Origin of the sequence: Streptomyces platensis (assembly GCF_008704855.1) — a bacterium.
Taxonomy (GTDB): Bacteria; Actinomycetota; Actinomycetes; order Streptomycetales; family Streptomycetaceae; genus Streptomyces; species Streptomyces platensis.
This window is the reverse complement of sequence record NZ_CP023691.1, coordinates 4,346,682-4,576,224: the sequence shown is the minus strand read 5'-3', so window position 1 is coordinate 4,576,224 and position 229,543 is coordinate 4,346,682. Positions and strand designations below refer to the sequence as shown.

Here is a 229,543-nt window from a genome sequence, read left to right as displayed (position 1 = left end):
GCGCATTCGCTACGCGCGTGGAACTGACGCCCGATCTGCCGCCCTCGCTCACCACGGGAGCCGGGTTGAGCACGAGGCTGCCGCTGCCGGGCTTCCCGGACTTCGACGAACTGCCATAGCGGCACGACGGGACACGGCGGGCGCGCGGCCGAGCGCGACCTCGTACGCAATCCTCTAGGCTCGCGCCGAAACGCGTCCGTACCGCCCAGGATCGACCAGGAGACACCGTCGCCATGGCCAAGAAGCGCCGTCCCCAGCCCCAGGCCGCAGCATCGCAGATCAAGGACGGCGAGGTGCCGGTCGTCGGCGCCCGTGAGCCCTGCCCGTGCGGCTCCGGCCGCCGGTACAAGGCCTGTCACGGGCGTCAGGCGGCCCATGCCGCCACCGAGCTGGTGCAGCGCCCCTTCGAGGGCCTGCCCGGTGAGCCCGACTGGGTGGCACTGCGCGAGCTGGTGCCCGCCGCCACCGCCGAGTTGACGCTGAAGGCCGGGCTGCCCGAGGGCGTCCCGTCCGTGACGCTGGCGACCGTGCTGCCGATGGCCTGGCCCGCGCTGCGCCGCGACAACGGCGCGGTGATGCTCGGCCTCCAGAACGACACCGCCTCCGGCGACCTCAGCCGCGACCTCGCCGACACCCTCCAGCGCGCGCTGGTCGCCGAGCCCGGCACCCCGGTCGCCGCCGGCCGCCCGGCCCCCGACGGTCCGCGGCTACAGGATCTGCTCGACCCGGACGCGGCCTTCGAACCGGCCGTCCACACCGGCTTCGAGTTCTGGATGGAGAACGCCGAGAACGCCACCGGCGAGGTCGCCGCCTCCCTGGAGCGGGCCAACGCGGCGGCCATTCCCACCGCCCGGATCCCCGGCCTGGAGGGTGCGTACTGGTGCGAGGCCCCGGAGAAGAACCACCTGCGCTGGGTCACCGGGTACCCCGAGGAGCGGCTGCTGGACGCGCTCGCCCGGCTGCACGCCGCGGGCGCCTCCTCGCTCGGTGAAGGCACCCGGCTGGTGGGTTCCTTCCGCGCCCACGGCCTGGTCGTGCCGGTCTGGGACCTGCCGTCGTCGATGAGCGCCGAGGACGTCGCCAAGCCGGCCGAGGCGTTCGCCGAGCGGCTGGCCGAGGCGCTCGCGACGGACGCCCCGCTGACCCCCGAGGAGCGCCGGGCGCGCGGCGGGCTCACCAACCGCCAGGTCACCCTGAGCTGACCGGACCCGTCGGCCGTGCGGACCGGACGCCTCCGGGGACCTCAGGCGTGACGCCTGTCACAACTCCCCGTACCTGCCGGTAAATAGGCGTCCGGAATTCCACGATCGAATTTGCGAACCGCCGATCTCTTGTTACGGTTCTAGAAGCCCGGTCGCTGGTGCATCCCCCGTCGCCAGCGACCGGGCGCTTCCATGTCCGGAGTCAGGTGCTCCGCTTGGCCGGCCCCGGCCGCCTGCGGCCCGGTGTCCTCAGCGGCCCGAACCCCTGCCTCCCACGGACGAGTTGCTGCCGGAGCGCAGCAGCAGCCGCTCCCCCGCCGCGTCGGAGAACTCCGCCACCGCGCGGTACGGCCCGCCCCGGCGCACGGTCGCCCCGGTCGGCGTCTCGCACAACCCCGGCGCGTCGGCCGCCGAGACCTCGCAGTTCACCTGGACGGTCGTGCCGTCCGGCCGCAGCAGCGTCAGTGCGGCACGCAGCGGACCGCCGGTGCGGTTGCGATAGTACGTGCGCCCCCAGGTCAGACCGCCCTCGGCGAGCACACAGGTCTGGGCCTCGATCCGCTGGGGAGTGGTGAGTTGGGGGCCGCAGCGGGAGGTACGGGCGGAGCGGGGCGGCAGGCCGGGGCCGGCGGGGGAGCCGGTGGCGGTCCGGGCGCGGGCGACGGCAGGGCGCATGTCCGACTTGGCGCCACTATCAAGCGCGATGTCCCTTTTGGCCGTAGAGCGGTTTTCGGACGTGCCAGCCGTCCCCGATGCCGCAAGGTCGGCCGGACCGGCCATTGCGGTGCCCAGCGGCACGGCGATGGCGAGCATCACCACGCCGGCGAGACCGGTCATGCGGAGTTTCTGCGCACGCTGCATGGCCCCCACCTGCGATTGAGATGCCGCTGACGGCGGCTTGACGGTGGGCCGAACCTATCGGGCGGTGAAGGTGCCGCCGGGCACCCGGACGCTGCTTCCCCGTAGTTGTCCGGGCCGGTCACACCCGAACGGGTGATCCGCCCGCGCGTTGTTTCCGCTCATCCGCCGACCGGGCGGGACGGGCACACGGGCGCATCCGCGGAGGTCAGTACGCGAGCCGGCTGCCGCCGTCGGGAGTGCTGGTGCTCGCCATGACCAGGGCGTCCACGATCGTGCTCACCTTCGGCAGCCAGGGCGCGGCCGAGGATGGGGGTCCCCCCTGCTGGAACGAAGTCGAGAGCTTGGGGGAGGCCGGCGGCCGCTCCCAGCGGACCCGGCCCGCGCCGATCTGGGAGGGCGGGAGCACCAGATAGCCGCCCTCGCCGTGGAACCGCAGCGAGCTGGGCACCCAGTCCTGGGAGTGCAGCAGCTCGCCCAACTCCGCGAGGTCGTACGGCGATACGAGCAGGGACCAGCGGGTGGGCGTGGCCACCACGGGGCCGAGGCGTACGCCGAAGCGGTCCAGGGCCGCCAGGGCGCGGGCGCCGGCGACGGCGGGCAGGCTCACCGCGCAGGGCGCGCGGCCGCCGGTGGCCAGCACGATCGGGGCATCGGGGCGGTTCGTCCACCACCAACGCACCATCCGGGCATCGGTCGTGGCGGCCATCAGGCCGGGGTCGAAGGGGTGCGCGCCGGGCACCACACAATCGGGGTCGGGGCAGCTGCACCGGCGGCCGGTCCGCTCGCCGAGGCCGAGCCGGGCGCCGGCCGCCTGCCGGCCGGCGGGCCTGATCCCCACACCGGGAAGTACGGGCCACTGCCACTCGGTGGCGCAGTGGAGCGCCGCACCGAGCAGCGCCGACCTTCCGCCGCGCCGGAACAGGAGCTTGCGTCGCCTTCCGAGGATCTCGCGCATGAGCGCTCGTTCCTTTCCGTTAACGCCGAGGGCTTCGTCCATCGCACTACATGGCACTTCTTGCCGGTTCGCCGTTGTCCGTGCCGTGCCGCTTCAAGCCGTGGTGGGGCGTTTCCTGCGGCCCGGCCGTGCAACCCGGGGTCGATCGCATCTCGATCACGCCACGTGGATCACTGGTTCACCGCGTGTACAAGGCAGCGCATCACGCCGTACGCCGAGCGTGGAACATGGCGGGGGGTGGCGCGCACATGGCGATTGCGCCTTTGTGGTGCAGCCCCCGCCTCTTGGGAGTGCGTCGCGGTCGTCGCCGTATTAGACGCCGGTGTCCGCCGGAGAGTTCCGGTGCGGCCCCAACTGGCCCCGCACCTTTCCGAGTACGTACCCGCCACTGTGGTGAAGACGCGCTGCTGATCGCCGTCAGTCGACCTCAAATTGACGCTTGGGGGGCTTTTTTCAGGCCAATCTACAGACCTCGCGGACACCACAAACCCCATGGGGAGAGTGCTGGACATCACATCGTTGATGCGTGTACATCTGGAGCATTGATAGCGGAGCAGCATGACATGGGGGTTTGCGATGCTATTGAGGAAATTGGGCGGCCAACCGCACCGCACAACGTCACTCAACAAAATGCCGCACTCCCTACCAAAAAGCGGCCTGACCTGGGGCACCAGCTGGCGCACCGAAAGCCGCCAGCCATGACCGCCCCGCACGTACCGAAAGTGGCTGGATTCGAACCATCTCTTCCCGCCCCCACGCACACTGTCGACGCGCGCGTGGGGAAAGCCTCTGCGGACCCCACCGCCGGCCCCCCGTCCGACGGCTCGCCCCCCACCCCTGAGGGCGCCCTGCGGGACCCCGCACTCGACACCACGTCAGACGCCGCCCCCGGCGACGCCCCCGACGTCTCCGTCGTCGACCACCTCGCTGCCGTGCAGGACCGGCTGGCCGGCTGGATCTCCGACCTCAGCACCCTGCACGAGCTGACCGGACAGCTCGCGCGCACCCGCACGGTGGAGGACGCCCTCCACGAGCTGCTGCGCGCCGGCGCCTCCCTGGTCGGGGCGCGGCGCGGGCTGGTCGTCCTCGCCCCGGCGGACGGTTTCGGCCCGGAGACCACGGTCGGCCTCGGCCTCGGCCACGCCGAGATCGGCACCATCGAGACCATCCCGCGCCGCGCCCTGGCGTACGCGCGGATACTGGACGGCCTCCCGGAGCCGGGCGCCACCGGCGACGACACCCGGACCGGACCGCTCGACGACACCCGGCACCCGGCGGGCGACGCGGGCCGTCCCCCCGGGGCCCGCGGCGCGGCGGCCGGACCGTGCACCGAGATCTCCGAACCCGACATCCCAGGTGAGAAGGACCTCGACCCGCGCCTGCGCGAGGTCGCGGCCCGGCTCGGATACGCCGCCAGCTACGCGGTGCCGCTCACCGCCGACCCCATCGGCCGGACCGGCGCCGCGGTCTGGCTCTACGACGAACCGGCCGCGCCCACCGAACGGCAGCGCCATCTCATCGGCCTCTACCGGGCGCACGCCGCCGAACACCTCGCCCGCCTCCTGGAGCTGCACCGCACCCGGCAGGCCGTCCGGATCCTGCGCGAGGAGCTGCTGCCGCACCGGCTGCCGCGGGTCCCCGGCGTCCGCCTCGCGGTGCGGCACAGCAGCGGGCCGCGCGGGGGCGGCGACTGGTACGACGCGCTGCCGCTGCCGGACGGCGCGCTGGGACTGGCCATCGGTTCGGTGACCGGCTCCGGGCCGAGCGCGGTGGCGGCCATGGGGCGGCTGCGGGCGTCCCTGCGTGCCTACGCCGTCATGGAGGGCGAGGATCCGGTCGCGGTCCTCTCCGACCTCGAACTGCTGCTGCGGCTGACCGAGCCGGCCCGCAGCGCCACCGCGCTGTTCGCCTTCACCGAGCCGCCGCCCGGCGCGCCGGGCGGGCCGCCCGCACCCCCGATGCCGGGCGGTATCCCCGACCCCTTCGCCCGCAAGATCGTGCTGGCCGGGGCCGGCCACTGCCCGCCGCTGATCCTCGGCGATCTGCGGACCGAGTACGTGGAGACCTCGCTGTCCGCGCCGCTGGGCATGCTGGCCTGCTGGGAAGCGCCGAGCGTGGAGATCGAACCGGCCGGCGGCGAGACCCTGCTGCTCTACAGCGACGGGCTGCTGCACCGCACCGGTGAGCCCATGGACCGCGCCTTCACCCGGCTGCACGCGGCCGCCGCGGGCGTCCCCAGGGCCGCCCGGCACGATCCCGAGGCGGTCGTCGACCACATCGTGCGCACGATGCTGCCGCAGGGTCTGGACGACCCGCTGTCGGAGGAGGACGTCGTGCTGCTCGCGGCGTACTTCGAGGAGTAGGGCGTGTCTTTTGGATCAGCCCGGATCAGGCCGCGGCGTCTGGTGCGGTGCATCGCAAGGCGGAGCCTCTGCCGCGTACTGGGCGTACTCGGGTGAGGCGACAACGCCGCGAGGTGCCGTGCCAGACGTCGCGGCCCCGGGGTGATCCGAAAGACACGCCCTCGCCCCGGTCCGGCGGCTCGGGGCCGGACCGCGGCCCCCGGCCCTGGTCGCGGGGCCGGCCCTGAGCACGCCCCCCCAGGGCGGCGGACCTACCGCCCGCGCGCCCGTTCACGCCCGCGCCGGGCGCCATGCCTCCTATGGCCGGAGTGCCGGAGAGGTCACACCTTCCTGCCCCTGGACCGTTTTCGATCCGCACATACGATGGAATGCGGTTCAGTCTTTTCAAGGAGGCATGGTGACCGACGAGCTCACTCCGGAGACCCCGGACGAGGACGAGCAGCCGATCAAGCAGCGCAAGAACGGCCTTTACCCGGGCGTCTCGGACGAGCTCGCGGAGAACATGAAGAGCGGCTGGGCCGACACCGAGCTGCACGGTCTGGAGCCGATCGAGCAGGCCCCGAACGCCGCCCGGCGCCGGGCCGCGCTGTCCGCGCGCTTCCCCGGTGAGCGGCTGGTGATCCCGGCGGGCAATCTGAAGACCCGCTCCAACGACACCGAGTACCAGTTCCGCGCCTCGACGGAGTACGTCTACCTCACCGGCGACCAGACCGACGACAGCGTCCTGGTCCTGGAGCCGACGGGCGACGCGCACGAGGCGACGCTCTACCGGCTGCCCCGCTCCAACCGTGAGAACGGCGAGTTCTGGCTCAACGGCATGGGCGAGCTGTGGGTCGGCCGCCGCCACAGCCTCCAGGAGGCCGAGGCGCTGCTCGGCGTCCCCTGCAAGGACGTCCGCGAGCTGGCCGACGCGCTCAAGGAGGCCACCGGCCCGGTCCGTGTGGTGCGCGGCCATGACGCCGGTATCGAGGCCGCGCTGACCGACAAGGTCACCGCCGAGCGGGACGAGGAGCTGCGCGTCTACCTCTCCGAAGCGCGCGCGGTGAAGGACGAGTTCGAGATCGGCGAGCTCCAGAAGGCCGTCGACTCGACGGTGCGCGGCTTCGAGGACGTCGTGAAGGTCCTGGACAAGGCCGAGGCGACCAGCGAGCGCTACATCGAGGGAACGTTCTTCCTCCGCGCCCGCGTCGAGGGCAACGACATCGGCTACGGCTCGATCTGCGCCGCCGGCCCGCACGCCACCACCCTGCACTGGGTCCGCAACGACGGCGCGGTCCGCTCCGGCGAACTGCTCCTGCTGGACGCCGGTGTGGAGACCCACACCCTGTACACCGCGGACGTCACCCGCACCCTGCCGATCAACGGCCGCTACACCGACCTCCAGCGCAAGATCTACGACGCGGTGTACGAGGCCCAGGAGGCGGGCATCGCGGCGGTCAAGCCGGGCGCGGCCTACCGCGACTTCCACGACGCGGCGCAGCGGGTGCTCGCCGAGAAGCTGGTCGAGTGGGGCCTGGTCGAGGGCCCGGTCGAGCGGGTGCTGGAGCTGGGCCTCCAGCGCCGCTGGACCCTGCACGGCACCGGCCACATGCTCGGCCTCGACGTCCACGACTGTGCCGCGGCCCGCACCGAGCACTATGTCAACGGCACGCTGGAGCCCGGCATGGTGCTGACCGTCGAGCCCGGACTGTACTTCCAGGCGGACGATCTGACGGTGCCCGAGGAGTACCGGGGCATCGGTGTCCGCATCGAGGACGACCTCCTCGTGACGGCCGACGGCAACCGGAACCTGTCGGCCGGCCTGCCGCGGCGGTCGGACGAGGTCGAGGCCTGGATGGCCGGGCTGATCGGCGGCGGCAAGTAGCAGCGCGGAGCGCGTACGCCTGCGTCCCCCGGTGGCATCAACTGCCGCCGGGGGACGTGTCGTTGGACGGGACGCCCGCGCCGGGGGCCGTGCCGTCGGCGGCGTCGCCACCGGGGGACGTGTCGCCGGCGACGTCGCAGCCGCCCTTCGTCCCGTAGGCGCCCGCGCGGGCCGCCGCCCAGACAGCGGTGGCGGCGGACTCGGCGAGGCGCCGGTCGACGGGCCGGCGGGCGATCAGGATCCGGTAGTAGAACGGCGCGCCGAGCGCCGACATCACTTCCTCCGGGTCGGTGTCCGCGGGCAGTTCGCCGCGGTCGACGGCCCGCCGCACCATCTGGCCGGCCAGCGTCAGCCGTTCGCCGAAGAAGGACCGCAGCACGGCCGCCGCCTGCGGGTCGCGCGCCGCGGCGGAGACCACAGCCTCGATCAGCGCCCTCATCCGCACCTCACCGAAGAAGGCGGCCACCGACCGGGCCAGCGCCCGCAAGTCCTCGGGCAGGCTGCCGGTGTCCGGCAGCGGCACATCGGAGCTCAGCTCGGTCAGCAGCTCGCACACCAGGCCCTCGATGCAGCGCCAGCGGCGATAGAGCGTCGCCACATGAATCCCGGAGCGCTGCGCGACCTTCTCCATGGTCAGCCCGGCGAAGCCGCCCTCGTCCAACTCCTGGAAAACGGCGGCCAGTACGGCCTGGCGGGTACGGGCCGTCCGCCCCCCGGGCCGGGCCTCGCCCGGGGATTGGCGCGCTGTCGTCACGGCGGCTCCGTATTGCAGTGCGGGTTCACGCCAAGTATTGTCCAAGACGAGTTAACGCGAGCAACTTCGCGTTAATGATGGTGCGCGCTGGTCTCGCAGGGACAGGGGACGCCGCGGGGGAGGTCCTCCCACCGCGAGACCGCGCTGCCCATCGTCCCCGATAGGTGATTTCCGGCCAGTTACCCCACTGCCGACGTTCGCCCAGTTTGACACATCACGTCCCGGTACTCACGCGCCCCGACCGCCAAGCGGGCGAGGGGACTTCGTGGACCCGTCCTGAGGCCTGTCCTGCGCACCATGTCACTGGTCCGCCGCCGCCCCCGAAGTCGTCCGCAGCGGTACCTCGCGGATCAGGCAGGCGGCCGCGAAGGTGACGGCGCACAGCGCGGCGGTGCCGAGCATGACGCCGTGCAGGCCGCCGGTGACCCCGGCCCGGACGGCGTCCCGTACCGGCTCGGGCAGGGCGCGCAGCACCGCGGGCGTCAGGTCGCGGCCGCCGGCGAGGCGTTCGCCGGTCCGGCCGAGCCGGTCCGTGAGGGTGGCGGTCATGCGGCTGGTGTAGACGGAGCCGAGCACCGCGACACCGAGCGAGCCGCCGATGGTGCGCAGGAGCGTGGTGGTGCCGCTGGCCGCGCCCATGTCGCGGGGTTCCGCGCTGTTCATCGTGAGGAGCATCGAGGGCTGCATCAGGCAGCCGAGGCCCACACCGAGGACGAGCGTCAGCGCGGAGGTCACGGCCGTGGGCGTGTCCGCGCCGACCATGAGCAGAGCCAGGGCACCCGCCGTGGCGACCGCGCCGCCCGCGAGCGGGTACCCGCGGTACCCGCCGCCGTTGCCGACCGCCCGCCCGATGAACAGCTGCGCGCCCATCATGCCGAGCATCAGCGGGAGCAGCAGCAGCCCGCTCTCCGTCGACGACACGCCCCGTACGAACTGCATGTACTGCGGCAGATAGCTCGCCGCGGCCAGCATCGCCGCGCCCACCAGGAAGCTCAGCACCTGGGCGAGGGTGAAGTTGCGGTCGCGGAACAGCCGCGGCGGGATGAGGGGTTCGGGCGCCCGCCGCTCCACACGGACGAACCAGCCGAGTGCGGCCACCGAGAGCGCGGCGAGCCCCGCGATCTGCGGTGAGGCCCAGCCGTACGCCGTGCCGCCCAGGGTCCCGATCAGGGTGAGCGCCAGGATGCCGGTGGTCAGGAGTGCGGCGCCCCTGTAGTCGATGCGGGCCCTGGTGCGCACGGCGGGCAGCCGGATGCGGTGCCCGACGATCAGGAGTGCGGCGGCGCCGACGGGCACGTTGACGTAGAAGACCCAGCGCCAGTCCAGCTGGTCGGTGAGGAAGCCGCCGAGCAGCGGGCCACCGATCATGGCCATCGGCAGCAGCACTCCGATCATCGACTGCGAGCGCCCCGCCTGCGCGGGCGGCAGGAGCGTCCCGAGCAGGGCGAGCGCGCCCACGAAGAGGCCGCCGGCGCCGAGCCCTTGAAGCGCGCGGAACGCGATCAACTGCCCCATGTCCTGGGCGAGGCCGCAGAGCACCGAGCTGACGAGGAAGAGCGCGATCGAGGCCAGATAGCTGCCCTTGCGGCCGTAGAGGTCGCCGAGCTTGCCCCAGATCGGGGTGGCGACGGCGGTGGTGAGCAGGTAGGCCGTCACCACCCAGGAGAGGTGGCTGATGCCGCCCAGGTCACCGACGATGACCGGCAGTGCGGTGCCGACGACCGTGCCGTCGAGGGTCGCCAGGATGATGCCGAGCAGCAGCCCCAGGATGGCGAGACGCGAGGGCGGCGCCGGGTCCGGCGGGTGGTGGATACCGGGCTCCGCGGCCCCGGTCACGGCTGCTTCCGTCCGCTGATTCATGACTTCTCCCAGGCTTTCGGCGGGGCGTCAGGCGGCGTACGGACGGACGGTCCTGGCATCCCGAAGCGCCTGGGCCCACCAGGCGAGCTGGTCCAGCATCGCCTTGGCCGCGGCGTCGCACTCCGGGTCCTTCATCGTGTGCTCCTCGTCGAACAGGCCCCAGGCGTGCTGCAGGCTGACCGTGTTGCGGATAGTTGTCGCGTGCAACTCGGCCATGACCAGCCGGAGTTGCTCGACCGCGCGCAGGCCGCCCGAGATGCCGCCGTAGGAGACGAAGCCGACCGGCTTGGCGTGCCACTGCTCGTTGTGCCAGTCGATGGCGTTCTTCAGGGACGCCGGGAAGCTGTGGTTGTACTCCGGCGTGACGAACACGAAGGCGTCGGCCGCCGCCAGGCGCGGTGAGACCGCGGCGAGGGCCTCCCCGGTGCCGGGCGCCGGCGGCTGCCCGAACGCCGGGAAGACGGTGGGCAGCGGGGTCTCACCCAGGTCGACGACGTCGACACCCATGTCATCGCGCTGGTCGAGGTGGCCCTTGATCCATTGGGTGACGACGGGCGCGAAGCGGCCGTCCCGGGTGCTGCCGACGACCACCGCGACGCGGAGCTGCTGCTTGCTCATGGAACCCCCTGATGTGTACGACGTATCCAGACGCGTACAACGTACACGTCGGTGTGTACGCCGTCTACTGGGGATACGCTGTACACGAACAGTCGGCCGGAGAGGAGCTCACGCATGGCAGCCCGGAAGAAGAGCAGCGGTGCGGAGGCGCCCGTACTGTGGGAGCGCCTGGAGCGCCCCACCGCGGCTCCCCGCGCCGCACTGACGCCGCAGAAGATCGCCGCCGTGGCCGTGCGGGTGGCCGACGCCGAGGGCTTCGCCGCCGTCACGATGCGCCGCCTCGCCACCGAGCTGGGCGTCGCCCCGATGGCCGCCTACCGCCATGTCGCGGGCAAGGACGACCTGTGGGCGCTGATGGTCGACCAGGTCATGACCGAACTCACCGTCCCCGACGAGGTGACCGGCTGGCGTGACGTCCTGCGCGGCTACGCGCTGGGCAGCCGCGCCATGATGCTGCGGCACCCCTGGCTGGCCCAACTGCCCGCACCGCACTTCGTCCTGACACCGAACCGGATGGCGGCCGCGGAACGCCAGCTGGCCGCGCTCGACGGCCACGGCATGGACACCGACACGATGATGGCCGCCTTCCGCGCGGTCAACGCCTATGTGCACGGCGCGACGCAGTCCGAGGTGGCGCTGCGCCAGTACATGGAGGACAACGGCTGGGCCAGCGGCGACGAGTCGCGCCGCGCACTCGCCCCGCAGATGACCTACCTGATGGAAACCGGCCGCTACCCGACCTACCGGCGCTACGCCCTCGGGGCCAGGCGCAAGGACGACGCGGCCTGGCAGTTCGAGACGGGGCTCGACTGCGTGCTCGATGGGATCGCGGTCAGGGTCGGAGACCAGGGGCGGTGATCACGTCCGGTCATCAGGGCCGGTGATCACGACGCCATCGGGAGCGCCGCGCCCTCCCGCCACTTGAGGATCTTGTCGAAGCTGACCACCGCGCCGGGGCGGCCCGCGCGGTTGCGGTAGCGGACGTGATCGGTGAGGGCCTCGATCAGAAAGAGCCCCCGGCCGTCCTCGGCAAACTCGGGAGCCTGCGCGGGGGTGGGCACGGGGGCCGCCGGGGGGAGGGGGCGGTCCGTGGCCGTATGGGGCGGCGCGGGGGGTGCGGCGCGGGGGTGGAAGCCGGGGCCCGAGTCGGTGACTTCGATGCGGCAGGTGTCGCCGTCGATGAAGGCGGTGACGCGGTAGTCCTCGGTGGTGTCGCCCCCGTGCTCCACGGCGTTCGCGCAGGCTTCGGAGAGGGCCACCGACAGGTCGTAACAGATGTCCGGGTCCACGCCCGCGGTCTCCATCGTGCCCAGCAGCAGGCGACGGGCCAGCGGCACGCTCGCAGCCTCGCGCCGCAAATGGAGTGACCACCAGATGCTCATCGCTCCAGCCTCCTGGCCGCGGCTCGACATATCGATACCTATTGCCGCGCCGCAAGGTCCGTAAGCATGTCCGGGACGTGATACCGCTCATTCGGCGGATGCGAAGAGTGAGCGCATCGGTGTAGGTGCCGCGCTGCCCGTGCGCCGTCACGCGCCCTGGCTGCCTCCTCGGACGCCCCGCGGGGCGCCCCTTGACTCCGACCTGCCGTCGGAGATCCGCGAGACCAGTGGGATGATGGCGCGGCCATGACTCCACCGCCCGCCTCCACAGCGCGCGCAGCCGCCGATCTCCGGCTGTTGAGGGCCGCGGTTTTCACCGCGGTCTGCGTCGCGCTGTCCGCGGGCGGGCACATCCTCGCCTCGTGCGCCACCGTCCCGCTGTGGACGCTGGGCGTCGCCGCCGTCGCGGTGTTCGCGGTCGCGGCGACGCTGGCCGGGCGGGAACGCACCCTGCCGGGGATCGCTGTCACGCTCGCTCTGGGCCAGCTCGCCCTGCACGCGCTGTTCGCCTGGGGGCAGCAGCCGACGCCCACCGTGGCCCGGAGCGGATCCGGTGTCGGCGGACTCTCGGACCAGGACGCGATCAGCCTGGCCCGGCATCTGACCTGCGGGCTCGGCACGGGCCGGCTGGACGGTGCGCAGGCGCGCCGGGCGCTCGGCTCGGGTGGCTTCGACACGGCCTCCGCCGCCGGAGTGACCACACCGGCGGGGCACGGGACGGCCGGGGCCACGGCCACCGCCGACCCGGTCGTGCACGGTCTGCTGCCGTCGCTGCCCATGCTGCTCGGACATCTGCTGGCGGCGCTCGCCGTCGGCTGGCTGCTGCGGCGGGGCGAGGCCGCGCTGTGGCGGCTGGTGCGGCTGTCGGCCCCGGCGGCGTACGAGATGACCGTACGGACGCTGGCCGGTGCGGTGCACAGGGCGCTCGTGCTGGTCCGCGCCCTGCTCACGGGGCTCGGAGCGGCGCACGACGAGGCGCGGCGCGCCCCCGTTTCGTACGGGGATGACAAACCCGGCCCGAAGGACCTCGCACTCCACCACAGTGTCGTCAGGCGAGGGCCACCCACCCTGGCCCTCGCGGCCTGACTTCGCGCGAAGCACGCTCCCACAGGACGGGGTACGGGCTCGCGCGCCGTCACCGCAGCGCGCCGGCTACACCGTCACCACCACCTTTCTCCTTCCTGTGGAGTGTTTCCCGATGTCGAAGATCTCGAAGATGACGCAGATGCCGCAGCAGCAGTCGGACGTGTCGCGCACCCGGCGGCTCGCCCGGCGGCTGCCGCTCGTGGGCGCCGCCGCGGCCGGCAGTGTGGTGCTGCTCGCAGCCCCGGCTTTCGCCCACGTCAGCGTGCAGCCCGCGGGCGCCGCCCCCAAGGGCGGCTATGCGACCGTCAACTTCAAGGTGCCCAATGAGCGGGACGACGCGTCGACGGTGAAGCTGGAGGTCACGCTGCCGACCGACCACCCGCTGGCGTCGGTCATGCCGCAGCCGGTGCCCGGCTGGAAGGTGGACGTCAAGAAGTCCAAGCTGGCCAAGCCGCTCGAGATGCACGGCGAGAAGATCAACGAGGCTCCCTCGAAGATCACCTGGACCGCGGAGGACAAGGGCGTCGAGCCCGGTCAGTTCCAGCAGTTCCCGGTCTCCGTCGGCATGCTGCCCGAGGACGCCGACCAGGTCGTCTTCAAGGCCCTCCAGACGTACGACGACAAGGAGGTCGTGCGCTGGATCGAGCCGACGAAGGAGGGCGCCCCGGAGCCGGAGAACCCGGCACCGGTCCTCAAGCTCACCGCGGCCGAGGAAGACGGCCACGGCGCCGCCGGCGCGGACGACAAGAGCGGCGGCAAGGACCACCTCAAGAACGCCGCGGCCACCGCCCCCGCCGGCGACACCACCGCCCGCGTCCTGGGTGCCATCGGCATCGTCGTCGGCATCATCGGAGTCGGCTTCGGAGTGTTCGCCGGCCGGCGCCGCAGCGCCTGAGCACCGACGGGCCGGCGCCCGACGCGCGCCGGCCCGACGCCCCTTCCCGGACACCCGGGACACAACTCACGGGATTTATCTGCAATGCGTAGAACGACCCTGCTCGCGTCCGCCCTCACGGCGGCCGCGGCCCTCAGCCTGACCGCCTGCGGCGGGGACGACGGCAAGCCCGCCGCGGAGGTGTCCGGAGGCACCTCCGCCAAGCCGATCGTCACGCTCGACAGCCCGATCGCGAAGCCGGACCTGGTGCTGACCGACACCCACGGCGCCAAGTACGACCTGCTGGAGAAGACCAAGGGCCACCCGACCCTGATCTACTTCGGCTACACCAACTGCCCGGACGTCTGCCCGCTGACGATGGCCAACATCGCGGTCGCGGTGAAGCAGCTGCCCAAGGCCGAACAGAAGGACCTGCGGGTCGTCTTCGTCACCTCCGACCCGGAGCGCGACACCCCGGCCGCCCTCAAGAAGTGGCTCGGCGGCATCAACAAGGACTTCATCGGGCTGACCGGCACGTTCGACACCATCCAGGCCGGTGCCCGCAGCGCGAACATCGGGATCGAGAAGCCGGTCAAGAAGAAGAACGGCGATGTCGTCTCCACCCATGGCGCGCAGGTGCTGCTGACCTCCCCCAAGGACGACAAGATCCACTGGATGGGGATGCAGGACGCCACCTCCGACAACTACACCAAGGCACTTCCGAAGATCACCAAGGGGCAGAACCCGTGAACCGCCGCAGCACCCTCGCCGCCGCCCTCACCCTCACGACCGGCCTCGCGCTGGCGGGCTGCGGCGGGGACAGCGCCCCGAAGCTCGAAGTCGCCGACGCGTACATGCCGCAGCCGGTCAGCCAGCAGATGGCCGGCGCGTACTTCACCGTCAAGAACAACGGCGACACCGCCGACAAGCTCACCTCGGTCACCAGCAACCTGGCCAAGGACATCTCGATCCACAAAACCGTGGGCACCAAGATGGAGCGGGTCGAATCCCTGCCCATCCCGGCCAACGGCACCCTCCAGCTCGGCCACGGCGGCAACCACCTGATGTTCATGGGGCTGAAGAGCAAGCCGACCAAGGACGACGTCGTCACCATCCGGCTGCACTTCGCCCACGCCGATCCGATCCGGGTGGCCGTCCCGGTCAAGGCCGCCGACTACCAGCCGAAGCACTGACCGAACCACCAGCCAACCACTAGCCAGCCACTAGTCGGAGAACACACAGGTCCGGAGAAACCAGCCGCGGCCGGGAGCACCGCACCGGCCGGCCGCGACAACGGGAGTAAGGGGAGCGATCACTATGGTCACCACCGGGCTTCGGCCGCGACGGTCCGCCGTGCTGCGCCTGCTGGTCGTCGCGCTCGCGCTGGCCGGCGCGCTGCTCGGCGGGCTCGGCGGTGCCGCACCGGCCTCGGCGCATGCCGCGCTGACCGGCAGCACCCCCGCGCAGGGCTCGGTGGCGGACCGCGCCCCCGAGCAGGTGACGCTCACCTTCTCCGAGGGCGTCGCGATGGGCGACGACTCGATCCGGGTGCTGGACCCGCAGGGCAAGCGGGTGGACGACGGGAAGCTGCGGAATCTGAGCAGCGACCGCGTCGTCAAATACGGCGCGGGGCTGCCGTCCGGGCTGCGCGACGGTACGTACACCGTCGCCTGGCAGGCGGTCTCCGCCGACAGCCACCCGGTGTCCGGTGCCTTCACCTTCTCCGTCGGCGCGCCCTCCAAGACCAGCGCCCCGGTTCCCCAACAGGAAGCCGGCGGCGGCCTGGTGGGCGCGCTCTACGGCATCGCCCGCTATCTGGCCTACGCCGGGTTCGTGCTGCTGGCCGGCGGCGCCGCCTTCGTGGTGGCCTGCCGTCCCGCCGCGGCCCTCGTACGGTCCGTACAGCGGCTGGTGGTGTACGGCTGGGCGCTGCTGACCGGCACCACCGTCGTGATGCTGCTGCTGCGCACCCCGTACACGGGCTCCGGTGATCTCGCCGATGTCTTCGACCTCGGCGGCCTCCAGCAGGTCCTGCTCACCAAGCCGGGCGCGGCGCTGGTCTCCCGGCTGCTGCTGCTCGCCGCCGCGGCGCTGTTCGTGGCGGTGCTCTTCGGGGCGTTTGCGCGGGCGCATCAGCCGGCGGAGGCGGACGAGCCGGAGGAGACGGGGGAGCCGGGGGAGGTGGCTGAGCGCGGTCAGCGAGGGGAGGCTGACGAGCGCGGTGCGGCGGATGCGGAGGATGCGGCCGAGGAGGCCGGCGCGGCGGATACCGCCGAGGAGGCCAGGCGGCGCAAGGACCTCACCTTCGGTCTCGGCTTCGGCGGCGTGATCGTCGCCACCGGGCTCGCCGCGACCTGGGCGATGGCCGAACACGCCTCGACCGGGCTTCAGCCCGCCGTGGCGATGCCGGTCGATGTGCTGCATCTGCTGGCGGTCGCGGCCTGGCTCGGCGGGCTGGCGGCGCTGGTGGTGTCCCTGTACTGGGGCCCGCCCGTCGAACGGGCCGCCGTCCGCCGCTTCTCCCGGATCGCGTTCGGCTCCGTAGTGGTGCTGGTGGCCACCGGCCTCTACCAGTCCTGGCGACAGGTCGGCACCTGGCGCGCACTGACCGACACCGCCTACGGGCGGCTGCTGCTGATCAAGGTGGCGCTGGTCGTGGTGCTCGTCGGGATCGCCTGGCTGTCACGACAGTGGACGGCGCGGCTGGCGGAGGCACCGGCGGGAGAGGTAGCGGCGGCGGAACTCCGGGCGGCGAAGGACGCCGAACAGGAAGCCAGGCGGGAAACGGAGCAGGACGCCGCGAAGGCTGCCGGGCAGGAAGAGCGGGAAGCGGAGGAGGAGCAGGAAGAGGAGGAAGAGGAGGAAGAGCGGGAAGCGGAGAAGGCGACCGTCGGGGCCTCGGCCACCGCTGCCACCACGGCCACCACAGCCGCCGCTGCCATCGCGCGCCCGGCTCCGAAGAGCGGACCGGCTCCGAAGAGCGGTTCCACCCCCACCTCCGACCACGGCACATCGGCCCCCCACGACACCCCCGCTGCCGACGACGGCCCGTCGGCCGGCGACGACGCCCCCGACCCCGCCCGCGCCGCCCAACTCGCCCGGCAGCAGGCCGCGGTGCGTACGGCCCGGACCAAGCGGCAGCGTGACGCCGACCCCGAGCGGCTGGGGCTGCGCCGGTCCGTGCTGGCCGAGGCGGCGGTCGCGGTCGTCGTGCTCGTGGTCACCACGGTGCTGACGGCCACCGAGCCGGCCCGTACCGAAGCGGCGGTCAAGGCCACCTCGGGCGGGCAGTCCGCCGAGGCCGGGCGGCCGCAGACGCTGACCATCCCGTTCGACACCGGTGGCCCGGACGGCAAGGGCACCGCGCGCGTCCGCCTCGCCCCCGGCAGCAGCGGCCGCGCCAATACGCTTCAGCTGCGGATCACCGACCCCTCAGGCAAGGTCAGGGACGTCCCCGAGGTGAAGGTCTCCTTCACGCAGAAGGCCAAGAAGCTCGGCCCGCTGTCGGTCACCACCCGGCACACCGGCAAGGGCCAGTGGCGCGCCGGCGGGATCCAGCTGCCGGTCCCCGGGAAGTGGCGGCTGTCGCTGGTCGTCCGCACCTCTGACATCGACCAGGTGACCGAGATCAAGAACGTGAAGATCGGCTCATGAGCAAGCAGACCCCCCGTAAGCAGTCCGCCCGCAAGCCGTCCGCCGCGCAGCAGGCCACGTCGCAGCAGGCGGCGGCGAAGCAGACCGACGCGCCGCAGGCCACCGGCCGGAAGACCCCCGGCACGGACTCCGGCGCCGGGTCCGCCAAGGCGCGCGGCGGGCGTGTCCCCGCCCCGGCCACCGCCCCGGCACCGGAGACGGACGGGTCGCCCGCCAAGGAGCTCTCCCGCCGCCGGCTGCTCGGCACCGTCGGCGCGGCGGGCGCGGCCGGGCTGGTCGTCGGCGGGGCCGGGGGCGCCGCCGGGGTCTCGGCGGCACAGGATGACGCCCCCGCGGCCCTGACCACCGTCGGCTCGACCCGGGTGCCGTTCCGGCCGGCGGGCGGCGGGCACCAGGCGGGGATCACCACCCCGTTGCAGGCCAAGGGCCATCTCGTCGCCTTCGACCTGGCACCGGGCACCGACCGCAAGGCCGCCGCCGCACTGCTGCGCCGCTGGTCGCGGACGGCCGAGGAGCTGATGGCCGGCCGGGCCCCGGACGCCGACACGGGGGTCGCCCTCGACGCGGGCCCGTCCTCGCTGACCGTCACCTTCGGCTTCGGCCACAGCTTCTTCGGCCGTACGGGCCTGACGAAGCGGCGCCCCGTCGAGCTCGACCCGCTGCCCGACTTCTCCGCCGACGCCCTGGACCCCGCCCGCAGCAACGGCGATCTGTGGATCCAGATCGGCGCCGATGACGCGCTGGTCGCCTTCCACGCGCTGCGCGCGCTCCAGAAGGACGCGGCCGGCCGGGCGCGGCTGCGCTGGCAGATGAACGGCTTCCACCGCACGCCGGGGGCCACCGCGCACCCGATGACCACCCGCAATCTGATGGGCCAGATCGACGGCACCAACAACCCCAAGCCGTCGGACCGGGACTTCGATGAGCGGATCTTCGTGGGTCGGGACGCCGAGCAGGCGTGGATGCGCGGCGGCTCGTACGCCGTCGTACGCCGGATCCGGATGCTGCTGGACGACTGGGAGAAGCGTTCCCGGCACGATCAGGAGAAGGTCATCGGGCGCCGCAAGGACAACGGGGCGCCGCTGACCGGCGGTTCCGAGTCCACCCCGATGCGGCTGGACGCGAACCGCCCGGACGGGCTGCCGGTCATCCCGGCCAACGCGCATGCGCGGATCGCGGCGCCGGAGTCGAACCAGGGCGCGGCCATGCTGCGCCGCCCGTTCTCCTTCCACGACGGGTTCCGGGAGGACGGCGCCCCGGACGCCGGGCTGCTCTTCATCTGCTGGCAGGCCGATCCGCTGCGCGCCTTCACCCAGGTCCAGCGGAAGCTGGACCGCGGGGACGCGCTGTCGCCGTTCCTGCGGCACGAGGCGAGCGGACTGTTCGCGGTGCCGCCGGCCGCGGAGCCGGGCGGCTACGTCGGGCAGCCGCTGCTGGAGGGGTAGACGCCCTGGGGTCCGGGGTCCGGGGGCCTGGCGCCTGGGACCTCCGGTCAGGAGGGGTGCCCCCTGAGGCCTGGGCGGGCGGCGGGGCAAGCGGGCCCTAGGGAGGGGTCGAACGGATGCCGTAGGGGAGGGGAACGCCCCCTCGGGGCCAGAACGGGGTGGGGGGTGGCGGTATTCCCGTGTACCGGCCGGGCGCCGGAGCGGCTGGGTATCGTGGCAGGACAGGGAGAAGATCGGCGGGGTGCCCCCGCAGTTACGCGAGGGAGTCCTTATCCATGTCGGCCAGCCGCTATACCTATCTGGGTCCCGAGGGCACGTTCACGGAGGCCGCGCTGCGCACCCTGCCCGAGGCGGCGACGCGTGAGCTGACGCCGATGGTCTCGGTGCCGGCCGCCCTGGACGCGGTGCGGGCCGGTGAGGCCGCCGCGGCTCTGGTGCCGATCGAGAACTCCGTCGAGGGCGGGGTGACCACCACCCTCGACGAACTGGCCTCCGGCGAGCAGTTGATGATCTACCGCGAGGTGCTGCTGCCGATCGCCTTCGCCCTGCTGGTGCGCCCCGGTACGGCGCTCGGCGACGTGAAGACGGTGACCGGGCACCCGGTCGCCCAGCCGCAGGTGCGCAAGTGGCTGGCGGCGCAACTCCCGGAAGCCGTATGGGAGTCGGCGGCCTCGAACGCCGACGGCGCGCGGCTGGTGCAGGAGGGCCGCTACGACGGCGCGTTCGCGGGCGAGTTCGCGGCGGCGACGTACGGCCTGACGCCGCTGGTCACCGACATCCATGACGCGCAGAACGCGGCCACCCGCTTCGTGCTGGTGGGCCGCCCGGCCCGGCCCGCCGCGCCCACCGGCGCGGACAAGACCTCGGTGGTGCTGTGGCTGCGCGCCGACCACCCCGGTGCGCTGCTCGAACTGCTTCAGGAGTACGCGGTGCGCGGGGTGAACATGATGCGCATCGAGTCCCGGCCGACCGGCGAGGGCATCGGCCGCTACTGCTTCTCCGTGGACTGCGAGGGGCACATCACCGACCGGCGGGTCAGCGAGGTGCTGATGGGCCTCAAGCGGGTCTGCCGGGAGGTGCGGTTCCTCGGCTCGTATCCCCGGGCGGACGAGGTGCCGGCGAGCGTGCGGCCGGAGATGACCGACACGGCGTTCACCGACGCGTCGGACTGGCTGACGCGCTGCATGGACGGGCGGAGCTGAGCCGCAGACCGGGCTTCACGACCGGGCCGGCGGGCGCTGCCCCGGGCTTCACGGCCAGGTCGGCGGGCGCTGCGGAAGAGCACGACCTGCGGGTTTGGAAGACCTCCGGGTTATCCACAAAGTTATCCACAGGGCCAGTTCTCGACCTGTGGGTAAGTCGACACGGGAGTCGGACACAGTCGACATATCGCCCTACTGACCGCACACCGTTCCACAGCACCCCACCTCGGACACCGTCAGCACAATTCACCTGATCAATCCTTTAGGGCGAGGCAATCCCACACGAAAGAGTGCGTGAACAGCGTTTGGACAGGGAATCCATAGCCGAGCATTTCGGGAGCGGAATGACCACCTCCGACTTCCACAGATCTCACACACAGCCTGTGGATAAGAATCCCGAAAGCCCCGCCCCCTGTGGACAACCGGCGGTTCACGGGGGATAACCCAGGGTCCGCACCCCGCCCGAGCGCCCGCTCAACTCCCGTTGTCCACACAGTGGATCATCGTCGCGGATGCCGCGAAAACCCCGTTACGGACGCCGTGAAGGAGTCGCAACGGACCGGGCGCGGGGGTTGCGCCGACCACCCCCGCGGCACGGAATGCACCGGAATTCCACACCGCCTTTCGTGCCCCACCCCTAAGGGAATAAACAACCCCAAAACGGACAAACTGGTATGCCGGGGAATATGGCGTGGAGTGGCGGGGCGCGGCCCCGGTAGCCTGGGGGGTGATTGACCTTCGCCTGCTCCGTGAGGACCCCGACCGTGTGCGCGCGTCCCAGCGCGCCCGTGGAGAGGACGTCGAGCTCGTCGACGCGCTTCTCTCCGCCGACGAGCGGCGCAGGTCGTCCAGCGTCCGCTTCGACGAGCTGCGTGCCGAGCAGAAGTCGCTCGGCAAGCTCATCCCCAAGGCCGCCGGCGACGAGAAGGCCGAGCTGCTGAAGAGGGCCGGTGAGCTGTCCGCCGCCGTCAAGGCTGCCGACGCCGCCCAGGACGAGGCCAAGGAAGAGACGCAGGCGCTGCTGCGGAAGCTCGGCAACCTCGTCCACCCCGACGTTCCGGTCGGCGGCGAGGAGGACTTCCGGGTCCTGGAGACGCACGGCACGATCCGGGACTTCACCGCCGAGGGCTTCGAGCCCAAGGACCACCTGGAGATCGGCGAGCTGCTCGGCGCCATCGACGTCGAGCGCGGCGCCAAGGTCTCCGGCTCCCGCTTCTACTACCTCACGGGTGTCGGCGCGCTGCTGGAGCTCGCGCTGGTCAACGCCGCCATCGCACAGGCCACCGCGGCCGGTTTCACGCCGATGCTGACCCCCGCCCTGGTGCGCCCGCGCGCCATGGAGGGCACCGGCTTCCTCGGCCAGGCCGCGGAGAACGTCTACCACCTGGAGAAGGACGACTACTACCTGGTCGGCACCTCCGAGGTCCCGCTCGCCGCGTACCACATGGACGAGATCGTGGACGCCGCCAAGCTGCCGCTGCGCTACGCCGGTTTCTCGCCGTGCTTCCGCCGCGAGGCCGGCACCTACGGCAAGGACACCCGCGGCATCTTCCGGGTCCACCAGTTCGACAAGGTCGAGATGTTCTCCTACGTCGCGCCGGAGGACGCCCAGGCCGAGCACCAGCGGCTGCTGGACTGGGAGAAGCAGTGGCTGACCGGCCTGGAGCTGCCCTTCCAGGTCATCGATGTCGCCACCGGTGACCTCGGCGCCTCCGCCTCCCGCAAGTTCGACTGCGAGGCGTGGATCCCCACCCAGGGCAAGTACCGCGAGCTGACCTCGGCGTCGAACTGCGACGAGTTCCAGGCGCGCCGCCTCTCGGTCCGGATGCGGGAGAACGTCGACGGCAAGCAGAAGGTCTCGCCGCTGGCGACGCTGAACGGCACGCTCTGCGCGATCCCGCGCACCATCGTGGCGCTCTTCGAGAACCACCAGCAGGCGGACGGTTCCGTGCGCGTCCCCGAGGTGCTCCGCCCCTACCTGGGCGGCCGGGAGATCCTGGAGCCCGTCGCCAAGTGAGCGCACCCGTCCCGGCCGCGGGCGCCCCGCTGCCGTACAAGCTCATCGCGACGGATCTCGACGGGACGCTGCTGCGCGCCGATGAGACCGTCTCCGAGCGCACCCGCCGGGCGCTCGCCGCGGCCACCGCGGCGGGCGCGGCCCATATCGTCGTCACCGGCCGGGCCGTGCCCTGGACCCGGCACATCCTCGACGCCCTGGACTACCAGGGCCTCGCGGTGTGCGGGCAGGGCGGTCAGGTCTACCACGCCGGGGAACACCGGCTGCTGACGTCGGTGACGCTCGACCGGCAGCTCGCCGGTCTCGCGCTGGCCAAGATCGAGGCCGAGGTCGGCCCGCTGTACCTGGCGGCCAGCCGGGACGGCCTGGCGGGCGAGGTGCTGGTCGGCCCCGGCTACCGCGTCCAGGAAGGCCCGCTGCCGAACGTCCTGATGGACGATCCCGCCGACCTGTGGACGGCCCCGATCAACAAGGTCTACATCCAGCACCCGACCCTGGACGACGATGCGCTGGCCCTGGCCGCGCGTCAGGTCGCCGGGGATCTGGTCGGGGTGACGGTGGCCGGCGAGGGCATCGTCGAACTGCTGCCGCTGGGCCTGTCGAAGGCCACCGGACTGTCCCTGGCCGCCCGCCGGCTGGGCCTCACCGCCAAGGACACCATCGCCTTCGGTGACATGCCCAACGACATCCCGATGTTCGGCTGGGCCGCGCACGGGGTGGCGATGGCCAACGCCCATGACGAACTGAAGGCCGTCGCGGACGAGTTCACCGCCTCCCACGAGGACGACGGCGTCGCGGTGGTGCTGGAGCGGCTCTACCTCTCCTGAGGGCTTTCCGGCCGCTGCTCCGGCGGCGGCCCGGCGGCCCGGTCCGCGGGGCCCGTCCCGTCCTCCGGCGGCGGCTCCTCGGCAGCCGCCGGGGTCAGCGGCCAGGCCGCGAAACCCATGGCCAGCGCGATGGCATGGCCGAAGTCGGTGAAGGTCGCGCCGGTCAGCAGCGGAATGCCGAAGAAGACCAGCACCCCGGCGAGGTAGCCGTAGCGCCAGGGCGGCCGCAGCCGGTACGTCAGCACCCCGGCGGCCGCCGCCAGCCCGTACGAGACCCCGATGTCCACGACATGGGTCATCGACCGCGGCAGCCGGTGCCCCTCGATGGCCAGCAGGACCAGCTCCTGGCTGGCGAGGGTGGCCGCGATATGCGCGCCACCGACGGTCAGCAGCCAGCGGGCGGTCCCCGTCCAGCGCTCCACGTTGGCGTGCAGCAGCTCGAACATCACCGCATAGAGCAGAAACGACTCGGGACGCTCGATCCAGAAGCCGCTGATCAGCAGCGACGGCAGCGGATGCTCATTCAGCTCGTGGATATTGCTGCTGGTGCGGTGGACCAGGAACTGCCCCAGCCCCTCGGAGGCGGCGGCGATGACCAGGCTGGTGATGCCGATGACCAGCAGCCAGATATGAGTGCCGGGGCTGCTGCCTACCCAGTCCTTCGCCCAGGTCAGGGGGTTGGCAGGGGACGGGCGACGGCCGCGGCGCGGCGGCTCGGCCGGCGGCCTCACCGGCGGCGCCCCGGGGCGGCGGAGAACAGCGGTCCCGGCCCCTTGAGGTGCCGGATGCGGGGCGCGCTCTCCATGGCCCGTACGCCGGGCAGCGCCGCCACCCGGGTCGTCAGATAGCGGTAGACGGCGCCCACGTCGCGGCAGAGCACCGAGGCGAAGAGGTTGTGCGGGCCGGTGGTGGCGCAGGCGTAGCCGACTTCCGGGTGAGCCGCCATCGCCTCGCCGGCGGCGGCGAGGCGGGCGGGCTCGACGGACAGCCAGAGGGCCACCATCACGCCGTACCCGAACTGCGCCAGGTCGTAGTCGACGTCGTAATACAGGGCGCCGGTGGCCCGCAGTTCGGTGAGGCGGCGGCGGACCGTGGTGGGCGACCAGCCGGTGGCGGTGGCGAGTTCGGCCAGGGGGGTGCGGCCGTCCCGGGCGAGGGCGTCGAAGAGCCGGCGGTCGGCGTCGGTGAGCGTGACGGGGGCGGCGGCCGGGTCGGGCGGCGGCGGGCTCAGCCGGGCGATCTGCTCGCCGGTCAGCGCCCCGGACTTGTTGATCAGGCCCTGGGGGCCGCCGAAGAACTGGTGCAGCCGGCAGTGTGCGGTCACCCCGATGACGCTCGGGGTGCGCGGCAGCTTCTGGAGCAGCAGCACATCGCTGTGGTCACTGTCCGGTGCCCGGCACATCGCGGTGATCTCGGTGCCGCCGGACATCAGGCTGACCCAGGAGGTGTCCGGGCGGCGGGCCAGCGCCTCGGCGACGGCGACCGCGGCGTCCGGTGCGCACTGGACCCGCACCAGCCACTGCACCTCGCCGACCGCCTGGGCGCCGGGCAGCCCCAGCACCTTGAGCGCGCCGCGGGTGCGGTGCCGGGTGTAGCGCCGGGCGACGGTCTGGTCGGAGACCCCGAGCACGGCGGCGATCCGGCTGAACGGCGCCCGCCCGTCGAGCTGAAGCGCATGGATCAGCCGGTGGTCGAGGTCGTCGAAACCGGTGGGGCCGCCGGGGACCGCCCCGGTGCCGCTCCCCCGGTCCGCCGCCCCGGGCTTCCCGTCGGATTTCACCGTTCGAGGCTAACCCGTGTCGGATTGCGCCGCCGGGCGTGCGGTGGCTGGGAGCGCGGACGGCGCCGCCCGCACCGTGGCGTCGGCAATACGGGACACCGGCCGGCGAACCGGCGGGCCGGGCCGGACCTTCGGGCGGCACCGGGCGCGCCGGTACCGGCCGATACGAACGGAGGAAAGAACATGCGGAGCACGCCCGAGAGGGGGACCGCGGCGAGCGGCCGGGCGCCGGACGCGGGCGGGGAGCCGGGCGGGGGACCGGCCGGGAAGTGGTGGCCGCTGGCCGCCATCACCCTCGGCAACTTCCTGCTGCTGGTCGATGTGACGATCGTGAACACCGCGCTGCCCCGGATAGCCGACGGCCTGGGCGCCACCTTCACCTCGCTCCAGTGGGTGATGGACATCTATGCGCTGGCGCTGGCCGCGCTGCTGATGCTGGCGGGCTCGGCCGCGGACCGCTACGGGCGGCGGCGGCTGTATGTCGCCGGGCTGACGCTGTTCGCGCTCGCCTCGCTGGTCTGCGGGCTGGCCCCGGACGCGGGCGTGCTGGTCGCGGCCCGCGCCGTGCAGGGGGTGGGCGCGGCGGCGATGTTCGCCACCAACACCCCGCTGCTGATGGCCGCTTACCAGGGCCGGGACCGGGGCGTGGCGTTCGGCGTCTGGGGCGGCACCAGCGGCGCCGCGGCCGCGATCGGCCCCGTACTGGGCGGCCTGCTCACCGAGTATGTGGACTGGCGGGCCATCTTCCTGGTCAATCTGCCGCTGACCGCCGTCGCGGTGTGGATCACGGTACGCCGGGTGCCCGAGTCGCACGGCGACCCCGCCGCCCGGATCGACTGGCCGGGCGCCGCGTCCTTCACGGCCTGCGCGGGCGCGCTGACGTACGGGCTGATCCGCGGCGGCGAGGAGGGCTGGACGGAGTCCGGGACGCTCGCCGCACTCGGCGGCGCGGCGCTCGCCCTGCTGGTGTTCCTCGTCATCGAACGGCGGGTGCAGCGGCCGCTGCTGGACCTGGGGCTGCTGCGCCGCCCGTCGTTCGCGGCGCTGATGGCGGCGGCGCTGCTGCTTCAGGCCGCGGCGTTTCCGTATCTCACCTTCGTGGGGCTGTGGGTGCAGAACATCCTCGGCCTGAGCCCCGTGCAGGCGGGACTGGCGGTGACGCCGATGGCGCTGATGTCCCTGCTGGTGGGTGCGCTGGGCGGCCGTCCACTACAGCGGGTGGCACCCCAACTCCCGCTCGGTGTCGGCCTGTTGCTGGTGGGCGCCGGGGCACTGCTGGAGTACGCCCTGCTGGACGACGGGGCCGGCTGGGCGGCGCTCGTCCCCGGCCTCGCGGTGAGCGGGCTGGGCATCGGGGCGGCGATGCCGGTCCTGGTCTCGGCGGCGCTCGGCGCGGCGCCCCCGCAGCGGGCGGGGATGGCGAGCGGTGCCGTGAACACCTTCCGGCAGCTGGGCTACGCCCTGGGCATCGCGGCCCTCGGCACCGTCTTCGCCGACGCGCTGCACGGTCTCCGGCCCGGGGCCTCCCGTACGGCCGTGGCCGCCGCCCATGTCGCCGGACTGACCGACGTCCTGCTGATCTCGGGGGCGGTGGCGTCGGCCGGCGGAGTGCTGGTGCTGGCCGTCGTCCGGGGTCACCGGCCGGAGGCGGACGGGCGGCGGAGCCGGGTCCGGGGTACGGATCGGGGCCGGCTCGGGGGACGGCTCGGAGCCGGGTCAGGGGCGGCTCGGAGCCGGGCGGAGTAGACGCCGGGCATACGGGTCGGCACCCGGAACCGTACGGCCGTACGCGGTTCCGGGTTGCCGCCCTGGGCCCTGCGGCGATCTTCGCCGCGCCCTCACACCCAAGTCAATCCTCTGATCTCCTTTCACATCCCTTAGCAATGGCTTGGGTTGGCGCTACCGTGGGCCGGTGACCCTCGATGACCTGCGCGCTTTCGTGGCCGTGTGCGTCGGGCAATCTCAGCGCCGTCGCCCGCGATCTCGGCTGCACCCAGTCGGCCGTCAGCCAGCGCATCAAGCGCGTCGAACGGGCGGCGGGCATCGGCCTGTTGGAACGCCGGCCACGCGGTGTGGCGCCGACCCAGGCGGGCCGGATCCTGCACCGCGCGGCCGCCGACGGCCTCAGCGGACTGGATCTGGCGCTGCGGCGGCTGGCCGATCTGCGCGCGGGCGACGGCGGCACGGTCCGGGTGACCACCGGCGCCACGACCGTGCGGCACTTCATGGCCGGTGCGGTGGTCGCCTTCCGCGCCCGCCATCCGCACGTCAACCTGGAGTTCCAGACCGAGAGTTCCAGCCGCCGCTGCTTCGAGGCGGTCGCGGACGGCAGCTCCGAACTGGCCTGGATCACCATCGGCCCACCGGTACGCGGTATCGAGCAGCATCCGGTGGTCCGCCTGCCGTGGGTGCTCGCCGTACCCGCCGACGACCCGCTGGCCGACCGGGAGTGCATCGAGCCCGGCGAGCTGGCCGGCATCCGGCACATAAGGCTGCCGGAGAACTCCACCTCCCGGATGCGCCTCGACGGCCACCTCGGCCACCAGGACACCGGCCCCGTGCCGCCGCCGAGCACCACCAGCGTCGCCGACTGGGACACCGCCCTGCTGCTGGCCGAACTCGGCGTCGGCCACGCGGTCGTACCGCAGCTGCCCGGCCTTCAGGCCACCGCCCGGCCTGCCCTGCGGCTGATCCCGATCGCCGGCCTGCCCCCGCTGGCGACCGGCTGGGCGGTCCGCCGGTGGGCGGCGCTGAGCCCGGCGGCGGTGGCCTTCGCGGAGACGGTCACGGCCGGTCTGGGCGGGGCGGCGGCGGCCGGACGCCTCAGGCCCTGACCACCGGCTCCTGGATTTCGGTGACCCACTTCTCCTGGTCCGGCGGGCACTCCAGATACAGCTCGCGGGCGTATCCGGCGGAGCGATAGCCGTTGGCGTCGATCCAGTGCGCAAGATTCTGGGCGGTCGGCAGAATCCGGCTCATCGGGCCGCGGTGCACCACCGTGGCGGCGCTGTCCAGGCCGGGGAGGGTGACGACGTCGAAGCCGAGGCCGGTGGCGGTGGGGGTCCCGGGGCGGCCGGAGGTATCGGCGGCCGGGCGGCCGGAGGCAGCGCCGGCCGTCGCCGCCTTCGCCAGCGCCTCCTCGGTGATCACCATCCCCGCGTGCACGACGATGGCGTCCTTTCCCTCGCTCCCCTCGGCCGGGCGTCCGCTCCCGCCGTTCGGCTCCGGTACGTCCTCGTAGTACGCCAGCCCCGGCCCCGCCGGCGTCACCCCCGCGGTCTCCAGCAGCCGGCACAGCTCGGCGTAGAGCGGCGTGATCACCGGGCCGATGTCCTCCGGCCCGTAACCGGCGGCGGTCCCGCTCAGCTCCGCGAGCAGTACCGTTCCGGTGCGCTTGACCACCACATCGTCGGCAGACATGCGTCCCTCACTCTCGATCGTCCGGAGCCTCGCCTCGACCTGCGCCAGCCGCGCCTCCGCCGCCGTCCGCGCCGCCTCCAGCTCCGCCCGCCGCAGCCGCAGCATGCCGCGCAGCTCCGGCACGCTCACCTCCTCGGCCAGGATCGCCCCCATCTGCTGGAGGCTGAATCCGAGGTCCTTGAGCGCGATGATGCGGTTGAGCCGGGCGAGCTGGGCCGCCTCGTAGAAGCGGTAGCCGCTGACGGGGTCGGTACGGGCCGGGCGCAGCAGCCCGATCGCGTCGTAGTGACGCAGCATGCGGGCCGACACACGGCCGTACTGGGCGAAGTCTCCGATGGTGAACATGACGCCTTCCAGTGGAGTGCTTTCCACAGTGTCAAGGTCAAGCGCGGCGGTCCACGGACGATGGACCGGGTGGCGGACGGGGCCACCGGGCGGGCGGACAGCGGTCCCGGCCCGTGCCGGCCCGGCCCGTGCCGGGCAGCGGAGGCCGGATGCCGGTGGGGGGCGGTGGGGTGGCCGGTGACCGGATGCCCGGAGTCACCGCCGCCGCACAATCGGCCACCGGGCGGCAGCATCGCGTCAAGTAGCGGCCGCAACCCGTCAATGACGCGTCAGCGACCGGCGGAGCGTCCCATTCACCGGGCATAGCGTCAGAGCCGAGCCCCGGCGTACGCGTTTCCCACCGGTCCGGGGCCGAGTTCCGTCCGAGGAGCAACGCCGTGTCCCACCATCTGTACGCGGAAGATCCCGAGCCTGCCGATCGCGTCCCGGCCGGACCGCTGTTCGTCCCCGTCCGGTCGGGCCCCGCGGGCTGCACGGCCCGCCTGTTCCGCACTCCGCTCGGCGGCCGTACCGCCGTCGCCTTCACCTCTCCCCAGCGGCTGGCCGCGGCCCTCGGCGGCGGCCAGCCCTGGGTCAGGCTCTCCGAGCCCGCGCTAAGGGCACTGGCCGAACCCGTAGGTGCTACGGCCCTGACGGTCGATCCCCGATACGTCCCCGAGGTACCCCGTGGCCGTCACCTACGGGCCGCCTGAGGGAGGGGTGACCGCGATGAGTCACAGCACCCTGCCGCCGACCGGCCACGAGGCCGGCCCTCCGCCGCCGGCCACCGCCGTAGCGCCCCCGCCCCGCACCGCCGCCCGGCCCCCGTCCGGCAGCGAGCCGCGCTCCATCTGGCCCGCGTCCACCGCACGGGTCGGCCATGACGACCTCGCCGTCGGCGGTGTCCCGCTCACCGAACTGGCCGACCGCTTCGGCACCCCCGCCTACGTCCTGGACGAGGACGAAGTACGCGACCGCTGCCGCGCCTACCTACGGGCCTTCCCCGACGCCGAGGTCTACTACGCGGCCAAGGCCTTCCTGTGCCGCGCGATGGTGCACTGGGTGCAGGAGGAGGGCCTGGGGCTGGACGTCTGCTCCGCCGGCGAGCTGGAACTGGCCGTCACCACCGGCTTTCCGCCCGAGCGGATCGTGCTGCACGGCAACGCCAAGAGCCCGGCCGACCTGCGGGCCGCCCTGCGGCTGGGCGTCGGCCGGATCGTCATCGACAGCACCTCGGAGATCGCCCGGCTGGCCGCCGCGGTCCCGGCGGGCAGCCGTCAGAAGGTACTGATCCGGGTCGTGCCCGGGATCGCGGCCGGCGGCCACGCCAAGATCCGCACCGGGACCGACGACCAGAAGTTCGGCCTGTCGATCGCCGACGGCTCCGCACAGCACGCCATCGCCCGGGTGCTCAGCCAGCCACGCCTCGAACTGACGGGCCTGCACTGCCACTTGGGCTCGCAGATCACCACCGTCAAGCCCTATCTGTCGGCGGTACGACGGCTGATCGGCCTGCTGGCCCGCATCCGGGAGCACCACGGCAGGACGCTGCCCGAACTGGACCTCGGCGGCGGCCATGGCGTCGCCTACCGCCCCGGCGAGCCCGCACTCGACCCCGGCGCCCTCGGCGCCAGGATCCGCGCCGAACTCGCCCGCGGCTGCGCGGCGGCCGGGCTGCCGGTACCCCGGCTCGCCGTCGAACCGGGCCGCGCCATCGCGGGCCCGGCCGGGGTCGTCCTCTACCGGGTGCTGTCCGTCAAACGGACCGGCGCCCGCACCTTCGTAGCGGTGGACGGCGGGATGAGCGACAACCCGCGGCCCGCGCTGTACGGGGTGCGCTACGCGCCACGGCTGGTCGGCCGCGCCTCGGCGGCCGCGCCGGAACCCGTGACCGTCGTCGGGCGGCACTGCGAGGCCGGCGATGTCCTCGCCCCCGATGCCCCACTCCCCGGCGACATCCGCCCCGGCGACCTGCTGGCCGTCCCCGTCGCCGGCGCGTACCACCTCTCGATGGCCTCCGGCTACAACCTCGTCGGCCGCCCACCGGTCATCGCCGTCACGGGAGGCCATGCCCGCCTTCTCGTACGGCGCGAATCCCTGGCGGACATCCAGGAGCGGGATATCGGGGTGTGAGGGTGGGGTGAGGGTTGGGTTGCGGGTGGGGTGAGAGTGCCGGGGACAGGGGGCAGGGGCGAGCCCGGGCCGCCCCTGCCCGTGGCCGTGGCCGTATCCGTGACCGCATCCGTGTACGATGAATCGATCAGTTGTAGGATGACTGGGCAACTGGCCCGGGGCGGGGGCCGGACCTACCGGTCAGGGTCCTAGAAGCCTTAGGGGTCCCAGGGGGCCTACGGGTCCTAGGGGCCCGACTGGCCCTCCTGGCCCTACGGCACCTACTGGTTCATCGGCGCGGACGGGATGGAAATGGCACTTCAGGCAGCAGGACGGCAGTCCCTGGTGGACACCGTCGTCGACGCCCTGCGGTCCCAGCTGACGGCCGGTGAGTGGAAGGTGGGGGCCCGGATCCCCACCGAGCACGCGCTCGCCGAGCAGCTCCAGGTCGGCCGGAACACCGTGCGCGAGGCGGTACGGGTCCTCGTCCACGCCGGGATGCTGCGCTCACGTCAGGGCGAGGGCACCTTCGTCGTCTCCACCACGGACCCGGGCGACATCATGCGCGGCATCCAGCGGGCCGGGATCCGCGACGTACTGGAGCTGCGGATCGCGCTGGAGGCGGAGGCCGCCCGGCTGGCCGCGCTGCGCCACCGGCCCGAGGACCTGGACCGGATGCGGGCCGCGCTGGACGCCGTGGCCGACCTGGCGGACGCGGAGGGAGTGCCCGACTCGGGCGATCTGGAGCTCTACGCCGATCATGACGTCGCCTTCCACAAGGCCGTCGTCGAAGCCGCGCACAACACCGCGCTGACGGCGACGTACGGCTGGTTCAGCAGCTCGGTACGGGAAGCCCTGGTCAGCGCGCTCGACGACCAGGCGATGCCGAGGATCGTGCACGGCGATCACCGCGCTGTCCTGGACGCCATCGCGGCCGGCGACCCGGAAGCGGCGGAGCGCGCGACCCGCGCCCTGCTGGACAAGCCGAAGCGGGCCGTGGAGGCCCTGCTGGCCGACCACTGAGGCCGTCGCCCTTCCCTCTCTTCAGCCCCGGCCCTTTCCTCCCTCTCCCAACGCCCCTTCTTTCACTTTCCTTCTTTCTCCTTCCTTCTTCCTTCTTCCGATCCACCGTCCGGATCCCGACACATGACGAGGTATGCGCGTATGGCAGGGCCCAGGTCCGAAGCACCCTTGATCGACGCCGAGGAGGATCTGGTCCCGGCACCGCCGGTCGCCACGGCCCGGCGCCGGCTGCGGGCCCATCCGGTGCTGGTCATGGCCGGGATCGTGCTGGCCGCGCTCAATATGCGCACGGCGCTGGCCGGGGTCTCACCGCTGCTCGGCGAGATCGGCGCGCACTACCGGCTGACCGCGACCGCCAGCAGCCTGGTGACGACCATCCCGCTGATCTTCATGGGCCTCGGCTCGATCGTCGCGCCGAAACTGGCACGGCGCTGGGGGACCGAGACGGCGCTCTGCGGGGCGCTGGTGGCGCTGTGCGGCGGCATCGTGCTGCGGATCGCTCCGCCGGTGGTCGCGCTGTTCGCCGGGTGTGCGGTGGTCGGCGGCTCCATAGCCCTGCTGAATGTGCTGATGCCGGGCCTGATCAAGCGGGACTTCCCGGAGCGGGCCGCGGGTATGACCGCGCTGTACTCGACCGCGATGATCCTGGGAGCGACCGTCTCCGCCGCCTCCGCGGTGCCGATGGAGAACGCGCTCGGCAGCTGGCAGGGCGCACTGGTCTCCTGGGCGCTGCTGGCCGCCGTCGCCGCGGTCGTCTGGATCCCGCAGACGCTGATGACCCGGCGCGGCACCCGCCATGGCGCGGCCGCGGCCACCCCCGCGCCCCTCGCCGGGGACGGGCCGCGGCTGAGCCGCTCGCCGCTGGCCTGGCAGGTCACGCTGTTCATGGGCTCGCAGTCGCTGATCGCGTATGTGAGCATCGCCTGGATGCCGACGATCTTCACCGATCACGGCATGGGCAAGGGCGAGGCGGGCCTGGTCTTCGCCTTCAGCACGCTGGTGCAGATGGTCGGTTCGTTCGTGGTGCCGATGCTGGCGGGGCGGATGCGGCAGCAGCGGCTGCTGGGGGTGGCGGTGTCCGCGCTGATGGCCTGCGGCGTCACGGGTCTGCTGGTGGCACCGGTGGCCGGGGCGTGGCTGTGGGCCGCGCTCCTCGGCATCGGGCAGGGCGGCGCGCTGGGCCTGGCCCTGACGATGATGGTCCTGCGCTCGGGCGACGCCCACACCGCCGCCCGCCTCTCCGGCATGGCCCAGACCGGCGGCTACCTCCTGGCCGCCGCCGGCCCCCTGGCCCTCGGCGCCGTCCACCAGGCCACCAACGGCTGGACCATCCCCCTCGCCCTCCTCCTCGCCGTCTGCGGCGGCCTCGCTCTGCTGGGCCTGGGCGCGGGCCGAGATCGCCGGATCGGCTGACGGACGGGGCGAGTGCTGGGCCGGGGGCGCCGGGCGGGGGGGGGCCGCCGGGCGCTGCCTACGGCGGGTGGGCACGGCAACGTCGCAGGTGGCGGCGGCATGGCGAGGTGGTGAAGGATCTTCGCGGCGGGCAACGATCCGGCGGCGGCCGCCCCCGCGTCCGGCGGTGTCGCCTACCGTGCTCCCCATGAGCGATGTTCCGCACACCGTTCGCCGGCCAGGACCGCGGCTCTCCCGCACCGGCCGGCTCCTTCTTGTTGCCCTGCTGTGTGTCCTGGCCGTGCTGGTCGTGCTGGCCGTTCTGCTGCTGCCGCGCTTGCTGCGCGGGCAGCCCGAGCGGACGCTGACCGTCCCGGAAGGGCAGCGGGCCACCCAGATCTACGCCGCCGCCGACAAGGCCCTGCACGTGCCCGCCGGGTCCACCGCGAAGGCGGCCAAGCGCGCGCATCTGCCGCTGCCGGCCGAGGCGAAGGGCAATCCGGAGGGCTACCTCTTCCCGGCGACCTATCCGATCAGCTCGGACACCACCCCGGCGTCCTTGCTCACCTACATGGTGAAAACCGCCAAGGAGCGCCTCGCCGCCGACGGCGTCCGCTCCTACCGGACGGTCCTCATCGCCAGCATCGTGCAGGCCGAGGCGGACCGGCCGGCCGATATGGGCAGGGTCGCCCGGGTCATCGACAACCGGCTCGCGCACCATATGCCGCTGCAGATGGACTCGACGATCAACTACGCGCTGGGCCGCAGCACACTCCACACCAGCCATGCCGACACCAGGACCAAGAGCCCGTACAACACCTACCGCTACCAGGGCCTGCCGCCGACGCCGATCGACAATCCCGGTGCGGACGCGCTGAAGGCGGCCGGCGCGCCGCCCGCCGGCGACTGGCTCTACTTCGTCACCGTCAAACCGAACGACACCCGCTTCACCGCCGACTACCGGAAGCATCTGCGCAACGTGCGGGAGTTCAACGAAGCGGCAGCGCGGCGCCGGTAGCAGCGGAAGCCGCCGGGTGTGGCGGGAGCGGCGGGGGCGGGGACCTGCCCCGTCCCCCGGACGTCCTTACTCCTCGCCCGCCAAGGTGAGCGCCTTCAGACGACGGCTGGCATACCAGGTGGCGACGCCCGTGAGCCCCACCAGCAGGCAGAGGGCGAGCGGCAGTTTGACATCGGAGACGAGCGCACCCTCCGCGGCTGCCTTCTGTCCGACCGCCAGCGCCCACTGCTGGATGCTGAGGGTCTTCGCGCCCGGGATGAGCGTCCCCACGAACGCCTCCCAGATCAGGGCATAGACCAGGCCGAACACGACGGCATGCCGGGTGATCGTGCCGAAGAGCAGGAAGAGGGCGCTGTAAGCGACCGAGGCGACGGCCGCCGCCACCGCGTATCCCACGGCCATCTGCTGGCTGTTGCCGTTGAGGAGGAAGCCGGCGAGCAGGACGGGGAGGGCGGAGAAGGCGACCGTGACGCCTATCGCGACCAGCAGTTTGGTGAAGATGATCGTCGGCCGGGGCACCGGCTTGGCCAGCAGATAGACCACCGAGCCGTCGTCGATCTCCGGGCCGATCGCGCCCGTACCGGCGATGACGCCGATCAGCGGCACCATCGTGCCCAGCGCGAAGCCGCCCAGGATGCCGCCGGCGGTGGCATCGTCGGCACCGGCCAGCACACGGACGGCCACCGCGAGCAGCACCAGCAGGGCGGGCAGCGCGAAGAGGATCAGGGCCCGCCGCCGGCCGAGCAGGGCGCGGTAGGTGAGCCGGGCGACGGTCGGGTGGAACAGGGTGACCTTGGGGGCACCGGGGGGTGCGGTCCGGGCCGCCGGAGTGGTCGTGGACATGCGTCAGGGCTCCTTTCAGGCCTCAGGCCGCTACGAGGTAGGAGAAGACGGATTCCAGCGACTCGTCGGAGGGCGAGACCGTCAGAAGGCGGATGCCGTGGTCGCGGGCGACCCTCGGCAGGAGTTCGGTGAACCGGCCGAAGTCGATCGCCTGGATGCGCAGCGCGCCTTCGGTGAGGTCCACCTCGATGCCGGCCGTCGAAGGGTCGGCGATCAGCGCGCCGGCCAGTGCCCGGTCGTTGTCGGACCGGACGAGATAGCGGTGCGGGCGGTCGGTCATCAGCCGGCGGATCTTGCGGAAGTCTCCGGACGCGGCATGCCGTCCGGCCACCACCACCTCGATGTGCGCGGCGAGTTGCTCGACCTCTTCGAGGATGTGCGAGGAGAACAGGACCGTACGGCCCTCGTCGCCCATCCGCCGCAGCAGCTCCATCAGCTGCATCCGCTGGCGGGGGTCCATCCCGTTGAACGGCTCGTCCAGCAGCAGCACCGACGGGTCGTGGACCAGCGCGGACGCCATCTTCACCCGCTGCCGCATGCCCTTGCTGTACGTCGAGATCTTGCGGTCCTGGGCGTACTCCATCTCGACGGTGGCCAGCGCCCTGGCCGCCTCTTTCCGCCCGAGGCCGTGCAACTCGGCGTTGGCGAGCACGAATTCGCGCCCGGTGAGGAAGTCATACATCGCCTCGCGCTCCGGGACGATGCCGATGTGGCGGTAGATGCCGGCGTTGCGCCAGATCGTCGTCCCGTCCAGGGTGACGGAGCCGTTGGAGGGCGCGAGGAAGCCGCCCATCATGTTGATGAGGGTGGACTTGCCGGCGCCGTTGGGGCCGAGCAGGCCGGTCACGCCGGGGCCGATGGTCATGCTGATGTCGTTGACGGCAACGACATTGCCGAACCAGCGGGAGACACGGTCGATGTGCAGAGTCGTCATGGGCGCGGCCCATTCCTTCGGAGGGTGGTGGCGGGCGACAGACGGAAGGCGCAGGGGCGCAGCCCATCCCTGGGAAGGGCGGTGGTGGGTGACAGACAGAAAGCGCATGGGCGCAGCCCATCCCTGGGAAGGGCGGTGGTGGGTGACGGGTGGGAGGTCACAGGCCGGCCTTTCGGTAGCGGCGCATCAGGAGGGCGTAGCAGCCGACGATGACGGCCAGCGTCACCAGGAGATAGACGAAACCGGCGCCGGTGGTCGGGGCCAGGCCGTTGGGGAAGGAGCTGCTGCCGCCGAGGAACGTCGACTGCACCCCGTCGATCAGCGTGATGGGGGAGAACAGCCCCAGCCAGCCGACGGCGGACTCATGGCCCTGGACGAAGGCGATGCCCTGGACCGCGCTCACCGCGCCGTACGGGATGGTGAGGACGGCGATCACTGCGGCGACACCGAAGCCGCGGCGCGGCGTGACCGCCGAGACGACCAGGCCGATCCCGGCGAACAGCAGCGAGAGCAGCACCACGGCGACCAGCCCTTGCGCCAGGCCCTTGGTCTGGTCGAGGAAGTCCAGCTTCGCCAGCAGCGCCCCGACGTAGAGGATCAGCAGCGGTAGGCCGGTGAGGATGAACAGGGCGGCGGCCATGGCCGCGAACTTCGAGGCCACGTAGTCGACCCGCTCGATGGGCCGGGAGAAATACAGCGGTATGGACTTGAACCGCAGATCGCGGGAGACCGACTGCGGGGCCTGCGCGGCCAGATACAGGCCGATGACGGCCTGGAGGAAGACGGCATAGCGGGAGTAGCCGACCGGGAGGGCCTGGGCCTTGGTGACCACCGTCACCGCCACCATGATCGCGGCGGGCAGGCACATCGCGACCAGGAGCAGCAGCGGCAGCACTTTGCTCTTGGCCGAACGGCCCAGACCGTAGGAGCCGCGCAGGCTCTGCGAGAAGAGCGACCGGCGGGCGTAGGCGCGGCCCAGGCGGGGGCCGTCGTAGTGGCGGTAGCCGATGTTGTGGATATAGGCGTCGCCCGGTGCGCCGGAGGGGGACGCCGGGTGCGCGGACGTCATGGGCTCAGGCGACATCGTGGACGCCTCCGTCCTGGGTGGCATACGGGGCGCCCGGGGCGCCTGCGGTGGCGGTGACGGCCTGCGCCGCATCCGCGTCGCGGAAGACCTCGGCGATCTGGTGGCGGCGCTGTTCCATCCGGATCAGGCCGAGCCCGAGTCCGGCGACGGTGTCCCGCACCAGGTCGTACGTCTCCTCGCCGGCCGCCTCGACATACAGGAGGTGGCCGGAGGCGGCGAGGCCCTCGGAACCGGCCGGGCGGGCGGTCACCGCGGCGCCGGCCGCGACCAGGGCCGCACGCAGCGCCTCGGTGCCGTCGGGATGGGCGTCGGTGTCCGTGACCTCGACCGCCAGCGAGGCGGTGACCTGCGTGAACTCATCGGTCGAGGAGGACCGCAGGAGTTTGCCGCCGTCGATGACGACGACATGGTCACAGGTGCGCTCCAGCTCGCCGAGGAGGTGGGAGGTCACCAGGACGGAGATCCCGAAGTCGCTGTGGACGCGCCGGATCAGGCCGAGCATCTCGTCCCGACCGGCCGGGTCGAGGCCGTTGGTGGGCTCGTCGAGGAACACCAGCTGCGGGTCGTGGACCAGCGCCTGGGCCAGTTTCACCCGCTGCTTCATGCCGGTCGAGTAGCCGCCGATGGGGCGGTAGCGCTCCTCGTAGAGGCCGACATGGCGCAGGGTGTCCGCGGTGCGCTCGCGGGCGGCGGTCGGCGGCAGCCCGGACATCCGGGCCATGTGCACGACGAACTCCGTCGCCGAGACATCCGGCGGCAGGCAGTCGTGCTCGGGCATGTAGCCGACCCGCTCACGGATGGCGCCGCCGTCCGTGGTCACGTCCAGGCCGAGGACATGCGCCGTCCCTTCGGTCGCCGGGGCCAGCCCGAGGAGGATCTTGATCAGGGTGGACTTTCCGGCACCGTTGGCACCCACCAGGCCCGTCACGCCGGGGGCGATGTCAACGGAGAGCCGGTCCAAGGCGGTCACCCGCGGGAACCGCTTGCTCAGGCTTTCGGTCACGATCACAGTCACGTCATCGACGGTAGTGGCAGCCGCCACACCGGTCGTCAACCCAAACGATGGGATGCGCCTCCCCCTGCGGTATTACGTGCCCGTAGGGGTCTCCTGCTGTGAGCTGCCCCGGCCTCAGGGCTGCCGGTGCAAATATGCGACCCTCTTGACGCAGCCGCCGGTCATTGTCACATTCATCAGTGTCAAGTTACGGGCACGTACCGCGATGGACGTCTCACGGACGGACGGTTGGCGATGGCCTCAGTCACCTCAGCGACCCCACCAGGAGCAGCCGGAGAACTCACCGCCGGGCTAAGGGGGTTCAGAGAGGTCCAGCGACTCGCCTATGCCTGTGCGGAAGCCGTGGCCGCCCAGCTCAAGCCCGGAGTGACCGAGCGCGCGGCGGCACGGATGCAGCGCGAGTGGCTGCGCGAGCGCGGCGTACGGGACTGGTTCCATCTGCCCTTCGCCTGGTTCGGCGACCGCACCGCGTTCGTCAACTTCCGGGTGCCGCTCCAGTTCTTCCCCACCCACCGTGAGCTGGAGCCCGGGATGGCCTTCATCCTCGACATGGCCCCCATCCACAACGGCTACACGGCCGATATCGGATACTCGGGCTGTCTGGGCCTCAACCCCGTGCACGACCGGTTGCTCGCCGACCTCGAAGCGCACCGGGAGCTGATCCTGCGCGAGGTGCGCGAACGACGCCCGCTGCGGGAGATCTATGCGGATGTCGACCGGCTGATGGTGCGGCAGGGCTATGCCAACCGCCACCGTGCCTACCCCTTCGGCGTCATCGCGCACAAGGTCGACCGGGTCCGGCAGCGCCGCTGGTCTCCCACGCTCTTCGGGTTCGGCACCCGGTCCCTCAGGGGCCTGGCCTCCGACGCACTGCACGGCCACCGCGACGGCTGGTCCCCGCTGTGGAGCCCGTACCGCTTCTCCGACCATCCGCCGCAGCCCGGACTGTGGGCGGTCGAGCCCCACCTCGGCTTCCGGGGAACGGGGGCGAAGTTCGAGGAGATCCTGGTCGTCACGGACTCCAAGGACCCGCAGGAAAGCGCTTTTTGGCTGGACGACGATCTGCCGCATGTGCGGCGCCGGCAGGAGGAGAAGGCCGCGTGAACACGGGACGTGGATGGGGAGCGGGGAACGGCCGGGGGACAGGGAAGGGCCGGGGTCCGGGGAGCAGGCGGGGCTCGGGGCGGGGGCAGCAGCCGGGGCCCGGAGCGATGTCCGGGGCCGGGGCCGGGACCTCGGCTGAGGCTGAGGCTGAGGCCGGGGCCGGGGCCGCTGCGGGGCTTGCCGGGGCGCGGGAGCGCTGGGTGCGGACCGGTGGCATCGAGCTGTGCGTCGCCGAGCTGGGCGATCCGGCGCAGCCCACAGTGCTGCTGGTGCACGGCTACCCGGACAGCAAAGAGGTGTGGTCCGAGGTCGCCCGCGGTCTGGCCGACCGCTTCCATGTGGTGCTCTACGACGTCCGGGGCTGCGGCCGGTCCACCGCCCCGCAACCGCTGCGGGGCGGCTTCACCCTGGAGAAGCTGACGGACGACTTCCTGGCCGTCGCCGACGCCGTCAGCCCCGACCACCCGGTCCATCTGGTCGGTCATGACTGGGGCTCGGTGCAGGGCTGGGAGTTCGCCACGGTGCGGCGTACGGAGGGCCGGATCGCGACCTTCACCTCCATGTCGGGCCCGTCCCTGGACCACTTCGGCCACTGGATCAAGAAGCGGACGGTGCGCCCCACCCCCCGGCGCGCCGCCCAGCTCCTCAACCAGAGTGCCAAGTCCTGGTACGTCTACATGCTGCACACCCCCGTGCTGCCCGAGCTGGCGTGGAAGGGACCACTCGGCAAGCGCTGGCCGAAGATCCTCCAGCGGGTGGAGAAGGTGCCGGGTGGTGACTACCCGACCGCTTCGCTGCCCACCGACGCGGCCCATGGCGCCTGGCTCTACCGCGACAATGTGCTCCCCCGGCTCCGCCGCCCGCGCGCCGACGCCTATGCGCACTGCCCGGTCCAGCTCATCACCCCCACCGGCGACGCCTTCCTCTCGCCGCGGCTGTACGACGATCTGGAGCAGTGGGCGCCGCACCTGGTACGCCGCACCCTCCCGGCCAAACACTGGGTGCCCCGCACCCGCCCCGACCAGCTCGTCTCCTGGATCGGCGAGTTCATCACCGCCAAGGAGGAAGGCGATCCGGCGCGGCAGGTCGTGGCGAACGGCGCCTACGCCGACCGGTTCGGCGGGCAGCTGGTGCTGGTGACCGGCGCGGCCGGCGGCATCGGCCGGGCGACGGCGTTCGCCTTCGCAGAGGCCGGCGCGCGGGTCATCGCCGTCGACCGGGACGCCGAGGGCGCGGCCCGGACCGCCGAGATGTCCCGGCTGATCGGTGCACCACAGGCCTGGGCGGAGGTCGTCGACGTCTCCGACGAGACGGCGATGGAGAAGCTCGCCGACAAGGTGCATGCGGAGTACGGCACCGTCGATGTGCTGGTGAACAACGCCGGGATCGGCCTGTCCGGCTCCTTTCTCCAGACCGGGACCGAGGACTGGAAGAAGGTCCTGGACGTCAATCTGTGGGGCGTCATCCACGGCTGCCGGATCTTCGGCCGGCGGATGGCGGACCGCGGCCAGGGCGGCCATATCGTCAACACCGCCTCGGCAGCCGCCTTCCAGCCGTCGAAGCTGCTGCCCGCGTACAGCACCTCCAAGGCGGCGGTCCTGATGCTCAGCGAGTGTCTGCGCGCCGAGCTGGCAGGTCAGGGCATCGGCGTCTCGGCCATCTGCCCCGGACTGGTCAACACCGGCATCACCAGCACCGCCCGCTTCACCGGAGTCTCGGCCGACGAGGAGAAGCGCCGCCAGGCCAGGGCCGCGCGGCTGTACGGGCTGCGCAACTACCCGCCGGAGAAGGTCGCCGACGCCATCCTGCGCGCGGTCGTCCGCAACCAAGCGGTGGTACCGGTCACCCCCGAAGCCCGCGGCGCCCACCTGCTCTCCCGCTTCGCCCCACGCGTCCTCCGCGCCCTCGCCCGCTTCGAACCACGGCTGTAGGGAGCGGCGGGGTGCGTGCGGGGGGGGCTCCCGGCACAGGGTCCCGTCCGGCCGTTACGCCGCCCCTTGGCCTCCGGGCCGGAGCCTCGGCCCCGGTCCGGAGGGGGAGCTGGACGCAGCGAATCCGCGGTACCGAGGGCGGCCGTACCATCCCTCGCAGGAAGGGTCGCTGCGCACGGCCGTCGCGCCGGCTTGGCGTCTTCCCCGGCCGCACTGAGCCGGGGCGGGCGCGATGGGCCACGTGGCCGGCCGGCTCGTAGCGCGCGGCCATCTCGTAAGGAGCACCGCAGTGACCGAGCAGCCGCCCACGGGCGAGACCCGCACCGCCGAGTACCGCATCGAGGACTTGGCGCACCTCAGCGGCGCCACGGTGCGCACCATCCGCGCCTATCAGGACCGCGGTCTGCTTCCCCGCCCGGAACGCCGCGGCCGGGCCAATGTCTACGGCGATGCCCATCTGGCCCGGCTGCGCCAGATCGCCGATCTGCTGGACCGCGGCTACACCCTCGCCAGCATCAAGGAACTCCTTGAGGCCTGGGACGCGGGCCGCGACCTCGGCGGGGTCCTGGGCCTGGTCGCCGAGATCGACGGGCCGTGGACCGACGAGGAGGCGTCCCGCGTCAGCCGCACCGAGCTGTACGCCGCCTTCGGGGGCAGCCCCGATGAGACGGCGCTCGCCGAGGCCGTCGAACTGGGCGTCCTGGAACGTATCCCCGGCCGGGACGACGAGTTCCTCGTCCCCAGCCCGCAGGAACTCGCCGTCGCCGCCGAACTGCACTCCGCCGGGGTCCCGTTGACGGCGATCTCCAGACATCTGCGGGAGGTCCGCGGCCAGGTCGAGCACATCGCCGCCCGCTTCCTGGACTTCACCACCGAGCATGTCTTCCAGCAGTTCCTGGACCACCCGCCCACCGAGGCCGAGGCCGCGGAGGCCGCCACCCTCGTACGCCGGCTGCGCCCCCTGGCCCAACAGACCATCGACGCCGAACTCGCCCGCGCCATGCGCACCCTGGCCACCCGCTATCTGCGCCATCACCTCAGCGAGGCACTGCCGACCGAGACACGGAGATCCACCGGAACGGCTGCGGGAGCAGGGGCCGGGGCAGCAGCTGGTGCAGGGGCCGGGCCCGGGGCAGGGGCAGCAGCCGGAGCAGAACCAGGGGCAGGGGCCGGGAGCGTCCCCACGCCTCGGGCCGCTTCCGGCCTGCCGCCCGCCCCGCTGCCCGCCCCCGGGCCGGTCGCGGACCCCCGTACCGCGGCCGCCCCGGCGCCCGCGCCGACAGCCGGCCCGGAGACGGTGCTGCTCCCCGCCGGTGCAGTGCAGGCCGTGCGGGACCTGGTCGGTACGGAGAACACGGCCGCCTTCATCGCCGCCGCCGCACACCGGGAGGTACAGGCCCGCACGATGGACGCCCTGGTGGCGGGCGACACAGGCCCGAGCACCAGCACCAGCAGCCCCACCGGCGCCGGCACCGGTTGCGGCACCGCATCGGCGGGTGACGCGGGCAGCACCTGACGGCCCCCCCCCGAGGCCGGAGACCGGGCCGCAGACCATGGCCTCGACCAGCCCCGAAGGGGAGTGACGCGCCGGGAGCCCCGCCGGAGGACCACCGGACTCCCGGCGGCAAGGCTCCCGGCACCGGGCCCCCACTCCAGGTCCCCACTCCGGGGCCCCAGCCACAGGACTCCCAACCCCACAGCTCCCGGCCGCAGGACCCCCACGGGAATTCAGGTGCCACCCCACCCCCTGCGCGGCACTCTGGAGACATGAACACCCAGCGCTCCGTGCGCCTCTCGAAGTACCTGGCGAAGCATCTGCGCCATGAACCGGAACGGATCGGCATCACCCTCGACGCCCAGGGCTGGGTGTCCGTCGCCGAGCTGATGGCCGCGGCCGCGCGGCACGGATTCCCTTTCACCCGGGAAGAGTTGGCGGCCGTGGTAGCCGGCAGCGACAAGCAGCGTTACGCCCTCGACGGCGACCGGATCCGCGCCAACCAGGGCCATTCGGTACCGGTCGACCTCGATCTGCCGCCGGCCGTGCCTCCCGCCCATCTCTTCCACGGGACAGTGGCCCGCAGTGTGGCCGCCATACGGGAGGAGGGGCTGCGGCCGATGTCGCGGCATGCCGTCCATCTCTCCCCGGACCGCGAGACCGCGACCCGGGTGGGCGCGCGCCGCGGCAAGCCCGTGGTCCTGACCGTCGACGCGGGCGCCATGCACCGCGCCGGCCATGTCTTCCGGGTCAGCGCCAACGGGGTCTGGCTCACCAGCCGCGTACCGGCCCCCTTCCTGCGATTCCCGGGCTGACCACCGCCCGGAAGGCCCCGGTTCAGAGCCCCGGCGCGCCCCACACCGGGAACCACCGCGTCAGATCCTTCTCGATCGTCAGATCGTCCCCGAGCATCGCCCGCACCTGGAGTTCAAGCGGGTTGTCGCGCTTCTCGCCGCCCTCCCGCTGTGGCGCGAAGGGGTAGAACGTGCCGCGCTTGTAGAGGTAGACCAGCGCCAGCGACCGCTGCTGCTCCTCCCGGAAGCCGACCAGCGAACACAGCAGCTGGGGGCCGAAGCCCGCCTCCTCCAGGGATGTGTTGACCGCATGCAGGTCGTTGACCAGGCCCGCCACGTCCTCCGGCGGATGCCGTACGAGCAGCCAGGTATAGCCGTACGCGTCCTGGGTGAACTCCACGGAGCCGTCCAGCAGGGACCGTGCCTCCTCCTGGATACGGGCGAACGCCCCGCCCTCGACGCTCGCGAAGCACACCGACCCCCGTCCGGTGGGGACGAAACCGGAGGCGGCCTGGAGGGTCACCGCGGCGGACGGCAGCGCGAAAAGCTGGTCGAGATCGGGGCGGACCGGCTTGCTGCGGCCGAGGATGGCGTCCAGAAATCCCATGTGCTGCTTACTCCTTGATCGTCACGGCCGGCCGGTCGCCAGCGGGACCCCACGCACACCACGCCTCACGCCCGCCCCAGCTCTGTCGAGATCCGGGCCAGCTGGTCCAGCCGCTGTTCCAGCGTCGGGTGGGAGGACAGCAGCCTGCTGAAGCTCTCCTTGTTGAACGCGGGGGCGAAGTAGAAGGCGTTGAACGGCTGGGCCTTGCGCAGATCTTCGGTCGGGATCCTCGCCATCTGGCCGGTGACCTTGGTCAGCGCGGCGGCCAGTGCGGACGGCCGGCCGGTCAGCAGGGCGGCGGCCCGGTCGGCGGACAGCTCGCGGTAACGGGACAGCAGCCGGGTCAGCAGGAAGCTGATCGCGTAGACGACCACACTGACGGCGGTCACGATGAGCACGGCGATGGCCGCGTTCTGGTCGCGGTTGTTGCGGCCGATACCGCTCCACAGGGCGGCCCGGGTGATGATCCCGGCCAATACGCCGAGGAACGAGGCGATGGTCATCACGGCGACATCGCGGTGCGCGACATGCGAGAGCTCGTGGGCCAGCACCCCCTCCAGCTCGGCCGGCTCCAGCCGCCGGAGCAGCCCCGTGGTGGCGCACACCAGCGAGTTCTTCTGACCACGGCCGGTGGCGAACGCGTTCGGCACATCCGACTCGGCGATCGCGACCCGCGGCTTGGGCATGTCGGCCAGCGCGCACAGCCGGTCGACGGCGCCGTGCAGTTCGGGCGCCTGCTCCGGGGTGACCTCACGCGCGCCCATGCTGAATGCCGCGATCCGGTCGCTGAACCAGAACTGCGCGATGAACAGGGCACCGGCGATCACCAGCACCACCACCCAGGCGCCCTTGAGCAGCACCACCAGCACGCCGACGACCACGACGTAGAGCAGTCCGATGAAGAACATCGTCGTGACCATGCGTGAGGTCAGCCCGCGATCCGGGGCGAATCGGGTCTGTGCCATGGCTCCTCCACAACGCCGCACTTCGCGCAGTGCGCCGACCGCCCGCGCGCCGTCTTTGCGCCGCGCATCGCGTGCGGCCCACTGCGCCGCTGTCCCGATTCTCCCTCTTCAGGGCTATATGCGGGGTAAAGCCCAGGCCAGGGGACGGCCCGGCGCGTCGGGCGCACGGGAGGAGCGGGGCGCACCGGCCCCGTAGGGAGCGCCGAACCGGGAGCCGTCTACCGGGCGGCCAGTTGCGCCAACCCCTCCGTGGCGATCCGCTCGAAGACCGCGACATCGGCCTCGAAGAGCGAATCGGCGATCGGCCAGTGGAGGACCAGTTCGTCGATGCCGAGCTCGGCGTGGTGGCCGGCGAAGTCGACGAAGGCGTCCACGGAGTCCAGCGGGCGGTCCGGGGTGAAGCCGGTCAGCATGATCTTCTGTAGGTCGGCGACCTCGCGGCCCTGGTCGGCACAGGCCTTCCCCAGCCGCTCGAACTGCCCGCGGATCGCCTCGTGCGACTCCGCCGGGGTGCCGCCCCCGTTGGACACCTTGGGATCGCCGGTCGTCACCCAGGCCTGGCCGTACCGGGCGGCCAGATTCAGCCCGCGCGGGCCGGTGGCCGCCACCGCGAACGGCAGCCGCGGCCGCTGCACACACCCGGGAATGTTGCGCACCTCGTGCGCGGAGTAGTGCACGCCCTCGTGGGAGACGACGTCCTCGCTCAGCAGCCGGTCCAGCAGCGCGACGAACTCGCCGAAGTGGTCGGCGCGTTCGCGCGGCGCCCAGGGCTCCTGGCCGAGCGCGGTGGCGTCGAAGCCATTGCCGCCGGCGCCGACGCCGAGGGTGATCCGGCCGTCGCTGATGTCGTCGAGCGAGATCAGTTCCTTGGCGAGGGTGACCGGGTGCCGGAAGTTCGGCGAGGTGACGAGGGTGCCGAGGCGCATCCGGGAGGTGACTCCCGCCGCCGCGGTCAGCGTCGGCACGGCGCCGAACCAGGTCCGGTCGCGGAAGGTCCGCCACGAGAGGTGGTCATAGGTGTACGCGGCGTGGAAGCCCAGCTCCTCGGCGCGCTGCCACACCTCCCGCCCGCCTTCGGACCAGCGGCGGACGGGGAGTATCAGGGTGCTCAGTCGCATACTCCGAGCGTACGGCCGTCCGAAGGACCCGACGATTCTCCCTCGGTGCACCGGACAGCTCCGCCCACCTGCCCGTACGTCTCCGGACCGGCGGCGCGCGGGCTCATGCGCGCAACCCACCGCACCCCTGTGCACAGCGGTACGGGAAGATGGCCCCGTGACTGAAGCCTCCGCCCCACCGTCCCGGGCGCCCGAAACGGCCGTGACGCCCCGGCTGATCGCCACCGATCTCGACGGCACCCTGCTGCACGACGACAAGACGGTCTCCGACCGCACGATCGCCGCGCTCGCCGCCGCGGAGCGGGCCGGCCTGGAGGTCTTCTTCGTCACCGGACGCCCGGCCCGCTGGATGGGCGTGGTCAGCGACCATGTGCACGGCCACGGCCTGGCGATCTGCGCCAACGGCGCGGCCGTCGTCGATCTGCACCGCGGCGGCCGGATCGTCGAGGTCAGCCCGCTGGAGCGGACCACCGCCCGCCAGGTCGTGGACGCGCTGCGCAGCGCCGCGCCCGGCACCTCCTTCGCGGTCGAGCGGACCGGCGGCATCCACTACGAGCCGCAGTACCCGCCGCTGCTCCTCGATCCGGCCGCGGTCGTCGCCCCGGCGGAGAAGCTGCTCGCCGACGACTTCGTCCCGCCGCTGGGCCCGGAGGACACCGAGCCGGACGGTCCGGACGGCGGCAGCGCCCCCGCCTTCCCCGACCAGCCCGTGATCAAGCTGCTCGCGCACCACCCCGAGCTGGACCCCGACGCCTTCCTCGCCCTGGCCCATACGGCGGCGGGCGATCTTGCGACCTTCACCCGGTCCAGCCCCACCGCCCTCCTGGAGATCAGCGGGCCCGGCGTGAGCAAGGCCGGCACCCTGGCCCGCTGCTGTGCGGAGCGCGGTATCGCGCCGGAGGAGGTCGTCGCCTTCGGGGACATGCCGAACGACATAGCGATGCTGTCCTGGGCCGGCACCTCGTACGCCATGGCCAACGCGCACCCGGATGTGCTGGCCGCCACGACGCGCCGTACGGCGTCCAACAACGACGACGGTGTCGCGGCGGTCATCGAGCGGATCCTTCAGGACGGCCACCTCTAGGGGGTGTCGGATTCCGGACCGGCCCTGTGCCGTCTTACAGCGGCGCCTGCCACCGCACCATCGTGCCCGTGCCGCCCTCGCCCAGCCCCGGGCCGTATGTGCTGGAGCCGCCCAGCGCCTCCGCGCGGTTGGCGAGGTTCTTGAGGCCACTGCGGCGGCCGCTGTCCGGGATGCCGATGCCGTCGTCGGCGACGGTAAGACGGACGCCGTCGGTGCCGTCCGGGAGCCGGATCGTGGCATCGACGACGACCTCGATCCGGGAGGCCTGGGCGTGCCGGAAGGCGTTCGACAGCGCCTCCCGCAGTGCGGCGATCAGGTTCTTGCCGGTCAGCTCGCCGACCCGGGTGTCGACCGGGCCCACGAAGTGGGCCGAGGGCTGGAAGCCGAGCGGTACGGCGGCGGTGCCGATCTCGCGCAGCACCCGGGTCCGCAGCCCGGACGGCGCCTCGGCCGGGCCCTGTTGGAGGGCGAAGATCGCGGTGCGGATCTCCTGGATGGTCACATCCAGCTCGTCGACGGCCTTGCCGACGCCCTGGGACACCTCCGGCACGATGGTCCGGCGCTGTGCGCTCTCCAGGATCATGCCCGTCGCGAACAGCCGCTGGATCACGAGATCGTGCAGGTCACGGGCGATCCGGTCGCGGTCCTCGTAGACGGCGAGCCGCTCGCGGTCGCGCTGGGCGTCGGCCAGCACCAGCGCCAGTGCGGCCTGCGCCGCGAACTGGGTGGCCAGCGTCCGTTCCGCGGCGGTGAACGGGCGGGCACCCCGGGACCGCGGGGTCGCGAGGGTGCCCAGCACCCGGCCGCCGCTCTTGAGCGGCAGCATCATGCTGGGGCCGAAGCGCTGCGCGATATCGGTGACCATGCGCGGATCGGTGGCCGAGTCGTCCACGAACACCGGCTCCCCGGCGAGGAGTTGTTCCACCACCGGGCTGTCGGTCGGGATCTGCGTCCCCATGATCCCGGCGGGCTCGTCGGCCGACACCGCGACGATCTCCAGGCCGCCCTCCTCATCGGGCAGCAGCACGATGCCGGCCGCCGAGTCCGCCAGCTTCCGGGCCTGCTCGGCAACCACGGCGAGCGCATCGTCCACATCGCTGCCGGCGAGGAGTTCGGTGGTCACCGCCACGGAGCCGTCGATCCACCGCTCCCGCTGCCGGGTCGCCGCGTACAGCCGGGCGTTGCCGATCGCGATCCCGGCCTCGGTGGCCAGCACCCGCACCATGTGCAGGTCCTCGTCGCTGAACACCCCGCCGTCGCGCTTCTCCGTCAGATAGAGGTTGCCGAAGATGTCGCCCTGGACGCGGATCGGCACCCCGAGGAACGTCCGCATCGGCGGGTGCCCCGGCGGGAAACCGGCCGAGCGGGCGTCCTTCGTGAGGTCGTCGAGGCGCAGCGGCTTGGGGTCGTGGATGAGGGCACCCAGCAGCCCCTTGTGGCCGTCGGGCAGCGCGCCGATCCGTTCGTGCTGCTGCGCGGTCACGCCGTACGTCACGAAGTCCGACAGCCCCTCGCGGGCCTCGTCGATGATCCCGATCGCCGCATAGCGGGCGTCGGCGAGCTCGGCGGCGGTCGCCACGATCCGGTCGAGGGTGCTGTGCAGATCGAGCCCCGCGCCGACCGTGCGCATCGCCTCCAGCAACTGCGGCACCCGGGCGGTCAGCTCGGTCGACAGACCACGCAGACTGCGGGTCGCCTCGGTGGCGGCGTCCATGGGGTCGGGGACCGCACCCGGGCCACCGCTCCCGAGGTCCCTGGGGTCTGAGGGGGGTGGTCCTGCCGTGGCTGCCATGCCATGAGCCTAATAAGGGCAGTTTTCCGGGGAAAGTCCAGTTTGCGTACGCGGCTGTCGGCCGGCCCCTGCACGCCACCGGCCGGCCCCCGCGGGCGACGGGCCGGCCTCCGCTCCCCGCCGCCCGGCCCCGGCGCTACCCCACCGGCTGGGCCTCGCCGTATGCCGCGTCCACCGCCCGCTCGCGCTCCAGCATCCGCCGGAACGGGCCGTCGGCCGCGGCCAGCTCCGCGTACGTCCCGCGCTGCACGGCCCGCCCGCCGTCCAGGACCAGCACCTCGTCGACGGCGTCGAGGCCGGTGAGCCGGTGGGTGATCAGGACCGTCGTACGGCCTTCGGTCGCGGTCAGCAGATCGGCGGTCAGTGCGTCGGCGGTGGCCAGGTCGAGATGCTCGGCGGGCTCGTCCAGGACGAGCACCGGGAAGTCCGCGAGCAGCGCACGGGCCAGCGCCAGCCGCTGCCGCTGGCCACCGGACAGCCGGGCGCCGCGCTCCCCGATCATGGTGTCCAGCCCGGCGGGCAGCCCGCGCACCCAGTCCGCGAGCCGCGCCCGGCCGAGCGCCTCCCACAGGTCCTGGTCGGCGTCCGCGGCACCCCGCCCCTCCGGGCGGGCGAGCCTGAGGTTCTCCCGCAGCGAGCTGTCGAAGAGGTGCGCGTCCTGCGCACACAGCCCCACCAGCCGCCGCACCGCGTCACCGGCCATCTCCCGAGCGGCCGTGCCGCCCAGCGTGTAGGTGCCCGACTCCTCGTCCAGGAAGCGCAGCAGCACCTGCGCCAGTGTGGTCTTCCCGGAGCCGGACGCGCCCACGACGGCGAGCCGGTGCCCGGCCGTCAGGGTGAAGCCGATGCCGTCCAGCGCCGGGCGGTGCTGTCCCGGGTGGCGCGCGGTCAGCTCCCGTACGGCCAGCGGGAACGGCGTCGTGGGAGCGGCGGCCGGGGTGACCGGCTCGGACACCGGCTCCGGCGCGTCCAGCACCTCGAAGACCCGCTCGGCGGCGTGCCGGGTGCGCCGACGGTACTGGACGGCGAGCGGCAGCCCCGCCACGGCCTCGAACGCGGCCAGCGGCGTCAGCACGACGACCGCCAGCGCCACCCCCGTCAGCCGGCCCGCGTGCACGGCCTGGACACCGGCCACCGCCGACGCCGCGACCGTCAGCCCGCACAGCAGCGCCGACAGCCCGGCGCCGGTCCCGGCCACGGTGGCCGAGCGGGAGGCGATCCGGGTCAGCTCCCGGTCCGCGCGCCGCACCGACTCCGTACGGGCCCCCAGGGCGCCGGCCACCGTCAACTCGGCAGTACCGGTGAGCACATCGACGACCCTGGTGGCGAGCCGTCCGCGGGCGGGCGCCAGCCGGCGCTCCACACGGCGGGCCAGCGCACCGGACAGCACCGGCACCGCCACCCCCGTGAGCAGCAGCCCGCCGGCCAGGATCGCCCCGGCCTCCGGCAACAGCCATCCGGTGAAACCGACCGCACCGGCGCCCACCAGCACCGCCGCACCCACGGGCAGCAGCCAGCGCAGAAAGTAGTCCTGCACCGCGTCGACATCGGCCACCAGCCGCGACAGCAGATCGCCCCGGCTGCGCTCCCTGAGCCCGGCGGGCGCCAGTCGCTCCAGCCGCTGGAAGACGGCGACGCGCACGTCGGCGAGCATCCGGAACACCGTGTCATGGGCGACCAGCCGCTCGGCGTACCGGAAGACCGCGCGCCCGATGCCGAACGCCCTGGTCGCGGTCACCGCCACCATCAGATACAGCACCGGCGGCTGCTGCGCCGCGCGCGAGACCAGCCAGCCGGACGTCGCCATCAGGCCCACCGCGCTGCCCAGCGCGAGGCTCCCGAGCAGCAGCGCCAGCGCGAACCGCGCCCGGTGGGCACGGGCCAGCCGCCGCAGCCGGGTGAGCGCCGCACCGCGGGCGGAGCCGGCAGCGGTCCCGGACGCGAGGTCCGCGGAAGCCGCCCCGGTCGCTCCGCCGTGCCCGTAAACCGCGCCCCCGGCCGCCTCCGGGCGCACCGCCACCGACGCGTCCGTCACGGCACGCCGCGCCGCACCCGACTCCTCGGGCGTCGCGGCCCCGGTCGCCGGCCCGGGCAGTCGCACCACCCGGTCCGCCACCGCCAGCAGCGCCGGACGGTGGACGACGAGCAGGACCGTACGGCCGACCGCGAGGCGGCGGACCGCGGCCACGATCGCCTCCTCGGAGGCACCGTCCAGGTTCGCGGTGGGCTCGTCCAGGAGCAGGATCGGGCGGTCGGCGAGGAAGGCGCGGGCGAGCGCGAGGCGCTGGCGCTGACCGGCGGAGAGCCCGGCACCGGACTCGCCGAGCCGGGTGGCCATCCCGTCCGGGAGCGCGTCGACGAAGTCCAGCGCGCCCGCGTCACCCAGGGCGGTGCGCACCGCGGCGTCCTCCGCGTCCGGCCGCGCCAGCCGTACGTTCTCGGCGATGGTGCCGGCGAACAGATGCGGGTGCTGCGGCACCCAGGCGATCCGCTGCCACCAGCTCTCGGGGGAGAGCGACGCGATGTCGTGGCCGTCGGCCAGGGCCCGTCCCTCGGACGGTGCGGTGAGGCCGAGCAGCACGCTCAGCAGGGTGGACTTGCCGGCGCCGGAGGGCCCGACCAGCGCGACGGTCTCCCCTGGCCGGACCTCGAACGAGGTCGCGGGAAGCGAGTCGGCGGTCCGTCCCGGGTGGCGGACCACCAGTTCCTCGACGGCCAGCGCGGTGCCCCGAGGCGCGGGCTCGGTGCCGGGCGTCCGCAGCGGGGTCTCCAGGACGGCGAAGATCTCTTCCGCGGCCGAGAGCCCCTCAGCCGCGGCGTGGTACTGCGCACCGACCTGCCGCAGCGGCAGATACGCCTCGGGCGCCAGCACCAGCACCATCAGGCCGGTGTAGAGGTCGAGTTCACCGTGCACCAGCCGCATGCCGATGCCGACCGCGACCAGTGCGACGGAGATGGTGGCGAGGAGTTCGAGCGCGAAGGAGGAGAGAAAGGCGATCCGCAGGGTGCGCAGCGTCGCCCGGCGGTATGCGCCGGTGATGGACCGGATGGCGGCGGCCTGGGCCTTGGCCCGGCCGAAGACCTTCAGGGTGGGCAGGCCCTCGACGACATCGAGGAAGTGGCCCGACAGCCGGGCCAGCAGCCGCCACTGACGGTCCATCCGCGATTGGGTGGCCCAGCCGATCAAGACCATGAACAGCGGGATCAGCGGCAGGGTGAGCACGATCGTGAGCGCCGAGAGCCAGTCGCCGGTGCCGATCCGGGCCAGCACCGCGAGGGGAACGACGACCGCCAGCCCCAGCTGCGGCAGATAGCGGGCGAAGTAGTCGTCCAGGGCGTCGATGCCGCGGGTGGCGAGGGCGGTGAGTTCGCCGGTGCGCATCGCCGGCGTGCCCGCATCGGAAGCGCCGGCCGCTTCCGCGCCGTACGCCTCCGGGACCTGCGCGCCGCCGTCCGTGCGGCCGATCACCGCGCCCGGACCCAGCCGCGCCGCCCGCTCGATCAGCCGCATCCGCAGCTCGGACTTGGCCGCTGCACCGGCGCGGTGCGCGGCCAGTTCGGTCAGCCAGGAGACCAGGCCGCGTCCGGCGGAGACCGCGGCAAGCAGCACCAGGGGCGTGGTCAGGGCGCCAAGGGCGAGATCGTGCTGGAACGCTCCGACCACGACCTCGGCGATCAGCATCGCCTGGCCCACGACCAGGCCCGCTCCGGCAAGCCCGAGCACCACCACCGCGATCAGGAAGCCGCGGGTGGCGTGAGCGTAGCGGAGCAGACGCGGGTCGACGGGTTTCACGTGAAACATTCCCTCCTGCTGAGGCCGCCCCGAGGGGCAGCAGCTCAACTAGTGGGCCTCGGCTATGTGTTGGGTGCCGATGCGCTTGCGGAACACCCAGTACGTCCACCCCTGGTAGAGCATCACGAGCGGCGCGGCGAAGCCGGCACCCCACGTCATGATCTTCAAGGTGTACGGGCTGGAGGCGGCGTTGCTGACCGTGAGATTCCAGCTCTCGTTCAGCGTGGACGGCATGACGTTCGGAAAGAGCGTCAGGAAGAGCATCGTGACCACGGCCACGACGGTGAGGCCGGAGAAGGCGAACGCCCAGCCCTCGCGCCCGAGCCGGTTGGCCCCGAGCGCCGCGACCAGCGCGACCACCGCCACGATCATGGCGACCAGGCTGGTGCTGTCGCCCTTGTCGGCCTGTGTCCAGCCGAGGAACCCGACCGCCATCACCGCGGCGATCGGCCCGAGAACGGCCGCCATCCTGCGCGCCCGCTCCCGGATGTCCCCCACCGTCTTCAGCGAGGCGAACACCGCGCCGTGGAAGGTGAACAGCGTCAGCGTGACCAGACCGCCCAGGAGCGCGTACGGGTTCAGCAGATCGAGCAGGCTCCCCACGTACTCCTTGTGAGCATCGATCTTGACCCCGAACACGATGTTGCCGAAGATCACGCCCCACAGCACCGCGGGCAGCAGCGAGGTCCAGAAGATCGTGTGCTCCCAGTTCCGCTGCCAGCGCTCCTCGGGCCGCTTGACGCGGTACTCGAAGGCGACACCGCGCAGGATCAGGCAGATGAGGATCAGCAGCATCGGCAGATAGAAGCCGGAGAAGAGGGTGGCGTACCACTCCGGGAAGGCGGCGAAGGTCGCACCGGCCGCACTGATCAGCCAGACCTCGTTGCCGTCCCAGACCGGCCCGATGGTGTTGATCAGTACCCGCTTCTCCTGCCGGTCACGGGCGAGGAGCTTGGTGAGGACGCCGATTCCGAAGTCGAATCCTTCGAGGAAGAAGTACCCGGTCCAGAGAAAGGCGATAAGGACGAACCAGACGTCGTGGAGTTGCACAGTCGCCTCCTAGTACGAGAAGGCCATCGGCCGGTCGGCGTCCGTGCTGTCGCCGCCGATCTTGGTGGGCGGATTGAGGTCGGAGTCGTTGAGCTCCGGGGGGCCGGCCTTGATGTACTTCACCAGCAGCTTGACCTCGACCACGGCGAGGATCGCGTAGAGCGTGGTGAAGACGATCATCGAGGTGAGGACCTCGCCCTGGGAGACGCCCGGGGACACCGCGTCCGAGGTGCGCAGCACGCCGTAGACGGCCCAGGGCTGGCGGCCCATCTCGGTGAAGATCCAGCCCCAGGAGTTCGCGAGGAGCGGGAAGCCGAGGGTGACGAAGGCGAGCGACCAGTACCACTTGCTCAGCCGGGCACCGAGCTCCCTGTTCTTGGTGAGCGCGAGCCGGGGTGGTTCCTCGTCGCCCGTACGCAGCCCCGGTGCCAGCCAGAACTTCTTACGGGTGAGCCACAGCCCGGCGAGTCCGATGGCGAACGACGACATCCCGAAGCCGATCATCCAGCGGAAGCCCCAGTAGGCGACCGGGATGTTGGGCCGGTAGTCACCGGGCCCGAACTTCTGCTGCTCGGACCGGTTGACGTCGTTGATGCCGGGGACCGGCGAGGTGAAGTCGTTGTGCGCGAGGAAGGAGAGCAGACCGGGAACCTCGATGGCGACCTTGTTGTGGCCCTTGTCGACATCCCCGTAGGCGAAGATCGAGAACGGCGCCGGCTTCTCCGTCTCCCAGAGCGCCTCGGCGGCGGCCATCTTCATCGGCTGCTGCTTGAACATGACCTTGCCGAGCGAGTCACCGCTGATCGCGGTGAGGACGCCGGCGATGACCAGCGTGATCAGCCCGAGCCGCAGCGAGGTCCGCATGACCTTGATGTGCTTCTTGCGCATCAGATGGAAGGCGGAGATGCCGACCATGAACGCGGCGCCGGTCAGGAAAGCCGCGGTCAGCGTGTGGAAGACGACGACCAGGGTGGTGTCCTGGGTCAGCACCTTCCAGAAGTCGGTCAGCTCGGCACGGCCGTTCGCGGCGTTGTACTTGTAGCCGACCGGGTGCTGCATCCAGGAGTTCGCCGCCAGGATGAAGTACGAGGAGAGCAGTGTGCCGATCGAGACCATCCACATGCAGAAGCAGTGGATCTTCTTCGGAAGCTTGTCCCAGCCGAAGATCCACAGGCCGATGAAGGTGGACTCGAAGAAGAACGCGATCAGCGCCTCGAAGGCCAGCGGAGCACCGAAGACGTCGCCGACGAACCGTGAGTAGTCGGACCAGTTCATACCGAACTGGAACTCCTGGACGATGCCGGTGACGACACCCATCGCGATGTTGATCAGAAACAGCTTGCCCCAGAACTTGGTGGCCTTGAGGTACTTCTCCTTACCCGTACGCACCCATGCGGTCTCGAGTCCGGCCACCAGAGCGGCGAGGGAGATCGTCAGGGGGACGAACAGGAAGTGGTAGACGGTCGTGATGCCGAATTGCCATCGCGCCAGAGTCTCTGGCGCCAACGCCAGTTCCATGTCGTGCTCCTTACGTCGCCGTGCGACACCACGGCAATGCCCCTTATGCACCCAATAAAAGGCGCATAACGGATGGGCTTGTGAACGCGTTCACATTCACAAGCAATTATCTCCTATGACTTTTCGGCCAATCCCCGGGGGGTACGTGACCGTGGTCACGCCGGCGCAAAAACGCACCGAGGCCGCGGGTCGGTCAGACCCACGGCCTCGGTGCGGCGCCCTTGCGGCGTCCTACAGCGCCTTGCGGAACTCCTCCGCGGCCTGGAGGAACAGATCCATCGCCGAGCTCTCGCCGATCGTCACCCGCACCCCCTCACCGGGGAACGGCCGCACGACGACCCCGCCCCGCTCACAGGCCGCGGCGAAGTCGACCGTACGGTCCCCCAGCCGCAGCCAGACGAAGTTGGCCTGCGACTCCGGGACCGTCCAGCCCTGCCCGAGCAGCCCGTCCACCACCCGCGCCCGCTCGGCCACCAGCGCATCGACCCGCTCCAGCAGCGCGCCCTCGCTGCGCAGCGACGCCACCGCCGCCTCCTGTGCGAGCTGGCTGACTCCGAACGGCACCGCCGTCTTGCGCAGCGCGGCGGCCACCGGCTCATGGGCCGCCGCGAAACCGACCCGCAGCCCCGCCAGGCCGTACGCCTTGGAGAAGGTCCGCAGCACACACACGTTGGGGCGGTCGCGGTAGAGATCGATTCCGTCCGGCACCTCGGCGTCCCGGATGAACTCGCGGTAGGCCTCGTCCAGCACCACCAGCACATCGGCCGGCACCCGGTCCAGGAAGGACTCCAGCTCGGCACGGCGTACGACGGTGCCGGTGGGGTTGTTGGGGTTGCAGACGAAGATCAACCGAGTCCGGTCGGTGATCGCGGCCAGCATCGCGTCCAGGTCGTGCACCTCGCCGGAAGTCAGCGGGACCTGCACGGACGTGGCACCGGAGACCTGGGTGATGATCGGGTACGCCTCGAACGAACGCCAGGCGTAGATCACTTCATCACCGGGCCCGGACGTCGCCTGGACCAGCTGCTGCGCCACCCCGACCGAGCCGGTGCCCGTCGCCAGATGCTCCACCGGCACCGAGAACCGCTCGGACAGCTCCGCCATCAGGCCCGTGCAGGCCATGTCCGGGTAGCGGTTGAAGGACCCGGCAGCGGTCACCGCGCTCTCCAGGACCCCCGGCAGCGGCGGGTAGGGGTTCTCGTTGGAGGACAGCTTGTACGTGACGGGGCCGCCGACCGCCGCCGGCCGGCCCGGCTTGTAGGTGGGGACGCCGTCCAGCGCAGCACGCAGCTTCGGGGTCTTCTCGCTCACCGCAGGTCCTCCTCGACCGTCCACTCATCTCCAATACTGCACACCTTATGAGGATTAACCCGTTCGGCGGCAGCCCCGACCCGCTGACGGCGCCTCTCCACCGCCCGGACGGCCCTCCGGAGAGACCCGCGCAATCCCTCCGGGGAGCGCTCCCCGGACCGACGCACGCCGGTGGCTTACGCCGTGGCGCGCATCCCCCGTCAAGGTGACTTGAGACCACTTCGGGACCGGAACAGATCGACAGGCGAAGGCGGAAATCCTCCCCCGGAATGATCAACGAACACACCAACTCCCTTTACTTTGCAGGGAATTGGTCACTGATCGCCGTGCAGAAACGTGCCTTTCCACAGCCGTTGGTCGACCCCCGTGAATTGCCGTGACGAGCCCTACTATCGGCTCGCCATGACAGCAGCAGGGAAGCACCAGGTGAGCCGGTCGACCGGCCGCCGGCTGGGGCGGGCGGGCATCCGGGACGTGGCCGCCGCAGCCGGTGTGTCGATCACGACTGTCTCCGACGCGCTCAACGGCAAGGGCCGGCTTCCGGATGCCACCCGTAGCCATGTCCGCGAGGTGGCCGACCGGCTGGGCTACCGCCCGTCCGCAGCCGCCCGCACGCTCCGTACCGGCAAGTCAGGCCTCCTCGGCCTGACCGTGACCACGTACGGGGACGAACCCTTCACCTTCACCGAATTCGCCTATTTCGCCGAGATGGCCAGAGCCGCCACCTCCGCGGCCCTGGCCCGCGGCTATGCGCTGGTCATCCTCCCGGCGACCTCCCGCCACGACGTGTGGTCCAACGTCGCCCTCGACGGCACCGTCGTCATCGACCCCGCCGACGGCGACCCGGTCGTCACCGAACTCGTCCGGCACGGCATCCCCGTCGTCTCCGACGGCCGCCCCGGTGGCGCGCTGCCCGTCACCGGCTGGGTCGACAACGATCACGAGGCGGCCGTCCTCGGCCTGCTCGACCATCTCGCCGACGCCGGCGCCCGCCGCATCGGACTCCTCACGGGCAACACCACCGACACCTACACCCGGCTGTCGACCACCGCCTATCTGCACTGGTGCGAGCGGGTCGGCCAGGATCCGGTCTACGAGTCCTACCCGGCACACGACCCGTGCGCGGGGGCCGTCGCCGCCGACCGGCTGCTGGCCCGCCCGGACCGCCCGGACGCCGTCTACGGGCTCTTCGACCCCAACGGCACGGACCTGCTCGCCGCCGCCCGGCGCTACGGCCTGCGGGTTCCGGAGGACCTGCTGCTGGTCTGCTGTAGCGAGTCCACCCTCTACGCCGCCACCGAGCCGCCGATCACCACGCTGTCACTCAAACCGCGCCGCATCGGCACCGCCGTCATCCAGATCCTCATCGACGCCATCGAAGGGCTGGACAACGGGCGGCCCATCGAACAGGTGATACCTACCGATCTCATCGTCCGTGCCTCGTCCCAGCGACGGTCGCCGAGAACGACCGTCAGCCCGCCACGGGGACCGACCGGCGACTGAGGGTACTCCCACATACGGACGACCGGGCGATCTCTTCTCCGCGGAAAAAACAGGATGATCCCGGGGCAAATCAGCCGCGAACGCCGGGCTCTGGCGGATTGACCACCCCCGGGTGCGTCACAACCCGCGACCAGCATTCCTATGATGGGCGCACGACACCGCGGACCGCCGTCGACCAGGCAAAGGTCCGAGAGGTGCACGGCGGCGCGACGGTGGAGGGGTCGATGACTCAGGGGGCCAGTCTGGGACCCATGGTGCAAACCATGGCGGGAGAAACTCCGGCGCCTGCTCCGCCGCCCGGAGTGCCTTCCGGCACGCCCGCCGGGTCCCCCGTGCCGCCCGCCGGCCCGCCGCTGCATCTGCCCGCCGGTGCCCCCGCCGCACCTCCGGCCGCGCCCCCCGCCGAGCTGCCCGAGGAGTACACCCCGACCGCGCGGGACCTCCCGGTCATCACCCCGGGCCGTACGGACACCCTGATCGACCGCCCGGCGGTCGTCCCGGTGCCCGAACCCGCCATGGACCCCGACGCGCCCGAGGGCATGGGCCCGCTGTATGTCGTCGGCGATGTGCACGGCTACTACGACGAGCTGCGCGAGGCGCTGGCCGCCGAGGGGCTGATCGACGCCGACGGCAACTGGGCGGCGGGCAACGCCCGGCTCTGGTTCCTCGGCGACTTCACCGACCGCGGCCCGGACGGGATCGGCGTCATCGACCTCGTCATGCAGCTCTCCGCCGAGGCCGCGGCGGCCGGCGGCTACTGCAAGGCCCTGATGGGCAACCACGAACTCCTGCTGCTGGGCGCCAAGCGGTTCGGCGACACCCCCGTACAGTCCGGCGCCGGTACCGCTTCCTTCCAGGCCGCCTGGCTCCTCAACGGCGGCCAGAAGAACGATATGGACCGCCTGGAGGACCACCACCTCCAGTGGATGGCCCGGCTGGACGCGGTGATGGAGGAGGACGGGCATCTGCTCGTGCACTCCGACACCACCGCCTACCTCGAATACGGCGACTCCATCGAGGCCGTCAACGACACCGTCCATGACGTGCTCACCCGCAGCGAAGCGGATGAAGTCTGGGATCTGTTCCGCAAGTTCACCAAGCGCTTCGCCTTCCGCGACGAGGCCGGTTCGGATGCCGTCCGGGAACTGCTCGACGCTTACGGCGGCGACCGGGTCGTCCACGGCCACAGCCCGATCCCGTATCTGCTGGGCGAGGTCGGTGCGGAGGACGGCGACAGCGACACCGTCGCGGTCGACGGCCCGCATGTCTACGCCGACGGTCTGGCCATCGCCATGGACGGCGGTGTCACGATGGCCGGAAAGCTGCTGGTCGTGCAACTTCCGCTGGCCGGCTGAGGGTTGGCCGCGTAGTCGTACGCCTGATCGGCCGACGGGCGGTCAGCACGAAAACGGGGAGCGGCACCGGCGGAAACCGGTCGTGGCATTACTCAATTTCCGCAAACTCTCTGTCACGCCGTGCCGGAGTCGCTCTACCATCGGTCTATCCGTAGCAGGCTCTCCTCCGTTTCCGCCCACTGCCCGGCCAACGCCGGCCTTACGGCCCTACGGAGCATCGGGGGATGCACATGAACAGCGCTCCGCACCTGCTGAACGAGGATCGCGCGGAATTCGCGCGGCTCCTCGATGAGGCACTGCGTACCGCCCCATACCGCCCGGACGACCTGACCACCGCCACAGAAAACCCTTTCAACACCGAGCAGTTGCGCACGATGGCGCTCAATGCGACCACCGCCATCGCCGCCTGCGCCACGGCCGAATACCAACGCTATGTGCAGCTCCGCGCCGAGTTGCACGCGCCGGCGCCCCTCACGGCCGTCGCCGACGCGCACCACGAGGAGCAGAACGCGGCCGCCGACGGGAGACCGGGACCGGACAGCGCCGCGGCCCTCGACGAGGCCGAAACCACCGGCGCCGGGCTGACCGCCATGATCGCCGTGCTCGCCCCCGTGCTCGCCGGTATCGCCGCCGTGCTCTTCCTCCTCCTCGGGTATGTGCTGCGTGCCGTCAGCCCCGACAAGTCCCTGGCCCAGCCGCTGATCAGCGTCGGCTGGATCTTCGCGGCGCTGACCGCGGCGGGCACCCTGGTCGCCATGGCCGGACTGGTCATCACGGCGCTGCGCAACGGCGCCTCCGCCCAGGTCGCCGGCGCAAAGGAGCCGTCCGAGGCGCTGGAGCAGGCCCACGAGGCCTGGCGCCATGCCCTCCTGGAGCGCGGTCTGCTGCCCTTTCTCCGTGCAGCCCTCACCGACCCCACCGCCACTCCGGACGACGACCCCGCCCGCTATGTCCCCCGCCACACGTCCCCGGAGAGCCGGATCCCGACCCTCGGCTACACCCGCCCCCAGTTCAGCAGCCCCGACAGCGGCTCCTCGGGGTCCCGCCCGCGCTACTCCAGCCCGGACTTCACCAGCCCGGACTACGGCGGGCCGGATCAACGGACGGATTAGTGCGGCTCTTTCCGATCAGAGCCGGTGGGGGCGGCACCAGGAAGGCCCCCGCCCGTCGGGCAGGGGCCTTCCACCGTGTGCGCCCGGACGGACCGGCTAGTCCGCGATCGGCAGATACACGCGGTTGCCCGCCGCCGCGAACTCCTTCGACTTCTCGGCCATTCCGGCCTCGGGGTCGAGGGCCAGATCGCCCCCGTGTTCGCGGCGGATGTCCTGGCTGATCTTCATCGAGCAGAACTTCGGGCCGCACATCGAGCAGAAGTGGGCCGTCTTCGCCGGTTCGGCGGGCAGCGTCGCGTCGTGGAAGGCGCGGGCCGTGTCCGGGTCGAGGGCCAGGTTGAACTGGTCCTCCCAGCGGAACTCGAAGCGGGCGTCGGAGAGCGCGTCATCCCATTCCTGGGCGCCCGGGTGGCCCTTGGCCAGGTCCGCCGCATGGGCCGCGATCTTGTACGTGATGACGCCGGTCTTGACGTCGTCGCGGTCCGGCAGGCCCAGGTGCTCCTTGGGCGTGACGTAGCAGAGCATCGCGGTGCCCCACCAGGCGATCATCGCCGCGCCGATACCGGAGGTGATGTGGTCGTAGGCGGGCGCGATGTCGGTGGTCAGCGGGCCGAGCGTGTAGAACGGCGCCTCCTCGCAGATCTCCTGCTGAAGGTCGATGTTCTCCTTGATCTTGTGCATCGGGACATGGCCCGGGCCCTCGATCATGGTCTGGACACCGTGCCGCTTCGCGATGGTGTTCAGCTCACCGAGCGTCCGCAGCTCCGCGAACTGCGCCTCGTCGTTGGCGTCCGCGATGGAGCCGGGGCGCAGACCGTCACCGAGCGAGTAGGTGACGTCGTAGGAGGCGAGGATCTCGCAGAGCTCCTCGAAGTGCGTGTAGAGGAACGACTCCTTGTGGTGCGCCAGGCACCAGGCCGCCATGATCGAGCCGCCGCGGGAGACGATGCCGGTCTTCCTGCGGGCCGTCAGCGGGACGTAGCGGAGCAGCACACCGGCGTGCACCGTCATGTAGTCGACGCCCTGTTCGGCCTGTTCGATGACGGTGTCCTTGTAGATCTCCCAGGTCAGCTCCTCGGCCTTGCCGTCGACCTTCTCCAGCGCCTGGTAGAGGGGGACGGTGCCGATGGGGACGGGGGAGTTGCGCAGTACCCACTCACGAGTGGTGTGGATGTTGCGGCCGGTGGACAGATCCATCACCGTGTCGGCGCCCCAGCGGGTCGCCCAGGTCATCTTCTCCACCTCCTCCTCGATGGAGGAAGTGACCGCCGAATTGCCGATGTTGGCGTTCACCTTCACCAGGAAGTTCTTACCGATGATCATCGGCTCGATCTCCGGGTGGTTGATGTTCGCCGGCAGCACCGCGCGGCCGGCCGCGATCTCATCGCGGACGAACTCGGGCGTGACCTTCTCGCGGACGGCGACGTACTCCATCTCCGCGGTGATCTCGCCACGCTGGGCGTACCCGAGCTGGGTGACCGGGGCGCCCGCCCGGCCGCGGCGCGGCTGGCGGGGACGGCCCGGGAAGACCGCGTCGAGGTTCTTGAGGCCGCCGCGCGGCGAGGTGTGCTTGAGGCCGTCGTCCTCCGGCCGCATGGGGCGGCCCGCGTACTCCTCGGTGTCGCCGCGGCCGATGATCCAGTTCTCCCGCAGCGGCGCCAGACCGCGGCGGACGTCGGTATCGATATTCGGGTCGGTGTACGGCCCTGACGTGTCGTAGAGCGTCACGTCCTTGCCGTTGGTGAGGTGCACCCGCCGGACCGGCACCCGAAGATCGGGGCGCGATCCGGAGACATAGCCCTTGTGCCAGCCGATCTGCGGCTCTTCGCCACCGTTGGCACCGTTTTCAGGCGTGCGTGCATCCTTCAGAGTCATGAGACCCAACTCCCTACGCCGGCATTACCCGGTAACAGGTTCGGCGGTCGACGCAGCGGCTTCCGTCCGCCGGCGTTTCACGTGAAACGCCGCTGGGACGGAGGTCAGCGCCCTCTCAGCCCGGTGCTCCGAGCTCCCGCGATTGCAAAGGTGCCACCACGGTAGCGGCCGATGTGGCGCGGTGAACAGTGGGCCCCTGGAGTTCTTGCGATGATCGGGCGGTGTCCGCTCACGAGTCCCACCACCACCCCGCCGCGCACTCCCATGGGCACGGCCATGGCCCCGCCGCGCCCGTCTCCCGGCATCTGCGCAAGGTCATCGCGGCCGTACTGATCCCGTTCGCGGCCGCAGTGGCGGTCGGCCTGGTCGTGCTCTGGCCGGGCGGTGCACCTCCGCACAAGCCCTCCGGGGTCGGCTTCGATCAGCCCACGGAGAGCGCACGCGTGGTCAAAGTGGCAGAGGTGAACTGTGCGGATGTCCATGCCGAACAGCAGCCCCAGCCCCCGTCACCGACGGGCCAGCCACCGGCCGGGGGAGCGGACAAGGGCAAGCCCTGCCAGCAGACGACGATCGAAGTCACCACCGGGGAGCACAAGGGGCGCACCTTCCAGACGGTGGTGACCCCGGACGCCCTGCGCCACTACACCACCGGCCAGGAGGTGGTGGTGGCGTACTCCCCCAAGGCGCCGAAGGAGTTGCAGTACTCGGTCAGCGATGTCGACCGGTCGCTCCCGATGTGGCTGCTGGCCGCGATCTTCGCCTTCGCAGTGGTGATCGTCGGCCGGCTGCGTGGCGTACTCGCGCTGGTGGCACTGGCAGCCAGCTTCGTGGTCCTGACGCTGTTCATCCTTCCGGCGATCTTGCAGGGCTCCAATCCACTGGTGGTAGCGGTGATCGGGGGCAGCGCGATCATGCTGATCGCCCTGTACCTGTGCCATGGGCTGACGGCCCGTACGTCCGTGGCCGTGCTCGGCACCCTGGCGTCACTGCTGCTGATCGGGCTGCTCGGCTCGGTCTTCATCGGCTGGGCGCTGCTGACCGGCAATACGGACGACACGACCGGCCTGGTGCACGGCCTTTACCCGGACATCGAGATCCGCGGTCTGCTGCTGGCGGGGATCATCATCGGTTCGCTGGGCGTGCTCGACGATGTGACGGTGACCCAGACCGCCGCGGTCTGGGAGCTCAAGGAGGCGGACCCGTCGGCGGGCTGGCGCAAGCTGTACGGCGCCGCGATGCGGATCGGCCGGGACCACATCGCGTCCGTCGTCAACACCCTGGTGCTGGCCTACGCGGGTGCCGCACTGCCGCTGCTTTTGCTGTTCTCGATCGCACAGAGCAGCGTCGGAACGGTCGCGTCGAGCGAGGTGGTCGCGGAGGAGATCGTCCGCACGCTCGTGGGCAGCATCGGGCTGGTCGCCGCAGTGCCGCTGACCACACTGCTGGCCGCGCTGGTCGTCTCGGCGGACCGGAAGGAGCAGAGCTCGCCGGCGGGTGGCGACACGGGAGCCGGACAGGGTGCCGGGGCCGGTGCCACGGTGGGGGCCGGGGCCGGGGTCAGCGGCGGCGCGCCGACGAGCCCCACGGGTGGCCGGCAAGGACGCCGTGGGGGACGCGGCAAGCGACGTAAGCAGGGGTGACGGCGAGGCGGGCACAGGGGAGGGGAACGACGGGCAGGGTCAGCCGGCCGGGGCTTCCGTGAGGATCCGGTCGAGCACGGCCTCCAGGGTGTCGCAGACCTCTTCCTTACCCAGCGGCACCAGCCGGTCCGTACGGTCCAGGAAGGCGACCAGCGGCGCCGCGCTCACCCGGAACAGCGCACGCTCGGCGCCGACTTGAAGGCTGATGTGGACATCGCTGAGGTGCTCGGGGGAGGCCGGCTCGATACGTACATCACCCTCACCGGACGGCCGGCTCAGCCCGTCCAGCAGCAGCTCCCGGCCGAAAGCCCAGGTCACCGGCGCATCGCCGGGAAGATCGAAGGTGAGACGGACGGCGTACGGATCGGCGCTGGCGAAGTCCAGCTCCACCGGAATCCGGAACGCAAGCTCCTCCGAGACGACGAAGCTCATGATCACTTCTGCCTGAACTGTGTCGGTCATCAACCACTGCCCCGCACTTGATCGGAGATGGCCGGGAAACAACGCCCGTAGCCCTGTTGGCGCCATCGTCTGCCACGTGCCAGCAGATCACAAGGAGTGAGTTTTCAGATACTGATAGAGAAGGCGAGTGTCGTTAGTGTCGTCTCCGCCATTTTCCGTAGTCGGTCTGTAACGGACCGCAATCGACGCAGTTCGTCCACGGGCAGGGATACCGCCAACGTCGCCGCGGCCGCCCCGACCTGGACGGGAATGGCGGCGCATACCGTGCCCAGGGCATATTCCTGGCGCTCATAAGCAACATGGCCGCGACGCACCGTATCCAAACGATGCAGCAATTCGTCCTCAGTTCGCACAGAAAAGGGCGTTATCGACTGGACAGGATGGCGCGCCAGATGCTCTCTCCTCGTTGCCTCGTCAAGCTGCGCGAGCAGACATTGCCCGATCGCATGGGCGTGTGCGGTGGTACGGAAGTCGACCCACTCCACCACCGGCGGCCGCGCCGGGTCATCGGTCACCGCCACCACCTCGACTTCACCCTCCCGGTAGACAGCGAAGTAGACGGCGACGCCCAGTTCCTGGCCCGCCACGGCAAGCGCCTCGGAGAGATGGGCCCGCTGCCGGCGCCTGGCTCCGGCCCGGCCGATGACCTCGGCCGCCGCGCCGAGGACGAAGACCCCGTTCTCCCGCTGGAGATAGCCCTCGTGCGTCAGGGTCCGCAGCAGGTGGTAGGCCGTCGGCAGCGGCAGCCCCGCCTCTCTGGCCAGCTGCTTGGCGGGCGCACCGTCGACATGCGCGCCCACGGCCTCCAGGAGCCGGAGCGCCCGCTGCACCGATCCGATCAAGGTGGGGTGGGAGGCGGATTCGCCGTTCACGATTGCCAACGCCAACCCCCAGGTCCGCTCGCAGCGGGGCACGGGCCCCGGTCACGGGACCAACTCCCGTGACCGCGCGCGCCTCCCAGGCACCCGATGACGCCCGGGCTGGGCTCATCTCGCCCGGTTTCCGGAACGCCACCGTCCGGAAGACGCCTGCGTCGGCACTCTAGCCCGGGAAGTCAGGGCGAAAGGTCGAAAGCCGGAGGAGTTACCCCGCCCGCGCACCGCCGAGCGGAGCTGTACGGGCTGGGTTCGACATCTACCACAACTACGTCGCAATGAGGCGTTTTTGGGGCATTTGCGAGGTGAGCTCTTCGGTAATTCTCGCCGAGCCGAGCGGACCAGGGCCGATGACCGCCGGTGGTCGAGCACCGGCGGTCGGTGGTGCCGGCTGTGGCCTACCAGTCGCTCTTCGACGAGGAAGAGGACGAGCCGCTGACCCTGCGGACGAGGTAGATGACCCCGGCGATCAGGGCCGCCGCGATGAGGACCTTGAACAGCACGCCGATCAGGAAGCCGAGTGCGGTGGCGATCAGTCCGCCGAAGACGACGATCACGACGACGGGCACCACGACCCAGGTGACCCACCACGGAAGCCCTGCGAATATCCCCTTACCGGCCACTGCTCTCCCCTGCTTTCTGTCTTTCGCGCTGTCGTTGTCCGTACCGCGCTATCTGTCCGCCGCGCTGTGTTCGCGCCGATGGCACCGTCCGCGCGCTGCGGGTCCGCCGCCTCACGCCTCAGGTTTCCCTTCACCAACGATGCTAGGACGCGGACCACGGCCGTGGGGGCCTCGCAGCCCCGGTCCTCCCCTGACACTTCCCCTACGGGTCCCGGGGTCCGACCCTTAGCTCTCAGGAGGAGAGAAGACCACCATCACCCGGAGGTCCTCGCTGATGTGGTGGAACTTGTGGGGGACTCCCGCCGGCACGTAGACCACGCTGCCCCGTGCCACCGACTGCGTCTCCTGGCCGACGGTGATCGCCGCCCGGCCGCTGACCACGAAATACACCTCGTCCTGCGCATGCGGCTGCTGTGGATCGACGCTGCCGGCATCCAGCGCATACAGCCCGACCGACATGGTGCGTTCCCGGAGGAACTGAAGATACGCACCGTCGTTCGCGGCCCGCTCCGCTTCCAGCTCTTCCAGTCGGAAAGCCTTCATGCCGTTCGCACCCCTCGATGATTCAGACTCGTCTGCGACGATCTCACCATGAAGCATTTTCTGGTCAAGACGATCGCCAATGCCGCGGCGCTTGCCGTGGCCATCTGGCTGCTCAAGGACATCACACTCACCGGTGAGAACACCGGCCGCCAAATACTGACCCTGATCCTCGTCGCGCTGATCTTCGGGCTGGTCAATTTCCTGGTCAAGCCCCTGGTGAAGTTGCTCTCCTTCCCCCTGTTCATCCTCACACTCGGCCTGATCACGCTGGTCGTGAACGCGCTGATGCTGCTGCTGACCTCCTGGCTCGCCGGCCAGGCCGATCTCGCCTTCCATGTGGACGGCTTCTGGACGGCACTGCTCGGCGGCGTGATCATCTCCATCGTCGCCTGGGCGATGCATGTGATCCTTCCCGACGAGGACTGACCCTTGACCGCTCCCTTCCGCATCTGCTTCGTCTGCACCGGCAACATCTGCCGGTCGCCGATGGCGGAGTCCGTCTTCCGTGCCCGCCTCACGGAGGCCGGGCTCGACGGCCTGGTCGAGGTGGACAGCGCGGGGACCGGCGGCTGGCACGAGGGCGATGGAGCCGACCCGCGCACGGTCGCCGTACTGCGCGCGGGCGGCTATGAACACGCGCACACCGCCCGGCAGTTCCAAGTCTCCTGGTTCGACCGCCTCGACCTGGTCATCGCGCTCGACTCCGGCCATCTGCGCGAGCTGCGCCGGCTCGCCCCCACCGCGCGGGACGCCGCCAAGGTCCAACTGCTGCGTGCGTACGGGACGGACGCGGCAACGGGCGCGGTGGCGGGCGGCGCCTCGGGCCCGGTGCCCGCCCCCGCCTCCGGCCCCGGCCTCTCCGACGATCTCGACGTACCCGATCCGTACTACGGCGGTTTCGAGGGCTTCGAGGAGTGCCTGGACATGGTCGAGACGGCGAGCGACGGCCTGCTGGCCGCGATCAGCGCCACGCTCCCGGCCCGTACCGTCGTCACGGCCCGCGTCCCCGACCACGACCACCGGCGCGCTGCCCAGGAACCACAGCAGCCGCAGGAGAAGGAGAGCACATGACGGGCGACGGCACCCGCGCCGTACGAGCCGGGCTCCCGGGGCCCGAGGCCTATGAGCCGGCCCTCCCCGGGCCGGTCTTCGCGGCCCACTACCACCTCCCCGGCGACGCCGTCGGCCCCTACACCTACGGCCGCGACGCCAACCCGACGTGGACCCTTCTGGAACAGGCCATCAGCGCACTCGAATCACCGGACGAGAGCGCCCACACCATCGCCTTCGCCTCCGGAATGGCGGCGATCAGCGCAGTGCTCTTCTCGCACCTGCGCTCCGGTGACGCGGTGGTACTCCCCAGCGACGGCTATCAGCTGCTCCCTGCCGTGCGCACGCGCCTGGAGAGCTATGGCATCGAGGTGCGTACCGCGCCGACCGCACACGACGCACAGCTCGATGCGCTGGACGGCGCCCGGCTGCTGTGGATCGAGACACCCTCCAACCCCGGCCTCGATGTCTGCGACATCCGGCGGCTGGCCGACGCGGCACACCGCCGGGGCGCGCTGGTCGCCGTCGACAACACCCTTGCCACCCCGCTCGGCCAGCGCCCCCTCGACCTCGGCGCGGACTTCTCGGTGGCCAGCGGCACCAAGGGGCTGACCGGCCATGGCGACGTCCTGCTGGGGTATGCCAGCACCCGCGATGCCGCGCTCGCCGATTCCGTACGGCTGTGGCGCAAGACCGTGGGCGCGATCCCCGGCCCCATGGAGAGCTGGCTCGCGCATCGCTCACTCGCCACCCTCGCCCTGCGCGTCCGCCAGCAGTCGGTCAATGCCCTGGCGCTGGCCACGGCGCTGGCCGACCGCCCGGAGGTCACCGGCCTGCGCCATCCCGGCCTGCCGTCCGATCCGTCCCATGAGCTCGCCACCCGGCAGATGCGCACGGGCCGCTTCGGCTCCGTGGTGTCCTTCGTACTGCCCGACAAGTCCTTCGCAGAGCGGTTCCTGGACGCGCTGACCTTGGTCGACGATGCGACCAGCTTCGGGGGCGTACGGTCCAGCGCGGAGCGGCGGGCCCGTTGGGGCGGAGACGCGGTGCCGGAGGGCTTCATCCGCTTCTCGGTCGGCGTCGAGGAGCCGGAGGATCTGGTCGCGGATGTCCTCCGGGCGCTGGACCTGGCCGCACAGAGCTGACCCGACAAACCCGGATGAACCGCACCATCGATATGAGTCGAACAAGCGGGGCGCACCGCCACATCCGGCACGCCGGAAGACGCAAGGATGGCCGGCAGGGTATCCCCCCTCGTCACCCTGCCGGCCTGCGGTTCCACATGGCCCCGAGTCCACGCGTTTCACGTGAAACCAGATGTTCCACGTGAAACCCAACCGCTCGAACAAGGCTAGTTGACCGAGCGTCAGTGTCCAATCACGCTAGCGACACATCCCTATCGACAAATTTATAGTTGGCCCGCGACCAGGCTTCCGAGGGGCGCAGGAGGTACACGATGGATCTGGCTCTGCTGCGCACCTTCGTCACGGTGCACCGAGCCGGCTCCTTCACCCGCGCCGCGGCCTTACTCGGCCTCTCCCAGCCCGCGGTGACCAGCCAGATCCGGGCGCTGGAACGCCAGTTGGGCCGCCCGCTCTTCCTCCGGTACGCCCGCGGGGTCACCCCCACCACCATCGGCGACGAACTCGCCCACAAGGTGGCGCCGCACCTGGACGCGCTCACGGAGATCACCGAGGCGGGCCTGGACCGGGACTCCGTCACCCGCACTCTCCATCTCGCCGGTCCCCCGGAGTTCCTCTCCGAGCGCGCGCTCCCGGCGCTGGCCCCGCTGATATCCCAGGGCCTGTCCATCCGTACCTCCTTCGGGTCCGCGGAGGAGATGCTGACCGGTCTGGCGGACGGTCACCACGATCTGACCGTCACCACGACCCGGCCGCGCGGCGGGCTGCTCACCGCCACCCCGCTGTGCGACGAGGAGCATGTACTGATCGCCGCGCCGCACTGGGCGGATCAGCTGGGCGGCCCTGCGGTACTGGAGGCCGGTGGCGTCCGCCTGCTGGACCCCGTACCGATCGTCGAGGTGCACGAGAGTCTGCCGCTGATCGCCCGCTACTGGTCCACGGTCTTCGACGCCAAGCCCACGGCTTCGGCGGCCGTGATCGCCGGCGATCTGCGGGCGGTGCTGTCCTGCGTCACGGCCGGCGCCGGGCTGGCCGTCCTGCCCCGCTATCTGTGCGCCGACGCGCTCGCGGGCGGCGACGTCATCACCCTGCTCGACCCGCCGGTGCCCCCGCTGCGGACCTACTTCCTGACCGTACGGACCGGGACGCTCGGCCTGCCGCATATCGCGCGGGCGCAGGAATGGCTGCTGCGCACCGCTGTCGACTGGTGACCGAGGGGCGGGGGTTTCACCAGGCCGTGACTGCGGCATCTGTCCCCTATGAACGAACGGCCAGTCGTCAAACGCACCGCCCGCGCGATCCTGCTCGACGGCGCGGACCTCGTTCTGATCAAGCGCACCAAACCGGGCCGGGCCCCGTACTGGATCACTCCCGGCGGCGGCGTCGAGCCCGAGGACGCCACCGTCATCGACGCCCTCCACCGAGAACTGGACGAAGAGCTGGGCGCGAAGATCAAGGACGTGGTGCCGGTCTTCGTGGACACCGTCGAGCACTTCAGCGACGGCGGGGTGGACGGCGTGAAGGTCCAGCACTTCTTCGTCTGCCGGCTCGACTCGATGGACCTCGCACGCCGGCACGGCCCCGAGGTCGAGGAGCCCTGCGGGGACTACGAAATCGTGCGGGTGCCCTTCACCCGCGTCGGTATCGCCTCCGTCGAGGTCGTACCGCTGTCGCTGCGGCACTACCTGGACGGCAACATCGAGGGCGTACGGGCCATGCACGCCCCTGACCTGGGCTGAGCGGCCGCCGAGTCACCGCGACGGCCGCTGCCTCGGGCGCCGTGTCAGCCGTCGCGCCGGTCGAACCAGCCGCGGAATTCGGCCTCGTCCTCCGCGGGACGGCGGGGCTGGGCGCGGGCGAGCACCCGCTCGACGCGGTCGAGGAACTCCGCGTTCAGCTCCTCCACGAAATCCCGCCGGCCGGAGAGCTCTGTCCCGGGGCCATATCCGGGCTCGGGTCGTGGGCCATGGGGCAGGCCGACGCGTGCGGGACCGGCGCCGTACACCGCAGCCGCGCCCTGGTAGGCCACCTCGCCCGCGTCCTCGTGCAGCCCGCCCCGCAGATGCTCGTTCGTGCGCGCCGCGCGCTGGAACGGCGGCCGCTCGCTCGCCTCGGCCGCCGCGCCGAAGAAGTCGCCGCCCTTGCGCTTGCTGTCGTCGGTGCCCCACGCCCGCGCCCCGCGCTGCTGCGCCGGGACCTTCTGAAGATGCGGAATGTGCTTGGCGCAGTGGATGTACGCCTCTTCGACCTCGACCGTGACCCACAGCTGGGCGCGCCGCCCGGGGATCGGGTCGACCGGCAAATCGGCGTGGTGCGCCCGCATCTCCTCGTCCATGACGACCCGCGCGCGGCCGTTGATGTGCAGGCCGATGCGGTCCCGGGTGAAGTCGATCATCAGGATGCCCAGGCGCGGGTTCTCCGAGATATTGCCGATGGACGCCATGACACCGTTGCCACGGTATTCCGGGTACGCCAGGGTCCGGTCGTCGAGCACCCGGACGAAGCCCGGCGGGCCGGCCCGGAAGGTCGAGTCGCAATCGCCGTGCCGGTCGGCCGTGGCCAGGAAGAACATCTCCTGGCGGGCCACGAACTCCCGCATCCGGCCATTGAGATGGTCCAGGACCTGATCCCCGTAGAAACGGTCGGCGCGCTCGGTCGTACCGAGTCGCTGCTGCACCAAGTGCTCGCCGTCGCTCCCGGGGCGCTCCTGACTCGGCATACCCCATCCCTCCCCTGTTGGACCGTCTTCGCCCTGCACTGCCAAGACTTCAGTCTCCTGCTGAGACCAGCTCTTCGATGGAGTCGTGCCGTATGCGGTCCGTCGGGATGCCGACCCCCACCAGAGCGTCCACACCACTGCGGATCAACCCGGGCGGCCCGGACAGGTAGGCGTCGTATTCCCGGTATGGACCGTATTGCCGTACCGCGTCTGGAAGTTGCCCGGTTTCGCTGCTCGTCCCGCCCCGTACGGCCGGTCCGGTGGCGACGACCGGGCGGACGGAGAGCCAGGGGTGGGCCTGTTCCAGCCGCAGCATGGTGTCGAGGTCGTAGAGGTCCTCGTTGCTGCGGGCGCCGTAGAAGACCTCGACGGGGCGCCGGACACCGTGTTCCGCGACATCCTCGACCAGGGCCTTGATGGGCGCGATACCGGTGCCGCCGCCGACACACAGCAGACCGCTGCGCGCGGTGTGGTCGATGGTCATCGAGCCGCCGGGGGCCCCGAGCCGGATGACATCGCCGGGGCGGGCGCGATGGACCATGGCGTTGGAGACCCAGCCGGCCGGGACCGCCTTGACGTGGAAGGAGAGCAGACCGTCGGAGCGGGGCGCGGAGGCGAAGGAGTAGTGCCGCCAGATCCGCGGCCACCAGGGGGTTTCCACGCTGGTGTACTGCCCGGCGAGGAACGGGTAGGGCTGGTCGGGGCGGACCGTGACCACCGCGATATCGGGCGTACGCAGCTCATGCGAGACGACCTCGGCTTGCCACCAGGCGGGGGCCACGGCCTCGTCCTCGGCGGCCGCGTCGATCATGATCTGCGAGATCGCCGTGTAGGCACGCACCCAGGCGGCCTGGGTCTCCGGCCCCCAACTGGACGTCGCATAGCGCGCGAGCGCGCTGAGCAGGCACTCGCCGACCGCCGGGTAGTGGTCGGGCTGGGTGCCGTATTTGCGGTGCCCGCGGCCGAGGTTCGCGAGGTACGCGGTGAGCACCTCGGCGTCGTCCACGTGCTGGGCCGCGGTGAGCAGCGCCTTGAAGAGACGGTCGCGCTGGGTGTCCATCGAGGCGGGGAACAGCGCCCGCAGATCCGGGTACTGGACGAAGAGCAGCGCGTAGAAGTACGAGGTGACCTTGTCGGCGACGGGCTCGATTTCCGCCATGGTGCGACGGATGAGAACCGCGTCGGGAGAGGCGGGTTCCGCGGAGGACGCCGAGGCGGTCACGGCCTCCAGAGAGGGCTCCGGTGCGGGAGCGGCGGGACGGGCCCTGGGGGTGAAAGCGGAGGGCGCGGGGGCCGCGCTCTGGGCGGGCGGTGCCGGGGCGGCGCTGCCCGTGGGCGCTCCCGTGGCGCGCGCCGATTGGTGTACGGGCTCGGGCTCCCGTTCGCGGGCGGGCACGCGCTCCCAGGTCGACTGACCTCCCCGGGGCGGCTGACGGTCCCAGGAGGGCTCGGCCTCGCGGCGCGGCGGTGCGGGGGCCGGGGCGGCGTACCCGGAGGCGGCCGCGGGCTGTTCGGCGGAGGCGGGTGCGGTGGGCGCTCCGCCCGGGTGCCGTGCGGGCGGGGCCTGCGACGGCTCCGGCTCGCGCACCCGCTCGGCGGCGGTGCCTACCGGCCGGATCGGATTGACCGGCCGACTGGGTATCTGTTCCCGGTCGTTCGGCTCGTCTCGCGCGTGGTGCTCTCTGTGGTCACCGTGGTCGGGGTGTGCACTCCGCTCGTCCGGTTCGGCCCGGCCGTCCTGGCTGTTTTGCCGCTCCTGCTGTTCTCCGGAGGACTTCTTTGCCGGCGGAGTGAACCAACCCCAATCGCCACTGCTCCCGCCGGAAGAGCCGTTATCGGCCGACGTAGTGGTCGGAGCGTCCATGGTCTGCCTCGCCTCGAACGTCTTTCGGTCGTCTTCGCACTTCCGTGGATCGGAACTGCCCGGAATTCCCCCGCCCTGCCCCGGAATTCTTCATCGACTCAAGCGATTCCGGCAACATCCTCCAAAGCGGACAAATCTCACTTCCTTGCGACATTATGGAGCAGATGCCGTGTCAGCAGCATGCCACCCCTGCTCACGACAATGGACAAATAGTCGGAAGTGCGGGTGTCGCGGGCCGCTTCGCCGCTAGGCTGACGAGCTTTGCCCGCTCTTCGCGTACCCGCGGAAGCCCTCACTCCGCCAAGCCGGACTCGACCATACCGGCAGTAGTTGAAACCACAAGTCCTGATCTTGGAACACTGTGCGCGGCCCTTCCGATAACAGTGATCCTCCCCACAGACTGCAATTTCAGCGCACACAGCGGACGAATCCTCCGTGGAAAGTACGGAATTACTGGCCAGTACGCACCAATGCGTATGCCTCGCGCAGATCACGTCCCGCATACGCATATGAGGCCAGGTCACTGACATGGTGATCCGCATTCACGGCCACGGACCGCGGAACTGCCGCGAACAGTTCGGTGTCCGACAGGGAGTCGCCGTACGCCACACAGTCGGCGCGGGTCAGCCCGTACCGCACGCAGAGTTCATCTGCGATACGTACTTTCGCCGCCGAGGTGAGGATGCCGGCCGGCTCCACCGCCTGCCGGATCGGCACCGCCGGCCAGTGGGAACCGTGCGCCGCGTCGGCACCCCAGGCCAGCAGCCGTTCGACAAAGAAGGCCGGGGACAGGGAAATCACCGCGCACCGTTCGCCACGTGCCCGGATATCCGCCCAGACCTCCCGGATACCGGTCAGCCACGGGGCACCGTCGAAGGCCGCGGCCACCTGAAGTTCGGTCAGCTCGGCGGCCCATAGCTCACACGCCCGCTGTGCGAACTGCACGGGCGTCAACTGACCCGCCGCAAATCCGCGCTCCAGCTCGCCGATCTCCCGGTCCAGCCCGAGCTGCCGGGAGATCTCGACCGCCGCCGCGGATCCGTGGAGCAGGGTCCCGTCCATGTCGAACAGATGCAGCTTGCTCATGGCCCCGGAGCCTAGGGCGCCCGGCGGCGGGAGGCGTGGGCGGGAGGGGGTATGGGTGCAACTGGGTTCGTACGACCCCAAAACTGGCGAAGCGAGTGCCCGGCTGCGTCGTGACGGGGTATGTACTCAAGGCCGCGTACCCGCGGATACTCCCGCCGGCAGATGTACCGCGCGGCGCGGGGCGGGACCGTGGCGGTATGCAGCAGCTCAACCGCCCCGCCCGCCGGGCCGTCCTCGTCCTTCACCTCGCCGTCTCCGTCAGCTGGCTCGGTCTCACCCTCGGGCTGCTCACGCTCGGCATCACCGGCTACACCACCGGCTCCCCCGAGATGGCGGCGGTCGCCTACCGGGCGATGAAGATCTTCGGTGACTGGCTGGTCCTCCCGCTCGCCTTCGCCTCGCTGGTCAGCGGGCTGGTGCTGTCCCTGGGCACCGTCTGGGGGCTGGCCCGGCACCGCTGGGTCGTCGTGAAGTTCTGGCTGACGCTCATCACCGTGCTGCTGGCGGTCTTCTCACTCCGGCCCGGCATCAACCACCTCGCCGCCGAGGCCGCCGCGGGCACTCCGGTCGCCGACATCAGCCTCGTCATCGCGCCGTCGGTCGCCACGGCCACCTACCTCTTCCTCACCGCGATCTCCGTGCTCAAGCCCTGGGGGCTGACCGCACGCGGCAGCCGGCTGCGCCGGGCACAGACGGCCGAGGCCCGCGCCGGCCGGGCACGAAGGAACGGCATCAAGGGCGCGGGTGTCCGCTAGGGCAGGACAGGGCCGGGGTCAGGCGAGGTCGGCCTCCGCTATCGCTGCGGTGGCGATCCGGTGGTCCTGTTCGGGGGCGCCGCCGCCGAAGCCGAGTGCGCCGATCAGCCGGCCGTCCCGGTGGAGCGGCACCCCTCCCGCGAGGAAGAGCAGCGGCCGGTCCAGCGCCGTGGGCAGGGTGTGGAAGAGCCCGTCGGGGCGTACGAGGTCGACGAGGTCGGCGGTCGGGGCGTCCAACTGGAGGGCGGTGTACGCCTTGCGGGTGCTGGTCTCGCCGGAGATCAGCACGGCCGTGTCGTCCCGCCGGAAGCCGAGCAGCTGACCTCCCGCATCGAGGACGGTGACGCTGCCCCGCACACCGAGTCCGTCGGCGGCGCGGACGGCGGCCTCGATCAGGGCCTCGGCCTCGCGGGTGGTGAGGGGGCGGACGGTGGGTGCGGTGGTGGGGGTGGCGGTGGAAGTGCTCATGAGAGGGGTCCTTGGGGGGTGGTGACGACGGCCGCGCCGGTGGGGCCCGGAGCGCCGGTGATGCAGGGGGTGTGGGGCTTCGGGTGTGCGGGTTCGGTGAGGTGGGTGCTTCGGGGTGGTGCGGTGCGGACGCGGTGTCAGCCGTGTGCTGTCAGTACGGACTCGTCGACGACCACGGTGGGTCCGCCCGCGACCACCTGGCCACGGCCCGCCTTCCGGCGCTCCAGGGCGGAGGCGAATATCGCCACCCCGAGCGCCGCGACGGTCATCAGCGCACCGACCCAGTTGGGCGCGGTGTAGCCCAGGCCCGCCGATATGACGATCCCGCCGAGCCAAGCGGCCAGTGCGTTGCCGAAGTTGAAGGCCGCGATATTGCCGGCCGAGGCGAGGGTGGGCGCCGAGGCGGCCTGGTCCATCACCCGCTTCTGTAGCGGCGGCACGGTGGCGAAGCCGAAGATGCCGATCAGCGCGATGGTCACGGTGGCGGCGATCTTGTCGTGCGCGGTGAAGGTGAACGCGGCCAGCGAGAGCGCCAGACCGGTCAGCGACACATAGAGCATCGGCATCATGGCGCGGTCGGTGAAGCGGCCGGAGACCAGGTTTCCGCCGACCATGCCGAGACCGAAGACGGCCGTCAGCCAGATCACGGAGGACGGTGCGAAGCCGGTGACCTCGGTCATCATCGAGGCGAGGTAGGTGACGGCCGCGAAGACGCCGCCGAAGCCCAGGATCGTCATCAGCATCGCGAGGCCGACCTGCGGGTTGCGGAACACCGCGAGTTCGCTGCCCATGGGAGAGGCCGCCTTCGCCCGCTGCGCGGGGACCAGCTTGACGATCCCCAGCAGGCCGATCACGCCGAGCGCGGTGATGGCGTAGAAGGTGGTGCGCCAGTCGAAGTGCTGACTGAGCATCGTGCCGGCCGGTACGCCCACGACGTTGGCGACGGTCAGACCGCTGAACATGAGCGAGAGGGCGGCGGCCCGCTTCTGGGGCGCAACGAGATCGGCGGCCACCAGCGCGCCGATGCCGAAGAACGCGCCATGGGTGAACGCGGCCACGATCCGCCCGGCCAGCATGATGCCGAAGTTGGGCGCGAGACCCGTGAGCAGATTGCCCACGATGAACAGGCCCATCAGCAGCATCAGCATCTGCTTGCGGGTGAAGCGCGTGCCGAGAGCGGTCATCAGCGGCGCCCCTATGACCACACCGAGGGCATAGAGGGTGGTCGCGTATCCGGCGAGGGGGATGGAGACCCCGAAGCCGGCCGCCATGTCGGGCAGCAGGCCCATGACCGCGAACTCGGTCGTTCCGATCCCGAAGGCACCGATGGCGAGAGCCAGGAGTGCGAGTGGCATGACGGATCCCTTCAGATCATTGCGCCCGTCCCTTACGAGCGTCCACAATAATTGCAGACGCGGGTTAATTGCAAACGCCGTATATTTCGGAGGTGGCCTATCCTGGGCGTGCGCCCTGAGGAGGTCTTCGATGACGCAGCAGACACGGGAAACGCGGGAGACGCAGGAGCCGGCGGTCCCGCAATCGGCAGCGGACGCGCCCGTCTGCCCCCCGGCGGAGCCCCCCGGGCTGGCGCAGGGCTGGTGCGCCCTGTCCGCACTGCACGGCCGTATCGAGTCGCACATCGAACGCGCGCTTCAGGCGGCGCACGACCTCAGCGTCCGGGAGTTCTCGGTCCTCAATGTGCTCAGCGAGCAGCACGACGGGCCGGGCGGTCATCTGCGGATGCACCAGGTCGCGGACTCCGTCGTCCTCAGCCAGAGCGCCACGACCCGCTTGGTCACCCGGCTCGAGGAGCGCGGCCTGCTCTCGCGCTTCCTGTGCCCCGACGACCGGCGCGGCATCTACACCAACGTGACGCCCGACGGCCTCACGCTCCTGGTGGAGGCCCGGCCGACCCATGACGGCGCACTGCGCGAAGCCCTCAAGGACGCCGCCCAGCGCCCCGAGCTGGCCCCCCTGGTCACCGCCGTCGAGACGCTCGCGCCGCCGGAGTGACGTCGAGGGCCGAAGGAGGGCGGGCGTGCGGAGGGTACGGACGCCAGGGCCGCCTCCCTGCCGCCCCTGTGATCGCACGGCATAAGGTCGCGCCCATGAGCGATATCGAGATACGCCGCGCGATCGAATCCGATCTTCCCGCCATCGTCGCGATGCTCGCCGACGATCCCCTGGGCGCCACCCGCGAGTCACCGGACGACCTGACGCCGTACCGTGCGGCCTTCGAAACGCTGGTCGCCGACCCGCAGCAGCACCTGGTCGTCGCGGTCCGTGCGGGGCAGACGGTCGGCACGCTCCAGCTCACCGTCATTCCCGGCCTGTCCCGGCGCGGCGCCACCCGCTCGATCATCGAGGGCGTCCGGATCCACCGCGACGAGCGCGGTGGTGGTCTCGGCACCCAGCTCATCGAATGGGCGGTCGCGGAGTCCCGCACGCTCGGCTGCCAGATGGTGCAGCTGACCTCGGACGCGACCCGGATCGACGCGCACCGCTTCTACGAGCGCCTCGGGTTCGAGGCCTCGCACCTGGGCTTCAAGCTCCCCCTCTGAGGAACGGGCCGGCCGCCACCCGACCGGGTCCGGTCACGTCCGGCGCGTACGCTCCCGCACCCGGTGTGCCTTCTGCCGGCAGGCACCACCGCAGTAGCGCGCGGGTCGGCCCGTACGCGCCGCCGCGATCACCGCACCGCACACCTCGCACCGCGATTCGTTACGTTTCACCGACTCGGCTTCGAGTTCCGTTACGGAGCGTTCCGTCCGCAGGGCATCACACATCAGCGCCGTCATCCGGCCCGGAGCCGCGCCCCCGGGACCGGTTTCCGGCACGGCCCGCTCCATCGAAAGACAGCCGACCAGCAGCGCCCTGAGCTCCGTTATGCCGACGTCCAGCCGTACGTCGCCCGCCTCTTGTGCCCTTCTGAGCAGGACTTCCAGCGCATCGTCGAAGTTCTGCCCGACCCCCGGCGACGGCTCGAAGCGGCCCGCACCGGCCTCCTCCAGCGCGTCACACAGCGCCTTGTTCCGTACCGCGAGCCGTACCACCGAGGACAGGAAGCGAAAGAAGACCGGGCCTGGATCCTCGACTTCGGCCAAGTCCCTTGCGGTATCGGTGAAGAGCTCGATCCGGTCCACGATCGTCGCCCTGAACAGGGCTTCCTTGGACGGGAAATGGCGATAGACGGTCCCGGCACCGACCCCCGCACGGCGTGCGATCTCCCCGAGCGGAACCGCCAACCCCTGCTCCTCGAAGGCGAATCGGGCCGCCTGGAGCACCAGCGCCCTGTTGCGCCGCGCATCCGCACGGGCGGGCGCCACACCACCGTCCGTCACTGCCGGGCCTCCTGAGGAACGTTTGACACCGGTCAGACGCGCCGGAATTTTAACCGGGTCGCTCGTTCCGATTATACGGGGAGGCTTCAACAGGATCGTTAATGGCTTGGTCGTGGCGGCGGCCGGTTCTACGGGCGGGCACGGCGGTGCGGTGGCCCGCCGGCTGCCGGCAGACGCACGGACCGGGCGGGCACTCACCCGCGATCCGACGAGGCCCGGAGCGCGTGCCCCGGCCGACGCCGACACGGACGTACGAGCCGTCGACATGGCCGACTCCGCTGCGCTGAAGCCCGCGATCGACAGCACACATACGGCGTCTTCAGCGTCCAGCCTGCCGCCGGAGCCCCGGGCACGCCACCGGACTACTCCCCGCGGGACGAGATCTCCGCCGGCCGCAATGTCGCTGGCGCGGCCGCCTCCGCGGGCGTGCGCCATCCCCGACGCTTGGATGCCCGGCAGGCTCCCATCTCACCTGCCACACAGCAGCGCGAGATGCACAACAGCGCCTGTGTACAAGGTGTTTCACGTGAAACGGCGTTGTTTCCCGGCATGCGAGTGGGGTCGCGTTTCACGTGAAACGCGACCCCACGTCGACAACATGCCTGGAGCCAGGCGGCCGCTCGGCTCAGCCGGCGATCACCGCGTCCCACGCCGCGCCCGCTGCCTGGGCCGCGCCCTCGGCGTCCACGGACACGCCCAGAGCGCGCAGCCCACCCGCCAGCGCCACCAGGGAGGCCGTGACCACGGCTCGGTCGGCGGCGCGGCCATAGTGGTTCACCCGGATCATCTCCTTGGCCAGTGCGCCCGCCGCGGCCTGCACCGGCACAGCCGCGTCCACCGCGACCGCAGCGGTCACGATCTCCCGGGCATCCACTCCCTCGGGGGCGCGAAGCGTCGTGGCGGCCGGCGCCGCGTCCTCGTCGCGCACGACATACGGGGCGAGCCCGCCCAGCGCCCGCACACCGGCCCGGGTCGCCGCGGCCGCCGCTCGGTGCCGGGTGAGGACCGCATTCAGGCCCTCGGCCTCCAGACGGTCCGCGGCCTGCTCCAGCGCGAGCATCTCCAGCTGCGCCGGAGCGTGCGGAAGTGCGGTACGTCCGCCGTCGATCCAGCGCTCCTTCCAGTCCAGCAGCGAGAGGTACGAGCGCCGCGGAGCCTGCTCGTTGGCGGCGATCCGCTCCCAGGCACGGGCGCTGACCGATGCCACGGACACCCCGGCAGGCCCGGCCATCGCCTTCTGCCCGCCGATCACGCAGAGGTCCACCCCCCACTCGTCGGTGAGCAGCGGCTCGGCGCCCACCGAGGCGACCGCGTCCAGCATCAGCAGCGCGCCGTGCTCCCGCACCACCGCACCGATCTCAGCCACGGGGTTGGTGTTGCCGGTGGCCGCTTCGGCGTGCACCAGGCTCACAAAGTCGATCTCGGGGCGCTCGCGCAACGCCTCGGCCACCTGCTGCGGGGTGACCGCACCCGTGAACGGCGCGGTGACGGTGTCCACCTCGGCGCCACAGGACCGCAGCCAGCCACCGAAGGTCTCGCCGTACGGACCGGTGATGATGTTGAGCGCAACGCTGCCGGGCCGCACGGCCGAGCGGATGCAGGCCTCCAGCGGCAGCAGTGCCTCGCCCTGCATCGCCACGACATCGCAACGGGTACGCATCAGGGCCGCGACCTTGTCCTCGATCCGCGCGAAGTGGGCCGCGGTCAGCGCAGGCAGGTCGAGCAGGTCCGGGGTGGCGGGGTTCTCGCTCGGGTCAGACACAGCAGTCACAGGGCCTTCCAGCGGTAGCGAGCCGGCTCGGTGCGGCTCCTGACATCGGGATCGACTGTACGTCCGTGCGCCGGGCCGCCGCCGTACGGGCCTCAGACCCGCCAACCGTCCGGATCCACGCCGCCGGGCACCGGCGCCGACGGCTCGTACGGCTCCCGGGTGAACACGAAGGTGCCGAGGTCCAGATGACTCACCGCACCGTCCCGGTCCCGCCCCACCCGCAGCGTCTCGCCCGCGTAATAGCCGTCCAGCCCGGTCCAGGTGCCGTCCTTCTCGGCCCGGAACCGCGAGGCGCGCCCCGCCCCGGACAGCGGGGTGAGCTCCAGCCCGCGTTCGGCCCGCAGCCGCAGGGCATGGGGGTTCGCTCCCCAGTACCAGGGCCCGGTCAGCGCCAGCAGCTCCGGATCCAGCGGGCCGGGCAGCGGACGCCAGGGCTCGGGGATCCGGGGCTCGTGCGCGATGACGATCCCGGTGAGATCGGTGGCGACGGCCCCGGCCGCCGGGCCCGAGGTGCAGTTGGTGAGGACGACCGCGGCCACGTCCTCCTCGACATCGGCCCACAGCGCCGCCAGGAACCCGGGCATCGAGCCGTGGTGCCCGACCAGCAGCCGCCCCTCCCGCCGCAGGAGCTGTACGCCCAGCCCGTACCCCGCATCCCACGCACCGCTCTCCGGCGGCACGGCCGGTGTCCGCAGCTCCGCCACACTCGCCGCGCCGAGCACCCGCCCGTCGCCCCGCAGCAGGAATGCCGCCCAGCGGCAGAGGTCCTGGAGCGTCGACCACAGCTGCCCCGCCGGGCCCATCAAGCCGGTGTCCGCGGCCGGTTCCGGCAGCAGCGCGTCGGCCCACGGGTGCACCGCCCAACCACTCGCGTACGGCCGCTCCGGGCGCAGCGTCGTACGGCTCATGCCCAGCGGTTCCAGCACCTCGCGCCGCAGCACCTCGCCCCACGGCAGACCGCCCCGCAGCCGTTCGACCAGCGCGCCGAGCAGTGCATAGCCGACGTTGGAGTAATGGTGCCGCCGGCCGGCCGGATGCCGCTGCGGGCGCTCGTCGAAGAGGTCGGCCGGCTCGGGCCGCAGCTCGCCCGCGGTCCGCTCCCACCACGGCCCCCGCGGCTCGGCCGCCAACCCCGCGCTGTGGGAGAGCAGTTGCGCGATCGTCGCGTCCGGCACGGGAGTGTCCGCCAGATGCGCGCCGACCGGGTCCGACAGCCGCAGCAGCCCCTCGTCCCGCAGCCTCAGCACCAGCACGGCGACGAAGGTCTTGGTGAGCGAACCGATCCGGTACTGCACATCGCCGTGCGGTACCTCCCCTTCCACCGAGCCCCGGGCCCCGCTCCACACCGCTCGTCCGCCACGGACGACCGCGCCCGCCATCGACGGTGCCCGCCCCTCGGCCTGCCCGACCGCCAGCCGGTGCAGCAAGGCCCGCCGGGTCTGCGGCAGCAGCTCCGTGCACTCGTCGGGTGCACCGGGCGCGCCCGGCTCCTGGCCGACGGCCTCGGAAGGGGAAATCTCCGTGGACTCTGCGATGGTCATGGCGCTCCTCAACAGCGGATCCGGCTCGGCCGGGCCCATCCTCGCCGCATCACCGGAGCGCTGCCGACCCGACCACCGCACCCAGTTCCGTCTGCTCGTCCGCCGGCAGCCGGCGCGCCGCATGCACCATGTGCAGCGCGGACCGCAGCCGCACACGGTCGGCGTCCGTTCCCAGATAACCGAGGTACGCGGGGAGCGCCAGGCCCAGCGCCATGAGATCGCCTCGCGCACACCACCGTGACACCAGCGCCCGCACCCGCCCGTCGACCACCTCGTCGAGGCTCCGCGGCGCCCCCTCCGCACCGGCTTCGTCCGCCGCGGAGCCGTCGCGCGCACCGGCCGTCTCCCGCAGGCCCGCCGCGATGGCGAAGCGGTTCCAGTCGCCGTACTGACCGTCGGGGGCCTGACCCACCCGCTCCGCGGCGCGCTCGAAATACGTGCGCGCAAGGGCAGGCCGGCCGAGCTGTCGCCAGGCGTGCGCCATGTTCAAGTACAGCGACGCATAGAACCCGGCCACCCGCTCGTCCCCCACCCGGTCGGCGCGGTCCAGGCACTCCTGGTTCCAACGGAGCGTCTCTTCGGGCGAGTTCTGGTGCCGGGCGAGATAGTGCGCGGCGATGCATGCTTCATAGTCGTCGGCTGCGCTGTCCCAGGCCTGCTGGAAGAGGGTGCGCGCCGCATCGGCCCGCCCCTCCGCCTCGGCCTGCATCCCCGCCACGCACAGCCGCACCACAGGCAGTTCCGGATCCACCGGTCCGCTCCCCTCATCCATCCTCGGTGACCGGTTCTCGGTCGCTGACCTCAGCCGTCGGTGCGCTCGGCAGCGTCGTCCGCCGCTCCGGTGTCATCGCGCACCGGCATCACCAACGTGGTGAAACTTCCCTGGTCGGCGGACCGGACCAGGACGGGCCGGTCCGGCGCGGCGATCTCCAGCAGCGCGTCCGGCCCGACCCCGGCCTCCAGCACCGGCACGAGTACGGCCGGATCGAAGGCGATCCGCAGCCCCGGCCCGGTGTGCACCACCCGTATCCGGACGGGCTCCCGGCCCCCGCCCGTCACCTCCAGCACCGGCCCGGCCGCGCGATCCGCCGTCGTGACCGGAACCGCCGAGCCGCCCGCGTCCGCCACGTCCCCCTGCCCCGCGCCGACGACCGCCCACGACACCGGTCCCGTGCGGCCGGTCATCGCGTCCCGCAGCCCCACCCGGTCGACGATCACCCGATGCCGCCCCGTCTCCAGGCCCGTCAGCATCAGTCGGTAGTCCGGAAACCTGTCGGCGTCCCCGCTCCCGCTCCGCCCGGCGCCCTCCGACACCTCCCGGCAGTCCGCCCCGCTCCGCAGCCGGACCCCCGCCGCGTCTCCGGCGCACTCGATATCGACCGCCACGTGCCGTACGGCCCACTCCGCCAGGCCTCGCGCCGCGTCCGCGCCGATCAGCACCCGCCGCGGACCGCTCTCGAACCCGTCCGGCCGCAGCACCCGCACCGCCAGCCGATAGCGGTCCGTCGCCACCCAGCGCACCTCGCCGTCGACGAGTTCCAGCAGCACACAGCCCAGGACCGGAAACGCCTCCCGGGCCGCCCCGGTCGCGGCGGCGGGCGTCACCTGCCGTACCGCGCTGGCGAGTTCGGCGCCGCCCACCCGGGCCCACGCCCAGCTCCCGTGGTCCTCCGGGGCGCCGGACGTCTCCCGCAGGAGCCCCTCCACCACGACCCGCGCCTCGTCGGCCGTCCGCCGCGTGCGCTCCAAGTGGGCCCGCAGTACGCCATGTGCCGCGTCCTCGGGTCCGTCCAGCACCACCGCGGCATCCACCAGCGGCAGCCCCGCCGCACGCAGTTGCCGCAGCTTCACCGCCCGCGCCGCCTGCCCCGCCCCGTAGCGCCGGTACCCCGTCACGGCATCCACCCGCGCCGGCCGCAACAGCCCGCAGTCGTCGTAGAACCGCAGGGCACTCGGCGCGAGGCCCACCCGGCGCGCGAAGACGCCGATGGTCAACAGCTGTTCGGGGTCGTCCATGGACGCGATTGTGGGGCTTCCACCAGCCTGAAGGTCAACGCCGGTGGCGGCTGCCCACGGGCTCCGGTGCGGCGCCGCCTCAGGCGGTCAGCGCCGTGGCGCTCCGGAATGTCCGCCGGTAGGCCAGCGGTGCCACGCCCACCGCACTGTGCAGATGCTGGCGCAGAGACGTCCCGGTGCCGAAGCCCGCGTGATGGGCGACGAGGTCGATCGACCAGTCCGTGGTCTCCAGCAGATGCCTGGCGCGCTCGATGCGCTGGCCGGCGAGCCACTGACCAGGGCTCATACCGACCTCGTCGCGGAAACGCCGGGTGAGGGTGCGCACGCTGACCCGGGCGTGCCCGGCGAGATCGGTCAGGGTGAGCGGCTCGCCGAGACGCTCCAGGGCCCAGGCGCGGGTGGCGGCGGTGCCGCCCGTCGAGGGCTCCGGGACGGGCTGCCGGATGAACTGGGCCTGCCCGCCGTCCCGCCACGGCGGCACCACACACAGCCGGGCCACCTCATTGGCGACGGCGCTGCCGTGATCCCGGCGCACGATATGCACACACAGATCCACCCCCGCGGCCGCACCGGCCGAGGTGAGGACATCGCCGTCATCGACGAACAGCACATTGGGGTCGACACGGACGGTCGTGAAGAGGCGTTGCAGCTGGGTGGCCTCGCACCAGTGCGTGGTGGCCGGGCGGTGATCGAGCAGCCCGGCCGCTGCCAGGACGAAGGCGCCGGTGCAGATGGCCACCATCCGGGTGCCGGGCCGGATGTGCTCCAGCGCCGCCCGCACGGAGTCCGCCAGCCGGCCGTCCACCCGGAGGGTGTCCGACGAGTGGGCCGGCGGGATGACGACGGTGTCGACCTGCGCGAGCACGGAGGCGTCCGCGGCGACCGCGATGTCGTAGTCGGCATCGGTGCGCACCGGGCGCCCGTCCGGGCTACAGGTGACGACGGAGTAGAGCGGCTCGCCGGCGGCATCCCGTGCGGCGCCGAAGATCCGCGCGGGAATCCCCAGCTCGAAGGGGACGACACCATCCAGGGCGAGCACTCCGACGCGATGCATGACCCGATTCTTTCAAACGTTGGCCATTAGGACACCACCGGGCTCCCGGCCGCCGCGGAAAGCTGGCGGCATCTCGGGAAACGCGGCTGCCAGGCGGCGCGTGCACCCGATCCCCCGCCATGTGCACAGACGAAGGAGACACCATGTCCGAGACCGGGACCCCGCAGATGCGTGCCATCAGCCAGGAAATCGCCGGAGGCCCGGAGGTCCTCAAGGTGATCACGACCGCCCGGCCGGTGCCCGGCCCCACGGAGATCCTGGTCCGGGTGCACGCCGCGGGCGTCAACCCGGCCGACTGGAAGACGCGGAACGACGGCCGGTTCCTCAACGGCAGTGAGCCGCCGTTCATCCTGGGCTTCGATGTCTCCGGTGTGGTCGAGGCGGTCGGCCCCGGAGTGACCCTCTTCGAGCCGGGCGACAAGGTCTTCGGCATGCCGCACTTCCCGCACCCCGCCGGGGCCTACGCCGAGTACGTGACCGCTCCGGCGCGCCAGTTCGCCCACCTCCCCGAGAACCTGGACCACGTCCGGGGCGCCGCCCTCCCGCTGGCGGCACTGACCGCCTGGCAGGCCCTGGTCGACACCGCGAGCGTGCAGCCCGGCGCGCGGGTGCTGATCCATGCCGCGGCGGGCGGCGTGGGTCATCTCGCGGTGCAGATCGCCAAGTCCCGCGGTGCGTATGTGATCGGCACCGCCCGGCGGGCCAAGCACGACTTCCTGCGCGGTCTGGGTGCCGATGAGCTCATCGACTACACGGAAGCGGACTTCGCGACCGCGGTACGCGACGTCGACGTCGTGCTCGACACCATCGGCGGCGACTACGGCGCCCGCTCACTGCGCACCCTGCGTCCCGGCGGTTCGCTGGTCTCGATCCTGCCGCTGGCCGAGACCTTCCCCGCCGACCAGGCGCGCGAAGCAGGGGTACGCGCGGTGTTCGTCCTCGTCGAGCCCGACCGGTCCGGTCTGCAAGCCGTCGCCGGCCTGGTGGACTCCGGAGAACTGACGGTCAACATCGACACGGTCGTCCCGCTCGAGGAGGCCGCGAAGGCCCACACGCTGGGCGAGACGGGCCGCACCACCGGCAAGATCGTCCTCACGGTCGCGCCCTGACGACGGCCATCGCGACCCGCCTGCCCCTGCGGCAACGGGCTCACGGCGGGGGCCGCCGGCAGGACGACGGCCCCTCTGCGAGCCCGTCCGTCCTAGCTGCGCGGGTCTCGTGCCGTCTGCCGCCGGGTGGCATTGAGGGCACCGAGCAGGGACAGCGCTTCGGCGCTGGGGCTGCCGGGTTCGGCGTGGTAGATGACGAGTTGCTGGCCGGGTGCGTCGCGGACGTCGAAGGCTTGGTAGGTGAGGGTGAGCGGCCCGACATCGGGGTGGTTGAACAGCTTGGCGTCCTGGGTCTTGCCGCGCACGGAATGGGCCTGCCACAAAGCCGCGAAGGCGGTGCTCTGCCCGGTCAGGGTGGCGACGAGCGCGTTCAGCCGGAGGTCGTCGGGAGCGAACCCGGCCGCCTGGCGAAGGTTGGCCACGGTGGCCTGCGCGGTCCAGTCCCAGCGGGTGTAGAAGTCCCCGGCGGCCGGATCGAGGAAGGTCATACGGGCGAGGTTGTCCGCGGGGTCGAAGGGTGAGTACAGCGCGTCGGCCAGGGCGTTGGCGGCCAGGATGTCCAAGGCGCCGTTGACGACGAAGGCCGGGGTGTGCGGGTAGCCGTCCATGAGCTGGCGCAGCGCGGGGCTGACCACGTTCCGCTGCCGCGCCGGCCGGTCGTTCGGGGCGATACCGGCCAGCCGGTGGAGATGGGCGCGGGCGTCGCTATCGAGGTGGAGGGCGCGGCTGAGGGCGTCCAGGACCTGCGGCGAGGGGTGGCGCTCGCGGCCTTGTTCGAGCCGGGTGTAGTAGTCGACGTTCACTCCGGCCAGCACCGCGACCTCCTCACGGCGCAGCCCGGCGACTCTGCGCACGCCGTAGCTCGCCATCCCGACGTCTTCGGGCCGCAGGCCGGAGCGCCGGGCGCGCAGGAAGTCTCCCAGGGTGTTGTCGGACATGCCCTCAGGTTAGGGAGGAGAGCGGTGCGCTGCCTGGGTGTGTGGCACCCAGGCAGCAAGCGTCCTGGTCACCGGCTTTCGGCGCGACGAGGCTCGGTGGCGCGGGGGACCACACCGATCAGGAGGACAACCCCTATGACGGGCCCACGACTTGCCGGCAAGGTCGCACTGATCACCGGTGCGACCGGAGGAATCGGCGCAGCGACCGCCAAGCTGTTCGCCCACGAAGGCGCACGACTGGTCGTCACCGATCTCCACCACGACCGCCTCACGGCACTCACCAAGGAGATCGCGGAAGAAACCGGCGCGGAGATCGTCTCCTCTTGCTTGGACGTATCCTCCGCCCGGCAATGGGACGAGGTGATCACCACCGTCCGCGACCGGTTCGGCACTTTGGACATCCTCGTGAACATCGCCGGCATCCTGGACTGGCCGGGCATCGAGGACACCCGGGAAGACAGGTGGAACCGCGTCATCGACGTGAACCAGAAGGGCACCTGGCTGGGGATGAAGGCCGCCATGCCCCTGCTGCGCGCCACCGGCAACGCCTCGGTGATCAACACCTCGTCCGTTCTGGGACTCGTGGGAAGCGGAGCGGCCGCCGCCTATCAGGCCTCCAAGGGCGCGGTGCGCCTCCTCACCAAGACAGCGGCCGTCGAGTACGCCCGTCAAGGAGTACGTATCAACTCCCTCCACCCCGGGGTCATCGCCACTCCGATGATCCAGGACCTCCTGAACGAGCAGGGCGACCGACAGCCGGACATCGCCCGTACCCCCATGCGCCGCGCAGGCCACGCCGACGAGATCGCCGCGGCCGTGCTCTTCCTCGCCGGCGACGAGTCGTCCTTCATCACCGGTACGGAACTCGTGGTCGACGGCGGGCTCACTGCCTATTGAGTTCCGCAGAGTCCATGAGCGGCCCCCCTGGCCGCGACGTTCGGCGAACCGGCCTGGAACTGGGGCAAGGGGCACGCGAGCGACGGCGCAAGCTGGACGCGTCGGCGGTGGTTCTCCGGCGGGGAGCTGGTGGCGTGGGCTGGGCCGGCCACGCCGCGCTGGTCGACGAGGTGATCGGCTGATACGACGCCACGGCGGCGGACGTCGAGCGTACGGTGACGCCGAGCGCCGCCGATCAGTTCGCCCTGACGCGATGGGCGGCGCACGGCTACGAGACCGACCCGGCCTCGCTCGGCGACCTGAAGGTCGAACCCCGCCGCTGAGCCGGCAAGGATGAATGCCCCAACCTGCCTGTCTTCAGCGCGCCCTCACGTCTGCGCCATATCCACAAACCGCGAGTAGTGGCCCTGGAACGCCACCGTGATCGTGGCCGTGGGGCCGTTACGGTGCTTGGCCACGATCAGATCGGCCTCGCCGGCGCGTGGGGACTCCTTCTCGTAGGCGTCCTCGCGGTGCAGCAGGATGACCATGTCCGCGTCCTGCTCGATCGACCCGGACTCACGGAGGTCGGAGACCATCGGCTTCTTGTCCGTGCGCTGCTCGGGGCCACGGTTCAGCTGGGAGAGCGCGATGACCGGGAGCTCCAGCTCCTTCGCCAGCAGCTTGAGATTTCGGGACATGTCCGAGACCTCCTGCTGACGGCTCTCGGCGCGCTTCGAGCCACCGGACTGCATCAGCTGGAGATAGTCGATGACGACCAGCTTGAGCTCATTGCGCTGCTTGAGGCGGCGGCACTTCGCGCGGATCTCCATCATCGACAGGTTCGGCGAATCGTCGATGTACAACGGCGCGGCCGAGACATCCGGCATCCGGCGCGCCAGCCGCGTCCAGTCCTCGTCCGTCATGCTGCCGGAGCGCATGTGATGCAGCGCGACCCGCGCCTCGGCGGACAGCAGACGCATCGCGATCTCGTTGCGCCCCATTTCCAGCGAGAAGATCACGCTCGGCAGATTGCTCTTGATCGAGCAGGCCCGCGCGAAGTCCAGCGCGAGGGTCGACTTACCCATGGCGGGACGGGCCGCGATCACGATCATCTGGCCCGGGTGCAGGCCGTTGGTCAGGGAATCCAGGTCGGTGAAGCCCGTCGGCACACCCGTCATCTGGCCCTGGCGGGAGCCGATCGCCTCGATCTCGTCGAGCGCGCCTTCCATGATGTCGCCGAGCGGAAGGTAGTCCTCGCTGGTCCGCTGCTCGGTGACGGCGTAGATCTCCGCCTGGGCGCTGTTGACGATCTCGTCGACATCGCCGTCCGCGGCGTATCCCATCTGCGTGATCCGGGTGCCGGCCTCGACCAGGCGGCGCAGCACGGCGCGCTCATGGACGATCTCGGCGTAGTACTCGGCGTTCGCGGCGGTCGGTACGGACTGGACGAGGGTGTGCAGATACGAGGCGCCGCCGACCCGTGCGATCTCGCCGCGCTTGGTGAGCTCCGCGGCGATGGTGATCGGGTCGGCCGGCTCGCCCTTGGCGTACAGGTCGAGGATCGCCTGATAGACGAGCTCATGGGCGGGGCGGTAGAAATCTTCGCCCTTGAGGACCTCGACGACGTCCGCGATGGCGTCCTTGGACAGCAGCATGCCGCCGAGCACGGACTGCTCGGCGTCCAGATCCTGCGGAGGGACCCGCTCGAAGCCACCGGTCCAGGAGCCGCCGCCGCCGTCGTCGTCGCGGTCCTGCCGGTCGCCGCGGCCGCGGCCCTTGCCCTCGCCCCGCCGGGAGCGGGCGGCCGGCAGCAGGTCGCTGGGACCGGAGTCCGCCCAGGGGTCTTCCATGGGCTCGGGAATGCTCACCCCGGCACCTCCTCCCGTCCGCGACGCGGACCTTGCTGTGCTGTTCTTTCTTACGGCACAGCTCTGACAATCGAGACGCCCGACTCCGGTTACGGCGCGTCGAGTTCGGACGATTTCTCAGGCCGGAACAGGCGGCGGGTGCCGGACCACGGTAGGCCCGTGGGCACCGTCCGCCAATCTGGTTATCCACAGGCCATGTGGATGACTGCCCTTCAGCTGTGGAGAAGTCCCCGGATCCTGTGCACGGCCCGGGGGAAACTGCTGTGGACAAGCACACAATCACCCCACCCCCAACCCCCTGACCTGCACTTTTCTCATCCATAGCCTGTGGGGGAGAAAAACTTCTGCCAGCGGTTCAAGATCGCGACAAACGGCGCAGGGGAGCGGACTCCGCACAGCGGAAAGTAAGGACTGCATAGGGTTTGCATCTCTTACCTGTGGAAGATTAGATTGCGCGCATGACCCAGGCTCCCGCGCCACCACGCCGCACCGGCCGCCGCCATGACCGCGAGATCATCGCCCTCGCGCTGCCCGCCTTCGGCTCCCTGGTCGCGGAACCTCTCTTCGTCATGGTCGACAGCGCCGTCATCGGCCACCTCGGCACCCCTCAGCTCGCCGGCCTCGGCGTCGCCGCCGCCCTGCTGACCACCGCCGTCTCCGTCTTCGTCTTCCTCGCCTACGCCACCACCGCCGCGGTCGCCCGCCGGGTCGGCGCCGGCGACCTGCCCGCCGCCATCCGCCAGGGCATGGACGGCATCTGGCTCGCCCTGCTGCTCGGCGCCGCCGTCATCGCGGCGGTGCTGCCCACCGCACCCTGGCTCGTCGAGATCTTCGGCGCGTCCGGCACCGCCGCCCCGTACGCCACGACCTACCTCCGCATCAGCGCGCTCGGCATCCCCGCGATGCTCGTCGTGCTCGCCGCCACCGGCGTGCTCCGCGGCCTCCAGGACACCCGGACCCCGCTCTATGTCGCCGTCGGCGGCTTCTCCGCCAACGCCGCGCTCAACATCGGCCTGGTCTACGGCGCCGGCCTCGGCATCGCCGGCTCCGCCTGGGGCACGGTCCTCGCCCAGTGCGGCATGGCCGCGGCCTACCTCGTCGTGGTCGTCCGCGGCGCGCGACGACACGGGGCCACGCTGCGCCCCGACGCCGCGGGCATCCGTGCCTCGGCCCAGGCCGGCGTGCCGCTGCTGGTCCGTACGCTGTCGCTGCGCGCGGTGCTGATGATCGCCACCGCCATCGCCGCCCGGCTCGGCGACGCGGAGATCGCCGCCCACCAGATCGTGCTCACGCTGTGGTCCCTGCTGGCCTTCGCGCTGGACGCGATAGCCATCGCCGGGCAGGCCATCATAGGCCGCTACCTCGGCGCGGGGGACCGCGACGGCGCCCGGGCCGCCTGCCGCCGCATGGTCGAGTGGGGCATCGCCGCAGGCCTGGCCCTGGGTGTGCTGGTCGCGCTCGCCCGCCCGCTGTTCATCCCGCTGTTCACCTCCGACCCGGCCGTGCAGGGCCCGCTGCTCAGCACGCTCCTGGTCGTGGCCGTGACCCAGCCGGTCTCCGGCATCGTCTTCATCCTCGACGGTGTGCTGATGGGAGCGGGTGACGGCCGCTATCTCGCCTGGGCCATGGTCGTGACGCTGGCCCTGTTCGCACCGGTGGCGCTGGCGGTCCCGCTGATCGGCGGCGGACTGGTCGCCCTGTGGTGGGCGATGGCCCTGATGATGACCGTCCGGATGCTGACCCTGTGGCTCCGCACCCGGTCGGGCCGGTGGATTGTGACCGGAGCCTCTCGTTGAAGCATCTCCCGTAACACGCAGTGCGTGCTGATAATGACCCTGTGCGCTCGCTTGCCAGGAATTCCGTGTTGCCCCTGACGTTCGTCGTCATGGTGGCTGCTGCTGTGGTGGGGTACGCCACTGAGGAAGCCGATACGAACAGCAGCAGCGGCGTCGGTGGCCGCAGCAGCTTCGGCAAATCCGGCGAGGCGGGCCAGGACCCCCAGGACCAGGATCCCGCCGCGACGGCCCCGGCCGGTGACGGCAATGCCTACACCCCGCGCCGGACCGAGCAGAACGCCCGGGTCGGTGCGGTCTTCGAGAAGGACGACACCGGCGACCACTTCTGCACCGCGAGCGTGGTGCAGAGTCCGGGCCGGAACATGCTCATCACCGCGGCGCACTGTGCCTTCGACAGCGATGGCAAGACCCCGGTGGACGACCTGGTCTTCGCCCCCGACTACCGCGACGGTGACGAGCCCAGCGGCCTGTGGAAGGTCAAGAAGGTGATCCTCGACGACCGCTGGGCCCAGTCCAACGACGAAGATCTCGATGTCGCCTTCCTCATCCTCGACAAGAAGAAGGACAAGCAGATCCAGGACGTCCTGGGCGGAAACACCCTCGGGATCGACCGCGGCTTCCACAACGAGGTCAAGATCACCGGCTATCCCACCAGCCGCGACACCCCGATCTCCTGCCAGAACCGCACCACGAAGTTCAGCAACACCCAGCTGCGCATCCGGTGCACCGACTTCGAGGGCGGTACGAGCGGCAGCCCCTGGCTCGCCGATTACGACCCGAGGAGCCACACCGGCACGGTCATCGGCGTCCTGGGCGGCCACGAAGGCGGCGGCGACGAGGACGATGTCTCCTACGCCGCATACTTCGACGACGACATCGCCGCGCTGTACAAGCGCGCCCAGGACGCGGACTGACGCAGTCCGTCCGCGCTCCGCACACGGCGAAGGGCCGCACCCCGGTGACGGGATGCGGCCCTTCGGCTGGGTACTGCGATTACGCGGCGATGACCTCGACGCCGAGCTTCGCGACGACCTCGGCGTGCAGACGCACGGAGATCTGGTGCGCGCCCAGGGTCTTGATCGGCGAACCGAGCTCGACACGACGCTTGTCGACGTCCGGACCACCGGCAGCCTTGATCGCCGAGGCGATGTCGGCCGGGGTGACGGAGCCGAACAGGCGACCCGCGTCGCCGGCACGGACGGCCAGCTTCACGTTGACGCCCTCGAGCCGGCCCTTGATCTCGGTGGCCTGCTCGATCGTGGCGATCTCGCGGATCTTGCGACCGCGACGGATCTGCTCGACGTCCTTCTCGCCACCCTTGGTCCAGCGGATCGCGAAACCACGCGGGACCAGGTAGTTACGGGCGTATCCGTCCTTGACGTCAACGACGTCGCCGGCGGTGCCGAGGCCGGAGACCTCGTGGGTGAGGATGATCTTCATGATTCGGTCACCCTTCCCTTATCGCGCGGTGGACGTGTAGGGCAGCAGCGCCATCTCACGGCTGTTCTTCACAGCCGTGGCGACGTCACGCTGGTGCTGAGTGCAGTTGCCGGTGACCCGGCGGGCACGGATCTTGCCGCGGTCGGAGATGAACTTCCGCAGCAGGTTCGTGTCCTTGTAGTCGACGTAGGAGATCTTCTCCTTGCAGAACACGCAAACCTTCTTCTTAGGCTTGCGAGCAGGCGGCTTCGCCATTATCTCTCTCCAATGAGTTCAAGAAGTTTGTGCTGACGCCCTCAAGGCCGTCGGCCGTCGCACGGCGCGGTTTCACGTGAAACCGCGCGCGGTCGGGCCGCTGTACGGACCTAGAAGGGCGGCTCGTCCGAGTAGCCGCCGCCGGAGCTACCGCCCCAGCCACCGCCGCCGCCACCCTGCTGGCCACCGCCGGCCGGGCCGCCGGTCGCCCACGGGTCGTCGGCAGGAGCTCCGCCGCCCTGCTGGCCGCCGCCGGGGCCGCCGCCCCAGCCGCCGCCACCCTGGCCGCCGCCCTGCTGACCGCCGCCGAAGCCGCCGCCACCCTGGCCACCACGACCGCTGGTCTTGGTGATCTTGGCCGTGGCGTTCTTGAGGCTCGCGCCCACTTCCTCGACGTCGAGCTCGTAGACCGTGCGCTTCACGCCCTCGCGGTCCTCGTACGACCGCTGCTTGAGGCGGCCCTGGACGACCACGCGGGTACCCCGCGTAAGGGACTCGGCGACGTTTTCCGCCGCCTGACGCCACACCGAGCAGGTCAGGAACAGGCTCTCGCCGTCCTTCCACTCATTGGTCTGACGGTCGAAGGTGCGGGGAGTGGACGCGACGCGGAACTTCGCGACCGCCGCACCGGACGGGGTGAAGCGCAGCTCGGGGTCGTCGACAAGATTGCCGACAACCGTGATGACGGTCTCGCCTGCCATTAGGGGAACCTCTCGGCGGGTGTGCTGCTGGCTGCTGGTGTTGCTGCTACTCGAACCCGGTTACCGCTGGACGCTGACGCGTTCAGTGGGTCTCGGGACGGAGGACCTTGGTCCGGAGGACCGACTCGTTCAGGTTCATCTGACGGTCGAGCTCCTTGACGACCGCAGGCTCGGCCTGAAGGTCGATGACCGAGTAGATGCCCTCGGGCTTCTTCTTGATCTCGTAAGAGAGACGACGACGGCCCCAGGTGTCGACCTTCTCAACCTTTCCGTTGCCCTCACGGACGACGGAGAGGAAGTTCTCGATCAGCGGGGAGACAGCGCGCTCCTCGAGATCGGGGTCGAGGATGACCATCACCTCGTAGTGACGCATGTAGAACCCACCTCCTTTGGACTCAGCGGCCACGGTCGTTCCGTGGCAGGAGGGTCGTATGCGTTCCGCACCCGGTCCGTCCGGTGCTCCGGACAGACATAGGCGCAGACCGTACAGAGTACCTGCCTGATGCCTTCCGGTTGAAATCCGTCCGCTCCACCCCGCAATCTGGAACACAACGGGTGTGAGCGGCGTTACAGTGCGCCGCCCTGTCATCGGAGGTGCCGCATGGCACAGGCACGGACCCAGCGCAATTTCCTGTCGCTTCTCAACAGCGACGGCAAGGACCATCCCGTCGAGAACACCTTCGCCATCGTCACCGTGGTGCTCGGCGCGATCGCCATCTTCACCACGCTCTCTCCCAGCCTGCACCTGGTCAGTTCCTGGGTCGGTCTGATCGGGATCGGCACCGGCCTGTGGGGCCAGTTCATCTCGTCGACCACCGGCGAACGCTTCCTGTCGATCATCGGCCTCGGGGCAGCGGCCGTCGGCTTCTACCTCGGCCTGGCACACGGCGGCCTCTTCGGCGGTCTCGTCGGCTAGCCGATACGACATACGGGGCCCCAGCCCGTATGGCCCAGACGGGGCGCTCCACGGTCACAGTAGGCTTCGGCGCGAGAGCCGGAGCCCCGACCATGGGGACACACCTGCCGAGGAGCGCCCCGCATGAGCCTGACCCTGAGGACCATCAGCCGAGAGCAGCATCTGGCATATATCCAGAGTCTGCCCGCGGCCAGCCACATGCAGGTCCCTGCCTGGGCAGACGTCAAGGCCGAATGGCGTTCGGAGAGCCTGGGCTGGTTCGACCCCAGCGGTGAGATGGTCGGTGCCGGGCTGGTCCTTTACCGCCAGGTACCCCGGGTCAAGCGCTACCTCGCGTACCTCCCCGAGGGCCCGGTCATCAACTGGTACGCGCCGAACCTGGAGGACTGGCTGCAACCGATGCTCGCGCATCTCAAGCACCAGGGTGCCTTCACCGTGAAGATGGGCCCGCCGGTCATCATCCGCCGCTGGGACTCCCCGGCGATCAAGGCCGGCATCCAGAACCCGGACGTCAAGCGGCTGCGGGACGTCGAGGCGACCCATATCGAGCCGCGCGCCTTCGAGGTGGCCGACAAGCTGCGCCGCATGGGCTGGCAGCAGGGCGAGGACGGCGGCGCCGGCTTCGCCGACGTCCAGCCCCGCTATGTCTTCCAGGTGCCGCTGGCCGACCGTTCGCTGGAGGAGGTCCACAAGGGCTTCAACCAGCTGTGGCGCCGCAACATCAAGAAGGCCGAGAAGGCCGGTGTCGAGGTGGTCCAGGGCGGCTACGACGACCTGGCCGAGTGGCAGCGTCTCTACGAGATCACCGCGGTGCGTGACCAATTCCGGCCGCGTCCGCTGGGCTACTTCCAGCGCATGTGGAAGGCCCTCAACGCCGAGGACCCCGACCGCATGCGGCTGTACTTCGCCCGTCATGACGGCGTGAACCTGTCGGCCGCGACGATGCTCGTCGTCGGCGGACATGTCTGGTACTCCTACGGCGCCTCGGACAACATCGGCCGTGAGGTCCGGCCCTCCAACGCGATGCAGTGGAAGATGCTTCAGGACTCCTACGCGCTCGGCGCCTCGGTCTACGACCTCCGCGGCATCAGCGACTCGCTGGACGAGAACGACCACCTCTTCGGCCTGATCCAGTTCAAGGTCGGCACGGGTGGGCAGGCAGCGGAGTACCTCGGTGAGTGGGACTTCCCGCTCAACAAGCTTCTGCACAAGGCATTCGACTACTACATGGCGCGCCGCTGACGCTCCACCGCACCGTTCGTCCCCCTGAGACACCAGCCACGAGAAAGGTTCCGGGCCCGGCCATGGCGCTCACCCTCTACGTCGACACCGCGCGCTGGCGGGCGCATCAGCAGAGCGTTCTCCAGCAGTTCCCCGGGTTGGTCCCGGTCTGCAAAGGCAACGGCTACGGCTTCGGCCATGAGCGCCTCGCCGACGAGGCGACCCGCCTCGGTGCCGACATCCTCGCGGTCGGAACGACCTACGAAGCGGCCCGCATCAAGGACTTCTTCAGCGGCGATCTGCTCGTCCTGACCCCGTTCCGCCACGGTGAGGAGCCGGTGCCGCTGCCCGACCGGGCGATCCGCTCGGTGTCGTCGGTCGAGGGTGTCGGCGGCCTGGTCGGAGCGCGGGTCGTCATCGAGGTCATGAGCAGCATGAAGCGCCATGGCGTCAAGCCGGAGGACCTGCCGAAGCTGGCCGCCGCCATCGAGGACGTCCGGCTCGAAGGCTTCGCGATCCACCTGCCGCTGGACCGCGCCGACGGGTCCGACGCGGTCGAGGAGGTCATCGGCTGGATGGACCAGCTCCGCTCCGCCCGCCTCCCGCTGCACACCATGTTCGTCAGCCACCTCAAGGCCGATGAGCTCGCCCGTCTCCAGCAGCAGTTCCCCCAGACGCGCTTTCGCGCGCGGATCGGTACCCGGCTGTGGCTCGGTGACCACGAGGCCACCGAATACCGCGGTTCGGTGCTCGATGTCACCCGGGTCGCCAAGGGCGAGCGCTTCGGCTACCGCCAGCAGAAGGCGGCCTCCGACGGCTACCTGGTCGTGGTGGCGGGCGGTACCTCGCACGGTGTCGGGCTGGAGTCGCCCAAGGCGCTGCACGGAGTGATGCCGCGCGCCAAGGGCGTGGCACGGGCCGGGCTGGCGACCGTGAACCGCAATCTCGCGCCTTATGTGTGGGCCGGGAAACAGCGCTGGTTCGCGGAGCCGCCGCACATGCAGGTGTCGATCCTGTTTGTGCCGGGCGATGCCCCGCAGCCGCAGGTCGGCGAGGAGCTGGTGGCCCATCTGCGGCACACCACCACCCAGTTCGACCGCCTCGTGGACCGCTGAGCCGGCCGAGCCACGGCGCAGATACGCCAAGGGCCCGGTGCCGCAGATCTCCTCTGCGGCACCGGGCCCGGTGCGTTGACGGCGGGGGGCCGCTCAGTCCCGTACGGCGCCCCAGCGCACCCGCGGCGTCGCCTGGAACTGCACCGCGTGCCGGGGCGGGTGGTACGTCCGCCCGAGCACGAACACATCGGGGCTGCGGTCCAGAACGCCGCCCGAGGGATCGTCGTCCCCGTCCCTGCGGACCACATCGCGCTCCGGCATCAGGATGTCCCGTACGACCAAGGCGCACAGGTAGAGAGTGCCCAAGAGGTGCAGGGCGATGGCCAGTTGGTAGCCCTCCGTCGGCAGCCCCTGGTGCTTGTCTCCGCTTCCGGTGTAGGCGAGGTACGTCCAGATCCCGAGGAAGTACATGACCTCGCATGCCTGCCAGATCAGGAAGTCCCGCCAGCGCGGCCGGGCCAGCGCGGCGAGCGGGGTCAGCCACAGGACGTACTGCGGCGAGTAGACCTTGTTGGTGAGGATGAACAGCGCGACGACGAGGAACGCGAGCTGCGCGAAGCGCGGCCGGCGCGGTGCGTAGAGAGTCAGCAGGCCGATGGCGCCACAACCCACGATCATCAGCAGCGTGGCGTAGGTATTGGCGTCCTCCAGAGGGTTCCCGGTGCGCTGCGAGATCAGCAGCCAGATCGAACCGAAGTCGATGGGCCGTTCCTGGCTGAAGGTGTAGAACTTCGCCCAGCCCTCCCGGATGTGGAAGCCCGCGGCATCATGCGTGATCATCACCGGCAGGTTCACCACCAGCCAGGACACGACGGTACCGGCCAGCGCCTTCCGGAACGCGCGCCAGGCGCCCGCACGCCAGCACAGCACCAGCAGCGGGCCCAGCAGCAGCACCGGGTACAGCTTCGCCGCGGTGGCCAGCCCGATGAGGATGCCGGCCGCAAGCGGGCGGCTGCGTGACCACATCAGCATCCCGGCGGCCGTCAGGGCGATCGCCAGGAGATCCCAGTTGATGGTGGCCGTGAGGGCGGCAGCGGGCGCCAGGGCGACCAGGAGGCCGTCCCAGGGGCGGCGGCGGTGGGTGCGGGCCACACACACCGCGACGACAGCGGCGCAGATCATCAGCATGCCGGCGTTGACCAGCCAGTAGATCTGTTCGCGGTGTTGGATTCCCCCGCCGTGCGGAGTCATCCAGGAGGCGACCTCCATGAAGACTCCGGTGAGCACGGGGTACTCGAGATACTCCATATCGCCGGGCAGCCGGTCGAAATACGGGATCAGGCCATCGGCGAAGCCCCGCCCCGCATAGAGGTGCGGGATGTCGGAATAGCAGGCGTGCGTGTACTGGCTCGTGGCGCCGAAGAACCAGCCGCCGTTGTAGCAGGGCAGCTTCTGCACCATGCCGAGCGCGAACATGCCGATGGCGATGAGCGCGATGATCCGCACCGGCGTCAGCCAGCGCATCCCGAGCAGTGCGTGTCGGCCGATCGGCCCCCCGATCAGCTCGCTGCCGGCCGCCGCCACCTCATCCTGCTTCGTCGGCCGTACCGGATCATCCCGTCGCACGCTCGTCATGGCCCCATCCTGCCGTACCGCCGTGGGCAGAAAACGGCGAAGCCCCCGCCCGGTCAATCCGGGCGGGGGCTTCGTTGCTCCACGTTTCACGTGAAACCTTCAGCGTGTTTCACGTGAAACGGTCAGCCGTTCGGGCCGCCGAGCCAGCCTCCACTGTCTGTCGGCTCCGTCGGATCAGGCGTCGGGCTCGTGCCACCGGCGCCGCCACCGGGACCACCCGCGCCATTTCCGTTACCGCCCCCGTTGCCGGCCCCACCGTTGTTCCGGCAGTTCAGGTCCCAGGGGGAACAGCTGTCGGTCGGGGTCGGGCTCGGAGAGTTCGTCGGGGGAGCGGACTTGCTGGGCGACGCCGACGGCGTGTCCGACGGCGTGTCCGACGGCGTGGGAGTCGGCGTCGGCGTCGGCATGCCCTCCTGATCGAACCGCTGTCCGACGGGCGTGGCCGGCGGGAAGGACTCCGGTGTGACGCCCTTCATCGCCTGGAGCATGTACTCGGTCCAGACCTCGGTGGGCAGCGCACCACCGTGGATCGAGTCAAAGCCGCCGACACCGTTCATGGACAGCTGACGCGGGTTTCCCGCGTCCTCACGGAACATCGTGATGGCCGTCGACAGCTGCTTGGTGTAGCCCACGAACCAGGCCGACTTGTTTTCGTCGGTGGTACCGGTCTTACCAGCAGCCGGCATGCCCAGCCGCTTGGCTTCCTTCGCCGTGCCGTTTTCGATGACGTTCTCGAGCACCTTGGTCACGTTGTTGGCGACGTTGGCATCCATCGCCGTTTCGCTCTGGGGCTTGTCGAAGCCGTCGAGGTCCTGACCCTTGTACGTCACCTTCGTCACCGAATAGGGCTCCACCTTCGTCCCGGACTGGGCGAACGTGGCATACGCATCGGCCATACGGATCGCGCTCGGCGTGGAGGTGCCCAGTGCGAAGGACGGGTTCAGGTTCTTGTCGAAGCTGGCCTCCGAGATACCCGCGGCCTCCGCCATATCCCGGACCTTCTTCATCCCGACATCCATGCCGAGCTGCACGAACGGAGTGTTGACGGACTGCTCCATCGCCTTGGTCAACGGGATATAGCCCCAGGGATGGTTGCTCTCGTTCTCCTGATAGAAGAGCGAGTTGTCCCGCCTCCGGACGTAATTCCCCAGGGCGTCCTTCACCTTGAGGTGGTCGTCGCCGTTGTAACGGCTGTCCGGCCTGATCGGCACCCCATGGCTCTTGACCGTTCCGTACTTCATCGCTGCCGCGAGCACGAACGGCTTCCAGGTCGAGCCCACCGGGACACCGAACGTGTCCGCGTTGTTGCTGAAGTGCCCCTTGTCATAGCCCTCACCGCCGTACAGGGCGACGATCTTGCCGTCTCCCGGCACCACTGAGGCCCCGCCGAACTGGACGAATTTGTCCTTCGCGCGCTTATCGGGGTCGATGTACCGCTTGTTGACCTTCTTGACCGCGGCCTCGAGGTCGTTGGTCTTCTTCGAGCTGAAGGTCGTGCGGATCGTGTAGCCGCCCTTGTCGAACTGGGCTTCGCTGAGACCCGAGTGCTTCAGCACGTACTTCTTGGCGGTGTCCATCATGTAGCCGATCTGACCGCTCTTGCCGGCGACCGGCTTCGGCAGCTTCGGCGTGGGGAAGTGTCCCCGGTACTTAGCCCGTTCCGCCTTGGTCATGAGGTGGTTCTCGACCTCCCGGTCGAGGATCCAGGACCACCGCGCCTTGGCGCGCTTGGTGTTCGCCGCCTTCGTGGCCCCCGGGCTGGTACCACCCGCCGGGTCGTACAGATCCGCGCCCTTGAGAACGGTGGCCAGGAAGGCGCTCTCGTTCGCGTCCAGCTTCTCGGCGTCCTTGCCGTAGTACGCCTGAGCCGCCGCTTGGATCCCGTACGCCCCACGACCGTAGTAGCTGGTGTTCAGGTACCCCTGAAGGATCTGGTCCTTGCTCTTAGACCAGCCGACCTTGATCGCGATGAACAGCTCCTTGAACTTACGGTCAAGGGTCTGCTCCTGGCTCAGCATCGCGTTCTTCACGTACTGCTGAGTGATGGTCGAGCCACCCTGGGTCTCGCCGCCCCTGGCCATGTTGACCAACGCACGGGCGATGCCCATCGGGTCCACACCCGAGTCCGTCCGGAATGATGCGTTCTCCGCGGCGATCGCCGCCTTCTGCATCTCGAGCGGAATCTCGTTGATCGTGACGTTCTGCCGGTTCGTCTCCCCGTCACGCGCCATGACCTTGCCGTCAGACCAGAGGTAGACGTTGTTCTGCGACTTGGCCGCGTCACTCTCGCTGGGCACGTTCACCAAGGCCAGTGCGACGCCGGAGGCACCCACGATCAACCCTATGAATCCGACGCACAGGGTCGTGACCTGCTTCCACGACGGCACAAAGCGCCGCCAGCCCACGCGGTTGGCACGCGGGTAGTCGATAAAGCGCTTCTTGGCAGGCTTCCCGCCGCCGCGACCGCGGCCGCGGCCTCCCTCGGGACCACCGCCGCCACCACCTCGACGGCCACCGCCACCACGGCCCCCGGCGCCATCACCGGAGGCCATCTCGGCATCGGACGACCGCCGGCGGCCGCCGCGCTGGGCGGCTCTCCGGGCATCGGCGCGCCCACCCTGCCGCGGCTCGTAGCCGGACGACTCGGAGTGAGAGGCAGGACCGGCAGCGGAGCCACGGGAAGGGGCGGCACGGCGCCCTGATGGCTGCTGTGCGGCGCGTCGGGCCGCGGCACGTCCGCCACTCTGCGGCTGTGGCGGTTTGCGACGGTGCTCGCTCATGGAACGAATACTCCTCGGGCAGGCGCGCTTTCTCGTCGCCTGAAGGCGGCAGTTGTCTTCAGGTCCCCCCGATGCACGACCCGCTCCTGAGGCGCGAGCCGCACTACACCGAGGACGAGGACGCCAGATATCGGCCCACGGTTCCCGGCAGTCTGCATGCCGCACAGACTACGCACGGCCAAAACCTGCCCAGTGTTGAAATTCACTCCAAATCAGTCAGGTTGATGAGAACGATTCGGTGATGTGATGCCGTTCACCGTGCCCCCTCTTGTTCCGACCAGGTGGCCGTTCTATCGTCTGGATGTATCGAGTCGATACATCAGCACGACATAAAGAACGCACCGGACCAAGGAGGCGGAGGATGAGCAGACGTTCCGGCATCCTCGAGTTCGCCGTCCTCGGCCTGCTCCGCGAGTCCCCGATGCACGGCTATGAGCTGCGAAAACGGCTCAACACCTCGCTCGGGGTCTTCCGTGCGTTCAGCTATGGCACCCTCTACCCCTGCCTCAAGGCGCTGGTCGCGAGCGGCTGGCTGATCGAGGAGACGGACGGCGCCCCGGAGGGCGTACCCGCCGCGGCTCTGACAGGGCGCCGAGCCAAAATCGTCTACCGATTGACCGCAGCGGGCAAAGAACACTTCGAGGAACTGCTCGCCCACTCCGGCCCGGATGCGTGGGAGGACGAGCACTTCGGTGTCCGTTTCGCGTTTTTCGGCCAAACCTCGCGGGACGTACGGATGCGCGTACTGGAAGGCCGCCGCAGTCGGCTGGAGGAGCGTCTTGAGAGGATGCGTACCTCCTTGGCCAGGTCCCGCGAGCGCATGGACGACTACACCCTCGAACTTCAGCGGCACGGTATGGAATCCGTGGAGCGCGAAGTCCGTTGGCTGAACGAGCTCATCGAGAGTGAGCGCGCCGGGCGTGATCAGCGCCCCACGGATTCCGCAGCGCAGGACAAGAACCAGTCAGGAGATACGGGCGGCCTGCCCCGGCACCGGGGTGGATCCCGGCCGGATCCGTCCGATGACACCACCACATGAGGCTCTGCCGTGCAGATCCTCATCGAGAACACAGGGAGCAACCGGAATGGGTTCGGTTCGCGTAGCCATCGTCGGCGTGGGCAACTGCGCCGCCTCGCTGGTACAGGGCGTCGAGTACTACAAGGACGCCGACCCGAAGAGCCGCGTGCCCGGCCTCATGCACGTGCAGTTCGGCGACTACCACGTGCGTGACATCGAGTTCGTGGCTGCCTTCGACGTCGACGCCAAGAAGGTCGGGCTCGACCTCGCGGATGCCATCGGCGCCAGCGAGAACAACACCATCAAGATCTGCGACGTGCCGAACGCCGGCGTGCAGGTCCAGCGCGGTCACACCCTCGACGGCCTGGGCAAGTACTACCGCCAGACGATCGAGGAGTCCCCCGAGGCCCCGGTCGACATCGTCCAGGTCCTCAAGGACACGCAGGCCGATGTGCTGGTCTGCTACCTCCCGGTGGGCTCCGAGGACGCCGCGAAGTACTACGCCCAGTGCGCCATCGACGCCAAGGTCGGCTTCGTCAACGCCCTCCCGGTCTTCATCGCCGGCACCAAGGAGTGGGCGGACAAGTTCACCGAGGCCGGTGTCCCGATCGTCGGTGACGACATCAAGTCGCAGGTCGGCGCCACGATCACGCACCGTGTGATGGCCAAGCTCTTCGAGGACCGGGGCGTCATCCTGGACCGCACGATGCAGCTGAACGTCGGCGGCAACATGGACTTCAAGAACATGCTCGAGCGCGAGCGCCTGGAGTCCAAGAAGATCTCCAAGACGCAGGCCGTCACCTCCCAGATCCGGGACCGGGAGATGGGCGAGGACAACGTCCACATCGGCCCCTCGGACTTCGTGGCCTGGCTGGACGACCGCAAGTGGGCCTATGTCCGCCTCGAGGGCCGTGCCTTCGGTGACGTCCCGCTGAACCTGGAGTACAAGCTCGAGGTCTGGGACTCCCCGAACTCCGCGGGTGTCATCATCGACGCCCTGCGCGCCGCGAAGATCGCCAAGGACCGCGGCATCGGTGGCCCGGTGCTCTCCGCGTCCTCGTACTTCATGAAGTCGCCGCCGGTGCAGTACTTCGACGACGAGGCACGGGAGAACGTCGAGAAGTTCATCAACGGCGACATCGAGCGCTGAGCCGCCCGGCGCACGCTCCCTCCGCAGGCCCCCGGGGTATTCCGCCCGGGGGCCTGCGGGCTGTGTGAGGCTGTGCCTCATGCATGCTGTGCGCGTCCTTCGCGTATTACTCCGGCTACGCGACTTCCGTTCGCTCCTTGCCGCACGGCTCCTGTCCCAGGCGGCCGACGGGGTGTTCCAGGTCGCGCTCGCCACCTTCGTCGTCTTCTCGCCCGAGAAGCAGACGTCGCCCGCGGCCATCGCCTCCGCCATGGCGATCCTGCTGCTCCCGTACTCCCTCCTCGGGCCGTTCACCGGCGTGCTGCTCGACCGCTGGCGGCGCCGGCAGGTCCTGCTGTACGGCAATCTGCTGCGCACGCTGCTGGCGATGGCCACCGCGACACTGATCGCGTCGAAGGCCCCGGACTGGCTCTTCTATGCCTCGGCCCTCGCCGTGACCGCCGTGAACCGCTTTGTCCTGGCCGGGCTCTCGGCCGCGCTCCCGCGCGTGGTCGACGGTGAACAGCAGCTGGTCATGGCCAACTCCCTGACTCCCACGGCCGGCACGCTCGCCGCGACGGCGGGCGGTGGGCTCGCCTTCGCCGTCCGGCTGGCCGGGTCGGAGGTGGACGCCTTCGTCGTGCTGCTCGCCGCGGCCCTCTACTTCTGTTCGGCCCTGACCGCGCTGCGCATGGGCCCGCAGCTGCTCGGCCCCGACCCCTCCCGCCTCCAACCGCACCTGCGGGCAGCCCTGTTGAGCACCGTGCGCGGGCTGTGGGAAGGGCTGCGCCATCTCGCCGAGCGGCGCACCCCGGCCCGGGCGCTGATCGCGATGGCCCTGATGCGTTTCTGCTACGGGGCGCTGACGGTGATGGTGCTGATGCTGTGCCGGTACTCCTGGGCCGAGACCGAGTCCGAGGGCCTGGCGCTGCTCGGGATCACCCTCGGCGTCTCGGGGGCGGGCTTCTTCTCGGCCGCGATCGTCACGCCCTGGGCCGTCGAGCGGCTCACCGCGTTCGGCTGGATCGCGGGCTGTGCGGCACTGGGCGCGGTGCTGCTGCCCTCTCTCGGGCTGTTCTTCACGCCGGGTCCGATGCTGGCCGCCGCGTTCGTACTCGGTCTGAGCACCCAGGGAACCAAGATCTCCACGGACACGATCGTCCAGTCGACGGTCGATGACGCCTTCCGCGGCCGGTCCTTCGCCATCTACGACGTGCTCTTCAATGTCGCCTTCGTCGGTGCCGCCGCGGTCGCGGCCCTGATACTGCCTCCGGACGGCCGGTCCGCCGCCCTGCTCGCCATGGTGACGGTGCTCTACGCACTGATCGCCGTGGCCACGGTCCGCTCGGGGCGCGGTTAAGGCGACGTCCCCTCGCCGCTCAGCCCCCTGGGCCCTGCAACAGGGCGCGCACAGACCCGGTACCTTACGGGCTTCGAGCACGAGCCTGTACACATCAATAACGGGGGACTCCCATGACCACGCCGCCTCAGGGCCCGAATCCGTACGGCCAGGCGTCGTACGGGCAGCAGCCATACGGACAGCAGCCGTACGGCCAGAGCCCCTATCCGCAGGCACCGCAAGCACCGCAGGCCCCCTATGGCCAGCCTCAGGGCTACGCCCACCCTCCGCAGCCGCAGGCTCCGTACGGGCAACAGCCTCCGCCGGGCTACCCCATGGCGCCCCAGCCACAGCAGCCCTACATGCAGGGCGGAGCTCCGGTGCCGCCGCCACAGCCCGCCAAACGCCGGTCCCCCAAGGCGATCCTGCGGGCCATCGGCCTCGTCATCGCGGTAATCGTCTTCGCGTTCTTCTGGATCAACAGCCTGGACGACGCGGAGAGCGCTGAGGCCGGCGACTGTGTGCAGAAGTCCAGCAGTGCACTCGACGACGGTCTCAAGGTGGTGGACTGCGGCAGCTCGGAAGCCGATTACAAGGTGAGCACCGTGCACAACGACACCACGGACCCGACGGTGTGCTCCGAGGGAGAGTCGGCCTACGTCAAGGACGTGCACCGTCGCAGGAGCGGAAACACCCGCATGGTGCTCTGCCTGACCTCGGTGAAGTAGCGCACGCCGGACGCCCCGGAAGACAAAGGAGCGGTGTTTCACGTGAAACACCGCTCCTTGTTTCACGTGAAACACCGCCCGTTTCACGCTCAGCTCTGAGCGGCCCACCACTCCTTCAGCGCGGCGACCGCCGCCTCCCGCTCCATGGGCCCGTGCTCCAGCCGCAGCTCCAGCATCTGCTTGTACGCCTTGCCGACCTCGGGCCCCGGGCCGATGCCCAGAATCTGCATGATCTCGTTGCCGTCCAGGTCCGGGCGGATCGAGTCCAGCTCTTCCTGCTCCTGTAGCAGCGCGATGCGCTCCTCGAGCCCGTCATAGGCGCGCGACAGGGCACCGGCCTTGCGCTTGTTGCGGGTCGTGCAGTCCGAGCGGGTCAGCTTGTGCAGCCGCTCCAGCTGCGGACCGGCGTCCCGCACATAGCGACGGACCGCGGAGTCCGTCCACTCTCCCGTCCCGTAGCCGTGGAAGCGCAGATGCAGCTCCACCAGCCGTGAGACGTCCTTCACCAGGTCGTTGGAGTACTTCAGAGCGGTCATCCGCTTCTTGGTCATCTTCGCGCCCACCACTTCGTGGTGATGGAAGGAGACCCGGCCGTCCTTCTCGAAGCGCCGTGTCCGGGGCTTGCCGATGTCGTGGAGGAGCGCCGCCAGCCGCAGCACGAGATCGGGCCCGTTCTCCTCCAGGTCGATCGCCTGCTCCAGCACCGTCAGCGAGTGCTCGTAGACGTCCTTGTGGCGGTGATGCTCGTCACTTTCCAGCCGCAGCGCGGGCAGCTCGGGCAGGACATGGCCGGCCAGGCCCGAATCGACCAGCAGCCGCAGCCCCTCGCGCGGGTGCGGCGCCAGGAGCAGCTTGTTCAGCTCGTCCCGTACGCGCTCCGCGGAGACGATCTCGATGCGGTCCGACATCGCCTTCATCGCGGCGAAGACCGCAGGGTCCACCTCGAAGTCCAGCTGGGCGGCGAAGCGGGCTGCGCGCATCATCCGCAGCGGATCATCGGAGAACGACTCCTCCGGCGTCCCCGGCGTCCGCAGCACCTGCGCTGCCAGGTCCTCCAGACCGTCGTGCGGGTCGACGAACTCCTTCTGCGGGAGCAGCACCGCCATGGCGTTCACCGTGAAGTCCCGGCGCACCAGATCCTGCTCGATGGAGTCGCCGTACGACACCTCGGGCTTGCGGGAGGTGCGGTCGTACGCCTCGGACCGGTAGGTCGTGACCTCGATGTCGAAGGAGTCCTTCTTGCAGCCGACCGTGCCGAAGGCGATGCCGACCTCCCAGAGCGCGTCCGCCCACGGCCGGACGATCTTCAGAACGTCCTCAGGGCGGGCATCGGTGGTGAAGTCCAGGTCGTTGCCGAGCCGCCCCAGCAGCGCGTCCCGGACCGAGCCGCCGACCAGGGCAAGTGTGAACCCGGCCTCCTGGAATCGGCGAGCCAGGTCATCCGCGACGGGGGACACCCGCAGCAGCTCGCTCACGGCGCGGCGCTGGACATGGTTCAGCGCGTTCGTCGACTGCGGGGTCTGCTCGGCGAGCGGGGCGGGGAGGTCATTGTTGGCGTTCGGCACAACAAAACAGGGTACGTGGCCGCGCAGCGCGAGGCGCCACGTAATAAAGGGGTCAGGCCGGGCGCCCGGGTCTCCGCGCGGCGATCATGTGGAGCAGTCCCTGGCACTCCGGCACGGCGGGCCTCGTTACCATTCGTGGACGCACATTCCGACGACCACTGACGACGACGAGGGACGGACGAGCGCGTGGCCGAGGCGGCAGGGTTCCAGGGGACTGAACGGCCGCGTGGTCGATGGCTGCGAAGGACCGTGACACTGCTCACTGGGGTACTCCTGCTCGTGGGCCTGCTCCAGGTTCCGCATGCCCCCACCGCCCAGGCGGCCCCGACGGGCTCCCGCACGGTCGACGTCACCATCGACTCGATGTCCCCGTCCGCTCCCTCCAAGAGCGACTCGGTCACCGTCTCCGGGACGCTGACCAACGACGGCCGCAGCACGATCACCGACGCGCATCTCGGCATGCACCGCGGAGACGCGCTCGGCGGCCGTAGCTCCATCGACAATGTGTCCCGTCGCACCGGCTATGTGCCCGGCGCGGACGGCGAGGAGATCAAGGGCAGCGCGAAGAAGATCGGCAAGCTGGAGCCCGGGGTCAGCCGCACCTTCACGCTCAGCGTGCCGGTCAAGGACCTCCGTCTCGATGAGAACGGTGTGTACCAGCTCGGTGTCTCCGTGTCAGGGCGCTCGCAGGCCTCGCCCTACAGCCAGGTCCTCGGGTTCGACCGGACGCTGCTGCCCTGGCAGGAGGCCGATACCGAGAAGAAGACGCAGCTCACGTACATGTGGCCGCTGATCTCCTCCACCCACCTCACGGCCGAAACCGACGCCGACGCCCAGCAGACGCCGGTCTTCCGCAACGACGACCTCGCCGCCGAGCTCGCACCGGGCGGCCGGCTGCAGCAGATGGTCGCGCTCAGCAAGAACCTGCCGGTGACCTTCGTCATCGACCCCGATCTGCTCGCCACCGTCGACGCGATGACCAAGTCGTACCGGGTCAACGGCCCGGACGGACCCATGGGCAAGAACCAGGCGGTCGCCAAGCAGTGGCTGCACGAGCTCGAAGACGCGGCCAAGACGCATGAGGTCGTCGCGCTGCCCTTCGCCGACCCCGACCTCGCCTCGCTCGCCCACCACGGCAAGCACGTGCCCAGCGCGCTCAGCCACCTCGGCCCGGCCACCGACCTCGCCGAGAAGACCGTGGACACCATCCTCGGTGTGAAGCCGCGGACGGACTTCGCCTGGCCCGTCGATGGTGCGATCGACTCCTCGGTCGTGGATGTCGCGACCTCGGCCGGTGCGCACAACGTCATCACCCGCAGCGACAGCCTGCGGGAGACCGGGGGACTGTCCTACACCCCGACGGCGGCCCGCCCCATCGGCGGCGGCAACACCGCCGTCGTCGCGGACGCGCAGCTCTCGCGGGCCTTCGAAGGCGATATGTCGAAGGCCGGAAGCTCCGCCCACGCGGTCCAGGACTTCCTCGCCCAGACCCAGATGATCAGCCTGGAGGACCCCGGCCGGCAGCGCAGCATCGTCGTCGCGCCGCAGCGCATGCCGTCGGTCAGCCAGGCCCACGCCATGGCCACCGCACTGCGGACGCTGGACGACTCCGGACGCTGGAGCCAGCCGCTGAGCCTCGGCAAGGCGGCCAAGGCCAAGCCCGACCCCTCGGCCACCCGCCGGGTGCCGAGCGGAGCCGCCTACCCGTCCTCGCTGCGCCGGCAGGAACTCCCCACCTCCGCCTTCCGCCAGATCCGGGGCACCCAGGCCGCACTGGACGACTACCGCGTGATCCTGGCCCAGCCCGAGCGTGTGGTGACCCCGTTCGGCAGCGCCATAATGCGGGAGATGTCGACGGAGTGGCGCGGCGATGCCTCCGGTGCCGCGGGCTTCCGGCGCTCCGTACGCAGCTACCTCGACGGTCTGACCAAGAAGGTGCACCTGATCCAGAAGTCGGGGGCGACGCTCTCCGGGCGCAGCGCCACGATTCCGGTGACGGTCCAGAACAACCTGGTCCAGGGCGTCAAGGACATGACGCTGAAGCTGACCTCGTCCCAGCCCAACCGACTGGACGTGGGCAAGGCGCAGCAGATCACGGTGGACGGCGGCCACAGCCAGTCGTTCAAGTTCGCCACCACGGCGAACGCCAACGGCCGGGCCTGGGTGACCGCCCAGCTCTACACGGCGGACGGAAAGCCCTACGGTGACCGCATGACGTTCCAGGTGAACGTCACGGAGATCACCGCCACGGTGATGCTCGTCATCGCCGGCGGTGTGCTGCTGCTCGTCCTCGCCGGCGTGCGGATCTATCTCCAGCGCAAGCGGGCGGCCGCCCGGCGCGCCGAGGGCGGGTCCGACGACGAGGGGCCCGATGGCGACACAGGTACGGACGGCGACAACGGCGGCACGGACGGCGACGAGCCCGAGCAGCCGAGTGACCCCAGCCCGGACACCGGATCGGAAAGCTCCGACCCGTCCGGCTCAGGTGAGAAAGTGGACCGTTGATAGTTGGCGGGGCCGGATGGCCGGCGACGGATGAGGTGGGGCAGCGATGAATGCGCCGTATGACGGTGACCGGGGCCGGGGCGCCGGTGGCGACCCCACGGGCCCGGTCCCTCCGACGCCCCCGTTGCCCGCGGACCAGGACCCCTACGTCCAGGACGCCTACCGCAACGATCCGTACCGCGCCCAGGACCCGACCGCTCAGGATCCGGTGGCCGAGGCGCGCTACGACCGCGCGGCGCACCCACCGCCGCCCCCGGGACAGCCCGCGCCCCCGCTCTACCAGCAGCCTCCCGCGGGCCGTCAGACGCCCGACCCGCAGCGGTGGGCCCCGTCCCCGCCGCCCGAGCAGCAGGATCCGGCCGCCGGCCTCCCGTACGGCGAGGCCGACAAGACGACACAGTTCCTGGGCCTCGGCGGCCTCAGGACCCAGGCCGCCGGCGAGCGTCCGGAGTCCGATGCCTTCGCGCATCTCTACCGGGACCAGCAGCACTACGAGCCCCAGCAGCCCGCGCCGGTGCCTCCGGTCCCCGCGGCGGCCGGTGCGGCGCCCGGCCCGGAGGCCGTGCCCCAGCAGCCCGCGCCGACGCCGGAGCCCGCCCCTGTGGCGGCGGCCGGCAAGCCCGCCGGTGGCCGGTCCGGCGGTCTGTTCAAGTCCAGCGCGGTAATGGCCGCTGGCACGATGGTGTCGCGTCTCACGGGCTTCGTCCGCTCGGCACTGATCGTCGCGGCGCTCGGCGGCGCGGTGCTCGGTGACTCCTGGCAGGTCGCCTACCAGCTTCCGACGATGATCTTCATCCTGACCATCGGCGGCGGTCTGAACTCCGTCTTCGTCCCGCAGCTGGTGCGCGCGATGAAGGAGGACGACGACGGCGGCGAGGCCTATGCCAACCGGCTGCTGACGCTGGTCATGGTGATCCTCGGCGCGCTCACGGTACTGGCGGTCTTCGCGGCGCCTTTGCTGGTGAAGTTGGTCTCCCTCGACATCTCCCGCGACCCGGCGGCCAACGAGGTCGCGGTCGCCTTCACCCGTTACTGCGTGCCCACGATCTTCTTCATGGGCCTGCATGTCGTGATGGGCCAGATCCTCAACGCCCGCGGCCGCTTCGGCGCGATGATGTGGACCCCGGTCCTCAACAACATCGTCATGATCGCCACCTTCGGCCTGTTCATCTGGGTCTACGGCTCGGCGGAGACCTCGCACATCGGCGTCACCACGATCCCCGACGAGGGCATCCGGCTCCTGGGCATCGGCACCCTCCTCGGGCTCGTCGTCCAGTCGCTGGCGATGATCCCGTATCTGCGCGACGCCGACTTCAGACTCCGGCTCCGCTTCGACTGGCGCGGCCACGGCCTGGGCAAGGCCGCCAAGCTCGCCAAGTGGACGGTGCTGTTCGTGCTCGCCAACCAGGCGGGCGTCCTCGTCGTCACCCAGCTCTCCACCTGGGCCGGCAATACCGCCAACGACCAGGGCCACCCGGGCACCGGCTTCATCTCGTACGCCAGCGCCCAGCTGATCTGGAACATGCCGCAGGCGATCATCACCGTCTCCGTGATGGCGGCGCTGCTGCCGCGGCTGGCCCGGTCCGCACACGACGGTGACACCGGAGCCGTCCGCGACGACATGTCGCAGGGGCTGCGCACCTCCGCCGTCGCGATCGTCCCGATCTCCTTCGGCTTCCTCTCCCTCGGCATCCCGCTGTGCACGCTGGTCTACGGCTCCTCCGGCGCCGGCGTCCCGATGGGCTACATGCTGATGGCCTTCGGTGTAGGCCTGATCCCGTTCTCGGTGCAGTACGTCGTCCTGCGCGCCTTCTACGCGTACGAGGACACCCGCACGCCCTTCTACAACACGGTGATCGTCGCCGCTGTCAACGCCGCGGCCTCCGGCCTCTGCTTCCTGGTCCTGCCCGCCCGCTGGGCCGTGGTCGGCATGGCGGCGTCCTACGGCCTGGCGTACATCATCGGCGTCGGTGTGGCCTGGCGCCGGCTGAGCAAGCGCATGGACGGCGACCTCGACACCGCCCATGTCGTCCGGACCTATGCACGGCTGGCCGGCGCCAGCATCCCGGCCACGATCGTCTCGGGGGCCATGGTGTACGGGGTCATGCAGACACTCGGCAGCGGATTCCTCGGGTCGATCACCGCTCTGATCGCCGGTATCGGCGCACTTCTGGGCGTGTTCTACGTCGCCGCACGCAAAATGCGCATCCAGGAACTGAACGCCCTGGTCGGCATGGTCCGGTCGAAGCTTGGACGTTAGTTGAGCACAACCATCGACTGCCACCGTGTGTCGTGCATAGTGGCGGACTGTGGGCACAATTGTCTTGGCTCATTGAGCCTGCAACGGATGGGGAGGCAGGAACGACGGTGGCGGAACGGAGCACGGCTGCCGTCGACGTGGCTGACACGAGCGGTGAGGAACCGCTGACCGCCAAGGCGGGTAAGGCCACGGACGACGGTGCTAAGGCCGAGAAGGTATCCGGCAGGGAACAGGACGCCGCAGGCACCGACGAGGAGGGTGCCGAGGCGATCGAACCCCAGCCACCGGAACTGCACAGCGGCCACAAGCTTGCCAGACGCTACCGCCTCGAAGAGTGCGTCACCCGTCTGGACGGATTCAGCAGCTGGCGTGCGGTCGACGAAAAGCTGCGCCGCGCGGTCGGCGTGCACATCCTGCCCGCCGACCATCCCAGAGGCCGGCCGGTGCTGTCCGCGGCCCGCTCGTCGGCGCTGCTCGGCGACCCCCGCTTCGTGCAGGTCCTGGACGCCGTCGAGGAGAACGACCTCGTCTACGTCGTCCACGAGTGGCTGCCGGACGCCACCGAGCTCACCACGGTGCTCGCCAACGGCCCGCTGGAGCCGCACGACGCCTACCAGCTCGTCAGCCAGGTCTCCCAGGCCATGGCCGCCGCGCACCGCGAGGGTCTCTCCCATCTGCGGATCACTCCCGGCTCGGTGCTGCGCACGGAGTCCGGGCAGTACCGCATCCGCGGCCTGGCCGTCATGGCGGCGCTGCGCGGCATCACCTGCGAGTCCCCGCAGCGCGCGGACACCGAGGCGATCGGTGCGCTGCTGTACGCCGCGCTGACCCAGCGCTGGCCGTACGAGAACGACGCCCATGGCCTCACGGGCCTGCCCAAGGGCGTCGGGCTGATCGCGCCCGACCAGGTGCGGGCCGGCGTTCATCGCGGACTGTCCGAGCTGGCCATGCGCGCGCTGATCAACGATGGCGCGACGGCCTCCCGCCAGGAGCCGCCGTGCACCACCCCGGAGGAGCTGGCCAAGGCCGTCGCGGCCATGCCCCGCATCCGGCCCCCGGAGACCGCCTTCTCCACACCTCCGCCGTACCAGCGCACGGGCTACCAGCAGGGCAGCTACCGGCAGTCGTCGACCGCCGCACAGGCGAACCGGGCGACGCAGCCGGTCCCCACTCCGCCGCCCCCGCTCCAGAGCCGCACCGGGCGGGCCCTGAAGTGGTCCGTCTCCGCGCTGCTCATCGCGGCCCTGGGGCTGGGCAGCTGGCAGCTGGCCGACACGCTGCTGAAGCGGGAGAAAGACCAGGACGCCCCGGGGAACTCACAGCCGGCCGGCGGTCCGAAGAAGCACACCGGAAAGGCGCTCTCGGTCAAGGGCGCCACGGAGTTCTCGCCCCTGGCCGGGCCTTTCTCGGAGGAAGACGCTCACAATGTCACGGACGGCAGTCCGAGTACTGCTTGGGTGACAGGACGGTTCAAGGGCTGGCCCAACTTCGGAAACCTGCCGACGCGGGCCGATGGCAGCGGAATCATCGTGGACCTCGGGAGCGCCAAGGACATTTCCGGGATACAGGTCACCATGTATCGGCCGGGCCAGACCGTAGAAATCCGCGCAGCAGCACCCTCCGCAGCGGATCCGACCACGCTCGGCGATTTCTCACAACGCATTTCCAAGCTGGGAGAAGCCGGAGACAAGCTGGATGTGAAGCTCGACCAGTCGGTGAAGTCCCGCTATGTCCTGGTCCACATCACGAAGCTTTCCTCTGATGGAACATCGGATTGGTTCCGCGGCGGCATTTCAGAAATCAAAATCTTCAGCTGACTCACCAGCATTAACTCAGCGCACCGGGAACCCGTAGAAATACGAGGTCGAGAACGCCCCGTCAGCCTTCGGGCCGGCGGGGCGACTTCGTGCGGCAGGCCGGCCTGATCCTGTCCCCACCATGGCGTCCTCCCCCACCCGAAACCCTGGCACAGGGGCTAAAATGATCATGCGGCACTCGCTCAAGTGCCGCACCGACCAACGGTCGCCCGACAGGGCATCAGGGGGAAATTTTGTTGAAGCACACCGGGTGGCGCCAGGCCGCAACGGCATCTGTGGCCGCATTGTTCCTCGTCGGCGGAATCGCCACCGCCACCCCGGCATCCGCTGCCGGCGGCAACTACAGCTGTCGCGACTGGAAGCAGACGGTCGCCACGTGGAGCGCGAGCTGCACCGTCAAGAGCGGTCAGGCTCGCGCCGTTACGGACTGTAGCAACGGAAAGACGATTTACGGCGCGTGGACCGGCCGCGGAACGTGGAGGTTCGGCGGCAACTGCGGCAAGTACTTCGTCGTCGCCCAGGACACCCAGGGGCGCAACTAGCCCCACAAGGCCTGATGGCCTGCTGAAGAATCAGCAGGCCATCAGGCCTCTTTCGTACGACTCCGGCCTTTTCGCGACGCAACTCGGCCCGGACCCGTGCTCACGCCCGTCGGCGGGCAGCCCACTCTCAAGGTCAAAGCGGCACCTGAGAAGCAGTCCCCTGAGAAGCAAAAGCAGCAACGCATCATTTGGCGTTCTCGGGCAAGAAGGTCACTTGTCCATGAGTCGATGAGTTCCGTAGTGGTTCTCCACACACCTGCCTCACCTGCCTACGATGAACGTGACGCATTGTTGCTGCACGTCAAGATTCACTTACGTCAGGTAGCAGCAGGTTGGCGATCTTTACGCCGGTGTCCTACAGGGGGCAAGATTCCCAGGAGTCGGCGCTAGGTGAGGGGGTATGGGTGGGTCTGCTAGAGGACTCTAGTGATCAAGACCTCATCGCTCGCCATGTCGCTGGTGACCCCGATGCCTTCGGGGAGATAGTCCGGCGCCATCGCGACCGGCTCTGGGCTGTGGCACTGCGCACCCTCGGTGATCGCGAAGAGGCCGCCGATGCCGTGCAGGACGCCTTGGTCTCCGCCTACCGAGCGGCGCACACCTTCCGCGGTCAGTCCGCGGTGACGACGTGGCTGCACCGCATCACGGTCAATGCCTGCCTGGACCGGGCCCGCAAGGCGGCCTCGCGGCGCACCTCACCCGTCGCCGAGACCGAGCGGCTGGAGCAGCTGCTGGAGCCCGAGGAATCCGCCGCGGCACCCGCCGAGCGCCAGGATCTGCACCGGGAGCTGCTCAGCGCCCTGCGCACCCTTCCCGAGGAACAGCGAGCCGCGCTCGTCCTTGTCGATATGCAGGGCTACCCCGTCGCGGAGGCCGCGTCGATCCTCGATATCCCGACCGGAACGGTGAAAAGCCGCTGCGCACGGGGCCGGGCGCGGCTCCTGCCCTTGGTCACCCATCTGCGCGCTGACAACGGGGATAGCAAACCCGTGAGCGGGGGAAGGAACCGGGCGCAGGGGACATCCGTCCCACCGACGGCAGGGCCGAAGGACACAGGTGCCGTGAAGGGCGGAGGTGGTCGGGCGTGACGTCGACAACCGGCACGGGTGAGCACCCCACAGGTGAGCATCCGGAGGTCTCCGAGATCTCCGAACTCACGGACGGGCTGCTTTCTCCCTCGCGCACCGCAGAACTGCGCGACCACCTCGCCACTTGTCCCCTGTGTGACGACGTCTATGCGTCCCTGGAGGAAATCCGGTCACTGCTCGGCACGCTCCCCGGCCCGCTGCGGATGCCGGCCGATGTCGCCGGTCGCATCGATGCCGCCCTCGCCGCCGAGGCGCTGCTGGACGCCACCACTCCTGTCGCCACGGCTCAGGTTTCACGTGAAACAGCCACCGTCCCTGTCGTGGTTTCACGTGAAACCGAGGAAGAGACGCCTCGCCGAGGGGCATCGGCCGCCCGGCCCGCCGGACGCCCCCGGGGCTCCTCGGGACCGGGACGGCAGACGCCCGACGGCCGTGCGTCCCGTGCGCGGCGCTGGCCGCGGATTCTGCTCGGCACCGCGGCGGCCGCGGCCATCTTGAGCTTCGGCGGCCTGCTCATTCAGAACGCCGCCCTCGACGGCACCCAGGCGAGCAAACAGGACCGGACCACCGCCACCCCCGAGAAGAAGACCGGCGACTCGGGGGCCCTCACCGCGGCGAGTCTCGAATCACATGTGGACGCACTGCTGACGTCAAAGGGCTCGCACAAGTCCCCCGGCATCGGGACCCGGAGCTCCCCCGACACCCCGATGAGCGGCAGCGCCGACACCATTCCGTCCTGCGTCCGCCATGGCACTGCCCGGCCGGAGACTCCGCTGGCGACCAGCCACACCCGCTACCAGGGCAAGGACGCCTACCTCGTGGTGCTGTCGCATCCGACCGATCCCCAGCGCGTCTCTGCGTATGTCATCGCTTCCTCATGCGTCTCTGCCACACCACCAGCTCCCGGAAAGGTTCTGCTGTCGCACTCGTTCCAGCGAGACTGAGCGACGAGAAGTGCGCTGTGACACTCCGGGAATGCTCGCCCCGTAGGATCCGTTGGGTGGGGTGAGAGAACCGAGAGCCCCAGCAAGCAGTCGGCAGAGACAAGGAAGACACCCGTGAGCGACGTCCGCAACGTGATCATCATCGGCTCCGGGCCCGCGGGCTACACCGCAGCGCTCTACACCGCCCGCGCGTCCCTGAAGCCGCTGGTCTTCGAAGGTGCCGTCACCGCCGGAGGCGCCCTGATGAACACCACCGACGTGGAGAACTTCCCCGGTTTCCGCGACGGCATCATGGGGCCGGACCTCATGGACAACATGCGTGCCCAGGCGGAGCGCTTCGGCGCCGAGCTGGTGCCGGACGACATTGTCGCGGTCGATCTCTCCGACGAGATCAAGACCGTCACTGACACCGCCGGCAATGTGCACCGGGCGAAGACCGTGATCGTCAGCACCGGCTCCCAGCACCGCAAGCTCGGCCTGCCCCGTGAGGACGAGCTCTCCGGTCGCGGCGTCTCGTGGTGCGCCACCTGCGACGGGTTCTTCTTCAAGGACCAGGACATCGCCGTCATCGGCGGAGGCGACACCGCGATGGAGGAGGCCACCTTCCTCTCCCGCTTCGCCAAGTCGGTCACGGTCGTCCACCGTCGTGACACTCTGCGGGCCAGCAAGGCGATGCAGGAGCGTGCGTTCGCCGACCCGAAGATCAAGTTCGTGTGGGACAGCGAGGTCGCCGAGATCCACGGTGAGAGCAAGCTCTCGGGTCTGACCCTGCGCAACCTCAAGACCGGCGAGACCTCCGAGCTCCCCGTCACCGGCCTCTTCATCGCGATCGGCCACGACCCGCGGACCGAGCTGTTCAAGGGCCAGCTGAACCTCGACGACGACGGCTACCTCAAGGTCGACGCCCCCAGCACGCGCACCAACCTGACTGGCGTCTTCGCCGCCGGCGACGTGGTCGACCACACCTACCGTCAGGCGATCACCGCGGCCGGCACGGGTTGTTCCGCTGCCCTCGACGCCGAGCGGTTCCTCGCTGCGCTGTCGGACGGCGAGTCGACGCCCGAGCCGGAGAAGACCCCCACCGCCTGACCCGCGCACCCAGCTTTCCCACCACCCACCCAGTAAGGAGATTCCCATGGCCGGCGCCACGGTGACCGTCACGGACGACAACTTCGAAGAGGTCGTCCTCAAGAGCGACAAGCCCGTTCTCGTGGACTTCTGGGCCACCTGGTGCGGCCCGTGCCGCCAGATCGCCCCCTCCCTGGAGGCGATTGCCGCCGAGCACGACGGGATCGTCATCGCCAAGCTGAACACCGACGAGAACCCGGCCACCACCGCCAAGTACGGCGTCATGTCGATCCCGACCATGAACGTCTACCAGGGCGGCGAGGTCGTGAAGACCATCGTCGGTGCCAAGCCGAAGGCCGCGATCGAGCGCGACCTGGCGGACTTCCTCGGCTGAGGCACGCCGCCACGTTTCACGGGAAACGGGCCCGTCCCCACGAGGGGGCGGGCCCGTTCTCTGTTTCACGGGAAACATCGGCTCGCCGCTACAGCGGTCGCAGTGCGGGTTCCTTCTGGACGGCTCCCAGCAAGCGGTCCAGTGCCAGCTCCACATCTTCCTTCCACGAGATCGTGGTGCGCAGCTCAAGCCGCAGTCGGGGAAAGCGGGGGTGGGGACGCACGGTCTTGAAGCCCACCGCGAGCAGATGATCGGCGGGCAGCACACAGGCCGGCTCACTCCAGCGGGCATCTCCAAAGGCCTCGATGGCCTTGAAGCCGCGCTGGATAAGGTCCTTGGCAACCGTCTGGACCATCACCCGCCCCAGCCCCTGCCCTTGATAGCCGGGGATCAGCCAGGCCGTCAGCAGCTGCACCGCATCCGGTGAGACCGGGCTGGTGGGGAAGGCCGTGGAGCGCGGCACATAAGCCGGCGGGGCGTACATCACGAACCCGACCGGCACCTCATCGACATAGACCACCCGACCACAGGACCCCCACTCCAGCAGTACTGCCGAGATCCAGGCTTCCTTCTCGAGCTCAGGGCGACCCGCTTTTACCGCGGCCTCGCCGCTGACGGGGTCGAGCTCCCAGAAGACACAGGAGCGGCACCGCTTGGGGAGGTCCGGAAGGTTGTCCAGCGTGAGCGGTACGAGCCGACGGCCCATGAACCCAGGTCCTCGCTTTCCTCGCCTGCCACACCTCGCAGCGCCGTCAGCGCCACCTGCTCTCTCAGCAGACCACCAACGAACCCTCCGACGGCTGCGAGACCGAAGCCCGCTGCCAGCAGTCCGGTGCGGCTCACCGATCGCATGGCCTCTCCTCGGTGTGAGATGTCTCCACATGGATGCGTGCCATACCCGAACGCATCGTATCCACCCTTTACGGGCACGGGTACCGCAAGAGTGCAAAGGGCGGGCACGTGTTCCGGTATGGGCTCCGGAACACGGCCCGCCCGGGAGCCGAGAGCGTCAGCTCACTCCTCTTCGTCGTTCTCCTCGGCAAGGGACTGGCCCAGGACGCGGCCCTCGCCCGGGGCGAGAGTGCCGAGAATGCGCTCCAGATCGTCCATCGAGGCGAACTCAACGACGATCTTTCCCTTCTTCTGTCCCAGGTCGACCTTCACCCGGGTCTCGAAGCGGTCGGACAGCCGGGAAGCGAGACCCGTGAGCGCGGGGGAGACCAGGGTGCCGGCACGCGGCCCCTTGGCCTTGCTCGCGCCCTTGGGGGTCGACCCCATGAGGGTCACGATCTCCTCGACGGAACGGACCGAGAGTCCCTCCGCGACGATGCGGCGCGCCAGGTGATCCTGCTCCTCCGAGTCCTCCACGGAGAGCAGGGCACGCGCATGGCCCGCGGAGAGCACACCCGCGGCAAGCCGCTTCTGCACGGACGGCGAGAGCTTCAGCAGCCGCAGCGTGTTGGAGACCTGCGGGCGCGAACGCCCGATCCGGTCGGCCAGCTCGTCATGCGTGCACTGGAAGTCCTTCAGCAACTGGTCATAGGCGGCTGCCTCTTCCAGCGGGTTGAGCTGGGCCCGGTGGAGGTTCTCCAGAAGCGCATCGAGCAGCAGCTTCTCATCGTCCGTGGCCCGGACGATCGCGGGAATCTTCTCCAGGCCGGCCTCACGGCATGCCCGCCAGCGGCGCTCACCCATGATGAGCTCATACCGCCCCGGCCCCGTCTGACGGACCACCACCGGCTGGAGCAGGCCCACCTCCTTGATGGAGGTGACCAGCTCGGCCAGGGCATCCTCGTCGAAGACCTCACGCGGCTGTCGCGGATTCGGCTTGATCGCGTCCAGCGGCACCTCGGCGAAGTGCGCGCCGGCCACCTCCGAGATACCCGCCGCCTCTGTCGCGGCCGGTGCTTCCGTTTCACGTGAAACACCGTGCGCCGGCAGCGACGTCACCTTGGCGGCCGCCACCCCACGCTCCGGGGCCAGGACCGGTACGGACGATGGTGACGTCGCTCCCTGTCCTGCGGATCCGGCATGATCCGTGCTCTGCGGTGCTGCGGGGATCAGCGCACCGAGCCCACGGCCCAGGCCTCTACGTCGTTCACTCACTGATTCCCCTCCGAGATGCTGTGCTGTGCTTCATAGTTGACGCTGAGGCCCTGGCCCCCGGTATGAGGGGCCCCACGCAAGGCGATCTCCCGGGCCGCTTCAAGATAGGACAGCGAGCCGCTGGATCCCGGGTCATAGGTGAGCACCGTCTGCCCATAGCTGGGTGCCTCGGAGATGCGCACCGAGCGGGGGATGCTCGTACGGAGCACCTCATGGCCGAAGTGACTGCGGACCTCATCGGCGACCTGGGACGCGAGTCGGGTGCGCCCGTCGTACATGGTGAGCAGAATCGTCGAGACATGGAGCTTGGGGTTGAGATGACCCCGCACCAGATCGACGTTCCGCAGCAGCTGTCCCAGCCCCTCCAGCGCGTAGTACTCGCACTGGATCGGGATCAGCACCTCGGCGCCAGCGACCAGAGCGTTGACCGTCAGCAGGCCGAGGGAGGGCGGGCAGTCGATGAAGATGTAGTCCAGCGGCTGTTCGTACGCCTTGATGGCGCGGTCCAGCCGGCTCTCCCGCGCCACCAGCGAGACCAGCTCGATCTCCGCACCAGCCAGATCGATCGTGGCGGGCGCACAGAACAGGCCCTCCACATCAGCGACCGGCTGCACCACATCGGAGAGCGGCTTGCTGTCCACCAGCACGTCATAGATCGAGGGCACTTCGGAGTGGTGGTCGATCCCCAGTGCCGTGGAGGCATTGCCTTGGGGGTCGAGGTCGATCACCAGGACCCGGGCACCGTGCAGGGCCAATGAGGCCGCCAGGTTCACCGTGGTCGTGGTCTTACCGACCCCGCCCTTCTGGTTGGCAACCACCATGACCCGAGTCTGTTCAGGCCGGGGCAGCCCCTCACCCGCGCGGCCAAGTGCCTCCACCGCAAGCTGAGCTGCACGACCGATCGGGGTGTCGTCCATCGGGGGCGGCGTTTCACGTGAAACGTCGTCCCCGAACGACTCGCTACGGGGACCGGGGACCGGATCGGTCATCGGTCCCGCGATGTTGGCGTCGGACCGCAAGGATTCACTCTCCTCGACATCAGGCTCGCAATGTTCAGAGCCTGCCATGCTTTCGGTGTCGTGAACCAGTGAGGTCCGTTCTCCTGTGGACGAATCCACTTCTGTGGATACTTCGCTGACCCTTGTGGGTCTACGGTCGCGCGGCACGGCGGCCGCACGACCACGGTCGATGATCCCTTGCAGCAGAGAACGACGTTTCACGTGAAACACGATGCCAGCGTCACGCCTGAATGAGCCGCGACACTCCGTCTTGTGTCGTTTTGATGGCATTTACGGAATTCACCTGTCCTGCTTTCGCGGAACGGAATCCCCTCATGCCGATGCCGGCTTCTCGCGTGCCGGCAGCGGAGCGTCAGCGCCGGCGCCCCCTCGACGCACGGCTCACGCGCGCCGCCTTCGCCCGCTTGGCCGCAAACCGCACACCGCCGGGGCTCTCGCCCACCTCGACGCGCACCACGGTCGACGGCGGATCCACCACACCCTCGCCCACATGCACCACCGAGGTCTCCACCACGCCGAGCTTGCTCAGCGCCGCCCGAGCCGCCTTGAGCTCCTCCTCAGCGGTATCGCCCTTGAGCGCCAGCATCTCGCCGTAGGGACGGAGCAGCGGCACGCCCCAGCCGGCCAGCCGGTCAAGTGGAGCAACGGCACGCGCCGTCACCACATGCACCTGAGGCAGCTTGCCCATCACCTCTTCGGCCCTCCCGCGCACGACCGTGACATGGTCCAGCCCGAGCAGCTCGACGACCTCCTGAAGGAAGTTCGTACGCCGCAGCAGCGGCTCCAGCAGCGTGATCTTCAGATCCGGGCGGACCAGCGCCAGCGGGATACCAGGCAGTCCGGCACCCGAGCCCACATCGCAGACCGAGACGCCTTCGGGCACCACCTCGGAGAGCACCGCACAGTTCAACAGATGCCGCTCCCACAGCCGCGGCACCTCACGCGGGCCGATGAGCCCCCGCCTCACCCCGGCGTCGGCGAGCAGTTCGCCGTACCGCACGGCTTCCGCAAAGCGCTCACCGAATACCTCCTCCGCCGCCTTCGGCGCAGGAGGGAGCTCCGCTGCTTCCTCCGTCACGGGAACCGCCCTTCCTCTGGACTGCTACTTCTGCCGGGAACCCGGGTTACGCCCCGGGATAACACAGAACGCTGACAACTTTTGGCCCCGCCTGCGAGCAGACGGGGCCAAAGAAAAACGGGAGCGCTGAGCGGTCAGGCCGGGAGGACGACCACTCGACGCTGCGGCTCCTCGCCCTCGGACTCGCTCCGAAGCCCGGCCGCCGCCACCGCGTCGTGGACGACCTTGCGCTCGAAGGGCGTCATCGGGTCGAGCTTCACCGGCTGCCCGGTGCCCTTCGCCTCCTCCGCCGCCTTCGCGCCGATCTCCGAGAGCTCCTCACGCTTACGCGCCCGGAAGCCGGCGATGTCCAGCATCAGACGGCTGCGGTCACCGGTTTCACGGTGAACGGCCAGCCGGGTCAGCTCCTGCAGAGCCTCCAGCACCTCACCATCGCGGCCCACCAGCTTCTGGAGATCACGGCTGGTCGAGTCGCTGATGATCGACACCGCGGCACGGTCGGCCTCGACATCCATGTCGATGTCACCGTCGAGGTCGGCGATGTCCAGCAGACCCTCGAGGTAGTCGGCCGCGATCTCGCCTTCCTGCTCCAGGCGGGTCAGGGTGTCGGTGCCCTTGGTGGCAGGGGTCGTGTCCGTCACGAAAGGACTCCTTCTTACTTCTTGGTCGGGTGCTTGGGGCGCTGCTGGCCCTTGCGCTGTCCGGACTTGGTCGTGCGGGAGCCGGAGGCGCCGTCCTTCCCCTTGCCGTCCTGCGCGTCCTTCTTCTCCAGCGACGGCTTCTTCGCCGCACCCTCACCGGAGCCCGAGTCACCCGACGCCGATCCGGCACGCGTACGGTTCTGCGCACCGCCGGCCGGAGCACCACCGGTCTGCCGCTTGCTCTTCGTCTGACGCTTGGGCTGCTGGCGGTTCTGGCGCGCTTCCTCCGCGGCCTGCTTCGCAGCGACCTCGGCCGGCGCCTCGACGATCTTGCCCGCGGCCCGCAGCCGCTCCTGGCGCTCCTCGAAGGCCTTGCTGCCCGGAGTCGGGTTACGACGGATGACGAACATCTGCTGGCCCATGGTCCACACGTTGGTGGTCAGCCAGTAGACGAGAACACCGACGGGGAAGTTGATGCCGAAGACGGCGAACATGATGGGGAAGACGTACATCAGCATCTTCTGCTGCTGCATGAACGGCGTCTTCACCGTGAGGTCGACGTTCTTGGTCATCAGCTGGCGCTGCGTGTAGAACTGCGACGCCGACATCAGAACGATCATGACGATCGTGACCACGCGGACGTCGATCACAGAAGCACCCAGGCTCTGGATCTTCTCCGCGCTGTCCATGAACTTCGCCGCCAGCGGCGCACCGAAGATGTGGGCCTTCTGCGCGCTCTCCAGAAGCGGCTGGTCGATGACACCGACCACCTTGTTCTGGGCGATGTGGTTCAGGACCTGGTACAGCGAGATGAAGAACGGCGACTGGGCCAGAATCGGGAGACAGCTCGAGAGCGGGTTGGTGCCCGTCTCCTTGTAGAGCTTCATCATCTCTTCGGACTGGCGCTGCTTGTCGCTCTTGTAGCGCTCCTGGATCGCCTTCATCTTCGGCTGAAGCGCCTGCATGTTCCGCGTCGACTTGATCTGCTTCACGAAGAGCGGGATCAGGCAGATACGGATCAGCACCACCAGCGAGACGATGGACAGACCCCACGCCGCGCCACTGTCCTTGTCAAAGATGAGGCTGTAGAACGAGTGGAACTGGACGATGATCCAGGAAACAGCGATATAGAGGGGACTGAGGATCGTGTCCACGAATCAGGCTCCTTGGACGTTGGGCTGAGTCTCGGGCTGGGCGACAGGCTCAGGGACGGTGGGCCCGCCCAGGCGGCTCCTCAGCCGCTGATGCCAAACCGGACGCTTCCGGGGAGGGACGTGGTCGACGCCCCCGAGCGACCACGGATTGCACCGCAGGATGCGCCAGGCTGTCAGCGCAGTCCCTTTCACCGCGCCGTGCCGGTCGATGGCCGTGTAGCCATAGTGCGAGCACGACGGGTAGTACTTGCAGACCGGTCCCAGCAGGGGGCTGATGGTCCACTGATAAATCTTGATCAAAAGCAGCAGCGGGTACTTCACTGTGCGCTCCCTCCCGGGTCCCGTCCGGAGCTCCGGGGGCCCGCGGGGCAGCTGCTGTCGGTCGCAGCCCCCGGGGGATTGCAGCCTCTCGGCGCCCCTCCCAGCAGCCGCTCGAAGGCGGCGTCCAGGTCGCGGGCCAGCTGATCATGATCCGCGTCACCCGCACCGGGCAGGGCCCGTACGACAACCAGGCTACCGGCGGGCAGCCGGTCCAGCCGATCGCGCACGAGATGACGGAGTCTGCGCTTGACCTTGCTGCGCACGACAGCGATACCCACTGCCTTGCTCACGACGAAACCCGCACGTGCCGGGGGAACACTTTCCCCCGACCCGTGCGGGTCCGTTGAACCGCTGCGAAGATGAACGACAAGGAGCGGGCGCCCGGCCCTGCGTCCCCGGCGTACCGCGGTCGCAAAGTCCTCGCGCCGCCTCAGCCGATACTCGGTAGGCAGCACGTCATGGACCTAGGTTGCTGCTCAGGCCGACAGGCGGGCGCGACCCTTGCCACGGCGGGACGCGAGGATCGCGCGGCCGGCACGGGTCCGCATGCGCAGACGGAAACCGTGGGTCTTCGCGCGACGGCGGTTGTTCGGCTGGAAGGTGCGCTTGCTCACTCGGGGGCTCCAGGAATGCTTGTTGTCTCAGGAGAGACAGATGTGGGGCGTCAACTGGCTGTCACCGTGCGCCCACGAGTAGCTCGCAACGCCTAAGTGCACCGCTACACGATCACTTCGAGCGTGATCTTTGCCCATCGGAGGCAGGCGGCAGCAGCCATCGACAACTCGACCTGGTCACGGTACGCGCGGCTACGCCATCCGGTCAAACCGGCTCCTCGGCATCGCCCGCCGACCTCTTGCCAGGACACACTATGCACAGCCTGTGGACAACAACTTGAATCCCCAGGCCCGCCCTGACTACCGTGGCTGAACTTCGATTCCTTCCCGCCCGTCCTGAGAATCACACATTCGTGGGACTGTGAGAGAGCGTGCCCTGTGGCTGATGTACCTGCCGATCTTGCCGCAGTGTGGCCCCGCGTGCTCGACCATCTCCTCCGTGCGGAGGCCGACGGCCTCAAGCCCAAGGACCAGGACTGGCTCAAGCTCACCCAGCCACTGGCGCTGGTCGCCGACACCGCGTTGCTCGCTGTCCCCAATGAGTACGCCAAGACCGTTCTCGAAGGCCGGCTGGCGCCGCTGATCGGAGAGGCCCTCAGCCACGAGTGCGGCCGCCCGATCCGGATCGCGATCACCGTGGACGACTCCGCCGAGGAGCCCCCGGGGCAGTCCACGCCGCCGGCGCCTCAGCACCAGTCGTCCCAGCAGCACCACCAGCAGACGCATCAGTCTCAGCAGCACGATGCCTACGACGGCTACGAAGCCCGGCACGAGTCCCGGCACGACAGCCGGCAGGGTTACGGACACCAGGGCGACGACCTGCCCGGCGTCCGGCCCGCCTACCCGGACTACCAGCAGCCCCGGCACGAGCCCGGCGGCTGGCCGCAGATGGGCGGCGGCCCCGGTCCCCGCGACGACTACGGCTGGCAGCAGCAGCACCTCGGCGGCTTCCCCGAGCGTGACCCGTACGCCTCCCCGTCGTCCCATGTCTCGCAGCATCAGCAGCGGCAGAACGACTACCGTCCGCAGGCGCCCGACCGCAACGGGCCGCCCCAGCACTCCGACGGTCCGCGCTCCCCTTATGACCAGCCGCGCCGCGACCTCTCCGAGCACCAGCCCGGTGGGCACACCGGCCGCTCGGGCAACCCCGGGTCCGGCCCCGGCGCCATGCTTCCCACGCCCAGCGGTGCGCCCGGTCCGCTCGCCGCGCAGCCCGCGCCGGCGACCGGCCCGGGTGAGCCGACCGCGCGGCTGAACCCGAAGTACCTCTTCGACACCTTCGTCATCGGCGCCTCGAACCGCTTCGCGCACGCCGCCGCGGTGGCCGTCGCCGAGGCTCCGGCCAAGGCGTACAACCCGCTGTTCATCTACGGGGAATCGGGGCTGGGCAAGACCCACCTGCTGCATGCGATCGGGCACTACGCGCGGAGCCTGTATCCGGGCACCCGGGTGCGGTATGTGAGCTCGGAGGAGTTCACCAACGAGTTCATCAACTCCATCCGCGACGGCAAGGCGGACGCGTTCCGCAAGCGCTACCGCGACATGGACATCCTGCTGGTCGACGACATCCAGTTCCTGGCGAGCAAGGAGTCGACGCAGGAGGAGTTCTTCCACACCTTCAATACGCTGCACAACGCGAACAAGCAGATCGTGCTCTCCAGTGACCGGCCGCCCAAGCAGCTGGTCACCCTGGAGGACCGGCTGCGCAACCGCTTCGAGTGGGGTCTGATCACCGATGTCCAGCCGCCCGAGCTGGAGACCCGGATCGCGATCCTCCGCAAGAAGGCGGTCCAGGAGCAGCTGAACGCGCCGCCGGAGGTGCTGGAGTTCATCGCGTCCCGGATCTCGCGGAACATCCGTGAGCTGGAGGGCGCGCTGATCCGGGTCACGGCCTTCGCCTCGCTCAACCGGCAGCCGGTGGACCTGGGGCTGACCGAGATCGTGCTGAAGGATCTGATCCCCGGCGGCGAGGATGCCGCGCCGGAGATCACCGCGACCGCGATCATGGCCTCCACCGCGGACTACTTCGGGCTGACCATCGACGATCTGTGCGGCTCCTCGCGCAGCCGGGTCCTGGTGACCGCCCGCCAGATCGCCATGTATCTGTGCCGCGAGCTGACCGATCTCTCGCTGCCGAAGATCGGCGCGCAGTTCGGCGGCCGGGACCATACGACCGTGATGCACGCCGACCGCAAGATCCGCGCGCTGATGGCCGAGCGGCGTTCGATCTACAACCAGGTCACCGAGCTGACCAACCGCATCAAGAACGGCTGAGGCCGGCCCACAGGACGCCCAGGGCGCTCCGGGATCCGCTCCCGGAGCGCCCTTCGTCGTACGGGGACCGCCGACCGGCGAGCACCCCGGCCGCCCGGCCTCTCCCGGCTGCTCCCCACTCCTTCCGCTTCTCTCTGCGGCATCCTGCGCGCTCCCGTCGAGCACGTCCGATCACGCAACGCACCTCTCCCGGACCCGCTTTGAGCCCCCCAACCCCCCACTCCGAGAGACCCCGACACCGTCCCAAACCTGTGGAGCGCGCCTGCTGTGTTCGATTCCGCGGCGGGACACGGCCTCTCTCCACAGATTGGGCCAGAATCTTCCGTCCACATCCTGGGGAGGGGAAAGTTATCCCTGTGGGATCCACAGGCCGGTGTACTGACGGGGCATCGGAGGAGGTCAGCCGCATGTGGATTTGTGGCCAACCTTCTTCCACAGGGTGTGGACAGCGGATTCGTCCACAGGGCGGCCGCCGTCTTGTCCACCGCCCGCCCACAGGCAAGCCGCTGTTGTCCCCAGCAATCCCCAGCTTCTCCACACCGCTGTCCACTGTTCGGCAACACGACACCCGCCCTCACCGGGCCGAGTGAAAGCCGTCACACCAAGGTGGTCGGTTGGGCTGTGGGGAACGTGGGTAAAGCTGGGGATGGCACTGGGGAGAAGTACCTGTCTCCTGTGCATCGGGTGTGCAGAACTTTCGGCGGTCCACAGAACCGCCCGCTTATCCACGGCCGCCACCCACAGGGGCGGTGGACAAAAAATCCGCGTTGACCTGCGCAAAAGCGGTTGTCCACGGTTTCCACAGCCCCTACTACTACGACCACGGATATCTACCGGGGAACTCGTTCGGAAACGGGGCCTGTGCACAAGTTGGCCGCCGGGTGTCCGCCCTCGGCCGAGTCGACTTGACCCCGAGCCGCACCGACTGCCGGTGGCGTGCGTCAGACTGGTCTCCGGCAACCCAGCCGACGACGAAGGCCAGCAGGGCGAAAAGCCAGCAACAGCAGGAGGCGGTTTCCGGTGAAGATCCGGGTGGAGCGCGATGTACTCGCGGAGGCAGTGGCCTGGGCGGCCAAGAGCCTCCCGGCCCGTCCGCCGGTGCCCGTCCTCGCGGGCCTGCTGCTGAAGACGGAGGACGGCACGCTGAGCCTCTCCGGCTTCGACTACGAGGTCTCCGCACGGGTCTCGGTGGACGCGGAGGTGGAAGAGGAGGGCACCGTCCTCGTCTCCGGCCGGCTGCTCGCCGACATCTGCCGTGCTCTCCCCAACCGCCCGGTGGAGATTTCCACCGACGGTGTACGGGTCACCGTCGTCTGCGGCTCCTCGCGGTTCACCCTCCACACCCTTCCTGTGGAGGAGTACCCGTCCCTGCCGACCATGCCCACCGCCACCGGCACCGTCCCCGGTGAGGTCTTCGCCGCTGCCGCCGCCCAGGTCGCCATCGCCGCCGGCCGTGACGACACCCTTCCGGTGCTCACCGGCGTACGGATCGAGATCGAGGGCGACACGGTCACGCTGGCCTCCACCGACCGCTACCGCTTCGCCGTGCGCGAGTTCCTGTGGAAGCCGGAGAGCCCGGACGCCTCCGCGGTCGCGCTGGTCCCCGCCAAGACGCTGCTGGACACCGCCAAGTCCCTGAGCAGCGGCGACACCGTCACGCTGGCGCTGTCCGGCTCGGGCCAGGGCGAGGGTCTGATCGGTTTCGAGGGTGCCGGGCGCCGGACGACGACCCGTCTGCTGGAAGGCGACCTGCCGAAGTACCGCACGCTCTTCCCGACCGAGTTCAATTCGGTCGCCGTGATCGAGACCGCCCCGTTGGTCGAGGCCGTCAAGCGTGTGGCCCTGGTGGCCGAGCGGAACACCCCGGTCCGGCTGAGCTTCGAGCAGGGCGTGCTGATCCTGGAGGCCGGCTCCAGCGACGATGCACAGGCTGTGGAGAGGGTCGACGCCGATCTGGACGGCGACGACATCTCGATCGCCTTCAACCCCGGCTTCCTCCTGGAGGGCCTGTCGGCCATCGACTCCCCCGTGGCGCAGCTGTCCTTCACGACGTCGACCAAGCCCGCGCTGCTGAGCGGCCGGCCGGCCAAGGACGCCGAGGCGGACGACGCGTACAAGTACCTGATCATGCCGGTGCGGCTGTCGGGCTGACAGCCGGCAGAGCGCGGGCCACGCGGGTGGCGGCCCACCGGTCCGTCCGGAAGGCCGCCACCGCACAACGGCCCAGGCCACGGGCCTTGTGGCGACCGGCGGACCGGGCCCTGATGAGCGGCTGAGCCCACAGGTGTGCGCGGACCTGCGGGCGTAGGCTCGGTCCCGGGTACACCAGCAACGTCTACGTGCAAAGAGGGTCTCTGATGGAGCTCGGTCTCGTCGGTCTCGGCAAGATGGGCGGCAATATGCGTGAGCGCATTCGCCGCGCCGGCCACACCGTCATCGGATTCGACCGCAACCCGGACCTGGCGGATGTCAACAGCCTCCAGGGGCTTGTGGACAAGCTCAAGGGTCCGCGGGTGGTCTGGGTCATGGTGCCGGCCGGTGCCGCCACCCAGTCCACGATCGACGAGCTGGCCGAGCTGCTCTCGCCGGGCGACATCGTCGTGGACGGCGGCAACTCCCGCTGGACCGACGACGAGAAGCACGCCGAGGAGCTGAAGGCCAAGGGCATCGGCTTCGTCGACTGCGGTGTCTCCGGCGGCGTCTGGGGCCTGGAGAACGGCTACGCCCTGATGTACGGCGGCGACAAGGACGATGTCGCCAAGGTGCAGCCGATCTTCGACGCGCTCAAGCCCGAGGGCGACTTCGGTTCGGTGCACGCCGGCAAGGTCGGCGCCGGCCACTTCGCGAAGATGGTCCACAACGGCATCGAGTACGCGATGATGCAGGCCTTCGCCGAGGGCTGGGAGCTGCTGGAGAAGGTCGACTCCGTCACGGACGTCCGCGAGATCTTCCGCTCCTGGCAGGAGGGCACGGTCATCCGTTCCTGGCTGCTCGACCTGGCCGTCAACGCGCTCGACGACGACGAGCACCTGGAGAAGCTGCGCGGCTTCGCCGCCGACTCCGGTGAGGGCCGCTGGACGGTCGAGGCCGCGATCGACAACGCGGTGCCGCTGCCCGCGATCACGGCCTCGCTCTTCGCCCGCTTCGCGTCCCGTCAGGACGACTCCCCGCAGATGAAGATGATCGCCGCGCTGCGCAACCAGTTCGGTGGGCACGCGGTCGAGAGCAAGAAGTAGCGGACACCGCTCACTCAGCAGTAACCAGAAGCAGCAGGCAGCAACAGTAAGCAGCAGCCGGGGGAGGTCGGCGCCCAGCCATGCACGTATCGCATCTGTCCCTCGCCGACTTCCGCTCGTACGCCCGGGTCGAGGTGCCGCTTGATCCGGGCGTCACGGCTTTCGTGGGCCCCAACGGGCAGGGCAAGACCAATCTGGTCGAGGCGGTCGGCTATCTCGCCACGCTCGGCAGCCACCGGGTCTCCTCGGATGCCCCGCTGGTGCGGATGGGCGCCGAACGGGCCATCGTCCGGGCCGCGGTCGTCCAGGGCGAGCGGCAGCAGCTGATCGAGCTGGAGCTCAACCCGGGCAAGGCGAACCGCGCCAGGATCAATAGGTCTTCGCAGGTCAGGCCGCGGGACGTACTGGGGATCGTGCGGACGGTGCTGTTCGCGCCGGAGGATCTGGCGCTGGTCAAGGGCGATCCGGGGGAGCGCCGCCGGTTCCTGGACGAGCTGATCACCGCGCGCTCGCCGCGGATGGCCGGGGTGCGCTCGGATTACGACCGGGTCCTCAAGCAGCGCAACACCCTGTTGAAGACCGCTGCGTTGGCGCGGCGGCACGGCGGCCGGCAGATGGATCTGTCCACCCTCGACGTATGGGACCAGCATCTGGCCCGCGCGGGCGCCGAGCTGCTGGCGCAGCGGCTCGATCTGATCGCCGCGCTGCGGCCGCTCGCGGACAAGGCCTACGACCAGCTGGCGCCGGGTGGCGGTCCGCTGGCGCTGGAGTACCGCGGTTCGGCGGGCGAGGCGATGGCCGATGCCACCACCCGCGAGGACCTGTACGGCGTGCTGCTGGCGGCGCTCGGCGAGGCCCGTAAGCAGGAGATCGAGCGCGGGGTGACGCTGGTCGGCCCGCACCGCGACGATCTGGTGCTCAAGCTGGGCCAGCTCCCGGCGAAGGGCTACGCCAGCCACGGCGAGTCCTGGTCGTATGCGCTCGCGCTGCGGCTGGCGTCGTACGACCTGCTGCGCGCCGAGGGCAATGAGCCGGTCCTCGTCCTCGACGACGTCTTCGCCGAGCTGGACGCGCGCCGCCGCGAGCGGCTGGCGGAGCTGGTGGCCCCGGGCGAGCAGGTGCTGGTGACGGCCGCGGTGGACGACGATGTGCCGGGCATCCTGGCCGGGGCGCGCTACGCGGTGGCCGACGGCGCCGTGGAGAAGGTGACCCCGTGAGCGAGGAGCAGCCCGAGCGGCCCAAGGCCCCGGAGCTCTCCGGGGTGGATCTGGCCCGTCAGGCGCTGGTGGCCGCGAAGGAGCAGGCGCGGGCGCGGGGCGCGGCCGCGCAGCAGAAGAAGCAGGCCAGGCGCGGCGGCTTGCGCTCGGGGGCGCGGGCGGACGGCCGCGATCCGCTGCCGCTGGGTGCGGCGATCAACCGGCTGATCACGGAACGCGGCTGGGAGACCCCGGCGGCGGTCGGCGGGGTGATGGGGCGCTGGCCGCAGCTGGTCGGGCCCGAGGTGGCGCAGCACTGTGAGCCGCAGAAGTACGACGAGGACGCCCGCGTGCTGACGGTGCAGTGCGATTCGACGGCGTGGGCGACACAGCTGCGGCTGCTGGCCCCGACGCTGGTGGCCCGCCTCAACGAGGACCTGGGGCACGGCACCGTGAAGGTGATCAAGGTGCTGGGTCCCGGTGGTCCGGCACGGCGCTACGGATCGCTGCGCGCACCGGGCAGCAAGGGCCCCGGCGACACCTACGGATGAGCCCCCGGCCCCATGGGTGACCTGCGCAAGACGCCTGTATACGGGTGAGGCGGATGAGACTCCGCTCACGGTAGCCGCCGGTTGACAGTCCGAAGCGCTGAGTGCCCGTGTGAGCGTCCTGAGGCCCCGTCTCGGATATGGGGAAGTCGGCGGACGCCAGTTCAGGGCGGCACATGACGACTCAGGTACCTGCAAACCCCCATGAGTGTCAGTGCCACCGGTACACTGGTAGCAATCCCGCCCACTCGCGGAACATGTCGAACGACGCAGCCGCTCCCGCCTGTCCTCCTGGGGTGACCCTTACAGGCGCGGAAGGGCTTGTGCTGTGCCAGAAAGGGCGCTTCGTGGCCGACTCCGGCGACCTCAACGAGAACAACACGGCTTCTACTGAAGAGGGGGTTCCTGTCGGCCCGACGGGCGACTCCGCGGTGGAGAAGTCGTACGACGCCAGCGCGATCACCGTCCTCGAAGGCCTGGACGCGGTCCGCAAGCGTCCCGGCATGTACATCGGCTCCACCGGTGAGCGCGGTCTGCACCACCTCGTACAGGAGGTCGTCGACAACTCCGTCGATGAGGCGCTGGCCGGTCACGCCGACACCATCGACGTGACGATCCTGGCCGACGGCGGCGTGCGCGTCGTCGACAACGGCCGCGGTATCCCCGTCGGCATCGTGCCGTCGGAGAACAAGCCGGCCGTCGAGGTCGTGATGACGGTGCTGCACGCGGGCGGCAAGTTCGGCGGCGGCGGCTACGCGGTCTCCGGTGGTCTGCACGGCGTGGGTGTCTCCGTCGTGAACGCGCTGTCGCAGCGGGTGGCGGTCGAGGTCCGCACGGACGGCTACCGCTGGACCCAGGAGTACAAGCAGGGCGTGCCGACCGCCCCGCTGGCCCAGCACGAGGCCACCGAGGACTCCGGCACCGCGGTCACCTTCTGGGCCGACGGCGAGATCTTCGAGACCACCACGTACAGCTTCGAGACGCTGTCGCGGCGCTTCCAGGAGATGGCGTTCCTCAACAAGGGGCTGACCATCTCGCTCAAGGACGAGCGCCCGGACCACGTGGACGAGGACGGCACGCCGCTCTCGGTGCGGTACCACTACGAGGGCGGCATCGTCGACTTCGTGAAGTACCTCAACTCCCGTAAGGGCGAGCTGGTGCACCCGACGGTGGTCTCGGTGGAGGCCGAGGACAAGGAGCGGCACCTCTCCGTCGACCTCGCGATGCAGTGGAACACCCAGTACAGCGAGGGTGTCTACAGCTTCGCGAACATCATCCACACCCATGAGGGCGGTACCCACGAAGAGGGCTTCCGCGCCGCGCTGACCGGCCTGATCAACCGTTATGCGCGCGACAAGAAGCTGCTGCGCGAGAAGGACGACAACCTCACGGGTGAGGACATCCGCGAGGGTCTGACGGCGATCATCTCGGTCAAGCTCGCCGAGCCGCAGTTCGAGGGCCAGACCAAGACCAAGCTGGGCAACACCGAGGTCAAGACCTTCGTCCAGAAGGTGGTCCACGAGCACCTCAACGACTGGCTGGACCGCAACCCCAACGAGGCCGCGGACATCATCCGCAAGGGCATCCAGGCGGCCACCGCGCGCGTGGCGGCCCGTAAGGCGCGCGATCTGACGCGCCGCAAGGGTCTGCTGGAGACCGCGTCGCTGCCCGGCAAGCTGAGCGACTGCCAGTCCAACGACCCCGAGAAGTGCGAGATCTTCATCGTCGAGGGTGACTCCGCCGGCGGCTCGGCCAAGTCCGGCCGAAACCCGGAGTACCAGGCGATCCTGCCGATCCGAGGCAAGATCCTCAACGTCGAGAAGGCCCGGGTCGACAAGATCCTCCAGAACAACGAGGTCCAGGCGCTGATCTCGGCGTTCGGCACAGGTGTGCACGAGGACTTCGACATCGAGAAGCTCCGCTATCACAAGATCATCCTGATGGCGGACGCCGACGTCGACGGTCAGCACATCAACACCCTGCTGCTCACCTTCCTCTTCCGCTTCATGCGGCCGCTGGTGGAGGCCGGGCACGTCTACCTCTCCCGCCCCCCGCTGTACAAGATCAAGTGGGGTCGGGACGACTTCGAGTACGCCTACTCCGACCCGGAGCGGGACGCGCTGATCGAGCTCGGCAAGCAGAACGGCAAGCGGATCCGCGAGGACTCGATCCAGCGGTTCAAGGGTCTCGGTGAGATGAACGCCGAGGAGCTGCGCATCACGACCATGGACACCGACCACCGGGTCCTCGGTCAGGTCTCCCTGGACGACGCGGCCCGCGCGGACGACCTGTTCTCCGTGCTGATGGGTGAGGACGTCGAGGCGCGCCGCTCGTTCATCCAGCGCAACGCCAAGGACGTCCGCTTCCTCGACATCTGAGCCCTGTCGGCCCGTACAACAGCCGCAGCTCGAAAGGACTTTGAACCACCATGGCCGACGAGAACCCCCCTGTGACCCCGGACGGCGTGACCGCCGAGGGCGCGCCCGCCGCCATCGAAGGCGTCGGGATGCGCGTCGAGCCCGTCGGGCTCGAAACGGAGATGCAGCGCTCCTACCTCGACTACGCGATGTCCGTCATCGTCTCGCGTGCGCTGCCGGACGTCCGGGACGGCCTCAAGCCCGTCCACCGCCGCGTCCTGTACGCGATGTACGACGGCGGCTACCGCCCGGAGAAGGGCTTCTACAAGTGCGCCCGCGTCGTCGGCGACGTCATGGGTACGTACCACCCGCACGGCGACTCCTCGATCTACGACGCCCTGGTGCGGCTGGCGCAGCCCTGGTCGATGCGGATGCCGCTGGTCGACTCCAACGGCAACTTCGGCTCTCCGGGCAACGACCCGGCCGCGGCCATGCGGTACACCGAGTGCAAGATGAAGTCGCTGTCCATGGAGATGCTCCGGGACATCGACGAGGAGACCGTCGACTTCCAGGACAACTACGACGGCCGTAACCAGGAGCCGACGGTCCTGCCGGCGCGCTTCCCGAACCTGCTGATCAACGGCTCGGCCGGTATCGCGGTCGGTATGGCGACGAACATCCCGCCGCACAACCTGCGCGAGGTCGCGGCCGGTGCCCAGTGGGCGCTGGAGCACCCCGAGGCCTCCAGCGAGGAGCTGCTGGACGCGCTGATCGAGCGCATCAAGGGCCCCGACTTCCCCACCGGCGCACTGGTCGTGGGCCGCAAGGGCATCGAGGAGGCCTACCGCACGGGCCGTGGCTCGATCACGATGCGCGCGGTGGTGGCGGTCGAGGAGATCCAGAACCGCCAGTGCCTGGTGGTCACCGAGCTGCCGTACCAGGTCAACCCGGACAACCTCGCGCAGAAGATCGCCGACCTGGTCAAGGACGGCAAGGTCGGCGGCATCGCGGACGTCCGCGACGAGACGTCCTCCCGTACGGGCCAGCGTCTGGTCATCGTCCTCAAGCGGGACGCGGTCGCCAAGGTCGTCCTCAACAACCTCTACAAGCACACCGACCTTCAGACCAACTTCGGCGCGAACATGCTCGCGCTGGTCGACGGGGTGCCGCGCACGCTCTCGCTGGACGCCTTCATCCGCAACTGGGTGACGCACCAGGTCGAGGTCATCGTCCGCCGGACGAAGTTCCGCCTGCGCAAGGCCGAGGAGCGGGCGCACATCCTGCGCGGTCTGCTCAAGGCGCTGGACGCCATCGACGAGGTCATCGCGCTGATCCGGCGCAGTGAGACGGTCGAGGTCGCGCGCGAGGGCCTGATGGGCCTGCTGACGATCGACGAGATCCAGGCGAACGCGATCCTGGAGATGCAGCTGCGCCGGCTGGCCGCCCTGGAGCGCCAGAAGATCACCGCTGAGCACGACGAGCTCCAGCGCAAGATCAACGAGTACAACGCGATCCTGGCCTCCCCGGAGCGGCAGCGCCAGATCATCAGCGAGGAACTCGCCGCGATCGTCGAGAAGTTCGGCGACGACCGGCGCTCCAAGCTGGTGCCCTTCGAGGGCGACATGTCCATCGAGGACCTGATCGCCGAGGAGGACATCGTCGTCACGATCACCCGTGGCGGCTATGTGAAGCGGACGAAGACCGACGACTACCGCTCGCAGAAGCGCGGCGGCAAGGGCGTCCGGGGCACGAAGCTCAAGGAAGACGACATCGTCGACCACTTCTTCGTCTCGACGACCCACCACTGGCTGCTGTTCTTCACGAACAAGGGCCGGGTCTACCGCGCCAAGGCGTACGAACTCCCCGACGCGGGACGGGACGCGCGGGGTCAGCATGTGGCCAATCTCCTCGCCTTCCAGCCGGACGAGCAGATCGCGCAGATCCTGGCGATCCGCGACTACGAGGCCATGCCGTATCTGGTGCTCGCCACCAAGGCCGGCCTGGTGAAGAAGACACCGCTCAAGGACTACGACTCGCCGCGGTCCGGTGGTGTCATCGCGATCAACCTGCGCGAGCAGGAGGACGGCACGGACGACGAGCTGATCGGCGCCGAGCTGGTGTCGGAGACCGACGATCTGCTGCTGATCAGCAAGAAGGCCCAGTCGATCCGCTTCACGGCGACCGACGAGGCGCTCCGCCCGATGGGCCGGGCCACCTCCGGTGTGAAGGGCATGAGCTTCCGCGAGGGCGACGAGCTGCTCTCGATGAACGTGGTCCGCGCCAACACCTACGTCTTCACCGCCACGGACGGCGGCTACGCCAAGCGCACCGCGGTCGACGAGTACCGCGTCCAGGGCCGCGGCGGTCTGGGCATCAAGGCCGCCAAGATCGTGGAGGACCGGGGTTCCCTGGTCGGCGCGCTGGTCGTCGAGGAGACGGATGAGATCCTCGCGGTGACGCTCGGGGGTGGCGTGATCCGTACGCGGGTCAACGAGGTGCGGGAAACGGGCCGTGACACCATGGGCGTCCAACTGATCAACCTGGGCAAGCGTGATGCCGTTGTCGGCATCGCATGGAACGCCGAGGCCAGCCGGGAAGCCGAAGAGGTCGACGGGGGCGACGAGCCCGACGAGACCGGGGCGGACGGTGCCGTGCCTGCGGAGACCGAGGGCGAGCAGCCCGCGGCGGAGTAACACGAGGAGTAGATCGTGAGTGGAGCCACGGGCGCTGCGGCGGGTGGATCGGGAGCTGAGAAGGGCTCCTCGTCCGGACCCGCGACCGTGACGGAGGACAGCGCCCGTGGCTCCGCCGTTTCCGACACCGGCCCCCGGGACGAGGGCTCACATCAAGGGGAACCCGTGACCGATGCCCGCCAGCCGCAGCCGCAGCCCCAGGGGAAGGCCGGGAGCGGCGCACAGCAGCCGTATCAGCCGCCTCAGGCGTATCCCACCGAGGCCGGGCAGAGCGGCGAGCAGGCGGTGCGCCGGCCCCGTACGGGCGCCACCACGGCCCCGCGGACCCGCAAGGCCCGGCTGCGGGTGGCCCGCGCCGATCCGTGGTCGGTGATGAAGGTCAGTTTCCTGCTCTCCATCGCGCTGGGCATCTGCACGGTCGTGGCCGTCGCGGTGCTGTGGATGGTCATGAACGCGATGGGCGTCTTCTCCACGGTCGGCGCCACGATCAGCGAGGCCACCGGCTCCAGTGAGGGCGGCGGCTTCGATCTCCAGTCGTTCCTGTCGCTGCCGCGGGCGCTGCTGTTCACCTCGATCATCGCGGTGATCGACGTGGTGCTGGCGACGGCCCTGGCCACGCTCGGTGCCTTCATCTACAACCTGTCGGCCGGGTTCGTCGGAGGCGTGGAGCTCACCCTCGCCGAGGACGAGTGAGTCCCGCGTGAGAGGGCGTTCGGGAGGCCCCGTGAACCGATTTTGGGAACGCCTCTGAAGTGCGCTAATCTTCTGGTGCAGCGAGCGCGCGGCTATAGCTCAGACGGTTAGAGCGCTTCCCTGATAAGGAAGAGGCCCCAGGTTCAAGTCCTGGTAGCCGCACTGCACAATCGGCCCGGCCGGGGAACTCCCCGGCCGGGCCGATTCGTTGTACGGAGGCGGAAGTTGGCTCGCGGTGCGTGCCTCGGAAGAGGTGTTGCCGACCGCGGGCTAGGTAACCGATCGGTATCGGTCGGTGTGTATCATCGGCCGACATAGGTCCCCTACGTCAACGAAAGACGAGGTCGCGCGGTGAAGAAGCTTCTCCTGGTCGCACTGGCCGCCATCGGCGGGCTCCTCGTGTACCGCCAGATCCAGGCGGATCGCGCCGAGCAGGATCTGTGGACGGAGGCGACCGACTCCGTGCCCGCAGGTTCGGGTGTCTGAGACCCCCACAAACGCACAGCAGGTTCGTACGGACCCCGATCGCCTCCGGGCGGTCGGGGTTTCGTGCGCCCGGGGGCGGGCGGGGCGAGCTGGGGCCCCGGGGCAGCGGCGGTGCCGGAGTGGCTGATTGTCGTTGCCCTACCGTGACGGCGATCCTCTTGTGTTTGCTATAGCACACTATTGGCTTGCAATAGCAAAGCTTCTGACTGTGGTGTGACCAGCAGGACACAAGGGGGAACGGGGCATGGCGCGACGACCACGCCGGGGGGTGGTGGCGTTGCTCGGGGGGCTGGTGCTGACCCTGACCGCCCCCTCACTTCAGGCCACCGCGGCCAGGGCGCCGGCCGCCGAGGGCACCGGGATGGTGATGGTGCTCGACTCGTCCGGCTCGATGGCCGGGAAGGACGGCTCCGGCAGCACCCGCATCGCCGCCGCCCGCAAGGCTGTCGGCACGGTCGTCGACGCACTCCCCGACGGCTACCCCACCGGTCTGCGGGTCTACGGCGCCGACAAGCCCCGGGGCTGTGACGACACCTGGCTCGCCCAGCCGGTCGCCGCCCTCGACCGGGCGGGCCTCAAGCGGGCCGGTCAACTCTCCGCGGACGGCTACCGCTTCAAGGGCAAGCAGCTCCATGGCACGGCGACCAGGAGCGGTGCGCCCACGATGGCCCCCGGGCAGTACCTCGACTCCATCGGACCCCACGAGGAGCGCTACTACGCCACCGATCTGGATGTCCACCACCGAGATGTTCGGGCAGCAGGAGGGCGCGACGCCGCTGACCTCGGGCGTCAGCAGGGTCCCTGCGCAGAGCGGTACCGGCGTCTGCGACAAGGCCGGGCGGTACTGGCTGGTCGTCGAGCGCAAGGCCGCCAAGGGCTCGGACGCCGCCCGGTGGCCGATGGAGCTGACGTTTCACGTGGAACATCCGCTGAAGAAGGGCGTCACGCCCGCCCAGTCGGAGCCGGAGTACGGCGTGGGCGGCAAGGACGCCACGCTGCCCACCGCTGCCCCCAAGGACATCACCGGCGGCACCGGCTTCAATGACGCCCGAACGCTGCACCAGGGCGTCTGGCGGGACAAGGTCCTGCCCGCCCAGACCCTTTGGTACAAGGTCCCGGTCGGCTGGTGCCAGCAGCTGCGCTACGACGTGGAGTTCGCCAACGAGCCGACGGTCCGGGGCTACGGCGCCTCTACGTCCTTCGGCGGCACCCAGGACTACACACCGCAGGCTGGGGCCGCAGTGGTCGCGGCCGATACCTCCCGGGGCGATTCCGGCTCCTCGGCGGACGAAACGCCGGGTGGCGGTGGAGGATGGTCCACAGGACGTCTGGTGGCGGTCGCGGCCGGCGGTGTGGGCGTACTGCTGCTGGCCGGTCTGGCGGTCGCCTTCGGGCGGGCGCGCCGACGGCCGCGTGCCGACGGCGGGAATTCGGATCCGATGAGGGGTGGCTCGTGGTGACGGGGCGCACGACGTACAGGGGCATAGCCGTGCTGGCGGCGCTCGCCGCGGTGCCGATCCTGCCGGGGACGGTGGGCGTGGCCTCCGCCGAGAACGTGCCCCACTACCGCATGGCGGAGGGCGCCACGAAGATCGCGGGCAGCCCCAAGTCCACGGACGCACCGTCGCTACGGCCCGGTTTGCACACCGACGCCATCAAGCGCGGCGAGCAGAAGTGGTACGCCGTCAATCTGGACGCCAGGACCAATGCGTACTTCTCGGCCGTCGCGGCGCCCACGCCCGGCACGAAGGTCGCGGACTACGGCGACAAGCTGACCCTCAGCGTCCAGGACAGCAACGGCACGCCCTGCGGCTCGGAGGCGCGGCCGTCCTTCAACGGCGGCGGCATGGCGTACCCGATCGCCGACTACGTCACCCGCCGCATCGGTGCCGACCGCACGGAGTGCCAGAAGGCCGGCCCGTACTACCTTGTGATCACCCGCGAGGGATCGGAGACCTCCGGACCCGACACCTGGCCGCTGGAGATCAACTACCTCAACGAGCCCCGGCTGGAGGGCAGCACCCCCGCCAAGCCCGGCCAGGGCACCTGGAGCACCGCGACCCCGGCACCGCGTACGGACGCCACCAAGCGCGGCGCCCGGGGCGGCACCGGCTTCAATGACGCGGGCTCGGTCGCCTCGGGGGTCTGGAAGGACCGGATCAGGCCGGGCGAGACGCGCTTCTACCGCGTACCGGTGGACTGGGGACAGCGGCTCAACCTGAGCGCCGAGCTGCCGAACGCGACGTCGTCCCGGACCTCCGCCTTCCTCGCCAGGGTGCTCGGGCTGGCCGTCTACAACCCGGCGCGCGGTGCGGTCGGCGACCCCAGCTTTGTCTCGTACACCGGGAAGCCGGCCGCCGCCAAGGAGTTCACCGCGCCGGTCGACTACGGCAACCGCTTCGACTCGACCAACTCGGTCAACGCGATGCGGTTCGCGGGCTGGTACTACCTCGCGGTGAGCCTGCACCCCGATGCCGCGCAGTACTTCGCCAAGGGCGCGGAGCTCACCCTCCGGGTGGATGTCCGGGGCACCGCCAAGGCCGGCCCCGGCTACGCAGGGCCGGCCGGCGCCTTCTCCGTCACGCCAGAGGACCGGGAGACGGCGCAGAAGGGCCAGACCGCACAGGAGGCGGCGAAGAGCGGCACCTTGATGACGGTGGCCTACGCCGGGATCGGCACGGGCGTGGTGCTGCTGCTGGGACTGGGAGCCTGGACGCTGGTGGCACGGCGGTCCGCGGCCGGTGCGGCGGCCTCGGCCGGGCCGGGTACGGCGGCCGGACCGGCTACGGCAAGCGGGCCGGGCGGACCGGCTGCCGGGGGCGGGCCGGGCGGCCATCGCCCCTCGCTGCCGGGACAGTCGACGGACTCGACCCAACAGGCGTCACAGAAACCCCGGTTCGGGCCGCCACAGGGCTGGTAGCGGGTCCCCGACGGGCCGGGTGCACCTCGGCCCCACCGTCCCCGTGGCGGTGCGTCAGGCGGCGATCAGGGCCCATACGCCGACCGCGATGCACAGCAACGCCACGATCAGCACCGGGACCGCGACCTTCGCGGGCGGGCCCGGCTTTCTGTACGGGGCGGGGTGGGCCGGGGACGGCACGGTGACGGCGGTGCCCGCGGGGGGTTGCCCGGGGACCGGCAGCGGGCCCGCCGTATAGGGGCGGGTCGCGGACCGTTCCGGGTGGGCGGCGGCCGTCGGCTCGTACGCGGGCGCCGGGGGCGGCGGCATGCCGGACGAGACGGGCTGCCCGGCCGGCGTGCCGTAGCCGGTGGGCGCACCGCCGTGGCCGGTGCCGGCGTCGCCGTGGCCCGTGAAGGTGCCGCTCTGGCCCGTGAAGGTGCCGCTCTGGCCCGTTGGGGTGTCGCCGTGACCGGTGTACGTGCCGCTGTGGCCCGTGTACGTGCCGCCATGGCCCGCGTACGGGCTGCCCGGCGCGGCCATCGGCATCGGGGTGGGCGTGGGCGTCGGCGGGGTGCTCGGCTCCGGCGGGGCGAGCTGGAAGCTGCCGGTGTCCGACATGGAGACCTGTCCGGTGGCCCCGGTGCCCGTGGTGGCGCCGGCCGTCGCGGTTCCCGCCGGGCCCCTGGGACGCAGCGGCCCGTCCGGCCCGAAGCCGGCCGGCAGCGGCCCTATGTGGTCGAAGACCTCGACGATCTCTTCCTCGATCGTCACGTCCGGCAGCAGCTCGACGGCCGACAGAATCGCCTTCCGCGCCCCGGTAGCCGTCTTGAACCGCGCATCCGGATCCGGGTGTACCAGGGAGGCCAGCACCTGCCACAGCGGCTCCGGGACGCCCTCGGGCGCGTTCGGGATGCCGTGCTGGGTGAAGTGCCGGCTCATCGCCTCGGCGTCCGGCTTGGTGCCGGTGATCAGATAGAGCGCGACCAGGCCGACCGCGAACAGGTCGGCGGGGAAGTCCGGTTCGGCGCCCAGCAGTTGCTCGGGAGCGAAATAACCGGGCGTGCCCACCACGTAGTTGGCCTCGGTGAGCCGTGGCTCGCCCTTGCGCATCGCGATGCCGAAGTCGGACAGCCGCAAGTGCGGCCGCCCGGTGCCGGTGGCCTCCAGCAGCACGTTCGCCGGCTTGATGTCGCGGTGCACCACCCCCTCCGCGTGCACCGCGGTCAGCCCGGCCAGCAGCTGATCCAGGAGGGTGCACACGAACCGCGGCGGCAACGGGCCGTAATCCCCGATCAGATGCGCCAGCGAGCCGCCGTTCACCAGATCCATGGTGAACAGCACCTTGTCGTCGTCCGCGGCCCAGCTCGCCGGGGCCAGCACATGCGGATGGTCGATCCGCAGTGCCTGTTCACGGACGAAGCGCAGCAGGGTGTGCGCGTCGCTCTGTTGCAGCACCTTGGCGGCGACGTAGCGGCGGCGCCGGGCGTCCCAGGCGCGCCAGACCGCGCCCACCCCACCCCGCCCGATCGGGTCGATCAGCTCATACCGACCGGCGAAGACCTCACCCATTGCGCCCCGTCCGCTTTCCGAATCCGCGACGTCCCCTGTGGCTAACTCTGGTGCGCCTCGTAATGGGCGACCGCGTCCGCGGTGCGACCGGCACCGTAGACCCGGAGGAACTCTGCCAGTTCGGGGTGAGCCGGGGCGAGGGTGTTCGCCGCATCGATGATGTCCCCGGCGTCGGCGACCGACCGCAGCAGTGACTGGATCTCCCGCACCACGCGCCGCACCGTGGTCGCCCCCGTGGACGACGTCTGCTGTGCGGTGTTGTTCAGCACCGAGCCGCCCGCCGTCTTCTTGATCTCTTCCATGCGGTCGGTGGCCTCGGCGGCGCTGACGCTGCCGTCGGCGACCTGTCCGGCCAGGTCTTGCAGCGCCTGCACCCGCTGCACCACGGCCGGGTTGCCTATCTTCGCGCGCTGCCCGCTCATCAGCTGGGACAGCATCGGGGCGGACAGACCGAGCACAGCGGCCAGCCGGGCCTGGTTCAGGCCGAGATCGTCGATGAGACGGCGGAACAGCGCACCCAGAGGCTCCCCGTACCAACTGCGCTGGAGCTCCCGGGCCCGCGCGGTGGCTTCCTGCTGTGCTGAGTCCATACCGTCTCCCCTGTCTCCCCGATCGCTTCGCTGCCGCGAATCTCGCGAAGCATCCTACGGAGAGCAACGGTGCGCGGCGATACCCGGTCGGGAAAGCGGTCGGACACCGGGTACCCTGGTCCGCGAAGGGGCCTTAGCTCAGTTGGTAGAGCGCTGTCTTTGCATGGCAGATGTCAGGGGTTCGACTCCCCTAGGCTCCACTCCTCAAAGCCTTCCCGATCGGCGAAATCGCTGGTCAGGAGGGCTTTTCTGATTCTGACGGAGAGTTGGCCGCGCGCGGCGCCGGTGTTGTCCTCCGTACGCGACCGGGCCGGGACCGCCGCCCTCGCTGGGGTGACGGGCCCGGCCCGGTGAGGTGTCCGGTGCTCCGGTGTCAGGTCGTGCCGCCGCGGCGTTCATCGGCCTCGGCCTGCTTGGCCTGGACGTCGGGGTCCAGCGCGGCGCCCTCGCTGCCGTCGACCGCGCTCAGCCGGCCGCGGTCGCTGACCTCGGTCGGAGCCGGCGGCTCGACCAGCCAGTCCGGGTTGGCCTGCTTGTCCCACCACTTCCAGGCGGCGATCGCCCCGCCGGCCAGGATGCCCAGCACCGTGAGGCGCTTGGCGAGCTTGCCGCACTTGGCCCGGCGGCTGTGCTTCTTCTGGAGCTTGGCGATCTCGGCGGCCGTCACCTGGCCGCGGAGCGCGGCGAGCGCGGCGGCACCGCGGGCGACGGCCTCGTCGCGAACCGGCTCGGCCGCGGCGCGGGCGTGGGTCACCGCGTGCTCCAGCCGCGGTGCCGTGTAGTCGGCAGCCTGGCGGGCCGCCTTACGGGTCCGGCAGGCGGCCCGGGTCGCCGCGGCGTCCACCTTGGGCGGCAGCGTGCCTCGGGCGTGCTCGATACGCGGGTGCAGATGCGCTTCGTACTGCGCACGTGCCTGATGAGCGGCCTCGGCCACCTTGGGAGCCGTTCGTGTGCGGGCCTCGTGAGCGAAGTGCACGGCGGCTTCCTTGGCCGTACCGGCATACGGAGCCACCACCTCCGCTGCGTGCCGCACGCTGTCCTTGGCCGTATCGGTCGCGGCGCGCACGCTCTTCTTGCGGGTCACGGGATCCTCCTCCTCGGTGGCGTGTCCGGGGCTTGGGGGTTGGTCCCCCGTGTCTTCTCTGTCGCCTGTCCACCCGTTTGAAGATCATGCCCGCTCATGCGTCGTACGGCATGTGCGAGCGGGCATCCGGGTCATTGCGGACCTTCCGGAGTCTTGTTGACGACAATGCCACGATTTGCCGCTCCGGGCGCTGGAAATCCGCACGAAAACCGGCAAGAGGTGCGGGCGGGACGGCGCGCACAGGCCGCGCAGAGGCCTTCGGCGGGCCGGTCCATGCGAGGATCAGGATCCGTCAGCGAAGACTTATGGAAGGTAGAACGTGGCTGAGCAGCTCTACGCCACCCTGAAGACGAACCAGGGCGACATCGAGATTCGGCTCCTGCCGAACCATGCACCGAAGACGGTCAAGAACTTCGTCGAGCTCGCCCAGGGTGAGCGGGAGTGGACCCACCCGGCGACCGGCAAGAAGTCCACGGACCGGCTCTACGACGGCACCGTCTTCCACCGGGTGATCAGCGGCTTCATGATCCAGGGCGGCGACCCGCTGGGCAACGGCACCGGCGGCCCCGGCTACGAGTTCGGGGACGAGTTCCACCCCGACCTGGCCTTCAACAAGCCGTACCTGCTGGCCATGGCCAACGCCGGTCCGGGCACGAACGGCTCGCAGTTCTTCATCACCGTCGGCGCCACCGCGTGGCTGACCGGCAAGCACACCATCTTCGGTGAGGTCAGCAGCGAGGCGAGCAAGAAGGTCGTCGACGCCATCGCCGCCACCCAGACCAACCCGCGCACCGACCGTCCGCTCCAGGACGTCGTGATCGAGTCGGTGGCCATCGAGACCCGCTGACCCGCGTCGCCGGCCCCGGACGGATCCGGGGAACCATTGCGCCCCGCCCGGTCGTACATCAGGCGGGGCGCGACGCTCGTCCACGGGCGAAGGCCGGGCGGAAGGCGAAGGCTGACGCGCCCGGACGGAGAAGAGGACGAGGGACGGATGGACCAGGTGCCAGGCAGCCCGAAGGAGCCGCAGGACGCGCGGGATGACGATGGCCTGCCGGGCTGCCACCGCCACCCGGATCGCCCCAGCGGCATCCGCTGCACTCGCTGTGACCGGCCCATATGCCCCGAGTGCATGGTCAGTGCCTCGGTCGGCTTCCAGTGCCCGGAGTGTGTACGGGGCGGTGCCGGCACCGGTCACGCACCGCAGGCCGCGGCGCCGCGCACGATCGCGGGCGGCACCATCGCGGCCGATCCGCGGCTGATCACCAAGATCCTGCTGGGCCTCAACGCCGCCGTGTTCGTCGCCGTGCTGGCGACGGGCGGTGAACTGAGCCCGCTGGTCCACCGGCTCGATCTGCTCGGGCTCGACGCCGACCCGAGCCGGCATCAGCTCATCGGTGTCGCCGAGGGCGAGTGGTACCGCCTGCTGACCGCGATGTTCCTGCACCAGCAGATCGCGCACTTCGCGTTCAACATGCTCTCGCTGTGGTGGCTGGGCCCGCCGCTGGAGGCGGCGCTCGGCCGGCTGCGGTTCATCGCGCTCTATGTGCTGGCCGGCCTGGGCGGCAGCGCCCTGTCGTATCTCCTCGCCGCACCGGGCCAGCCCTCGCTGGGCGCCTCCGGCGCGATCTTCGGCCTGCTCGGTGCGACGGCCGTACTCCTGCGGCGGCTGAATTACGACATGAAGCCGGTGCTGATCCTGCTCGGCATCAACCTGGCCTTCACGTTCCTGTGGCCGAACATCGCCTGGCAGGCCCATGTCGGCGGCCTGGTGGTGGGCGCCGCGGTGGCGTTCGGAATGGTGCATGCGCCGCGCGACCGCCGGACGCTGGTGCACGCCGCGACCTGCGCGGTGGCGTTCCTGGCAGTCATCGCGGTGGTGTGGGTCCGGACCCTTCAGCTGGTGGGCTGAGAGTCCGTCCCGGCATGTTGTCCACAGTGCGTGGCCGATCTTGTGCATGCGGTGCGGAACTTTCTTTCCGCACCGCTCCGGGCTGCGTTTCCCCAGCAAGGAACGGGGGAGCCGTAGCCCGGCAGAGGGTGCCGCCGATCACACCGGCGTCAACCTCTGGAGGGTTATCCACAGATCTTCTGAAGTTTTCCCCGGCTGTGGATAACCGTGTGGATGGCCTTGGGCAGGGCTTGCGCTACTTCCACTGGGTGGATACGCCGAAGCCCACCGCGATGAAGCCGAAGCCACACACGATGTTCCAGTTGCCCATGGCGGCGATGGGCAGATCGCCCTCGGAGACGTAGAACATCACGATCCACACCAGCCCGATGAGGAACATCGCCAACATCAGCGGCGCCACCCAGCCACGGCCTGAGCTCATCTTCAGGTTGGTGGTCTTCGCTGGCGGCGGCGTGAAGTCGTCCTTCTTGCGGATCCGTGACTTCGGCACGAGGAACTCTCCTGTCGATGCGCTGCTCCCCCGCTCTCGTGGTCGCGCGAGCGGGCGGTGCCCCCATCCGCGGGGGAGGTACGAGGTGTACGCCAGGGCACGGACGCGGTGGGGAGCGGATTCCTTTCCCGGGCGTCCGTTAGCGTAGTGCTTCCGTGGCGTCGTAAGGAGTAAGGGTACGTTGAGCAATTCCGCTGACTCCCCCGACCGCCCCACCCGCTCCCGCCTGCGGCCCGTACGGCTCCTCACCCTGGTCGTGTTCGCGCTCGCCGGGCTGATGTTCTGGCTGAGCTTCGACACCGCGCGGGGCACGAATCTGCGCTCGGACGACTCGATGCTGCGGTTGTCCGACCTCATCCAGGAACGCAGCCACAAAAACGGTGCCCAGGACGACCGTAACGCCACCCTGCGGGGAGAGGTCGACGCGCTCGCGCAGCGCGACAACGGCAGCTCCCGGGCCGAGGAGGCCAAGCTCAAGGCGCTGGAGAAGAAGGCCGGCACCAAGCCGGTGAAGGGGCAGGGCGTGACGGTCACGCTCACCGACGCCCCGCCCAACGCCACCGCCAAGATCCCCGGGCTGCCCGAGCCGCAGCCCAACGACCTGGTCATCCACCAGCAGGACCTCCAGGCCGTGGTGAACGCCCTGTGGCACGGCGGCGCCAAGGGCATCAAGGTCATGGACCAGCGGCTGATCTCCACCAGCGCGGTGCGCTGCGTCGGCAACACCCTGATCCTCCAGGGCCGGGTCTACTCCCCGCCGTACAAGGTCACCGCCGTCGGCAACCGCGAGGCCCTCATCAACGCACTGACCGCGTCCCCCGCCATCCAGAACTATCTCCAGTACGTGAACGCCTACGGCCTGGGCTGGAAAGTCGACCAGCACGAGGCGGTGACTCTTCCCGGCTACTCCGGCACAGTGGATCTCCACTACGCACAGCCTGTGAAGCCGTAGCCCGCACGCCGTGGGCGCCGGGGAGGGGCGGGGCCGGATGACGCTGCGGGGCCGGACAACCGTGCGGTGGATCGTGCGGACGCTCAGCGAGATCTGTGTGACCGCCGGCGCACTGATCGTGCTCTTCGTGGCCTACCTCCTCTTCTGGACCGGCGTACAGGCCGACAGCGCCATGGACGGCGAGATCGGCAGGCTCCGGGACCAGTGGTCCACGGGCCGGGTGACCGCCCCCGACCGCACACCGGCCGCCGACGGCGGCACCACTCCGGCCGAGCCTCCCCGCCGCTCCACCCCGGGCACCTCGTTCGCCGTCATGTACATCCCGCGCCTGGGCGCCGACTGGACCAAGCCCGTCCTGGAAGGCACCGTGTCCGACACCCTCAAGCGGGGCCTCGGCCATTACGCTCGCACCGCCCGGCTCGGCGCGATCGGCAACTTCTCCGTCGCCGGCCACCGCCGCACCTACGGCGACCCCTTCAAGGACTTCCCGCGGCTGCGCCCCGGCGACGCGGTGGTGCTGACCGACGGCACGACCTGGTTCACCTACCGCATCGACAACCGGCCCTACACGACGCTGCCCGGCGACATCGGGGTGATCGACCCGGTACCGCGGAAGTCCGGTTTCAACGGTCCCGGGCGCTATCTCACGCTGACCACCTGCGAGCCGGAATGGGGCCACAGCCACCGGCTGATCACCTGGGCACACCTGGATTCCACCCAACCCGTGGCACAGGGAAGGCCATCGGCTTTGACCGGCTGACCCACCTGGGCCCGTCCTCGCCCCTTACTCTGGTGTCGCAATCGACATCGTCATCGGCATCGGCAAGGGGACAGCGACAGCATGTACGGCTGGATCTGGCGGCATCTGCCGGGCAACACATGGGTGAAAGCGCTGATTTCCCTGGTGCTCGTGCTGGCGGTCGTCTTCGTGCTTTTCCAGTACGTCTTTCCGTGGGCGGAGCCGCTGCTCCCCTTCAATGACGTCACTGTCGATGAAGGGATGGCCGCCCGATGACCGCACGGATTCTCGTCGTCGACAACTACGACAGCTTCGTCTTCAACCTCGTCCAGTACCTCTACCAACTCGGCGCCGAATGCGAGGTGCTGCGCAACGACGAGGTCGCGACGCGGCACGCCCAGGACGGCTTCGACGGGGTGCTGCTGTCGCCCGGCCCCGGGACGCCCGAGCAGGCCGGCGTCTGCGTCGACATGGTCCGGCACTGCGCGGACACCGGCGTCCCGGTCTTCGGCGTCTGCCTGGGCATGCAGTCGATGGCGGTCGCCTACGGCGGCGTGGTGGACCGCGCCCCCGAGCTGCTGCACGGCAAGACCTCGCTGGTCCACCACGACGACGTCGGCGTCTTCTCCGGGCTGCCGTCCCCCTTCACCGCCACCCGCTATCACTCCCTGGCGGTCGAGCCGGACACTGTCCCCGACGAACTGATCGTCACGTCCTGGACGGAGGCCGAGGACGTCCCCGGCGGACGGATCGTCATGGGCCTGCGGCACCGCGAACTCCGCGTCGAGGGCGTCCAGTTCCACCCCGAGTCGGTCCTGACGGAGTGGGGACACCGGATGCTGGCCAACTGGCTCGTCGAATGCGGTGACAAGGGGGCGGTGGAGCGCTCGACGGGGCTGGCCCCAGTGGTCGGCAAGGCAGGCGGGTGACCGCTCTGCGCCCGGAACGTGAAGGGAGATCCTACGAGCCGAACGAGCCGGACCGGTCCTCCACTCCGCAGGACCCGTACCGGCAGCCCGATCCGTTCGAGGCGGCGGTGGAGGGGCTCGCCGACCCGCTGACCGATCCGCTGCCGGGCCAGGCGCCCCCGGCACCCGGGTCCGGTCCGTACGGACAGCCGGGCCGTGGCCGCCGACGGGGCAAGCCCGCTCAGGAGGGCGGGAGGCCGGGCTCACCGTGGTTCCGGCCGCATCTGGAGCCCGAAGGGCCGTCCCGGCCGGATCCGCAGGCGCACGGCCCTCAGATGGCCGCCTACGGCCAGGCGTACGGCTCCGGCTACGTCCCCCGCCCCGCCACCGCCGAGTCGATATCCCGGCGCGAAGCCGCCCCGGAGGTACCGGCGTCACCGGCCCCCGCTCCGCGGGTGAGCTCGACGCCGGCCGTGAGCCCCGCTCCGGCCAGGGCCGCTGCCCCCGCGTCGCGGCAGGACGACGAGACCATGGCGCTGCGGCAGGCAGAGAAGCCTGACGGGGACGGCGTTTCACGTGAAACCGGCGCGACGGTTTCACGTGAAACCGCGACAGGGACCCCGGAGCTCGGAGGCCGAGCGGCCCGGCGCAAGGCCGCTCAGGAGGCCGCCAAGCGGGGCGGCAGACGTGGACGCCACAGTGGAGCCGCCGCCGCTACAGCCGCCGCTGCTACCGCTTCGGAACCAACCTCCGCCCCCATGTCCCGGCTGGAGGCCCGGCAGGCCGCACGAGCCGCCAAGGACAGCCCCAGCCTGATCGCCAGCCGTGCGCTGGGCGAGGTGTTCATCACCCTCGGCGTACTGATGCTGCTGTTCGTCACCTATCAGCTCTGGTGGACGAATGTGCTGGCCGAGCAGGAGGCGGGCGGCGCCGCCAACAACCTTCAGCACGAATGGGACAAGGGCGGCGGCGAGAAGAAGAACCTCGCGGACGGCGAGCGCTTCGGGATCATGTATATCCCCAAGCTGGATGTGAAGGCGCCGATAGCCGAGGGCATCGACAAGCACAAGGTGCTGGACCACGGCCTGATCGGTCACTACGACAAGAACAGCGGGATCAAGACCGCGATGCCCTGGGACAAGAAGGGCAACTTCGCGGTGGCGGCCCATCGCAATACGCACGGCGAGCCGTTCCGCTACGTCAACCGGCTCACCAAGGGCGACAAGATCATCGTCGAGACGAAGAGCTCGTACTACACCTACGAGATGGAGAGCATCCTCCCGCAGACGTCGCCGAGCAACACCAGCGTGATCGGCCCGGTGCCGCCCGGCTCGGGATTCACCGGGCCCGGCCGCTACATCACCCTGACGACCTGCACCCCCGAGTTCACCAGTACCTATCGGATGATCGTCTGGGGCAAGATGGTCGACGAGCGGCCGCGGAGCAAGGGCAAACCGGATGCGCTCGCCGGCTGAGCAAACATAAGAGGGGTGCTACGCGGTGACTGCCACCGGAAACGACGAGGCATGCGACCGGTCCGCGCCGCCACTCAAGCCGCGCCGGGTGCGCCGGGCCATCGCCTCCGTCGTCAGCGTCATCGGTGAGCTGCTGATCACGGTCGGGCTGATCCTGGGACTGTTCGTCGCGTACTCGCTGTGGTGGACCAACGTCCTCGCCGACCGCGAAGCCCACAAGCAGGGTGACCAGGTGCGCCGGCACTGGGCGAGCAACGGGCCCAAGGGGCCGGGCGAGCTGGACACCAAGGACGGCATCGGCTTTCTGCACGTACCGGCGATGAACAACGGCGAGGTGCTGGTCGAGAAGGGCACCGACTCCGAGATCCTCAACGAGGGGGTGGCCGGCTATTACACCAAGCCGGTCAAGTCGGGGCTGCCCAAGGACAAGAAGGGCAACTTCACCCTCGCCGCGCACCGCGACGGCCACGGCGCGAAGTTCCACAACATCGACAAGCTCAAGGACGGCGACCCGATCGTCTTCGAGACCAAGGACACCTGGTACGTCTACAAGGTCTTCGCGACCCTGCCGGAGACCTCCAAGTACAACGTGGACGTCCTCGACGACATCCCGAAGGAATCCGGCAAGCGCAAGGCGGGCCGCTACATCACCCTCACGACCTGCACCCCGGTCTACACCTCGAACTACCGCTTTATCGTCTGGGGCGAACTGGAGCGGACCGAGAAGGTCGACGCGGAGCGCACGCCGCCGAAGGAACTCCGCTAGGCCGCGGGGGGGGGGCGCAGAGCTTCCCAGGAAGCTCCGGTGCTCCCAGGCAGAGACCCGGCCTTCCCTGGCCCCGACGCTCCCACCTCCGCGCAGCAGAAAGCCCCGGCGCCCTCTGAAGGGCCGCCGGGGCTTCGTGTCTGCCAGGGCCGAAGCGGCCGGGCTGCTAGCCGAACGCTCCGCCGAGGAATCCACCGCCGTCATCGCCGCCGTTGCCGCCCCCGCCGCCGATGGTGGTCAGCGTCACGGTGGTGGTCTTGGGGTCGGACGGTGTCGCCGGCTGCGGGTCCTGGGCGGCCACGCGGGCGTTGTCGTCCTGCGAGCTGTCGGCGGCGAACTGGATGTTGGTGAAGCCGGCCTGCTGGAGCGCCTTCTTCGCGTCCTTCACCGTCTGGCCGATGACACCCGGGACCGGCGTCTGGGCCCCCGCCTTGCCGACCGTCAGGGTCACGGTGGAGCCGAGCTTGGCCGGGGTGCTTCCCTCGGGGCTCTGGCTCTGCACCTTGCCGACCTGGTTCGGGTCGGTGACATCCTGCTCGACCTTGGCGACCTTGAAGCCCAGGTCCTCGAGCTGCTTCTTGGCCGCCTCGAAGTCCTGTCCCGTGACGGGCGGGACGTTCCGCTTCGGGGACTCCTGAGCAACAGTGAGGACGATCTGCGTGCTCTTGGACGCCTCGCTCTGGGGCTGGGGATTCTGGCCGATCACGGTGCCCGGGTTCCGGTCGGATTCCTTCTTGACCTGTCGGACGTTCTTGAAGCCCTTGCGGCCGAGGCGTTCGACCGCCTTTTGGTACGAGAGGTCTTCCACGTCCGGAACGGTGACCTTGATGGGCCCGGTGCACAGCGTGACCTTGACCGCCTCATCCTTGTCGACCTCGCCGCCGGCCTCCGGGGTCTGCGCGGTGACCTGGCCCTTCTTGACGTTGTCACAGGCCTTGCGGCCCCCCTCGGACACCTTGAAGCCGCCGTTCCGGCCGGACGCCTTGGCTTCCTTGAAGTACTTGCCGATGAGGCTGGGCACTGGTGTGCTGCCACCCCCATTGGTCTTGCTGAACATCGCCTTGCCGATGAAGATCGCACCGATCAGGACGAGGACGGCCGCGATCACCAGCAGGATCGTCGAGGTGTTGCTCTTCTTCTGGCCGCCACCGCGGCGCCGGTCGCCGCGGTCGTCATAGCCGTAGCCCCCGTCATCCGCGTTCATCGGCGGAAGCATGGAGGTCTGGCCGGCCGGGTCCTGCGGACGCAGCATGGTGGTCGGCTGGTCCTGGTCGTAGCCGCCCGCGCCCATCGCGGCGGCCGCTGCGACCGGCTGGCCGTCCAGCGCCGCCTCGATGTCGGCACGCATCTCGTCGGCCGACTGATAGCGGTAGTCCGGGTCCTTGACCAGCGCCTTCAGGACGATGGCGTCCATCTCCGGCGTGATCTCGGGGTCGAAGTTGCTCGGCTTCTGCGGCTCCTCGCGGACATGCTGATAGGCCACCGCGACCGGTGAGTCACCGACGAACGGGGGCCGTACCGTGAGCAGCTCGTAGAGCAGACAGCCGGTGGAGTACAGGTCGGAGCGGGCGTCGACCTGCTCGCCCTTGGCCTGCTCGGGCGAGAGGTACTGGGCCGTACCGATGACCGCCGCGGTCTGCGTCATGGTCATCCCGGCATCACCCATGGCCCGGGCGATGCCGAAGTCCATGACCTTGACCTGGCCGGTGCGCGTCAGCATGACGTTGGCCGGCTTGATGTCGCGGTGGACGATGCCGGCCCGGTGGGAGTACTCCAGCGCCTGGAGGACACCGGTGGTCATCTCCAGCGAGCGCTCGGGCAGCAGCTTTCTTCCGGAGTGCAGCAGCTCACGGAGCGTGGAGCCGTCCACGTACTCCATGACGATGTACGGGATCGAGACACCGTCGACATAGTCCTCGCCGGTGTCGTAGACCGCGACGATCGACGGATGGTTCAGCGAGGCGGCCGACTGGGCCTCACGGCGGAACCGGGCCTGGAAGGACGGGTCACGGGCGAGGTCCACCCGCAGCGTCTTCACAGCCACGGTGCGGCCCAGGCGGGTGTCATGCGCGAGGTACACCTCGGCCATGCCACCGCGGCCGAGCACCGAGCCCAGCTCGTACCGGCCGCCGAGGCGACGCGGCTCTTCCATAAGCTTCTCCAGCCCTCTCCGTCAGTCCCGACCGCACCGGTGTGTGGTCCGGCGGTGTGCTGTCCGGGCATACCGTACCCGCCACGCCGTACCGGACCGGGCCGGAGCCGCAACCTGATATGTGACCGGTATGGGCATGATCCGCGTCACTTCTCGCCTTCGAGTACCGCCCGCATGACGTCCTTTGCGACCGGAGCTGCGAGCCTGCCGCCGGCGATGTCATCGCGGAGCGTGTCGGATCCCTCAATGACGACGGCCACCGCGACCGGGGTGCCCTTGTTGGTCTTCGCGTAGGAGATGAACCAGGCGTACGGATTGTCCTTGTTGTTCTCGCCGTGCTGCGCGGTGCCGGTCTTACCGCCGACGGTGACGCCCGGGAGCTGGGCGGCGGTTCCCGTGCCCGACTTGACCACGGTCTCCATGATGCTCTGGACCTTCTGCGCGTTCTCCGGGCTGAGCGGCTGGCTCATCTCCTGCGGAGTGTGCTGCTGGACCACATTGAGGTTCGGCGCGACCAGCGAGTCGACCATGTACGGCTTCATCAGCTTGCCGCCGTTGGCGACCGCCGAGGCGACCATGGCCATCTGGAGCGGTGTGGCGCGGTTGGAGGCCTGGCCGATGCCCGCCATCGCGTTCTGCGGCCGGTTGTCCTTGGGGAAGATGCTCTCGGAGGCACGGACCGGGGTGTTGATCCCCGGGTTGTTGAAGCCGAACTTCTCCGCCTCGTCCATCATCTTCTTGTTGCCGAGGTCGGCGCTGATCTTGCCGAACACGGTGTTGCAGGACACCCGCAGCGCCTCCCGCAGGGTGGCGTTCTTGCAGGGGATGTTGCCCTCGTTCTTCAGCTCGATGCCCGAGGTGTCGGGGAGCGTGTAGGGCAGCGGCGACCGGGTGTGGGAGTCGACGTCGTCGTAGAGACCGTTCTCCAGAGCGGCCGAGGCCGTGACGACCTTGAAGGTGGAGCCGGGCGGGTAGGTCTGGCGCAGCGCCCGGTTGAGCATCGGCTCGTCGGGGTTCTTCTTCTTCTGGAGCGCGAGATACGCCTCGGCGTCCTTGTTGCTCATCCCGGCGAAGGTGGACGGGTCGTAGGACGGGGTGCTGGCCAGGGCCAGGATCGCGCCGGTCTCCGGGTTGATCGCGGCGACCGCGCCCTTCTGGTTGCCGAGCCCGTCGAAGGCGGCCTTCTGGGCCTTGGCATCAAGGGTGGTCACCACGTTGCCGCCCTTCTGTTTGCTGCCGGTGAACATGTCGACCGTGCGGCTGAAGAAGAGCCTGTCGTCGGTGCCGCTGAGAATGCCGTCGTTGAGCTTCTCGAGCTGGTTGGCGTCGAAGGCCTGCGAGGCGTAGCCGGTGACCGGCGCCCACATCTTGCCGTTCTTGTACGTCCGCTTGTACTTGAAGTCGCCGCTGTCGGTGGTCGTGGAGCCGGTGATGGCCTTGCCGTCCACGATGATGTTGCCGCGCGGGGTGCTGTAGCGCTCGATGGCGACCCGGCGGTTGTGCGGGTCGTTCTTGAGCTCGTCACCCTGGACGAACTGCACCCAGTTGACGCGGATCAGCAGGGCGAGGACGAGCAGGCCGCAGAAGATCGCGACCCGGCGCAGAGGCTTGTTCACGGACGGACCACCTGGGTCATCTCGGCGTCGGTGGAGGGGGCGGGGGCCGGCGCCGGGCGGCGCGCGGTGTCACTGATCCGCAGCAGGATGGCGACCAGTGCCCAGTTGGCGATCACGGACGAGCCACCCTGGGCGAGGAACGGCATCGTCATACCCGTCAGCGGGATCAGGCCCGTCACACCGCCGGCGACGACGAAGACCTGAAGGGCGAAGGCACCGGACAGGCCGATTGCCAGCAGCTTGCCGAACGGGTCGCGGGCCGCCAGCGCCGTACGGATACCGCGCTCGATCAGCAGGCCGTACAGCAGCAGGATGGCCATCAGTCCGGCGAGCCCGACCTCCTCGCCGACCGTGGCGAGGATGTAGTCACTCTTTGGCGCGATACCGAGGATGAGGCGGGAGTAGCCCTGGCCCAGTCCGGAGCCGAGGATGCCGCCGGAGCCGAAGGAGTACATGGCCTGGGCGGTCTCGGTGACACCGCCGTCGAGCAGCTCCAGCGGGTTGAGCCAGTTGTGGACACGCGTCTGGACGTGCGACTCGAAGGTCGCCACCGCGACCGCGCCGCCCGCGCTGAGCAGCAGACCGAACACGATCCAGCTGGTCCGCTCGGTCGCCACGTACAGCATCACGACGAACAGGCCGAAGAACAGCAGCGAGGTACCGAGGTCGGTTTCGAAGACCAGGATCATCAGGCTCAGCGCCCAGATGACGAGGATCGGGCCGAGGTCGCGGCCGCGGGGGAGGTAGAGCCCCATGAAGCGGCGGCTGGCCAGTGCCAGCGCGTCCCGCTTCACCATCAGATAGCCGGCGAAGAAGATCGCGATGATGATCTTCGCGAACTCACCGGGCTGGAGCGAGCCGAGACCCGGGATCGTGATCCAGATCTTCGCGCCGTTCACACCGGGGAAGAACATCGGCGCGACCAGCAGCACCAGCGCGACCACCATCGAGATGTAGGTGTAGCGCTGGAGGACGCGGTGGTCCTTGAGGAAGATCAGGATGGCGAGGAAGAAGGCGACGCCGAGGGTCGACCACATCAACTGGTTGGGCGCCATCGCCTTGCCCAGCGACGGCTCCTGGTCCAGCCGCCAGATGAAGATCAGGCCCAGGCCGTTGAGCAGGGTGGAGATGGGCAGCATCAGCGGGTCGGCGTACGGCGCCCACTTGCGGACGACGAGATGCGCGACGCCCGCCAGCAGGCCCAGCCCGAGGCTGTAGCCCAGCACACCGGCCGGCACCGTACCGTCCTTCGCCAGACCGACGTTGACGTACGCGAACACCGGAATCAGCACCGCGAAGATGAGCATCGCGAGCTCGGTGTTGCGGCGGCTCGGGGCTCCGATGGTGCCGATGGTGGTGGTGTTGGTGGTGCTGCTGCTCATGAGATCTACGGCCCCCTACGCCCTCACTGCTGGGTGCTGCAATTCTTTTCCAGCTTCTGCTGCTCCTGGGAAGGGGCCTGGCTGGGAGTGGCTGTGGGAGACGGAGACGTGGTCGCCGCCAGCGGGCTGGCCGTGCCGGTGCCGCTGTTCCCGCCGGTGCTGCCGGGCCGGTGGCTCGGCGACGCGGACGGGGAACCGGGCTTGCTCGGCGTGCCGGTCTGGCCGTGGCCAGGGTGGCGCGCCGCATCACGCTCGGCGGCTTCCCGCTGCTCCTTACTACGGCAGGCGTTGGCCTGCTTACTCAGCTCGGTGACTTTTTCGCCCGCTTGCGTGCGATTGTCGACCGCGATCGTCTCCTTGACCTGGTTGCGCTGATACAGCGGCAGGTACTTGAGTTCGATCTCGGGGTGGTCCTCGTCCACATCATTGAGCCTGATCCACGCGAGGTCCTGGCTGATACCCCGGTAGAGCGCGATGTGGTCGTCCTTGGCACCGACGAAGTACTGGGTCTGCGTCCAGTTGTAGCCCGCGTAGCAGCCGCCGCCTACGACGGCCAGCGCCAGCGCGATGAGCAGCGACCGCTTGATCCACCGCCCGCGCCGCCGGGGCTTGACGAAGTCCTCGTCCATGAACGCGCCGAACGAGCCCTGGGGCGGCCCGCCGACCTCCTGGTCACCGCTGCCGGGCGGCCCGAAGGCGCCACCGGGCGCACCCGGGTTCGGCCCGCCGGGCCGGCCGAGTTCGGCGGCCCGGGCGGCGGGTGTCTGCATCGTGCTCGGGTCGCTGAGCTGGTTCTGGTTCTCCGCGACGGCACCGACGATGACCGGGGTGTCGTTGAGCTGGCCGGCCAGCGTCTCGTTGCCGTCCACGTCCAGGACGTCGGCGACGATGCAGGTGATGTTGTCGGGTCCGCCGCCGCGCAGCGCGAGCTGGATCAGCTCCTGCACCGTCTCCTGCGGACCGTGGTAGCTGGCGAGGGTCTCCTCCAGCGTCTGGTGGCTGACCACCCCGGACAGCCCGTCCGAGCAGATCAGATACCGGTCGCCGGCCCGCACCTCGCGGATCGACAGATCGGGCTCGACATGATCGCCGCTGCCCAGCGCCCGCATCAGCAGCGACCGCTGCGGATGGGTGGTGGCTTCCTCTTCGGTGATCCGGCCCTCGTCGACCAGCCGCTGCACCCAGGTGTGGTCCTGGGTGATCTGGGTCAGGACGCCGTCGCGCAGCAGGTACGCCCGCGAGTCGCCGACGTGGACGAGGCCGAGCCGCTGCCCGGTCCACAGCAGGGCGGTCAGGGTCGTGCCCATGCCCTCCAGCTGGGGGTCCTCCTCGACCATCACCCGCAGCTGGTCATTGGCGCGTGTGACGGCCGTGCCCAGGGAGGTGAGGAGGTCGGAGCCGGGGACGTCGTCGTCGAGCTGGACGAGGGTGGAGATCACCTCGGAGGAGGCGACCTCACCGGCGGCCTGGCCGCCCATGCCGTCGGCGATGGCGAGCAGCCGGGGCCCGGCGTAGCCGGAGTCCTCGTTGCCCTCGCGGATCATGCCCTTGTGCGATCCGGCGGCGAAGCGCAGTGACAGACTCATGCGCACCTCACCCGTCGGCTCGGGGTACAGCCGGTCTCTTCGAGCCACACTGCCCACCCTCCGGTCGGGAGCACGCCCGGGTCCGCCGAGTGGACCGTCGCGGCTCGCTCGCTCCGCTCGCTCATTGTCGTACTACTTCCGCAGCTCGATGACGGTCTTGCCGATGCGGATCGGGGCTCCCAGCGGAATCGGTGTCGGGGTCGTCAGTCGGGTCCGGTCCAGGTACGTGCCGTTGGTGGAACCGAGGTCCTCGACGATCCACTGGCCGTCACGGTCCGGGTAGATCCTGGCATGCCTGCTGGACGCGTAGTCGTCGTCCAGCACGATGGTGGAGTCGTGCGCTCGGCCCAGAGAGATGGTCTGGCCCTGGAGGGCGACGGTGGTGCCGGTCAGCGAGCCTTCGGAGACCACGAGCTTCGTGGGCGCTCCGCGGCGCTGCCGGTTGTTGTTGCCGCGGCCGCCTTCCTGGCGGCGCTGCTGTTGTGGCGGCGCGGCAGCCTGGCGCTGCCCACGCGCTTCCTGACCGCCGCGACGGGCGGCACCGCGTTGTGTGACGCGCGTGCCGAACAGATCGCTGCGGATGACCTGTACGGCCACGATGACGAACAGCCACAGTACGGCGAGGAAACCCAACCGCATGACCGTGAGGGTCAGCTCTGACATTGCCCCCGCTTCACCCTTCGGCTTGCCGGTAAACGATGGTGGTACTGCCCACGACAATCCGCGAGCCGTCGCGGAGATTAGCGCGAGTGGTGTGCTGCCCGTCTACCACGATGCCGTTCGTGGAACCCAGATCCTGGATCATGGGGGGCGTTCCGACCCGGATCTCACAGTGACGCCGGGAGACACCCGGGTCGTCGATCCGTACGTCAGCGTCGGTGCTGCGACCCAGCACGAGCGTGGGTCGCGAGATCTGGTGGCGGGTGCCGTTGATCTCGATCCAGCGCCTGGTTTGCGCGTGGGGCTGCGGTCCTGCACCGGGCGGTGCCGTACGGGGTACGGACTGTGCGCCGCCGGGAGGCGGGGACGAAGGCATGGGGGGCGGGCTCACATGGCCGCCGCCGGGCTGGCCGCCGCGAGGCGCCGCGGTGGAGCGCCGGTCGGCCGCCGCCGGGCCCGGCTGCTCCTGCGACGAGCTGGAGGCGAGCGTGCGGCTGCGCACGCGGTACAGGCCGGTGTCGAGATCGTCGGCCTTCTCCAGATGGACCTTGATCGAGCCCATGAAGGTGTACCGCTGCTGCTTGGCGTAGTCGCGGACCATGCTGGAGAGCTCGTCGCCGAGCTGCCCGCTGTAGGGGCTCAGCCGCTCGTAGTCGGGGGTGCTCAGCTCGACGATGAAGTCGTTGGGGACGACCGTGCGGTCGCGGTTCCAGATGGTGGCGTTGTTGTCGCACTCGCGCTGTAGCGCGCCGGCGATCTCAACGGGCTGCACCTCGGACTTGAACACCTTGGCGAAGGTGCCGTTGACGAGACCTTCGAGACGCTGCTCGAAACGCTTCAGTACTCCCACGGGGCACCTCCTTCCTCAGTCTTCGTCGGGGTCGTCCTGATCGAGTCGTCCTGATACTGCTTACTGATCGTATCCACGCGTAGGGAAATCGGCTGGTTCCCCTTTCCCGCCTTGAGGACGAGTGTCGCCCCTCACAGGGTTGCCCGGCGCTTGTCTGCTCCTTGTCCAGTGCTCGTGCACTGCGATCGTAGATGTGCCCCGAAGACAGTGTCCCGCAACCGCCGAGCTCTCCGGCCGGGCGGGGCCCGGAGTCGGACATGAAGCGGCCCGGCCGGGTCGGCCGGCCCCGAGGCGGACCGGGCGGCCCGCACCCTGATTGCGGCTACCGCGAGTGTGACCCCTAGGAGCAGCGCGCGGCGAATGCCCGCGGTGAGGCGGGGTGCCGCCCGGGTTGCCGCACGGCGGGGACCGGGGAAAAGGCGTGTGAAGTCACCCCTGACAGCGTGCTAGTGTTCTGGATGTCGGCAGGCGCTCGCAGCAAGACCCGGACAGAACAGCCCGGATCGCGTGAGAGAATCAACCGGCAGCACCCATGCGCGGGTGGCGGAATAGGCAGACGCGCTGGATTCAGGTTCCAGTGCCCGAAAGGGCGTGGGGGTTCAACTCCCCCCTCGCGCACAGATGAGACCCCCGGTCTCCGGAGAAATCCGGTGACCGGGGGTCTTTCGTTGTGTTCGTCACTTGTTGCCCATGTCACGGGCGAGGAGCTCCGCCGGCAGCCGTCAGCCGGATCGTTGAGGCCTACGTCACATTCACAGCCTCCGGCGCCCTCGCCGGACCCGTTTCCGCCCGCCCCGTTGCCTCCGTTACCCGGCGATCTCACTGACGAACGTACGGAACCCGGCGGCAGCGGCCCCGAGGGGTCGGGATTCGGTGCCCCCGGGGTGGGCGCGAGGTGGGGCGGCCGGGCGACGCGCTCTCCCGGCGGGCGCCCGCCGGGAGGTGGCTGCATCGGGCGCGTGGGCAGTCGTGCCGCCCGCCCATGCCCCGCTCCGGTGTCCCGGCCGGGCTCAGGCGGCGAGGCGCGCGACGAGGGCCTTGGCCTTGGCCGCCGCGTCCTCGCGGGCCTTGTCGCGGGAGGTCTCGTACAGCGGGACCAGCTCGGCCATCGCCGGGTTGTTCGGGGCCATGGTCAGCTCCGGGACGATGAAGTCGACGTCCAGGCCCATCCCGCCGTTCAGCACGGCCGCCAGGTAGTTCTGGACGTACTCGAAGGACTCACGGGGCGTGCCCGGCGCGTAGGAACCGCCACGGCTGGCGACGACGGTGACCGGGGTGCCCTTGGCTGACGGCTGCTCACCCGCCGTACGTCCCATGATGATCACCTGGTCGAGCCACGCCTTGAGCGTGGAGGGGATCGTGAAGTTGTACATCGGCGCGCCGATGACGATCGCGTCGGCCCGCTCCAGCTCCTCGGCGAGCTCGACGCGCAGTGCGAAGGCCGCCTGCTGCTCGGGGGTGTGGGTGGCCGGGTCGGAGAAGGCGGCGGAGGCGCCGGCACCGTCGAGGTGCGGCAGCGGATCGGCGGCCAGATCGCGGTGGATCACGGTGCCGTCGGGGTGCTGCTCCTCCCAGGCCTTGCGGAAGGCCGCGGTGACCGAACGGGAGGCGGAGCCGCCCTCGGGAAATACGGACGAGTCGATGAGCAGAAGCGTGGCCATGGGGTCGGTCCTTCCATAGGCGGCCGGGCGGCGCTCGACCACTGGTTGAATTCTGTACGTCACTATTGATAGCACAGTAACTTACTTTTTCGCAGTAGCCAACGAGAAGGCGGTACTCTGGGTGTATGGCGGACCACGGCGAGGCGATGTGCAGGCAGGTCGACGGCAAGATGACGCGCGTCTTCGAGCTGTTCGGGAAGCGCTGGACGGGGTTGATCGTCGCCACCCTGATGCCGGGCCCGGTGCACTTCGCCGATCTGCGGCGGGCCATCCCCGGGATCAGTGAGCGGATGCTCTCCGACCGCCTCATGGAGCTGGCGTCTACGGGCCTGGTCGTCCGCGAGGTGGACGCGGGGCCGCCGCTGCGCGTCGCCTACCGGCTGACGGAGGCCGGTCTGGCGATGGAGCCGGCGCTCAAGGAGCTGGGGCGCTGGGCGGAGACCTATCTCGCCGACGGCGGGCAGTGTCCGGAGCGGTTCCGGAAGTAGGCGTCGCGGGTCGAGCGGGCCGGCAGGCGGTGCAGCGGCCTCCGGCTGGGCGCGCGCTCGCGCGGGCACCCATAGGCGGGCGCCTTACCCCAGTCGTTCCTGGGCGGCGTTGTAGCGGCGCAGATAGGTCGCGAAGCGGTCGAGATCTTCCTCGTCCCAGTCGGCCAGCCGCTCGTGGAACGCCCGGCGCCGGCTGGCGGTGACGTTGGCGAGCACCCGGTCGCCCTTCTCGGTGGGGTGCAGCACCTGGACGCGGTGGTCCTCCGGGTCGACGCGGCGCTCGACGAATCCGAGCTTCTCCAGTGCGGCGATCTGCCGGCTGACCGTGGACTTGTCCAGGAAGTAGTGGGCCGCGAGGTCCGTGGCGCGGCATCCCTGCTGGTCATCGAGGTGCGCAAGCAGGGTGTAGGAGACCAGCGACAGCTCAGGATGCATCCGGGCGGCGGTCGCGCGGGCCCGGCGGGCGAACGCGGTCATCTCCTGCTGGATGGTCTCGACGGAGTCCTCGCGGTGAGCCACGGGTTGCCTTTCGTAGAGGTAGTTGTATAGTACAACGCAATAAGAGAGTTGTAATTGCCAACTGTGGGCTGGCGGCCCCTCCAGGCGTCGCGGGTCCGGGTTGATGCGAAAACCGGCCCCTGCGGCCACAGCTGAGCAGACGGACAGCTGAGCCGACGAGCGGAAAGGCCTGGCCCTTGAGTACGGTCCGACGTCCCGACCACCGAAGCGCGCACGGTCCCGCGCGCGCCGCCCACGCCAACGGGCTGCGTCACGTCCTGACGCACCTGATCACCCCGCTGCTGATGTGCATCGGGATGGGCCTGGCGTACCTGGGGGCCTTCGCGCACCCGGCGCCGCACCATCTGCCCGTGGCGGTCGTCGGATCCGGCCGGAGTGCCCAGCTGCTCGCCCAGTCGATCAACGACAAGGCGGGCGGTGACCTGGAGGTACGGACCGTCAGTGACCGGGCGGCGGCGGTGGATCGGCTCAAGCATCAGGACATCTTTGGCGCGTATGTGATCCCTGCGGAGGGTGCGAAGGGCGCGAAGGGTGCGTCCGACGCGGTGGATGTGTCGGGGGCGAAGGGCGCGCGGGGCGGGGCGGGCAGGTCCGGTGAGGCGGGGGCGTCGAGTAGTTCGGATGGGTCGCGTACGTCGAGTGGGTCGGCGGGCAGGGACGGGGCCGGTGGGGCGGCGCGCCCCGGGAAGCCGGTGCCCGAGCTGCTGGTGGCGACGGCCGGTTCCGACACCAGCGCAGCCGTCGTCCAGAAGGTCTTCACCCCGATCGCGGCGCAACAGGGCGCGCCGCTGAAGGTCACGGACGTGGCGCCGACCGCCGAGGACGACCCGACCGGTCAGGGCGTCTTCTTCCTGCTGGTCGCGATCAGCATCGGCTCGTACGCGTCGGTCGCGGTGATCGGCGGCGCCGGAGCCGTGCTGCCGCTCCGGCTGCGGACGGCGCTGGCCATCGGCACCTCCTTCGTCGTCGGCCTCATCGGGACGGCGTTCGCCGGTCCCGTCTTCCACCTGGTCGACCACCGTCTCGGCGGGCTGTGGGGCATGGCTTGGCTCTACTCGGCGGGCGTTCTGCTGATCGGCACAGGCCTGCACACCTTCCTCAAGCGCTGGACGACGCTCGGCGTGATGACCCTCTTCGTGATGCTCAACTTCACGTCCTCCGGCGGGATTTTCCGCCCCGAGATGCAGAACGGATTCTTCGCGGCGCTGCACTCCTTCTGGAACGGCGCGGGCTTCGTGGAAGGAGTCCGCAGCCATGTCTACTTCGACGGCTACGGCCTGGCGGGACACGTCTGGACGCTGGTGGGGTGGCTGGTCGCGGGCCTGGTGGTGATCGGTGTGGCGGCGCCGGCAGAGAAGCGGCGGCGTACCGCGGAGGCGGAGGCGGCGGCTCATGCCGTGGCGGTCGCGGCGGCCGCGGTGGCGGCGACGGTCCCGGAACCGGCTCGGAGCGGCCGGTCGGCCGGGGGCGCGGAGCCGGGAGGGGGCCACGGGGCCGCGCATGCCGCCTCGGCGCTGGAGGAGGAGAGGGAGGAGGAACTGGAAGAGGCGGTGGGCGTGTAGCGGTCCGAAGAGTTATCCACAGGCTCTGCGGGCCGCGCGGGGACGTCGGTAACGTCATGGGCGTCGGCCGGGCCGGAACCGGCCGGCGCGCGGACGCACGCAGAACACAGCGACGCTGAAGCGCAGGGACATCAAGAACACAGGTCGTGAAGGGGGAGGTGGCCCGCTATGCCGCGTGTGCCGTACGTACCGGGGTTTGCCCGTCAGGATGCCCAGGGACCGTCGCCCAAGGCGGTGGGGCGGGCGCTGCGGGAGCGGCTCCCGCGTGCCGAGCAGGCCGGGCTGTCGATCGCGGACGGGCGGCCGGACGCGGTCGGGGCGGTCGAGGAGTCCAACGCCGGCCGGCTGCCCGAGCTGACGCCTATACGGGTCGGCCGGATGGCCGCGAGCCCCTTCGCTTTCCTTCGCGGCTCCGCGGGCCTGATGGCGTACGACCTGGCCGTCGACCCGGTGACCGGCATCGGCACACAGATCTGCGGAGACGCGCATGCCGCCAACTTCGGCCTCTACGGCGACGCCCGCGGCGGCCTCGTCATCGACCTCAACGACTTCGACGAGACCCTGCACGGACCGTGGGAATGGGATGTGAAGCGGCTCGCGGCGTCGGTCGTGCTGGCCGGCCGGGAGGCGGGCGCCGATGAGGACGACTGCCGCAGGGCGGCGCAGGACGCGGCGGGCTCCTATCGGCGCACGATGCGGCTGCTGGCCAAGCTGCCGGCCGTCGAGGCGTGGAACGCGATCGCCGACGAGGACCTGGTCTCGCACACCGACGCCCGGGATCTGCTGGGAACCCTGGAGCAGGTCGCGGAGAAGGCCCGTAAGAACACCAGCGCGCGGTTCGCGGCCAAGGCGACGGAGCCGGTGGCGGACGGCGGCCGCCGTTTCGTGGACGCGCAGCCGGTTCTGCGGCGGGTGCCGGACGCGGAGGCCGCAGCCGTGGCCGCGTCCCTCACCGGCTATCTGGACACCATCGCCGAGCACCGACTGCCCCTGCTGGCCCGGTACGCGGTGCACGATGTGGCTTTCCGTGTGGTCGGTACGGGCAGCGTGGGCCTGCGGTCGTATGTGGTGCTGCTGCTCGACCACCGGGGCGAACCGCTGGTCCTTCAGATGAAGGAGGCACGCGGTTCGGTGCTGGCTCCCTTCGCGGAGAAGGCCGGCTTCCCGGTGCCGTCGGTGGTGCACGAGGGCCGCCGGGTGGTCCTCGGCCAGCGCCGGATGCAGGTGGTCAGCGACATCCTGCTGGGCTGGACGACGGTGCCGGGCATGGAGTCGTCGGGGGTTGGTGGCACGGGTGGCGCGGACGTGGCCGACTTCCCGCAGGACGGGCTGCCCTTCCAGGTCCGCCAGTTCAGAAATCGCAAGGGCAGTGTGGACCCGACGCAGCTGTCCGGCGAGCAGATGGACGACTACGCCCGGATGACCGGCGCCCTCCTGGCCCGAGCACACTCGCACAGCGTCGACCCGCGCCTGCTGGCCGGCTACTGCGGCAAGAACGAAGAACTCGACGAGGCCATAGCGGCCTTCGCGGTCTCCTACGCGAACCGCACGGAAGCAGACCACACGGCCCTGACCACAGCGGTGAAGAACGGACGGATCGCGGCAGAGATGGGGGTGTGAGGGGGAGAGGCTCCCAGCCCCGTAGGAAGCGAGGGAATGGCCGTGGAGGGCCGCGCCGGCGGGGCCGTACGCTGGCCGGGTGACGAACTCGCACGCGGAGAACGCGCAGGACGGCCAGCACCGACCGGACGTACCGGGCACCCCGGACGCCCCGGCCGACCCGCAGGCACCGGACGCCCGCGACGGCGGGCAGGGCGCCCAGCTCGGGCACGGCGGCGGCCCGGAGGATCAGGCCGCGGGCCCGGAGGGACTCGATGCCGGACATGGGGGCCAGACCGATGCACCCGTAGGCCAGGCCGCGGAAGGGGACGGGCCGGGCGTCGGCCAGGCCGGCGCGGGGGCCCGGTCGGGCGTCGGTCAGGCTGACCCGGCGGCCGCCGAGTCGGGCGGAGCGGCCGATGAGCAAGTGGCCGCGGCTCAGGACGCGGCGACCCGGCGGCTGGCGAAGGCGGTGCTGGCCGCGGAGCAGGCGCTGATCGAGTTCGAGATCGCGGTGGAGACCTTCCGGGTGGAGGTGGACAACTTCTCCCGCCTGCACCACCAGCGGCTCGGCCCCATGTACGCACGGCTGGACGAGCTGGACGCGCAGATCGCCGAGGCGGTGGCGGCGCGTACGGGCGACCCCGCGGACATCCGTAAGGCGCGGGAGGCGCGGGCGTCGGTGCTGCCGATGCCGGAGGTCGAGGAGCTGTTCCACGGCTGGATGGGGTCGGACGGGCTGTTTCCGGAGGCCCAGGCGATGCTCACCGAGCAGTCGGTGCGGCCCCCGCAAAAGGTGCGGCCCAGCGAAGAGGCCCGCAAGGTCTATCGCGACTTGGTGCGCAAGGCTCACCCGGACCTGGCGCGGGACGACGCGGAGCGTGCCCGGCGGGACGCGTTCATCGCCCGGGTCAACGCGGCGTATGCCCAGGGCGACGCGGCGGTACTGCGCGAGCTGGCGCGGGAGTGGGAGGCCGGCCCCGCGCCGGCCGAGGAGCGGCTCAGCGAGAGCGAGGAGCTCTACGCGCGGCTGGAGTGGCTGGCCGAGCGCAAGGAGCTGCTGGCCGCGATGGCCGCTGAGCTGGAGGAGAGCGCGATCGGCGCGATGATCAAGATGGCGCCGGAGGACCCGGACGCGCTGCTGGAGGAGATCGCCGAGAAGCTGCTCGCCGATGTCGCGGAACGCGAGACGTACCTCGCGCAGCTGGTCGGGTAGCGTCGGCCCCATGCAATTTGGTTCTGTGCCCACGGTCGGTGTCGACGCTCTCACGTCGGAGGACTTCCTCCTGGACGTGCGCGAGGACGACGAGTGGGAGGCCGGGCACGCCGAGGGCGCGCTGCACATCCCGATGAGTGAATTCGTCGCCCGCTACGGCGAGTTGACCGAGGCAGCGCCCGACGCCGGCAAGGTGTATGTGCTGTGCCGGGTCGGCGGGCGCTCGGCGCAGGTGGCCCAGTATCTGATCCAGCAGGGCGTCGACGCGGTGAACGTCGCGGGCGGCATGCAGGCATGGGAGGCCGCCGGCCGCCCCGTCTCGGACGGTAAGGGCGGCTCGGGGTCGGTTATCTAGCCGCGGAGGCGGAGAGCCGGGCTGCTGGGCAGCTTGGTTGGCTGGAGGGTTGTCCGGTCGGGCAGTGGTGAACCGCCCCCGGACTGCCGTCAGCCCTGAAGCTCGTCAGTCCCCTCCTCCCGGATGCTCGGCAGAGGCCGCTCCAGATGATCTCCCGGGGCGCTGAAGGAGCATTCGGCACCGACGGTCGATTTCCGGTACGCGCGGGGCCGTGGCCACATTCCTGAACCCCGGCGCCCATACGGCCCCCGCCCGCCCCACTCCGGCCCGACGCTCCGGTCGCTCCCGCCTCACCCCAGCGGATGTGCCGCGATCAGCTCGCCGAGGGACTCCTCGTGCGCGGCGGCCGGACCGAGGGAGAGTTCGAGCTGTTTGGCCCAGGCGTGGTAGCGGTGCAGCGGGTAGTCGGTGTCGGCGCCGAAGCCGCCGTGCAGATGCTGGGCGGTCTGGACGACCCGGCGTACGCCCTCCGAGGCCCAGATCTTGGCCACCGCTACATCTCCGGCGAGCGGTAGCGGGCCGCCTGCTTCGGTGGTGAGGCGCCAGGCGGCCTGCCAGAGGGTGGCTTCCATGGCGCGCAGATCGATGAAGCGATCGGCGGCCTGGCAGGCGACGGCCTGGAAGGTGGCCACCGGGTACCCGAACTGTTCGCGCTTGCTGGTGTAGTCGCTGGTCATGTCCAGTACACGCGCGCCGACCCCCAGAGCGAGTGCGCAGGTGCCGGTGGTCAGCACGTTGCGCAGCCATTCCCAGGCGGCGGGGTCGGTGATCATTTTCCGGTCGCTGATACGCACGGAGTCCAGCCGGACCTCGGCGTGCGGCTCTCCGCTGGTGGAGACTTGGTCGTCGAGCGTGACGCCCGGGTGGGTGCGGGGGACAAGGGCGAGTACGGCGTGCCCGTCGGGGGTGTGGGCGGGGATCAGGACCCGGTCGGTGGTCCGGGCCCAGGGGACAGCGGTCTGGACGCCGTCGAGGACCCACTCGGAGTCCTCCTGATGGGCTGCCACGGCGAGGTCGGCCGGTTCGTGCCCGGTGCGGCCATGGGCGGCGACGGTCACGACGAGGTCTCCGGTGCCGACCCCGGGGAGCACCTCCGCACAGAGTTCTTCGGTCGCGTAACGCTGGATGGTGAGCGCGGCGGCGCCGGACTCCAGCAGCGGTACCCGTGCCAGCACCTTGGCCGACTCGCGGAGTACGAGGCAGAGCGCGATCGGGTCCAGGCCCGCGCCGCCGTGTTCGGGCGCGATCGGCAGGCTCAGCAGATCGGCGTCGGCGAGCTTGCGCCACAGCGCGCGGTCGAAGTCGTCGGCGACCGCACCGGGGGTGAGCGCCGGGCTGGGCACACTGTCCGGAGCGACCCCCGAGAAGACGGCCTTCGCCGCTTCGACGGCGGCCTGCTGCTCCTCGGTGAAGGTGAAGTCCACTGCTCTGTCCTCCCACGCGGCGCCTCGATCTGACGAAGCGTCAAGGTAGAACAGGTTGCAGGAATTGGGAATGGCGGAAGCGGTGAAGGGGCGAGGGAGTTGAGGGCGGTGGGGGGCGATGAGCGAGTGGGAAACGTGCTTGTGGGCGTCGGCCGGCACCGGCTCCGGAGCCCGCCTCGCATCCCGGAGCCCGCCTCGCGCCCCGCCTACTGCCTGTGCCGGTGGCCTGCCGGACACCGTTTCCGAGACGCCGCCCTCAGCCGGTGGGTGGGACGGACGGGAGGGTGGCTGGTGTGGCGTCCGGCAGCCATGGGTCGTGCGGCCGGGATGTTCGGCTCGGCCCTATCGGTCGAAGTCCAGCTCCACCTTCTCCGTGAGCGGGTGGGACTGGCAGGCCAGGACGTAGCCCGCGTCGACCTCGTCGGATTCCAGGGCGAAGTTGCGGTCCATGCGGACCTCGCCCGAGACCAGGAAGGCGCGGCAGGTGCCGCAGACGCCGCCCTTGCAGGCGTACGGGGCGTCCGCGCGGTTGCGCAAAACCGCTTCGAGCAGCGATTCGCCGTCGTGGACGGGCCAATTGCCGGAGCGGCCGTCGAGGGTGGCGGTCACGGCGCTGTGCGCGGGGGTGGCGGCTATGGGGGCGGTCGGGGTGCCGTTGTCGATGTGGAAGATCTCTTCGTGGATGCGGGTGCGGGGCACATCGAGGGCGCGCAGGGCCCGCTCGGCGCCCTGGACCAGGCCGTAGGGGCCGCAGAGGTACCAGCCGTCGACGGAGTCGGTCTTCAGGAGGGCGGGCAGCAGGGAGCGGAGACGGGTCTCGTCCAGCCGGCCGGAGGGCAGACCGGCCTGTTGTTCCTCGCGGGAGAGGGTGTGGATGAGCTGGAAGCGCTGGGGATAGCGGTCCTTGAGGTCGGCCACCTCCTCCAGAAACATTGTCGACGCCGCCGTCCGGTCACTGCGGATCAGGCAGAAGCGGGCGTCCGGCTGCTGGGCGAGCAGGGTGGCGGCGATGGACAGCACCGGGGTGATGCCACTGCCGCCGACGATGCCGACGAAGTGGCCGGGGCGCGGTTCGAGGGTGAAGCGGCCTGCCGGGGCCATGACGTCCACCGTGTCGCCGACCGCCAGTTCCTTGAGCGCGTACGTCGAGAACGCACCCTCCTCGACCAGCCGGATGCCCACCCGTAGTACGGGCTCGTCGGTGGCCGGGGTGCAGATGGAGTACGTACGGCGGATCTCCTGGCCGTCGACCGATCTGCGCAGCGCGATGTGCTGCCCGGGGGTGTGCCGGAAGGTCGTGCGCAGCTCGGGCGGGACCGTGAAGGTGACGGCCACCGCGTCGTCCGTGAGCTGCTCGATCTCCCGGACCTGGAGCGGGTGGAACATCACAACTCCTTGAAGTGGTCGAAGGGTTCGCGGCAGGACTCACAGCGGCGCAGAGCCTTGCATGCCGTGGAGGAGAACCGGCTCAGCAGCGTGGTGTCGGTCGATCCGCAGTGGGGACAGCGGATGGTGAGGTCGATGGCGACCGGTCCGCCGGCCGGGCCGGTGGGGCGTGGCGGTGCGATACCGAATTCGGCGAGCTTGCGGCGGCCCTCGGGGGTGATCGCATCCGTGGTCCACGGCGGGCTGAGGACCGTACGGACCTCGACCTCGGGTATGCCGTGGTCGTGCAGCACCCGCTCTATATCGGCCGACATCGCCTCGATGGCGGGGCAGCCGGTGTACGTCGGGGTGAGCTGCACCTCGACCCGGCCGGGTGCGGTGAGCTGCACACCGCGCAGCACGCCCAGCTCGGCGAGGGTGAGTACCGGCAGCTCGGGGTCGGGCACGGAGCCGGCCAGCGCCAGCAGTTCCTCTTCGAGGGCGGTGGTGGTCACCATGTCGCCCCCGGGTGGCTGCGGTGGAGGTGCTGCATCTCGGCGAGCAGCCGTCCGAACGATTCGGTGTGCAGGCCCTGGCGGCCCGCGCCGGCCCGCCAGGCGCCGTGCCTGGGGCCTTCGGGGACGGTGAGCGTGGCCTGCTCCAGGGTGGCGGTGATGCGGGTGGTCCAGTCGTCGTGCAGGGCGGCCCACGGCACCGTTTCCAGGCCTTCCACCGGCTCGAAGAGTTCGCCGGTGAACTGCCACAGGGAATCCAGGGCGCGTTGCATCCGGGTGTGGCTCTCGTCCGTGCCGTCGCCGAGGCGCAGTGTCCACTGGTGGGCGTGGTCGCGGTGGTAGGCGACCTCCTTGACGGCCTTTGCGGCCAGGGGCGCCACCTCGCTCTCGGTCGGGGCGAGGTGGTCGAACAGCAGCTCCTGGTAGGTGGAGAAGTAGAGCTGGCGGGCGATGGTGTGGGCGAAGTCGCCGTTGGGCTGTTCCACGAGCTGGAGATTGCGGAACTGCCGCTCCTCGCGCAGATAGGCCAGCTCGTCCTCGTCACCGGCCAGTGAGAGCAGCACGCGGGCCTGGCCGAGGAGATCCAGCGCGATATTGGCCAGTGCGACCTCCTCCTCCAGGACCGGGGCGTGGCCGGCCCACTCGCCCAGGCGGTGGGAGAGGATCAGGGCGTCGTCCCCGAGTATCAGGGCCGGGGTGGCGGTGATGTTCATCAAAGGTGATGCACCCCGTCCGGGATCTCGTAGAAGGTCGGGTGGCGGTAGGGCTTGTCGCCGGCCGGCTCGAAGAAGGAGTCCTTCTCGTCCGGCGAGGAGGCGGTAACCTGCGCCGAGGGCACCACCCAGATGGAGACGCCCTCCGAGCGGCGGGTGTAGAGGTCACGGGCGTTGCGCAGTGCCATTTCGGCGTCCGGGGCGTGCAGGCTGCCGGCATGGGTGTGCGAGAGACCGCGGCGGCTGCGGACGAAGACCTCCCACAGCGGCCAGTCGGTGGGCGCTGCGGTGGTGGCGGCCGTGTCGGCGGGGCGTGGTGTCGTCATCGGGTGGCCTTCCCGTGCTTGGCCGCGTGGGCGGCGGCTGCCTCGCGGACCCAGGCGCCATCCTCATGGGCCTGTCGCCGGCGGCTGATCCGTTGTGCGTTGCAGGGGCCGTTGCCCTTGAGGACCTCGCGGAACTCGGCCCAGTCGATCGGGCCGAAGTCCCAGTGACCGCGCTCGTCGTTCCAGGTCAGATCCGGGTCGGGGAGCGTCAGCCCGAGGGCCTCGGCCTGGGGGACGCAGATGTCCACGAAGCGCTGGCGCAGCTCGTCGTTGGAGTGCCGCTTGATCTTCCAGGCCATGGACTGCGCGGAGTGCGACGACTCGTCGTCCGGCGGGCCGAACATCATCAGGGACGGCCACCACCAGCGGTCCACCGCGTCCTGCGCCATGGCGTGCTGTGCCTCGGTGCCGCGGCTCAGGGCCAGCAGGAGCTCGTAGCCCTGGCGCTGGTGGAAGGACTCCTCCTTGCAGATACGGACCATGGCGCGGGCGTAGGGACCGTACGAACACCGGCACAGCGGGACTTGATTGGTGATCGCCGCGCCGTCCACCAGCCAGCCGATGGCTCCGACGTCGGCCCAGGTCAGGGTCGGGTAGTTGAAGATCGAGGAGTACTTCTGGCGGCCGGAGTGCAGCTTGTCCAGCAGTTCGTCGCGGCTGGTGCCCAGGGTCTCGGCGGCGCTGTAGAGATACAGGCCGTGGCCGGCCTCGTCCTGCACCTTCGCCATCAGGATCGCCTTGCGGCGCAGGGACGGCGCCCGGGTGATCCAGTTGGCCTCCGGCTGCATGCCGATGATCTCGGAGTGGGCGTGCTGCGCTATCTGCCGCACGAGTGTCGAGCGGTAGGCGTCCGGCATCCAGTCCCGCGGTTCGATGCGCTCTTCCGCGGCCACGGTGGCGTCGAATACGGCCTCTCGGGCCGTCTCTTCCGGCGCGATCGTCGTCATGTGGTGCCCCCTCGCTGCTCCCGACCGACCGATCGTTCGGTTCAATGGTGAGTGGGCGGACCTCGGGTGTCAAGCCTGTGGATAACTCGGGAGAGGTGTGCCCGGCCGGGCCGCCTAGGTACGGTTCCGAAGCGGAGTTGACCGCATGGATTCTGGGAACGGGGCGGGAATGCAGTCATACGGGGACGAATCGCGGCCACTGGCCGCGCTCTCGCTGCCCTCGCGGATCGTCATAGGAGTGGCGGCCTGTGCCGTCGCGGTCGCCGTCGCGATTCATCTCGCGATGATGTTCCTGCATGTCGCACCGTCGAACACGCTCAGCAAACAGCAGGGCGCCCTGATCAGCGACTACGTCTATCCCGAGTACGAGCAGAACTGGAAGCTGTTCGCACCCAATCCCCTCCAGCAGAACAACGCGGTCCAGGTCCGCGCACAGCTGCGCACCGAGGACGGCACCGCGCGGACCACCGGCTGGACCGATCTGACCGCCCGCGACGGCCAGGCCATCCGCCACAACCCGATGCCCAGCCACACCCAGCAGAACCAGCTGCGCCGAGGGTGGGAACTCTTCGTCAACACCCACAACGCGCAAAACCGCCCGGTCGGCCTGCGCGGTGAGCTGTCCGAGCGCTACATCCGGCGGCTCGTGCTGTTCCGGATGGACGACGAGTGGACCAGGGGCGGCGGCCGGGTCGAGCAGATCCAGGTCCGCTCGCAGACGACGGCGGTCCGCCCGCCGCCGTGGAGTACCGAGAAGATCAGCGACAAGCCCGTGTTCCGAGTGCTGCCCTGGTGGCAGGTCACCGCAGCCGACCTGCCCGAGGGGGCGACCCACCAGTGACGTCACCGACGCCCCAGCAGACGCCCGGCGCACAGCAGCCCGCGCACCCCACCGAGCCGGCCGACGTGCCTCAGCAAGCGCCGGCATCCCCGGTGCCCCAGGAGCCCGAGCCCTACGAAGAGACCCGTATCGAGCGCGCCATCGGCCGCGGCTTCCGGTATGCCACCGGCCGGGCGCTGGCCCCGTACCAGACGGCCGTGATCCGGATCGGCTTCTCGGCGACCTGGCTGCTGTTCCTGCTGCGCGAGTGGCCGCACCGCGCGGTTCTGTACGGGCCCGACAGCCCGTGGAGCCTGGACATGGCGCGCCGGCTGCTGGGCGGCAACCATGCCTTCTCCGTACTGCCCTGGTCCGACAGCCGCGGCTGGTTCGAGGGCGTCTACCTGCTGGCCATCGTGGCCGCCGCGCTGTTGATGCTCGGCTGGCGCACCCGCACCATGTCGGTGCTCTTCATGGTCGGCGTGATCTCGCTCCAGAACCGCAGCATCTTCATAGGGGACGGCGGCGACAACGTCATCCACCTGATGTCGATGTATCTCGTGCTGACCCGGTGCGGGCAGGTCTGGTCGCTGGACGCGCGCCGTGCGAAGCGGGTCGCGGCCGCCGCGGACGGAACCGACGGCGCGGCCGCCGGCTCCCGCGATCTGCCCGGCGTCATCCTGTGGGCCGTGCTCGGCCTCGCCCTGGCCGTCGCCCAGGTGGGCGGCAACTACGGCCTCAGCTGGTTCGACAACGGCCCGTTCCCGCACATCGGCTGGAGCCTGGTGCTGTGGGGGCTGTGGGCGGCGCACGGGCTGTGGTGGGCGGTGCAGCGGTACGCGCCCGGCGAGCCGCGCGTCGTACTCGACACCGTCGCCAAGCTCGCCCACAACGGCGCACTGCTGGTGATCATGGTCGAGGTCTGCCTGATCTACGCCACCGCCGGCTGGTACAAGATCCAGGGAAGCCGCTGGCAGGACGGCACCGCGGTCTACTTCCCGATGCACCTGGACTACTTCTCCCCCTGGCCGGCGCTGTCCGAGCTGCTGGGCAGCAACGGCGTGATGATCATGCTGATCACCTACGGCACGGTGATCGTGCAGGTCGCCTTCCCGTTCACGCTCTTCAACCGGCGGCTGAAGAATGTGCTGCTGGTCATGATGATCTGCGAGCACCTCTCGATCGCGATCCTGCTGGGGCTGCCGTTCTTCTCGCTCGCGATGATCACCGCGGACGCGGTCTTCCTGCCGACGAACTTCCTGACCTGGCTCTCCGCGCGCCTCTCCGGCCTGCGGGAACGACTGTTCTCGCGCGGCGGGCCGGCCAGCCCGGCCGGCGGTGAGCCGGACACCCGTACGGAGCACAGCGGCGGTGGCCATACGCTCGTGGGGTGAGCAGCGAGAAAACCGCCCCCGCCGAGCCCCTCCAGTACGACGAGGGGTACGGGCCGCAGATCGGCGTCGGGCCGCACCCGGAGCCCTGGCCGCAGGACGAGCGGTTCGACCCCGAGCTGCTCGCCCACGGCGACCGCCGCAATGTCGTCGACCGCTACCGCTACTGGACGCGCGAGGCGATCGTCGCCGACCTCGACACCCGCCGCCATGACTTCCATGTGGCCGTTGAGAACTGGGGCCACGACTTCAACATCGGCTCGGTCGTCCGGACCGCGAACGCGTTCCTGGCCAAGGAGATCCATATCGTCGGGCAGCGGCGCTGGAACCGCCGGGGCGCGATGGTGACCGACCGCTATCAGCACGTCCGCCACCACCCGGACACCGCCGACCTCACCGCCTGGGCGGCGGCCGAGGACCTGCCGATCATCGGGATCGACAACCTGCCCGGCTCCGTCCCGCTGGAGACGACCGAGCTGCCGCGCCGCTGTGTGCTGCTCTTCGGCCAGGAGGGGCCGGGGCTGACCGAGGAAGCACGCCGACACGTCTCGCTGGTCTGTTCGATCGCGCAGTTCGGCTCGACCCGCTCGATCAATGCGGGGGCCGCGGCCGCCATCGCGATGCATGCCTGGATCGGCCGCCATGCGCGGATCGAGGGGCCGGGCGCTCCCTGACGGACCCTGGGCCCGCCGACGCCCGGCCGGGGTCCGGGAACAGGTCCCGGGCCCCACCGCACTGGTCACGCCGGGCGGCGTACCTCCACCGTCCGGAAGCGGTTCGCCACGAAGGCGCCGTCGCACAGCACCGCATTGGCCGCCGGGTTACCGCCCGAGCCATGGAAGTCCGAGAACGCCGCGGTCTGGTTCACATAGACCCCGCCGGTCAGATTCAGCGACAGCTGGGCGCACTCCTCCAGGCAGGCCTCCTCCACCAGCTTCTCGACATCCGGCGAGGTGGTGTACGCGCCGACCGTCATCGCGCCCTGGTCGCGGACGGTGCGCCGCAGCAGATCCACCGCGTCGGCCGCGGAGTCGACGGCCACCGCGAAGGACACCGGGCCGAAGCACTCCGACAGATAGACCGCCTCGTCGTCCGGCTTGGCACCGTCCAGCTTGACGATCACCGGCGTACGGACCGTGGCCCCGGGGAACTCGGGGTTGGCCACCTCACGGGAGGCCAGCGCCACCTCCCCGAGCCCGGCAGCCGCGTCGATCCGCTCCTTGACCTGCGGATTGACGATGGCACCCAGCAGGGCGTTGGCTCGCGCGTCATCGCCCAGCAGGCCGCTCACCGCGCCCGCGAGATCGCTGACCACCTCGTCGTACGACTTCGGTCCGGCGTCCGTGCCGATGCCGTCCCGCGGGATCAGCAGATTCTGCGGGGTGGTGCACATCTGGCCGCTGTAGAGCGACAGCGAGAACGCGAGGTTGCTGAGCATGCCCTTGTAGTCGTCGGTGGAGTCGATGACGACGGTGTTGACGCCGGCCTTCTCCGTGAAGACCTGCGCCTGCCGGGCGTGCGTCTCCAGCCAGTCGCCGAAGGCGGTCGAGCCGGTGTAGTCGATGACGCGGACCTCGGGGCGGACGGCCAGCGTCTTGGCCAGGCCCTCACCCGGCTTGTCCACGGCCAGGCACACCAGGTCGGCGGGGAAACCGGCCTCGGCGAGCACTTCGCGGGCCACCTTGACGGTCATCGCCAGCGGCAGCACGGCACGCGGATGCGGCTTGACCAGCACCGGGTTTCCGGTCGCCAGAGAGGCAAACAGGCCCGGGTAGCCATTCCACGTCGGGAAGGTGTTGCAGCCGATCACCAGGGCGACACCGCGCGGCACAGTCGTGAAGCTCTTGCTCAGTTCGAGCGGGTCACGCTTGCCCTGCGGCTTGGACCACGGGGCCTGCTCCGGGGTGCGGACCTGCTCGGCGTACGCATACGCCACCGCCTCCGTGCCGCGGTCCTGGGCATGCGGGCCGCCCGCCTGGAACGCCATCATGAAGGCCTGACCGCTGGTGTGCATCACGGCCTGGGCGAACTCATGGGTGCGCGCACTGATCCGGGCCAGGATCTCCAGGCACACCACCGCCCGCGCCTCGGGACCGGCGTCCCGCCAGACGGGGAGCGCGGCGCGCATGGCCGGCAGCAGCTCGTCCACATCCGGATGCGGATAGCTGATGCCCAACTCCGGGCCGTACGGCGAGACTTCCTCGCCCGTCCAGTCGTCCGTGCCGGGCTGGTCGAGCTCGAACCGCTTGCCGCGCAGCGCCTCGAAGGCGGCCAGCCCGTCGGGTGCGGCGGTCTCGCCGTACGCCTTCGGGTGCTCGGGGTGCGGGGACCAGTAGGCGCGGGTGCGGATCGCCTCCAGCGCCTGGTCGAGGGTCGGGCGGTGCTTCTCGATCAACTGCGCTGCGGTCATTTCGGCGGCCATCGATGACCAACTCCTCGTCGAGCTGGGCGGAAGTGGATAGGGGCTGGGAGCGGACAAGGCAACGGAGTTAGAGTAACCGAACGATCGGTCGGGGCAAGAGGGCCCGGCCAGCCTGTGGAAAAGTCGGTCGGGGAGGATCAGCGGGCATGACGGCACTCGGGACCAGCAGCACCGTGGCAGTGGTGGGCACCGGCACCATGGGACAGGGCATCGCGCAGGTGGCGCTGGTCGCCGGCCACCGCGTACTCCTCCATGACACCGCCCCCGGACGCGCCGCGCAGGCCGCCGAGGCGATCGGGAGCCGGCTGGACCGGCTCGTCGAAAAAGGCCGGATCCCGGCGGACGCGCGGGACGCCGCCCGCGCGCGCCTCTCCCCCGCCACCGCCCTCGCAGAGCTGGCCGACGCCGCACTGGTCATCGAGGCGATTCTGGAGCAACTTCCGGCCAAACAGGAGCTGTTCACCGCCCTGGAGGACATCGTCGCGGCGGACTGCCTGCTGGCCACCAACACCTCTTCGCTGTCCGTGACCGCGGTCGCGGGCCGGCTGCGCCACCCCGGCCGCTGCGTGGGCCTGCACTTCTTCAACCCCGCGCCGCTGCTCCCCCTGGTCGAGGTGATCAGCGGCTTCGCCACCGACGAGGCGGCCGCCACCACGGCGTACGACACCGCCGCGGCTTGGGGGAAGCGGCCGGTGCGCTGCGCCGACACCCCCGGTTTCATCGTCAACCGCATCGCCCGTCCCTTCTACGCCGAGGCCCTGCGGGTGTACGAGGAGCGGGTCGCCGACCCCGCCACCATCGATGCGGTGCTGCGCGAGGGCACCGGATTCAAGATGGGGCCCTTCGAGCTGACCGACCTCATCGGACAGGACGTGAACGAGGCGGTCACCCACTCCGTGTGGCAGGCCTTCTTCCAGGACCCGAAGTTCACCCCCTCCCTGGCGCAGCGCCGGCTGGTCGAGTCCGGGCTGCACGGCCGCAAGGCGGGGCGCGGCTGGTTCGACTACTCCGAGGGCGCGCCGCGGCCGGAACCGCGGACGGCGGAGCCCTGCCCGGCGCCCGCATCCGTCGGGCTGCACGGGAAGCTGCCCGGCCCCGCGGCGGTGCTGCGCGAGCTGATCGAAGAGGCGGGCATCAAGGTCACCGGCGACCGCACGACGGGGGTGGCGGAAGGCTCCATCCGTCTTCCGGGCGGGGCCCGTCTGGCGCTGACCAATGGCTGTCCGGCCACGACGCCCGCCCAGGAGAACTGCATCCGCTTTGACCTGTCCCTGGACTACCGCGCCGCGACCCGGATCGCCCTGGCGGCCTCGGCGGCGGTCTCCGAGGAGGACCTCGCTGAGGCCGTCGGGCTGTTCCAGGCGCTGGGCAAGCAGGTCAGTGTGATCGAAGACGTCCCCGGCATGATCGTCGCCCGGACGGTCGCGATGATCATCGACTTCGCCGTGGACGCCGCGGCCCGCGGCGTCGCCACCCCCGAGGACATCGACACGGCCATGCGGCTCGGCGTGAACTACCCCGGCGGCCCCATGGAATGGGTCGAGCGGCTGGGCGCCCGTTGGGTAGGGGATCTGCTGGCTTCGATGCACCACCAAAATGCCGGTGGACGCTACGTACCGTCCTGGGCGCTGCGGCGCCGTGCAGACCTCGAGGAATTGGTGCTCTAATCATGACCATGGCCAAGCGCGACACCTATACGCCCGATTCGCTGCTCGCGGTCGCCGTCGAGGTGTTCATCGAGCGCGGCTACGACGGCACGTCCATGGAGCACCTCTCCAAGGCGGCCGGCATCTCGAAGTCCTCGATCTACCACCATGTGCGCAGCAAGGAAGAGCTGCTGCACCGCGCCATAAGCCGGGCGCTGGACGGGCTGTTCGGTGTGCTGGAGGAACCGGGCGCCCTCCAGGGACGGGCGATCGAGCGGCTGGAGCATGTCACCCGACGCGTGGCCGAGGTGCTGATGGATGAACTCCCCTATGTGACGCTGCTGTTGCGGGTGCGCGGAAACACGGACACCGAGCGGTGGGCCATGGAGCGTCGCCGGGAGTTCGACCACGCGGTGTCCGACCTGCTCAAGCAGGCCGCCGCCGACGGCGACCTGCGGGACGACGTGGACATCCGGCTGGCCACCCGGCTGCTCTTCGGCATGATCAACTCGATTGTGGAGTGGTACCGGCCGGGGCGGGGCGGCTCGGCGAGCCGTGACGAGGTCGCCGAGGCCGTGGTGCGCACGGCGTTCGCGGGGCTGCGCAAGGCCTGATCCGCGCGATCGGATGGCCGCTGGGAACGGTGTTCCTGGGGCGTGATCCCGGCCGCCCCCTGACGGGCGGCGCCCTCGGTGAGCCCCAGCGGCGGCCGGCCGGTCATTCCTCTTCGGGGCCGAGATCGGTCTCCTCGAAGACCAGCAGGGTGCGGGTGCTCAGGACCTCCGGTATCGACTGGATACGGGTGAGGACCAGTTCGCGCAGCTCGCGGTTGTCCTTGGTGTGGACCAGCAGCAGCACATCGAAATCGCCGCTGACCAGCGCGATGTGCGTGGCGCCCGGCAGCGCCGTGAGCTGCTTGCGCACGGTCCGCCAGGAGTTCTGCACGATCTTCAGCGTGATGTAGGCAGAGGCGCCCTGACCTGCCCGTTCCTGGTCGATGAGGGCGCTGAAGCCGCGGATCACACCGTCGTCGATCAGCCGGTTGATCCGGGCGTAGGCATTGGCGCGCGAGACATGCACCCGCTCGGCGACGGAGCGTATCGAGGCCCGGCCGTCGGTCTGGAGCATGCGCAGGATCGAGCGGTCGATGGTGTCCAGCGGGCGTGCGGCCGGCGAGGGCGGGGCGGAGGGCGTCGGCGGCGGGCCGGCTGCCGTCGCCGGTTGTCCGCCGGAATTGGCCATCTGTTCGTCCGGCATATGGTCCCGCCTCCCCTTGGTGGACGCCCTGGCTTCATCTCAAGCTGTGGAGAACCGTTTGTCCACAGGCTGAGCCCGCCTGTAGCCAAAATGCATCAGCGACCGAACAATCGGTAGGGCAGGGCGTACCCGCCCTGGCCGATTCCATCCTGCCCGCCCGCCGCCCGCACACCACCCCTATGAGGCGCCTGGCGCCGCCCCCTTCGATCCGAGGAGGTGCTCGACATGACGGTCCTTGAGCAGCCCGGCAGCAGCAGGAACAAGAGCAGCCTGGCCGGTCCGCCGCCCGCCTGGCAGCCGCGCGTCGACCCCACGCCCCTCCTGCCCGACGCGGAGCCCTACCGCCTCCTGGGCACGGACGCCGCCGCCCGGCTCGACTCCGGACTGCTGACCCGGCTGTACACCCAGCTGGTCCGCGGCCGCCGGTACAACGCCCAGGCCACGGCACTGGCCCGGCAGGGACGCCTGGCGGTCTACCCGTCCTCCACCGGCCAGGAGGCCTGCGAGGTCGCCGCGGCGCTGGCCCTCGAAGACCGGGACTGGCTCTTCCCCAGCTACCGCGACACCCTCGCCGCAGTGGCCCGCGGTCTCGACCCCGTACAGGCCCTGACGCTGCTGCGCGGCGACTGGCACAACGGCTACGACCCTCACGAACACCGCATCGCCCCCCTGTGCACCCCGCTCGCCACCCAGCTCCCGCATGCCGTGGGCCTGGCGCACGCCGCCCGCCTCAAGGGCGACGAGGTGGTCGCGCTGGCCATGGTCGGCGACGGCGGCACGAGCGAGGGCGACTTCCACGAGGCGCTGAATTTCGCGGCGGTCTGGCAGGCGCCGGTCGTCTTCCTCGTCCAGAACAACGGGTTCGCGATCTCTGTGCCGCTCGCCAAGCAGACCGCCGCGCCGTCCCTCGCCCACAAGGCGGTCGGATACGGCATGCCGGGCCGTCTGGTGGACGGCAACGACGCCCCCGCGATGCACGAGGTGCTCACCGAGGCCGTGGCGCGCGCCCGCAGGGGCGGCGGTCCCACCCTCATCGAGGCCGTCACCTATCGCATCGAGGCGCACACCAACGCCGATGACGCCACCCGCTACCGCAGCGACGCCGAGGTCGAGACCTGGAAGGCACACGACCCGATAGCCCTTCTGGAGCGCGAGCTGGCCGCCCGCGATCTGCTGACCGATGATTTCGTCGGCGCCACCCGGGACGGTGCCGAGCACATGGCCGCCGACCTCCGGGAGCGGATGAACGCCGACCCGGAGGTGGACCCGATGGACCTGTTCACCCACGTATTCGCCGAGCAGACCAGCCAACTGCGTGCCCAGGCCGCACAGCTGCGTGCCGAGCTGGACGCCGAGGCCGCCGGACACACCGAGGACGCAGCGGGCACCAACGGGTCCGCCGAGGAGGCCAGGCCATGACGACCACCGCTCCGGCGACCGCGCGCAAGCCCGCCACCATGGCGCAGGCGCTGACCCGCGCGCTGCGCGACGCCATGGCCGACGACCCGTCCGTGCATGTCATGGGCGAGGACGTCGGCACCCTGGGCGGCGTCTTCCGGGTCACCGACGGCCTCGCCAAGGAATTCGGCGAGGACCGCTGCACGGACACCGCGCTCGCCGAGGCCGGCATCCTGGGCACCGCCGTCGGCATGGCGATGTACGGGCTGCGGCCGGTCGTCGAGATGCAGTTCGACGCCTTCGCCTACCCGGCGTTCGAGCAGCTGATCAGCCATGTCGCCCGGATGCGTAACCGCACTCATGGCGCGCTGACGATGCCGCTGACCATCCGTGTCCCCTATGGCGGCGGAATCGGCGGCGTCGAGCACCACAGCGACTCCTCCGAGGCGTATTACCTCGCCACCCCGGGGCTCCAGGTCGTCACCCCGGCGACCGTCGAGGACGCCTACGGACTGCTGCGCGCCGCGATCGCCTCCGACGACCCGGTCGTCTTCCTCGAACCCAAGCGGCTGTACTGGTCCAAGGCCGACTGGTCGCCCGACGCACCCACCGAGGTCGCGCCCCTGGGCCGGGCCGAGATCCGGCGCCGCGGCAGCAGCGCCACGCTGATCACCTACGGCCCGTCGCTCCCGGTCTGCATGGAGGCCGCCGAGGCCGCCCGCGCCGAGGGCTGGGACCTGGAAGTGGTCGATCTGCGGTCCCTGATGCCGTTCGACGACGAGACGGTCTGCGCCTCGGTGCGGCGGACCGGCCGGGCCGTGGTCGTCCATGAGTCCAACGGATTCGGCGGCCCCGGCGGCGAGATCGCCGCCCGTATCACCGAACGCTGCTTCCACCACCTGGAGGCGCCGGTGCTGCGCGTCGCCGGCTTCGACATCCCGTATCCGCCGCCGATGCTGGAACGGCACCACCTTCCGGGCGTGGACCGGATTCTGGACACCGTCGCCCGCCTCCAGTGGGAGTCGGACTGGACCGAGGGACGTGGTGAGTGATGGCCGTGGTCCGCGAATTCACCCTGCCTGACCTGGGGGAGGGCCTCACCGAGGCGACGATCGTGCACTGGATGGTCGAGGTCGGCGAGGTGGTGGCCATCGACCAGCCGGTGGTGGAGGTCGAGACCGCCAAGGCGATGGTGGAGGTGCCGTGCCCGTATGGGGGCGTGGTGACCGCCCGCTTCGGCGAGGAGGGGGCCGAAGTCCCGGTCGGGGCACCGCTGGTGACCGTCGCCGTGGGGGCGGTGCCGGATGACCTCGCGGGGGCCGGCCCCGGGACGGGACCGGACTCCGGGGCGGGTGCGGAAGGCGGTACGCCCGATGCCGGTGGGGCCTCGGGGACGCCCGCGGACGGTGCGGCGGATGCCGGGTCCGGGAATGTGCTCGTCGGGTACGGCACGAGTGCGGCGGCGGCGCGTCGGCGCCGTATCCGGCCGGGGCCCGGAGCCGGCCCCACGGCGGGAGTGCCACGGCCGCCCGGCGGGGTGGCGGACGGCTCGGCCGGGGCCGGAGCGGCCGAGGGGGCGCCCGGCGGTTCAGAGGCGGTTGCCGCCGGGGCGACGGCCGTCGGGGCGACCGGCGTCACCGCGGCAGCCGGGACCTCCGGGGCAGCCGGGCCGGCCGAAGCCGGTGCGGTGGAGGACGACGGCCGTACGGTGGCCGTCATCTCCCCGCTGGTGCGCCGGATGGCGCGGGAGAACGGCCTGGATCTGCGGGAGTTGACGGGATCCGGACGGGATGGGCTGATCCTCCGTACGGACGTCGAGTGCGCGATCCGGGCGCGGCAGGAGCGGGAGACCGCCGGTGCCGCAGGAGCCACCACTGTCGGTACCCACGGGACGGCCGGTGCCGGTGTGACGGGCGTGTCGCGGGCCGGGGTCGTGACAGCCGTCGGGGCCGCGACCGGCACCGCGGCGGGTGAAGAGCGGATCCCGCTGAAGGGGATGCTCGGTGCCGCCGCCGAGAAGTTCAGCCGCAGCCGCCGGGAGATCCCGGAGGCGACCTGCTGGGTGGAGGCCGATGCCACCGAGCTGCTCGCCGCCCGTAGGGCGATGAATGTGCCGGGCGCCCCCAAGGTGTCGCTGCTGGCAGTGCTGGCCCGGATCTGTACGGCCGCGCTCGCCCGGTTCCCGGCGCTGAACTCCACCGTCGACACCAAGACCCAGGAGATCGTCCGGCTGCCCGCCGTCCATCTGGGCTTCGCGGCGCAGACCGACCGCGGCCTGGTGGTGCCGGTCGTACGGGACGCCCATGCCCGTACGGTCGAGGAGCTGTCCGCCGAGATCGCCAGGCTCACCGAAACCGCCAGGGCCGGCGGGCTCTCCCTGGCCGAGCTGACCCATGGCACCTTCACCCTCAACAACTACGGCGTGTTCGGCGTCGACGGCTCCACGCCGATCATCAACCACCCCGAGGCGGCGATGCTCGGCATCGGCCGGATAGCCGCCAAACCCTGGGTGCACGAAGGCGAGTTGGCCGTCCGGCAGGTCGTCCAGCTCTCGCTCACCTTCGATCACCGGGTGTGCGACGGCGGCACCGCCGGGGGCTTCCTCCGGTTCGTGGCCGACTGCGTCGAGCAGCCCGCGCTGTTGCTCCGGACACTGTGACGGGAGTGCGGCCGGAGGCAGCGGTGATGCCACCGGCCGCCCCGGCCGCGTCCGCTGTGGCGGAGCTGACATCCGCTCTCGCTCCGGCAGCGGTGTGAACCGGGTGCCCCCGGCGATACTCAAGGGGTGAACGACCTCACCGACCACGACCTCGTCGTGCTGGCCGGCGGCGCGGCCCGGCGGCTCGGCGGGGCGGACAAACCCGCCCTGCCCGTCGGCGGCCGTCCGCTGCTGGACCGGGTGCTCGCCGCCTGCCCCGACGCCGCGACGACCGTCGTCGTCGGCCCCCCGCGCCCGACCAACCGCGCCGTCGTCCACGCCCTGGAGGACCCGCCCGGCGGCGGCCCGCTCGCCGCGCTGGACGCCGGCCTGCGGCACACCACCGCCCCCACGGTGCTCGTCCTCTCCGCCGACCTCCCGTTCCTGACGGCCGCGACGGTACGGGGCCTCCTGGCGGCGGCGACATACATGCCAGGCGCTGCCGGACCGGGCGGGAGTGCCGCGCCGCGCGACGGGGCGATGCTCCGGGACGCCTCGGGGCGGGACCAGCCGCTGGTGGCGGCCTACCGAGCAGAGCCGCTGCGCCGTGCGCTGACACGGATACGAGCCACACACGGCAGCCTTGACGGACTCCCGCTGCGCGCGCTGCTGGCCGAGTTGGTGCTCGAACGGGTCCCGGACCCCACCGTCACGGCCTCCTTCGACTGCGACACCTGGGAAGACATCAGCGCGGCACGCGCCCGTATCAGGGAGCATGGGAACGTGTTGGACGAATGGATCACCGCAGTCAAGGCCGAACTGGGCATCGAGCTCGATGTCGACACGGCGGCGCTTCTCGATCTCGCGCGAGACGCGGCCCATGGCGTGGCCCGCCCCGCCGCGCCGCTGACGACCTTTCTGATCGGTTATGCAGCAGGCCGCCAGGGCCGGGACGTGCAGGAACTGGCCGACCGGGCCGCCGCGCTGGCCCACCGCTGGGCGGCCGAGACCGAGGACGCGTCCGACGCCGCCGGCGCCACGGGTGCCGAAGCGAAGCCCGCGGAATGACCGACGGGGAGTGGGGCGGGGAGGCCGGCGGCGTGGTGGGCCGATCGTGGGACGAACCCTCGGCCGAGGGCCGCGGCGACCCCTTCGACGACGCCCTCGCGCTGGCCAACGGCACGGCACCGCTGCGCGTAGGGCCCGGGGCCGGGCCCGAGATCACGGCCGTCTCCGCGCCGTACGCCGCCGGAGGGGCCGTGGCAGCCGCCTCCTCCGCGACCGGCGGCGGCGACGCCCCGTACACGCCGGACGACCCCTTCGCTCCGGACGACCCCGCCGCCGCCCGGAGCGGCCCCTCCGGCCCCGTGGACCCCACGCCTCCCACCGGACCCGGCCCGCGCCCCACCCCGGCCGCCGTCTCCTGGCACACCGCCCGCCGTCTCGCCGCGCGCGCCGCCCCCGGGCCGCCCGGTCCCGAGACCTCGGCGCTCGGCGAGACACTCGGCCGTACGCTCGCCGCACCCCTCACCGCGCTCACCGATCTGCCGTCGTTCGACACCTCGGCGATGGACGGCTGGGCGGTCGCCGGCCCCGGCCCCTGGCGCCTGGACCGGCCCGCCGACGCACCCGAGGCGGGCCCCCCGTCCGGCATCCTCGCCGGTCACGCCCCCACCGAGGCGCTCCTCGACGGCCATGCGATCCCGATCGCCACCGGCGCGCGCGTACCGTCCGGGGCCACCGCCGTACTGCGCAGCGAGCACGGGGAGGCCCGTGAGCTGAGCGACGGCGGACGACGGCTGTACGCACCGCGGCCCGCGCCGCCCGGCCAGGACATCCGCCCGCGCGGCCAGGAGTGCCGCCGCGGCGACCAACTGCTGCCCGCGGGCGCCCTGGTGACCCCCGCCGTCCTCGGCCTGGCCGCGGCGGCCGGCTACGACGAGCTGACCGCCTACCGCCGCCCGCGTGCCGAAGTCTTCGTCCTGGGCGACGAGTTGCTGGACGAGGGGCTGCCGCGGGACGGCCGGATCCGCGATGCCCTCGGCCCGATGCTCGCGCCCTGGCTGCATGCGCTGGGTGTCGAGGCGGCGGCGCCCCGCCATCTCGCCGATGAGGCCGACACCCTGTACGCCGCCCTCGCGGAGTCCACCGCCGACGTGGTGATCACGACGGGCGGTACCGCGTCGGGCCCCGTCGACCATGTGCACCCCACCCTGCGCCGGCTCGATGCGGAGGTGCTGGTGGACGGGGTGGCGGTACGCCCCGGGCACCCCATGCTGCTGGCCCGCCTGGCCCCGCGCCGGCACCTCGTCGGCCTGCCGGGCAACCCCCTCGCCGCCGTCTCCGGCCTGCTCACCCTCGCCGAACCGCTGCTCCGTACGCTCGCCGCCCGCAGGCCCGCCGCGCCGTACCGCACGCCGCTGGCCGCCGCGGTCACCGGGCATCCGCAGGACACCCGGCTCGTCCCGGTGGCCTACCGCGACGACGAGCGGCACGGGCTGACGGCGGTACCGCTGCGCTTCCACGGCCCGGCCATGCTGCGCGGGATCGCCGCCGCCGATGGACTGGCCGTCGTCCCGGCCGGGGGCGCGGAGCGCGGCACCGAACTCGAAATCCTGGAACTTCCCTGGTCAGCGGGCTGGTTGGCGGGCTGGACGCCCGGCCGGTCCGCCCCCGGGGACCCGTACGACCCCCCTGAGGCCACCGGAGGCCGCGCGTGAAGCTCCCGTCCCAGGACGCCGCGGCGCGGGAGGTTCCCGAGGACCGTTCGCACCGGGTGCTGCTGCCGCGCCGCGCCCCCAAGCCGCCGCTGCGGCAGGTCGCCCGCCGGCTGCTGATGGCTCTGTTCGTGCTGCTCGCGACGGTCTTCATCGTCTGGATCGACCGCAACGAGTACCACGACAACGCCGATGGCAAGGTCGATCTGCTCGACTGCTTCTACTACGCGACCGTCACGCTCTCGACCACGGGATACGGCGACATCGTCCCGTACGGCGACAGCGCGCGGTTGCTGAACATCCTGCTCATCACGCCACTCCGGGTGCTGTTCCTGATCATCCTGGTCGGCACCACACTGGAAGTGCTCACCGAGCGCACCCGCGAGCAGTGGCAACTGAAACGCTGGAGAAACGCCTTGCGCGACCACACCGTCATCGTCGGCTTCGGGACGAAGGGCCGTTCCGCCGCCCAGACCCTGTGCGCGACGGGGCTGCACCGCGACCGCATCGTCATCGTCGACCCCAGCAGCAAAGTGATCGACGCGGCGGTGGCCGACGGGTTCGCGGGGGTGGTCGGCGATGCGACCCGCAGCGATGTGCTCCTGCGGGCCGAGGTCCAGCGCGCCCACCAGGTCGTGATCGCCACACAGCGCGATGACACCGCCGTGCTGGTCTCGTTGACCGCCCGTCAGCTCAACAAGCGGGCGAATATCGTCGCGGCGGTGCGGGAGGAGGAGAACGCCCCTCTGCTGCGGCAGTCCGGCGCCAACTCCGTGATCACGTCGGCCAGCGCGGCAGGCCGGCTGCTCGGGCTCTCCGTGCACAGCCCCAGCGCGGGCACCGTCATGGAGGACCTGATCCAGCAGGGCAGCGGCCTCGACCTGGTGGAACGCACGGTGGTGAAGGCGGAGGTCGGCAAGTCCGTACGGGAGACCGACGACCTGGTCGTGTCCGTGCTGCGTGGCCACCGGCTCCTCGGCTACGACGATCCGGAGGCCAGTCCGCTACAGAGCACGGACCGTCTGATCACCATCGTGCGGGCGGCCCCGGCGGAGGCGGCGGACCACTCCGGCAAGCCGTCCACCAAGCCGACCCTGCCCGGTACCGGCGTCGCCCCGATGCGCCGCGTGGATGAATAACCGCACGTCGTGCGGGGGTGGATGGCCGACCCGGTGGTAGTCGTCGGCCCCCGCACCTTCGCTCCGTGCGCGGTCGGCGAGTAGCCTCGCGCCCATGCGAGCGATCACTATCCCGGAGCCCGGTGGCCCCGAAGCACTTGTCTGGGCGGACGTGCCCGATCCGCAGCCCGCCGAGGGCGAGGTCCTGATCGAGGTCGCGGCCAGTGCCGTGAACCGCGCGGACCTGCTCCAGCGCCAGGGCTTCTACGACCCGCCGCCCGGCTCGTCCCCCTATCCGGGGCTGGAATGCTCGGGACGGATCAGCGCGCTCGGCCCCGGGGTACACGGCTGGGCCGTCGGCGACGAGGTGTGTGCGCTGCTGGCGGGCGGCGGCTACGCGGAGAAGGTCGCCGTCCCGGCCGGTCAGGTGCTGCCGGTGCCGTCCGGCGTGGACCTGGTCACCGCCGCCGCGCTGCCCGAGGTGACCTGCACGGTCTGGTCGAACGTCTTCATGATCGCGCACCTGCGGCCCGGCGAGACGCTGCTGGTCCACGGCGGTGCCAGCGGCATCGGCACGATGGCGATCCAGCTCGCCAAGGCCGTGGGCGCACGGGTCGCGGTGACCGCGGGCGGCCCCGAGAAGCTGGCCCGCTGCGCCGAGCTGGGCGCGGACATCCTCATCGACTACCGCGAACAGGACTTCGTCCAGGAGATCCGCAAGGCCACCGACGGCACGGGCGCGGATGTCATCCTCGACATCATCGGCGCCAAGTACCTCCAGCGGAACGTCAAGGCGCTGGCGGTCAGCGGCCGGCTGGCGATCATCGGACTTCAGGGCGGGGTCAAGGCGGAGCTGAATCTCGCGGCACTGATGGCCAAGCGCGCCGCGATCACCGGTGCCGGGTTGCGCGCCCGCCCGCTGAACGAGAAGGCGGCCATCGTCGCCGCGGTACGCGAACACGTCTGGCCGCTGATCGCCAACGGCCAGGTCCGGCCGATCGTGGACCGCCACCTCCCGATGGCGGACGCCGCCGAGGCACACCGGGTCGTGGACGCGAGTGCTCATGTCGGCAAGGTCGTCCTGACGGTCTGAGCCCCCGCCTGACCTCGGCCCCGCGCGCTGTCCGCGCCCGCCCCTCCCCCCTGTGCGCCCGATAACCCGCCCGACATGTCCAAGATGCCGTGAATCTCATCACATGTGACGCTGGGCAGGTCACTCGACGGCTCGGCACGGGAGGGGCACTGTGGTCGCTCCAGGATTCCGTTCGCGCATCGCCACCGGTCTGCTGGTGGCTGCCGTCGTGCTGCCCGTACCGATAGGAGCCACCTCCGCCGTGGCCGCGGACCGACGGGCCACTCCGGTCGACCGGCCCCCGCTTCTCGCCCGCCCGGGCGAGAAGCCCGACGACGTCCCCGGCGCCGACGGCTTCGGCCTGGACGGGTTGGATGACTTCGCGATCGGCCCGCCGCCGGTCGAGGGGCCCGGGGCCAGAGGGGGCAGGGTGCGTGCCGGACACCGGGGCCACCCGGGGGCCCCGGCGCTGCCGGACCGCTACCCCGGCCTGCCGGACGCCCTTCCGGGCGTCCCGCACCGGCCGTCGCATCACCACCACTTCGGGGGGCTCCGCGGGCACGGACGGTGGCACCACCACCCGCATCACCCGTTCGGCCCAGATTTCCGGCCGTACCCCATCCCGGGGTCCGACGGCGGCAGCGCCGATTTCACCGGGCCCGGCAGGCATCGGCACCCGGACGTGGCGGGATCGTCCGACGCCGACCGTGCGCACGCCCGGCCCGGCCGGCGTGCCTCGAAGAAGCACCGCAAGCCTGCGGCATCCGAATCCCACGAGGCAGCGGCCACCCCGTCACGGCCCGCTCCTTCCCGCCGCTACGACGTCGCGGACCGGTTCAGCCGGCGCACCTACGAGGCCTTGCCGCCCCTCCCCACGCCCACCCCGGAGGGGGCTGGCTCCGCACCGGAGAGCACGGCTGACGACGCGGCGGCCACGGCGACCCCATACGCCATGGAGACCCCCGTGGCGCCGGTCGAGCGGGTTCTCCCGATGGGTGCTGGCCTTGCTCTCACCGGTCTGGGGCTCGCCTTCTTCGCCCTGCGGCTGCGCCGGGGCTGATGATTTCGGCGGTTTCACGTGAAACAGCGAGAATCTGCTGTTTCACGTGAAACAGCGGCGGCCGGGTCCGCTCGGAAGGGTGGATCACCTTCTCCCCGGGTCACCACTTGTCTGGAGTCCGCGTACGAGAGAATGGCGGCATGGATATGCCGATGAATGAACGGTCGCAGGAGAATCCGCACGTCCTGGTGGTCGGCCCGGACGGCATGGCGCTCGGCGGCGCGAGCTCCGGCGGCGGGGAAGACGGCGAAGAGTCCCGGGAGACCCCCTTGACGGACATGGTCGAACAGCCTGCGAAGGTCATGCGCATCGGCAGCATGATCAAGCAGCTGCTGGAAGAGGTGAAGGCCGCTCCTCTGGACGAGGCGAGCCGGGTACGGCTCAAGGAGATCCACTCCAGCTCGGTCAAGGAGCTGGAGGACGGCCTGGCGCCCGAGCTGGTCGAGGAGCTGGAGCGGCTGTCGCTGCCGTTCACCGATGAATCGGTGCCGACGGATGCGGAGCTGCGGATCGCCCAGGCCCAGCTGGTCGGCTGGCTGGAGGGTCTCTTCCACGGCATCCAGACCGCACTGTTCGCCCAGCAGATGGCGGCTCGTGCCCAGCTGGAGTCGATGCGCCGTGCGCTGCCGCCCGGGGCCGTTCCGATGGACGGCGAGGAGGGCACGCCCGGTCACGGCGGTGCCCGCTCGGGCCCGTATCTCTGATCCGGGTTTGTTTCTCCAGCGACCCGCAGCAAGCAGCAGGGGCCGGCACACAGCGCGTGTGCCGGCCCCTTGTACGTGTCCGGGTTTAGTAGTGACCCGTCGAGACGGTCAGTTCGATCGTCTCGCCGCTCTTCGGGTCCCAGCGCTCCAGGCTCGCCGGCTTCGTCTCTATGACCGTGTTCTTGGCCGTGTACCCACGGTCCTCTTCGGTGACCTTGTACTTCCAGCCCGCCGCGTCGAGGCAGGCCTTCACCGAGTCCAGGTTCTTGTAGGTGAGGAAGGGGAAGTAGATCTTCTTCGGTTCGCTGTAGGGCGAGTCCGGCTTGGTGCACTCGGTCGAGTCGACGGTCTTCGTCTTGTCCTCAGGCATCACGCTCTGGGTGGGTGATGCCGAGTACGAGTAGGTCGATGTCGAGCTGGGGCCCGGCTCGTCGCTGCCACCGGCGCTCAGCCCGATGCCGATGGCGATCGCGGTGACCACGACGACCCCGATGATTGCCGAGACGACGATCACCGCGGAGTTGTTCTTCCGCGGGGCGGGACGGCCGGTCGACGGCATCGAGGCCGTCACCGGGGGCGGCGTGTAGGCCGGGGGCTGGTAGCCACCCGCATTGAACGGCGCCGGACCCGGAATGGGACCCGGCGCGGGCGTCGGGTAGGTGTTGTTCGGCGGCAGGGGCGGGGGCGTCGAGGGACCGAAGGCGGCCGCCTGCGTCGGCTGGTAGGGCTGCTGCACGCTCGGCGGGGCCGGGGTGTGCGGGTTGCCGGAGGCGGTGGGGAAGACCGCGGAGGAGACCGACGCACCGCTGGTGCGGGCCCGCGGACCCTCGCTGATGATCAGCGGCGTCGAACCTGACTGCCCGGACCCGACGATCCGCAGGCACTCGTCCCGCATCGCCTCGGCGGTGGGGAAGCGTTCGTTGGGGTTCTTCTTCAGCGCACGGGCCACCAGCGCGTCCACGGCCGGCGGCAGTGAGCTGTTGATGGTCGACGGGACCGGGGGCTCTTCCTGGACGTGCGCGTAGGCGATGGCGAGCGGGGAATCCGCGTCGAACGGCAGCTGGCCGGTCAGCAGCTCGAAGAGCATGATGCCGACGGAGTAGAGGTCGGAGCGGGCATCCACAGCGCGGCCCAGCGCCTGCTCCGGGGAGAGGTACTGCGGGGTGCCGACGACCATGCCGGTCTGCGTCATGGACGTCACACCGGACTGCATGGCACGGGCGATACCGAAGTCCATGACCTTGACGACGCCGCGCTTGTTCAGCATCACATTGCCGGGCTTGATGTCGCGGTGGACCAGGCCCATTTCATGGCTGACCTCGAGCGCGGCCAGCACATCGGCCGTGATCTTCAAGGCCTTTTCGGTCGGCATCGCGCCATGTTGGGCGACGTCGGTGTCCAGATCGGAGCGCAGCGGCTGGCCCGCGACGTACTCCATGACGATGTACGGCACCATGCCGCCGTCGAGCTCGTCCTCACCGGAGTCGAAGACGGAGACGATATTGGTGTGCGTGAGCTTCGCCACGGACTGGGCCTCACGGCGGAAGCGCTCACGGAAGGCCTGCTCGCGACCGAGCTCGGTGTGCAGTGTCTTGATCGCGACCTCGCGGTCCAGCACGCTGTCGTAGGCGAGGTGTACGGAAGCCATTCCGCCCGCGCCGAGAAGATCACGAAGCTGGTAGCGTCCCCCGCCGACCGAACGGCCCTCGAATTGGCCCTGAGCGCCGTCCTGGCTCATCGTTCCGCTTCCCCCTAGGCCGCACTACCCGTACGTATAGCGATCAAAATCTGGAATTTCGCAGCCAAGTCTGCCCCAGGCCTCGGACACGTCAAGCTGTGTGCCCGTTCCGTGACCAGATGTGCAAGATCCCGTCACGGCGGTGCGACGTTTTGGCGCCCGATTACCCCCGGTGAACTTGCGATCTTTGGCTTCCGGCGGGTGTGATGACCGGTCCACGACGGACCGGTGGGTGTCGCGGAACCTGTAGCGTGCTCTAGCGAAGACCGATGACCTTACCGCTCTCATGCGGATCGATTCGACGGCGAGGACCGATGGCACCGACGCAGAGCCCCCAGGGCCCGTCCGACCCTGAGGCCACCGGCTCCAATATCCCCGACGCACCGGAGATGTGGGGCAACGGCGGGCTGGTCGGCGATGGCCGCTACCGGCTCACGCGACGGCTCGGCCGCGGTGGCATGGCGGAGGTGTTCGCGGCCGAGGACGTACGTCTCGGCCGGACCGTCGCCGTGAAGCTGCTGCGCTCCGACCTCGCCGAGGACCCGGTCTCCAAGGCCCGGTTCACGCGGGAGGCACAGTCCGTGGCCGGACTGAACCACCACGCCGTGGTCGCGGTCTACGACTCCGGTGAGGACCTGGTCGGCGGCAACACCGTGCCGTACATCGTGATGGAGTTGGTCGAGGGCCACACCATCCGCGATCTGCTGCTCAACGCCGACGCCCCGCCGCCGGACCAGGCGCTGATCATCGTCTCCGGTGTGCTGGAGGCGCTGGCCTACAGCCACCAGCACGGCATCGTGCACCGTGACATCAAGCCCGCTAACGTGATCATCACGAACAGCGGCGCCGTCAAGGTCATGGACTTCGGCATCGCCCGTGCGCTGCACGGCGCCCAGTCGACCATGACCCAGACCGGCATGGTCATGGGCACCCCCCAGTACCTCTCCCCGGAGCAGGCGCTCGGCAAGACCGTCGACACCCGCTCCGACCTCTACGCCACCGGCTGTCTGCTCTACGAACTCCTCGCGCTGCGGCCGCCGTTCACCGGCGAGACCCCGCTCTCGGTCGTCTACCAGCATGTGCAGGACATGCCGGTGGCGCCGTCCCAGGTCGCCGACGCGGTGCCGCCGGAGCTGGACGGCCTGGTCATGCGGTCGCTGGCGAAGGACCCCGACGACCGCTTCCAGTCCGCCGAGGAGATGCGCGGCCTGGTCCAGTACTCGCTCCAGATGCTGCATGAGCAGGGCGGTCACACCGGCACCTGGAGCACCGGGCCGGTCGCCCTGCACGAGGGCGGCCTCTCCTCGCCCATGGGCGCCGCGGCCACCACGGCGCTGCCGCACCCCGACGCCGGCCAGACCACGGCGCAGCCGATCCTGACGCCCGGTATGCGGGACGACGACGGCGGTTTCGACGGCGGGCCCCGGGGGACCAAGAGCGGCCGCGGCAAGATCTGGCTGATCGCGGCGCTGGCGGTGATCGCCATCGCGGTGGGTGTGGCGTTCGCGTTGCAGAACACCGGCGGTGAGGGCAAGAAGCACGAGACGCCCACCTCGCAGTCGCCGACGCCGTCGGAGGACGACAAGACGAGCGAGCCGCCGACGGAGGAGCCGAGCACTCCGGAGACCGCGCCCGAAGACACCGGTGACACCGGCACCTACAGCGAGCCGCCGACCGAGCAGCCCAGCACGCCGCCGACGTCCCAGCCGCCGACCTCGGAGCCGCCGACCTCGGAGCCTCCGACGTCCGAGCCTCCGACGTCCGAGCCGCCGACCGGCCCCACCGATCCCACCGACCCCACCGGCGGGACCGCTGACGGGGGCGCCGGCGACGGGGGCACCGCCGACGGCGGCCCGGACACCGGAGTGACCTCGGGCGCCACCGGCTGACGGGCGTCCCCTGCTTCAGCGGGTGAACGCGTTCCGCACGGCCCGGTACTCGCGGGTCCACCAGACGGCCAGGGCGGCCGCCGCCGGGAATTGTGGATCGGTGCGGCGGTCGCCCAGCTGGTAGCGCCAGGTGAGCATCCAGAAGTCGTTCAGCCGCTCCCACCACACCCGGTGGACGGCCGCCGCGAGTTCCTCGGCACCGGCCCCACAGGCCCTGCGGTAGGCGCCCGCGTACGCCGCCACCTTGCCCAGATCCAGCGTGCCGCAGGGGCGCACGAAGAAGATCGCGGCGGCGCGTACCGCCTCCTCGGCGCGCGGCTGGACGCCCAGCCGGTCCCAGTCGACGATCGCGGTCGGTTCCGTGCCCCGGTAGAGCACATTCAGCGGGTGGAAGTCGCCGTGCACCCAGCCCGCGGGAGGTTCCCCGCCCGGGGCCGGCCGGCGGTGCGCCTGCTGCGCCAGTAGGGCCCGGCGCTCCAGCAGACGGTGTTCGGCGAGCTCGTCGAAGCTGGTGCGCGGCCGGGCTCCACGGGCCAGGGCCAGCAGCTCGTCAATCGTCTCGAAGGTCCGCTCGGGGTCGGCGCCGGCGTCCGCGCAGGGGGGCCGGGGCGGATGCGGTTCGTCCGCCATGACCTCCTCCAGTGCGGTGTGCACGAGCCCGAGCAGGCCGCCGAGCCGCCGGGACTGGTCGCGGGTCAGCGCGGCGCCGCCGAGGTGGCGGCCTTCGACCCAGGGGTGCAGCGCGTAGCAGCGGCCGTCGAGGACGGTGACGGTGCGGCCGTCCGTATGGGCGATGGGTGGGGCGACCGGCAGCCCGAGCGCGGCGAGGCGGTACGTGGCGCGGTGCTGGCGGGTGAGGGCTGCGTGGTCGCCGTCGAGGTGGTGCTTGAGGAAGTAGCGGCCGCGGGTGGTGGCGAGGAAGTAGCCGTGGTTGAGCAGGCCCTCGGCGACAGGCTCACAGGACAGTGGCGCACCGGCGCCTGCGTAGTGGCGGAGCAGGGATCCGAGGGTGTCTCTGTCGGGCGTCGCCGCCGTCCGGACTACAGATGAGCGCAGCACGCGCCAGATGTTAGATCAACTACGCCCGTCGGAGTGGGTGTGCCGGAAGGCCTTACGCAGAGTGCGCGCAGAGGCGGACGGCACCTCGGCTCCCGTTCGGCTGGGTCGGCCGGTGGCGGTAATCGCAGGGAATCCGCGGGATGGTGCGCCGGGGTGCGCGCCGGTATTCCGTGAGCTGTTCAGTGCCGTTCCGCCTGCATTCGGGCGACATAGGCGGCGGCCTGGGAGCGGCGCTCCATTCCGAGCTTGGACAGCAGACTGGAAACGTAATTCTTGATCGTTTTCTCGGCGAGATGGAGCCGTGCGCCGATAGCGCGATTGGTCATTCCCTCGCCGATCAGATCGAGGATCCTGCGCTCCTGGTCGGTGAGGCTCGCCAGCCGGTCGTCGCCCTTCGCGGCGTTGCCGTCGCGCAGCCGCTCCAGCACCCGGGCGGTGGCCACGGGGTCGAGCAGTGACTTCCCGGCCGCCACCTCGCGGACCGCGGAGAGCAGTTCGTTCCCCCGGATGGCCTTGAGGACATAACCGGACGCACCGGCCATAATCGCATCGAAAAGGGCCTCGTCATCCGCGAACGAGGTGAGCATCAGGCATTTGATGTCCTCGTCCTGCGAACGGATCTCGCGGCAGACCTCGACACCGCTCCCATCCGGAAGCCGGACGTCGAGCACCGCTACGTCCGGACGGGTCGCCGGGATCCTGACCAGGGCATCTGCGGCGGTGCCGGCCTCGCCGACCACCTCGATGTCCTCCTCGACCGAGAGCATTTCGTGGACGCCGCGCCGGACAACTTCGTGGTCGTCGAGCAGGAATACCGTGATTTTTCCGTCTTCGCGCACCTCACCAGTCTCACACATCAACCCTTCCCGTGCTCCAGGTCACCGATATAACGTGCCGTTGTCCCGGCGGCCTGCAACGCTGTGACCAGGAGTTGTTCCAAACCTTCGCGATTTACTTGGAAATCCAAGCAAAATCGCAGGTCAGCGCCGTTTCCACTTCGGCTTTGACAATGGGTAACGTGCAATGAGCAGGCCACTGTCCGGGAGCTTTGTTCCACCCGGAGCCGGCCGCGATCGCACACACCCCGTGCGCCGTATCGGATACCGGGTGAGCCGCAATACGGCCACCGGCGGACCCCGGGGGCCGGACAGACGGAGGAGCAGCACGTGACCGTGGAAGGCACTGCGCAGCGGAAAAACGCCCGCGGCAGCAGCAAGCGCACCACCGCCAAAAAGGCGACGCCGGCAAAGAAGGCGTCCCCGGCCAAGGCCCGGAACTCCGGCCGGCCCGACGAGGCGGAGCAGGATCAGCTCGTACAACTGCTGACGCCCGAAGGCAAGCGGATCGAGCACCCGGACTACTCGATCGACCTTTCCGCCGAAGAGCTGCGCGGCCTCTACCGCGACATGGTGCTGACGCGGAAGTTCGATGCCGAGGCGACCACCCTCCAGCGCCAGGGCGAACTGGGCCTGTGGGCCTCGCTGCTGGGCCAGGAGGCCGCTCAGATCGGCTCGGGCCGCGCGCTGCGCGATGACGACTACGTCTTTCCGACCTACCGCGAGCACGGCGTGGCGTGGTGCCGCGGAGTCGACCCGACGAACCTGCTGGGCATGTTCCGCGGGGTCAATCACGGCGGCTGGGACCCCAACAGCAACAACTTCCACCTGTACACGATCGTCATCGGCTCGCAGACGCTGCACGCGACCGGCTATGCGATGGGTGTGCAGAAGGACGGCGCGGATTCCGCGGTCATCGCCTATTTCGGTGACGGTGCTTCCAGCCAGGGAGATGTCGCGGAATCCTTCACGTTCTCCGCGGTCTACAACGCCCCGGTCGTGTTCTTCTGCCAGAACAACCAGTGGGCGATTTCCGAACCCACCGAGAAGCAGACCCGGGTGCCGCTCTACCAGCGCGCCCGCGGATTCGGCTTCCCCGGCGTACGGGTCGACGGCAATGACGTGCTGGCCTGTCTGGCGGTGACCAAGGCGGCGCTGGAGCGGGCGCGCACCGGCCAGGGTCCGATGCTGATCGAGGCGTTCACGTACCGCATGGGCGCGCACACCACCTCCGACGACCCGACGAAGTACCGGGCGGACGAGGAGCGGGTGGCCTGGGAGGCGAAGGACCCGATCCTGCGGTTGCGGACGTACCTGGAGGCCGAGGGCCTGGTCGACGAGGCGTATCTCGCGTCGATCGACGAGGAGAGCGAGGCCCTGGGCAAGCGGGTCCGCGATGCCGTGCGTGCCATGCCCGACCCGGACGACATGGCGATCTTCGAGAATGTCTATGCCGACGGGCATGCGCTCGTCGATGAGGAGCGCGCGCAGTTCGCCGCGTACCAGGCGTCGTTCGCCGACGCCGATGCCGCCGCGGAGGGGAACTGACCATGGCCGTCTTCGAGAAGATCACCATCGCCAAGGCGATCAATGAGTCGCTGCGTGCCTCCATGGAGGCCGACCCCAAGGTCCTCGTCATGGGTGAGGACGTCGGCAAGCTCGGCGGCGTCTTCCGTGTCACCGACGGACTCCAGAAGGACTTCGGCGAGGACCGGGTGATCGACACCCCGCTCGCCGAGTCCGGCATCGTCGGCACCGCGATCGGTATGGCGCTGCGCGGCTACCGCCCGGTCGTCGAGATCCAGTTCGACGGCTTCGTCTTCCCCGCCTACGACCAGATCGTCACCCAGCTCGCGAAGATGCACGCCCGTGCGCTGGGCAAGGTCAAGGTGCCGGTCGTCATCCGCATCCCGTACGCGGGCGGTATCGGTGCGGTCGAGCACCACTCCGAGTCCCCCGAGGCGCTCTTCGCGCATGTCGCGGGCCTCAAGATCGTTTCTCCCTCGAACTCCTCCGACGCCTACTGGATGCTCCAGCAGGCCATCGCGGGCGATGACCCGGTCATCTACTTCGAGCCCAAGCGCCGCTACCACGACAAGTCGCGGCTGGACACCGAGTCGATCCCGGACCCGCTGCACAAGGCCCGGATCGCCCGGACCGGCTCCGACCTCACGCTGGCCGCCTACGGTCCGATGGTCAAGGTCTGCCAGGACGTCGCCAATGTCGCGGCCGAGGAGGGCAAGTCGCTCGAGGTCGTCGACCTGCGCTCGCTCTCCCCGATCGACTTCGACACCGTGCAGTCCTCGGTGCAGAAGACCGGCCGGCTCGTCGTTGTCCACGAAGCCCCGGTCTTCTTCGGCGCCGGTGCGGAGATCGCCGCCCGGATCACCGAGCGGTGCTTCTACCACCTGGAGGCCCCCGTCCTGCGGGTCGGCGGTTTCCACTCCCCGTATCCGCCCTCCCGTCTGGAGGACGAGTACCTTCCGGGACTGGACCGGGTGCTCGACGCCGTTGATCGTGCGTTGGCGTACTGAGGGTTTGAGGAGAGTTCGTGACCATGACTGCAAGTACCGCCAACGCTCAGCGCTTCCGCGAGTTCAAGATGCCCGACGTCGGCGAAGGGCTGACCGAGGCCGAGATTCTCAAGTGGTACGTCAAGCCGGGCGACACCGTCACCGACGGCCAGGTCGTCTGTGAGGTCGAGACCGCCAAGGCCGCTGTCGAACTGCCCATTCCCTATGACGGGGTGGTGCACGAGCTGAACTTCGGCGAGGGCGTCACCGTCGATGTCGGCACCGTCATCATCTCCGTGGACACCGACCCCGGCGCCGGGCCCGCCACGGCACCGGCCGCGGTCGAGGCCCCGCAGGAGGCCGCCAAGGCCGAGGAGGAGGCCGAGCCGCAGGGCCGGCAGGCGGTGCTGGTCGGCTACGGCGCCGCGCCGTCCTCGACCAAGCGCCGGGCCCGCAAGCCTCAGCCGGGGGTGCCGGCCCAGCCGGAGCCCGTGAGCGCCGCGCTCCAGGCGGAGCTGAACGCGCGCACGGCGCCCGCACCGGTCGCGCCCGTGGCTCCGGTCGCGAACGGCACGAGTGCCGGGTCCGCCGGCCGGCCGCTGGCCAAGCCGCCGGTGCGCAAGCTGGCCAAGGACCTCGGGATCGATCTGGCGACGATCGTCCCGAGCGGGCCGGACGGCATCATCACCCGTGAGGACGTGCACGCGGCCGCCGCCCCGGCAGTGGCTCCGGCCGCACCGGCGGCGGCTTCGGCCCCCGTCGCCGAGGCGGTCGCCCCGGCGGAGACCGGTGTCGTCAGCGCCGCCGCCCGTGAGCGGCGGGTGCCCGTCAAGGGCGTACGCAAGGCCACCGCTCAGGCGATGGTCGCCAGCGCCTTCACCGCGCCGCATGTCACGGAGTTCATCACCGTCGATGTGACCCGCACGATGAAGCTCGTCCAGGAGCTCAAGCAGGACCCGGACATGGCGGGGCTGCGGGTCAACCCGCTGCTGCTGGTCGCCAGGGCCTTCCTGGTGGCCCTCAAGCGTCACCCCGAGGCCAATGCGGCCTGGGACGAGGCGCGGCAGGAGATCGTCTACAAGGACTACGTGAACCTCGGGATCGCGGCGGCCACCCCGCGTGGGCTGATCGTCCCGAACATCAAGGACGCCGGAGTCAAGACGCTGCCCCAACTCGCGGCGGAACTGGGCGATCTGGTCGCCACCGCCCGCGAGGGCAAGACCTCACCCGCGGCGATGTCCGGTGGCACGGTCACCATCACCAACGTCGGCGTCTTCGGCGTCGACACCGGTACGCCGATCCTCAACCCGGGGGAGTCGGCGATCCTCGCCTTCGGCGCGGTCAAGCTCCAGCCGTGGGTCCACAAGGGCAAGGTGAAGGCGCGCCAGGTCACCACCCTTGCGCTGTCCTTCGACCACCGGCTCATCGACGGCGAGCTGGGCTCCAAGCTCCTCGCGGATATCGCGGCGGTGCTGGAGCGGCCCAAGCGGCTCATCACCTGGGGGTGAGCCGGAATGCGGGGCCGGGCGGTTCGGAGCGGCGTTTCACGTGAAACGCCGCCTCGGGTCCGCGCCGGCCCTGTGGACGAGCAGTCGTGCGTGCGCCTCGCGCCGCCCGTACGTCAGCGAGTACGCCGGATACCGGCAGGCCGGGCTGCCACCGGGTCGGCACCGTGGGCTCCCCTCACCTCGACTCCCGATCCCGGGCAAGCCCCCGGCACGTACGACACCCTCATCGGCGGTCTGCACACCCGCCCTGCGCTGATCGACCACCAGGGCCGTCAGTCCGGCATCCAGATCGGCCTGCATCCACTGGGCGCCCGCGCCCTGCTGGGGCTGCCGGCCGGTGAGCCGGCGAGCCTCGACCTTCCCGCGGAAGTCGTCCTCGGACGAAACGTCCAAGCCGCTGGGGACTCCTTCGGGGAACGCTGAAGTCGGCGGCCCACCGGGGCCACCCACCGACCCAGGAGGCCCGGCGATATGCCCGAGAACCAGTTCGACACCACTCCCGCCCCGCAGGTATGCCGAGGGCAACCTCTGGTCGTTCGGTACGTATCGCGGTGAGCCGCGCAAGGTGTAGCCGCGGCCGCGCGCGACCGGCGGGGCCGGTCAGCCGCGGATGAGCTCCACCGCGCGGCTGAAGTGGCCCACCGGCCCGGCCGGACCGGAGCCATCGGCGCGTGCGGCGCCGCGGGTCAGGGCGATACCCGCCCACAGACCGGCGACGATCAATGCCAGCACGACGGTATTCCGCGTACGGCGGCCGGCGTTCGTCCTGGGCTGCATGGTCCACTCCCCTTGGTGTCGGAGCCTCCCCGGCTCCGTCCCTCTATTCACCCATGAGATGCAGCGCGGTCCGTACGCGGCAGGTACGGACTCCTGTCAGACTTGAGGTGGACCCGACATCCCTCTGGAGTTCCCCGTCCACCGGTGCCCGGGAAAGGGTTTGCCGCGGTCGGCCGCGCTGTTTACGGTCGGCGAAATGAGCACCGAAATGATCATCCGGCCCTACCAACCCTCCGACCAGGACGTGGTCACCGATCTGTGGTCCCGGGCCGCGCGGCAGGCGCATCCCTTCCTCGACGGGGAGGGCGCGGGCGAACGGGCCCGGCTCCTCCGTGAGGTGTACCTCGTCCAGGCGGAGAACTGGGTGGCCGAGCGCGAGGGCCGCGTCATCGGACTGCTCGGACTGCTGACCGGCGGGCCCGGGGACGGCGACCGGCCCGGGACCGAGGTCGGCGGGCTTTTCGTGGCGCCGGAGGCCCAAGGGGGCGGAATCGGGCGGGAGTTGCTGGAGCATGCGGCGGCCCTGCACGGCGCGCTGACCCTGGAGGTCTTCGAGGGCAACGACCGGGCCCGCCGCTTCTACGCCCACCTCGGCTTCACGGAGCGCGGGCGGCGGACGGACGAGGAGACCGGCCATCCGCTGATCTCCATGGAGCGCGGCGCACCGCTGAAGTCGGTGAGCTGGCTGCATCTGCGCGAGGGGCGGCTGCTGAGCGTACGGACGCGGGGGAACGACACGTTCTATCTCCCGGGCGGCAAGTACGAGCCCGGCGAGACCGCCCGGGAGGCGCTGTCCCGCGAGCTCGGTGAGGAACTCGGCCTGGTGGTACCCGCCGACGAGCTGTCGGAGGCCTTTGTCATCCATGCCGTCGCCCACGGCAAGAACGGGCGCCGGCTGCACATGACCTGCTTCACCGGCGGGCCCCAGGACATCGCACCGGCCCCCGGCCGGGAGATCGCCGAATACGCCTGGTTCGACCGCCAGGAAGCGCGGGAGCGCTGCGCCCCCGCCCATGCGCAGGTCGTGAACCGGTTGGTCGCGCAGGGGCGGATGCCGGGCTGAGGGCACCGTCAGGCGGCGGACGGGCCGGGACGCACACCGGGCGCTGGCCGGCCCGCCGCCGCCATGACGGCCTCACAACGCCTCCACCAGCGAAAACGTGACCGTTCCGTCCGTATCTCGGACTGCGGTGTCGAACGCATACCTGTTGTATCTATCCTGTGCGCATGCCCTCAGCGTCCACGCCCACCGCGCCTGCCAGAGAGTCCACCGTCAAGCAGCCGCCCGCCGCCGAGCGGGTCTACGCCCATATCAAGGACGCCGTCCTGGACCGCCGCTACGAGGGCGGCATGCTGCTCACCGAGGGCGAGCTGGCCGACGCCGTGGGGGTGTCACGGACACCGGTGCGCGAGGCGCTGCTGCGGCTGGAGGTCGAGGGGCTGATCAAGCTCTACCCCAAGAAGGGCGCGCTGGTGCTGCCGGTCTCCGCGCAGGAGATCGCCGATGTCGTCGAGACCCGGCTGCTGGTGGAGAAGCACGCCGCGGCCAAGGCGGTGCCCGCCAGTGAGGCGCTGGTCGGCGAGCTGACCGAGCTGCTGGAGACGATGCGGGAGCAGGCCGCGTCCGGTGATCTGGCCGCCGTGTCCGTCACCGACCGCGCCTTCCACGCCGCCATCGTGCGCAGCGCCGGCAACCAGATCCTGGACCGGCTCTATGAGCAGCTGCGCGACCGTCAGCTGCGGATGGGCGTCGCGGTGATGCATGCCCATCCGGACCGGATCGCCAAGAACATCACCGAGCATGCGGAGATCCTGGAGGCGCTGCGCGCCGGTGACGCGGACGCCGCGACCGAGGTCGTGCAGCGTCACGTCAGCTGGGTCCGCAACCTGGCGCAAGGGGACGTGCGATGAGCGCCGGCGGCGGAAACGCCGGTGGTTCCCTCGGCTCGGACGGTGCCGGCGGCTCCGGTATAGGCGGCGGCTCCGCCCGGCTGATGCCCGCGGACCCGCCCGGCGGCCGGAGGGCGATGGCGGTCTGGGGCATCGGTGTCGCGGTCTACTTCGTCGCGATCACCTACCGCACCAGCCTCGGCGTGGCCGGGCTGGACGCCGCTGACCGCTTCCATATCAACGCCTCGGCGCTGTCGACGTTCTCCATCCTCCAGCTGCTGGTGTACGCGGGGATGCAGATCCCCGTCGGTCTGCTGGTCGACCGGCTCGGCGCCAAGAAGGTGCTGACGATCGGTGTGGTGCTCTACACCGCCGGCCAGTTCGGCTTTGCGCTCTCCTCGTCGTACGCCATGGCGCTCGGCTCGCGTGCACTGCTCGGCTGCGGGGATGCGATGACCTTCATCAGCGTGCTGCGGCTGGGCGCCCGGTGGTTCCCGGCCCGCCGCGGCCCGATGATCGCTCAGATCGCCGCGCTGGTGGGGATGGCGGGCAACCTCGTCTCCACGCTCGTCCTCGCCCGCTTCCTGCACTCCTTCGGCTGGACTCCGACCTTCGCCGCCAGCGCGGCCGGCGGCATCGTCGTGCTGATCGTGCTGCTGCTCTTCCTCAAGGACCACCCCGAGGGCTTCGAGCCGCCGCCCGCGTCCGCCGCGCACACCGGCTCCGGATTCGTGCGTCGGCAGATCGCGGACGCCTGGCGGGAGCCCGGTACCCGGCTGGGCATGTGGGTGCACTTCACCACCCAGTTCCCCGCGATGGTGTTCCTGCTGCTCTGGGGCCTGCCGTTCCTCGTCGAGGCACAGGGGCTGTCCCGCGGCACCGCCGGTGAACTGCTCACCCTCGTGGTGCTCTCCAACATGGCGGTGGGCCTGATCTTCGGCCAGGTCATCGCCCGCCATCACGCGGCCCGTACGCCACTGGCACTGGGCACCGTGGGCGCCACGGCGCTGCTGTGGGGGCTGGTGCTGGCCTGGCCGGCCGATCACGCCCCGATGGCGCTGCTGATCGTGCTGTGTGCGGTGCTGGGCGCCTGTGGCCCCGCCTCGATGATCGGCTTCGACTTCGCGCGGCCCGCCAACCCGCCCGAGCGCCAGGGCACCGCCTCCGGCATCGTCAACATGGGCGGCTTCACCGCCTCGATGACGACCCTGCTCGCCGTCGGAGTGCTGCTGGACGCGACCGGCGACAACTACCGGATCGCCTTCGCCTCGATGTTCGTCCTGGAGGCGCTCGGCGTCTCGCAGATCCTGCGGCTGCGTCGGCGTGCGGCGCGGCGTGAGCGCGAACGGCTGGTCGTCAGCCGGGTCGAGGCGGTTCACGTGCCGGCCTGAGGCGGCCGGGCGGTTGGCGGCCGGGTCCGTTTCACGTGGAACGGACAGGGCTGTTTCACGTGAAACGGCTCATACTCCGGGGACGGCTCTCGTTCTGCGGCCGGCTGACGGGCAGCGGCGTGGAGAGGCGGATACCCGCCGGGACGCCGTCCGCCTGGTGCTACGGCGTGACCGCGAAGTGGTCCAGGATCGCCGCGGCCAGTTCGGCGTCGCCGTCGATCTTGATCTGCTCGGTGACGGCCGACGGACGCACCCGGCCGCAGGCCAGCTGGTGGAAGGTGTCCCAGTCCAGGGCGAGCGTCAGGGTCGGGCCGAGCGAGACACTGCCGTCGATCGTGGCGTTGCCCTCGGCGTTGATCCGGACCGTCCGCAGGAATTCCAGCGGTCCGCTGACGTCGAAGACCACCGCTGAATCGGCGGGCGCCTGGGCCCGCTTGGCGACGATGCCGGGCAGCGCCTTCACCAGCAGATCGCGCGTCACCTGCGCGCCGGGGGAGTCGAGATTGCCGGGCTTGCCGAGCGCCCGGCGCAGGTCCTGCTCATGCACCCAGACATCGAACGCCCGCTGCTGGAGCACGAATTCCAGCGTACGGTCCTCGCCGAGCGGGCTGCGTATCTCGGCGTCCGGCTGGCGGGACTCGTTGCGCAGCTGCCGGGAGCGGCGGATGACGGTGTATTCGAGCTCGCTGAGCATCTCCGGCGCGGTGTGGTGCCGACGGACGTCGACCTGCACCTCCATGCGTCGCGCCGACTCGCTGCGTACGTGGTAGAGATCGCGCGGCAGCGTGTGAATCGGCCGCGGGTCGCCCAGCATCTCGCATTCCAGGCCGATGACATGGGAGACCACATCACGCACAGACCATCCTGGGAGGCCCGTCGCCCTGTTCCACTCGCCTTCGACGAGCGGAGTCACCAGCTCGGTTATCGCTTCTATGGAGTGAGTCCAGGCATCGATGGAGGACTGAAGGCTGGGATGGACGGTCACGGGACCCCTCGGACGGTTCGTACGCGGGCTGCTGTCTGTGCAGTTAAGTTACGCTGCGCACGGGCACCCCGGCAGTGCTTTCGGACGACCATCGTAGGCCGATGCTTCCCGGCCGCAGAGGGGTGCGCCGTACGCCCGGAACGTGTGCTTCTCAGTCCTCGCCGCGCTCCCGCTCCGCCAGCCGGATCACACACACCGCGATGGCGATCAGCAGCGGCGGGTCCGCGTCCTCCCGGACGACATTGACCGCATAGGTGTCGCGCACGGTCAGCCAGCGCCGCGAGATCTCGGCGAGCAGTTCGCCGTCGTACTCGATCGCGAACTCCCGGTCCAGGATCTTTCCGCTGACGTCCAGTTCGGTGCCGTCCACCAGCTCGACGCGGTAGTGGTTGCGCAGCAGCGAGAGCCGTTTGCGCTTGATGGTGGCCAGCGGCTCGTCGCCTCGTTCGATGGTCATCGTGTCGCGCAGGCTGAGCATCTTCTTGCGGATGGTGATCAGCACCCGCCGTTCGGGGTCCTTCAGCTCGAAGGTCTCCCGCAGCCGCAGCGCCTTCCCGTCCACCAGGTAGGCGTGCCGTCCGTGCTCGTCCTCGATCCAGTAGTCGTCACCGATGCCGAAGATGCGGTCACGTACCACGTACTTGCCCGTGCGCGGGGACGCGTCCCCGGGAGATCGCTGCATGGCTGACGTGTTCCCCCGGGGCCCTGCGGAATGCGCAGGCACCCGAGTGACGTTGAATGTCCACATGGCTTCACGTGCACGCGTCCGCGCCCCCGAGCTGACCGGCAAGGGCGGCTGGCTGAACACCGGCAACAAGGATCTGACCCTCTCCGACCTGCGAGGACGCATCGTCGTCCTGGATTTCTGGACCTTTTGCTGTGTGAACTGTCTGCATGTCCTGGATGAGCTGCGGGAGCTGGAGGAGCGGCACCGCGACACCGTCGTGATCATCGGCGTGCACTCCCCGAAGTTCGTGCACGAGGCCGAGCACCAGGCCGTCGTGGACGCCGTGGAGCGCTATGGCGTCGAGCACCCGGTCCTCGACGACCCCGAGCTCACCACCTGGAAGCAGTACGCGGTACGGGCCTGGCCGACGCTCGTGGTGATCGACCCCGAGGGGTATGTCGTCGCCCAGCACGCCGGCGAGGGCCATGCGCACGCCATCGAGAAGCTCGTCGAGGAGCTGGAGGCCGAGCACGAGGCGAAGGGCACCCTGCACCGCGGCGACGGTCCCTACGTACCGCCGGAGCCGGTGGCCACCGATCTGCGCTTCCCCGGCAAGGCGGTCCGGCTGCCGGGCGGCAGCTTCCTCGTCTCGGACACCACCCGGCATCAGCTGGTGGAGCTGGCGGCGGACGGCGAGCAGGTGCTGCGCCGGATCGGCACCGGTGAGCGCGGACTGACCGCGGACTCCTTCAACGAGCCGCAGGGCCTGGCGCTGCTGCCGGACGGCAAGGTGGCCGTCGCCGACACGGTCAACCACGCCATCCGCGTCCTCGACCCCGACAGCGGCACGCTGGAGACGGTGGCCGGCACCGGCAAGCAGTGGTGGCAGGGCTCGCCGACCTCGGGTCCGGCGCGCGAGGTGGACCTCTCCTCGCCGTGGGACCTCGCCTGGTGGCAGGACCGGCTGTGGATCGCGATGGCCGGGGTGCACCAGCTGTGGACGTACGACCCGGCTGCCGGAACGGTCGAGGTCGCGGCCGGCACCACCAACGAGGGCCTGGTGGACGGCCCGGCCGCCGAGGCGTGGTTCGCCCAGCCGTCCGGGCTCGCGGCGGCCGGCGACCGGCTGTGGATCGCGGACTCGGAGACCAGCGCGGTCCGCTGGGTGGAGCCCGCCGAAGCGGGCGACGGCTATGTCATCCGAACGGCCGTCGGCACCGGCCTGTTCGACTTCGGGCACCGCGACGGCGCCGCCGGCCAGGCACTGCTCCAGCACCCGCTGGGGGTGACCGCGCTGCCCGACGGCTCGGTCGCCATCGCGGACACCTACAACCACGCCCTGCGTCGCTTCGACCCGGCGAGCGGCGAGGTGACGACGCTGGCGAAGGATCTGCGCGAGCCGTCCGATGCGGTGCTCGTCGACGGCGATCTCGTGGTGGTGGAGTCGGCACGGCACCGGCTGACCCGGCTGCGGCTGCCGGAGGAGGCGATCCGCGTCGAGTCGGTGGCGCATCGCACCCAGCGCGCGGCCACCGAGGTCGCCCCGGGCGCACTGCGGCTGGAGGTGGTCTTCCAGGCCCCGGCCGGCCAGAAGCTCGACACCCGCTACGGTCCCTCGACGCGGCTGCTGGTCAGTGCGACCCCGCCGGAGCTGCTCGCCGACGGTGCGGGCGCCGGCACCGACCTCACCCGGGATCTGGTGCTCGCGGACGGTATGACCGAGGGCGTGCTGCATGTCTCGGCGATGGCCGCGTCCTGTGACGACGCCCCGGACATCGAGTACCCCGCCTGCCATGTACACCAGCAGGACTGGGGCGTCCCGGTCGAGATCGCCGAGGGCGGGGTGGCCCGGCTGGGTCTCGTACTGGCCGGGCTGGACGCCGAGTAGAAGCGAGACGCCCGGGCCCGTCGACCGGGCCCGGGCCGAAGCCAACCGCCGGCCGTCACCCCGGGCCGGTCGGCGTCGCGGCTACTTGCCGACGCCGCCCGCCAGCTGCGCCCCGTGAATGCTGGAGCTCCAGTTGGTGACCTTGCTCTTGCCGACGGAGATGTGGAGCCGCTTCTCCGCGAAGTCGACGGTGACCGGACCGTGCGTGGCCGAGCTCGCGGAGATACCCATGAAGTCGATGGCCACCGACTTCTGCTCGGTGCCCTTGGTGGCCGCGGTGTTGGTGGGGATGACCGCGTAGGCGTAGCCGTGGGCGGGCACCGTGATGCGGGTGCCGTCGAGGTGGCCGGGCGTGCCCTGGAGCAGCGGCAGCGGCTTCTTGGCGTTGTTGAAGCGCAGCAGCGGCGCGTTGTAGAGCTTGCAGTCGCGGCTGGTGGAGTTCTTGAACTTCACGGCCACATGGCTCTTCGGGCCGGTCTGCTGGGAGAACGTGACCTTGTACGTGCTGGGGTAGCAGTCGGGCACCCGCCGCGATACCGCTCCCGCGCCCGCCGCAGCCGCACCGCCACCGATGATCTTGCGCTTCTTGCTCTTGGAAGACGAGGAGGACGACTTCTTCGACTTCTTCGAGGAGTGGCTGTTGCAGCCGGTCAGCGCGAGCGAACCGGCCAGCCCGAGGGCCAGCGCGGCGTATGCGGCGGAGCGGTGGCGGGAGCGGCGTGCGGTCATGGGTGGTTCCCCCAGTGAGGTGCTGCGTATCAGCGAGGTGTGTCTGTCATGGCACGGCCACGATATCCATTGCCGGTCAATGCGCCAGGGTGGGTTCGTCGCGGGCCCTGGTGATATGGCGTTATCGCAGCTCATAGGGGGGTGGGGGCGCGGGACGAGACATGACGGGACAGTGGGCGGCGGACAACGAAAAGGGCGCCCGCTGGGGGATGCGGGCGCCCTGGTTCAAGGGGGCTCTGCGGCCGGTTTCTTCAGCCTGCGTCAGACGGCTGACGGTCTGCCGGGGACCGGGTGACCGGACCGCGGCTCGCAGAGCGCGGAGTGACGCGTCACCGGACGGGGCTCACCACGCCGTCGCGGCGCTCATGTCCGACTGCCAGTACGTCACCCAGGCACTGTCGTCGAGGTACACGGAGCCGCCGGGCAGCGCCACCGTCCTCGACCCGCCGATGCTGCCCTTGCCGTCGCGGCCGGGGAGGCTGACGGACAGCGAGGTCATGGTGCTGCCGTTCTTGCCGGAACCATCGGCGGACGAGGTCATCACCGCGGCGTAGCCGGACTGGCCGGGGGCGAGGGTGACCACGGACTGCGGCTTGCTGTCCGGCAGTTCGGCCAGCGGGCTCTGGGCCTCGTCGAAGCGCAGGTAGGGGGAGAAGTAGAGGTCGCAGGTGGCGCCGGAGGTGTTGGTGGCCTCCAGCAGCAGATGGTTGACCGGCCGCTTCAGCGGCTTGGCGACGATCTGGATCTTCGCGGCGTCGCAGGCGGTGTGCCGGATGCCGGCGGTGTTGCCGCTCTTGCCCGCCGCCTTGCCGGTGCCCGCCCCGGTGCCGCTCGCTCCGGCACCCGCGCCGGAGCCACTGCGCTGGACCGAGGTCCGCTCCGCGCTGCCGCCGTGGGGCCGGGGACCACCCTGGGGGTCGCCGTCGCCCTTCGCCACCGCCTCCTCGGCGCCCTGCGGCACCGGGTTGTACGGCTTGGCGGCACCGGTCTGGAGCGGGTTGTCCTGGCCGCCGCAGGCGGTGAGCGTGAGCGCGGCGACGGCAGTCAGGCCCGCCGCGGCGATCCGCAGCGTACGGCGGCGGACCGCACGGGACGGCCGGGAGGAGCCGGACTCGACGACGGACTCGGCGTGATGGTGGCTGCGCGGCATTCCGGTCTCCCCCGGTCGGTGGCCCGTACCGTGCCGGCGGCTACGCCCTGCGGTCTGGCCTGTGGTCTGTCCTGCGGTGTGACCACCACCTTGCCGCTCGCCGCTGGCGTACCACTAACGTGCGCCTAACGCCCCGGCACAAGGACGGCCCCGGGCTCAGCCGCGCCCGTCACTCCTTGCTCCCGTCACCCGTACCGTGCTTGCCCCCTTCGCCGCTCTCCCCGCGCTCGTCCCGTGCGAACAGCTGGGTCAGGGTGCTGATCGTGTAGACATCGGTGGCCTCCTCGTCCACCAGATGCATCTCCGCGAGCCGGTCCAGACCGTCCTGGGTGCGCTCCGGGTCGTATCCGGCGAGCGCCGCCGCCAGCGACGCGTTGAGGTGTCCGTCCGCGCTGGTCGCCAGCGCGCTGAGCAGCTGTGCGTCGTCGGCCGACAGCCGGGCGACGGACATCCGCAGGGCCGCCGCGATGCCGGTGTCCTCCGCGGACAGCAGCGCCAGCCGCCGCCGTTCGTCCCGCAGCGCCGCGGCCAGCCGGGCCAGCCGCCAGCGCGGCCGGGCGGTCAGCTGGGCGGCCGCCGCCCGCAGGGCCAGCGGCAGCCCGTCGCACAGATCGACCAGCTCGCGTGCGGCCGCCGGGTCCTCGGCGACCCGCTCCGGGCCGAGCATGGCACCGAGCAGCGCCGCGCCTTCCTCGTGGCCGAGCGTCTGGAGGCCGACCGGCCGGGCGCAGTCGGTGGCGACCAGCCCGTCGAGACGGCTGCGGCTGGTGACGACCGTGGCGCAGTGCGGGCCGCCGGGCAGCAGCGGCCGTACCTGCGCCGAGCTGCGCGCATTGTCGAGGACGACCAGCAGTCGGCGCTCCGCCACCAGCGACCTGAACAGCGCCGATGCGGCCTGCGCCGAACCGGGCACCCGCTCCGGCGGTGTGCCCAGCGCCAGCAGGAAGTCGCGCAGGATCTCGGCCGGCGCCGCCTCGTCGCCCTCGCCGAAGCCGCGCAGATCGGCGAAGAGCTGGCCGTCGGGGAAGTCTCCGGCACGCAGATGCGCCCACTGCACGGCGCAGGCGGTCTTGCCGACACCGGCAGGCCCCGCCACCACCGCGAGCGGGCTCTCCCCGGTCCCACCGTCCGTCAACACGGCCGTCAGGGCGGCCAGTTCCCGCTCCCGTCCCAGGAAGCGGGCCGGCGCCCGGGGCAGCAGCCGCGGCGCCGCACCGGACCGTCCCGAGCCGGCCCGGGTGCCGTCCGTCGCGCCGGTCCGCGCCCCGTCGCCGCCGGGCACGGCCGCGTCACCACGGGCGTCCACCGCGCCGGTGCCGTCCGGTACGGGTCCCCGGTCCGCGCCGGCCACGGGCTGCGGCCCACGGTCTGTCGCGGAACGGCTTCCTCCGGGAGCCCCGGCGGCCCCGGCGGAAGCGGGACCCGCCGGACGCGTCCCGCTCGCGGGCTTGGCCCGTCCCCCGCCGGCCGCCTCCGCGCGCAGAATCTCCTCGTAGGCGCCGCGCAGCCGCTCGCCGGGATCGACGCCCAGCTCCTCGTTGAGCAGCCGGCGGGTGCGGTGGAACCACTCCAGTGCGTCGGACTGCCGTCCCGTGCGGAACAGCGCCCGCATCAGCCCGGCGATCAGACCCTCCCGCAGCGGGTGGTTGACCGCCGCGGAGTAGAGGATGGCCGCGGCCTGTTCGTGCTCGCCGAGCACGCCGTGCGCCCGGCCCAGCGCCTCCACGGCCGTCAGCCGCCGCTCCTCCAGCGCATGGGCGGCGGCCGCGAACGGCGGGCTGGTGACTGTGCCGGTCAGCGCCGGCCCGTGCCACAGGCCGAGCGCCTCGCGCAGCAGGGGTACGGCGTCGCCCGGCGCCACCTCGGGGCGCGCCAGCGCCACCAGCTCACCGAACCGGTGAGCGTCGATCAGTTCCTCCGGCAGCCGCAGGAGATAGGCGGAGCCGTGGGTGGTCAGCTCGATGCCGTACGCCTCCGCGCCGCCCTCGGCGAGCGTGGCGCGCAGCCGTGAGACATGACCCTGGACGACCGTACGGGCGTGTTCGGGTGGCTCGTCCTCCCACAGGGAGTCGATCAACTGCTCCAGTGGGACGGTGGTGTTGGGCTGCAACAGCAGCAGCGCGAGCACACTGCGCCGTTTGGCGGGCCCGAGCGACAGCTCCGCGGAGCCGGTCGTCACGGCGATCGGGCCGAGCAGTGAGAACTCCAACTCAGCCCTCCAAGAAGGCCGTCAGGGCGTTCGCCAGCAGATACGGGTCCTCGGCGCCGCACAGCTCACGTGCCGAGTGCATGGACAGGATCGCCACACCGATGTCGACCGTCGAGATGCCGTGCCGGGCCGCGGTGATCGGACCGATGGTGGTCCCGCAGGGCATCGAGTTGTTGGACACAAAGCTCTGCCAGGGGACCCCGGCCCGCTCGCAGGCCGCCGCGAAGACGGCCCGTCCGCTGCCGTCCGTGGCATAGCGCTGATTGACATTGACCTTGAGGATCGGTCCTCCGTTGGGCATCGGGTGGTGGCCAGGGTCGTGCCGCTCACCGTAGTTGGGGTGTACGGCGTGCCCGGTGTCGGACGACAGGCAGAGCGTGCCGGCGAAGGCGCGTGCCCGGTCCTCGTACGAGCCGCCGCGGGCGAAGACGGAGCGCTCCAGGACGGTGCCGAGCAGCGGGCCGTCCGCGCCGGTGTCGGACTGGCTGCCATTCTCCTCGTGATCGAAGGCGGCCAGCACCGGAATGCTGCTCAGAGCGCTGCCGGCGGCCGCCGCGGCGGTGAGCGCGGCCGTACCGGCGTGCACGGAGAGCAGGTTGTCCATCCGCGGGCCGGCCACCAGCTCGCGGTCGCGGCCCAGGTAGGCGGGTGGTTCGATGCTGTGGACCATCAGATCCCAGCCCTTGATGTCGTCGGCCGGCACGCCGGTCTCCTCGGCGACGAAGGAGATCAGATCGCCCTCGGCCACCTCGCCCAGGCCCCAGATCGGCGTCATATGGCGCTGCTTGTCGAGCTTGAGACCCTCGGAGTTCACCGAGCGGTCGAGGTGCACGGCCAGCTGCGGCACCCGCAGCAGCGCCCGGTCGACATGGACGAGCCGGTGGCTGCCGTCCGCCAGCGTCACCCGCCCGCTCAGCCCCAGATCGCGGTCGAGCCAGGTGTTGAGCAGGGTGCCGCCGTAGATCTCGACGGCGATCTGCCGCCAGCCGCGGGCGCCGGTGTCCGGAATCGGCTTGACCCGAAGATTGGGAGAGTCGGTGTGAGCCCCCACAATTCGGTACGGAGTGGCCGCGTGCGCGCCCTCCGGCACGTACCAGGCGACGATCGCGCCGCCGCGCAGGACGTACTTGCCGCCGCTCTCGCCATCCCACGCGTCGACCTCGGCGACCTGCCGGAAACCGGCCTTCTCCAGCCGCTCCGCCGCGTTTGCCACTGCGTGGTAGGGCGACGGACTGGCGGCGAGATAGGTCATCAGGTCGTCGGTGTGGCCGCGATCGAAGCGGGCGGAGTTGGTCATGGATTCAGCATAAGGAGCCGGACCCCCCATTCCCCGTGCGCATGCGGCGCGACTGCGCACCCTTCCGGCCAGGATTTCTGCCTTCCGGGCCGGGAAGTGTTGCGGAGTGGTGGATTCCGGGTGTAACGGGCCGCCTAACAGGCATACCGAGGTGCGCCCGCTGCGCTGTCGTGACATCCGGCCCGCCTTTCCGGACATGACAGAGCCCGTCTCTCCGGGGGAAGAGAGACGGGCCCCGTCAGTCTGAACGGTCAATCTGAGAGACCTCTAAGAGAAACGCCGCAGCCGGGCTGCGGAATTCCCTCTTAGAACGCGGACTCGTCGAGCTCCATCAGCGACTGGTCGACGGACTCGGCCAGACCGCGCTCGAGGGAGACGCCCGGCAGGACGTGGTGCGCGAAGAACTTCGCCGCGGCGATCTTGCCGGTGTAGAAGGGCTTGTCCTTCGCCGAGGCGCCGGCAAGCTTCTCCGCGGCCACGGCCGCACCCTTGAGCAGGAGGTAGCCGATGACGACATCGCCGGAGGCCATCAGTACACGGGTGGTGTTCAGGCCGACCTTGTAGATGGACTTGACGTCCTTCTCGGTCGCCGCGAGGTCGGTCAGCATGGCGCCGACGATCGCCTCCAGGTCGGCGGCGGCCTTGGCCAGCTCGCCGCGGGCCTGCTCCAGCTCCGCGCCGCCGGTGTTGTCGGCGAGGAACTTCTTGATCTCGTCGGAGAGGGCGGTGAGGGCCTGGCCCTGGTCGCGGACGATCTTCCGGAAGAAGAAGTCCTGGCCCTGGATCGCGGTGGTGCCCTCGTAGAGGGTGTCGATCTTGGCGTCCCGGATGTACTGCTCGATCGGGTATTCCTGGAGGTACCCGGAGCCGCCGAAGGTCTGGAGCGACTGCGCCAGCTGCTCGTAGGACTTCTCCGAGCCGTAGCCCTTGACGATCGGCAGCAGCAGGTCGTTGAGGCGGATCGCGGCGCTCGCGTCCTCGCCCGCGGTCTCCTTGACGATGATCTCGTCCTGGACCGTGGCGGTGTAGAGCACCAGGGCGCGCATGCCCTCGGCGTACGCCTTCTGCGTCATCAGCGAGCGGCGCACGTCGGGGTGGTGGGTGATGGTGACGCGCGGGGCGGTCTTGTCGGTGAAGGCCGCGAGGTCCGGGCCCTGCACCCGCTCCTTGGCGTACTCCAGTGCGTTGAGGTAGCCGGTGGAGAGGGTGGCGATGGCCTTCGTGCCGACCATCATCCGGGCGAACTCGATGATCTTGAACATCTGGCGGATGCCGTCGTGCTTCTCGCCCAGCAGCCAGCCCTTGGCCGGGTGGTTGGCGCCGAAGGTCATCTCGCAGGTGTTGGAGGCCTTCAGGCCCATCTTGTGCTCGACGTTGGTGGCGTAGGCGCCGTTGCGCTCGCCCAGCTCGCCGGTCTCCCAGTCGAAGTCGTACTTCGGCACGATGAAGAGCGACAGGCCCTTGGTGCCCGGACCGGCACCCTCGGGACGGGCGAGGACGAAGTGCACGATGTTCTCGGACATGTCGTGCTCACCGGAGGTGATGAAGCGCTTGACGCCCTCGATGTGCCAGGTGCCGTCCGCCTGCTGCACGGCCTTGGTGCGGCCGGCGCCGACGTCCGAACCGGCGTCCGGCTCGGTGAGCACCATCGTGGAGCCCCACTGCTTGTCCACCATCAGCTGGGCTATGCGGTGCTGCTCCTCGGTGCCCTCCTCGTGGAGGACGCCGGCGAAGGCGGGGCCGGACGCGTACATCCACACGGCCGGGTTGGCGCCCAGGATCGTCTCGGCGAAGCCCCAGAGGAGGGAGCGCGGCGCGGTGGTGCCACCGAGCTCCTCCGGGATGCCCAGCCGCCACCACTCGGCGTCCATGAAGGCTTGGTAGCTCTTCTTGAAGCTGTCCGGCACCGGCGCGGTGTTGGTGTCCGGGTCGAAGACCGGGGGGTTCCGGTCGGTGTCGGCGAAGGACTCCGCCAGCTCGTTCTCGGACAGCCGGGCGATCTCGGACAGCACGCTCTTGGCGGTGTCGACATCCATCTCCGCGAACGGTCCGGTGCCGTACACGCTGTCACGGCCGAGCACCTCGAAGAGGTTGAACTCGATGTCGCGGAGATTCGACTTGTAGTGCCCCATGGATACGGCTCCGTAAGGGTTCGGGAGGGAGGACCTCAAACGCAATACCAGCAAGTAGCAAGTGCCTACGATGATGCTACCCACCGGTAATAAGAATCAACCCCTACCGCCCATCTGTGACGAGCGTCCCCCGGGGATTCGCTGACTCAGTACGCTGTGGCGCATGTACGGCTACGACCAGAACGCGGGTGCCGGGCAGCAGCAGTACGGAGCGCCCCCGCCGCAACAACCGGCCCCCGGGGGTTACGGCGAGCAGCCGCTGTATCCCGAGCCGTCCCCGCCCTCCCTCGCCGACGCGGTGCGCGCCTTCACCACCGGCTCGATGTCCGCCGAGGACTTCCAGGGCATCTTCTCCACGTCCAAGGTCTACTGCCCGCGCGGTGACAACCCCGGCTTCCTGGCGCTGCACAACACCCAGCAGCCGGTGATCCCGATGTTCACCTCGCTCAAGGAGCTGCGGCGGTACGCGGGCAAGGAGTCCAAGTACTTCGTGATCACCGGTGCCGAGGTGCTCGACCTGCTGCCGACCGGCTACGGCTTCGTCCTCGACATGGAGGGTGACCACCGGATGGTCTTCGACGCGAAGGCCGTGGAGCAGATGGTCGACTTCGCGATGCGGCGGATGTACGGCTAGCCGTCCTGGCGTGCGGCGGGCCGGTGTCCGCTGCCGCCGCCGAGTCACGGGCCGGTCCCTCGGAGGGGCCGGCCCGAGGTGTGTCGGGGTGCCCTTACCGGTTCGGGGACCCCTTCGACCTGGGGAAACGTCGGCGGGAATACCGTGGGCCTTGCGGGTTGTTCACTATTCAACTAAGTTGGTCGCGACCGAGGAGGCCGTCATGCCCGCAGTGACCGTTGAGAATCCGCTGACCCTGCCGCGTGTGGCGGCGCCCGTCGCGGCGCACACCCGCCCCGTGCTGGCCGTAGCCACCGCTCCGAGCGGGTTCGAGGGCGAGGGATTCCCGGTGCGCCGTGCGTTCGCCGGGATCGACTACAAGCACCTCGACCCGTTCATCATGATGGACCAGATGGGTGAGGTGGAGTACGCGCCGGGAGAGCCCAAGGGCACGCCCTGGCACCCGCACCGCGGCTTCGAGACCGTGACGTATCTGATCGACGGCACCTTCGTGCACCGTGACTCGCACGGCGGCGGTGGCGTCATCAACGATGGTGACACCCAGTGGATGACGGCCGGTTCGGGGCTGCTGCACATCGAGGCGCCGCCGGAGTCGCTCGTCATGTCCGGTGGCCTCTTCCACGGCCTCCAGCTGTGGGTGAACCTGCCGAAGAGCGACAAGATGATGGCCCCCCGCTACCAGGACATCGGTGGCGGCAACGTCAAGCTGCTGACCTCGGCCGACGGTGGCGCGCTGCTGCGGCTGATCGCCGGTGACCTCGACGGCCACCAGGGGCCGGGCATCACGCATACGCCGATCACGATGATGCATGTGACGGTGAACCCGGGCGCCGAGCTGACCCTGCCCTGGCGCAAGGACTTCAACGCCCTCGCCTACGCCCTGGCCGGACGCGGTACGGCCGGTGCGGAGGGACGCCCGTTCCGCATGGGGCAGGCGGTCGTGTTCGGGAGCGGAGACTCGCTCACGATCCGGGCGGACGAGTCCCAGGAGTCGCGCAGCCCCAACTTCGAGGTGGTCCTGCTGGGCGGGCTGCCGATCCGCGAGCCGATGAGGCATTACGGCCCGTTCGTGATGAACACCCACGCCGAACTGGCCCAGGCCTTCGAGGACTTCCAGGCCGGCCGGCTCGGGACCATCCCCGCCGACGAGCGCTGACGCCCCGTCGGCAGCAGGGCGGCGTTTCACGTGAAACGCCGCCCCCGACGCCTTCCCGGCGCCGCCCCGGGCCTGCGGCCATGGTGGACTGTCCGGGTGCGAAACGACTCGGACGAGAACCGGCGCGGCGCCGAGGGTGAACGGCCGCAGCCTTCCAGCCCGTTGCTGCCGATCGAGGCCCGCCGTGCCGGGGCCTGGTGCCTGGTGGCGTTGCTGATCGCGGCCGTGCTGGCCCTCGGGGTATGGCTGTGCGTCGAACTGAGCGCGGCCGTGACCCCCGTGCTGCTGGCACTGCTCGGCAGCGGGCTGCTCGGGCCGCTCTACCGGCGGCTGGTGGCGATGAAGCTCAACCGTTCCCTGGCGGCCGGACTGACCTGTGCGGTCCTCGTGGTGGTGGTCGGCGGCGCCGGATACATCGTCGTCAGCGCGCTGGTCGACACCGGGGACCAGATCATCGCCTCGCTCCGGAACGCCGCCCAGGACCTGTCCCAGCACTTCGGGGCGGCCGGTACCTCGCTCGACGATCTCGCCGCCAAGTCGAAGGACTTGGTCGCCAAGTTCGGGGGCACCGCGGCCTCCGGGCTGCTGGCCGGGGTCAGTGTCGTCGGCCAGTTCCTCGCCGCCTCCGTCCTGGCCCTGCTGCTGACCTTCTTCTTCCTGCGCGATGCCGACAAGGCCGTACGCGCCCTGCGGGGCTGGGCGCCCGGCACCTCGGCACCGCAGCTGGAGCGGATGGCCCGCCGCGGCTTCCAGAGCATTGAAGGCTTTATGCGCGGCACGACCTTCATCGCGCTGATCGACGCCATCTGCATCACCGTCGGACTGCTGATCCTTCAGGTGCCGGGCGCCGTCGGGCTGGGCGCACTGGTCTTCGTCGGCGCCTACATCCCCTACCTCGGCGCCTTCATCTCCGGCGCGGTGGCGATCCTGGTCGCGCTGGCCGACCGCGGCTTCGTGATCGCGCTGTGGGCGCTCGGCGTCGTCCTGGCCGTGCAGGTGCTGGAGGGGCATGTACTCCAGCCGATGATCCAGAGCCGTACGGTCCAGATGCATCCGGCGACCGTGATGCTGGCGATCACCGCGGGCGCCAGCGTCGCCGGCATCCTCGGCATGCTGCTGTCCGTACCGCTGACCGCCGCCGCGACCGGCGTGCTCCATGAGCTACGGGTGCACTACGCCGCGGACTCGGACTCGGACTCCGACGACAGCGGGCCCGCCGCCTCGGCCGCCGCCTCGTAGAGCTCGAACCACGTCGACTTGCCGTCCCCGCGCGGATCCACGCCCCACGCCCCGGCCAGCAGCTCCAGCAGCATCAGACCGCGCCCCGACGACGCGAGTTCGCCGGGGCTGCGGCGGTGCGGCAGCTCATCGCTGCTGTCGGCGACATCGACGCGGATACGCCGGGCGCCCCGCTCACCGGTGATCTCGGCGACCAGCAGCGCATCCCCGTCGGTGTGCAGCAGGACATTGGTGACCATCTCGGAGACCATCAGCACCGCCGAGTCCACCTGGTCCGGGTCGGCCCAGTCGTGCAGCACGTCCCGGACCTGCCGGCGTGCCTCGGCTATCCGCTCCGGCTCGGCCTGGGCCACGGAGAGCACGGTGCGCCGGACGGGCTGCGGCGTCAGCGGACCGCCGGTGCCGACCCCGCAGCCGGTGCCCTCGCGGCGCAGCAGCAGTACGGCGATGTCGTCCTCGCGGCGGTCCACCAGCGGCCCGGTGGTGTGGTGCGACGGCGGCCCGTGCACGGCCTGGACCAGCGCGTCGGCCAGCCGCTCCAGACTCTCGCCGTCCTCGTCGGCCTCCCATGCCTCCAGAACGTCGCGCAGCCGCTCCCAGCCGGTCTCCAGATCGTGGCCGCCGGTCTCGATCAGCCCGTCGGTGCACACCATCATGGTCTCGCCGGGCTCCAGGACGAGCCGGGTGGTGGGGTAGTCGGTGTCCGGGGCGATGCCCAGCGGCAGTCCGCCCGCGGTGGGCCGGACCAGCACTGTGCCGTCGCTCATCCGGATCGCCGGATCGGGGTGGCCGGCCCGCGCGATGTCCAGCAGCCCCGTCGCCGGGTCCACCTCGATGTAGAGGCAGGTCGCAAAGCGCTGGTCCGCGCCGTGGCCGCGGAGCTCGGTCTCATTGATCCCGGCCAGGAAACGGGAGGCGCGGGAGAGCACCGCGTCGGGGTGATGGCCCTCGGACGCGTAGGCCCGCAGCGCGATCCGCAGCTGCCCCATCAGGCCCGCGGCCCGTACGTCGTGCCCCTGGACATCCCCGATGACCAGCGCGATCCGGCCGGACGGCAGCGGGATCATGTCGTACCAGTCACCGCCGACCTCCAGTCCGCCGCCGGTCGGGACATAGCGGGCCGCGACCGTCATCCCCGGGATGTCCGGCTGCACCGTCGGCATCATGCTGCGCTGTAGACCCAGCGCCAGTTCCTGCTGTTCCTCCTGCATGACGGCCCGGGCCAGTGCCTGGGCCAGCATCCGGGCGACAGTGGTCAGCACCGAGCGCTCATCGGGGGTGAACGCCACCGGCTGGGCGAACGCCGCCATCCAGGCGCCGATCGTCCGGCCTGCGTTCACCAGTGGCAGGAACGCCCAGGACGTCCGGCGGAAACGGGCGGCCAGCGGCCAGGTGGCGGGGTAGCGGCGGCGGTAGTCCTCCGGGGTGGGCAGATAGCTGGCCCGGCCGGTGCGGACGACCTCGGCGGCGGGGTGGTCGGCCGTCAGCGTCATGTCGGCGAACGGCCGCTCATCGCTGGAGGCGTAGCCGTGCTGGCCGATGACCGGCAGCCGGTCGCCGTCGATGCCGAAGACCGCCAGTCCGTCGGGCATGAACCCCGGCATGGACAGCCCGGCCGCGACCCGCAGCACCTCGGCGGTGGACCGCGCCTCGGCCAGTGCCCGGCCCGCGTCCAGCAGAAACGCCTCACGGGAGCGGCGCCAGTCACCGGTTATCGGGGTGTGCGCGGCGGAGGTCCCGGGCTGCGGTTCGGGCACCTCCTGGAGGGTGCCGACCATCTCGAGGTCGCCGTCGACGATCCGGGGGCGGGAGCGGGAGCGGACGATGCGCTGCACCCGCCCGTGCTCGTCCACGATGCGCAGCCGGGACTCGGCGAGCGTCTGCTCGGCGACCGCGAGCTGCACGATCCCCATGACCTCGGCGAAGTCGACGGGATGAAAACGGGAGCGCACCGCGGCCTGGGTCAGTTCCGCCGGTGCGGCGGGCAGCCCGAGCAGCCGGGCCGCTTCGGCGTCGAGGGTCACCCGTTCCGATGCGTGGTCCCACCGCCACATGCCGGTCGCGATGGCGGCCAGGAGATCCTCGGTGCGCATTGCCTCACTTTAGGTGCGTTTGGCGACGCCCCACCAGCGAGCCGGAACGTGACCATCGTCCCAGTCGGGAGGCGCCGGGCCGGTCCCCATGGCGCTGATGCGTATATGTCAACGAAGGCGTGCCGGCCGGGACGGTAACCTGGAGCGGTTATGTCAATCCTGGGGTGGCCTTTCGGGTGATCCACGGGGAGAGCGACCGGGCAGCTGAGCCCGTACTCCTTTTCCTCTCCCTCTCCCGACAACTCCTCACCTCGACACTCGCGACGACTTGGATGAGCGATGCATCGGTACCGGTCCCATAACTGCGGCGAGCTCCGAGCCACGGACGTCGACACCGACGTCCGCCTCAGCGGCTGGCTGCACAATCGACGTGACCTGGGCGGCATCCTCTTCATCGATCTGCGCGACCACTACGGTCTGGTCCAGCTCGTCGCCCGCCCCGGCACACCGGCCAACGAGGCCCTCAGCTCGCTGACCAAGGAGACCGTCGTCCGCATCGACGGCAAGGTCAGCGCGCGCGGTGCCGACAACGTCAACCCCGACCTGCCGACCGGTGAGATCGAGATCGAGGTCTCCGACGTCGAGGTGCTCGGCGCCGCCGACCAGATCCCCTTCACGATCAACGCGGACGACGGCGTCAACGAGGAGAAGCGCCTCGAATACCGCTTCCTCGACCTGCGCCGCGAGCGGATGCACCGCAACATCATGCTGCGCACCGCGGTCATCTCCGCCATCCGTCACAAGATGGTGGCCCTCGGCTTCAACGAGATGGCGACCCCGATCCTGTCCGCGACCTCCCCCGAGGGCGCCCGCGACTTCCTGGTCCCCTCCCGTCTGCACGCCGGCAAGTTCTATGCGCTGCCGCAGGCCCCGCAGCAGTTCAAGCAGCTGCTGATGATCGCCGGGTTCGACCGCTACTTCCAGATCGCGCCCTGCTTCCGCGACGAGGACGCCCGCGCGGACCGCTCGCCGGGCGAGTTCTACCAGCTCGATGTCGAGATGAGCTTCGTCGAGCAGGAGGATGTCTTCCAGCCCGTCGAGAAGCTGATGACCGAGCTGTTCACCGAGTTCGGCAACGGCCGCACGGTCACCTCCCCGTTCCCGCGCATCCCGTTCCGCGAGGCGATGCTCAAGTACGGCTCCGACAAGCCGGACCTGCGCGCCGAGCTGGAGCTGGTGGATGTCTCCGACGTCTTCGCGGGCTCCGGCTTCAAGGCCTTCGCCGACAAGCACGTCCGCGCGCTGGCCGTGCCGGACACCGCCGACCAGCCGCGCAAGTTCTTCGACCAGCTGGGCGACTTCGCCGTCCAGCAGGGTGCCAAGGGCCTGGCCTGGGTCCGCGTCGGCGAGGACAACGCGCTGACCGGCCCGATCGCCAAGTTCCTCACCGAGGACGACATCAAGTCGCTGGTCGTCGCCCTGGACCTCAAGCCCGGCCACGCCGTCTTCTTCGGCGCCGGTGAGTTCGACGAGGTCTCCAAGATCATGGGCGCGGTCCGCGTCGAGGTCGCCAAGCGCGCCGGTCACTTCGTCGAGGACGAGTTCCGCTTCTGCTGGATCGTCGACTTCCCGATGTTCGAGAAGGACGAGGACACCGGCAAGATCGAGTTCTCGCACAACCCGTTCTCCATGCCGCAGGGCGGCCTGGAGGCGCTGGAGACCAAGGACCCGCTGGACATCCTGGCCTGGCAGTACGACATCGTCTGCAACGGCACCGAGCTGTCCTCCGGCGCGATCCGTAACCACGAGCCCGAGGTCATGTACAAGGCCTTCGCGATCGCCGGCTACGACAAGGAGACGGTCGAGGCCGAGTTCGGCGGCATGCTCCGGGCCTTCAAGTTCGGCGCCCCGCCGCACGGTGGCATCGCCCCCGGCGTCGACCGCATCGTCATGCTGCTGGCCGACGAGCCCAACATCCGCGAGACCATCGCCTTCCCGCTCAACGGCAACGCCCAGGACCTGCTGATGGGCGCCCCGAGCGAGGTCGAGGAGGCCCGCCTCAAGGAGCTGCACCTCTCCCTGCGCAAGCCGCCGGTGAAGTAGGCGCCACTGACGGGCGAGGGGCCCCGGACAGGCTGAGGGGCGGCGTTTCACGTGAAACGCCGCCCCGGCCCGTTCGGGGCCTCTGTGCTGCCGGGCGGGCGACGGCGGCCCGGCGGTCCCGCGAGGGGAACGGGCGCCGCGGGGCGGCCCGGGTGCCCCGACCGCTCCACTCGTGTGGCCGGGCTCCGGCAGCGCCCGCACTGTGGTGCTCATGCAGCAAGCCAGCCTCCTCTCCGCTCCGGCCGGCCCGGGGCCGCGGGCCCGCGCGACGCGCTCCGCCGCGCCCCATGACCTGTGGTGGCTCACCGCCGTGGCCGCCGTCTTCACCGCCCTCCTGGTCTATGGCGCCCTGACCACCCCCGGCCTGGGATGGGACGAGACGGTCTACGTCAGCCAGGTCGACCGCCATACGCCGGCCGCGTTCTTCAGCGCGCCCCGCGCCCGCGGCGTCAGCTTCCTGCTCGCCCCGGCCGCCGCGCTGACAACCTCGGCCACCGTGCTGCACTGCTACCTGGCGGTGCTCTCCGGTGCCGGGCTCCTGATCAGCCTGTGCGTCTGGCGGCGTCTGCTGCCCGCGCCCGTACCGGCGCTGGGCGGCGCGCTGTTCGCCGGTCTGTGGATCACGCTCTTCTACGGCCCGCAGGCGATGCCCAACCTGTGGGTCGCCTACGCCGCGCTCGTCGCCACCGGCTGCTTTCTGCGCGCCGTACGGCAGCCGTCCCGGCAACTGGCCCCCCGCGCCGGCCGGGGCGCGGCGGCCGGACTCGGCCTCGCGGTGGCGGTGGCCGCGCTGATGCGCCCCACCGACGCCGTCTGGCTGGCCGTGCCGCTCTTCGCCGCGGCGCTGTGCGTCCCGTCCTGGCGGCGCCCCGCCGTGCTGCTGGCGCTGCCGGCCGGGCTGGCCCTGGGGTGCGCCGAGTGGGTCGCGGAGGCGTATCTGTCCTACGGCGGGCTGGTGGCACGGCTGCGGCAGGCCGGGCGGATCCAGGGCGGTCTGGGCTGGCATCTGTCCTTCGACGACCATGCCCGCTCCCTTCAGGGGAAGACGCTGTGCCGGCCCTGCCATCTGGCCTGGGACCACCCGGTGACGGCGGTGTGGTGGTTCCTGCTGCCCCTGGCCGTCATCGGGGCGGTATGGGTGGCGCTGCGCTCCCGTGAGTCCGGTGGTGCGCTGCACCGGTACGGTCCGGCCTGGGCGGCCGCGGAGCGCGGAGGGGGCCCGCAGCCGCTCGGGCTGGCGCCGGTCCGGCCGGGCAGCCGTGAGCCGGTCGGCGAGCCGGACCACCACGGCCCGGTGTGGCCCGCGGTGCGGCTGCGCGATCCGGTCGGCCCGCTGCACCGCAACGGACCGGCTCCGCTCGTCGTCCCGGCGCTGGCCGGCCTCTGCCTCGCCGCGCCCTACCTGCTGACGGTGAATTACGCCGCGCCGCGCTTCCTGCTGCCCGCGTACGCCCTGCTGCTGATGCCTGCCGCGTGGTTCCTGTACTGGCTGACCCGGCTGCCGCGCCGCCGGCACGCCTGGGCGGTGGCCGTCCTCGTCCTCGCGCTGACCAGCCATGAAGCCATCCAGCTGGTGATTCTGCACAAGATGGTGCGGAGCACCGCACGCGCCCAGGCCGGTATCGACCGGATCTCCGGGACGCTGAAGGAGGCCGGTCTGCGGCCGCCCTGTGTGGTGAGCGGCGAGGAGGCGGTACGGGTGGCGTACCAGGCGGGCTGTGCCTCCCGCCAGCCGCGGGGCCACGACGCCGGTATCACCCCCGCGGGCCTGGTCCGGCTGGCCGCGGCCCGGCCCACCGTCGTCCTGGTCGACGGGCGTAAGCCGCCGGCCTACGCCCGTGGCTGGCGCCCGGTTCCGCTGCCGCCGACGCCGGGCCTGAAGCCACTGCACGCCTTTGTGTCCCCGCCGACCCGGCCCTGAGCCGCGGCGTCCGGGCCATCGGGGTCCCACACATGCGGGCGCCCGCCCGGCCTGAGGGCCGGACGGGCGCGCAGAGTGCTGTTTTGGCCGCGGCGAGACCCGCGGTCAGGCGAAGATCACTGCTCCGCGCCGCCGAAGCGCTCGCGGTAGGCCTCCAGGTCGTCCTCGGTGATCTTCGCGAAGAGCACCGGCGGCACCGTGAAGGGAGTTCCGGCCGGCACCGAGGCCAGCGCCTTCGCCTCCTCCTGGGAGACCCACACCGCGGTGTCGTTCTCCAGGGCGAAGGCACTCCGCATCGCCTTGGCCGACGACGGGATGAACGGCTCGGAGACGATCGCGTAGAGGTGGATCAGGTTCATCGCCGTACGCAGCGTCAGGGCCGCGGCGTCCTTGTCGGTCTTGATCTCCAGCCACGGGGCCTTCTCCTCCAGGTAGGAGTTGCCCGCGCTCCACAGGGCGCGCAGTGACGCCGAGGCCTTGCGGAACTGAAGGGCCTCCATGTGGCCCTCGTACTCCGCCAGCAGCCCGGCGATCTCCTCGCCCAGCTTCTGCTCCGCGGCCCCGGCCTCGGCGCCCGCGGGCACCTCGTCACCGAACCGCTTCCGGGAGAACGACAGCACCCGGTTGACGAAGTTGCCGAGGGTGTCCGCCAGGTCCTTGTTGACCGACGACGAGAACAGCTCCCAGGTGAAGGAGGTGTCGTCGGACTCGGGGGCGTTGGCGATCAGGAAGTAGCGCCAGTAGTCGGCCGGCAGCAGCTCCAGGGCCGCGTCCGTGAAGATGCCGCGCCGCTGGGAGGTGGAGAACTTCCCGCCGTAGTAGTTCAGCCAGTTGAAGGCCTTGAGGAAGTCGACCTTCTTCCACGGCTCGCGGGTGCCCAGCTGGGTCGCCGGGAACATCACGGAGTGGAACGGCACATTGTCCTTGGCCATGAACTCCGTGTACCGGACGTCCTCGGCCTCGTACCACCACGACTTCCAGTCGCGGTTCTCCGGGTCGGCGTCCGCCCACTCCTTCGTCGAGCCGATGTACTCGATCGGCGCGTCGAACCAGACGTAGAAGACCTTGCCCTCGGCCGCCAGCTCCGGCCACACATCGGCCGGCACCGGCACGCCCCAGTCCAGGTCACGGGTGATCGCCCGGTCCTGGAGGCCCTCCGTCAGCCACTTGTGCGCGATGGACGAGGCCAGCGTGGGCCAGTCCTTGCTGCCGTTGCCCTCCAGCCAGCCCTCGACCTCGTGCTGAAGCTTCGACTGGAGCAGGAAGAGGTGCTTGGTCTCGCGCACCTCCAGGTCACCGCTGCCGCTGATCGCCGAGCGGGCGTCGATCAGATCGGTCGGGTCGAGCACCCGGGTGCAGTTCTCGCACTGGTCGCCGCGCGCCTTGTCGTAGCCGCAGTGCGGGCACGTGCCGACGATGTAGCGGTCCGGCAGGAAGCGGTCGTCGGCGATCGAGAAGACCTGGCGGATCGCCCGCTCCTCGATGAAGCCGTTCTCGTGCAGCTTGCGCGCGAAGTGCTGCGTCAGCTCCAGGTTCTCCGGCGACGAGCTCCGGCCGAAGTAGTCGAATGCGAGGCCGAAGCCCTCGTAGATGGCCTTCTGCTTGTCGTGCTGCTCCGCGCAGAACGCGTCGACCGACTGGCCCGCGTCCTTCGCCGCCAGCTCGGCAGGGGTCCCGTGCTCGTCCGTCGCGCAGATGTAGAGGACATCGTGCCCGCGCTGCCGCATATACCGGGCATAGACGTCGGCCGGGAGCATGGACCCCACCATGTTGCCCAGGTGCTTGATCCCGTTGATATACGGAAGGGCGCTGGTGATGAGGTGTCGAGCCATTGCCGGCTGCTCCCAAGTCGCTACGGTGAGTGAGGATTTGCTTTACGGAACGTCAATATCGTACTGGACGGGGCAGGGGGTACCGCGCGGGTATTTCGACGCCGGACCGCGCCCCTGCTCACCCCCGCTGCCGCCCGCCGCGGCCCGCGCTCACACCGCCGCGTCCGCCGACTCGGCGCCGTCCGCCGCCGGGGACCGGCCGTGCTTCGGTGCCCGGCCGTTGACCAGGAGTCCGGCGACGAGCGCGGCGAGCAGCATGATCGCCGACGCCACCCCGATGGCGACGTTGAAGCCGTGCACCACCCCGTCCTTGACGATCTGGTCCCGCACCGCCGGGGTGAGCCCGAGCCCGCCGCCCTTCCGGGCCGCGTCCGCCAGGTGATCCGCGATGAACACCGCACTCGCCGAGGTGGCGATGGTGTTCAGCAGCGCCGTACCGATCGAACCCCCCACCTGCTGCGCCGTGTTGACGGTCGCGGAGGTGACACCGGAGTCGTGCCGGGCCACCCCGGACGTGGCCGTCGCCATCACCGGCATGAAGATCAGGCCCATGCCGAGCCCGACGAGCAGCATGGCCGGCAGCACATGCGACACATACGCCGGCTCGGCCGTCAGATACCGCAGGGTGAAGAGCCCCGCGGCCGCCAGCAGTGCGCCCGGGACCATCAGGAACCGTGGCGGGATGCGGTGCAGCAGCCGCGCCGAGATCTGCGTCGAGCCGACCACGATCGCCGCCACCATCGGCAGGAAGGCCATCCCGGTCCGGACCGGTGAATAGCCGAGCACGGTCTGGAGGTAGTAGGTCATGAACAGGAACATCCCGAACATCGCGATGACCGCCAGCGCCATGGTCAGGAAGGCACCGCCGCGGTTCCGGTCCCGCACGATGTGCAGCGGCAGGAGGGGATGCGGCGCCCGCGACTGCCACCAGCCGAAGACGGCCAGCAGCGTCACCCCGCCCGCCAGCAGCCCGATGACCAGCCCGTCGCCCCATCCCCGTGGCTCCGCCTCGCTGCACCCGTAGACGATCGCGACCAGGCCGCCGCAGCCCAGCACCGCGCCCGGAATGTCCAGGTGCACACGGCCCCGCTCCGGCTTGTCGTGCAGGAACACCGCCGCGCCCAGGAAGGCGATCACCGCGATCGGCACGTTCACGTACAGGCACCAGCGCCAGTTCAGGTACTCGGTCAGCAGCCCGCCGGCGATCAGCCCGATGGCCGCGCCGCCGCCCGCGATGGCCCCGTAGATCCCGAAGGCCTTGCTTCGCTCCTTCCCGATGGTGAATGTCGTGGTGAGCAGCGACAGTGCGGACGGTGCCAGCAGCGCCCCGAAGGCGCCCTGGAGCGCCCGCGCCCCGAACAGCAGCCCGGACCCGGTGGCCGCACCGCCCAGGCCCGAGGCGACCGCGAACCCGACCAGCCCGATCATGAACGTCTTCTTCCGTCCCACCAGGTCGGCGATCCGCCCGCCGAGGAGCAGCAGCCCGCCGAACGCCAGCGTGTACGCGGTGATCACCCACTGCCGGTTGGCGTCCGACATCCCCAGATCCCGCTGGGCCGACGGCAGCGCGATGTTCACGATGGTCGCGTCCAGCACCACCATCAGCTGCGCGATCGCAATCACCACGAGGCCCCACCAGCGCCGTGGATCGGGCTTCGCCGGTGTGGCCCAGCTGGGAGTAGTGGTCCGGGGAGGGGTAGCGGGTCCTCCCTCTTGGCTCGCGTCACTCATCACGACCCGCCTCGCTCGGCTGGTACGGCCACCCCGGCCACCCGCCGCTCCCACCCGGAGCAACCGGATCAAACGGAGCACTTCACCCATTCAGCGTAGGGAGGGGCGCAGGGCCTCGCCTCTTGTGGTGTGCCGCGGCGCCGAGGTCAGGGGGGCGCACACGACGGCGGCCGCGGCCGGGCCCAGTAGGAGCCCGGCCGCGGCCGGTGAGGTGTCGGGTGTGGTGGAGGCGAGGGCGGTCAGCTGTCCTTGAGGACGCCGGCCGCGCGGGCCTCGGTGAGCCACTCGGGGAACTCGACCATCAGCTGCTGGTAGAGCTCGTCGTGGGAGAGGCTGCGCGGGTCGCGGCCGGCGTGGAAGAAGCCGGCGTTGTCGACGGTGCGCTTCTCCGGTACGGCCAGGTCGTCGAGCTTGCGGAGGAAGTCGAAGCCCTTGGCGTCCGGGTCACCGAAGCCGATGAACTGCCAGAAGATGGGGAGCCCGGCCGCCTCGCAGAGCGCCTTCTCGGCGGCCGGCTTGGAGGTCGGGGCGCCGTCCGTCTGGAAGATGACGAACGCCGGGGCGGTGGCGCCGGACTTCTTGTAGTGGTCGACGACCGCGTTGATGGCCCAGTGGTAGTTCGTACGGCCCATGTGGCCCAGACCGGCGTGCAGTTCCTCGATGCGGCCCTCGTAGTTGGTGAGGTCGAGGTCGGCGGTGCCGTCGATGTCGGTGGAGAAGAAGATCACCGGCACGGTGGCGTCGTCGTCGAGGTGCGCGGAGAGGCCGAGGGCCTGCTCGGCGAGGTTCTGGACGGTGCCGTCCTTGTAGTAGGGACGCATCGAGCCGGAGCGGTCCAGGACCAGGTAGACGGCGGCGCGCTGGGTGGCGAGGCCGTGCTTCTCCAGGGTGCTGCCCGCGGCCTTGTAGAGGCTGACGAGGGCGGGCGCGGTAGTGGGGAGCGAGGCCGCGGCGGCGGAAGGAGTGACGGCCTCGGCCTTCGGCTGGTCGGCCTT

198 protein-coding genes, 3 tRNA genes and 3 pseudogenes (2 of these 204 only partly in view) are annotated in these 229,543 nt (G+C 70.5%); 114 read left to right on the top strand and 90 right to left on the bottom strand.

Annotation, left to right across the window (positions count from 1 at the left end):
* Together CP981_RS20240 and CP981_RS20235 are read left to right on the top strand one after the other, a co-directional pair.
* Positions 1–119, top strand: partial view of an ATP-binding protein gene (locus CP981_RS20240; RefSeq protein ID WP_341873683.1) — the final stretch only. Its footprint begins 556 nt before the window's first position; 119 of the gene's 675 nt are visible here — the last part of the coding sequence; its start codon lies off the left edge, out of view; the stop codon is at positions 117–119.
* A 114-nt stretch (positions 120–233) separates the two neighbouring features.
* A complete protein-coding gene (locus CP981_RS20235) occupies positions 234–1,202 on the top strand; it encodes a DUF5926 family protein (RefSeq protein ID WP_085924624.1) in 969 nt (322 codons plus the stop codon).
* A 249-nt stretch (positions 1,203–1,451) separates the two neighbouring features.
* On the opposite strand, the gene CP981_RS20230 is transcribed toward CP981_RS20235, so the two are convergent.
* Complete coding sequence (locus CP981_RS20230; protein ID WP_085924623.1) at positions 1,452–2,063, bottom strand: hypothetical protein; 612 nt, start codon at positions 2,061–2,063, stop codon at positions 1,452–1,454.
* A 205-nt stretch (positions 2,064–2,268) separates the two neighbouring features.
* Positions 2,269–3,018, bottom strand: a complete 750-nt coding sequence (locus CP981_RS20225; protein WP_085924622.1) for a bifunctional DNA primase/polymerase — start codon at positions 3,016–3,018, stop codon at positions 2,269–2,271.
* Positions 3,019–3,716: 698 nt separating this feature from the next.
* On the opposite strand from CP981_RS20225, the gene CP981_RS20220 reads away from it, so the two are divergent.
* On the top strand, positions 3,717–5,381 hold the full coding sequence (locus tag CP981_RS20220) for a PP2C family protein-serine/threonine phosphatase (RefSeq protein WP_085924621.1): 1,665 nt from the start codon (positions 3,717–3,719) through the stop codon (positions 5,379–5,381).
* A gap of 397 nt (positions 5,382–5,778) precedes the next feature.
* Positions 5,779–7,245: an aminopeptidase P family protein gene (locus tag CP981_RS20210; RefSeq protein ID WP_085924684.1), complete on the top strand. Its 1,467-nt coding sequence runs from the start codon at positions 5,779–5,781 to the stop codon at positions 7,243–7,245.
* Positions 7,246–7,282: 37 nt separating this feature from the next.
* Here the strand turns inward: CP981_RS20210 and CP981_RS20205 are convergent, their stop codons facing one another.
* From CP981_RS20205 to CP981_RS20195, 3 genes are all read right to left on the bottom strand, one after another.
* A complete protein-coding gene (locus CP981_RS20205) occupies positions 7,283–7,999 on the bottom strand; it encodes a TetR/AcrR family transcriptional regulator (RefSeq protein WP_085924620.1) in 717 nt (238 codons plus the stop codon).
* A 300-nt stretch (positions 8,000–8,299) separates the two neighbouring features.
* Positions 8,300–9,859: a DHA2 family efflux MFS transporter permease subunit gene (locus CP981_RS20200; RefSeq protein WP_085924619.1), complete on the bottom strand. Its 1,560-nt coding sequence runs from the start codon at positions 9,857–9,859 to the stop codon at positions 8,300–8,302.
* A gap of 27 nt (positions 9,860–9,886) precedes the next feature.
* Positions 9,887–10,477: an NADPH-dependent FMN reductase gene (locus CP981_RS20195; protein WP_085924618.1), complete on the bottom strand. Its 591-nt coding sequence runs from the start codon at positions 10,475–10,477 to the stop codon at positions 9,887–9,889.
* A 114-nt stretch (positions 10,478–10,591) separates the two neighbouring features.
* On the opposite strand from CP981_RS20195, the gene CP981_RS20190 reads away from it, so the two are divergent.
* A complete protein-coding gene (locus tag CP981_RS20190) occupies positions 10,592–11,335 on the top strand; it encodes a TetR/AcrR family transcriptional regulator (RefSeq protein WP_085924617.1) in 744 nt (247 codons plus the stop codon).
* A 26-nt stretch (positions 11,336–11,361) separates the two neighbouring features.
* Here CP981_RS20190 and CP981_RS20185 read toward each other — a convergent pair whose 3' ends face one another.
* Positions 11,362–11,859 (bottom strand): ATP-binding protein, encoded by a 498-nt coding sequence (locus CP981_RS20185; RefSeq protein WP_085924616.1) that lies wholly within the window; start codon positions 11,857–11,859, stop codon positions 11,362–11,364.
* A gap of 246 nt (positions 11,860–12,105) precedes the next feature.
* Between CP981_RS20185 and CP981_RS20180 the strand changes: the two genes are divergently transcribed.
* From CP981_RS20180 to CP981_RS20140, 9 genes are all read left to right on the top strand, one after another.
* Entirely contained in the window at positions 12,106–12,945 is an 840-nt protein-coding gene (locus CP981_RS20180; RefSeq protein WP_085924615.1) for a hypothetical protein, read from the top strand.
* 112 nt (positions 12,946–13,057) lie between these two features.
* The gene (locus CP981_RS20175; protein WP_208852958.1) at positions 13,058–13,840 is read left to right on the top strand and encodes a YcnI family copper-binding membrane protein; all 783 of its coding nucleotides are present in this window, start codon (positions 13,058–13,060) and stop codon (positions 13,838–13,840) included.
* Between the two features lie 84 nt (positions 13,841–13,924).
* Complete coding sequence (locus CP981_RS20170; protein WP_085924614.1) at positions 13,925–14,569, top strand: SCO family protein; 645 nt, start codon at positions 13,925–13,927, stop codon at positions 14,567–14,569.
* On the top strand, positions 14,566–15,012 hold the full coding sequence (locus CP981_RS20165; protein ID WP_085924613.1) for a copper chaperone PCu(A)C: 447 nt from the start codon (positions 14,566–14,568) through the stop codon (positions 15,010–15,012). The genes CP981_RS20170 and CP981_RS20165 overlap by 4 nt, the downstream gene beginning before the upstream one ends.
* Positions 15,013–15,136: 124 nt before the next feature.
* Positions 15,137–17,473 (top strand): copper resistance CopC/CopD family protein, encoded by a 2,337-nt coding sequence (locus CP981_RS20160; protein WP_085924612.1) that lies wholly within the window; start codon positions 15,137–15,139, stop codon positions 17,471–17,473.
* Positions 17,470–18,918, top strand: coding sequence for an iron uptake transporter deferrochelatase/peroxidase subunit (efeB, locus tag CP981_RS20155; RefSeq protein WP_085924611.1), 1,449 nt, complete (start codon positions 17,470–17,472; stop codon positions 18,916–18,918). The genes CP981_RS20160 and efeB overlap by 4 nt, the downstream gene beginning before the upstream one ends.
* A gap of 275 nt (positions 18,919–19,193) precedes the next feature.
* Positions 19,194–20,120, top strand: coding sequence for a prephenate dehydratase (gene pheA, locus CP981_RS20150; RefSeq protein ID WP_085924610.1), 927 nt, complete (start codon positions 19,194–19,196; stop codon positions 20,118–20,120).
* Positions 20,121–20,847: 727 nt separating this feature from the next.
* The gene (gene serS / locus CP981_RS20145; RefSeq protein WP_085924609.1) at positions 20,848–22,137 is read left to right on the top strand and encodes a serine--tRNA ligase; all 1,290 of its coding nucleotides are present in this window, start codon (positions 20,848–20,850) and stop codon (positions 22,135–22,137) included.
* Positions 22,134–22,964: an HAD family hydrolase gene (locus CP981_RS20140; protein WP_085924608.1), complete on the top strand. Its 831-nt coding sequence runs from the start codon at positions 22,134–22,136 to the stop codon at positions 22,962–22,964. The genes serS and CP981_RS20140 overlap by 4 nt, the downstream gene beginning before the upstream one ends.
* Here the strand turns inward: CP981_RS20140 and CP981_RS20135 are convergent.
* Positions 22,952–23,695 carry a rhomboid-like protein gene (locus tag CP981_RS20135; protein ID WP_425282143.1) on the bottom strand — a complete coding sequence of 248 codons (744 nt, stop codon included), beginning with the start codon at positions 23,693–23,695 and terminating at the stop codon, positions 22,952–22,954. The genes CP981_RS20140 and CP981_RS20135 overlap by 13 nt on opposite strands.
* On the bottom strand, positions 23,692–24,744 hold the full coding sequence (locus CP981_RS20130; RefSeq protein WP_085924607.1) for an Lrp/AsnC family transcriptional regulator: 1,053 nt from the start codon (positions 24,742–24,744) through the stop codon (positions 23,692–23,694). Before CP981_RS20130 ends, CP981_RS20135 begins: the two co-directional genes overlap by 4 nt.
* 183 nt (positions 24,745–24,927) lie before the next feature.
* On the opposite strand from CP981_RS20130, the gene CP981_RS20125 reads away from it, so the two are divergent.
* Both CP981_RS20125 and CP981_RS20120 read left to right on the top strand, forming a co-directional pair.
* Entirely contained in the window at positions 24,928–26,490 is a 1,563-nt protein-coding gene (locus CP981_RS20125; protein ID WP_244329712.1) for an MFS transporter, read from the top strand.
* A gap of 166 nt (positions 26,491–26,656) precedes the next feature.
* Positions 26,657–27,578 (top strand): annotated as a pseudogene (locus CP981_RS20120) (LysR family transcriptional regulator).
* Here the strand turns inward: CP981_RS20120 and CP981_RS20115 are convergent.
* A complete protein-coding gene (locus tag CP981_RS20115) occupies positions 27,568–28,509 on the bottom strand; it encodes a MerR family transcriptional regulator (RefSeq protein WP_085924606.1) in 942 nt (313 codons plus the stop codon). The pseudogene CP981_RS20120 and the gene CP981_RS20115 overlap by 11 nt on opposite strands.
* A gap of 377 nt (positions 28,510–28,886) precedes the next feature.
* Here CP981_RS20115 and CP981_RS20110 point away from each other — a divergent pair, with 377 nt between their 5' ends.
* The 5 genes from CP981_RS20110 (at position 28,887) to mltG (ending at position 34,033) form a co-directional block, all read left to right on the top strand.
* Positions 28,887–29,201 (top strand): SAV_915 family protein, encoded by a 315-nt coding sequence (locus CP981_RS20110; protein WP_085924605.1) that lies wholly within the window; start codon positions 28,887–28,889, stop codon positions 29,199–29,201.
* 16 nt (positions 29,202–29,217) lie between these two features.
* Complete coding sequence (gene lysA, locus CP981_RS20105; protein WP_244329711.1) at positions 29,218–30,621, top strand: diaminopimelate decarboxylase; 1,404 nt, start codon at positions 29,218–29,220, stop codon at positions 30,619–30,621.
* 291 nt (positions 30,622–30,912) lie between these two features.
* Complete coding sequence (locus CP981_RS20095; protein WP_085924604.1) at positions 30,913–31,623, top strand: FadR/GntR family transcriptional regulator; 711 nt, start codon at positions 30,913–30,915, stop codon at positions 31,621–31,623.
* Between the two features lie 141 nt (positions 31,624–31,764).
* The gene (locus CP981_RS20090) at positions 31,765–33,036 is read left to right on the top strand and encodes a CynX/NimT family MFS transporter (protein WP_085924603.1); all 1,272 of its coding nucleotides are present in this window, start codon (positions 31,765–31,767) and stop codon (positions 33,034–33,036) included.
* A gap of 187 nt (positions 33,037–33,223) precedes the next feature.
* The gene (gene mltG / locus CP981_RS20085; RefSeq protein ID WP_085924602.1) at positions 33,224–34,033 is read left to right on the top strand and encodes an endolytic transglycosylase MltG; all 810 of its coding nucleotides are present in this window, start codon (positions 33,224–33,226) and stop codon (positions 34,031–34,033) included.
* 66 nt (positions 34,034–34,099) lie between these two features.
* On the opposite strand, the gene CP981_RS20080 is transcribed toward mltG, so the two are convergent.
* From CP981_RS20080 to CP981_RS20065, 4 genes are all read right to left on the bottom strand, one after another.
* Entirely contained in the window at positions 34,100–34,819 is a 720-nt protein-coding gene (locus CP981_RS20080; RefSeq protein ID WP_085924679.1) for an ABC transporter permease subunit, read from the bottom strand.
* Between the two features lie 79 nt (positions 34,820–34,898).
* The gene (locus CP981_RS20075; protein ID WP_085924601.1) at positions 34,899–35,810 is read right to left on the bottom strand and encodes an ABC transporter ATP-binding protein; all 912 of its coding nucleotides are present in this window, start codon (positions 35,808–35,810) and stop codon (positions 34,899–34,901) included.
* Between the two features lie 157 nt (positions 35,811–35,967).
* Entirely contained in the window at positions 35,968–36,879 is a 912-nt protein-coding gene (locus CP981_RS20070; RefSeq protein WP_085924600.1) for an ABC transporter permease subunit, read from the bottom strand.
* 4 nt (positions 36,880–36,883) lie between these two features.
* Positions 36,884–37,939: an ABC transporter ATP-binding protein gene (locus CP981_RS20065; protein ID WP_085924599.1), complete on the bottom strand. Its 1,056-nt coding sequence runs from the start codon at positions 37,937–37,939 to the stop codon at positions 36,884–36,886.
* 207 nt (positions 37,940–38,146) lie between these two features.
* On the opposite strand from CP981_RS20065, the gene CP981_RS20060 reads away from it, so the two are divergent.
* The 4 genes from CP981_RS20060 to CP981_RS20045 all read left to right on the top strand — a co-directional run bounded on the left by CP981_RS20060 (position 38,147) and on the right by CP981_RS20045 (position 43,257).
* Positions 38,147–39,016 (top strand): M24 family metallopeptidase, encoded by an 870-nt coding sequence (locus tag CP981_RS20060; protein ID WP_085924598.1) that lies wholly within the window; start codon positions 38,147–38,149, stop codon positions 39,014–39,016.
* A 107-nt stretch (positions 39,017–39,123) separates the two neighbouring features.
* On the top strand, positions 39,124–40,947 hold the full coding sequence (locus CP981_RS20055; protein WP_280116713.1) for an SDR family oxidoreductase: 1,824 nt from the start codon (positions 39,124–39,126) through the stop codon (positions 40,945–40,947).
* Between the two features lie 289 nt (positions 40,948–41,236).
* Positions 41,237–42,463: a MerR family transcriptional regulator gene (locus CP981_RS20050; protein WP_244329710.1), complete on the top strand. Its 1,227-nt coding sequence runs from the start codon at positions 41,237–41,239 to the stop codon at positions 42,461–42,463.
* 251 nt (positions 42,464–42,714) lie between these two features.
* Positions 42,715–43,257 (top strand): RNA 2'-phosphotransferase, encoded by a 543-nt coding sequence (locus CP981_RS20045; protein ID WP_085924595.1) that lies wholly within the window; start codon positions 42,715–42,717, stop codon positions 43,255–43,257.
* A gap of 22 nt (positions 43,258–43,279) precedes the next feature.
* Here CP981_RS20045 and pspAB read toward each other — a convergent pair whose 3' ends face one another.
* The 3 genes from pspAB to CP981_RS20030 all read right to left on the bottom strand — a co-directional run bounded on the left by pspAB (position 43,280) and on the right by CP981_RS20030 (position 45,926).
* Positions 43,280–43,843 (bottom strand): PspA-associated protein PspAB, encoded by a 564-nt coding sequence (gene pspAB / locus CP981_RS20040; protein ID WP_085924594.1) that lies wholly within the window; start codon positions 43,841–43,843, stop codon positions 43,280–43,282.
* Between the two features lie 65 nt (positions 43,844–43,908).
* Positions 43,909–44,808 (bottom strand): zinc metalloprotease HtpX, encoded by a 900-nt coding sequence (gene htpX, locus CP981_RS20035; protein ID WP_085924593.1) that lies wholly within the window; start codon positions 44,806–44,808, stop codon positions 43,909–43,911.
* Positions 44,809–45,026: 218 nt separating this feature from the next.
* Complete coding sequence (locus CP981_RS20030) at positions 45,027–45,926, bottom strand: LLM class flavin-dependent oxidoreductase (RefSeq protein WP_085924592.1); 900 nt, start codon at positions 45,924–45,926, stop codon at positions 45,027–45,029.
* A 157-nt stretch (positions 45,927–46,083) separates the two neighbouring features.
* On the opposite strand from CP981_RS20030, the gene CP981_RS20025 reads away from it, so the two are divergent.
* Positions 46,084–47,010, top strand: a complete 927-nt coding sequence (locus tag CP981_RS20025; RefSeq protein WP_085924591.1) for a Cof-type HAD-IIB family hydrolase — start codon at positions 46,084–46,086, stop codon at positions 47,008–47,010.
* 34 nt (positions 47,011–47,044) lie between these two features.
* Here CP981_RS20025 and CP981_RS20020 read toward each other — a convergent pair whose 3' ends face one another.
* From CP981_RS20020 to hisC, 5 genes are all read right to left on the bottom strand, one after another.
* Entirely contained in the window at positions 47,045–48,724 is a 1,680-nt protein-coding gene (locus CP981_RS20020) for a sensor histidine kinase (RefSeq protein ID WP_085924590.1), read from the bottom strand.
* A 214-nt stretch (positions 48,725–48,938) separates the two neighbouring features.
* Positions 48,939–52,604 carry a thiol reductant ABC exporter subunit CydD gene (cydD, locus tag CP981_RS20015; protein ID WP_085924589.1) on the bottom strand — a complete coding sequence of 1,222 codons (3,666 nt, stop codon included), beginning with the start codon at positions 52,602–52,604 and terminating at the stop codon, positions 48,939–48,941.
* 39 nt (positions 52,605–52,643) lie between these two features.
* Positions 52,644–53,645: a cytochrome d ubiquinol oxidase subunit II gene (gene cydB / locus CP981_RS20010; RefSeq protein WP_085924588.1), complete on the bottom strand. Its 1,002-nt coding sequence runs from the start codon at positions 53,643–53,645 to the stop codon at positions 52,644–52,646.
* A gap of 9 nt (positions 53,646–53,654) precedes the next feature.
* Positions 53,655–55,163: a cytochrome ubiquinol oxidase subunit I gene (locus tag CP981_RS20005; RefSeq protein ID WP_085924587.1), complete on the bottom strand. Its 1,509-nt coding sequence runs from the start codon at positions 55,161–55,163 to the stop codon at positions 53,655–53,657.
* A 231-nt stretch (positions 55,164–55,394) separates the two neighbouring features.
* Positions 55,395–56,474 carry a histidinol-phosphate transaminase gene (hisC, locus tag CP981_RS20000; protein WP_085924586.1) on the bottom strand — a complete coding sequence of 360 codons (1,080 nt, stop codon included), beginning with the start codon at positions 56,472–56,474 and terminating at the stop codon, positions 55,395–55,397.
* Positions 56,475–56,876: 402 nt separating this feature from the next.
* Here hisC and CP981_RS19995 point away from each other — a divergent pair, with 402 nt between their 5' ends.
* From CP981_RS19995 to CP981_RS19985, 3 genes are all read left to right on the top strand, one after another.
* Positions 56,877–57,977: a LacI family DNA-binding transcriptional regulator gene (locus tag CP981_RS19995; RefSeq protein ID WP_042150893.1), complete on the top strand. Its 1,101-nt coding sequence runs from the start codon at positions 56,877–56,879 to the stop codon at positions 57,975–57,977.
* A gap of 263 nt (positions 57,978–58,240) precedes the next feature.
* Positions 58,241–59,332, top strand: coding sequence for a metallophosphoesterase (locus CP981_RS19990; RefSeq protein ID WP_280116712.1), 1,092 nt, complete (start codon positions 58,241–58,243; stop codon positions 59,330–59,332).
* Positions 59,333–59,556: 224 nt separating this feature from the next.
* Entirely contained in the window at positions 59,557–60,444 is an 888-nt protein-coding gene (locus CP981_RS19985) for a hypothetical protein (protein ID WP_085924584.1), read from the top strand.
* 96 nt (positions 60,445–60,540) lie between these two features.
* On the opposite strand, the gene thiC is transcribed toward CP981_RS19985, so the two are convergent.
* On the bottom strand, positions 60,541–62,319 hold the full coding sequence (gene thiC, locus CP981_RS19980) for a phosphomethylpyrimidine synthase ThiC (RefSeq protein WP_085924583.1): 1,779 nt from the start codon (positions 62,317–62,319) through the stop codon (positions 60,541–60,543).
* Between the two features lie 221 nt (positions 62,320–62,540).
* Between thiC and CP981_RS19975 the strand changes: the two genes are divergently transcribed.
* Positions 62,541–63,959, top strand: a complete 1,419-nt coding sequence (locus tag CP981_RS19975) for a YibE/F family protein (protein ID WP_085924582.1) — start codon at positions 62,541–62,543, stop codon at positions 63,957–63,959.
* A 39-nt stretch (positions 63,960–63,998) separates the two neighbouring features.
* Here the strand turns inward: CP981_RS19975 and CP981_RS19970 are convergent, their stop codons facing one another.
* From CP981_RS19970 to CP981_RS19955, 4 genes are all read right to left on the bottom strand, one after another.
* A complete protein-coding gene (locus CP981_RS19970; protein WP_085924581.1) occupies positions 63,999–64,421 on the bottom strand; it encodes an SsgA family sporulation/cell division regulator in 423 nt (140 codons plus the stop codon).
* A gap of 104 nt (positions 64,422–64,525) precedes the next feature.
* Positions 64,526–65,296, bottom strand: coding sequence for an IclR family transcriptional regulator (locus CP981_RS19965; protein ID WP_244330058.1), 771 nt, complete (start codon positions 65,294–65,296; stop codon positions 64,526–64,528).
* Positions 65,297–65,694: 398 nt separating this feature from the next.
* Positions 65,695–65,919, bottom strand: coding sequence for a DUF5326 family protein (locus tag CP981_RS19960; protein ID WP_085924580.1), 225 nt, complete (start codon positions 65,917–65,919; stop codon positions 65,695–65,697).
* 225 nt (positions 65,920–66,144) lie between these two features.
* The gene (locus tag CP981_RS19955; RefSeq protein ID WP_085924579.1) at positions 66,145–66,462 is read right to left on the bottom strand and encodes a cupin domain-containing protein; all 318 of its coding nucleotides are present in this window, start codon (positions 66,460–66,462) and stop codon (positions 66,145–66,147) included.
* A 48-nt stretch (positions 66,463–66,510) separates the two neighbouring features.
* Between CP981_RS19955 and CP981_RS19950 the strand changes: the two genes are divergently transcribed.
* The 5 genes from CP981_RS19950 (at position 66,511) to CP981_RS19930 (ending at position 70,393) form a co-directional block, all read left to right on the top strand.
* The gene (locus CP981_RS19950; RefSeq protein ID WP_085924578.1) at positions 66,511–66,888 is read left to right on the top strand and encodes a phage holin family protein; all 378 of its coding nucleotides are present in this window, start codon (positions 66,511–66,513) and stop codon (positions 66,886–66,888) included.
* A gap of 3 nt (positions 66,889–66,891) precedes the next feature.
* Positions 66,892–67,533: a low molecular weight protein-tyrosine-phosphatase gene (locus tag CP981_RS19945; RefSeq protein ID WP_085924577.1), complete on the top strand. Its 642-nt coding sequence runs from the start codon at positions 66,892–66,894 to the stop codon at positions 67,531–67,533.
* A complete protein-coding gene (locus tag CP981_RS19940) occupies positions 67,530–68,657 on the top strand; it encodes a cystathionine gamma-lyase (protein ID WP_085924576.1) in 1,128 nt (375 codons plus the stop codon). The genes CP981_RS19945 and CP981_RS19940 overlap by 4 nt, the downstream gene beginning before the upstream one ends.
* A gap of 311 nt (positions 68,658–68,968) precedes the next feature.
* Positions 68,969–69,865 carry a LysR family transcriptional regulator gene (locus CP981_RS19935; RefSeq protein WP_085924575.1) on the top strand — a complete coding sequence of 299 codons (897 nt, stop codon included), beginning with the start codon at positions 68,969–68,971 and terminating at the stop codon, positions 69,863–69,865.
* Between the two features lie 48 nt (positions 69,866–69,913).
* Complete coding sequence (locus CP981_RS19930) at positions 69,914–70,393, top strand: NUDIX domain-containing protein (RefSeq protein WP_042150914.1); 480 nt, start codon at positions 69,914–69,916, stop codon at positions 70,391–70,393.
* 44 nt (positions 70,394–70,437) lie between these two features.
* Here CP981_RS19930 and CP981_RS19925 read toward each other — a convergent pair whose 3' ends face one another.
* Positions 70,438–71,373 carry a pyridoxamine 5'-phosphate oxidase family protein gene (locus CP981_RS19925; RefSeq protein WP_085924574.1) on the bottom strand — a complete coding sequence of 312 codons (936 nt, stop codon included), beginning with the start codon at positions 71,371–71,373 and terminating at the stop codon, positions 70,438–70,440.
* Positions 71,374–71,422: 49 nt separating this feature from the next.
* The gene (locus CP981_RS39545; protein WP_425282142.1) at positions 71,423–72,532 is read right to left on the bottom strand and encodes a globin domain-containing protein; all 1,110 of its coding nucleotides are present in this window, start codon (positions 72,530–72,532) and stop codon (positions 71,423–71,425) included.
* Positions 72,533–72,542: 10 nt separating this feature from the next.
* On the opposite strand from CP981_RS39545, the gene CP981_RS39540 reads away from it, so the two are divergent.
* Positions 72,543–72,788: a hypothetical protein gene (locus CP981_RS39540; protein ID WP_425282141.1), complete on the top strand. Its 246-nt coding sequence runs from the start codon at positions 72,543–72,545 to the stop codon at positions 72,786–72,788.
* Positions 72,789–73,687: 899 nt separating this feature from the next.
* Here CP981_RS39540 and CP981_RS19915 read toward each other — a convergent pair.
* Positions 73,688–74,323 carry an HAD family hydrolase gene (locus CP981_RS19915; protein ID WP_085924572.1) on the bottom strand — a complete coding sequence of 212 codons (636 nt, stop codon included), beginning with the start codon at positions 74,321–74,323 and terminating at the stop codon, positions 73,688–73,690.
* A gap of 197 nt (positions 74,324–74,520) precedes the next feature.
* Between CP981_RS19915 and CP981_RS19910 the strand changes: the two genes are divergently transcribed.
* Positions 74,521–75,078, top strand: a complete 558-nt coding sequence (locus CP981_RS19910; RefSeq protein ID WP_085924571.1) for a DUF2269 domain-containing protein — start codon at positions 74,521–74,523, stop codon at positions 75,076–75,078.
* An 18-nt stretch (positions 75,079–75,096) separates the two neighbouring features.
* Here CP981_RS19910 and CP981_RS19905 read toward each other — a convergent pair whose 3' ends face one another.
* Together CP981_RS19905 and CP981_RS19900 are read right to left on the bottom strand one after the other, a co-directional pair.
* Positions 75,097–75,546 (bottom strand): GlcG/HbpS family heme-binding protein, encoded by a 450-nt coding sequence (locus CP981_RS19905; protein WP_150522355.1) that lies wholly within the window; start codon positions 75,544–75,546, stop codon positions 75,097–75,099.
* A 137-nt stretch (positions 75,547–75,683) separates the two neighbouring features.
* Positions 75,684–76,901, bottom strand: coding sequence for an MFS transporter (locus CP981_RS19900; protein ID WP_085923654.1), 1,218 nt, complete (start codon positions 76,899–76,901; stop codon positions 75,684–75,686).
* 130 nt (positions 76,902–77,031) lie between these two features.
* Here CP981_RS19900 and CP981_RS19895 point away from each other — a divergent pair, with 130 nt between their 5' ends.
* Both CP981_RS19895 and CP981_RS19890 read left to right on the top strand, forming a co-directional pair.
* The gene (locus CP981_RS19895; RefSeq protein WP_244329709.1) at positions 77,032–77,559 is read left to right on the top strand and encodes a MarR family winged helix-turn-helix transcriptional regulator; all 528 of its coding nucleotides are present in this window, start codon (positions 77,032–77,034) and stop codon (positions 77,557–77,559) included.
* 95 nt (positions 77,560–77,654) lie between these two features.
* Positions 77,655–78,107, top strand: coding sequence for a GNAT family N-acetyltransferase (locus CP981_RS19890; RefSeq protein ID WP_085923655.1), 453 nt, complete (start codon positions 77,655–77,657; stop codon positions 78,105–78,107).
* A gap of 33 nt (positions 78,108–78,140) precedes the next feature.
* Here CP981_RS19890 and CP981_RS19885 read toward each other — a convergent pair whose 3' ends face one another.
* The 6 genes from CP981_RS19885 to CP981_RS19860 all read right to left on the bottom strand — a co-directional run bounded on the left by CP981_RS19885 (position 78,141) and on the right by CP981_RS19860 (position 85,269).
* On the bottom strand, positions 78,141–78,887 hold the full coding sequence (locus CP981_RS19885; RefSeq protein WP_085923656.1) for a TetR/AcrR family transcriptional regulator: 747 nt from the start codon (positions 78,885–78,887) through the stop codon (positions 78,141–78,143).
* Positions 78,888–79,512: 625 nt separating this feature from the next.
* Positions 79,513–80,658, bottom strand: coding sequence for a pyridoxal-phosphate-dependent aminotransferase family protein (locus CP981_RS19880; RefSeq protein ID WP_085923657.1), 1,146 nt, complete (start codon positions 80,656–80,658; stop codon positions 79,513–79,515).
* Positions 80,659–80,750: 92 nt separating this feature from the next.
* Positions 80,751–82,199 carry a serine hydrolase domain-containing protein gene (locus CP981_RS19875; RefSeq protein ID WP_085923658.1) on the bottom strand — a complete coding sequence of 483 codons (1,449 nt, stop codon included), beginning with the start codon at positions 82,197–82,199 and terminating at the stop codon, positions 80,751–80,753.
* Between the two features lie 49 nt (positions 82,200–82,248).
* The gene (locus CP981_RS19870; RefSeq protein WP_208852956.1) at positions 82,249–82,950 is read right to left on the bottom strand and encodes a hypothetical protein; all 702 of its coding nucleotides are present in this window, start codon (positions 82,948–82,950) and stop codon (positions 82,249–82,251) included.
* Positions 82,951–83,000: 50 nt separating this feature from the next.
* The gene (locus CP981_RS39185) at positions 83,001–84,215 is read right to left on the bottom strand and encodes a MerR family transcriptional regulator (protein WP_085923660.1); all 1,215 of its coding nucleotides are present in this window, start codon (positions 84,213–84,215) and stop codon (positions 83,001–83,003) included.
* A 79-nt stretch (positions 84,216–84,294) separates the two neighbouring features.
* Complete coding sequence (locus tag CP981_RS19860) at positions 84,295–85,269, bottom strand: GlxA family transcriptional regulator (RefSeq protein WP_085923661.1); 975 nt, start codon at positions 85,267–85,269, stop codon at positions 84,295–84,297.
* A gap of 143 nt (positions 85,270–85,412) precedes the next feature.
* Between CP981_RS19860 and CP981_RS19855 the strand changes: the two genes are divergently transcribed.
* On the top strand, positions 85,413–86,378 hold the full coding sequence (locus CP981_RS19855; protein WP_085923662.1) for an NADP-dependent oxidoreductase: 966 nt from the start codon (positions 85,413–85,415) through the stop codon (positions 86,376–86,378).
* Between the two features lie 92 nt (positions 86,379–86,470).
* Here CP981_RS19855 and CP981_RS19850 read toward each other — a convergent pair whose 3' ends face one another.
* The gene (locus tag CP981_RS19850) at positions 86,471–87,316 is read right to left on the bottom strand and encodes a helix-turn-helix transcriptional regulator (protein WP_085923663.1); all 846 of its coding nucleotides are present in this window, start codon (positions 87,314–87,316) and stop codon (positions 86,471–86,473) included.
* A 135-nt stretch (positions 87,317–87,451) separates the two neighbouring features.
* Here CP981_RS19850 and CP981_RS19845 point away from each other — a divergent pair, with 135 nt between their 5' ends.
* Both CP981_RS19845 and CP981_RS38170 read left to right on the top strand, forming a co-directional pair.
* The gene (locus CP981_RS19845) at positions 87,452–88,213 is read left to right on the top strand and encodes an SDR family NAD(P)-dependent oxidoreductase (protein WP_085923664.1); all 762 of its coding nucleotides are present in this window, start codon (positions 87,452–87,454) and stop codon (positions 88,211–88,213) included.
* A gap of 14 nt (positions 88,214–88,227) precedes the next feature.
* The gene (locus CP981_RS38170) at positions 88,228–88,395 is read left to right on the top strand and encodes a hypothetical protein (protein WP_208852955.1); all 168 of its coding nucleotides are present in this window, start codon (positions 88,228–88,230) and stop codon (positions 88,393–88,395) included.
* A gap of 186 nt (positions 88,396–88,581) precedes the next feature.
* Here the strand turns inward: CP981_RS38170 and dnaB are convergent, their stop codons facing one another.
* Positions 88,582–90,045, bottom strand: coding sequence for a replicative DNA helicase (dnaB, locus tag CP981_RS19835; protein ID WP_085923665.1), 1,464 nt, complete (start codon positions 90,043–90,045; stop codon positions 88,582–88,584).
* 476 nt (positions 90,046–90,521) lie between these two features.
* Between dnaB and CP981_RS19830 the strand changes: the two genes are divergently transcribed.
* Both CP981_RS19830 and CP981_RS19825 read left to right on the top strand, forming a co-directional pair.
* Positions 90,522–91,859 carry an MATE family efflux transporter gene (locus tag CP981_RS19830; protein WP_085923666.1) on the top strand — a complete coding sequence of 446 codons (1,338 nt, stop codon included), beginning with the start codon at positions 90,522–90,524 and terminating at the stop codon, positions 91,857–91,859.
* Between the two features lie 65 nt (positions 91,860–91,924).
* Positions 91,925–92,773 (top strand): trypsin-like serine peptidase, encoded by an 849-nt coding sequence (locus CP981_RS19825; RefSeq protein WP_244329708.1) that lies wholly within the window; start codon positions 91,925–91,927, stop codon positions 92,771–92,773.
* Between the two features lie 79 nt (positions 92,774–92,852).
* On the opposite strand, the gene rplI is transcribed toward CP981_RS19825, so the two are convergent.
* From rplI to rpsF, 4 genes are all read right to left on the bottom strand, one after another.
* Positions 92,853–93,299: a 50S ribosomal protein L9 gene (gene rplI, locus CP981_RS19820; RefSeq protein WP_085923668.1), complete on the bottom strand. Its 447-nt coding sequence runs from the start codon at positions 93,297–93,299 to the stop codon at positions 92,853–92,855.
* 18 nt (positions 93,300–93,317) lie between these two features.
* Positions 93,318–93,554 carry a 30S ribosomal protein S18 gene (gene rpsR, locus CP981_RS19815; protein WP_003978893.1) on the bottom strand — a complete coding sequence of 79 codons (237 nt, stop codon included), beginning with the start codon at positions 93,552–93,554 and terminating at the stop codon, positions 93,318–93,320.
* Positions 93,555–93,664: 110 nt separating this feature from the next.
* Positions 93,665–94,255, bottom strand: a complete 591-nt coding sequence (locus CP981_RS19810) for a single-stranded DNA-binding protein (RefSeq protein ID WP_018092120.1) — start codon at positions 94,253–94,255, stop codon at positions 93,665–93,667.
* Between the two features lie 82 nt (positions 94,256–94,337).
* The gene (rpsF, locus tag CP981_RS19805; protein ID WP_006604399.1) at positions 94,338–94,628 is read right to left on the bottom strand and encodes a 30S ribosomal protein S6; all 291 of its coding nucleotides are present in this window, start codon (positions 94,626–94,628) and stop codon (positions 94,338–94,340) included.
* 228 nt (positions 94,629–94,856) lie between these two features.
* Between rpsF and CP981_RS19800 the strand changes: the two genes are divergently transcribed.
* The 3 genes from CP981_RS19800 to CP981_RS19790 all read left to right on the top strand — a co-directional run bounded on the left by CP981_RS19800 (position 94,857) and on the right by CP981_RS19790 (position 97,507).
* Entirely contained in the window at positions 94,857–95,171 is a 315-nt protein-coding gene (locus CP981_RS19800) for a hypothetical protein (protein ID WP_085923669.1), read from the top strand.
* Between the two features lie 123 nt (positions 95,172–95,294).
* On the top strand, positions 95,295–96,413 hold the full coding sequence (locus tag CP981_RS19795) for a lipid II:glycine glycyltransferase FemX (protein ID WP_085923670.1): 1,119 nt from the start codon (positions 95,295–95,297) through the stop codon (positions 96,411–96,413).
* A gap of 62 nt (positions 96,414–96,475) precedes the next feature.
* Positions 96,476–97,507 (top strand): alanine racemase, encoded by a 1,032-nt coding sequence (locus tag CP981_RS19790; protein ID WP_085923671.1) that lies wholly within the window; start codon positions 96,476–96,478, stop codon positions 97,505–97,507.
* A 93-nt stretch (positions 97,508–97,600) separates the two neighbouring features.
* Here the strand turns inward: CP981_RS19790 and CP981_RS19785 are convergent, their stop codons facing one another.
* On the bottom strand, positions 97,601–99,082 hold the full coding sequence (locus CP981_RS19785; protein ID WP_085923672.1) for a glycosyltransferase family 87 protein: 1,482 nt from the start codon (positions 99,080–99,082) through the stop codon (positions 97,601–97,603).
* 122 nt (positions 99,083–99,204) lie between these two features.
* On the bottom strand, positions 99,205–101,862 hold the full coding sequence (locus CP981_RS19780; protein ID WP_425282140.1) for a transglycosylase domain-containing protein: 2,658 nt from the start codon (positions 101,860–101,862) through the stop codon (positions 99,205–99,207).
* Positions 101,863–102,223: 361 nt separating this feature from the next.
* Here CP981_RS19780 and CP981_RS19770 point away from each other — a divergent pair, with 361 nt between their 5' ends.
* From CP981_RS19770 to CP981_RS38165, 4 genes are all read left to right on the top strand, one after another.
* Positions 102,224–102,901, top strand: a complete 678-nt coding sequence (locus CP981_RS19770) for a PadR family transcriptional regulator (protein WP_085923674.1) — start codon at positions 102,224–102,226, stop codon at positions 102,899–102,901.
* Between the two features lie 46 nt (positions 102,902–102,947).
* Positions 102,948–104,030 (top strand): inositol-3-phosphate synthase, encoded by a 1,083-nt coding sequence (locus CP981_RS19765; RefSeq protein ID WP_085923675.1) that lies wholly within the window; start codon positions 102,948–102,950, stop codon positions 104,028–104,030.
* A 79-nt stretch (positions 104,031–104,109) separates the two neighbouring features.
* On the top strand, positions 104,110–105,369 hold the full coding sequence (locus tag CP981_RS19760) for an MFS transporter (RefSeq protein WP_085923676.1): 1,260 nt from the start codon (positions 104,110–104,112) through the stop codon (positions 105,367–105,369).
* A 113-nt stretch (positions 105,370–105,482) separates the two neighbouring features.
* Complete coding sequence (locus tag CP981_RS38165; protein WP_169838814.1) at positions 105,483–106,076, top strand: LppU/SCO3897 family protein; 594 nt, start codon at positions 105,483–105,485, stop codon at positions 106,074–106,076.
* Positions 106,077–106,165: 89 nt separating this feature from the next.
* On the opposite strand, the gene CP981_RS19750 is transcribed toward CP981_RS38165, so the two are convergent.
* Positions 106,166–107,641 (bottom strand): CCA tRNA nucleotidyltransferase, encoded by a 1,476-nt coding sequence (locus tag CP981_RS19750; RefSeq protein ID WP_085923677.1) that lies wholly within the window; start codon positions 107,639–107,641, stop codon positions 106,166–106,168.
* Between the two features lie 249 nt (positions 107,642–107,890).
* On the opposite strand from CP981_RS19750, the gene CP981_RS19745 reads away from it, so the two are divergent.
* The 8 genes from CP981_RS19745 to trxA all read left to right on the top strand — a co-directional run bounded on the left by CP981_RS19745 (position 107,891) and on the right by trxA (position 118,259).
* The gene (locus CP981_RS19745; RefSeq protein WP_085923678.1) at positions 107,891–110,146 is read left to right on the top strand and encodes a DUF6049 family protein; all 2,256 of its coding nucleotides are present in this window, start codon (positions 107,891–107,893) and stop codon (positions 110,144–110,146) included.
* A 46-nt stretch (positions 110,147–110,192) separates the two neighbouring features.
* Positions 110,193–112,406: a murein biosynthesis integral membrane protein MurJ gene (murJ, locus tag CP981_RS19740; RefSeq protein ID WP_085923679.1), complete on the top strand. Its 2,214-nt coding sequence runs from the start codon at positions 110,193–110,195 to the stop codon at positions 112,404–112,406.
* Positions 112,407–112,513: 107 nt separating this feature from the next.
* A complete protein-coding gene (locus CP981_RS19735) occupies positions 112,514–114,223 on the top strand; it encodes a protein kinase family protein (RefSeq protein ID WP_085923680.1) in 1,710 nt (569 codons plus the stop codon).
* Positions 114,224–114,456: 233 nt separating this feature from the next.
* Positions 114,457–114,765: a hypothetical protein gene (locus CP981_RS19730; protein WP_244329707.1), complete on the top strand. Its 309-nt coding sequence runs from the start codon at positions 114,457–114,459 to the stop codon at positions 114,763–114,765.
* A 404-nt stretch (positions 114,766–115,169) separates the two neighbouring features.
* Positions 115,170–115,853 (top strand): RNA polymerase sigma factor SigM, encoded by a 684-nt coding sequence (sigM, locus tag CP981_RS19725; RefSeq protein WP_085923783.1) that lies wholly within the window; start codon positions 115,170–115,172, stop codon positions 115,851–115,853.
* On the top strand, positions 115,850–116,797 hold the full coding sequence (locus CP981_RS19720) for a zf-HC2 domain-containing protein (protein ID WP_085923682.1): 948 nt from the start codon (positions 115,850–115,852) through the stop codon (positions 116,795–116,797). The genes sigM and CP981_RS19720 overlap by 4 nt, the downstream gene beginning before the upstream one ends.
* 114 nt (positions 116,798–116,911) lie before the next feature.
* The gene (gene trxB, locus CP981_RS19715; protein ID WP_042150982.1) at positions 116,912–117,886 is read left to right on the top strand and encodes a thioredoxin-disulfide reductase; all 975 of its coding nucleotides are present in this window, start codon (positions 116,912–116,914) and stop codon (positions 117,884–117,886) included.
* A 46-nt stretch (positions 117,887–117,932) separates the two neighbouring features.
* Positions 117,933–118,259 (top strand): thioredoxin, encoded by a 327-nt coding sequence (gene trxA, locus CP981_RS19710; RefSeq protein ID WP_042150984.1) that lies wholly within the window; start codon positions 117,933–117,935, stop codon positions 118,257–118,259.
* A gap of 88 nt (positions 118,260–118,347) precedes the next feature.
* On the opposite strand, the gene CP981_RS19705 is transcribed toward trxA, so the two are convergent.
* The 9 genes and pseudogenes from CP981_RS19705 to rpmH all read right to left on the bottom strand — a co-directional run bounded on the left by CP981_RS19705 (position 118,348) and on the right by rpmH (position 125,192).
* Positions 118,348–118,965: a GNAT family N-acetyltransferase gene (locus CP981_RS19705; protein WP_030075726.1), complete on the bottom strand. Its 618-nt coding sequence runs from the start codon at positions 118,963–118,965 to the stop codon at positions 118,348–118,350.
* Between the two features lie 308 nt (positions 118,966–119,273).
* On the bottom strand, positions 119,274–120,365 hold the full coding sequence (locus CP981_RS19700; RefSeq protein WP_085923683.1) for a ParB/RepB/Spo0J family partition protein: 1,092 nt from the start codon (positions 120,363–120,365) through the stop codon (positions 119,274–119,276).
* On the bottom strand, positions 120,362–121,432 hold the full coding sequence (locus CP981_RS19695; RefSeq protein WP_085923684.1) for an AAA family ATPase: 1,071 nt from the start codon (positions 121,430–121,432) through the stop codon (positions 120,362–120,364). The genes CP981_RS19700 and CP981_RS19695 overlap by 4 nt, the downstream gene beginning before the upstream one ends.
* A 304-nt stretch (positions 121,433–121,736) precedes the next feature.
* Complete coding sequence (gene rsmG / locus CP981_RS19690) at positions 121,737–122,462, bottom strand: 16S rRNA (guanine(527)-N(7))-methyltransferase RsmG (protein WP_085923685.1); 726 nt, start codon at positions 122,460–122,462, stop codon at positions 121,737–121,739.
* Positions 122,463–122,596: 134 nt separating this feature from the next.
* Positions 122,597–123,103 carry a Jag family protein gene (locus tag CP981_RS19685; protein ID WP_085923686.1) on the bottom strand — a complete coding sequence of 169 codons (507 nt, stop codon included), beginning with the start codon at positions 123,101–123,103 and terminating at the stop codon, positions 122,597–122,599.
* A 14-nt stretch (positions 123,104–123,117) separates the two neighbouring features.
* The gene (gene yidC / locus CP981_RS19680) at positions 123,118–124,257 is read right to left on the bottom strand and encodes a membrane protein insertase YidC (RefSeq protein ID WP_085923687.1); all 1,140 of its coding nucleotides are present in this window, start codon (positions 124,255–124,257) and stop codon (positions 123,118–123,120) included.
* 3 nt (positions 124,258–124,260) lie between these two features.
* Positions 124,261–124,578: a membrane protein insertion efficiency factor YidD gene (gene yidD / locus CP981_RS19675; protein WP_042150996.1), complete on the bottom strand. Its 318-nt coding sequence runs from the start codon at positions 124,576–124,578 to the stop codon at positions 124,261–124,263.
* 86 nt (positions 124,579–124,664) lie between these two features.
* Positions 124,665–125,033 (bottom strand): annotated as a pseudogene (gene rnpA / locus CP981_RS19670) (ribonuclease P protein component); the annotation flags it as partial.
* 21 nt (positions 125,034–125,054) lie between these two features.
* Positions 125,055–125,192, bottom strand: coding sequence for a 50S ribosomal protein L34 (gene rpmH, locus CP981_RS19665; RefSeq protein WP_003949374.1), 138 nt, complete (start codon positions 125,190–125,192; stop codon positions 125,055–125,057).
* Between the two features lie 378 nt (positions 125,193–125,570).
* On the opposite strand from rpmH, the gene dnaA reads away from it, so the two are divergent.
* The 12 genes and pseudogenes from dnaA (at position 125,571) to CP981_RS19600 (ending at position 141,595) form a co-directional block, all read left to right on the top strand.
* Complete coding sequence (dnaA, locus tag CP981_RS19660; RefSeq protein WP_085923689.1) at positions 125,571–127,466, top strand: chromosomal replication initiator protein DnaA; 1,896 nt, start codon at positions 125,571–125,573, stop codon at positions 127,464–127,466.
* A gap of 1,020 nt (positions 127,467–128,486) precedes the next feature.
* Positions 128,487–129,617, top strand: a complete 1,131-nt coding sequence (gene dnaN, locus CP981_RS19650; RefSeq protein WP_085923690.1) for a DNA polymerase III subunit beta — start codon at positions 128,487–128,489, stop codon at positions 129,615–129,617.
* A gap of 206 nt (positions 129,618–129,823) precedes the next feature.
* Positions 129,824–130,702: a phosphogluconate dehydrogenase (NAD(+)-dependent, decarboxylating) gene (gnd, locus tag CP981_RS19645; protein ID WP_085923691.1), complete on the top strand. Its 879-nt coding sequence runs from the start codon at positions 129,824–129,826 to the stop codon at positions 130,700–130,702.
* A gap of 80 nt (positions 130,703–130,782) precedes the next feature.
* Positions 130,783–131,919, top strand: a complete 1,137-nt coding sequence (gene recF / locus CP981_RS19640) for a DNA replication/repair protein RecF (RefSeq protein WP_085923692.1) — start codon at positions 130,783–130,785, stop codon at positions 131,917–131,919.
* Positions 131,916–132,449, top strand: coding sequence for a DciA family protein (locus tag CP981_RS19635; RefSeq protein WP_042151016.1), 534 nt, complete (start codon positions 131,916–131,918; stop codon positions 132,447–132,449). The genes recF and CP981_RS19635 overlap by 4 nt, the downstream gene beginning before the upstream one ends.
* Positions 132,450–132,769: 320 nt before the next feature.
* A complete protein-coding gene (gene gyrB / locus CP981_RS19630; RefSeq protein ID WP_085923693.1) occupies positions 132,770–134,824 on the top strand; it encodes a DNA topoisomerase (ATP-hydrolyzing) subunit B in 2,055 nt (684 codons plus the stop codon).
* Positions 134,825–134,874: 50 nt separating this feature from the next.
* Complete coding sequence (gyrA, locus tag CP981_RS19625; RefSeq protein ID WP_085923694.1) at positions 134,875–137,496, top strand: DNA gyrase subunit A; 2,622 nt, start codon at positions 134,875–134,877, stop codon at positions 137,494–137,496.
* Between the two features lie 15 nt (positions 137,497–137,511).
* Positions 137,512–138,189 carry a DUF3566 domain-containing protein gene (locus CP981_RS19620; protein ID WP_085923695.1) on the top strand — a complete coding sequence of 226 codons (678 nt, stop codon included), beginning with the start codon at positions 137,512–137,514 and terminating at the stop codon, positions 138,187–138,189.
* An 88-nt stretch (positions 138,190–138,277) separates the two neighbouring features.
* Positions 138,278–138,351, top strand: a tRNA-Ile gene (locus CP981_RS19615).
* 189 nt (positions 138,352–138,540) lie between these two features.
* Positions 138,541–138,675 carry a DLW-39 family protein gene (locus CP981_RS38160; protein ID WP_003958712.1) on the top strand — a complete coding sequence of 45 codons (135 nt, stop codon included), beginning with the start codon at positions 138,541–138,543 and terminating at the stop codon, positions 138,673–138,675.
* A gap of 244 nt (positions 138,676–138,919) precedes the next feature.
* Positions 138,920–139,901, top strand: a pseudogene (locus CP981_RS19605) (vWA domain-containing protein); the annotation flags it as partial.
* A gap of 227 nt (positions 139,902–140,128) precedes the next feature.
* The gene (locus tag CP981_RS19600) at positions 140,129–141,595 is read left to right on the top strand and encodes a hypothetical protein (RefSeq protein ID WP_085923696.1); all 1,467 of its coding nucleotides are present in this window, start codon (positions 140,129–140,131) and stop codon (positions 141,593–141,595) included.
* 54 nt (positions 141,596–141,649) lie between these two features.
* Here the strand turns inward: CP981_RS19600 and CP981_RS19595 are convergent, their stop codons facing one another.
* Positions 141,650–143,146, bottom strand: coding sequence for a serine/threonine protein kinase (locus tag CP981_RS19595; RefSeq protein ID WP_085923697.1), 1,497 nt, complete (start codon positions 143,144–143,146; stop codon positions 141,650–141,652).
* Positions 143,147–143,187: 41 nt separating this feature from the next.
* Positions 143,188–143,736: a helix-turn-helix domain-containing protein gene (locus CP981_RS19590; protein WP_042151031.1), complete on the bottom strand. Its 549-nt coding sequence runs from the start codon at positions 143,734–143,736 to the stop codon at positions 143,188–143,190.
* Positions 143,737–143,863: 127 nt separating this feature from the next.
* On the opposite strand from CP981_RS19590, the gene CP981_RS19585 reads away from it, so the two are divergent.
* A tRNA-Ala gene (locus tag CP981_RS19585) sits at positions 143,864–143,936 on the top strand.
* 173 nt (positions 143,937–144,109) lie between these two features.
* Here the strand turns inward: CP981_RS19585 and CP981_RS19580 are convergent.
* The gene (locus CP981_RS19580) at positions 144,110–144,820 is read right to left on the bottom strand and encodes a DUF5324 family protein (RefSeq protein WP_085923698.1); all 711 of its coding nucleotides are present in this window, start codon (positions 144,818–144,820) and stop codon (positions 144,110–144,112) included.
* A gap of 319 nt (positions 144,821–145,139) precedes the next feature.
* Between CP981_RS19580 and CP981_RS19575 the strand changes: the two genes are divergently transcribed.
* Both CP981_RS19575 and CP981_RS19570 read left to right on the top strand, forming a co-directional pair.
* Positions 145,140–145,667 (top strand): peptidylprolyl isomerase, encoded by a 528-nt coding sequence (locus CP981_RS19575; protein ID WP_085923699.1) that lies wholly within the window; start codon positions 145,140–145,142, stop codon positions 145,665–145,667.
* 147 nt (positions 145,668–145,814) lie between these two features.
* Positions 145,815–146,732, top strand: coding sequence for a rhomboid family intramembrane serine protease (locus CP981_RS19570; protein ID WP_085923700.1), 918 nt, complete (start codon positions 145,815–145,817; stop codon positions 146,730–146,732).
* Between the two features lie 235 nt (positions 146,733–146,967).
* On the opposite strand, the gene crgA is transcribed toward CP981_RS19570, so the two are convergent.
* Entirely contained in the window at positions 146,968–147,222 is a 255-nt protein-coding gene (gene crgA, locus CP981_RS19565) for a cell division protein CrgA (protein WP_018092078.1), read from the bottom strand.
* 181 nt (positions 147,223–147,403) lie between these two features.
* Between crgA and CP981_RS19560 the strand changes: the two genes are divergently transcribed.
* The 6 genes from CP981_RS19560 (at position 147,404) to CP981_RS19540 (ending at position 152,062) form a co-directional block, all read left to right on the top strand.
* Entirely contained in the window at positions 147,404–148,174 is a 771-nt protein-coding gene (locus CP981_RS19560; protein WP_085923701.1) for a DUF881 domain-containing protein, read from the top strand.
* Between the two features lie 37 nt (positions 148,175–148,211).
* The gene (locus CP981_RS19555; RefSeq protein ID WP_085923702.1) at positions 148,212–148,934 is read left to right on the top strand and encodes a class E sortase; all 723 of its coding nucleotides are present in this window, start codon (positions 148,212–148,214) and stop codon (positions 148,932–148,934) included.
* An 81-nt stretch (positions 148,935–149,015) separates the two neighbouring features.
* On the top strand, positions 149,016–149,189 hold the full coding sequence (locus CP981_RS37775) for a hypothetical protein (protein WP_018092075.1): 174 nt from the start codon (positions 149,016–149,018) through the stop codon (positions 149,187–149,189).
* The gene (locus tag CP981_RS19550) at positions 149,186–149,842 is read left to right on the top strand and encodes an aminodeoxychorismate/anthranilate synthase component II (RefSeq protein ID WP_085923703.1); all 657 of its coding nucleotides are present in this window, start codon (positions 149,186–149,188) and stop codon (positions 149,840–149,842) included. The genes CP981_RS37775 and CP981_RS19550 overlap by 4 nt, the downstream gene beginning before the upstream one ends.
* Positions 149,839–151,296, top strand: a complete 1,458-nt coding sequence (locus CP981_RS19545; protein WP_085923704.1) for a class E sortase — start codon at positions 149,839–149,841, stop codon at positions 151,294–151,296. Before CP981_RS19550 ends, CP981_RS19545 begins: the two co-directional genes overlap by 4 nt.
* A 25-nt stretch (positions 151,297–151,321) precedes the next feature.
* On the top strand, positions 151,322–152,062 hold the full coding sequence (locus tag CP981_RS19540) for a class E sortase (protein ID WP_085923705.1): 741 nt from the start codon (positions 151,322–151,324) through the stop codon (positions 152,060–152,062).
* 166 nt (positions 152,063–152,228) lie between these two features.
* On the opposite strand, the gene pknB is transcribed toward CP981_RS19540, so the two are convergent.
* The 6 genes from pknB to CP981_RS19505 all read right to left on the bottom strand — a co-directional run bounded on the left by pknB (position 152,229) and on the right by CP981_RS19505 (position 160,308).
* Positions 152,229–154,214, bottom strand: coding sequence for a Stk1 family PASTA domain-containing Ser/Thr kinase (gene pknB, locus CP981_RS19535; protein ID WP_085923706.1), 1,986 nt, complete (start codon positions 154,212–154,214; stop codon positions 152,229–152,231).
* A 146-nt stretch (positions 154,215–154,360) separates the two neighbouring features.
* On the bottom strand, positions 154,361–155,830 hold the full coding sequence (locus tag CP981_RS19525) for a peptidoglycan D,D-transpeptidase FtsI family protein (protein ID WP_085923707.1): 1,470 nt from the start codon (positions 155,828–155,830) through the stop codon (positions 154,361–154,363).
* Positions 155,827–157,212, bottom strand: a complete 1,386-nt coding sequence (locus CP981_RS19520; RefSeq protein WP_085923708.1) for an FtsW/RodA/SpoVE family cell cycle protein — start codon at positions 157,210–157,212, stop codon at positions 155,827–155,829. The genes CP981_RS19525 and CP981_RS19520 overlap by 4 nt, the downstream gene beginning before the upstream one ends.
* Positions 157,213–157,235: 23 nt before the next feature.
* Positions 157,236–158,798 carry a PP2C family protein-serine/threonine phosphatase gene (locus CP981_RS19515; protein WP_085923709.1) on the bottom strand — a complete coding sequence of 521 codons (1,563 nt, stop codon included), beginning with the start codon at positions 158,796–158,798 and terminating at the stop codon, positions 157,236–157,238.
* A gap of 132 nt (positions 158,799–158,930) precedes the next feature.
* Positions 158,931–159,461: an FHA domain-containing protein FhaB/FipA gene (locus tag CP981_RS19510; RefSeq protein WP_085923710.1), complete on the bottom strand. Its 531-nt coding sequence runs from the start codon at positions 159,459–159,461 to the stop codon at positions 158,931–158,933.
* A gap of 10 nt (positions 159,462–159,471) precedes the next feature.
* On the bottom strand, positions 159,472–160,308 hold the full coding sequence (locus CP981_RS19505) for an FhaA domain-containing protein (protein WP_085923711.1): 837 nt from the start codon (positions 160,306–160,308) through the stop codon (positions 159,472–159,474).
* Positions 160,309–160,842: 534 nt separating this feature from the next.
* Between CP981_RS19505 and CP981_RS19500 the strand changes: the two genes are divergently transcribed.
* A tRNA-Leu gene (locus tag CP981_RS19500) sits at positions 160,843–160,926 on the top strand.
* A gap of 392 nt (positions 160,927–161,318) precedes the next feature.
* Here the strand turns inward: CP981_RS19500 and CP981_RS19495 are convergent.
* The gene (locus CP981_RS19495) at positions 161,319–161,969 is read right to left on the bottom strand and encodes an FMN-dependent NADH-azoreductase (RefSeq protein ID WP_085923712.1); all 651 of its coding nucleotides are present in this window, start codon (positions 161,967–161,969) and stop codon (positions 161,319–161,321) included.
* A 125-nt stretch (positions 161,970–162,094) separates the two neighbouring features.
* Here CP981_RS19495 and CP981_RS19490 point away from each other — a divergent pair, with 125 nt between their 5' ends.
* On the top strand, positions 162,095–162,457 hold the full coding sequence (locus CP981_RS19490) for a winged helix-turn-helix transcriptional regulator (protein WP_085923713.1): 363 nt from the start codon (positions 162,095–162,097) through the stop codon (positions 162,455–162,457).
* An 84-nt stretch (positions 162,458–162,541) separates the two neighbouring features.
* Here the strand turns inward: CP981_RS19490 and CP981_RS19485 are convergent, their stop codons facing one another.
* Positions 162,542–162,976 (bottom strand): MarR family winged helix-turn-helix transcriptional regulator, encoded by a 435-nt coding sequence (locus CP981_RS19485; protein WP_042151077.1) that lies wholly within the window; start codon positions 162,974–162,976, stop codon positions 162,542–162,544.
* Positions 162,977–163,152: 176 nt separating this feature from the next.
* Here CP981_RS19485 and CP981_RS19480 point away from each other — a divergent pair, with 176 nt between their 5' ends.
* From CP981_RS19480 to CP981_RS19465, 4 genes are all read left to right on the top strand, one after another.
* Positions 163,153–164,538 carry a hypothetical protein gene (locus tag CP981_RS19480; protein WP_085923714.1) on the top strand — a complete coding sequence of 462 codons (1,386 nt, stop codon included), beginning with the start codon at positions 163,153–163,155 and terminating at the stop codon, positions 164,536–164,538.
* Positions 164,539–164,706: 168 nt separating this feature from the next.
* Positions 164,707–166,158 carry a DUF2252 domain-containing protein gene (locus CP981_RS19475; protein WP_085923715.1) on the top strand — a complete coding sequence of 484 codons (1,452 nt, stop codon included), beginning with the start codon at positions 164,707–164,709 and terminating at the stop codon, positions 166,156–166,158.
* Between the two features lie 79 nt (positions 166,159–166,237).
* Positions 166,238–167,353 carry a J domain-containing protein gene (locus CP981_RS19470; RefSeq protein ID WP_167536118.1) on the top strand — a complete coding sequence of 372 codons (1,116 nt, stop codon included), beginning with the start codon at positions 166,238–166,240 and terminating at the stop codon, positions 167,351–167,353.
* Between the two features lie 10 nt (positions 167,354–167,363).
* Positions 167,364–167,708, top strand: coding sequence for a rhodanese-like domain-containing protein (locus CP981_RS19465; RefSeq protein ID WP_167536117.1), 345 nt, complete (start codon positions 167,364–167,366; stop codon positions 167,706–167,708).
* A 290-nt stretch (positions 167,709–167,998) separates the two neighbouring features.
* Here the strand turns inward: CP981_RS19465 and CP981_RS19460 are convergent, their stop codons facing one another.
* The 6 genes from CP981_RS19460 to paaA form a co-directional block, all read right to left on the bottom strand.
* A complete protein-coding gene (locus tag CP981_RS19460; protein ID WP_085923717.1) occupies positions 167,999–169,132 on the bottom strand; it encodes an acyl-CoA dehydrogenase family protein in 1,134 nt (377 codons plus the stop codon).
* 342 nt (positions 169,133–169,474) lie between these two features.
* Positions 169,475–170,518 carry a 2Fe-2S iron-sulfur cluster-binding protein gene (locus tag CP981_RS19455; RefSeq protein ID WP_085923718.1) on the bottom strand — a complete coding sequence of 348 codons (1,044 nt, stop codon included), beginning with the start codon at positions 170,516–170,518 and terminating at the stop codon, positions 169,475–169,477.
* A complete protein-coding gene (gene paaD / locus CP981_RS19450) occupies positions 170,518–171,015 on the bottom strand; it encodes a 1,2-phenylacetyl-CoA epoxidase subunit PaaD (protein ID WP_085923719.1) in 498 nt (165 codons plus the stop codon). Before paaD ends, CP981_RS19455 begins: the two co-directional genes overlap by 1 nt.
* Positions 171,009–171,725 (bottom strand): 1,2-phenylacetyl-CoA epoxidase subunit PaaC, encoded by a 717-nt coding sequence (paaC, locus tag CP981_RS19445; protein ID WP_085923720.1) that lies wholly within the window; start codon positions 171,723–171,725, stop codon positions 171,009–171,011. The genes paaD and paaC overlap by 7 nt, the downstream gene beginning before the upstream one ends.
* On the bottom strand, positions 171,725–172,051 hold the full coding sequence (paaB, locus tag CP981_RS19440; RefSeq protein WP_085923721.1) for a 1,2-phenylacetyl-CoA epoxidase subunit PaaB: 327 nt from the start codon (positions 172,049–172,051) through the stop codon (positions 171,725–171,727). Before paaB ends, paaC begins: the two co-directional genes overlap by 1 nt.
* Positions 172,048–172,998: a 1,2-phenylacetyl-CoA epoxidase subunit PaaA gene (gene paaA, locus CP981_RS19435; protein ID WP_085923722.1), complete on the bottom strand. Its 951-nt coding sequence runs from the start codon at positions 172,996–172,998 to the stop codon at positions 172,048–172,050. The genes paaB and paaA overlap by 4 nt, the downstream gene beginning before the upstream one ends.
* A gap of 169 nt (positions 172,999–173,167) precedes the next feature.
* On the opposite strand from paaA, the gene CP981_RS19430 reads away from it, so the two are divergent.
* Genes CP981_RS19430 through CP981_RS19420 form a run of 3 tightly spaced genes read left to right on the top strand, consistent with a single transcriptional unit; the run spans position 173,168 to position 175,883 of the window.
* Positions 173,168–173,839 carry a DUF5819 family protein gene (locus CP981_RS19430; protein WP_085923723.1) on the top strand — a complete coding sequence of 224 codons (672 nt, stop codon included), beginning with the start codon at positions 173,168–173,170 and terminating at the stop codon, positions 173,837–173,839.
* Positions 173,836–175,212 (top strand): HTTM domain-containing protein, encoded by a 1,377-nt coding sequence (locus CP981_RS19425; protein ID WP_425282139.1) that lies wholly within the window; start codon positions 173,836–173,838, stop codon positions 175,210–175,212. The genes CP981_RS19430 and CP981_RS19425 overlap by 4 nt, the downstream gene beginning before the upstream one ends.
* Entirely contained in the window at positions 175,209–175,883 is a 675-nt protein-coding gene (locus CP981_RS19420) for a TrmH family RNA methyltransferase (RefSeq protein WP_085923724.1), read from the top strand. The genes CP981_RS19425 and CP981_RS19420 overlap by 4 nt, the downstream gene beginning before the upstream one ends.
* A 65-nt stretch (positions 175,884–175,948) precedes the next feature.
* Here the strand turns inward: CP981_RS19420 and paaN are convergent, their stop codons facing one another.
* Positions 175,949–177,631 carry a phenylacetic acid degradation protein PaaN gene (paaN, locus tag CP981_RS19415; protein ID WP_085923725.1) on the bottom strand — a complete coding sequence of 561 codons (1,683 nt, stop codon included), beginning with the start codon at positions 177,629–177,631 and terminating at the stop codon, positions 175,949–175,951.
* A 146-nt stretch (positions 177,632–177,777) separates the two neighbouring features.
* Between paaN and CP981_RS19410 the strand changes: the two genes are divergently transcribed.
* Together CP981_RS19410 and CP981_RS19405 are read left to right on the top strand one after the other, a co-directional pair.
* Complete coding sequence (locus CP981_RS19410) at positions 177,778–179,298, top strand: 3-hydroxyacyl-CoA dehydrogenase (protein ID WP_085923726.1); 1,521 nt, start codon at positions 177,778–177,780, stop codon at positions 179,296–179,298.
* 2 nt (positions 179,299–179,300) lie between these two features.
* A complete protein-coding gene (locus tag CP981_RS19405) occupies positions 179,301–179,891 on the top strand; it encodes a TetR/AcrR family transcriptional regulator (RefSeq protein WP_085923727.1) in 591 nt (196 codons plus the stop codon).
* Between the two features lie 103 nt (positions 179,892–179,994).
* On the opposite strand, the gene CP981_RS19400 is transcribed toward CP981_RS19405, so the two are convergent.
* A complete protein-coding gene (locus tag CP981_RS19400; protein ID WP_085923728.1) occupies positions 179,995–180,534 on the bottom strand; it encodes an Lrp/AsnC family transcriptional regulator in 540 nt (179 codons plus the stop codon).
* 225 nt (positions 180,535–180,759) lie between these two features.
* Here CP981_RS19400 and pdhA (CP981_RS19395) point away from each other — a divergent pair, with 225 nt between their 5' ends.
* From pdhA (CP981_RS19395) to CP981_RS19355, 9 genes are all read left to right on the top strand, one after another.
* Positions 180,760–181,953 carry a pyruvate dehydrogenase (acetyl-transferring) E1 component subunit alpha gene (pdhA, locus tag CP981_RS19395; RefSeq protein ID WP_085923729.1) on the top strand — a complete coding sequence of 398 codons (1,194 nt, stop codon included), beginning with the start codon at positions 180,760–180,762 and terminating at the stop codon, positions 181,951–181,953.
* Positions 181,950–182,984, top strand: coding sequence for an alpha-ketoacid dehydrogenase subunit beta (locus CP981_RS19390; RefSeq protein WP_085923730.1), 1,035 nt, complete (start codon positions 181,950–181,952; stop codon positions 182,982–182,984). Before pdhA (CP981_RS19395) ends, CP981_RS19390 begins: the two co-directional genes overlap by 4 nt.
* Positions 182,984–184,591 (top strand): dihydrolipoamide acetyltransferase family protein, encoded by a 1,608-nt coding sequence (locus CP981_RS19385; protein ID WP_085923731.1) that lies wholly within the window; start codon positions 182,984–182,986, stop codon positions 184,589–184,591. The genes CP981_RS19390 and CP981_RS19385 overlap by 1 nt, the downstream gene beginning before the upstream one ends.
* 126 nt (positions 184,592–184,717) lie before the next feature.
* Entirely contained in the window at positions 184,718–185,638 is a 921-nt protein-coding gene (locus tag CP981_RS19380; RefSeq protein WP_085923732.1) for an NTP transferase domain-containing protein, read from the top strand.
* Positions 185,635–187,290 carry a molybdopterin molybdotransferase MoeA gene (locus tag CP981_RS19375; RefSeq protein WP_085923733.1) on the top strand — a complete coding sequence of 552 codons (1,656 nt, stop codon included), beginning with the start codon at positions 185,635–185,637 and terminating at the stop codon, positions 187,288–187,290. The genes CP981_RS19380 and CP981_RS19375 overlap by 4 nt, the downstream gene beginning before the upstream one ends.
* On the top strand, positions 187,287–188,426 hold the full coding sequence (locus tag CP981_RS19370) for a potassium channel family protein (RefSeq protein WP_085923734.1): 1,140 nt from the start codon (positions 187,287–187,289) through the stop codon (positions 188,424–188,426). The genes CP981_RS19375 and CP981_RS19370 overlap by 4 nt, the downstream gene beginning before the upstream one ends.
* Before the next feature lie 94 nt (positions 188,427–188,520).
* Positions 188,521–189,498, top strand: coding sequence for an NAD(P)H-quinone oxidoreductase (locus CP981_RS19365; protein ID WP_085923735.1), 978 nt, complete (start codon positions 188,521–188,523; stop codon positions 189,496–189,498).
* Between the two features lie 151 nt (positions 189,499–189,649).
* Positions 189,650–190,537: a hypothetical protein gene (locus tag CP981_RS19360; protein ID WP_085923736.1), complete on the top strand. Its 888-nt coding sequence runs from the start codon at positions 189,650–189,652 to the stop codon at positions 190,535–190,537.
* A 140-nt stretch (positions 190,538–190,677) separates the two neighbouring features.
* Positions 190,678–191,241, top strand: coding sequence for a bacterial proteasome activator family protein (locus tag CP981_RS19355; RefSeq protein WP_085923737.1), 564 nt, complete (start codon positions 190,678–190,680; stop codon positions 191,239–191,241).
* An 85-nt stretch (positions 191,242–191,326) separates the two neighbouring features.
* Here CP981_RS19355 and CP981_RS19350 read toward each other — a convergent pair whose 3' ends face one another.
* Positions 191,327–192,979, bottom strand: a complete 1,653-nt coding sequence (locus tag CP981_RS19350) for a protein kinase domain-containing protein (RefSeq protein WP_085923738.1) — start codon at positions 192,977–192,979, stop codon at positions 191,327–191,329.
* 314 nt (positions 192,980–193,293) lie between these two features.
* Here CP981_RS19350 and CP981_RS19345 point away from each other — a divergent pair, with 314 nt between their 5' ends.
* On the top strand, positions 193,294–194,868 hold the full coding sequence (locus CP981_RS19345; protein ID WP_085923739.1) for a protein kinase domain-containing protein: 1,575 nt from the start codon (positions 193,294–193,296) through the stop codon (positions 194,866–194,868).
* A 15-nt stretch (positions 194,869–194,883) separates the two neighbouring features.
* On the opposite strand, the gene CP981_RS19340 is transcribed toward CP981_RS19345, so the two are convergent.
* Complete coding sequence (locus tag CP981_RS19340) at positions 194,884–195,927, bottom strand: phosphotransferase (RefSeq protein WP_085923740.1); 1,044 nt, start codon at positions 195,925–195,927, stop codon at positions 194,884–194,886.
* 179 nt (positions 195,928–196,106) lie between these two features.
* Positions 196,107–196,766 (bottom strand): response regulator, encoded by a 660-nt coding sequence (locus CP981_RS19335; protein ID WP_085923787.1) that lies wholly within the window; start codon positions 196,764–196,766, stop codon positions 196,107–196,109.
* Positions 196,767–197,093: 327 nt separating this feature from the next.
* On the opposite strand from CP981_RS19335, the gene pdhA (CP981_RS19330) reads away from it, so the two are divergent.
* The 4 genes from pdhA (CP981_RS19330) to CP981_RS19315 all read left to right on the top strand — a co-directional run bounded on the left by pdhA (CP981_RS19330) (position 197,094) and on the right by CP981_RS19315 (position 201,207).
* Complete coding sequence (pdhA, locus tag CP981_RS19330; RefSeq protein WP_085923741.1) at positions 197,094–198,311, top strand: pyruvate dehydrogenase (acetyl-transferring) E1 component subunit alpha; 1,218 nt, start codon at positions 197,094–197,096, stop codon at positions 198,309–198,311.
* A 2-nt stretch (positions 198,312–198,313) separates the two neighbouring features.
* Positions 198,314–199,297 (top strand): alpha-ketoacid dehydrogenase subunit beta, encoded by a 984-nt coding sequence (locus CP981_RS19325; RefSeq protein ID WP_085923742.1) that lies wholly within the window; start codon positions 198,314–198,316, stop codon positions 199,295–199,297.
* 23 nt (positions 199,298–199,320) lie between these two features.
* The gene (locus CP981_RS19320; RefSeq protein WP_085923743.1) at positions 199,321–200,784 is read left to right on the top strand and encodes a dihydrolipoamide acetyltransferase family protein; all 1,464 of its coding nucleotides are present in this window, start codon (positions 199,321–199,323) and stop codon (positions 200,782–200,784) included.
* A 90-nt stretch (positions 200,785–200,874) separates the two neighbouring features.
* On the top strand, positions 200,875–201,207 hold the full coding sequence (locus tag CP981_RS19315) for a hypothetical protein (protein ID WP_244329706.1): 333 nt from the start codon (positions 200,875–200,877) through the stop codon (positions 201,205–201,207).
* A 177-nt stretch (positions 201,208–201,384) separates the two neighbouring features.
* Here the strand turns inward: CP981_RS19315 and CP981_RS37770 are convergent, their stop codons facing one another.
* Positions 201,385–201,561: a hypothetical protein gene (locus CP981_RS37770; protein ID WP_167536116.1), complete on the bottom strand. Its 177-nt coding sequence runs from the start codon at positions 201,559–201,561 to the stop codon at positions 201,385–201,387.
* 196 nt (positions 201,562–201,757) lie between these two features.
* Between CP981_RS37770 and CP981_RS19310 the strand changes: the two genes are divergently transcribed.
* The 3 genes from CP981_RS19310 to CP981_RS19300 all read left to right on the top strand — a co-directional run bounded on the left by CP981_RS19310 (position 201,758) and on the right by CP981_RS19300 (position 204,842).
* Entirely contained in the window at positions 201,758–202,624 is an 867-nt protein-coding gene (locus CP981_RS19310; protein WP_085923788.1) for a GNAT family N-acetyltransferase, read from the top strand.
* Positions 202,625–202,788: 164 nt separating this feature from the next.
* Positions 202,789–203,472, top strand: coding sequence for a GntR family transcriptional regulator (locus tag CP981_RS19305; RefSeq protein ID WP_085923744.1), 684 nt, complete (start codon positions 202,789–202,791; stop codon positions 203,470–203,472).
* Positions 203,473–203,588: 116 nt separating this feature from the next.
* Positions 203,589–204,842 carry an MFS transporter gene (locus CP981_RS19300; RefSeq protein ID WP_085923789.1) on the top strand — a complete coding sequence of 418 codons (1,254 nt, stop codon included), beginning with the start codon at positions 203,589–203,591 and terminating at the stop codon, positions 204,840–204,842.
* A gap of 160 nt (positions 204,843–205,002) precedes the next feature.
* On the opposite strand, the gene CP981_RS19295 is transcribed toward CP981_RS19300, so the two are convergent.
* Positions 205,003–205,827 (bottom strand): maleylpyruvate isomerase family mycothiol-dependent enzyme, encoded by an 825-nt coding sequence (locus tag CP981_RS19295; RefSeq protein WP_085923745.1) that lies wholly within the window; start codon positions 205,825–205,827, stop codon positions 205,003–205,005.
* 151 nt (positions 205,828–205,978) lie between these two features.
* Positions 205,979–206,509 (bottom strand): LURP-one-related/scramblase family protein, encoded by a 531-nt coding sequence (locus CP981_RS19290; RefSeq protein WP_085923746.1) that lies wholly within the window; start codon positions 206,507–206,509, stop codon positions 205,979–205,981.
* Between the two features lie 64 nt (positions 206,510–206,573).
* On the opposite strand from CP981_RS19290, the gene CP981_RS19285 reads away from it, so the two are divergent.
* Entirely contained in the window at positions 206,574–208,382 is a 1,809-nt protein-coding gene (locus CP981_RS19285; protein ID WP_085923747.1) for an NHL domain-containing thioredoxin family protein, read from the top strand.
* 81 nt (positions 208,383–208,463) lie between these two features.
* On the opposite strand, the gene CP981_RS19280 is transcribed toward CP981_RS19285, so the two are convergent.
* From CP981_RS19280 to CP981_RS19260, 5 genes are all read right to left on the bottom strand, one after another.
* Positions 208,464–209,111 (bottom strand): DUF4232 domain-containing protein, encoded by a 648-nt coding sequence (locus CP981_RS19280; RefSeq protein ID WP_085923748.1) that lies wholly within the window; start codon positions 209,109–209,111, stop codon positions 208,464–208,466.
* A 343-nt stretch (positions 209,112–209,454) separates the two neighbouring features.
* Entirely contained in the window at positions 209,455–210,261 is an 807-nt protein-coding gene (locus CP981_RS19275; RefSeq protein ID WP_085923749.1) for a DUF4232 domain-containing protein, read from the bottom strand.
* A gap of 169 nt (positions 210,262–210,430) precedes the next feature.
* Positions 210,431–212,470, bottom strand: coding sequence for an AfsR/SARP family transcriptional regulator (locus CP981_RS19270; protein ID WP_085923750.1), 2,040 nt, complete (start codon positions 212,468–212,470; stop codon positions 210,431–210,433).
* A gap of 1 nt (position 212,471) precedes the next feature.
* Positions 212,472–213,767 carry a M18 family aminopeptidase gene (locus CP981_RS19265; RefSeq protein ID WP_085923751.1) on the bottom strand — a complete coding sequence of 432 codons (1,296 nt, stop codon included), beginning with the start codon at positions 213,765–213,767 and terminating at the stop codon, positions 212,472–212,474.
* Positions 213,768–214,072: 305 nt separating this feature from the next.
* A complete protein-coding gene (locus tag CP981_RS19260) occupies positions 214,073–215,899 on the bottom strand; it encodes an acyl-CoA dehydrogenase (RefSeq protein ID WP_085923752.1) in 1,827 nt (608 codons plus the stop codon).
* A gap of 163 nt (positions 215,900–216,062) precedes the next feature.
* On the opposite strand from CP981_RS19260, the gene CP981_RS19255 reads away from it, so the two are divergent.
* From CP981_RS19255 to CP981_RS19245, 3 genes are all read left to right on the top strand, one after another.
* Positions 216,063–216,533, top strand: coding sequence for an SseB family protein (locus CP981_RS19255; RefSeq protein WP_042151201.1), 471 nt, complete (start codon positions 216,063–216,065; stop codon positions 216,531–216,533).
* A 202-nt stretch (positions 216,534–216,735) separates the two neighbouring features.
* Entirely contained in the window at positions 216,736–217,689 is a 954-nt protein-coding gene (locus CP981_RS19250; protein WP_085923753.1) for a pirin family protein, read from the top strand.
* 96 nt (positions 217,690–217,785) lie between these two features.
* Positions 217,786–218,928, top strand: coding sequence for an AI-2E family transporter (locus CP981_RS19245; RefSeq protein ID WP_085923754.1), 1,143 nt, complete (start codon positions 217,786–217,788; stop codon positions 218,926–218,928).
* On the opposite strand, the gene CP981_RS19240 is transcribed toward CP981_RS19245, so the two are convergent.
* A complete protein-coding gene (locus CP981_RS19240) occupies positions 218,862–221,021 on the bottom strand; it encodes an ATP-binding SpoIIE family protein phosphatase (protein ID WP_085923755.1) in 2,160 nt (719 codons plus the stop codon). The genes CP981_RS19245 and CP981_RS19240 overlap by 67 nt on opposite strands.
* 279 nt (positions 221,022–221,300) lie before the next feature.
* Here CP981_RS19240 and aspS point away from each other — a divergent pair, with 279 nt between their 5' ends.
* Both aspS and CP981_RS19230 read left to right on the top strand, forming a co-directional pair.
* Complete coding sequence (aspS, locus tag CP981_RS19235) at positions 221,301–223,064, top strand: aspartate--tRNA ligase (protein WP_085923756.1); 1,764 nt, start codon at positions 221,301–221,303, stop codon at positions 223,062–223,064.
* Between the two features lie 211 nt (positions 223,065–223,275).
* Positions 223,276–224,985 (top strand): hypothetical protein, encoded by a 1,710-nt coding sequence (locus CP981_RS19230; protein ID WP_143658844.1) that lies wholly within the window; start codon positions 223,276–223,278, stop codon positions 224,983–224,985.
* A gap of 116 nt (positions 224,986–225,101) precedes the next feature.
* On the opposite strand, the gene metG is transcribed toward CP981_RS19230, so the two are convergent.
* From metG to CP981_RS19215, 3 genes are all read right to left on the bottom strand, one after another.
* Positions 225,102–226,817, bottom strand: a complete 1,716-nt coding sequence (metG, locus tag CP981_RS19225) for a methionine--tRNA ligase (protein ID WP_085923758.1) — start codon at positions 226,815–226,817, stop codon at positions 225,102–225,104.
* Between the two features lie 150 nt (positions 226,818–226,967).
* On the bottom strand, positions 226,968–228,548 hold the full coding sequence (locus tag CP981_RS19220) for an MFS transporter (protein ID WP_208852954.1): 1,581 nt from the start codon (positions 228,546–228,548) through the stop codon (positions 226,968–226,970).
* A 239-nt stretch (positions 228,549–228,787) separates the two neighbouring features.
* Positions 228,788–229,543: the final stretch of a vWA domain-containing protein gene (locus tag CP981_RS19215; RefSeq protein ID WP_085923760.1), read on the bottom strand. 939 nt of this gene lie beyond the right edge of the window; 756 of the gene's 1,695 nt are visible here — the last part of the coding sequence; its start codon lies beyond the right edge, outside the window — the gene reads right to left on this strand; its stop codon occupies positions 228,788–228,790.

What these genes read in the sequence shown, in the direction of transcription:
- CP981_RS19390 (WP_085923730.1), top strand. Translation starts at nt 181,950, where the DNA reads ATGACGACCACCGCTCCGGCGACCGCGCGCAAGCCCGCCACCATGGCG.
- CP981_RS19810 (WP_018092120.1), bottom strand. Translation starts at nt 94,255, where the DNA reads ATGGCAGGCGAGACCGTCATCACGGTTGTCGGCAATCTTGTCGACGAC.
- pspAB (WP_085924594.1), bottom strand. Translation starts at nt 43,843, where the DNA reads ATGGGATTTCTGGACGCCATCCTCGGCCGCAGCAAGCCGGTCCGCCCC.
- CP981_RS20180 (WP_085924615.1), top strand. Translation starts at nt 12,106, where the DNA reads ATGACTCCACCGCCCGCCTCCACAGCGCGCGCAGCCGCCGATCTCCGG.
- CP981_RS19770 (WP_085923674.1), top strand. Translation starts at nt 102,224, where the DNA reads ATGAGCAGACGTTCCGGCATCCTCGAGTTCGCCGTCCTCGGCCTGCTC.
- CP981_RS19430 (WP_085923723.1), top strand. Translation starts at nt 173,168, where the DNA reads ATGCAGTCATACGGGGACGAATCGCGGCCACTGGCCGCGCTCTCGCTG.
- CP981_RS20125 (WP_244329712.1), top strand. Translation starts at nt 24,928, where the DNA reads ATGCGGAGCACGCCCGAGAGGGGGACCGCGGCGAGCGGCCGGGCGCCG.
- CP981_RS19385 (WP_085923731.1), top strand. Translation starts at nt 182,984, where the DNA reads ATGGCCGTGGTCCGCGAATTCACCCTGCCTGACCTGGGGGAGGGCCTC.
- CP981_RS19940 (WP_085924576.1), top strand. Translation starts at nt 67,530, where the DNA reads ATGACGGGCGACGGCACCCGCGCCGTACGAGCCGGGCTCCCGGGGCCC.
- CP981_RS19520 (WP_085923708.1), bottom strand. Translation starts at nt 157,212, where the DNA reads ATGAGCAGCAGCACCACCAACACCACCACCATCGGCACCATCGGAGCC.
- cydD (WP_085924589.1), bottom strand. Translation starts at nt 52,604, where the DNA reads ATGTTTCACGTGAAACCCGTCGACCCGCGTCTGCTCCGCTACGCTCAC.
- CP981_RS38170 (WP_208852955.1), top strand. Translation starts at nt 88,228, where the DNA reads ATGAGCGGCCCCCCTGGCCGCGACGTTCGGCGAACCGGCCTGGAACTG.
- CP981_RS19895 (WP_244329709.1), top strand. Translation starts at nt 77,032, where the DNA reads ATGACGCAGCAGACACGGGAAACGCGGGAGACGCAGGAGCCGGCGGTC.
- CP981_RS19305 (WP_085923744.1), top strand. Translation starts at nt 202,789, where the DNA reads ATGCCCTCAGCGTCCACGCCCACCGCGCCTGCCAGAGAGTCCACCGTC.
- CP981_RS19555 (WP_085923702.1), top strand. Translation starts at nt 148,212, where the DNA reads ATGACGCTGCGGGGCCGGACAACCGTGCGGTGGATCGTGCGGACGCTC.
- rpsR (WP_003978893.1), bottom strand. Translation starts at nt 93,554, where the DNA reads ATGGCGAAGCCGCCTGCTCGCAAGCCTAAGAAGAAGGTTTGCGTGTTC.
- rplI (WP_085923668.1), bottom strand. Translation starts at nt 93,299, where the DNA reads ATGAAGATCATCCTCACCCACGAGGTCTCCGGCCTCGGCACCGCCGGC.
- rpsF (WP_006604399.1), bottom strand. Translation starts at nt 94,628, where the DNA reads ATGCGTCACTACGAGGTGATGGTCATCCTCGACCCCGATCTCGAGGAG.
- CP981_RS19250 (WP_085923753.1), top strand. Translation starts at nt 216,736, where the DNA reads ATGCCCGCAGTGACCGTTGAGAATCCGCTGACCCTGCCGCGTGTGGCG.
- CP981_RS19550 (WP_085923703.1), top strand. Translation starts at nt 149,186, where the DNA reads ATGACCGCACGGATTCTCGTCGTCGACAACTACGACAGCTTCGTCTTC.
- paaD (WP_085923719.1), bottom strand. Translation starts at nt 171,015, where the DNA reads ATGGTGACCACCACCGCCCTCGAAGAGGAACTGCTGGCGCTGGCCGGC.
- thiC (WP_085924583.1), bottom strand. Translation starts at nt 62,319, where the DNA reads ATGACTCTGAAGGATGCACGCACGCCTGAAAACGGTGCCAACGGTGGC.
- CP981_RS20005 (WP_085924587.1), bottom strand. Translation starts at nt 55,163, where the DNA reads ATGGAACTGGCGTTGGCGCCAGAGACTCTGGCGCGATGGCAATTCGGC.
- CP981_RS19925 (WP_085924574.1), bottom strand. Translation starts at nt 71,373, where the DNA reads ATGCCGAGTCAGGAGCGCCCCGGGAGCGACGGCGAGCACTTGGTGCAG.
- CP981_RS19285 (WP_085923747.1), top strand. Translation starts at nt 206,574, where the DNA reads ATGGCTTCACGTGCACGCGTCCGCGCCCCCGAGCTGACCGGCAAGGGC.
- CP981_RS20090 (WP_085924603.1), top strand. Translation starts at nt 31,765, where the DNA reads ATGGCAGGGCCCAGGTCCGAAGCACCCTTGATCGACGCCGAGGAGGAT.
- CP981_RS19855 (WP_085923662.1), top strand. Translation starts at nt 85,413, where the DNA reads ATGTCCGAGACCGGGACCCCGCAGATGCGTGCCATCAGCCAGGAAATC.
- CP981_RS19570 (WP_085923700.1), top strand. Translation starts at nt 145,815, where the DNA reads ATGGACCAGGTGCCAGGCAGCCCGAAGGAGCCGCAGGACGCGCGGGAT.
- CP981_RS19590 (WP_042151031.1), bottom strand. Translation starts at nt 143,736, where the DNA reads ATGGACTCAGCACAGCAGGAAGCCACCGCGCGGGCCCGGGAGCTCCAG.
- CP981_RS19240 (WP_085923755.1), bottom strand. Translation starts at nt 221,021, where the DNA reads ATGCGCACCGAGGATCTCCTGGCCGCCATCGCGACCGGCATGTGGCGG.
- CP981_RS20075 (WP_085924601.1), bottom strand. Translation starts at nt 35,810, where the DNA reads ATGACGACTCTGCACATCGACCGTGTCTCCCGCTGGTTCGGCAATGTC.
- CP981_RS19900 (WP_085923654.1), bottom strand. Translation starts at nt 76,901, where the DNA reads ATGCCACTCGCACTCCTGGCTCTCGCCATCGGTGCCTTCGGGATCGGA.
- CP981_RS19780 (WP_425282140.1), bottom strand. Translation starts at nt 101,862, where the DNA reads ATGAGCGAGCACCGTCGCAAACCGCCACAGCCGCAGAGTGGCGGACGT.
- CP981_RS19455 (WP_085923718.1), bottom strand. Translation starts at nt 170,518, where the DNA reads ATGTTCCACCCGCTCCAGGTCCGGGAGATCGAGCAGCTCACGGACGAC.
- CP981_RS20055 (WP_280116713.1), top strand. Translation starts at nt 39,124, where the DNA reads ATGTCCGGGGCCGGGGCCGGGACCTCGGCTGAGGCTGAGGCTGAGGCC.
- CP981_RS19400 (WP_085923728.1), bottom strand. Translation starts at nt 180,534, where the DNA reads ATGCCGGACGAACAGATGGCCAATTCCGGCGGACAACCGGCGACGGCA.
- paaC (WP_085923720.1), bottom strand. Translation starts at nt 171,725, where the DNA reads ATGAACATCACCGCCACCCCGGCCCTGATACTCGGGGACGACGCCCTG.
- CP981_RS19875 (WP_085923658.1), bottom strand. Translation starts at nt 82,199, where the DNA reads ATGACCATCGCAGAGTCCACGGAGATTTCCCCTTCCGAGGCCGTCGGC.
- CP981_RS19350 (WP_085923738.1), bottom strand. Translation starts at nt 192,979, where the DNA reads ATGAGCCAGGACGGCGCTCAGGGCCAATTCGAGGGCCGTTCGGTCGGC.
- CP981_RS19765 (WP_085923675.1), top strand. Translation starts at nt 102,948, where the DNA reads ATGGGTTCGGTTCGCGTAGCCATCGTCGGCGTGGGCAACTGCGCCGCC.
- pheA (WP_085924610.1), top strand. Translation starts at nt 19,194, where the DNA reads ATGTCGGCCAGCCGCTATACCTATCTGGGTCCCGAGGGCACGTTCACG.
- CP981_RS20235 (WP_085924624.1), top strand. Translation starts at nt 234, where the DNA reads ATGGCCAAGAAGCGCCGTCCCCAGCCCCAGGCCGCAGCATCGCAGATC.
- CP981_RS20230 (WP_085924623.1), bottom strand. Translation starts at nt 2,063, where the DNA reads ATGCAGCGTGCGCAGAAACTCCGCATGACCGGTCTCGCCGGCGTGGTG.
- CP981_RS20160 (WP_085924612.1), top strand. Translation starts at nt 15,137, where the DNA reads ATGGTCACCACCGGGCTTCGGCCGCGACGGTCCGCCGTGCTGCGCCTG.
- CP981_RS19930 (WP_042150914.1), top strand. Translation starts at nt 69,914, where the DNA reads ATGAACGAACGGCCAGTCGTCAAACGCACCGCCCGCGCGATCCTGCTC.
- pdhA (WP_085923729.1), top strand. Translation starts at nt 180,760, where the DNA reads ATGACGGTCCTTGAGCAGCCCGGCAGCAGCAGGAACAAGAGCAGCCTG.
- CP981_RS19910 (WP_085924571.1), top strand. Translation starts at nt 74,521, where the DNA reads ATGCAGCAGCTCAACCGCCCCGCCCGCCGGGCCGTCCTCGTCCTTCAC.
- CP981_RS20045 (WP_085924595.1), top strand. Translation starts at nt 42,715, where the DNA reads ATGAACACCCAGCGCTCCGTGCGCCTCTCGAAGTACCTGGCGAAGCAT.
- CP981_RS19790 (WP_085923671.1), top strand. Translation starts at nt 96,476, where the DNA reads ATGGCGCTCACCCTCTACGTCGACACCGCGCGCTGGCGGGCGCATCAG.
- efeB (WP_085924611.1), top strand. Translation starts at nt 17,470, where the DNA reads ATGAGCAAGCAGACCCCCCGTAAGCAGTCCGCCCGCAAGCCGTCCGCC.
- CP981_RS39185 (WP_085923660.1), bottom strand. Translation starts at nt 84,215, where the DNA reads ATGGACGACCCCGAACAGCTGTTGACCATCGGCGTCTTCGCGCGCCGG.
- CP981_RS19255 (WP_042151201.1), top strand. Translation starts at nt 216,063, where the DNA reads ATGTACGGCTACGACCAGAACGCGGGTGCCGGGCAGCAGCAGTACGGA.
- CP981_RS20220 (WP_085924621.1), top strand. Translation starts at nt 3,717, where the DNA reads ATGACCGCCCCGCACGTACCGAAAGTGGCTGGATTCGAACCATCTCTT.
- paaN (WP_085923725.1), bottom strand. Translation starts at nt 177,631, where the DNA reads ATGGCCGCCGAAATGACCGCAGCGCAGTTGATCGAGAAGCACCGCCCG.
- CP981_RS20225 (WP_085924622.1), bottom strand. Translation starts at nt 3,018, where the DNA reads ATGCGCGAGATCCTCGGAAGGCGACGCAAGCTCCTGTTCCGGCGCGGC.
- gyrA (WP_085923694.1), top strand. Translation starts at nt 134,875, where the DNA reads ATGGCCGACGAGAACCCCCCTGTGACCCCGGACGGCGTGACCGCCGAG.
- CP981_RS20170 (WP_085924614.1), top strand. Translation starts at nt 13,925, where the DNA reads ATGCGTAGAACGACCCTGCTCGCGTCCGCCCTCACGGCGGCCGCGGCC.
- paaA (WP_085923722.1), bottom strand. Translation starts at nt 172,998, where the DNA reads ATGACGACGATCGCGCCGGAAGAGACGGCCCGAGAGGCCGTATTCGAC.
- CP981_RS39540 (WP_425282141.1), top strand. Translation starts at nt 72,543, where the DNA reads ATGAGAACCGCGTCGGGAGAGGCGGGTTCCGCGGAGGACGCCGAGGCG.
- CP981_RS19355 (WP_085923737.1), top strand. Translation starts at nt 190,678, where the DNA reads ATGGATATGCCGATGAATGAACGGTCGCAGGAGAATCCGCACGTCCTG.
- CP981_RS19275 (WP_085923749.1), bottom strand. Translation starts at nt 210,261, where the DNA reads ATGCCGCGCAGCCACCATCACGCCGAGTCCGTCGTCGAGTCCGGCTCC.
- paaB (WP_085923721.1), bottom strand. Translation starts at nt 172,051, where the DNA reads ATGACGACACCACGCCCCGCCGACACGGCCGCCACCACCGCAGCGCCC.
- CP981_RS20060 (WP_085924598.1), top strand. Translation starts at nt 38,147, where the DNA reads ATGGCCTCAGTCACCTCAGCGACCCCACCAGGAGCAGCCGGAGAACTC.
- CP981_RS19800 (WP_085923669.1), top strand. Translation starts at nt 94,857, where the DNA reads ATGGCACAGGCACGGACCCAGCGCAATTTCCTGTCGCTTCTCAACAGC.
- CP981_RS19595 (WP_085923697.1), bottom strand. Translation starts at nt 143,146, where the DNA reads ATGGGTGAGGTCTTCGCCGGTCGGTATGAGCTGATCGACCCGATCGGG.
- CP981_RS19220 (WP_208852954.1), bottom strand. Translation starts at nt 228,548, where the DNA reads ATGAGTGACGCGAGCCAAGAGGGAGGACCCGCTACCCCTCCCCGGACC.
- pknB (WP_085923706.1), bottom strand. Translation starts at nt 154,214, where the DNA reads ATGGAAGAGCCGCGTCGCCTCGGCGGCCGGTACGAGCTGGGCTCGGTG.
- CP981_RS19325 (WP_085923742.1), top strand. Translation starts at nt 198,314, where the DNA reads ATGGCCGTCTTCGAGAAGATCACCATCGCCAAGGCGATCAATGAGTCG.
- CP981_RS19985 (WP_085924584.1), top strand. Translation starts at nt 59,557, where the DNA reads ATGCACATGAACAGCGCTCCGCACCTGCTGAACGAGGATCGCGCGGAA.
- CP981_RS20020 (WP_085924590.1), bottom strand. Translation starts at nt 48,724, where the DNA reads ATGGACGCCGCCACCGAGGCGACCCGCAGTCTGCGTGGTCTGTCGACC.
- CP981_RS19515 (WP_085923709.1), bottom strand. Translation starts at nt 158,798, where the DNA reads ATGAGTCTGTCACTGCGCTTCGCCGCCGGATCGCACAAGGGCATGATC.
- CP981_RS19510 (WP_085923710.1), bottom strand. Translation starts at nt 159,461, where the DNA reads ATGTCAGAGCTGACCCTCACGGTCATGCGGTTGGGTTTCCTCGCCGTA.
- CP981_RS20195 (WP_085924618.1), bottom strand. Translation starts at nt 10,477, where the DNA reads ATGAGCAAGCAGCAGCTCCGCGTCGCGGTGGTCGTCGGCAGCACCCGG.
- CP981_RS19955 (WP_085924579.1), bottom strand. Translation starts at nt 66,462, where the DNA reads ATGAAGGCTTTCCGACTGGAAGAGCTGGAAGCGGAGCGGGCCGCGAAC.
- dnaB (WP_085923665.1), bottom strand. Translation starts at nt 90,045, where the DNA reads ATGGAAGACCCCTGGGCGGACTCCGGTCCCAGCGACCTGCTGCCGGCC.
- CP981_RS19935 (WP_085924575.1), top strand. Translation starts at nt 68,969, where the DNA reads ATGGATCTGGCTCTGCTGCGCACCTTCGTCACGGTGCACCGAGCCGGC.
- CP981_RS20070 (WP_085924600.1), bottom strand. Translation starts at nt 36,879, where the DNA reads ATGACGTCCGCGCACCCGGCGTCCCCCTCCGGCGCACCGGGCGACGCC.
- CP981_RS19265 (WP_085923751.1), bottom strand. Translation starts at nt 213,767, where the DNA reads ATGACCAACTCCGCCCGCTTCGATCGCGGCCACACCGACGACCTGATG.
- CP981_RS19785 (WP_085923672.1), bottom strand. Translation starts at nt 99,082, where the DNA reads ATGACGAGCGTGCGACGGGATGATCCGGTACGGCCGACGAAGCAGGAT.
- CP981_RS19230 (WP_143658844.1), top strand. Translation starts at nt 223,276, where the DNA reads ATGCAGCAAGCCAGCCTCCTCTCCGCTCCGGCCGGCCCGGGGCCGCGG.
- CP981_RS20185 (WP_085924616.1), bottom strand. Translation starts at nt 11,859, where the DNA reads ATGAGCATCTGGTGGTCACTCCATTTGCGGCGCGAGGCTGCGAGCGTG.
- aspS (WP_085923756.1), top strand. Translation starts at nt 221,301, where the DNA reads ATGCATCGGTACCGGTCCCATAACTGCGGCGAGCTCCGAGCCACGGAC.
- mltG (WP_085924602.1), top strand. Translation starts at nt 33,224, where the DNA reads ATGAGCGATGTTCCGCACACCGTTCGCCGGCCAGGACCGCGGCTCTCC.
- CP981_RS38165 (WP_169838814.1), top strand. Translation starts at nt 105,483, where the DNA reads ATGACCACGCCGCCTCAGGGCCCGAATCCGTACGGCCAGGCGTCGTAC.
- CP981_RS19995 (WP_042150893.1), top strand. Translation starts at nt 56,877, where the DNA reads ATGACAGCAGCAGGGAAGCACCAGGTGAGCCGGTCGACCGGCCGCCGG.
- CP981_RS19490 (WP_085923713.1), top strand. Translation starts at nt 162,095, where the DNA reads ATGGCGGACCACGGCGAGGCGATGTGCAGGCAGGTCGACGGCAAGATG.
- CP981_RS19300 (WP_085923789.1), top strand. Translation starts at nt 203,589, where the DNA reads ATGGCGGTCTGGGGCATCGGTGTCGCGGTCTACTTCGTCGCGATCACC.
- lysA (WP_244329711.1), top strand. Translation starts at nt 29,218, where the DNA reads ATGAGTCACAGCACCCTGCCGCCGACCGGCCACGAGGCCGGCCCTCCG.
- CP981_RS39545 (WP_425282142.1), bottom strand. Translation starts at nt 72,532, where the DNA reads ATGGCGGAAATCGAGCCCGTCGCCGACAAGGTCACCTCGTACTTCTAC.
- CP981_RS19845 (WP_085923664.1), top strand. Translation starts at nt 87,452, where the DNA reads ATGACGGGCCCACGACTTGCCGGCAAGGTCGCACTGATCACCGGTGCG.
- CP981_RS20175 (WP_208852958.1), top strand. Translation starts at nt 13,058, where the DNA reads ATGTCGAAGATCTCGAAGATGACGCAGATGCCGCAGCAGCAGTCGGAC.
- CP981_RS20190 (WP_085924617.1), top strand. Translation starts at nt 10,592, where the DNA reads ATGGCAGCCCGGAAGAAGAGCAGCGGTGCGGAGGCGCCCGTACTGTGG.
- CP981_RS19405 (WP_085923727.1), top strand. Translation starts at nt 179,301, where the DNA reads ATGACCATGGCCAAGCGCGACACCTATACGCCCGATTCGCTGCTCGCG.
- murJ (WP_085923679.1), top strand. Translation starts at nt 110,193, where the DNA reads ATGAATGCGCCGTATGACGGTGACCGGGGCCGGGGCGCCGGTGGCGAC.
- htpX (WP_085924593.1), bottom strand. Translation starts at nt 44,808, where the DNA reads ATGGCACAGACCCGATTCGCCCCGGATCGCGGGCTGACCTCACGCATG.
- recF (WP_085923692.1), top strand. Translation starts at nt 130,783, where the DNA reads ATGCACGTATCGCATCTGTCCCTCGCCGACTTCCGCTCGTACGCCCGG.
- CP981_RS19475 (WP_085923715.1), top strand. Translation starts at nt 164,707, where the DNA reads ATGCCGCGTGTGCCGTACGTACCGGGGTTTGCCCGTCAGGATGCCCAG.
- CP981_RS19320 (WP_085923743.1), top strand. Translation starts at nt 199,321, where the DNA reads ATGACTGCAAGTACCGCCAACGCTCAGCGCTTCCGCGAGTTCAAGATG.
- CP981_RS19905 (WP_150522355.1), bottom strand. Translation starts at nt 75,546, where the DNA reads ATGAGCACTTCCACCGCCACCCCCACCACCGCACCCACCGTCCGCCCC.
- CP981_RS20115 (WP_085924606.1), bottom strand. Translation starts at nt 28,509, where the DNA reads ATGTTCACCATCGGAGACTTCGCCCAGTACGGCCGTGTGTCGGCCCGC.
- CP981_RS19260 (WP_085923752.1), bottom strand. Translation starts at nt 215,899, where the DNA reads ATGGGGCACTACAAGTCGAATCTCCGCGACATCGAGTTCAACCTCTTC.
- CP981_RS19375 (WP_085923733.1), top strand. Translation starts at nt 185,635, where the DNA reads ATGACCGACGGGGAGTGGGGCGGGGAGGCCGGCGGCGTGGTGGGCCGA.
- CP981_RS19705 (WP_030075726.1), bottom strand. Translation starts at nt 118,965, where the DNA reads ATGGGCCGTCGGCTCGTACCGCTCACGCTGGACAACCTTCCGGACCTC.
- CP981_RS20200 (WP_085924619.1), bottom strand. Translation starts at nt 9,859, where the DNA reads ATGAATCAGCGGACGGAAGCAGCCGTGACCGGGGCCGCGGAGCCCGGT.
- CP981_RS19310 (WP_085923788.1), top strand. Translation starts at nt 201,758, where the DNA reads ATGAGCACCGAAATGATCATCCGGCCCTACCAACCCTCCGACCAGGAC.
- CP981_RS19280 (WP_085923748.1), bottom strand. Translation starts at nt 209,111, where the DNA reads ATGACCGCACGCCGCTCCCGCCACCGCTCCGCCGCATACGCCGCGCTG.
- CP981_RS19795 (WP_085923670.1), top strand. Translation starts at nt 95,295, where the DNA reads ATGAGCCTGACCCTGAGGACCATCAGCCGAGAGCAGCATCTGGCATAT.
- trxA (WP_042150984.1), top strand. Translation starts at nt 117,933, where the DNA reads ATGGCCGGCGCCACGGTGACCGTCACGGACGACAACTTCGAAGAGGTC.
- CP981_RS20095 (WP_085924604.1), top strand. Translation starts at nt 30,913, where the DNA reads ATGGCACTTCAGGCAGCAGGACGGCAGTCCCTGGTGGACACCGTCGTC.
- CP981_RS19365 (WP_085923735.1), top strand. Translation starts at nt 188,521, where the DNA reads ATGCGAGCGATCACTATCCCGGAGCCCGGTGGCCCCGAAGCACTTGTC.
- CP981_RS19345 (WP_085923739.1), top strand. Translation starts at nt 193,294, where the DNA reads ATGGCACCGACGCAGAGCCCCCAGGGCCCGTCCGACCCTGAGGCCACC.
- CP981_RS19950 (WP_085924578.1), top strand. Translation starts at nt 66,511, where the DNA reads ATGAAGCATTTTCTGGTCAAGACGATCGCCAATGCCGCGGCGCTTGCC.
- CP981_RS19860 (WP_085923661.1), bottom strand. Translation starts at nt 85,269, where the DNA reads ATGCATCGCGTCGGAGTGCTCGCCCTGGATGGTGTCGTCCCCTTCGAG.
- CP981_RS19850 (WP_085923663.1), bottom strand. Translation starts at nt 87,316, where the DNA reads ATGTCCGACAACACCCTGGGAGACTTCCTGCGCGCCCGGCGCTCCGGC.
- CP981_RS19990 (WP_280116712.1), top strand. Translation starts at nt 58,241, where the DNA reads ATGGCGGGAGAAACTCCGGCGCCTGCTCCGCCGCCCGGAGTGCCTTCC.
- metG (WP_085923758.1), bottom strand. Translation starts at nt 226,817, where the DNA reads ATGGCTCGACACCTCATCACCAGCGCCCTTCCGTATATCAACGGGATC.
- CP981_RS19915 (WP_085924572.1), bottom strand. Translation starts at nt 74,323, where the DNA reads ATGAGCAAGCTGCATCTGTTCGACATGGACGGGACCCTGCTCCACGGA.
- CP981_RS19695 (WP_085923684.1), bottom strand. Translation starts at nt 121,432, where the DNA reads ATGGCAGGCTCTGAACATTGCGAGCCTGATGTCGAGGAGAGTGAATCC.
- CP981_RS19760 (WP_085923676.1), top strand. Translation starts at nt 104,110, where the DNA reads ATGCATGCTGTGCGCGTCCTTCGCGTATTACTCCGGCTACGCGACTTC.
- CP981_RS20030 (WP_085924592.1), bottom strand. Translation starts at nt 45,926, where the DNA reads ATGCGACTGAGCACCCTGATACTCCCCGTCCGCCGCTGGTCCGAAGGC.
- CP981_RS19290 (WP_085923746.1), bottom strand. Translation starts at nt 206,509, where the DNA reads ATGCAGCGATCTCCCGGGGACGCGTCCCCGCGCACGGGCAAGTACGTG.
- CP981_RS19465 (WP_167536117.1), top strand. Translation starts at nt 167,364, where the DNA reads ATGCAATTTGGTTCTGTGCCCACGGTCGGTGTCGACGCTCTCACGTCG.
- CP981_RS37775 (WP_018092075.1), top strand. Translation starts at nt 149,016, where the DNA reads ATGTACGGCTGGATCTGGCGGCATCTGCCGGGCAACACATGGGTGAAA.
- CP981_RS19830 (WP_085923666.1), top strand. Translation starts at nt 90,522, where the DNA reads ATGACCCAGGCTCCCGCGCCACCACGCCGCACCGGCCGCCGCCATGAC.
- gnd (WP_085923691.1), top strand. Translation starts at nt 129,824, where the DNA reads ATGGAGCTCGGTCTCGTCGGTCTCGGCAAGATGGGCGGCAATATGCGT.
- CP981_RS37770 (WP_167536116.1), bottom strand. Translation starts at nt 201,561, where the DNA reads ATGCAGCCCAGGACGAACGCCGGCCGCCGTACGCGGAATACCGTCGTG.
- CP981_RS19890 (WP_085923655.1), top strand. Translation starts at nt 77,655, where the DNA reads ATGAGCGATATCGAGATACGCCGCGCGATCGAATCCGATCTTCCCGCC.
- CP981_RS19410 (WP_085923726.1), top strand. Translation starts at nt 177,778, where the DNA reads ATGACGGCACTCGGGACCAGCAGCACCGTGGCAGTGGTGGGCACCGGC.
- CP981_RS19495 (WP_085923712.1), bottom strand. Translation starts at nt 161,969, where the DNA reads ATGGCCACGCTTCTGCTCATCGACTCGTCCGTATTTCCCGAGGGCGGC.
- CP981_RS19970 (WP_085924581.1), bottom strand. Translation starts at nt 64,421, where the DNA reads ATGACCGACACAGTTCAGGCAGAAGTGATCATGAGCTTCGTCGTCTCG.